This is a genomic window from Agrobacterium fabrum str. C58, assembly GCF_000092025.1.
Classification (GTDB): domain Bacteria; phylum Pseudomonadota; class Alphaproteobacteria; order Rhizobiales; family Rhizobiaceae; genus Agrobacterium; species Agrobacterium fabrum.
This window is the reverse complement of sequence record NC_003062.2, coordinates 2,263,754-2,489,487: the sequence shown is the minus strand read 5'-3', so window position 1 is coordinate 2,489,487 and position 225,734 is coordinate 2,263,754. Positions and strand designations below refer to the sequence as shown.

Annotated in this window: 219 protein-coding genes, 2 tRNA genes and 1 pseudogene (2 of these 222 running past the window's edge); 124 read left to right on the top strand and 98 right to left on the bottom strand. The window is 59.9% G+C overall.

What is annotated here, in order from left to right; translation table 11 throughout:
• Window positions 1-11: the 3' portion of a hypothetical protein gene (locus ATU_RS12280; RefSeq protein WP_010972670.1), read on the top strand. It extends 283 nt beyond the left edge of the window; the window shows 11 of its 294 coding nt (coding positions 284-294); its start codon lies beyond the left edge, outside the window; it ends in the stop codon at window positions 9-11.
• 58 nt (window positions 12-69) lie between these two features.
• Here ATU_RS12280 and ATU_RS12275 read toward each other — a convergent pair whose 3' ends face one another.
• Window positions 70-1,110 carry a dipeptidase gene (locus tag ATU_RS12275; protein WP_010972373.1) on the bottom strand — a complete coding sequence of 347 codons (1,041 nt, stop codon included), beginning with the start codon at window positions 1,108-1,110 and terminating at the stop codon, window positions 70-72.
• A 236-nt stretch (window positions 1,111-1,346) separates the two neighbouring features.
• Between ATU_RS12275 and ATU_RS12270 the strand changes: the two genes are divergently transcribed.
• The 7 genes from ATU_RS12270 (at window position 1,347) to ATU_RS12240 (ending at window position 9,038) form a co-directional block, all read left to right on the top strand.
• Entirely contained in the window at window positions 1,347-2,942 is a 1,596-nt protein-coding gene (locus ATU_RS12270; RefSeq protein WP_006312139.1) for an ABC transporter substrate-binding protein, read from the top strand.
• A gap of 2 nt (window positions 2,943-2,944) precedes the next feature.
• Window positions 2,945-3,958 (top strand): ABC transporter permease, encoded by a 1,014-nt coding sequence (locus ATU_RS12265; RefSeq protein WP_006312138.1) that lies wholly within the window; start codon window positions 2,945-2,947, stop codon window positions 3,956-3,958.
• Entirely contained in the window at window positions 3,955-4,857 is a 903-nt protein-coding gene (gene nikC, locus ATU_RS12260) for a nickel transporter permease (protein WP_006312137.1), read from the top strand. Before ATU_RS12265 ends, nikC begins: the two co-directional genes overlap by 4 nt.
• A 3-nt stretch (window positions 4,858-4,860) precedes the next feature.
• Entirely contained in the window at window positions 4,861-5,691 is an 831-nt protein-coding gene (locus ATU_RS12255; protein ID WP_006312136.1) for an ABC transporter ATP-binding protein, read from the top strand.
• Window positions 5,688-6,428: an ABC transporter ATP-binding protein gene (locus ATU_RS12250; RefSeq protein WP_006312135.1), complete on the top strand. Its 741-nt coding sequence runs from the start codon at window positions 5,688-5,690 to the stop codon at window positions 6,426-6,428. The genes ATU_RS12255 and ATU_RS12250 overlap by 4 nt, the downstream gene beginning before the upstream one ends.
• 117 nt (window positions 6,429-6,545) lie before the next feature.
• The gene (locus ATU_RS12245) at window positions 6,546-8,057 is read left to right on the top strand and encodes a serine hydrolase domain-containing protein (RefSeq protein WP_006312134.1); all 1,512 of its coding nucleotides are present in this window, start codon (window positions 6,546-6,548) and stop codon (window positions 8,055-8,057) included.
• Window positions 8,058-8,141: 84 nt separating this feature from the next.
• Window positions 8,142-9,038, top strand: a complete 897-nt coding sequence (locus ATU_RS12240) for a LysR substrate-binding domain-containing protein (protein WP_006312133.1) — start codon at window positions 8,142-8,144, stop codon at window positions 9,036-9,038.
• A gap of 66 nt (window positions 9,039-9,104) precedes the next feature.
• Here the strand turns inward: ATU_RS12240 and ATU_RS12235 are convergent, their stop codons facing one another.
• From ATU_RS12235 to ATU_RS12195, 9 genes are all read right to left on the bottom strand, one after another.
• Window positions 9,105-9,971, bottom strand: coding sequence for a D-amino-acid transaminase (locus tag ATU_RS12235; RefSeq protein WP_006312132.1), 867 nt, complete (start codon window positions 9,969-9,971; stop codon window positions 9,105-9,107).
• Between the two features lie 19 nt (window positions 9,972-9,990).
• Window positions 9,991-11,049 carry a P1 family peptidase gene (locus ATU_RS12230; protein ID WP_006312131.1) on the bottom strand — a complete coding sequence of 353 codons (1,059 nt, stop codon included), beginning with the start codon at window positions 11,047-11,049 and terminating at the stop codon, window positions 9,991-9,993.
• Between the two features lie 143 nt (window positions 11,050-11,192).
• Window positions 11,193-12,152 (bottom strand): sugar kinase, encoded by a 960-nt coding sequence (locus ATU_RS12225; RefSeq protein ID WP_010972370.1) that lies wholly within the window; start codon window positions 12,150-12,152, stop codon window positions 11,193-11,195.
• Window positions 12,153-12,172: 20 nt separating this feature from the next.
• Window positions 12,173-13,231, bottom strand: a complete 1,059-nt coding sequence (locus ATU_RS12220; RefSeq protein WP_010972369.1) for an ABC transporter ATP-binding protein — start codon at window positions 13,229-13,231, stop codon at window positions 12,173-12,175.
• 103 nt (window positions 13,232-13,334) lie between these two features.
• Window positions 13,335-14,156 carry a carbohydrate ABC transporter permease gene (locus ATU_RS12215; protein WP_169539107.1) on the bottom strand — a complete coding sequence of 274 codons (822 nt, stop codon included), beginning with the start codon at window positions 14,154-14,156 and terminating at the stop codon, window positions 13,335-13,337.
• A gap of 14 nt (window positions 14,157-14,170) precedes the next feature.
• Window positions 14,171-15,109, bottom strand: coding sequence for a carbohydrate ABC transporter permease (locus ATU_RS12210; protein WP_010972367.1), 939 nt, complete (start codon window positions 15,107-15,109; stop codon window positions 14,171-14,173).
• A complete protein-coding gene (locus ATU_RS12205; RefSeq protein WP_010972366.1) occupies window positions 15,109-16,440 on the bottom strand; it encodes an ABC transporter substrate-binding protein in 1,332 nt (443 codons plus the stop codon). The genes ATU_RS12210 and ATU_RS12205 overlap by 1 nt, the downstream gene beginning before the upstream one ends.
• Before the next feature lie 102 nt (window positions 16,441-16,542).
• Window positions 16,543-17,199, bottom strand: a complete 657-nt coding sequence (locus ATU_RS12200; protein ID WP_006312125.1) for a GntR family transcriptional regulator — start codon at window positions 17,197-17,199, stop codon at window positions 16,543-16,545.
• A gap of 20 nt (window positions 17,200-17,219) precedes the next feature.
• Window positions 17,220-18,104: a dihydrodipicolinate synthase family protein gene (locus ATU_RS12195; protein WP_010972365.1), complete on the bottom strand. Its 885-nt coding sequence runs from the start codon at window positions 18,102-18,104 to the stop codon at window positions 17,220-17,222.
• 306 nt (window positions 18,105-18,410) lie between these two features.
• Here ATU_RS12195 and ATU_RS12190 point away from each other — a divergent pair, with 306 nt between their 5' ends.
• The 7 genes from ATU_RS12190 to rutF all read left to right on the top strand — a co-directional run bounded on the left by ATU_RS12190 (window position 18,411) and on the right by rutF (window position 23,645).
• Window positions 18,411-19,022, top strand: a complete 612-nt coding sequence (locus ATU_RS12190; RefSeq protein WP_010972364.1) for a biliverdin-producing heme oxygenase — start codon at window positions 18,411-18,413, stop codon at window positions 19,020-19,022.
• Window positions 19,023-19,424: 402 nt separating this feature from the next.
• Window positions 19,425-20,516: a pyrimidine utilization protein A gene (gene rutA / locus ATU_RS12185; RefSeq protein ID WP_006312122.1), complete on the top strand. Its 1,092-nt coding sequence runs from the start codon at window positions 19,425-19,427 to the stop codon at window positions 20,514-20,516.
• Entirely contained in the window at window positions 20,513-21,253 is a 741-nt protein-coding gene (rutB, locus tag ATU_RS12180) for a pyrimidine utilization protein B (RefSeq protein WP_004443492.1), read from the top strand. The genes rutA and rutB overlap by 4 nt, the downstream gene beginning before the upstream one ends.
• A 26-nt stretch (window positions 21,254-21,279) precedes the next feature.
• A complete protein-coding gene (gene rutC / locus ATU_RS12175) occupies window positions 21,280-21,666 on the top strand; it encodes a pyrimidine utilization protein C (protein ID WP_004443491.1) in 387 nt (128 codons plus the stop codon).
• A 13-nt stretch (window positions 21,667-21,679) separates the two neighbouring features.
• Window positions 21,680-22,468: a pyrimidine utilization protein D gene (rutD, locus tag ATU_RS12170; RefSeq protein ID WP_035255817.1), complete on the top strand. Its 789-nt coding sequence runs from the start codon at window positions 21,680-21,682 to the stop codon at window positions 22,466-22,468.
• A 20-nt stretch (window positions 22,469-22,488) separates the two neighbouring features.
• On the top strand, window positions 22,489-23,079 hold the full coding sequence (locus ATU_RS12165) for a malonic semialdehyde reductase (protein WP_010972362.1): 591 nt from the start codon (window positions 22,489-22,491) through the stop codon (window positions 23,077-23,079).
• A 41-nt stretch (window positions 23,080-23,120) separates the two neighbouring features.
• Window positions 23,121-23,645, top strand: a complete 525-nt coding sequence (gene rutF / locus ATU_RS12160) for an NADH-dependent FMN reductase RutF (protein ID WP_006312118.1) — start codon at window positions 23,121-23,123, stop codon at window positions 23,643-23,645.
• 206 nt (window positions 23,646-23,851) lie between these two features.
• Here the strand turns inward: rutF and ATU_RS12155 are convergent, their stop codons facing one another.
• The 3 genes from ATU_RS12155 to ATU_RS12145 form a co-directional block, all read right to left on the bottom strand.
• Window positions 23,852-25,297, bottom strand: a complete 1,446-nt coding sequence (locus ATU_RS12155; protein ID WP_010972361.1) for an NAD(P)(+) transhydrogenase (Re/Si-specific) subunit beta — start codon at window positions 25,295-25,297, stop codon at window positions 23,852-23,854.
• A gap of 20 nt (window positions 25,298-25,317) precedes the next feature.
• The gene (locus ATU_RS12150; protein ID WP_010972360.1) at window positions 25,318-26,892 is read right to left on the bottom strand and encodes a Re/Si-specific NAD(P)(+) transhydrogenase subunit alpha; all 1,575 of its coding nucleotides are present in this window, start codon (window positions 26,890-26,892) and stop codon (window positions 25,318-25,320) included.
• Between the two features lie 189 nt (window positions 26,893-27,081).
• Window positions 27,082-28,965, bottom strand: coding sequence for an MFS transporter (locus ATU_RS12145; protein ID WP_006312115.1), 1,884 nt, complete (start codon window positions 28,963-28,965; stop codon window positions 27,082-27,084).
• A gap of 509 nt (window positions 28,966-29,474) precedes the next feature.
• On the opposite strand from ATU_RS12145, the gene ATU_RS12135 reads away from it, so the two are divergent.
• Together ATU_RS12135 and ATU_RS12130 are read left to right on the top strand one after the other, a co-directional pair.
• Complete coding sequence (locus tag ATU_RS12135) at window positions 29,475-30,509, top strand: aspartate-semialdehyde dehydrogenase (RefSeq protein WP_003514078.1); 1,035 nt, start codon at window positions 29,475-29,477, stop codon at window positions 30,507-30,509.
• A 214-nt stretch (window positions 30,510-30,723) separates the two neighbouring features.
• Complete coding sequence (locus tag ATU_RS12130; protein ID WP_006312113.1) at window positions 30,724-31,539, top strand: lytic murein transglycosylase; 816 nt, start codon at window positions 30,724-30,726, stop codon at window positions 31,537-31,539.
• Window positions 31,540-31,572: 33 nt separating this feature from the next.
• Here ATU_RS12130 and ATU_RS12125 read toward each other — a convergent pair whose 3' ends face one another.
• Window positions 31,573-32,214, bottom strand: a complete 642-nt coding sequence (locus ATU_RS12125) for a carbonic anhydrase (protein WP_006312112.1) — start codon at window positions 32,212-32,214, stop codon at window positions 31,573-31,575.
• Window positions 32,215-32,391: 177 nt separating this feature from the next.
• Window positions 32,392-33,267 carry a pyridoxal kinase PdxY gene (pdxY, locus tag ATU_RS12120; protein ID WP_010972357.1) on the bottom strand — a complete coding sequence of 292 codons (876 nt, stop codon included), beginning with the start codon at window positions 33,265-33,267 and terminating at the stop codon, window positions 32,392-32,394.
• A gap of 211 nt (window positions 33,268-33,478) precedes the next feature.
• On the opposite strand from pdxY, the gene ATU_RS12115 reads away from it, so the two are divergent.
• Window positions 33,479-34,939 (top strand): phospholipase D-like domain-containing protein, encoded by a 1,461-nt coding sequence (locus ATU_RS12115; RefSeq protein WP_010972356.1) that lies wholly within the window; start codon window positions 33,479-33,481, stop codon window positions 34,937-34,939.
• Between the two features lie 49 nt (window positions 34,940-34,988).
• Window positions 34,989-35,834 carry an endonuclease/exonuclease/phosphatase family protein gene (locus tag ATU_RS12110; protein ID WP_006312108.1) on the top strand — a complete coding sequence of 282 codons (846 nt, stop codon included), beginning with the start codon at window positions 34,989-34,991 and terminating at the stop codon, window positions 35,832-35,834.
• Window positions 35,835-35,867: 33 nt separating this feature from the next.
• On the opposite strand, the gene ATU_RS12105 is transcribed toward ATU_RS12110, so the two are convergent.
• The 4 genes from ATU_RS12105 to ATU_RS12090 all read right to left on the bottom strand — a co-directional run bounded on the left by ATU_RS12105 (window position 35,868) and on the right by ATU_RS12090 (window position 41,733).
• Window positions 35,868-36,065 (bottom strand): hypothetical protein, encoded by a 198-nt coding sequence (locus ATU_RS12105; protein WP_006312106.1) that lies wholly within the window; start codon window positions 36,063-36,065, stop codon window positions 35,868-35,870.
• Window positions 36,066-36,353: 288 nt separating this feature from the next.
• Window positions 36,354-39,548 (bottom strand): efflux RND transporter permease subunit, encoded by a 3,195-nt coding sequence (locus ATU_RS12100; RefSeq protein ID WP_010972354.1) that lies wholly within the window; start codon window positions 39,546-39,548, stop codon window positions 36,354-36,356.
• Between the two features lie 131 nt (window positions 39,549-39,679).
• Complete coding sequence (locus ATU_RS12095; protein WP_006312103.1) at window positions 39,680-40,870, bottom strand: efflux RND transporter periplasmic adaptor subunit; 1,191 nt, start codon at window positions 40,868-40,870, stop codon at window positions 39,680-39,682.
• A 56-nt stretch (window positions 40,871-40,926) separates the two neighbouring features.
• A complete protein-coding gene (locus ATU_RS12090) occupies window positions 40,927-41,733 on the bottom strand; it encodes an alpha/beta hydrolase fold domain-containing protein (protein WP_010972353.1) in 807 nt (268 codons plus the stop codon).
• 146 nt (window positions 41,734-41,879) lie between these two features.
• Between ATU_RS12090 and ATU_RS12085 the strand changes: the two genes are divergently transcribed.
• Window positions 41,880-42,779: a LysR family transcriptional regulator gene (locus tag ATU_RS12085; protein WP_006312100.1), complete on the top strand. Its 900-nt coding sequence runs from the start codon at window positions 41,880-41,882 to the stop codon at window positions 42,777-42,779.
• A 68-nt stretch (window positions 42,780-42,847) separates the two neighbouring features.
• Here ATU_RS12085 and ATU_RS12080 read toward each other — a convergent pair.
• Window positions 42,848-42,922 (bottom strand) — tRNA-Gly (locus ATU_RS12080).
• 374 nt (window positions 42,923-43,296) lie between these two features.
• On the opposite strand from ATU_RS12080, the gene ATU_RS12075 reads away from it, so the two are divergent.
• Window positions 43,297-43,518, top strand: a complete 222-nt coding sequence (locus tag ATU_RS12075) for a hypothetical protein (protein WP_161991265.1) — start codon at window positions 43,297-43,299, stop codon at window positions 43,516-43,518.
• A 78-nt stretch (window positions 43,519-43,596) separates the two neighbouring features.
• Here the strand turns inward: ATU_RS12075 and dps are convergent, their stop codons facing one another.
• The 10 genes from dps to ATU_RS12025 all read right to left on the bottom strand — a co-directional run bounded on the left by dps (window position 43,597) and on the right by ATU_RS12025 (window position 53,149).
• The gene (gene dps, locus ATU_RS12070; RefSeq protein ID WP_006312098.1) at window positions 43,597-44,085 is read right to left on the bottom strand and encodes a DNA starvation/stationary phase protection protein Dps; all 489 of its coding nucleotides are present in this window, start codon (window positions 44,083-44,085) and stop codon (window positions 43,597-43,599) included.
• A 122-nt stretch (window positions 44,086-44,207) separates the two neighbouring features.
• On the bottom strand, window positions 44,208-44,966 hold the full coding sequence (locus ATU_RS12065) for an iron ABC transporter ATP-binding protein (RefSeq protein WP_010972351.1): 759 nt from the start codon (window positions 44,964-44,966) through the stop codon (window positions 44,208-44,210).
• Window positions 44,963-45,931, bottom strand: a complete 969-nt coding sequence (locus tag ATU_RS12060) for an iron chelate uptake ABC transporter family permease subunit (protein WP_010972350.1) — start codon at window positions 45,929-45,931, stop codon at window positions 44,963-44,965. The genes ATU_RS12065 and ATU_RS12060 overlap by 4 nt, the downstream gene beginning before the upstream one ends.
• Window positions 45,924-46,889, bottom strand: a complete 966-nt coding sequence (locus ATU_RS12055) for an ABC transporter permease (RefSeq protein WP_035255830.1) — start codon at window positions 46,887-46,889, stop codon at window positions 45,924-45,926. Before ATU_RS12055 ends, ATU_RS12060 begins: the two co-directional genes overlap by 8 nt.
• Window positions 46,890-47,090: 201 nt before the next feature.
• Window positions 47,091-48,029, bottom strand: coding sequence for a siderophore ABC transporter substrate-binding protein (locus ATU_RS12050; protein WP_010972348.1), 939 nt, complete (start codon window positions 48,027-48,029; stop codon window positions 47,091-47,093).
• A gap of 199 nt (window positions 48,030-48,228) precedes the next feature.
• Window positions 48,229-48,489 (bottom strand): hypothetical protein, encoded by a 261-nt coding sequence (locus tag ATU_RS12045; RefSeq protein WP_035215028.1) that lies wholly within the window; start codon window positions 48,487-48,489, stop codon window positions 48,229-48,231.
• Window positions 48,490-48,619: 130 nt separating this feature from the next.
• Window positions 48,620-50,137: a tripartite tricarboxylate transporter permease gene (locus tag ATU_RS12040; RefSeq protein WP_006312081.1), complete on the bottom strand. Its 1,518-nt coding sequence runs from the start codon at window positions 50,135-50,137 to the stop codon at window positions 48,620-48,622.
• A 106-nt stretch (window positions 50,138-50,243) separates the two neighbouring features.
• Window positions 50,244-50,738: a tripartite tricarboxylate transporter TctB family protein gene (locus tag ATU_RS12035; RefSeq protein ID WP_006312079.1), complete on the bottom strand. Its 495-nt coding sequence runs from the start codon at window positions 50,736-50,738 to the stop codon at window positions 50,244-50,246.
• Window positions 50,735-51,679 carry a Bug family tripartite tricarboxylate transporter substrate binding protein gene (locus ATU_RS12030; protein ID WP_006312075.1) on the bottom strand — a complete coding sequence of 315 codons (945 nt, stop codon included), beginning with the start codon at window positions 51,677-51,679 and terminating at the stop codon, window positions 50,735-50,737. Before ATU_RS12030 ends, ATU_RS12035 begins: the two co-directional genes overlap by 4 nt.
• Before the next feature lie 402 nt (window positions 51,680-52,081).
• Window positions 52,082-53,149, bottom strand: a complete 1,068-nt coding sequence (locus ATU_RS12025; protein ID WP_046033595.1) for an ABC transporter substrate-binding protein — start codon at window positions 53,147-53,149, stop codon at window positions 52,082-52,084.
• Between the two features lie 80 nt (window positions 53,150-53,229).
• On the opposite strand from ATU_RS12025, the gene ATU_RS12020 reads away from it, so the two are divergent.
• Window positions 53,230-53,910, top strand: a complete 681-nt coding sequence (locus ATU_RS12020) for a response regulator (protein WP_010972345.1) — start codon at window positions 53,230-53,232, stop codon at window positions 53,908-53,910.
• Complete coding sequence (locus tag ATU_RS12015) at window positions 53,907-55,301, top strand: sensor histidine kinase (RefSeq protein ID WP_010972344.1); 1,395 nt, start codon at window positions 53,907-53,909, stop codon at window positions 55,299-55,301. Before ATU_RS12020 ends, ATU_RS12015 begins: the two co-directional genes overlap by 4 nt.
• A gap of 40 nt (window positions 55,302-55,341) precedes the next feature.
• Here ATU_RS12015 and purU read toward each other — a convergent pair whose 3' ends face one another.
• The 4 genes from purU to hmuQ form a co-directional block, all read right to left on the bottom strand.
• Window positions 55,342-56,226, bottom strand: coding sequence for a formyltetrahydrofolate deformylase (gene purU / locus ATU_RS12010; protein WP_010972343.1), 885 nt, complete (start codon window positions 56,224-56,226; stop codon window positions 55,342-55,344).
• Window positions 56,227-56,438: 212 nt separating this feature from the next.
• On the bottom strand, window positions 56,439-57,215 hold the full coding sequence (locus tag ATU_RS12005; protein WP_006314962.1) for a YbaY family lipoprotein: 777 nt from the start codon (window positions 57,213-57,215) through the stop codon (window positions 56,439-56,441).
• Window positions 57,216-57,441: 226 nt separating this feature from the next.
• Window positions 57,442-57,966, bottom strand: a complete 525-nt coding sequence (gene hutX, locus ATU_RS12000; protein WP_010972342.1) for a heme utilization cystosolic carrier protein HutX — start codon at window positions 57,964-57,966, stop codon at window positions 57,442-57,444.
• Window positions 57,967-57,976: 10 nt separating this feature from the next.
• Complete coding sequence (hmuQ, locus tag ATU_RS11995; RefSeq protein WP_006314959.1) at window positions 57,977-58,324, bottom strand: heme-degrading protein HmuQ; 348 nt, start codon at window positions 58,322-58,324, stop codon at window positions 57,977-57,979.
• A 186-nt stretch (window positions 58,325-58,510) separates the two neighbouring features.
• Between hmuQ and ATU_RS11990 the strand changes: the two genes are divergently transcribed.
• From ATU_RS11990 to ATU_RS11980, 3 genes are read left to right on the top strand one after another with little or no spacing between them, the layout of a single operon-like run.
• Window positions 58,511-59,404 (top strand): heme/hemin ABC transporter substrate-binding protein, encoded by an 894-nt coding sequence (locus tag ATU_RS11990; protein WP_010972341.1) that lies wholly within the window; start codon window positions 58,511-58,513, stop codon window positions 59,402-59,404.
• A complete protein-coding gene (locus ATU_RS11985) occupies window positions 59,401-60,489 on the top strand; it encodes a FecCD family ABC transporter permease (RefSeq protein WP_010972340.1) in 1,089 nt (362 codons plus the stop codon). Before ATU_RS11990 ends, ATU_RS11985 begins: the two co-directional genes overlap by 4 nt.
• Window positions 60,486-61,268: a heme ABC transporter ATP-binding protein gene (locus ATU_RS11980; RefSeq protein WP_010972339.1), complete on the top strand. Its 783-nt coding sequence runs from the start codon at window positions 60,486-60,488 to the stop codon at window positions 61,266-61,268. Before ATU_RS11985 ends, ATU_RS11980 begins: the two co-directional genes overlap by 4 nt.
• A 72-nt stretch (window positions 61,269-61,340) precedes the next feature.
• Here the strand turns inward: ATU_RS11980 and ATU_RS11975 are convergent, their stop codons facing one another.
• Window positions 61,341-61,697 (bottom strand): YbaN family protein, encoded by a 357-nt coding sequence (locus ATU_RS11975; RefSeq protein ID WP_006314952.1) that lies wholly within the window; start codon window positions 61,695-61,697, stop codon window positions 61,341-61,343.
• A 250-nt stretch (window positions 61,698-61,947) separates the two neighbouring features.
• Here ATU_RS11975 and ATU_RS11970 point away from each other — a divergent pair, with 250 nt between their 5' ends.
• The 5 genes from ATU_RS11970 to ATU_RS11950 all read left to right on the top strand — a co-directional run bounded on the left by ATU_RS11970 (window position 61,948) and on the right by ATU_RS11950 (window position 66,187).
• The gene (locus ATU_RS11970; RefSeq protein ID WP_010972338.1) at window positions 61,948-62,343 is read left to right on the top strand and encodes a VOC family protein; all 396 of its coding nucleotides are present in this window, start codon (window positions 61,948-61,950) and stop codon (window positions 62,341-62,343) included.
• A gap of 18 nt (window positions 62,344-62,361) precedes the next feature.
• On the top strand, window positions 62,362-63,075 hold the full coding sequence (gene ung, locus ATU_RS11965) for a uracil-DNA glycosylase (RefSeq protein ID WP_010972337.1): 714 nt from the start codon (window positions 62,362-62,364) through the stop codon (window positions 63,073-63,075).
• Between the two features lie 70 nt (window positions 63,076-63,145).
• On the top strand, window positions 63,146-64,222 hold the full coding sequence (locus ATU_RS11960) for a siderophore-interacting protein (protein WP_010972336.1): 1,077 nt from the start codon (window positions 63,146-63,148) through the stop codon (window positions 64,220-64,222).
• Between the two features lie 163 nt (window positions 64,223-64,385).
• Window positions 64,386-65,330 (top strand): VOC family protein, encoded by a 945-nt coding sequence (locus ATU_RS11955; RefSeq protein WP_010972335.1) that lies wholly within the window; start codon window positions 64,386-64,388, stop codon window positions 65,328-65,330.
• 242 nt (window positions 65,331-65,572) lie between these two features.
• The gene (locus tag ATU_RS11950; protein WP_010972334.1) at window positions 65,573-66,187 is read left to right on the top strand and encodes an alpha/beta hydrolase; all 615 of its coding nucleotides are present in this window, start codon (window positions 65,573-65,575) and stop codon (window positions 66,185-66,187) included.
• A 58-nt stretch (window positions 66,188-66,245) separates the two neighbouring features.
• On the opposite strand, the gene ATU_RS11945 is transcribed toward ATU_RS11950, so the two are convergent.
• Complete coding sequence (locus tag ATU_RS11945; RefSeq protein ID WP_010972333.1) at window positions 66,246-66,830, bottom strand: transglycosylase SLT domain-containing protein; 585 nt, start codon at window positions 66,828-66,830, stop codon at window positions 66,246-66,248.
• Between the two features lie 675 nt (window positions 66,831-67,505).
• Here ATU_RS11945 and ATU_RS11940 point away from each other — a divergent pair.
• On the top strand, window positions 67,506-68,039 hold the full coding sequence (locus tag ATU_RS11940; protein ID WP_010972331.1) for a transglutaminase-like cysteine peptidase: 534 nt from the start codon (window positions 67,506-67,508) through the stop codon (window positions 68,037-68,039).
• Between the two features lie 93 nt (window positions 68,040-68,132).
• Here the strand turns inward: ATU_RS11940 and ATU_RS11935 are convergent, their stop codons facing one another.
• On the bottom strand, window positions 68,133-69,020 hold the full coding sequence (locus ATU_RS11935) for a DMT family transporter (protein WP_035255998.1): 888 nt from the start codon (window positions 69,018-69,020) through the stop codon (window positions 68,133-68,135).
• Between the two features lie 241 nt (window positions 69,021-69,261).
• Here ATU_RS11935 and ATU_RS11930 point away from each other — a divergent pair, with 241 nt between their 5' ends.
• Both ATU_RS11930 and ATU_RS11925 read left to right on the top strand, forming a co-directional pair.
• Window positions 69,262-70,560 (top strand): adenylosuccinate synthase, encoded by a 1,299-nt coding sequence (locus tag ATU_RS11930; protein ID WP_010972329.1) that lies wholly within the window; start codon window positions 69,262-69,264, stop codon window positions 70,558-70,560.
• 70 nt (window positions 70,561-70,630) lie between these two features.
• Window positions 70,631-72,961: a hypothetical protein gene (locus tag ATU_RS11925; RefSeq protein ID WP_035255836.1), complete on the top strand. Its 2,331-nt coding sequence runs from the start codon at window positions 70,631-70,633 to the stop codon at window positions 72,959-72,961.
• A gap of 452 nt (window positions 72,962-73,413) precedes the next feature.
• On the opposite strand, the gene rpoH is transcribed toward ATU_RS11925, so the two are convergent.
• The 3 genes from rpoH to ATU_RS11910 all read right to left on the bottom strand — a co-directional run bounded on the left by rpoH (window position 73,414) and on the right by ATU_RS11910 (window position 76,615).
• Window positions 73,414-74,316: an RNA polymerase sigma factor RpoH gene (rpoH, locus tag ATU_RS11920; RefSeq protein ID WP_006314928.1), complete on the bottom strand. Its 903-nt coding sequence runs from the start codon at window positions 74,314-74,316 to the stop codon at window positions 73,414-73,416.
• Between the two features lie 167 nt (window positions 74,317-74,483).
• Window positions 74,484-75,308: a class I SAM-dependent methyltransferase gene (locus tag ATU_RS11915; protein WP_006314927.1), complete on the bottom strand. Its 825-nt coding sequence runs from the start codon at window positions 75,306-75,308 to the stop codon at window positions 74,484-74,486.
• Between the two features lie 284 nt (window positions 75,309-75,592).
• A complete protein-coding gene (locus ATU_RS11910) occupies window positions 75,593-76,615 on the bottom strand; it encodes an RluA family pseudouridine synthase (protein ID WP_010972327.1) in 1,023 nt (340 codons plus the stop codon).
• 38 nt (window positions 76,616-76,653) lie between these two features.
• Between ATU_RS11910 and ATU_RS11905 the strand changes: the two genes are divergently transcribed.
• On the top strand, window positions 76,654-77,046 hold the full coding sequence (locus ATU_RS11905) for a hypothetical protein (RefSeq protein ID WP_010972326.1): 393 nt from the start codon (window positions 76,654-76,656) through the stop codon (window positions 77,044-77,046).
• Window positions 77,036-77,890: a TrmH family RNA methyltransferase gene (locus tag ATU_RS11900; protein ID WP_035255838.1), complete on the top strand. Its 855-nt coding sequence runs from the start codon at window positions 77,036-77,038 to the stop codon at window positions 77,888-77,890. The genes ATU_RS11905 and ATU_RS11900 overlap by 11 nt, the downstream gene beginning before the upstream one ends.
• Window positions 77,891-78,170: 280 nt before the next feature.
• On the opposite strand, the gene ATU_RS11895 is transcribed toward ATU_RS11900, so the two are convergent.
• Both ATU_RS11895 and ATU_RS11890 read right to left on the bottom strand, forming a co-directional pair.
• Window positions 78,171-79,406: a coiled-coil domain-containing protein gene (locus tag ATU_RS11895; protein ID WP_010972324.1), complete on the bottom strand. Its 1,236-nt coding sequence runs from the start codon at window positions 79,404-79,406 to the stop codon at window positions 78,171-78,173.
• Between the two features lie 280 nt (window positions 79,407-79,686).
• Window positions 79,687-80,283, bottom strand: coding sequence for a DUF1134 domain-containing protein (locus ATU_RS11890; RefSeq protein WP_006314968.1), 597 nt, complete (start codon window positions 80,281-80,283; stop codon window positions 79,687-79,689).
• 250 nt (window positions 80,284-80,533) lie between these two features.
• Between ATU_RS11890 and chpT the strand changes: the two genes are divergently transcribed.
• The 3 genes from chpT to ATU_RS11875 all read left to right on the top strand — a co-directional run bounded on the left by chpT (window position 80,534) and on the right by ATU_RS11875 (window position 82,951).
• Complete coding sequence (gene chpT / locus ATU_RS11885; RefSeq protein ID WP_006314969.1) at window positions 80,534-81,181, top strand: histidine phosphotransferase ChpT; 648 nt, start codon at window positions 80,534-80,536, stop codon at window positions 81,179-81,181.
• An 83-nt stretch (window positions 81,182-81,264) separates the two neighbouring features.
• On the top strand, window positions 81,265-81,792 hold the full coding sequence (locus ATU_RS11880; protein ID WP_010972322.1) for a GNAT family N-acetyltransferase: 528 nt from the start codon (window positions 81,265-81,267) through the stop codon (window positions 81,790-81,792).
• A gap of 112 nt (window positions 81,793-81,904) precedes the next feature.
• Window positions 81,905-82,951 carry an alpha/beta hydrolase family protein gene (locus ATU_RS11875; RefSeq protein WP_035255841.1) on the top strand — a complete coding sequence of 349 codons (1,047 nt, stop codon included), beginning with the start codon at window positions 81,905-81,907 and terminating at the stop codon, window positions 82,949-82,951.
• A 49-nt stretch (window positions 82,952-83,000) separates the two neighbouring features.
• Here the strand turns inward: ATU_RS11875 and ATU_RS11870 are convergent, their stop codons facing one another.
• Complete coding sequence (locus tag ATU_RS11870; protein ID WP_010972320.1) at window positions 83,001-83,516, bottom strand: GNAT family N-acetyltransferase; 516 nt, start codon at window positions 83,514-83,516, stop codon at window positions 83,001-83,003.
• Between the two features lie 131 nt (window positions 83,517-83,647).
• The gene (gene ctrA, locus ATU_RS11865) at window positions 83,648-84,352 is read right to left on the bottom strand and encodes a response regulator transcription factor CtrA (protein ID WP_006314973.1); all 705 of its coding nucleotides are present in this window, start codon (window positions 84,350-84,352) and stop codon (window positions 83,648-83,650) included.
• A 480-nt stretch (window positions 84,353-84,832) separates the two neighbouring features.
• On the opposite strand from ctrA, the gene ATU_RS11860 reads away from it, so the two are divergent.
• Both ATU_RS11860 and ATU_RS11855 read left to right on the top strand, forming a co-directional pair.
• Entirely contained in the window at window positions 84,833-85,183 is a 351-nt protein-coding gene (locus tag ATU_RS11860) for a flagellar export protein FliJ (protein WP_003491821.1), read from the top strand.
• A 288-nt stretch (window positions 85,184-85,471) separates the two neighbouring features.
• Window positions 85,472-85,675 (top strand): DUF1059 domain-containing protein, encoded by a 204-nt coding sequence (locus tag ATU_RS11855; protein WP_006314974.1) that lies wholly within the window; start codon window positions 85,472-85,474, stop codon window positions 85,673-85,675.
• 138 nt (window positions 85,676-85,813) lie between these two features.
• On the opposite strand, the gene ATU_RS11850 is transcribed toward ATU_RS11855, so the two are convergent.
• The 4 genes from ATU_RS11850 to cysQ form a co-directional block, all read right to left on the bottom strand.
• A complete protein-coding gene (locus ATU_RS11850) occupies window positions 85,814-86,095 on the bottom strand; it encodes a GNAT family N-acetyltransferase (protein ID WP_010972317.1) in 282 nt (93 codons plus the stop codon).
• A gap of 221 nt (window positions 86,096-86,316) precedes the next feature.
• Complete coding sequence (sciP, locus tag ATU_RS11845; RefSeq protein WP_004430042.1) at window positions 86,317-86,592, bottom strand: CtrA inhibitor SciP; 276 nt, start codon at window positions 86,590-86,592, stop codon at window positions 86,317-86,319.
• Between the two features lie 191 nt (window positions 86,593-86,783).
• Window positions 86,784-87,821, bottom strand: coding sequence for a DUF2793 domain-containing protein (locus ATU_RS11840; RefSeq protein ID WP_010972669.1), 1,038 nt, complete (start codon window positions 87,819-87,821; stop codon window positions 86,784-86,786).
• Window positions 87,822-88,162: 341 nt separating this feature from the next.
• Window positions 88,163-88,951, bottom strand: coding sequence for a 3'(2'),5'-bisphosphate nucleotidase CysQ (gene cysQ, locus ATU_RS11835; protein WP_035255846.1), 789 nt, complete (start codon window positions 88,949-88,951; stop codon window positions 88,163-88,165).
• A 348-nt stretch (window positions 88,952-89,299) separates the two neighbouring features.
• Here cysQ and ATU_RS11830 point away from each other — a divergent pair, with 348 nt between their 5' ends.
• From ATU_RS11830 to ATU_RS11800, 7 genes are all read left to right on the top strand, one after another.
• Complete coding sequence (locus ATU_RS11830; RefSeq protein WP_006314979.1) at window positions 89,300-90,202, top strand: branched-chain amino acid ABC transporter permease; 903 nt, start codon at window positions 89,300-89,302, stop codon at window positions 90,200-90,202.
• A gap of 4 nt (window positions 90,203-90,206) precedes the next feature.
• Window positions 90,207-91,604, top strand: coding sequence for a high-affinity branched-chain amino acid ABC transporter permease LivM (gene livM / locus ATU_RS11825; protein WP_010972315.1), 1,398 nt, complete (start codon window positions 90,207-90,209; stop codon window positions 91,602-91,604).
• On the top strand, window positions 91,604-92,494 hold the full coding sequence (locus ATU_RS11820) for an ABC transporter ATP-binding protein (protein ID WP_010972314.1): 891 nt from the start codon (window positions 91,604-91,606) through the stop codon (window positions 92,492-92,494). Before livM ends, ATU_RS11820 begins: the two co-directional genes overlap by 1 nt.
• Window positions 92,494-93,222, top strand: coding sequence for an ABC transporter ATP-binding protein (locus tag ATU_RS11815; protein WP_006314982.1), 729 nt, complete (start codon window positions 92,494-92,496; stop codon window positions 93,220-93,222). Before ATU_RS11820 ends, ATU_RS11815 begins: the two co-directional genes overlap by 1 nt.
• A gap of 170 nt (window positions 93,223-93,392) precedes the next feature.
• Window positions 93,393-93,746 (top strand): DUF6867 family protein, encoded by a 354-nt coding sequence (locus tag ATU_RS11810; protein ID WP_006314983.1) that lies wholly within the window; start codon window positions 93,393-93,395, stop codon window positions 93,744-93,746.
• Between the two features lie 118 nt (window positions 93,747-93,864).
• Window positions 93,865-94,983 (top strand): branched-chain amino acid ABC transporter substrate-binding protein, encoded by a 1,119-nt coding sequence (locus tag ATU_RS11805; protein WP_006314984.1) that lies wholly within the window; start codon window positions 93,865-93,867, stop codon window positions 94,981-94,983.
• A gap of 142 nt (window positions 94,984-95,125) precedes the next feature.
• Entirely contained in the window at window positions 95,126-95,842 is a 717-nt protein-coding gene (locus ATU_RS11800) for a polysaccharide deacetylase family protein (RefSeq protein WP_010972313.1), read from the top strand.
• Between the two features lie 22 nt (window positions 95,843-95,864).
• On the opposite strand, the gene ATU_RS11795 is transcribed toward ATU_RS11800, so the two are convergent.
• The 5 genes from ATU_RS11795 to ATU_RS11775 all read right to left on the bottom strand — a co-directional run bounded on the left by ATU_RS11795 (window position 95,865) and on the right by ATU_RS11775 (window position 103,004).
• Window positions 95,865-96,389, bottom strand: coding sequence for an AAA family ATPase (locus ATU_RS11795; protein ID WP_010972312.1), 525 nt, complete (start codon window positions 96,387-96,389; stop codon window positions 95,865-95,867).
• A 282-nt stretch (window positions 96,390-96,671) separates the two neighbouring features.
• Window positions 96,672-97,601 (bottom strand): response regulator, encoded by a 930-nt coding sequence (locus ATU_RS11790; RefSeq protein WP_010972311.1) that lies wholly within the window; start codon window positions 97,599-97,601, stop codon window positions 96,672-96,674.
• Entirely contained in the window at window positions 97,598-100,993 is a 3,396-nt protein-coding gene (locus ATU_RS11785) for a hybrid sensor histidine kinase/response regulator (RefSeq protein WP_010972310.1), read from the bottom strand. Before ATU_RS11785 ends, ATU_RS11790 begins: the two co-directional genes overlap by 4 nt.
• Window positions 100,994-101,036: 43 nt before the next feature.
• Complete coding sequence (locus ATU_RS11780) at window positions 101,037-101,807, bottom strand: SDR family oxidoreductase (protein ID WP_006314989.1); 771 nt, start codon at window positions 101,805-101,807, stop codon at window positions 101,037-101,039.
• Between the two features lie 162 nt (window positions 101,808-101,969).
• A complete protein-coding gene (locus ATU_RS11775; protein WP_010972309.1) occupies window positions 101,970-103,004 on the bottom strand; it encodes a glutamine synthetase beta-grasp domain-containing protein in 1,035 nt (344 codons plus the stop codon).
• A 480-nt stretch (window positions 103,005-103,484) separates the two neighbouring features.
• Between ATU_RS11775 and ATU_RS11770 the strand changes: the two genes are divergently transcribed.
• The 21 genes from ATU_RS11770 to aidB all read left to right on the top strand — a co-directional run bounded on the left by ATU_RS11770 (window position 103,485) and on the right by aidB (window position 121,018).
• Window positions 103,485-103,691: a DUF2735 domain-containing protein gene (locus ATU_RS11770; RefSeq protein WP_006314993.1), complete on the top strand. Its 207-nt coding sequence runs from the start codon at window positions 103,485-103,487 to the stop codon at window positions 103,689-103,691.
• A 341-nt stretch (window positions 103,692-104,032) separates the two neighbouring features.
• Complete coding sequence (gene urtA, locus ATU_RS11765; protein WP_006314994.1) at window positions 104,033-105,322, top strand: urea ABC transporter substrate-binding protein; 1,290 nt, start codon at window positions 104,033-104,035, stop codon at window positions 105,320-105,322.
• Between the two features lie 285 nt (window positions 105,323-105,607).
• Window positions 105,608-107,221, top strand: coding sequence for an urea ABC transporter permease subunit UrtB (gene urtB, locus ATU_RS11760; protein WP_010972307.1), 1,614 nt, complete (start codon window positions 105,608-105,610; stop codon window positions 107,219-107,221).
• Entirely contained in the window at window positions 107,218-108,396 is a 1,179-nt protein-coding gene (urtC, locus tag ATU_RS11755; RefSeq protein WP_010972306.1) for an urea ABC transporter permease subunit UrtC, read from the top strand. Before urtB ends, urtC begins: the two co-directional genes overlap by 4 nt.
• A 4-nt stretch (window positions 108,397-108,400) precedes the next feature.
• Window positions 108,401-109,162, top strand: a complete 762-nt coding sequence (urtD, locus tag ATU_RS11750) for an urea ABC transporter ATP-binding protein UrtD (RefSeq protein WP_010972305.1) — start codon at window positions 108,401-108,403, stop codon at window positions 109,160-109,162.
• Window positions 109,163-109,355: 193 nt separating this feature from the next.
• A complete protein-coding gene (gene urtE, locus ATU_RS11745; protein ID WP_010972304.1) occupies window positions 109,356-110,051 on the top strand; it encodes an urea ABC transporter ATP-binding subunit UrtE in 696 nt (231 codons plus the stop codon).
• A gap of 254 nt (window positions 110,052-110,305) precedes the next feature.
• On the top strand, window positions 110,306-111,562 hold the full coding sequence (locus tag ATU_RS11740; protein ID WP_010972303.1) for a CE1 family esterase: 1,257 nt from the start codon (window positions 110,306-110,308) through the stop codon (window positions 111,560-111,562).
• On the top strand, window positions 111,466-112,320 hold the full coding sequence (locus tag ATU_RS11735) for an urease accessory protein UreD (protein WP_035256001.1): 855 nt from the start codon (window positions 111,466-111,468) through the stop codon (window positions 112,318-112,320). The genes ATU_RS11740 and ATU_RS11735 overlap by 97 nt, the downstream gene beginning before the upstream one ends.
• Window positions 112,321-112,426: 106 nt before the next feature.
• Entirely contained in the window at window positions 112,427-112,729 is a 303-nt protein-coding gene (locus tag ATU_RS11730) for an urease subunit gamma (RefSeq protein WP_010972301.1), read from the top strand.
• Between the two features lie 9 nt (window positions 112,730-112,738).
• Window positions 112,739-112,996 (top strand): DUF1272 domain-containing protein, encoded by a 258-nt coding sequence (locus tag ATU_RS11725; protein ID WP_010972300.1) that lies wholly within the window; start codon window positions 112,739-112,741, stop codon window positions 112,994-112,996.
• Between the two features lie 22 nt (window positions 112,997-113,018).
• Window positions 113,019-113,324, top strand: a complete 306-nt coding sequence (locus ATU_RS11720) for an urease subunit beta (protein ID WP_010972299.1) — start codon at window positions 113,019-113,021, stop codon at window positions 113,322-113,324.
• A gap of 1 nt (window position 113,325) precedes the next feature.
• The gene (locus ATU_RS11715; protein ID WP_010972298.1) at window positions 113,326-113,682 is read left to right on the top strand and encodes a GFA family protein; all 357 of its coding nucleotides are present in this window, start codon (window positions 113,326-113,328) and stop codon (window positions 113,680-113,682) included.
• A 9-nt stretch (window positions 113,683-113,691) separates the two neighbouring features.
• The gene (locus ATU_RS11710; RefSeq protein WP_010972297.1) at window positions 113,692-114,111 is read left to right on the top strand and encodes a lysozyme inhibitor LprI family protein; all 420 of its coding nucleotides are present in this window, start codon (window positions 113,692-113,694) and stop codon (window positions 114,109-114,111) included.
• 5 nt (window positions 114,112-114,116) lie between these two features.
• Window positions 114,117-114,761 carry a hypothetical protein gene (locus ATU_RS11705; RefSeq protein WP_035255857.1) on the top strand — a complete coding sequence of 215 codons (645 nt, stop codon included), beginning with the start codon at window positions 114,117-114,119 and terminating at the stop codon, window positions 114,759-114,761.
• 4 nt (window positions 114,762-114,765) lie between these two features.
• Entirely contained in the window at window positions 114,766-116,475 is a 1,710-nt protein-coding gene (gene ureC / locus ATU_RS11700; protein ID WP_006315008.1) for an urease subunit alpha, read from the top strand.
• A gap of 11 nt (window positions 116,476-116,486) precedes the next feature.
• Window positions 116,487-117,152, top strand: coding sequence for a TIGR02117 family protein (locus ATU_RS11695; RefSeq protein WP_010972295.1), 666 nt, complete (start codon window positions 116,487-116,489; stop codon window positions 117,150-117,152).
• Between the two features lie 155 nt (window positions 117,153-117,307).
• Entirely contained in the window at window positions 117,308-117,844 is a 537-nt protein-coding gene (locus ATU_RS11690; RefSeq protein WP_010972294.1) for a peroxiredoxin, read from the top strand.
• Window positions 117,845-118,160: 316 nt separating this feature from the next.
• Complete coding sequence (gene ureE, locus ATU_RS11685) at window positions 118,161-118,646, top strand: urease accessory protein UreE (RefSeq protein WP_035255861.1); 486 nt, start codon at window positions 118,161-118,163, stop codon at window positions 118,644-118,646.
• 3 nt (window positions 118,647-118,649) lie between these two features.
• On the top strand, window positions 118,650-119,321 hold the full coding sequence (locus tag ATU_RS11680) for an urease accessory protein UreF (RefSeq protein WP_035255866.1): 672 nt from the start codon (window positions 118,650-118,652) through the stop codon (window positions 119,319-119,321).
• 257 nt (window positions 119,322-119,578) lie between these two features.
• Window positions 119,579-120,190 (top strand): urease accessory protein UreG, encoded by a 612-nt coding sequence (gene ureG, locus ATU_RS11675; RefSeq protein WP_010972291.1) that lies wholly within the window; start codon window positions 119,579-119,581, stop codon window positions 120,188-120,190.
• Window positions 120,191-120,193: 3 nt separating this feature from the next.
• The gene (aidB, locus tag ATU_RS11670; protein ID WP_010972290.1) at window positions 120,194-121,018 is read left to right on the top strand and encodes an AidB family quorum-quenching N-acyl homoserine lactonase; all 825 of its coding nucleotides are present in this window, start codon (window positions 120,194-120,196) and stop codon (window positions 121,016-121,018) included.
• 72 nt (window positions 121,019-121,090) lie between these two features.
• Here the strand turns inward: aidB and ATU_RS11665 are convergent, their stop codons facing one another.
• The 10 genes from ATU_RS11665 to ATU_RS11620 all read right to left on the bottom strand — a co-directional run bounded on the left by ATU_RS11665 (window position 121,091) and on the right by ATU_RS11620 (window position 134,181).
• Complete coding sequence (locus tag ATU_RS11665) at window positions 121,091-121,780, bottom strand: Crp/Fnr family transcriptional regulator (RefSeq protein WP_006315015.1); 690 nt, start codon at window positions 121,778-121,780, stop codon at window positions 121,091-121,093.
• 345 nt (window positions 121,781-122,125) lie between these two features.
• Window positions 122,126-125,446: an efflux RND transporter permease subunit gene (locus ATU_RS11660; RefSeq protein WP_010972289.1), complete on the bottom strand. Its 3,321-nt coding sequence runs from the start codon at window positions 125,444-125,446 to the stop codon at window positions 122,126-122,128.
• A gap of 13 nt (window positions 125,447-125,459) precedes the next feature.
• Window positions 125,460-126,653: an efflux RND transporter periplasmic adaptor subunit gene (locus ATU_RS11655; protein ID WP_010972288.1), complete on the bottom strand. Its 1,194-nt coding sequence runs from the start codon at window positions 126,651-126,653 to the stop codon at window positions 125,460-125,462.
• 602 nt (window positions 126,654-127,255) lie between these two features.
• Window positions 127,256-128,248: an ABC transporter substrate-binding protein gene (locus ATU_RS11650; protein WP_010972287.1), complete on the bottom strand. Its 993-nt coding sequence runs from the start codon at window positions 128,246-128,248 to the stop codon at window positions 127,256-127,258.
• Between the two features lie 21 nt (window positions 128,249-128,269).
• Entirely contained in the window at window positions 128,270-129,142 is an 873-nt protein-coding gene (locus ATU_RS11645) for an ABC transporter permease (protein ID WP_010972286.1), read from the bottom strand.
• On the bottom strand, window positions 129,139-130,014 hold the full coding sequence (locus ATU_RS11640) for an ABC transporter permease (RefSeq protein WP_010972285.1): 876 nt from the start codon (window positions 130,012-130,014) through the stop codon (window positions 129,139-129,141). Before ATU_RS11640 ends, ATU_RS11645 begins: the two co-directional genes overlap by 4 nt.
• Window positions 130,015-130,248: 234 nt before the next feature.
• Window positions 130,249-131,043 carry an ABC transporter ATP-binding protein gene (locus ATU_RS11635; protein WP_010972284.1) on the bottom strand — a complete coding sequence of 265 codons (795 nt, stop codon included), beginning with the start codon at window positions 131,041-131,043 and terminating at the stop codon, window positions 130,249-130,251.
• The gene (locus tag ATU_RS11630) at window positions 131,040-131,483 is read right to left on the bottom strand and encodes an NUDIX hydrolase (RefSeq protein WP_035255875.1); all 444 of its coding nucleotides are present in this window, start codon (window positions 131,481-131,483) and stop codon (window positions 131,040-131,042) included. The genes ATU_RS11635 and ATU_RS11630 overlap by 4 nt, the downstream gene beginning before the upstream one ends.
• Entirely contained in the window at window positions 131,480-132,934 is a 1,455-nt protein-coding gene (gene hydA, locus ATU_RS11625) for a dihydropyrimidinase (RefSeq protein ID WP_035256003.1), read from the bottom strand. Before hydA ends, ATU_RS11630 begins: the two co-directional genes overlap by 4 nt.
• A complete protein-coding gene (locus ATU_RS11620) occupies window positions 132,934-134,181 on the bottom strand; it encodes a Zn-dependent hydrolase (protein ID WP_035255878.1) in 1,248 nt (415 codons plus the stop codon). The genes hydA and ATU_RS11620 overlap by 1 nt, the downstream gene beginning before the upstream one ends.
• A gap of 260 nt (window positions 134,182-134,441) precedes the next feature.
• Here ATU_RS11620 and ATU_RS11615 point away from each other — a divergent pair, with 260 nt between their 5' ends.
• The 3 genes and pseudogenes from ATU_RS11615 to ATU_RS11605 all read left to right on the top strand — a co-directional run bounded on the left by ATU_RS11615 (window position 134,442) and on the right by ATU_RS11605 (window position 135,941).
• Window positions 134,442-135,083: a TetR family transcriptional regulator C-terminal domain-containing protein gene (locus tag ATU_RS11615; protein ID WP_010972280.1), complete on the top strand. Its 642-nt coding sequence runs from the start codon at window positions 134,442-134,444 to the stop codon at window positions 135,081-135,083.
• A 263-nt stretch (window positions 135,084-135,346) separates the two neighbouring features.
• Window positions 135,347-135,670 (top strand): annotated as a pseudogene (locus ATU_RS11610) (DUF2325 domain-containing protein); the annotation flags it as partial.
• On the top strand, window positions 135,651-135,941 hold the full coding sequence (locus tag ATU_RS11605; RefSeq protein ID WP_010972278.1) for a hypothetical protein: 291 nt from the start codon (window positions 135,651-135,653) through the stop codon (window positions 135,939-135,941). The pseudogene ATU_RS11610 and the gene ATU_RS11605, both read left to right, overlap by 20 nt.
• Before the next feature lie 6 nt (window positions 135,942-135,947).
• Here the strand turns inward: ATU_RS11605 and ATU_RS11600 are convergent, their stop codons facing one another.
• The 3 genes from ATU_RS11600 to uppO all read right to left on the bottom strand — a co-directional run bounded on the left by ATU_RS11600 (window position 135,948) and on the right by uppO (window position 138,280).
• Window positions 135,948-136,313, bottom strand: a complete 366-nt coding sequence (locus ATU_RS11600; protein WP_010972277.1) for a DUF423 domain-containing protein — start codon at window positions 136,311-136,313, stop codon at window positions 135,948-135,950.
• On the bottom strand, window positions 136,310-136,711 hold the full coding sequence (locus ATU_RS11595; RefSeq protein ID WP_010972276.1) for a globin domain-containing protein: 402 nt from the start codon (window positions 136,709-136,711) through the stop codon (window positions 136,310-136,312). The genes ATU_RS11600 and ATU_RS11595 overlap by 4 nt, the downstream gene beginning before the upstream one ends.
• Before the next feature lie 153 nt (window positions 136,712-136,864).
• On the bottom strand, window positions 136,865-138,280 hold the full coding sequence (gene uppO / locus ATU_RS11590; RefSeq protein ID WP_010972275.1) for a polysaccharide biosynthesis phosphomannomutase UppO: 1,416 nt from the start codon (window positions 138,278-138,280) through the stop codon (window positions 136,865-136,867).
• Between the two features lie 258 nt (window positions 138,281-138,538).
• Here uppO and uppM point away from each other — a divergent pair, with 258 nt between their 5' ends.
• Window positions 138,539-140,167 carry a polysaccharide biosynthesis protein UppM gene (gene uppM / locus ATU_RS11585; RefSeq protein WP_035255882.1) on the top strand — a complete coding sequence of 543 codons (1,629 nt, stop codon included), beginning with the start codon at window positions 138,539-138,541 and terminating at the stop codon, window positions 140,165-140,167.
• A gap of 24 nt (window positions 140,168-140,191) precedes the next feature.
• On the opposite strand, the gene ATU_RS11580 is transcribed toward uppM, so the two are convergent.
• Window positions 140,192-140,401 carry a hypothetical protein gene (locus ATU_RS11580; protein WP_006311763.1) on the bottom strand — a complete coding sequence of 70 codons (210 nt, stop codon included), beginning with the start codon at window positions 140,399-140,401 and terminating at the stop codon, window positions 140,192-140,194.
• Window positions 140,402-140,648: 247 nt separating this feature from the next.
• On the opposite strand from ATU_RS11580, the gene uppL reads away from it, so the two are divergent.
• Complete coding sequence (uppL, locus tag ATU_RS11575; RefSeq protein ID WP_010972271.1) at window positions 140,649-141,449, top strand: polysaccharide biosynthesis UDP-hexose transferase UppL; 801 nt, start codon at window positions 140,649-140,651, stop codon at window positions 141,447-141,449.
• 177 nt (window positions 141,450-141,626) lie between these two features.
• A complete protein-coding gene (locus tag ATU_RS11570; RefSeq protein WP_006311761.1) occupies window positions 141,627-141,875 on the top strand; it encodes a hypothetical protein in 249 nt (82 codons plus the stop codon).
• Window positions 141,876-141,899: 24 nt separating this feature from the next.
• Here the strand turns inward: ATU_RS11570 and uppJ are convergent, their stop codons facing one another.
• Together uppJ and uppH are read right to left on the bottom strand one after the other, a co-directional pair.
• Complete coding sequence (gene uppJ / locus ATU_RS11565; RefSeq protein ID WP_010972269.1) at window positions 141,900-142,844, bottom strand: polysaccharide biosynthesis UDP-hexose transferase UppJ; 945 nt, start codon at window positions 142,842-142,844, stop codon at window positions 141,900-141,902.
• A gap of 8 nt (window positions 142,845-142,852) precedes the next feature.
• Window positions 142,853-143,764: a polysaccharide biosynthesis endo-1,4-beta-xylanase UppH gene (gene uppH, locus ATU_RS11560; protein ID WP_236762278.1), complete on the bottom strand. Its 912-nt coding sequence runs from the start codon at window positions 143,762-143,764 to the stop codon at window positions 142,853-142,855.
• A 209-nt stretch (window positions 143,765-143,973) separates the two neighbouring features.
• On the opposite strand from uppH, the gene uppI reads away from it, so the two are divergent.
• Both uppI and uppG read left to right on the top strand, forming a co-directional pair.
• On the top strand, window positions 143,974-145,041 hold the full coding sequence (uppI, locus tag ATU_RS11555; protein ID WP_010972267.1) for a polysaccharide biosynthesis UDP-hexose transferase UppI: 1,068 nt from the start codon (window positions 143,974-143,976) through the stop codon (window positions 145,039-145,041).
• Between the two features lie 2 nt (window positions 145,042-145,043).
• Entirely contained in the window at window positions 145,044-146,123 is a 1,080-nt protein-coding gene (gene uppG, locus ATU_RS11550; RefSeq protein ID WP_035255885.1) for a polysaccharide biosynthesis glycosyltransferase UppG, read from the top strand.
• Between the two features lie 40 nt (window positions 146,124-146,163).
• Here uppG and ATU_RS11545 read toward each other — a convergent pair whose 3' ends face one another.
• Window positions 146,164-147,231: a hypothetical protein gene (locus ATU_RS11545; protein ID WP_035256005.1), complete on the bottom strand. Its 1,068-nt coding sequence runs from the start codon at window positions 147,229-147,231 to the stop codon at window positions 146,164-146,166.
• Window positions 147,232-148,000: 769 nt separating this feature from the next.
• Between ATU_RS11545 and ATU_RS11540 the strand changes: the two genes are divergently transcribed.
• The 8 genes from ATU_RS11540 (at window position 148,001) to ATU_RS11505 (ending at window position 156,262) form a co-directional block, all read left to right on the top strand.
• Window positions 148,001-148,777, top strand: a complete 777-nt coding sequence (locus tag ATU_RS11540) for an ABC transporter ATP-binding protein (RefSeq protein ID WP_010972262.1) — start codon at window positions 148,001-148,003, stop codon at window positions 148,775-148,777.
• Between the two features lie 44 nt (window positions 148,778-148,821).
• Window positions 148,822-149,592, top strand: coding sequence for a transporter substrate-binding domain-containing protein (locus ATU_RS11535; protein WP_010972261.1), 771 nt, complete (start codon window positions 148,822-148,824; stop codon window positions 149,590-149,592).
• 22 nt (window positions 149,593-149,614) lie between these two features.
• A complete protein-coding gene (locus ATU_RS11530; RefSeq protein ID WP_010972260.1) occupies window positions 149,615-150,337 on the top strand; it encodes an ABC transporter permease in 723 nt (240 codons plus the stop codon).
• A gap of 11 nt (window positions 150,338-150,348) precedes the next feature.
• Entirely contained in the window at window positions 150,349-151,038 is a 690-nt protein-coding gene (locus ATU_RS11525) for an ABC transporter permease (RefSeq protein WP_010972259.1), read from the top strand.
• A gap of 21 nt (window positions 151,039-151,059) precedes the next feature.
• Window positions 151,060-151,974, top strand: a complete 915-nt coding sequence (locus ATU_RS11520; RefSeq protein ID WP_010972258.1) for a homocysteine S-methyltransferase family protein — start codon at window positions 151,060-151,062, stop codon at window positions 151,972-151,974.
• Window positions 151,975-152,111: 137 nt separating this feature from the next.
• Entirely contained in the window at window positions 152,112-153,314 is a 1,203-nt protein-coding gene (locus ATU_RS11515; protein WP_010972257.1) for an MFS transporter, read from the top strand.
• A gap of 433 nt (window positions 153,315-153,747) precedes the next feature.
• Window positions 153,748-155,697: a methyl-accepting chemotaxis protein gene (locus ATU_RS11510; RefSeq protein ID WP_010972256.1), complete on the top strand. Its 1,950-nt coding sequence runs from the start codon at window positions 153,748-153,750 to the stop codon at window positions 155,695-155,697.
• A 169-nt stretch (window positions 155,698-155,866) separates the two neighbouring features.
• Window positions 155,867-156,262 (top strand): hypothetical protein, encoded by a 396-nt coding sequence (locus ATU_RS11505; RefSeq protein WP_162180280.1) that lies wholly within the window; start codon window positions 155,867-155,869, stop codon window positions 156,260-156,262.
• A 34-nt stretch (window positions 156,263-156,296) separates the two neighbouring features.
• Here the strand turns inward: ATU_RS11505 and uppZ are convergent, their stop codons facing one another.
• A complete protein-coding gene (uppZ, locus tag ATU_RS11500) occupies window positions 156,297-157,280 on the bottom strand; it encodes a polysaccharide biosynthesis acyltransferase UppZ (protein WP_010972254.1) in 984 nt (327 codons plus the stop codon).
• A 462-nt stretch (window positions 157,281-157,742) separates the two neighbouring features.
• On the opposite strand from uppZ, the gene uppW reads away from it, so the two are divergent.
• Window positions 157,743-159,149: a Wzy-type polysaccharide biosynthesis protein UppW gene (gene uppW / locus ATU_RS11495; RefSeq protein WP_035255888.1), complete on the top strand. Its 1,407-nt coding sequence runs from the start codon at window positions 157,743-157,745 to the stop codon at window positions 159,147-159,149.
• Window positions 159,150-159,276: 127 nt separating this feature from the next.
• On the opposite strand, the gene ATU_RS11490 is transcribed toward uppW, so the two are convergent.
• Window positions 159,277-159,353: transfer RNA gene (locus ATU_RS11490), tRNA-Arg, on the bottom strand.
• A gap of 522 nt (window positions 159,354-159,875) precedes the next feature.
• Here ATU_RS11490 and ATU_RS11485 point away from each other — a divergent pair.
• A complete protein-coding gene (locus ATU_RS11485) occupies window positions 159,876-160,382 on the top strand; it encodes a MarR family winged helix-turn-helix transcriptional regulator (protein ID WP_006311692.1) in 507 nt (168 codons plus the stop codon).
• 257 nt (window positions 160,383-160,639) lie between these two features.
• Window positions 160,640-160,903, top strand: a complete 264-nt coding sequence (locus ATU_RS11480) for a hypothetical protein (RefSeq protein ID WP_010972251.1) — start codon at window positions 160,640-160,642, stop codon at window positions 160,901-160,903.
• A 55-nt stretch (window positions 160,904-160,958) separates the two neighbouring features.
• On the opposite strand, the gene ATU_RS11475 is transcribed toward ATU_RS11480, so the two are convergent.
• Window positions 160,959-161,435: a hypothetical protein gene (locus ATU_RS11475; RefSeq protein WP_010972250.1), complete on the bottom strand. Its 477-nt coding sequence runs from the start codon at window positions 161,433-161,435 to the stop codon at window positions 160,959-160,961.
• A 73-nt stretch (window positions 161,436-161,508) separates the two neighbouring features.
• Window positions 161,509-162,513, bottom strand: a complete 1,005-nt coding sequence (locus ATU_RS11470; RefSeq protein ID WP_035255890.1) for a LysR family transcriptional regulator — start codon at window positions 162,511-162,513, stop codon at window positions 161,509-161,511.
• A gap of 255 nt (window positions 162,514-162,768) precedes the next feature.
• Here ATU_RS11470 and chvE point away from each other — a divergent pair, with 255 nt between their 5' ends.
• The 4 genes from chvE to araD1 all read left to right on the top strand — a co-directional run bounded on the left by chvE (window position 162,769) and on the right by araD1 (window position 167,770).
• A complete protein-coding gene (gene chvE / locus ATU_RS11465) occupies window positions 162,769-163,833 on the top strand; it encodes a sugar ABC transporter substrate-binding protein ChvE (protein WP_006311697.1) in 1,065 nt (354 codons plus the stop codon).
• Between the two features lie 90 nt (window positions 163,834-163,923).
• Window positions 163,924-165,462 (top strand): sugar ABC transporter ATP-binding protein GguA, encoded by a 1,539-nt coding sequence (gguA, locus tag ATU_RS11460; protein WP_006311698.1) that lies wholly within the window; start codon window positions 163,924-163,926, stop codon window positions 165,460-165,462.
• Entirely contained in the window at window positions 165,459-166,655 is a 1,197-nt protein-coding gene (gene gguB / locus ATU_RS11455) for a sugar ABC transporter permease GguB (RefSeq protein ID WP_006311699.1), read from the top strand. The genes gguA and gguB overlap by 4 nt, the downstream gene beginning before the upstream one ends.
• 119 nt (window positions 166,656-166,774) lie before the next feature.
• Entirely contained in the window at window positions 166,775-167,770 is a 996-nt protein-coding gene (araD1, locus tag ATU_RS11450) for a 2-keto-3-deoxy-L-arabinonate dehydratase AraD1 (RefSeq protein ID WP_035256007.1), read from the top strand.
• 200 nt (window positions 167,771-167,970) lie between these two features.
• Here the strand turns inward: araD1 and ATU_RS11445 are convergent, their stop codons facing one another.
• Window positions 167,971-168,381, bottom strand: coding sequence for a VOC family protein (locus ATU_RS11445; protein WP_010972246.1), 411 nt, complete (start codon window positions 168,379-168,381; stop codon window positions 167,971-167,973).
• A gap of 167 nt (window positions 168,382-168,548) precedes the next feature.
• Here ATU_RS11445 and ATU_RS11440 point away from each other — a divergent pair, with 167 nt between their 5' ends.
• Window positions 168,549-169,064 (top strand): GNAT family N-acetyltransferase, encoded by a 516-nt coding sequence (locus ATU_RS11440; protein ID WP_006311702.1) that lies wholly within the window; start codon window positions 168,549-168,551, stop codon window positions 169,062-169,064.
• Between the two features lie 91 nt (window positions 169,065-169,155).
• Here ATU_RS11440 and ATU_RS11435 read toward each other — a convergent pair whose 3' ends face one another.
• The 5 genes from ATU_RS11435 to ATU_RS11415 all read right to left on the bottom strand — a co-directional run bounded on the left by ATU_RS11435 (window position 169,156) and on the right by ATU_RS11415 (window position 173,535).
• Complete coding sequence (locus tag ATU_RS11435; protein WP_035255891.1) at window positions 169,156-169,620, bottom strand: GNAT family N-acetyltransferase; 465 nt, start codon at window positions 169,618-169,620, stop codon at window positions 169,156-169,158.
• Between the two features lie 117 nt (window positions 169,621-169,737).
• Complete coding sequence (locus ATU_RS11430) at window positions 169,738-170,334, bottom strand: class I SAM-dependent methyltransferase (protein WP_010972243.1); 597 nt, start codon at window positions 170,332-170,334, stop codon at window positions 169,738-169,740.
• A 3-nt stretch (window positions 170,335-170,337) separates the two neighbouring features.
• On the bottom strand, window positions 170,338-171,159 hold the full coding sequence (locus tag ATU_RS11425) for a transglutaminase family protein (RefSeq protein ID WP_010972242.1): 822 nt from the start codon (window positions 171,157-171,159) through the stop codon (window positions 170,338-170,340).
• 21 nt (window positions 171,160-171,180) lie between these two features.
• Window positions 171,181-172,122, bottom strand: coding sequence for an alpha-E domain-containing protein (locus tag ATU_RS11420; protein ID WP_006311706.1), 942 nt, complete (start codon window positions 172,120-172,122; stop codon window positions 171,181-171,183).
• A gap of 3 nt (window positions 172,123-172,125) precedes the next feature.
• Window positions 172,126-173,535 carry a circularly permuted type 2 ATP-grasp protein gene (locus ATU_RS11415; protein WP_035214895.1) on the bottom strand — a complete coding sequence of 470 codons (1,410 nt, stop codon included), beginning with the start codon at window positions 173,533-173,535 and terminating at the stop codon, window positions 172,126-172,128.
• A 445-nt stretch (window positions 173,536-173,980) separates the two neighbouring features.
• Here ATU_RS11415 and ATU_RS11410 point away from each other — a divergent pair, with 445 nt between their 5' ends.
• The 4 genes from ATU_RS11410 to ATU_RS11395 all read left to right on the top strand — a co-directional run bounded on the left by ATU_RS11410 (window position 173,981) and on the right by ATU_RS11395 (window position 177,275).
• Entirely contained in the window at window positions 173,981-174,877 is an 897-nt protein-coding gene (locus ATU_RS11410) for a DMT family transporter (RefSeq protein WP_006311708.1), read from the top strand.
• A gap of 78 nt (window positions 174,878-174,955) precedes the next feature.
• Entirely contained in the window at window positions 174,956-175,573 is a 618-nt protein-coding gene (locus tag ATU_RS11405; protein WP_006311709.1) for a L,D-transpeptidase, read from the top strand.
• Between the two features lie 235 nt (window positions 175,574-175,808).
• Window positions 175,809-176,204 (top strand): DoxX family protein, encoded by a 396-nt coding sequence (locus ATU_RS11400; RefSeq protein ID WP_006311710.1) that lies wholly within the window; start codon window positions 175,809-175,811, stop codon window positions 176,202-176,204.
• Window positions 176,205-176,366: 162 nt separating this feature from the next.
• Window positions 176,367-177,275 carry a DMT family transporter gene (locus ATU_RS11395; RefSeq protein WP_010972240.1) on the top strand — a complete coding sequence of 303 codons (909 nt, stop codon included), beginning with the start codon at window positions 176,367-176,369 and terminating at the stop codon, window positions 177,273-177,275.
• 90 nt (window positions 177,276-177,365) lie between these two features.
• Here the strand turns inward: ATU_RS11395 and ATU_RS11390 are convergent, their stop codons facing one another.
• Complete coding sequence (locus ATU_RS11390; RefSeq protein WP_035255892.1) at window positions 177,366-178,838, bottom strand: DEAD/DEAH box helicase; 1,473 nt, start codon at window positions 178,836-178,838, stop codon at window positions 177,366-177,368.
• 466 nt (window positions 178,839-179,304) lie between these two features.
• Here ATU_RS11390 and ATU_RS11385 point away from each other — a divergent pair, with 466 nt between their 5' ends.
• Window positions 179,305-183,000 carry a PAS domain-containing hybrid sensor histidine kinase/response regulator gene (locus ATU_RS11385; protein WP_010972238.1) on the top strand — a complete coding sequence of 1,232 codons (3,696 nt, stop codon included), beginning with the start codon at window positions 179,305-179,307 and terminating at the stop codon, window positions 182,998-183,000.
• 27 nt (window positions 183,001-183,027) lie between these two features.
• On the opposite strand, the gene mnmC2 is transcribed toward ATU_RS11385, so the two are convergent.
• A complete protein-coding gene (gene mnmC2, locus ATU_RS11380; protein ID WP_010972237.1) occupies window positions 183,028-183,783 on the bottom strand; it encodes a tRNA (5-methylaminomethyl-2-thiouridine)(34)-methyltransferase MnmC2 in 756 nt (251 codons plus the stop codon).
• Between mnmC2 and ATU_RS11375 the strand changes: the two genes are divergently transcribed.
• From ATU_RS11375 to ATU_RS11335, 9 genes are all read left to right on the top strand, one after another.
• Window positions 183,782-184,996: an NAD(P)/FAD-dependent oxidoreductase gene (locus ATU_RS11375; protein WP_035255893.1), complete on the top strand. Its 1,215-nt coding sequence runs from the start codon at window positions 183,782-183,784 to the stop codon at window positions 184,994-184,996. The two genes, mnmC2 and ATU_RS11375, sit on opposite strands and share 2 nt — an antisense overlap.
• A 96-nt stretch (window positions 184,997-185,092) precedes the next feature.
• Window positions 185,093-185,800, top strand: coding sequence for a DUF1045 domain-containing protein (locus tag ATU_RS11370; RefSeq protein WP_006311717.1), 708 nt, complete (start codon window positions 185,093-185,095; stop codon window positions 185,798-185,800).
• Window positions 185,801-186,001: 201 nt separating this feature from the next.
• Window positions 186,002-186,925 (top strand): allantoinase PuuE, encoded by a 924-nt coding sequence (puuE, locus tag ATU_RS11365; RefSeq protein WP_010972235.1) that lies wholly within the window; start codon window positions 186,002-186,004, stop codon window positions 186,923-186,925.
• The gene (gene uraD, locus ATU_RS11360) at window positions 186,925-187,422 is read left to right on the top strand and encodes a 2-oxo-4-hydroxy-4-carboxy-5-ureidoimidazoline decarboxylase (RefSeq protein WP_010972234.1); all 498 of its coding nucleotides are present in this window, start codon (window positions 186,925-186,927) and stop codon (window positions 187,420-187,422) included. The genes puuE and uraD overlap by 1 nt, the downstream gene beginning before the upstream one ends.
• A gap of 53 nt (window positions 187,423-187,475) precedes the next feature.
• Window positions 187,476-187,769 carry a nucleotidyltransferase family protein gene (locus ATU_RS11355; protein WP_010972233.1) on the top strand — a complete coding sequence of 98 codons (294 nt, stop codon included), beginning with the start codon at window positions 187,476-187,478 and terminating at the stop codon, window positions 187,767-187,769.
• Entirely contained in the window at window positions 187,766-188,128 is a 363-nt protein-coding gene (locus tag ATU_RS11350) for a HepT-like ribonuclease domain-containing protein (RefSeq protein ID WP_010972232.1), read from the top strand. Before ATU_RS11355 ends, ATU_RS11350 begins: the two co-directional genes overlap by 4 nt.
• 3 nt (window positions 188,129-188,131) lie before the next feature.
• Window positions 188,132-188,632: an ureidoglycolate lyase gene (locus ATU_RS11345; protein ID WP_010972231.1), complete on the top strand. Its 501-nt coding sequence runs from the start codon at window positions 188,132-188,134 to the stop codon at window positions 188,630-188,632.
• Complete coding sequence (gene uraH / locus ATU_RS11340; RefSeq protein WP_010972230.1) at window positions 188,629-188,985, top strand: hydroxyisourate hydrolase; 357 nt, start codon at window positions 188,629-188,631, stop codon at window positions 188,983-188,985. The genes ATU_RS11345 and uraH overlap by 4 nt, the downstream gene beginning before the upstream one ends.
• A gap of 5 nt (window positions 188,986-188,990) precedes the next feature.
• Window positions 188,991-189,734, top strand: coding sequence for a metallophosphoesterase family protein (locus ATU_RS11335; protein WP_010972229.1), 744 nt, complete (start codon window positions 188,991-188,993; stop codon window positions 189,732-189,734).
• A gap of 1 nt (window position 189,735) precedes the next feature.
• On the opposite strand, the gene ATU_RS11330 is transcribed toward ATU_RS11335, so the two are convergent.
• Window positions 189,736-191,007, bottom strand: a complete 1,272-nt coding sequence (locus ATU_RS11330) for a D-alanyl-D-alanine carboxypeptidase (RefSeq protein ID WP_035255894.1) — start codon at window positions 191,005-191,007, stop codon at window positions 189,736-189,738.
• Window positions 191,008-191,196: 189 nt separating this feature from the next.
• Here ATU_RS11330 and ATU_RS11325 point away from each other — a divergent pair, with 189 nt between their 5' ends.
• Together ATU_RS11325 and ATU_RS11320 are read left to right on the top strand one after the other, a co-directional pair.
• Window positions 191,197-191,781: a TetR/AcrR family transcriptional regulator gene (locus ATU_RS11325; protein WP_010972227.1), complete on the top strand. Its 585-nt coding sequence runs from the start codon at window positions 191,197-191,199 to the stop codon at window positions 191,779-191,781.
• On the top strand, window positions 191,778-192,122 hold the full coding sequence (locus tag ATU_RS11320; RefSeq protein WP_006311727.1) for a DMT family transporter: 345 nt from the start codon (window positions 191,778-191,780) through the stop codon (window positions 192,120-192,122). The genes ATU_RS11325 and ATU_RS11320 overlap by 4 nt, the downstream gene beginning before the upstream one ends.
• A 196-nt stretch (window positions 192,123-192,318) precedes the next feature.
• Here ATU_RS11320 and ATU_RS11315 read toward each other — a convergent pair whose 3' ends face one another.
• Complete coding sequence (locus ATU_RS11315; RefSeq protein ID WP_035255896.1) at window positions 192,319-193,452, bottom strand: alpha-hydroxy acid oxidase; 1,134 nt, start codon at window positions 193,450-193,452, stop codon at window positions 192,319-192,321.
• 175 nt (window positions 193,453-193,627) lie between these two features.
• Here ATU_RS11315 and ATU_RS11310 point away from each other — a divergent pair, with 175 nt between their 5' ends.
• Window positions 193,628-194,209 (top strand): hypothetical protein, encoded by a 582-nt coding sequence (locus ATU_RS11310; RefSeq protein ID WP_236762276.1) that lies wholly within the window; start codon window positions 193,628-193,630, stop codon window positions 194,207-194,209.
• Window positions 194,210-194,238: 29 nt separating this feature from the next.
• Here ATU_RS11310 and ATU_RS11305 read toward each other — a convergent pair whose 3' ends face one another.
• The 3 genes from ATU_RS11305 to puuD form a co-directional block, all read right to left on the bottom strand.
• Window positions 194,239-194,961: a sulfite exporter TauE/SafE family protein gene (locus ATU_RS11305; protein WP_080728776.1), complete on the bottom strand. Its 723-nt coding sequence runs from the start codon at window positions 194,959-194,961 to the stop codon at window positions 194,239-194,241.
• Between the two features lie 163 nt (window positions 194,962-195,124).
• Complete coding sequence (gene guaD, locus ATU_RS11300) at window positions 195,125-196,435, bottom strand: guanine deaminase (RefSeq protein WP_010972223.1); 1,311 nt, start codon at window positions 196,433-196,435, stop codon at window positions 195,125-195,127.
• Complete coding sequence (gene puuD / locus ATU_RS11295) at window positions 196,432-197,694, bottom strand: urate hydroxylase PuuD (RefSeq protein ID WP_010972222.1); 1,263 nt, start codon at window positions 197,692-197,694, stop codon at window positions 196,432-196,434. The genes guaD and puuD overlap by 4 nt, the downstream gene beginning before the upstream one ends.
• Before the next feature lie 463 nt (window positions 197,695-198,157).
• On the opposite strand from puuD, the gene ATU_RS11290 reads away from it, so the two are divergent.
• Window positions 198,158-198,496, top strand: a complete 339-nt coding sequence (locus tag ATU_RS11290; protein WP_035256010.1) for a hypothetical protein — start codon at window positions 198,158-198,160, stop codon at window positions 198,494-198,496.
• On the opposite strand, the gene ATU_RS11285 is transcribed toward ATU_RS11290, so the two are convergent.
• From ATU_RS11285 to ATU_RS11265, 5 genes are all read right to left on the bottom strand, one after another.
• A complete protein-coding gene (locus ATU_RS11285) occupies window positions 198,472-199,401 on the bottom strand; it encodes a LysR substrate-binding domain-containing protein (protein WP_006311734.1) in 930 nt (309 codons plus the stop codon). The two genes, ATU_RS11290 and ATU_RS11285, sit on opposite strands and share 25 nt — an antisense overlap.
• Before the next feature lie 237 nt (window positions 199,402-199,638).
• A complete protein-coding gene (xdhC, locus tag ATU_RS11280) occupies window positions 199,639-200,493 on the bottom strand; it encodes a xanthine dehydrogenase accessory protein XdhC (RefSeq protein WP_035255900.1) in 855 nt (284 codons plus the stop codon).
• A 14-nt stretch (window positions 200,494-200,507) separates the two neighbouring features.
• Entirely contained in the window at window positions 200,508-202,847 is a 2,340-nt protein-coding gene (xdhB, locus tag ATU_RS11275; protein ID WP_035255938.1) for a xanthine dehydrogenase molybdopterin binding subunit, read from the bottom strand.
• 194 nt (window positions 202,848-203,041) lie between these two features.
• Complete coding sequence (gene xdhA, locus ATU_RS11270; protein ID WP_010972218.1) at window positions 203,042-204,511, bottom strand: xanthine dehydrogenase small subunit; 1,470 nt, start codon at window positions 204,509-204,511, stop codon at window positions 203,042-203,044.
• Window positions 204,512-204,648: 137 nt separating this feature from the next.
• A complete protein-coding gene (locus tag ATU_RS11265; protein ID WP_010972217.1) occupies window positions 204,649-205,425 on the bottom strand; it encodes a 3-hydroxybutyrate dehydrogenase in 777 nt (258 codons plus the stop codon).
• 232 nt (window positions 205,426-205,657) lie between these two features.
• Between ATU_RS11265 and ATU_RS11260 the strand changes: the two genes are divergently transcribed.
• The 4 genes from ATU_RS11260 (at window position 205,658) to sbmA (ending at window position 210,360) form a co-directional block, all read left to right on the top strand.
• Window positions 205,658-206,719, top strand: coding sequence for an LLM class flavin-dependent oxidoreductase (locus ATU_RS11260; protein WP_010972216.1), 1,062 nt, complete (start codon window positions 205,658-205,660; stop codon window positions 206,717-206,719).
• A gap of 54 nt (window positions 206,720-206,773) precedes the next feature.
• Window positions 206,774-207,526 (top strand): type I methionyl aminopeptidase, encoded by a 753-nt coding sequence (gene map / locus ATU_RS11255; protein WP_010972215.1) that lies wholly within the window; start codon window positions 206,774-206,776, stop codon window positions 207,524-207,526.
• 210 nt (window positions 207,527-207,736) lie between these two features.
• Entirely contained in the window at window positions 207,737-208,927 is a 1,191-nt protein-coding gene (locus ATU_RS11250) for an MFS transporter (protein ID WP_010972214.1), read from the top strand.
• A gap of 164 nt (window positions 208,928-209,091) precedes the next feature.
• On the top strand, window positions 209,092-210,360 hold the full coding sequence (gene sbmA, locus ATU_RS11245) for a peptide antibiotic transporter SbmA (protein ID WP_006314665.1): 1,269 nt from the start codon (window positions 209,092-209,094) through the stop codon (window positions 210,358-210,360).
• Window positions 210,361-210,410: 50 nt separating this feature from the next.
• Here sbmA and ATU_RS11240 read toward each other — a convergent pair whose 3' ends face one another.
• Window positions 210,411-211,394 carry a polysaccharide deacetylase family protein gene (locus tag ATU_RS11240; protein ID WP_010972212.1) on the bottom strand — a complete coding sequence of 328 codons (984 nt, stop codon included), beginning with the start codon at window positions 211,392-211,394 and terminating at the stop codon, window positions 210,411-210,413.
• A gap of 150 nt (window positions 211,395-211,544) precedes the next feature.
• Here ATU_RS11240 and ATU_RS11235 point away from each other — a divergent pair, with 150 nt between their 5' ends.
• The 5 genes from ATU_RS11235 (at window position 211,545) to ATU_RS11215 (ending at window position 216,070) form a co-directional block, all read left to right on the top strand.
• Window positions 211,545-212,129: an NnrU family protein gene (locus ATU_RS11235; protein ID WP_010972211.1), complete on the top strand. Its 585-nt coding sequence runs from the start codon at window positions 211,545-211,547 to the stop codon at window positions 212,127-212,129.
• A 155-nt stretch (window positions 212,130-212,284) separates the two neighbouring features.
• The gene (locus ATU_RS11230; RefSeq protein WP_010972210.1) at window positions 212,285-212,956 is read left to right on the top strand and encodes a tetratricopeptide repeat protein; all 672 of its coding nucleotides are present in this window, start codon (window positions 212,285-212,287) and stop codon (window positions 212,954-212,956) included.
• A 133-nt stretch (window positions 212,957-213,089) separates the two neighbouring features.
• A complete protein-coding gene (der, locus tag ATU_RS11225) occupies window positions 213,090-214,520 on the top strand; it encodes a ribosome biogenesis GTPase Der (RefSeq protein WP_010972209.1) in 1,431 nt (476 codons plus the stop codon).
• Between the two features lie 208 nt (window positions 214,521-214,728).
• Window positions 214,729-215,337 (top strand): DUF2026 domain-containing protein, encoded by a 609-nt coding sequence (locus tag ATU_RS11220; RefSeq protein ID WP_010972208.1) that lies wholly within the window; start codon window positions 214,729-214,731, stop codon window positions 215,335-215,337.
• Between the two features lie 121 nt (window positions 215,338-215,458).
• The gene (locus ATU_RS11215; RefSeq protein ID WP_035255945.1) at window positions 215,459-216,070 is read left to right on the top strand and encodes a hypothetical protein; all 612 of its coding nucleotides are present in this window, start codon (window positions 215,459-215,461) and stop codon (window positions 216,068-216,070) included.
• A 191-nt stretch (window positions 216,071-216,261) separates the two neighbouring features.
• On the opposite strand, the gene ATU_RS11210 is transcribed toward ATU_RS11215, so the two are convergent.
• Both ATU_RS11210 and ATU_RS11205 read right to left on the bottom strand, forming a co-directional pair.
• A complete protein-coding gene (locus tag ATU_RS11210) occupies window positions 216,262-217,311 on the bottom strand; it encodes a bifunctional monoglucosyl/glucuronosyl diacylglycerol synthase (RefSeq protein ID WP_010972206.1) in 1,050 nt (349 codons plus the stop codon).
• Window positions 217,312-217,642: 331 nt separating this feature from the next.
• Entirely contained in the window at window positions 217,643-218,563 is a 921-nt protein-coding gene (locus ATU_RS11205) for a sugar kinase (RefSeq protein WP_035255947.1), read from the bottom strand.
• Window positions 218,564-218,719: 156 nt separating this feature from the next.
• On the opposite strand from ATU_RS11205, the gene bglA reads away from it, so the two are divergent.
• The 3 genes from bglA to ATU_RS11190 all read left to right on the top strand — a co-directional run bounded on the left by bglA (window position 218,720) and on the right by ATU_RS11190 (window position 221,616).
• Complete coding sequence (gene bglA / locus ATU_RS11200) at window positions 218,720-220,384, top strand: beta-galactosidase BglA (protein WP_010972204.1); 1,665 nt, start codon at window positions 218,720-218,722, stop codon at window positions 220,382-220,384.
• Window positions 220,381-220,848 (top strand): aminoglycoside 6'-N-acetyltransferase, encoded by a 468-nt coding sequence (aac(6'), locus tag ATU_RS11195; protein WP_010972203.1) that lies wholly within the window; start codon window positions 220,381-220,383, stop codon window positions 220,846-220,848. The genes bglA and aac(6') overlap by 4 nt, the downstream gene beginning before the upstream one ends.
• A gap of 216 nt (window positions 220,849-221,064) precedes the next feature.
• Window positions 221,065-221,616, top strand: a complete 552-nt coding sequence (locus ATU_RS11190; protein ID WP_006314654.1) for a hypothetical protein — start codon at window positions 221,065-221,067, stop codon at window positions 221,614-221,616.
• 116 nt (window positions 221,617-221,732) lie between these two features.
• On the opposite strand, the gene ade is transcribed toward ATU_RS11190, so the two are convergent.
• Window positions 221,733-223,427, bottom strand: a complete 1,695-nt coding sequence (gene ade / locus ATU_RS11185; RefSeq protein WP_006314653.1) for an adenine deaminase — start codon at window positions 223,425-223,427, stop codon at window positions 221,733-221,735.
• A gap of 273 nt (window positions 223,428-223,700) precedes the next feature.
• Between ade and ATU_RS11180 the strand changes: the two genes are divergently transcribed.
• Complete coding sequence (locus tag ATU_RS11180) at window positions 223,701-224,648, top strand: cyclic di-GMP phosphodiesterase (protein ID WP_010972201.1); 948 nt, start codon at window positions 223,701-223,703, stop codon at window positions 224,646-224,648.
• Here the strand turns inward: ATU_RS11180 and ATU_RS11175 are convergent.
• Entirely contained in the window at window positions 224,645-225,154 is a 510-nt protein-coding gene (locus ATU_RS11175) for a GNAT family N-acetyltransferase (protein ID WP_010972200.1), read from the bottom strand. The genes ATU_RS11180 and ATU_RS11175 overlap by 4 nt on opposite strands.
• A protein-coding gene (locus ATU_RS11170; RefSeq protein WP_010972199.1) for an anthranilate synthase crosses the window boundary here: on the bottom strand, window positions 225,154-225,734 show its final stretch. The gene runs 1,609 nt beyond the window's last position; 581 of the gene's 2,190 nt are visible here — the last part of the coding sequence; its start codon lies off the right edge, out of view — the gene reads right to left on this strand; its stop codon occupies window positions 225,154-225,156. Before ATU_RS11170 ends, ATU_RS11175 begins: the two co-directional genes overlap by 1 nt.

Below are 225,734 nucleotides of genomic sequence, written 5' to 3'. Positions count from 1 at the left end.
CCAAGGCCTGAGGCCCCGCCGCTTCCTGTCTCCGGCGCTTTGGCGCCGGAGTGCAGAACCGAAGTGTCTTTATGCGCCCCAGGTCTTTTCCAGAACGCGGACCCAATTGCCGTGGCAGATCCTGGCGAGCGCCTCGTTGTCATAACCGCCCTTGCGCAGGGCTTCGACCAGCAATTGCAGGTCGCCCGCATCCTTCATGGCGGCGGGAATGGTGGTGCCGTCGAAATCCGAACCGAGCGCGACGTGGTCGATACCGATGCGGTTGACGATATAATCCACATGGCGGACAAGTTCGTTGAGGTCGGTATTCGGGTTCTTCACGCCGTCCTGACGCAGGAACAGCACGCCGAAATTGATGCCGGCAAGGCCGCCCGTATCGCGGATGGCGTCCAGCTGGCGGTCCGTGAGGTTACGACTGTGATTGCACAGCGCGTAGGCGTTGGAATGCGACGCCACCAGCGGCGCGTCTGAGATCTTGGCGATATCCCAAAAACCCTGTTCGTTCATGTGCGAGAGATCGACCATGATCTTCAGCTCATTGCAGGTTTTTACCAGCCGCTTGCCGGTATCGGTCAGACCCGGGCCGATATCCGGCGTGGAGGGGAAACGGAAGGGAACGCCGTAAGCGAAGATGTTCGGGCGGCTCCAGACCGGTCCGAGCGTGCGCAGACCCGCCTCGTGCAGAACGTGCAGCGCATCCAGATCGTCGCCGATCGCTTCCGCGCCCTCGATATGGAAAACCGAGGCGAAGGCGCCCTCTGCCATGGCACTGCGGATATCGGCGGCGGTGCGGCAGACCTTGAGTGCGCCTGCGGATTGCTTTTCGGCGCGGAACAGCAGGGCCGCCATGCCAAGCGTCGCCTTCAGAGCGTCGGCTTCGGTCGGTGTCGAGAAATCACCGTTTGCGTCCTTTTCCATGCTGGGCGAGGGCACGTAGATGGCGCAGAGGCCGCCGGCGAGGCCGCCCTTTCTGGCACGCGGCAGGTCGATGTGGCCAACCGTGTCACCCTCGATCAGAAGCGTTTCAGGGGAGGTATTGCCGGAACGCCATAACCGCAGAAGCACGTCGTTGTGGCCGTCGAAGACGGGTACGGGTTTTTGATCGGTCATGGTCATTCACCTTCGGATAGGGGGAGGGCGCGGACGCGCGTCTATTCAGACTTTTGGGAATTGGTAGAGGAAAGGTCAAGGCGGGAGCAAATGCAATCCATGCATAGGCTCTGCCAAATTTGGAATTGGTCGGGCCTCGTTTGCTCGTGTTAATCGCGGGAAAACATAAAAAAAATGACTGGATTGGGGCAAACCCACACCGTTTCCGAAAAATAAGGTCCGAAAGGGGATTTTCGATGATTTCAAGACGCAACCTGCTGATTGCCGGCGCTGCCGTTCCGTTCCTGTCCTATGCGCGCATTCCGGCCTTTGCCGCGACGCCCAAGGATATTCTGGTCGTTGCCCAGCAGCTGGACAATATGACGAGCCTTGACCCGCATGAAGGTTTCGAGGCCGTGGGCGGTGAAATCATCTCCAACATGTATCAGAAGCTGGTGCGTGCCAACCGCGAGGATTCCACCAAGGTTGATCCGGTCATCGCCAAGTCCTGGGAAGCCGATGCGGACAGCAAGGTGTTCACCTTCGTGATCGGGGACGAAGCGACCTTCGCGAGCGGCGCCAAGGTCACGGCGGAAGACGTCGCCTTCTCGCTGCAGCGCGCCATCAAGATGAACAAGAGCCCGGCCTTCATCATCAGCCAGTTCGGCTTCACGCCTGACAATGCCGAAACGACCATCGTTGCCGCCGACGACAAGACGGTGAAGCTGACGACGGCAAAGCCGACCGCCATCTCCTTCCTGCTTTATTGCCTTTCCGCCAATATCGGCGCCATCGTTGAAAAGAAGGCGGTTCTCGCCAATGCTGCCGGTGAAGACCTCGGCAATGGCTGGCTGCAGAAGAACAGCGCCGGTTCCGGCGATTTCATGCTGCAGGCCTGGAAGCCGAGCGAAAGCGTCGCGCTGATAGTCAATCCGAACGGTCCCTACAAGGGCAATATCAAGCGCATCGTGCTGCGCCACGTTACCGATCCGTCTTCCCAGCTTTTGATGCTGCAGAAGGGCGATATCGACATTGCCCGCGACCTGACTTCCGAGCAGCTGCGCACCGTCAAGGATGACGCCAACATCGAGTTGGAGCGCAAGTCCATCGCCTCGCTGGTTCTGATCTCGCTCAATCAGGGCAACGAGAACCTTGCCAAGCCGCAGGTCTGGCAGGCGATCAAGTGGGCGCTGGACTACAAGGGCATGCAGGAAAACATCGTGCCGCTGACGCACGAAATCCACCAGAGCTTCGAGCCGAAGGGCTTCCCGGGCGCCGTCAACGATATCCCGTACCAGCGCGATGTCGAGAAGGCCAAAGCGCTGATGGCCGAAGCCGGTCTAGCCGATGGTTTCGAAATCAGCATGGATCACTATTCGGCCCAGCCCTATCCTGATCTGGCGCAGGCCATCCAGGCGAACCTTGCCGATATCGGCATCAAGGTGCGTCTGCAATCGGCTGAAAACCGTCAGGTTCTGACCAAGATGCGTGCCCGCGAGCACCAGATGGCGCTTTCCGCATGGGGCACGGATTACTTCGATCCGCATTCCAATGCCGATGTCTTCAACATCAACAAGGACAATGGCGACGACGTGAAGTCGAAGCCCTTCCTGTGGCGTTCACGTTTCAAGAACGACGATTTCGCCGCCAAGGCGGAAGCCGCCCGCGATGAGCGTGATCCGGCAAAGCGCATCGAGCTTTATGAAGCCCTGCAGCGCGAGCACATGGAAAACAGCCCGTTCGTCTTCATGTTCCAGACCACGAAGACGGCTGCCTTCCGCAAGGGCGTCTCCGGCTTTGAACTCGGCGTTCTCTCCGAGGGCAATTCCTACCACGATGCGAAGAAAGCGTGACATTGAACAAGCGCGTCAAAAGCATATCGTCGATACTGGGCAGCGTCATCCTGACGCTGTTCGGTTTGATGATCATCACCTTCATGATCGGGCGCGTCATGCCTGTCGATCCCGTCATCGCGGCGGTCGGCGACAACGCGCCTGAAGACGTCATCGTGCGGGTTCGGGCGGAAATGGGTCTCGACCAGCCGCTGGTCGTGCAGTTCTTCCATTATGTCACGCAGGTTCTGCATGGTGACTTCGGCAATTCGATCCTGACCCGCAATCCGGTCTGGATCGATATCAAGCGTGTTTTCCCGGCCACTTTCGAACTTGCCACCGCAGCCCTCATTCTGGCGGCGTTGATCGGCATTCCGCTGGGTGTCTGGGCTGCCGTGAAGCAGGGCAAGCTGACCGACCAGGTGATCCGCGTCGTCTGCCTTGCCGGTCACTCCGTGCCCGTCTTCATGCTGGCGCTGATTTCGCTGCTGGTGTTTTACGCCACGCTTGGCGTCGCGCCGGGACCGGGCCGGCAGGACATCATCTATGACGGCATGATCACGCAGGTCACCGGCCTGATGACGGTCGATACGCTGCTTGCTGGCGACTGGGGTGCCTTTTACGATGCGGTTGCCCATATGGTGCAGCCGGTCTGCATTCTTGCCTATTTCAGCATGGCCTATATTACCCGCATGACGCGCGCCTTCATGATCGATGCGCTGAAGGGCGAATATGTCATCACCGCCCGTGCCAAGGGGCTTTCGGCCATGACCGTGATCTGGGGCCATGCTTTCCCCACGGTCGCCGTGCAGCTCGTCACGGTTCTGGCGCTCACCTATGCCGGCCTTCTCGAAGGTGCCGTGGTAACGGAAACCGTCTTCAGCTGGCCGGGCCTCGGCCAATACCTCACCGTCTCGCTGATGAACGCGGACATGAACCCCGTCGTCGGAGCAACCCTGTTGATCGGCATTATCTATGTCGGCCTCAACCTGCTTGCAGACGTGCTTTACCGAGTAATGGATCCCCGCGTTCGATGATGTTAGCTAATTTCAGAAACTGGGCGCTGGACGAGACGCCGCATTCCCGCACACAGGCTGCGTGGGGAAACCGGTATCGCATCTGGCTCAACCTCAAGTCCAATCCGCTGGCAGTGATCGGTCTGACGATCATCGTCCTCTTCATCGCGTTGTCGCTACTGGCGCCCGCCATCGCGCCTTATGATCCGGCAACGCAGAATCTCGGCAATCGCTTAGCATTTCCAAATGCAGAACACTGGTTCGGCACGGATGAGCTGGGTCGCGATATTCTCTCGCGCATCCTCTATGGCGGCCGCGTCACGCTCGGCATGGTCATCGCCGTCGTCGTTCTCGTCGCACCCATCGGCCTCGCCATCGGCTGCATCGCCGGTTATTTCGGCGGCATCGTCGATACCGTGCTGATGCGGGTGACGGATGTGTTTCTGGCTTTTCCGCGCCTCATTCTGGCGCTGGCCTTCGTTGCGGCGCTGAAGCCCGGCGTCGAAAGCGCCATTCTCGCCATCGCGCTTACGGCATGGCCGCCCTATGCGCGTCTTGCCCGCGCCGAAACCATGACGGTTCGCGGCAGCGACTTCGTGGCGGCCTACCGGCTGACCGGCGCCTCCGCCTGGCGCATCATCGCCCGTCACATCGCGCCGCTCTGCGTGCCGAGCCTTATCGTGCGCATCACGCTCGACATGAGCTCGATCATCATCACCGCCGCCAGTCTCGGCTTCCTTGGCATGGGCGCGCAGCCGCCGTCGCCGGAATGGGGTGCGATGATTGCCACCGCCAAGCGCTTCATCTTCGAACAATGGTGGGTCGCCACCATTCCCGGCATCGCCATCTTCCTCGTCTCGCTCGCCTTCAACTTCCTCGGCGATGGCCTGCGTGACGTTCTCGACCCGAAGGGACATTGAGCCATGCTGGTCGAAATCGAAAATCTGAAGATCGCTTTCCAGACCCGCACCAGCCGCTTCGAGGCGGTGCGCGGTGTGTCCATGAAGCTCGGCACCGAAAAGCTCGGCATCGTCGGTGAATCCGGTTCGGGCAAGAGCCTCACGGCGCGCGCGCTGATGAAGCTTTTGCCCTCCAATGCCGATATCAGGGCCGATAAGCTCGCTTTCGACGGTATCGACGTGCTTTCCGCCAGTGAAAAGCAGATGCGCCAGATCCGGGGAAAACGGGCAGGTTTCATCCTTCAGGATCCGAAATATTCGCTGAATCCGGTCAAGACCATGGGCGCACAGATCGCTGAAGCCTGGCGTGCCCACAAGGGCGGCAGCAAGCGTGCGGCCATGGAAGCGGCCATCGCCCTGCTCGATCAGGTGAAGATCCGCAATCCGCGTCAGGTTGCCTCGTCCTATGCCCATGAAGTTTCCGGCGGCATGGGCCAGCGCGTGATGATCGCCATGATGCTGGCGCCCGATCCCGAGCTTCTGATCGCCGACGAACCGACCAGCGCGCTTGACGCCACAGTGCAGGCGGAAATCCTGCGGTTGATCGAGGAACTGGTGTCGGAACGCGGCATGGGCCTCATTCTCATCAGCCATGATCTGCCGCTCGTTTCGCATTTCTGCGACCGCGTCGCCGTGATGTATTCTGGCCGGGTGATGGAGGAGCTGAAGGCTTCCGAACTCCTGAAAGCCGAACATCCCTATACAAAGGGACTTCTGAACTGCATTCCCTCGCTGACGCATCCGCGCGAGCGTCTTCCCGTTCTCAACCGTGATGCAGCGTGGTCCAGCCAATGATCGACGTCGATAATCTCCGTATCAAGTTCGGCGACCGCGAAGTCGTGAAAGGCGTGTCCTTTTCGGTCGAAAAGGGCGGTAGCTTCGGCATCGTCGGTGAAAGCGGCTCGGGCAAATCCACTATCCTGCGCGCCATGGCCGGCCTCAATGAGAGCTGGGAAGGCCGCATCGCCTTTGCCGGCAAGGATGCGCCGCTGAAGCGCACGCCGGACTTCTTTCGGCAGGTGCAGATGGTGTTTCAGGACCCCTATGGGTCGCTGCATCCGCGCCAGACCATCGACCGTATTCTCAGCGAATTGCCGCTGGTGCACGGCATGGACAATATCGAAAAACGCATCCAGCAGGCCTTGTCGGATGTGGCCCTGCCGCAGGCGGTGCGTTTCCGCTTTCCGCACCAGCTTTCCGGCGGCCAGCGCCAGCGCGTGGCCATTGCGCGTGCGCTGATTGCCGACCCTGAGGTGCTGCTGCTCGATGAGCCGACGTCGGCGCTCGATGTTTCGGTGCAGGCGGAAATCCTGAACCTTTTGCAGGATCTTCGCGCGGCGCGTAATCTCACCTATATCCTTGTGAGCCACAATCTGGCTGTTATCGCGCATCTCTGCCCGCAGGTGGGTGTGATGCTGAATGGGGAAATGGTGGAGCAACTGAGCGCGGGTGATCTGCGTGAGGGCCGCACCAAACATCCGCATACGGAAGAGCTGCGCAGCTTGAGCATCCGGCTGGAAGAGCCGGCCTGAGCCTACGTCGCAAATAAATCGGGCGGGTGCCGCTCGCTTCTTCTCCCCGCCGGAGGGAAGAAGCGAGCCGCGATGTCGAGGCTTTCTGCAAAGACCACAAAGACGCGAGACCGAGCAATGCCACAGCAATTCGACTGGAACGCCGCTTCAACGCTTTCACAGGACTTCGTCTCGCAATGGGCGGGCAATGAGCCGGGCGGAGCGGTGATTGGTTTCGATCTCGATGGCATCCGTTTTGCCCATGCGGGTGGCGTGGAAAGCCTCGCGACCTTCGCACCCTTCACGCCGCAAAGCGTCGTGCGTTATGCATCCGTCACCAAACACGCCTTCTGCGCCATGGTGCTGGCCCATTCCGATCTGATCGGGCTTGATGATCCGCTCGGCACACATCTGCCGGAGCTGCAAGCGCCGCTTCGCGATGTCACCGTCGGGCAGGCGCTGGATATGAGCGGCGGGTTGCCGGATACGCGCGAATGCCTGTCGTTGCTTGGTCTTTCCGTCTACACCGAAACGAAGGCCGGCCCGCTTCTCGATTATCTCATGCGCTTGACCCGGCTGAATTTCGCAGCCGGCAGCGAGGTTTCCTATTCCAATACAGGCTATCGTCTGGTGGAAGCGGCGTTGGAGCGCCATGGGTTCCGTTTTGATGATTTTGTGCAGGCACAGATTGCCGGTCCGTTTGGGGTTTTCCTGAAGGCGCCTGACGTTTGGAACGATCCTGTCGATGGTCTCGTGCCGGGTTACTGGAAGTCCGAAGAGAGCTGGCAGCTTTCCGCCGCCGGCCTGCATATTTCCGCATCCGGCAGCCTTGCCGGCAGTGCCGAGGCGCTGACCCGCTGGCTGCAGGGCCTGATGCAGGGCGAGGGCAGCTTTGCCGGTGTTCTGGACAGGCTCTCCGCTGAGCGGCCACTTGCCGATGGGCGGATGAGCGAATATGGGCTTGGCCTTCGCTGGTCGCATCTCGGCGAGCGGCGTTTCGTTGGCCATGGCGGTTCGCATCCGGGCTACAAGACCTATTTCCTCCTCGACCCTGAAAACGGTACGGGTTTCGTGGTGGTTTCCAACCGCGAGGATACCAACGGTTTCAAGATCGCGCTGGAAAGCATGGCGACCCTGACCGGCCTGCCTCTGCCGAAACCCGCCGCCAGTCTGCCAGACGGTCTTTACGTCACCAAAAGCGGTCCTTGGTGGCTGGAGATCAAGGGCAGCACATCCACTTTCATCGATGGTGACGACACGCTTTACGAGGATGTCGACGGCTGGGTCTCGTCGCGTTCGGCATCCTCGCCCATGCGGCTGAGGTTCGATGGCGAAGTGATCATTGGCGAGGCGGGCCATGCGGCCCGACGCTTCCTGCCTGTTGGCGAGCATGCCGTGCCGGATGATCTCTCGGGAACATGGCGTTCGGATGAGGGCGCCGAATTTTCGATCAGCGGTTCCTCGCTGACGATGGGCATCGGCCCGACGCGCAACAGCATGCCGCTCACAGCGCTCGGCAATGGTCGTTTCCTTTTCACGCTGATTGACGGGCCGTGGACGAAGCGTGTCTGCCTCAACCGGCTGGGTGACGACAGGATCGAGCTGGTTTCCAGCCGGGCGCGGATGATCGAATATTGGAGGGGCCTTTAAAAGGGTTTCATTCGTAGCAGGTTGATCCTAATAAAGACGCTTTCCGCATAGACGGAACAGATGTTTTTGTTGGGAGTGTGCGCCTTGGAAGTCAAATGGCTCGAGGATTTCCTGGCGCTGGCCGGAACGCTCAATTTTTCAAAGGCCGCGGATGAGCGGCATGTGACGCAATCCGCCTTCAGTCGGCGCATCAAGCAGCTGGAAGCCTGGGTGGGTGCGACGCTGGTCGACCGTGCCTCCTATCCGTCGCGGCTGACGGAGGCCGGGGCGAAGTTCGTGCCGGTGGCGCAGGAGACGCTGAAGCAGCTTTACCATGCGCGGCGCACGCTGCTGCAGGAAGAAGGAGCCGATGCCAGAACCGTTCGGTTGACGGCCCTGCATACCCTGTCCTTCACCTTCTTTCCCGACTGGCTGAAGCGCGTGAACGAAAAGGCGGGACCGCTGTTTTCCGTTCTGCGGCCGGATTCCGGCAGCATGGAGGAAAACCTCAATTCACTCGTGGACGGGCAGAGCGATTTTCTTCTGACCTATGCCCATCACGAAGTGCCGATGCTACTCGATGCGCAGCTGTTCGAATTCCGCGTGCTCGGCGCGGAAAACATCATTCCCGTTTCCGCGCCAACACAGGATGGCGCACCGCTGCATGCGCTGGTGGAAAATGCGAAAAAACCCTTTGCCTATCTGGATTATGAAAAAGCCTCGTTCTTCGGGCCGCTGCTGCGCGATCTCTTGAGCGCGCGGCTGCCGCAATACGAGCGGGTGCATGAGGGCAGCATGTCGGTGGGGCTGAAAGCCATGGCGATGGCCGGCTGGGGGGTCGCCTGGGTGCCGGAAAGCCTGATGCGACAGGAACTGGACAGCGGCGCCCTAGTGCGCGCCGCCGATCCGAGTTTCGATATTACCGTCGATATCAGGCTTTATCGCTCGAAGGAGAACCGCCGGCCCGTGGTCGAGCGCATTTGGGCGGTTCTCGAAGACTAGAGCATTTTCACGAAAAGTGGACCCCGGTTTTCCGTCCGGAAATGCGGCAGGACAAGGGCTCTCGGCTCAGATCGCTGTGCGGCGGGCGTTTTCGAGGTAGAGCGCGCGCAGGCGGTTTACCATCGGGCCGGGTTTGCCGTCGCCCACAGGCTTGCCGTCGATTTTCGTCACCGAGACGACGAAGTTGGAGGCGCTGGTGAGGCAGGCTTCGTCGGCCTTCAGCGCCTCTTCCAGCGTGAAGGGGCGTTCTTCCAGCGTGAAACCGGCTTCCTTCGCCAGTTGCAGGGCGGCTAGACGGGTGCAGCCGGGCAGGGTCTTGTTGCTGTTGCCGCGGGTGATGATCTTTTTATCGGCGGTGACGATGTAGGCGGTCGAGGACGCGCCTTCGGTGACGAAACCATCTTCGATCATCCACGCTTCGTCACAGCCTTCGGCCTTGGCGATGCGTTTTGCCATGACCTGTGGGAGCAGGCAGACGGTCTTGATATCGCGGCGTTCCCAGCGCTGGTCTGGAACGGATTTGACGGCGATGCCGGCTTCTTCGACCGGGGTGCCGATGAGCTTTTTGGCCTGGGTGAACATGACGAGCGTCGGTTTCAGATCGGCGGAGAACAGGAAGTTGCGGTCTTCGGCGCCACGCGTCAGCTGCAGATAGATCATGCCTTCCACGAGGTTGTTGTCGGCGATCAGGCGGCGCTCCGCCTCGACAATCTCCTTGGTGGTGACCGGCAGCGGCACGTCGATTTCGCGGGCGCTGCGTTCCAGCCGGGCCATATGCAGGTCGCTGTCGATCAGTTTGCCTTCCAGAACCGACGTGACTTCATAAATGCCGTCACCGAACAGGAAACCGCGGTCAAAGATGGAAAGGCGGGCGTCTGCCTCGGGCAGGAATTCGCCGTTGACGTAAACGATGCGGCCGGATGGGCTGGTCATGAAAACTCCGTCTGGAAGATCAGGCTGAAAGAAGGGTTTTAAGCGTGTCGATGGAAATGGCCTCGACCGTGGAGGCCTTGCCGGTGCCGGCATTGAAACCGGATGTCGTCGTGGCCGCGCAGAGCGAATTGAGGATTGCCTCTTCGGTCGCCTCTATCGCTGCTTCGAACAGCGGCGAAATTGCATCGTTGGAAAGTTCAGGGTATTCTGTCACCGCCTTGCGGCGCGCGGGTGTGCGGCGCAGCCGCTCATCGGTGGAAAATGCCAGCGCGTAGTCACCGGAGCCATTACTGAGTGCTGCACCCGTTCGCGCCAGTCCACCAAAGCTTCTGGCCGCGAGGCGCTTCAGATTGCGGGAGGAGAGCGGCGCGTCGGTGGCGACGATGATGACGATCGAGCCATCCTTGTCTTTGTGTTCCGGGCTCACATAGGGCTTGCCGCAGACCAGCAGATGGCCGCCGTAATTGGATTGCACGAGAATGCCGATGGTGTAGGCCTGACCGGAAATGGTGACGCGGCGCGACGCGGTGCCGATGCCGCCTTTCATGCCGAAAGCGACCGTACCGGTTCCAGCACCAACGCCGCCCTCGGCCACCGGACCTGTGGCAGCGTTTTTGAGCGCGGCTGATATCTCATCGACGGTCGGGCGGCCGGCACGGATGTCGTTCAGGCGGGAATCGTTGGTTTCGCCGACGACGGCATTGATCGAGACGACCTTCTCATTGCCCGGCTGCGCCAGCGTATGGCGGTTGATCGCCTCGATGGCCCGGCCTGTCGCCAGCGTATTGGTGAGGATGATTGGTGTTTCGAGTTCGCCGAGTTCCTCGATCTGGGTCGAGCCGACAAATTTGCCGAAGCCGTTATAAACGGCGAAAGCGGCGGGCACCTTGTCCTGAAAGAGATTACCGCCATGCGGCAGGATCGCGGTTGCGCCGGTGCGGATCGTCTCGCCTTCGATCACGGTCGAATGGCCACTAGTCACGCCTTCGACATCGGTGATGGCGTTGAGCGGGCCGGTCTCGAAATGGCCGGGCCGGAAACCGATATCGCGCAATCTCGGGCGGGTCGTCTGGTGCATCGGGCGATCACTTTTGCGGAGTGCAGGCACAAGGTGGAACAGGCGCGGCTTGCCAAAAGCCTTGCTCTGACTTGACGTTAGCCTAGTTCACCGGGAAACGGCATCGCAAAAATGGAATAGTTTTATGCGGGCAATGGATGCGCTCAGGAGGCGCGCAACGCAGGTTCGCTTTCCCGTTCCAGCCATTGCCGCATGGCTTCCTCGGTCTCTTCGCGCGTCGGTGCGCCGATGCGACCGCCGAAGACCGTGCATTTGAGCGCGGCGGCAACGGAGGAGAGGCGGACGGCCGCGCGGCTTTGCATGCCTTCAGCCATCGCCAGCGCAAAGGTGCCGTGGAAGATATCGCCCGCCGCCAGCGTGTCCACCGCTTCGACCTGCATCGTCGTCTGGAAATGCACTGTCGGATCGTCGGCTTCCGTCCACCAGCAGCCCGCTGGTCCGGCGGTGACGGCGATGAAGGTCTGCGGATAACGGGCATGCAGTACCGGCAGCATGTCCTTCACCGTTTCAAGTCCGGTCAGCCGGGTGGCGGCGGGTTCGGAAAAGACGATATGGGTCGCGGCGGGGGCGAGCCCCTCCAGCGTTTCCACCGGTGCTACGTCGCCATCCAGAATGGCGGGTTTGCCAAGCGCACGCGCCACGGTGAGCACATCGAGCGCCAGTTCCGGCCAGCGCACATCAACCAGAACCGCATCAAAGAGAGCAATATCCTCCGGCGTGCAGGCGCGTTTTTTCTCGTGAAGGCGATGATCGTAGAAAGGCACGATCAGCCGTTCGCCCCTGTTATCGATAATGATCGTCGACAGGGCCGAGCGCGCGCCGGGCGCAACCGTCATGCCTGATGTGTCTATGCCGCTTTCACTGAGATCGCGAAGGATGCGGGTACCGGTTTCGTCGTCGCCCACCGCACCCCAGAGGCTGGCGCGGCCGCCCATGCGATGAACGGCATAAGCGGCGCTCGACGCCATGCCTTCGGCGATCTGCAGCACCTCATAGGGCAGGACCTTGCCTTCGCCCTTCGGCATGTCTGCCACGCGAAACAGGGTGTCGAGCACGGCGGCACCCACGCAGAGCACATGCTTGCCGCCCGGTTCCTTTACCATTCCCTTCGCTCCTGTCGTGTTCAGATGCGCTTGCCGCTGTCCTTGTCGAACAGATGCACCGTTGCCGGATCAATGGCAATGTGGATCGTATCGCCGAAGCGGACATTGAGCCGCTCGCGGAACAGGCAGGCGATCTCATCGCCCTTGCAATTGAGCTTGGTGTAGATTTCCGAGCCGGTGCCTTCAACCAGTTCGACCCGGCCCTCGATACCACTCTCGGCGGCGCGGATATGTTCCGGCCGTACGCCATAGACGAGGTCGCGGCCGCCGAGCTTGCCGATATCGGCATGGGCGGGCAGCGGCAGGCTGAGGCCTTTTATGGTGCGGAAGACGCCTTCCTCCACCCGGCCACGAATGAAATTCATGGCGGGCGAACCGATGAAGCCGGCAACGAAGAGGTTTGCGGGATTGTCGTAAAGCTCCAGCGGCGCGCCGATCTGCTCGATGATGCCATCATGCAGCACCACGATCTTGTCGGCCATGGTCATGGCTTCCACCTGGTCGTGGGTAACGTAAATGGTCGTCGTGCCGATGCGCTGGTGCATGGCCTTGATCTCGCCGCGCATCTGCACGCGCAGCTTGGCGTCGAGATTGGAGAGCGGTTCATCGAACAGGAAGACCTGCGGATCGCGCACCAGAGCGCGGCCCATGGCGACACGTTGACGCTGGCCGCCGGAGAGCTGGCGCGGATAACGGTCGAGCAGTTTTTCCAGCCCCAGAATGGCGGCGGCTCTGTCCACCTTGGCCTTGGTTTCGTCCGCGCTCACCTTCTTCAACTTCAGCGCGAAGCCCATATTATCCTTCACCGTCATGTGCGGATAAAGCGCGTAGTTCTGGAAGACCATGGCGATATCGCGGTCACGGGCAGGCAGGTGGCTGACCTCGCGCGGGCCGATGTGGATTTCGCCGTCGCTCAGCTCTTCAAGTCCGGCGATCATGCGCAGCAGGGTAGATTTGCCGCAGCCGGAGGGGCCGACAAGCACGACGAATTCGCCATCCTTGATGTCGATATCGATGCCATGAATGACGTTGACGGAGCCGAAGCGCTTCTGGACGTTCTGAATATTCACCGGTGCCATGTGTAGGTTCCCGTTATGAGCAATTCCAGCAAAAGTGCGTCGCGGTTTTGCGTCCGGAATTGCGTTTAAAGAGGAAGGGCATGGAATGCCCTTTGTTGTTGGTTCAGCCGCCCTTGACGGCGCCGGCGGTAAGACCCGCCACGATCTGTTTCTGCGCGAACATGGTGAGCAGCAGCACCGGTAGCGTCACGATCAGCGCAGCTGCCGCGAGCGGTCCCCAGCTGACCTGTTCGAAGGACAGCATGTTGTAGACCGCGACCGGCAGGGTGCGCGTTTCACGGCTGGCCAGCACGATGCCGAAGACGAAGTTGTTCCACGAGAAGATGACCGCCAGAATGAAGGAGACGACGATGCCGGGCTTGGCAATCGGCAGCGCCACCAGCCGGAACACCTGCCAGGAGGACGCGCCGTCGATGCTTGCCGCCTCTTCCAGCTCCTTCGGGGTTGTCTCGAAATAACCGATCATGATCCAGACGACGATTGGCACCGTCACCACCAGATGGATGATGATCTGCGGCCAGAGCGTGCCCAAGAGGTTCAGCCATTGGAACAGCAGGAACAGCGGAATGAGGAAGGAGAGGCCAGGCGTCATACGGGCGATCATGATGACAACAGCGGATTTTTCCGCCTTCAGCCTTGCGATGCCGTAACCGGCCGGCACGCCGATGACGAGCGCCAGAATGGTGGCGGCGCCGGTGACGAGGACCGAATTCCAGAAATAGAGGAAGAAGCTATTCTCCTCGAACACCTTCACATAGTTCGACCAGGCGAAACGTTCGGGTATCAGGATCGGCGGATAGGCCCCGTTGTCGATTTCATATTTCAGCGACAGCGAGATCATCCAGATGAAGAACAGGATGACCGGCGAGATCATCACCAGCGCCACGAAGAACAGGCCGATGCGGTCGAGATTTTTGCGTTTCAGGATCTTTGTGGACATCAGTGTTCCTCCATCTCGTTCCATTGCGAGCGCTGGCGCACCATCAGAAGCACGAAGGACAGCGCCACGATGATGACGAAGAAGACGACAGCCATGGCCGAGCCGTAACCGATGTCGTAATAGGAAAACGCCGTATTATAGAGATAGATGTTGATGGTTTCAGATGCCGTGCCGGGTCCGCCCTGCGTCATCGCATAGATGATGTCGAAGCTTTTGACGGCATCGATGGAGCGGATGATGACGGCGATCATCAGGAACGGTGCAATCATCGGCATGGTCAGGTAACGGAATTTCTGCCAGGCGTTGGCGCCGTCGATTTCAGCACTTTCATAGGGTTCGCGGGGTACGGCGGCGAGACCGCCGAGTACGATCAGCATGACGAGCGGCGTCCATTGCCAGGTTTCCACCAGCACCAGCGAGGGGATGACGGTGGACTGGTTGTAGATCCATTCCAGCGGACCGATGCCGATCAGGGACAGCAGATAGTTCAGGACACCGAGCTGCGGGTGGAACATCATGGTCCAGACGAGTGCGATGGCGACCGGGGTCGCCATCATCGGCATCACGAAGACGCCGCGCAGAAAACCGCGCAGCGGAAATTGCGCATCGAAAACCAGCGCCGCCAATGTTCCGAGGAACAGGGGAGCAACAACCGACAGCACGGTATAGATGAGCGTGTGCCAGAGCGATTCCCAGAACCTGAGATCGCTTGCAAGCCTTATGTAGTTATCAAAACCGATAAAGCTCTGCTCCTGTCCGAGCGTCCAGCGATGCACGCTCATCCAGAGGGTGAAGACCCATGGAAAAACGATGACAGCCGAAATGACGACCAGTGCCGGTATGACGAAGGGCCAGTAGTTGGGAGCAAGCCTTGGCGGCCTGCTCCCTTCTGCGCGACTGACGCCTGTTTTGGTGTTTTCGATGCTCACGGAGGCCATTATCCCTCGCTACGCGCCAGAACGGGTGCGAACTGTTCCGTCGCCTTTTTCAGCTCAGCTGCTGGATCTGCGCCACCGATCATGTTGGTGAGGCCGACGCCGTAGATGTCGCGGAATTCCGTCACCGGAATGATGACGGGAAGCGCAAGCTGCGAGACCTTGCCGGAACCGACGACCGCATCCAGCCAGGCGGCCGGCATCTTCACGCCTTCACGGACCTTCTGGTCTTCGAGGATGGACTGGCGGAACGGAACGCCGGCACCTGCCTGCAGCAGACGCGCACCCATATCGTGCGAGATCGCCCACTGGCAGAAGAGGTAAGCGGCTTCCTTTTTGCTGCTGGCTTCGACCACACCGAGACCATCGCCAAACGTGCCAGCGGCCTGAACTGCCGGGCCTTTCGGCATGACGCCGTAACCGACCTTGCCGACGACGCGGGATTTTTCCGGGTTCTCGATCGGCGGGGCAAAACCGACGCCATCGAACCACATGCCGATCTTGCCCTGCAGGAAGGCCGATTGCGCTTCCGCCCAGTTGAAGCCGGAGACGCCGGGAGGGGCGGCTTTCGTCATCAGGCGCTGATAGAGCTTGGCTGCCTCGACCGCTTCCTTGGATTCGGTGTCGATCTTTCCATCCGCGCTGATCGGCTTTGCGCCGTAACCCAGCATCAGCGAGGTCCAGACAGGCGTATTGGCGTTCTTCAGGCCGCGCGCGACGAAACCGTAAGTGTTGGTTGCGGGATCGGTAATCTTTTCCGCCGCCGTCACCAGTTCCTCGAAGGTTTCAGGATATTTCAGGCCCTTGGCTTCGAAGAGTTCCTTGTTCCAGTAGACAATCCAGTAATCCACCGAGAAGGGCAGCGAGCGCAGCACGCCGTCGCTATCCTTGGCGAACAACATGCCGGCCTCGGCAAAGTCCTTTTCAACCAGCGACGGATCGGTCAGCGACGGATCCTTCAGGAAGCCGCTGATATCGGCCAGCCACTTGCCCTTTTCGAACTGGCGCTTCTGTACGTGGTAGCTCAGATGCACGACGTCGAAGCTCGGTTTGCCGGAGGAAAGCTCGATTACCACCTTCTGGCGCTGCTGCTGTTCCGGGGTTGCTTCGGCATTGACCTTGATGCCGGTCAGTTCTTCGAACTCGCCGAGATATTTGATCAGCGTTTCGCTGCGCGGGCTTTTGACCAGGTTGACTTCAAGTGTGGTGCCGGCGTGTTTTTTCCAGTTCACCGCTGCCGATGCCGGGCGAATGCCGAGCATCGCGCTGCCGCCAATCGCGGCCGTGCCTGCCAGAAAGGCGCGGCGTGTGGGGTTGAGCAATGAATGCGTCATGTCTGTTCTCCTCCAGTTAGCCGGAAATTCTCCTCACCCCGGCTTGTTGCTTATTTCCTGCAAGTCCAGCGCAGACCCTCTTTAGTCCCTGCCGGAGTTGCCTTAGACCGCCAGCGCCCTGTCCCTTGCGTTGCGGATATGGGCGGTCAGCCGTTCCACGGCCTCTTCGACGGATCGCCTCTCGATGGCTTCGAGAATGGCGAGATGTTCCTTCATCACCGACTTCACATGGCCGGCGATGCGAAAGCGCTCCTGATTGATGAGGCGCATCTTGATCGAATTGACGCGGTAGGCATTCGAGATGATCGAATTACCAAGACTATCGATGAAGGCGTCGTGCATGCCCCAGTCCACCTGCTGCGCATGCTGATCCAGCTCCGGCGATTCCCCGCCATTTTCCGCTGCCTCGGCAATATCCCTGTGCTGTTTCAGGAGCTTCGCGATGGCCTCGTCGGAAGCCGAACGGGTAAAGTTCGCCACAGCTTCTTTTTCGAGAAAGATACGGAACTGGAACGCTTCGCGGATGAGGTTGATGTCGATATGGGCGACCTGCAATCCCCGCTGCGGCACGGTCTTGATCAGACCTTCCGCCTCCAGCCGTGGGATTGCCTCCCGGATCGCGCCGAGCGGCAGACCCGTCAGTTCCACGAGCCGGCGCTGCGAGATGAATTGCCCCGGACGAACGTCACGCGAGAGAAGGTGATGCGTAAAGCTCTCATACGCCCGTTCCCGCAATGTCTGTTCGCCGGTATCGTCCATGCTCAACCTTTCAGCTTTGTTCAGGCGGCCTGCCTGCGAAACAGCGCGTCGAATGCGCCTTCGATCTGCCGGCGGTCTTCCGGTGAAATGGCGACGAGTGGTGCACGCACATCCGACCAGATAGTTTCCCCTGTCGTGTGTGATACCAGCACCTTGACGGCAGGCGTAACCGGGAATTTCAGAAGTTCCACAACAAGATCGACGATGCGCGGATCGTCCTTGCCATCGACGGCCATGGCGCGCACTTCCTGCGTCAGGAAATTGGCAACGCCGGAGATGGCACCCTGGCCACCGAGGCGAACGCCCCTGGCGAGATCACGCTCGTCGCCGATAAGGATGGCAAGGTCACCGTGTTCCTTGAGGAGACGCTCGGTATGGCTCCAGTTGCCGGAGGAATCCTTGACGCCGGTGACGATGCCCGGAAATGCGGCCTTCAGCCGTCCCACCAGCTCGACGGACAGTGTTACCATGGTCACGGAGGGGATGTTGTAGACGAGAATGTCGCGCGCATCCTTGCCGATCTTTGAAAAGACAGCCGAGAACCAGGCAAACAGGCCGTCATCGCTGACGTTCTTGAAATAGGAGGGCGGGGCGAGCAGAATATTCCGCGCGCCGGCATTCAGGGCTTCGGCCGACTGGTCTGCCGCATCCTCGATGGAATCCACCAGAACACCGGTGACGATGCGCGACGGCGCAATGCCTGCTGCAATGAAGCTGGAGAGGATCGCCTGCCGTTCGCGGCTGCCGACGGAGCAGCCTTCACCTGTCGTGCCGAAGAGTGTCACGCTGTCGCAGCCGTTGGACAAACAGCGGCGCGCATGGGCGATCATGGCATCGATGTCGACCGTTCCGTCCGTTTTGAAAGGGGTCGTCAGGGCTGCCGAAAGGCCAAATTTCTGGGTCAATTAAGATGCTCCTCCAAGGTGACAACGGATTGATGGCATACTGACATGTTAGTTGTAAAGAGCTAATTGCAATATGATTGTTCGGAGCATGAGCGTGAAGGAGTTTGCTTGGAAAATGAGTTCGGGGGGGGGGCCTGCGAGGACCGATGAGGAGTGGGGTCGGTCCGGACGGGCATGGGCTTATCGCGGTGAGAGACGCGCAAGCCTCATCGATAGGGAGAAGAAAAAATGCGAAAATAAAATTTGACTGTTGGAGTAAAGATTTTTATCAGGCAGTCTGAATATAGGGATAAAGGGATCATCATGATGACCAGTGCGGAGCCGGCAGCGCCTGTAGCAGAGATCGAGCAAAGCCGCGTCAAGCGCCTGAAGGCAGCGACGCGCGGCGCGCATGGCGATCTCGATAGCTTCATCATGGCCGCAAAGCCGTTCGAGAGCCGGGAGAACTTCGGCAAATTCGTCGAAACGCAATATCTTTTCCATCGCGATCTCGATGTTTTCTTTTCCAATGTCACGCTGGATGGCCTGCTTCCCGACCTCAAGGGCCGTCGTCGTCTGGCGATGATCGAACAGGACCTTGCCGATCTCGGTCACGCCATTCCCGACACCGACGAGCCGCGGTTCACTGCCGAAATGCCCTTCGATCTGCCGGAGGCCATGGGCTGGCTTTATGTGGTCGAAGGCTCCAATCTCGGCGCGGCTTTCCTGCTGAAGGACGCGGCCAAGCTCGGTCTTGGCGAAGAATTCGGCGCCCGCCATCTGGCCGGCGCACCGGAAGGGCGCGGCTTGCACTGGCGCACATTCACCGCCGCGCTTGATGAAATTTCGCTGACGGTGCAAGAGGAAGAGCGCGTCGTTGCCGGTGCCGAGGCTGCTTTCCGGGCGGTGCATGCCTATGCGCAGCAGCGAATGGGTTGAGATTCTGGCATAGCTCTTGAAGATCTATCCACGATTGATCGCAATTTCGAAACCCAACGCCGTCATCCTCGGGCTTGTCCCGGAATCTGCAACCGATTGATTTTACTGAACGTGGATAGATCCTCGGGACAAGCCTGAGGATGACGAGGAGTGTGAAGCCTCCCTCACCGCAGTTTCAGGACTATTTCTACAACTTCTAATCTTACCACTCTCGCGTTCATTTCTGCCGAATAAACAGGCAAATATTTTTACCAAATGATAAAAATTTTATCTTTTGGTAAAGGCTCGATGCGCCCCAAAATTTTATCCATTTGATAAAATTATTTTATTTGGTCTGGCACAGAACCTGCTACTCTTTTTGTCAAGTCAGGAGACACCTGACGTTAAAAAGGGAACTGCAAAATGGAAGTTGGTGTTTTTATCCCGATCGGGAACAATGGGTGGCTTCTTTCCGAAAACGCGCCGCAATACAAGCCGAGCTTTGATCTGAACAAGGCGATCACGCTGAAGGCGGAGCAATATGGTTTCGACTTCGCGTTGTCGATGATCAAGCTGCGTGGCTTTGGCGGCAAGACAGAGTTCTGGGACTATAATCTGGAATCCTTCACGCTGATGGCAGGCCTTGCCGCCGTCACCTCCAAGATCAAGCTGTTCGGCACCGCCGCCACGCTGGTCATGCCGCCCGCCATCGTCGCACGCATGGCGACCACGATCGATTCCATTTCCGGCGGCCGTTTCGGCATCAACCTGATTACCGGCTGGCAGCGCCCCGAGTACAGCCAGATGGGCCTTTGGCCGGGGGACGATTATTTCGGTGATCGCTATGAATATCTCGGCGAATATACCTCCGTGCTGAAAGAGCTGCTGACGGAAGGGCAGTCGGACTTCAAGGGCAAGTTCTTCCAGATGGATGATTGCCGCATGAAGCCGGTGCCGCAGGGTGACGTGAAGCTCATCTGCGCTGGTTCCTCCAATTCTGGCATGGCGTTTTCCGCCAAGTTTGCCGATTACAGCTTCTGCTTCGGCGTCGGCGTCAATACGCCGAAGGCTTTTGCGCCCACCAATGAGCGACTTCTGGCAGCAACGGAAAAGTCCGGCCGTGAGGTTAAATCCGTCGTACTGACGATGGTGCTTGCCGAGGAAAAATCCGAGGATGCCTGGGCGAAGTGGGAGCACTACAAGGCGGGTGCGGATGAGGACGCCATCAAGTGGCTCGGCCTGCAAAGCGCTGTCGACACCAAATCCGGCTCCGACACCAATGTAAGGCACATGTCTAACCCCGTCTCGGCGGTCAACATCAACATGGGAACCTTGATCGGCTCCTATGAGGAAGTGGCGGCGATGCTGGATGAGATGAGCGAAGTGCCGGGCACCGGCGGCGTGATGCTGACCTTTGACGACTTCCTCGAGGGCGTCGAAAAATTCGGCAAATATGTGCAGCCGCTGATGAAGAGCCGCCAGCATGTGCTGGCCGAACTGGAGGCTGCGGAATGAGTGAAGCCGTCGTGGCGGGATATAAGGGACCTGAAAGCCGCTCGGAAAGCGTGACGCTTCCCGCGAGGCCGGAGCCGATTACCCTGAAACCCAGCGAGACCGCCGTTGTCGTGGTCGATATGCAGAACGCCTATTCGACCGAGGGCGGTTACGTCGACCTTGCCGGGTTCGATATTTCCGGGGCCAAGGGCACCATTGCCAACATCAAAAAGACGCTGGATGCGGCGCGGGCGGCGGGCGTTCAGGTCATTTATTTCCAGAATGGCTGGGACAAGGATTATGTCGAGGCGGGCGGGCCGGGTTCGCCCAACTGGCACAAGTCCAACGCGCTGAAGACCATGCGCAAAAGGCCGGAACTGCAGGGCCAGCTGCTGGCCAAGGGCACATGGGATTATGCCATTGTTGATGAGCTGCAACCGCAACCCGGCGATATTCTGGTGCCGAAGACGCGTTACAGCGGGTTCTTCAACACCAATATGGACAGCGTTTTGCGTGCCCGCGGTATCCGCAATCTCGTCTTTGTCGGCATCGCCACCAATGTCTGTGTGGAAAGCTCGCTGCGCGACGCGTTCCATCTCGAATATTTCGGGGTGATGCTGGAGGATGCCACCCATCATCTGGGTCCGGATTTTATCCAGCAGGCGACGGTCTACAATGTCGAGAAGTTTTTCGGCTGGGTCGCCACCGTCAATGATTTCTGCGGCGTCATTTCGCAGGCCGCGCCCGTTACCGATTGAGCAGGAACCACAAAGAGGAGAACGAAATGCCGAAGAAGATCATCGTGCCAGTAGGCACCAGCAAACCCATCGCCCCTTTTTCGCCGGGAACCCTTGCCGATGGCGTGGTTTATGTGTCCGGCACGCTGCCCTTCGACAAGGACAATAACGTCGTGCATGTGGGCGATGCCAGTGCGCAGACACGCCATGTTCTCGAAACCATCAAGTCGGTCATCGAAACCGCCGGCGGCACGATGGAAGACGTGACGATGAACCACATCTTCATCACCGACTGGGCGAATTATCAGGCCGTCAACACGGTCTATGCCGAATATTTCCCCGGCGACAAGCCGGCGCGGTATTGCATCCAGTGCGGCCTGGTAAAGCCTGATGCACTGGTGGAAATCGCCACCGTCGCCCATATCGGCAAATAGGGCGAAGTGGCAGATGATGCATTTCGAGGTTCATGGCCGCACCGATGCCGAGGCGCCCACCATCCTTTTGTCTTCGGGGCTTGGCGGATCGAGTGCCTATTGGCTGCCGCAGATCGAGGCCCTTTCCGATCATTTCCGGATCGTCACCTATGATCATCGCGGAACCGGCAGGACGGGCGGGGAGGTGCCGACAGAGGGCGGCATATCTGCCATGGCGGATGATGTGCTGGAGATTGTCTCGGCTCTGAACCTCGAAAAATTCCACTTCATGGGTCATGCGCTTGGCGGTCTGATCGGCCTCGATATCGCGCTGCGCCAGCCCCGCCTCATCGACAGGCTTGTGCTCATCAATGCCTGGAGCAAGGCCGATCCGCATTCCGGGCGCTGCTTTGACGTGCGGATCGAGCTTCTGGAGAAATCCGGTGTCGACGCCTTCGTCAAAGCCCAGCCGCTGTTTCTTTATCCGGCGGCCTGGATGTCGGAACATCAGGAGCGGCTGGCGCGAGATGATGCTCATGGCGTCGCGCATTTTCAGGGAAAGACCAACGTGCTTCGTCGTATAGCCGCGCTGCGGGCTTTCGATATCGATGCCCGGCTTGGCGAGATCGGCAATCCGGTGCTGGTGGTGGCGACGAAGGACGATCTTCTGGTGCCCTATACGCGCTCGCTGCGTTTGGCGGAGGGATTGCCGCAAAGCGAGCTTTGCCTTTTGGATTTCGGGGCCCACGCGGTCAATATCACCGAGCCTGACCTTTTCAACACCCGGCTGTTGCAGTTCCTGCTGCCAGCCGACCAGACATGATGACAGGATTTTAGAGCAAGATGACGAAATCACTTGATGACGCTGCACTGGCGACGCTTTTCACCGAAGCACGCACCCACAATGGTTGGACGGACAAGCCGATCGGCGACGAGACGCTGATGGCCCTTTACGATCTGACGAAGATGGGGCCGACCTCAGCCAATTGCTCGCCAGCGCGTTTCGTCTTCGTGCGCAGCCAGGAGGCGAAGGAAAAGCTGAAGCCTGCGCTGTCTTCCGGCAATCTCGAAAAGACCATGGCGGCACCGGTGACTGTCATCGCCGCCATTGACAGCGAATTCTACGAGAAACTGCCGGAACTGTTTCCCCACGCCGATGCGCGTTCGTGGTTCACTTCCAGCCCGGCGGTGGCCGAAGAAACGGCCTTTCGCAACGCCACGCTTCAGGCCGGATATCTGATCCTTGCCGCCCGCGCGCTAGGGCTGGATACCGGCGCCATGTCGGGTTTCGACAAGGGTAAGGTGGATGCGGCGTTTTTTGCCGGGACGACGTGGAAATCCAATTTTCTGATCAATCTCGGTTATGGCGATCCGTCGAAGCTGTTCGGCCGCCTGCCGCGCCTTGGATTTGAAGACGCCTGTGTGCTGGCTTGATGTGTGCTGGCTTGATGGCCTGTTAAGGAAGGATGGGTTAGATGCAGATGATGTCTCTCGAAAAGGAAGCGGCAATGGAGACGAAGACTGCTGAGCAGCGCAGCCTCGATTATAGAAACGCCATGGCGCGGCTCGGTGCGGCGGTCAACATCGTCACGACGGATGGCGCGGCAGGCCGTGCGGGCTTTGCAGCGACGGCCGTTTGCAGCGTTTCCGACAATCCGCCCACGCTTCTCGTCTGCCTCAACCGCAATGCCTCAGCCTACAAGGTGGTGAAGGCTAATGGCGTTATCTGCATCAATACGCTTGCCGCCCATCACGAGGTGCTGAGCACGCTTTTTGGCGGCAAGACACCGGCGGAAGAACGTTTCGCCGCCGGCAGCTGGGGCGTGCTCGAGACCGGCGCTCCGGTTCTGGAAGACGCACTGGTTTCTTTCGACTGCCGTATCCGCGAGGCCCATGACGGCGGCACGCATGATATTCTGATCTGCACTGTCGTTGATATGAAGATCAACGCGGGTGATGAAGCGCTGATGTATTTCAACCGGCGTTACCGGGTGCTTTGAACGCAGTCTCTGGGGCCGGATGATACCGCTTAACTCACGATCAGCTACTTGCACACCATCATCCTTGGGCTTGTCCCGAGGATTTGCAACCGATTAATTTTATTCGACGTGGATAGATCCTCGGGACAAGCCCGAGGATGACGGTGGAGGTTTCTTTTCACGTCAGTAAAAAGGGCGTTCCCGGTTTCCCGGAAACGCCTTTCTCATTACTTGATCAGCGGCAGAAGCTCGTTGATCGACTTCTTCGCATCGCCATAGAACATGCGCGTATTGTCCTTATAGAACAGCGGGTTCTCGATGCCGGAGTAACCCGTGCCCTGGCCGCGCTTGGAGACGATGACGAGCTTCGACTTCCACACTTCCAGAACCGGCATGCCAGCGATGGGTGAATTCGGATCGTCCTGTGCCGCCGGGTTGACGATATCGTTGGAGCCGATGACGATGACGACGTCGGTGCTCGGGAAATCGTCGTTGATCTCGTCCATTTCCAGCACGATGTCGTAGGGCACCTTGGCTTCGGCGAGCAGCACGTTCATGTGGCCGGGAAGGCGGCCGGCAACGGGGTGGATGGCGAAACGCACGGTCTTGCCGTCGGCGCGCAGCTTGCGGGTCAGCTCGGATACCGCGCTCTGGGCCTGCGCCACCGCCATGCCATAACCGGGCACGATGATGACGCTGTCGGCGTCGTTGAGTGCTGCGGCCACGCCCTCGGCGTCGATCGCCACCTGCTCGCCCTCGATTTCCATTGCCGGGCCCGTCGTGCCGCCGAAGCCGCCAAGGATGACCGAGATGAAAGAGCGGTTCATCGCCTTGCACATGATGTAGGAGAGGATCGCACCCGAGGAGCCGACCAGCGCGCCCGTCACGATCAGGAGATCGTTGCCGAGCGTGAAGCCGATGGCGGCGGCCGCCCAGCCGGAATAGCTGTTCAACATCGAAACGACGACAGGCATGTCAGCGCCGCCGATACCCATGATCAGGTGGTAACCGATGAAGAAGGCGGCAAGCGTCATCAGGACGAGGGTCCATGCGCCGGCGCCGTTGCAATACATGATGAGCAGCACGAGCGACAGGATCGCAGCACCGGCGTTCAGCAGGTGTCCGCCCGGCAGCTTCTTCGCCTTGCCGTCCACCTTGCCGGCAAGCTTGCCGAAGGCGACGACGGAGCCGGTGAAGGTGACTGCGCCGATGAAGACGCCGAGGAAGACCTCGACCTTCATGATCGCCAGTTCCACCGGTGTCTTGTGGGCGAGGATGGCGGAAAAGCCTGTCAGCAACGACCGTGCCGTCTCATCGAGCGAGGCGACATGCGCTTCCTCGATATGGGCGTTGAAGCCGATGAAGACGGCGGCAAGACCGACGAAGGAGTGAAGGGCTGCCACAAGCTGCGGCATTTCGGTCATCTGCACGCGGCTTGCGACGAAGTAGCCGAGAACCGAGCCGCCGGCGAGCATCAGGAGCACGACGAGCCATTGCCCGACACCCTTGCTGATTTCGGGGCCGAAGACAGTGGCGACGATGGCGAGACCCATGCCTGTTATGCCGTACCAGACAGCGCGTTTGGCGCTTTCCTGTCCGGAAAGGCCGCCGAGGGAAAGGATGAAAAGAACGGCTGCGGCAACATAGGCCGCGGAAACGATACCAATGGTCATTTATTTAAATCCCCGCACGCTCAGGACTTCTGGAACATGGCGAGCATGCGCCGTGTCACGAGGAAACCGCCAACGATGTTGATCGTCGCGATCAGGACGGAAAGCGAGGCAAGGATCACCACCAGCCAGTTGCCAGAACCGATCTGCAGCAGCGCGCCGATGATGACGATGCCGGAAATGGCGTTCGTCACGGCCATCAGCGGTGTGTGAAGCGAGTGGCTGACGTTCCAGATAACCTGGAAACCGATGAAGCAGGCGAGCACGAAGACGATGAAGTGGCTCATGAAGCTTGCTGGTGCAAAAAGACCGACGAGAAGCAGGGCCGCCGTACCAATGACCAGCAGCCCGACCTGGCTTTTGGTCTGCGCCTTGAACTCGGCCCGTTCTTTCGCGTGTTTTTCTTCAGGCGTCAGCTCTTTGACTCGTTCCTTCGGCTTCTGCGCCGCAATGGCCTGAATCTTCGGCGGCGGCGGCGGGAAAGTGATCTCGCCCTGATAGGTGACGGTCGCGCCGCGAATGACATCGTCTTCCATGTTGTGAACCGGCTTGCCGTCCTTCGCGGGCGTCAGATCGGTCATCATGTGACGGATGTTGGTGGAATAGAGCGTCGAGGCCTGCGCCGCCATGCGGCTCGGAAAATCCGTGTAGCCGATGACGATGACGCCGTTGTCGGAAACGATACGCTGGTCGGGCACCGTCAGATCGCAATTGCCGCCGCGCTCGGCAGCAAGGTCGATGATGACAGAACCCGGCTTCATTGCCGCCACCATGTCGGCGAGCCACAGTTTAGGGGCGTCACGGCCTGGGATCAGCGCCGTGGTGATGACGATATCGATCTGCGGCGCGAGTTCGCGAAATTTCTCAAGCTGCTTCTCGCGGAATTCCGGCGAGGAGGGAGCGGCATAACCGCCGGTGGCGGCACCATCCTGCTGCTGATCGGCAAAATCGAGATAGACGAATTCAGCGCCCATGGATTCGATCTGTTCGGCCACCTCAGGGCGCACGTCGAAGGCATAGGTGATGGCGCCGAGCGAGGTGGCGGTGCCGATGGCGGCAAGACCGGCGACGCCGGCACCGATCACTAGAACCTTGGCGGGCGGAACCTTGCCGGCGGCTGTTACCTGACCGGTGAAGAAGCGGCCGAAATTGTTACCCGCCTCGATGACCGCGCGATAACCGGCGATATTGGCCATGGAGGACAGGGCATCCATCTTCTGGGCGCGGGAAATGCGCGGCACCATGTCCATGGCGATGACGTTGGCGCCCTTTTCCTTCGCCTGCTCCAGAAGGTCCTTGTTCTGGGCGGGATAAAAGAACGAGATCAGCGTCTTGTCCGAAGACAGGCGATCAATCTCCGACGTTTCCGGCGGACGAACCTTGGCGATGATGTCGGATCCGGCGAAGAGCGCGTCGGCGCTATCGACCACCGTGACCCCAGCCGCGCGATAGGCGTCGTCGGAAAAACCGGCTGCCTTGCCGGCGCCGGCCTCTATCACGCAATCATATCCGAGTTTCTGCAGGGCCTGCGCGCTGTCGGGCGTCATGCCGACGCGCGCTTCGCCCTCATATAATTCCTTAGGCGTTCCGATTCTCAAAACTGCTCTCCCATTTCCCGTCCTGATAAGCCGTCATAGCCCATTTGGGGCGTTTTTGTCTTGTTATTGCTGTTTTTCTACCTGCGGCGGATTGACAGGCGGGAAAAGGCCATTTCGGGCGGTGGCGGTACGGCGGCAATAAAAAACCCGGCGCCATGGCGCCGGGTGGTTGTTTGGGGGTGCTTTCGCTCACTCCATGGTGTGGATGTCGCGATCCTTGGTTTCCGGCAGGAACAGCAGGCCGATGACCAGCGTGATGCCTGCAAAGACGATCGGATACCAGAGGCCGTAATAGATATCGCCTTTCGCCGCGCTCATCGCAAAGGCGGTGGCGGGCAGAAGACCGCCGAACCAGCCGTTGCCGATGTGATAGGGCAGCGACATGCCGGAGTAGCGGATGCGGGTCGGGAACAGTTCGACCAGCAGTGCCGCGATCGGGCCATAGACCATCGTCACATAGATCACGAGGACGGTCAGGACCGCGATGATGACGATCCAGTTCACGGCTGCCGGATCGGCCACCATGGTGAAGGCACCGCCGCCGGCGATGGTGTAGACGGCCATTTCCGCCGCACCGGCCGTTTCGGCAGGCGTCAGCAGCTTGTCGGCCACCAGCTTGTCGGTCGCAACCATCTTCTTGTCGGTGGCGCGAACGGCATCGGCATTGAGGTTGAGTTCCGGGTTTGCGGCAATGAAGGCGTCCAGTTTCGCGTCCGGCACCTGTGCCGCACCGCGTACCAGCGGGTAACCGCTGTCATGCAGTGCAATGTTGATCTGCTTCTGGAATGCCTTGTCCTTCGCGGAAGCATCCGCGCCGGCCGCGATGGCGTCGTAGCTGGCGATGGTGGCGTCGCCGAGCTTGACGCTTGCCGGCTCACCGGCTGCTCCGGCAACCACGTCATAGGGGACGGAGTTGCGGGTCAGGAACGAGGTGGCGATATCGCAGGATGTGGTGAATTTCGCAGTCCCAGTCGGGTTGAACTGGAACTTGCAGTCGCCCGGAGCCGCAGTCACGGTGGCGCGAACGGTGGATTGTGCCTGCGCAAGTGCCGGGTTGCCCGCCCATGTCAGTGCCTTGAACAGCGGGAAGTAGGTCAGCATGGCGAGGATAAGGCCGGCCATGATGATGGGCTTGCGGCCGATCTTGTCGGAAAGCCAGCCGAAGAGCACGAAGAAGCCGGTGCCGAGGATGAGCGCTGCCGCCACCATGATGTTGGCGGACTGGCCGTCCACCTTCAAGATGCTCTGCAGGAAGAACAGCGCGTAGAACTGGCCGGTGTACCAGACGACGGCCTGGCCGATGACGGCGCCGACGAGGGCGAGCAGGGCGATCTTGGCGTTTTTCCACTGGCCGAAAGCTTCGCTGAGCGGGGCCTTGGAGGTCTTGCCCTCTTCCTTCATCTTCTTGAAGGCAGGGGATTCGTTCATTTTCAGACGAATCCAGACCGAAACGCCAAGCAGCAGAACGGAAACGAGGAAGGGAATGCGCCAGCCCCAGGCTGCGAAGGCTTCTTTGCCGAGTGCGAACTGCACGCCGAGAATAACCATCAGCGACAGGAACAGGCCGAGTGTCGCCGTTGTCTGGATCCATGAGGTGTAATAGCCCCTGCGACCGTTGGGCGCGTGTTCTGCCACGTAGGTTGCAGCACCGCCATATTCACCGCCAAGCGCCAGACCCTGCAGCATGCGCAGGATGATCAGGATGATCGGGGCTGCGATGCCGATCTGCGATGCACCGGGCAGGACACCGACGAGGAAGGTCGAAACACCCATGATGAGAATGGTGATCAGGAAGGTGTATTTACGGCCGACAATGTCGCCGAGACGCCCGAACACCAGCGCGCCGAAGGGGCGCACGAGGAAGCCGGCGGCAAAAGCCAGAAGCGCGAAGATGTTACGCGTTGTTTCCGGATATTGGCTGAAGAAGTTCGCGCCGATATAGATCGCGAGCGAGCCGTATAGATAAAAATCGTACCATTCGAAGACTGTTCCGAGAGAAGAGGCGAAAATCACCTTCTTCTCCTCGCCCGTCATTGGACGGGCAGCGCCGCTTGCGGCTGCAATATTTGCCATTCTCTGTCCTCCACAGATGTCCCAATCGACGCATTGCGGAGCCCGTCTCTCTCCTTCGGACTCACCTTGCGGCTGCGATGCGCGTGACATCAGAGTGACAGAAAATTAACCCCAGTAAGAGCGATGCTTTCGGATTATGACTTTAGTCTAAGGGACGGTATCCCGAAAATGTCGCGCGGTGCGGTTTGGCTGTCGTTCAGGTGGCCTTTCGATGCGCCTTTTTCCTTGACACAAAGAAGAAACCTTCTAATAGCTTCTCGCGAAGAAGGAGCATCACCTTGCGCACGCATGTTTCAGACATGTTCGTCATGGAAGGACCGGCACAATCCGCCGGCGATGATCCGCGCCTTTCTTATTCCATCCGAATTACGGCCAAAACGACGATTAAAACCGTCTGACGTCTCTGGCCACCGCTCTCTCCCCGGTTTGGCTGGGGATCGAGGAAGCCGCAATGCGATGCGGGTTCCCCACCTCACCCAAAAGAGGAGAGACAGAAAGAGAGCTTGATCATGGGTTTCAAAGTTGCAATTGTAGGCGCTACCGGCAATGTCGGTCGCGAAATGCTCAACATCCTGGCCGAACGTGGTTTTCCGGCAGATGAAGTCGTGCCGCTCGCTTCCTCCCGCTCGCAGGGCACGGAAGTCTCCTATGGCGATCGCACGCTGAAGGTTTCCAACCTCGAAAACTACGATTTTTCCGACACGGATATTTGCCTGATGTCGGCCGGCGGCGAGATTTCCAAGAAGTGGTCGCCGAAGATCGGTCAGCAGGGTTGCGTCGTCATCGATAACTCGTCTGCATGGCGCTATGATCAGGATGTTCCGCTGATCGTTCCGGAAGTCAATGCCGATGCGATCTCGGGCTTCACGCGCAAGAACATCATTGCCAACCCCAATTGCTCCACGGCCCAGCTCGTTGTCGCGCTGAAGCCGCTGCATGATTTCGCCAAGATCAAGCGCGTCGTTGTGTCCACCTATCAGTCGGTTTCCGGCGCCGGCAAGGAAGGCATGGACGAGCTGTTCCAGCAGACCCGCGCCGTCTTCGTGGCCGATCCGGTCGAAACCAAGAAGTTCACCAAGCGCATCGCCTTCAACGTCATCCCGCATATCGACGTCTTCATGGAAGACGGCTACACCAAGGAAGAGTGGAAGGTTCTGGCCGAAACCAAGAAGATGCTTGATCCCAAGATCAAGGTCACCTGCACGGCCGTGCGCGTTCCGGTCTTCATCGGCCATTCGGAATCGGTCAATATCGAGTTCGAAAACGAGATCACTGCCGATCAGGCGCGTGACATCCTGCGCGAAGCGCCGGGTTGCCTCGTCATCGACAAGCATGAAGATGGCGGCTACATCACCCCCGTTGAATCCGCCGGTGAAGATGCGACCTATATTTCGCGTATCCGCGAGGATGCGACGGTCGAGAACGGCCTCAACATCTGGGTTGTTTCGGATAATCTGCGCAAGGGCGCTGCCCTCAATGCCATCCAGATCGCCGAACTGCTGGTCAATCGTGGTCTCATCAAGCCCCGCAAGGCGGCTGCCTGATACGATTTTTTAAGGTTCGTTAAGTATAACCCGTCTGTTCTGTGTGGGGCAGGCGGGTTTTTCAATTGGCTGTCATCACGGCCAGTTTATTTGCAGGCCTTGCTGCCGAAAGGCAATTTAGGCCGCCAAAGGCTAGTTTGGCACCTGAATCATACAGTATTGATGGTTTGGTTCTCGGGAAATTTTCCCCAAAATATATCAAAGGCAGATTTTGATGCGGGCAATGAAGGCAATTCTGGCTGGTGTGGCCATGGTCTCGGTTCTGGCGGCGACGCCGGTTATGGCGGCGCAATGCGGCAACACTTCGGCGGGCTTCGATGCCTGGGTCAGCGCCTTCAAGCAGGAAGCGGCAGGCCGCGGCGTCAGCGCTTCAGTGCTCGATCGCGCCTTCTCCGGCGTCTCCTACAATCAGGCGACCATCCGCGCCGATCGCGGCCAGCACAGTTTCAAGCTATCCTTCGAACAGTTCATGCAGAAGCGCGGTGGTCAGACGATCATTTCGCGCGGCAAGACCATGAAGAAGAACAATGCAGCTCTCTTTGCTTCCATCGAAAGAACTTACGGCGTACCGGCTGGCCCGCTTCTGGCGATCTGGGGCATGGAAACCGGCTTTGGCGGCTTCATGGGCAACCAGCACACGCTTTCGGCCGTGGCGACGCTGTCCTTCGACTGCCGCCGTTCGGATTATTTCACTGAGCAACTTTATGCGGCGCTGAAGCTGGTCGGCAGCGGTTCGCTTAACGTCAACGCCAAGGGTGCGGCCCATGGTGAAATCGGCCAGACGCAGTTCCTGCCGTTGAACGTCGTGCGTTACGGCGTGGATTTCGATCGCGACGGTCGCATCGATCTCGTGGGCTCGCGCGCCGATGCGCTGGCCTCGACGGCCAATTTCCTCGTCGGCCATGGATGGCAGCGCGGTGCGGGTTATCAGCAGGGACAGCCGAGTTTTGCGGCGATCCAGGGTTGGAACGCGGCAAGCGTCTATCAACAGGCCATCGCCTTCATCGGCAAGGCGATCGACGGCCAATAAGGCCGTCTCGCTCTTTCAATCAGAAACCTGTTTTCACAGATCCGGGCGGCGAAAGTCGCCCGTTTTGCTGTCCATCACCCACAATTCACCGGTCGAGATATCGAACCATGCGCCGTGCAGCTTGACCTTGCCGGCGGTCTCCTGTGCCTTGACGAAGGGGAAACCACGTAGGTTGGCGATGGAGTTGCGGATGGAGACGCGTTCCAGCGCCGTCTGGCGTTCGGAGGCGGTCATGACGTCGTTACTCTGGATTTGTTCGGCCGCCGATTTGACCATGTTCATCCATTTGCCGATGAAATCGCCTGGTGACAGCGGCTCGAGATTGGGGTCAAGCGCCGCCTGAATGCCGCCGCAGCGGCCGTGGCCCATGACGACGATATCCTTCACCTTGAGAACCTGCACGGCATATTCGATGGCGGCCGACGTGGCGTGATACTGTCCGTCCGGCTCGAATGGCGGCACCATGTTGGCGACGTTGCGAACAACGAAAAGTTCTCCCGGTCCGCAGTCGAAAATGGTTTCCGGCGCCGAACGGGAGTCACAACAGGCAATGAACAGGGTCTGCGGTTTCTGTCCGGTATCGGCGAGAACGCGGTATCTTTCGCGCTCATCGACATAGCGGCCGCTCATGAAGTTCTTGTAGCCGTTGAGAAGTGTTTCCGGAAAATCTTTCATCTATCGCAGTACCGTTGTGGTTGGACCGAGATCAAGAGAGGAACTCGGCGCGTTGAAGACCAATCCTTTAGAGCATTTTCGCTTTTCTTCGAACCGCGAAACCGCTCCAACTCCTTGTCTGCCGCATTTCCGGACGGAAAACCGGGGGGCCACTTTTCCTTGGAAATGCTCTAGCCGCTATTTGCGCTTGCTGCGTGAAGGATGCAAGAGATGACGCATCTGCACCATGGCCATGGGTGTGGAGAGACTTGAAGAGTCGGTCTCGAGCGTCAGTTCGTTCATCCCGCGTTTTTTGGTGCGGGCCAGGATTTCGAAGACGCTGGCTGTTGCCAGTTGCAGCGCCTTTTCATCATCCACGCCTTCCAGCAGGCGGGCGAGGAACAGCGCCGACATCAGGTCGCCGAGGCCGTTCGGCGCATTTTCGATGGCGCGGTGTTCGGCAAGCAGGGCGTGGCGGCCGCTGAGGTAAAGATTGCCGGTGCCGCCCGTCATCATCGGTACGGCTGAGGTGACCAGCATTTTCGGCGGCCCGAGCGCGAGCGCGGCATCCATGATGGCATTGTTGGTCTCAAGTTCCGCGCCGCTCATCCAAGCCAGTTCGTAACGGTTTGGCGTGGCGACGGTGGCAAGCGGGATGAGGTGATCCCGGATGGCTTCGGCGGTCTCGAGGGGAATATAAAGCCCGCCCAGATCGCCCATGACCGGGTCGCAGGCGTAAACCAGCGCCGGGTTCTTTTCCTTCAGATTGCGGATCAGCCTTGCGACGGAGCGGACCTGCGCGGCACTGCCGAAATAACCGGTCAGAACAGCCTTGACCTCGCCGATCCATTGGGCGTTTCCGAGGTCGGTCATGGCCTTGTCGAAGTCGTCATCCTGAAAGCGCATGCGGGTGGATGGGCCGTGGCCGGGGTGCCAGGGCATGACGATGGTGGGCACCGCCCAGACCGGATAACCGAGGGTCTCCAGCGCAAAAACGGCGGCGCGGTTGCCGACGGAGCCACGCATGACGTGGCTGGAAATGACGATGACGGCGCCCTGTGTATTTTCCTGCATCACGGCCTTCTTGCTTTCAAACATCGCAGAAGCGCGCAAGTGCCCCTGCCTAGAGATCAAGATGCGCTCTCATGACATATCGCAAGGCCGGTTTCCACAGTTAATCCCGCAATGGTCTGTCCCGCAAAAGCATGAGCGGGGCCGGGCGTTCTTCCGTTGCAGGGGCGTTACCTGTCATTGCGGGATCGGCTGAGTGCTCTATAGTCTTATCATGCTCGATCTCGTCATTGCCTATTGGCCGCATATCCTTGCCGTTCTCTCCATCTTGATGGGTACCGTGGCGGCCGTGCATGCCACGATGACGAAGGAGGAGGTGCGTTCCGCGCTGGGCTGGGTGGGCGTCATCGTGCTGTCGCCGATCGTCGGCGCGGTCATCTACGCCATCGCCGGCATCAACCGCATTCGCCGGTCGAACATCACGCAGCAGCGGTCCTTCATGCTGGACGAGATCATGGATCGCGTGGCGCGCCTCGATGCCAGCAACGATATGATCGCGACGCGTTTCGGCCGCCGTTTCGAGGCGATGAAGACGCTTGGCGACCGGGTGACGCGCCACGCGCTGACGACCGGTAACGGCATCGAGCCGCTGGTGAGCGGGGATGTCGCCTATGCCGCCATGCTGGAGGCGATCGGGGAGGCGAAGCGGTCGATCATTCTCGAAACATATATTTTCGATAATGACCGGATCGGCGCCCGTTTCGTCGCGGCGCTTGAAAGGGCGAAGCTGCGTGGCGTGGAGGTGAGGGTGCTCATCGATGCGGTCGGCGCCCGTTATTCGGTTCCGAGCATCCTGCCGACACTCAGGGATAAGGACATCGTTGCCGATGTCTTCAACGGCAATGTCATCATGGGGCTGCGGCTGCCCTATGCCAATCTGCGTACCCACCGCAAGATCCTCGTGGTGGACGGACGTATCGCCTTCAGCGGCGGCATGAATATCCGCGAGGGTTTCACCCTGGAATTCGGTGGCGAAAGCCAGTCGCACGACACCCATTTCAAGATTACCGGGCCGGTGGTCTCCGATTTTTTCTCCATCGCTGCGGAGGACTGGCGCTTCACGACGGGGGAGGTTCTCGACGCACCGGTCTGGGATATCGCCATTCCCGATGGCGTGCCGGGGTCGCAAATCGTTGCCCGCGTCTGCTCCTCGGGGCCGGACAAAAGCATCGAGACCAGTCACAAGATGCTGATGGGGGCCTTTTCGGTGGCGCGTTCCTCCATTCTCATCATGTCGCCCTATTTTCTCCCCGATCGGGAGCTTATTTCGGCGCTCATTACCGCAGCAAGGCGGGGGTGCGTGGTGGATATCATCGTGCCGAAAAGCAACAATCTGGTGCTTGTCGACAGGGCGATGACGGCGCAGTTCGACCAGATGCTGAAGAATTATTGCCGCATCTGGCGGGCGACCGGGGCTTTCAATCATTCCAAGCTTCTGGTGATCGACGGGCGCTGGAGCTATATTGGCTCCTCCAATCTCGATCCGCGATCGCTGCGGTTGAACTTCGAGATCGATCTCGAAGTCATGGACGAAGAATTTGCCGGGGCGATCGGAGATCGTATCCGGAATGCGCGTGCAACTGCCTTGCCCGTCCGGCTCAGCGAACTGAATGCTCGGCCATTCGTTGTCCGTTTTGTGGAGCGTGTGCTGTGGCTCGCTTCACCCTATCTTTAGAGTGCGGTGCGCCCGAAAGGACGCCCCGCGAGACCGGAGGCATAAACGCGTGAAAAAGAACGGTTTGCTGGATGATGAAAAAACGGCTTTGACGAAAAACACCAGCCTGTCCGCCTTCGTCATGCAATCGCTGCGCGACCGCCGCCAGCGGCAGAATGCGGCGCCGGCGACCAAAGACCATTCCTTTCCGGTCATCGCTTCCTACAATGTGCATAAATGCGTCGGCCGCGACCGCAAGTTCGACCCTGATCGTACCAGCCGCGTCATTCAGGAAATCGGCGCCGACATCATCGCCCTTCAGGAAGCGGACAGCCGTTTCGGCGAGCGCACGGGCCTGCTCGATCTTGCCCGGCTGGAGCGGGAAAGCGGCCTTGTTCCTGTGCCGGTGCAGGCAGGCGTGAAGGCGCATGGCTGGCATGGCAATGTCGTGCTGTTCAGAGAAGGGGCTGTCAGGGACGTGCATACGCTGAAATTGCCGGGGCTGGAGCCGCGCGGCGCGCTCGTCGTGGAACTAGACCTTAAAAGCGGCGGCACGCTCCGGGTCATCGCCGCCCATTTCGGCCTTCTCAGACATTCCCGCGCCCAGCAGGCCAAGGCGCTTGTCGGTCTTCTGGAAGCGCGCAACGAATGCGCGACCATCCTCATGGGGGACCTGAATGAATGGCGTCTAGGTAACGGATCATCACTCAATACGTTCCGGGACGCTTTCGGCACCCTGCCGCCGGCGGTGCCGAGTTTTCCGTCCAACCTGCCGGTGCTGGCGCTCGACCGGATCATCGCCAATCGCGAAGGGCTGATCGAGCAGGTGGAGGCGCATGACAGCGCGCTGGCGCGCATCGCCTCGGACCATCTGCCGCTGAAAGCCGCGATCCGCACCGACCTGCTTCCGGCCTGAGCCGCTGCCCCATCCGGCGCGACTGGCAGTCCTTCACGCCGCCGTCAGGTGACCGCTGCGCGAGCGCGCTTCCAGCAACGACGTGCGAATGGCCTCCATCAGCCGCTCTCGGTTGTTCCTGGTTTTGCCCCTGTCCAGATTCTGCGCGGAAAGCGCGAGGTCAAGACCCTCATGCATCACGATCGAATAGGCAACGGTGGTTGCCCAGTTTTCGTAATCCTGCTCCATCATGTCGCCCCTGAACTAAATCATTTAGTCCGAATCACCCTGATCTCGAAAATTACCACAAAATATAAAGCATAAAATAGCATTGTTCTTTCAGCGCCGGTTGACCCTTGCGGATATATTGCCTTTTGCCAGTTTTAATGCAGCGCAATATAAGCGCGATCTCCACTTAAGTATTTGAAACTGATTCTATTTCAGCGACTTCGCACGAACGCTTCCAGCCATGAAAAACGCCGCGCATCTGATGATGCGCGGCGGGCTTGCGTCGAAGGTTGCGGTGGATGGGGTGCGGCGTCAGCCGGCCTTTTCGAGCTTGTAGTCCGAATTGGCCGGTTCTTCCTGCTTGTGCTGGATGAGCGGGCGGTTGCCCGCGAGCTTGCGCACCAGCACGTAGAAAACAGGGGTCATGAAGATGCCGAAGAACGTCACGCCGATCATGCCGGAGAACACCGCGACACCCATGGCGGCGCGCATTTCCGCACCCGCACCTGTCGAGACGACCAGCGGCACCACGCCCATGATGAAGGCGAGCGAGGTCATCAGGATCGGGCGAAGGCGAAGCCGGCTTGCCTCGACTGCCGCCTGAAGCGGCGTTCGCCCTTCGAACTCCAGTTCCCGGGCGAATTCCACGATCAGGATCGCGTTCTTCGCCGACAGACCCACAAGGACGACAAGGCCGATCTGCGTAAAGATGTTGTTATCCCCTCCCGTCAGCCAGACGCCCGTGAGGGCCGCGAGCACGCCGAGCGGAACGATCAGGATGATCGCAATCGGCAGGGTGAGGCTTTCATATTGCGCAGCCAGCACGAGATAGACGAGCAGCAGCGCTAAGGGAAAGACCACGATGCTGGAGTTGCCTGCCAGGATCTGCTGGTAGGTCAGGTCGGTCCACTCGTAATCGATACCGGCGGGCAGGTTTTCGGCAAGGATTTTCTCCATAGCCGCCTGAGCCTGTCCCGAGGAGAAGCCCGGTGCGGGACCGCCGTTGATATCGGCCGCAAGGAAGCCGTTATAACGGTTGGTGCGCTCCGGTCCCGTCGTCGCATCCACCTTCAGCAGCGTGGACAGCGGGATCATCTGACCCGTTGCGGAGCGAACCTTCAGGCGGCCGATATCTTCGGCATGGGCGCGGAACTGCGAATCCGCCTGAACGCGAACGCTGTATGTGCGTCCGAAGGCGTTGAAGTCGTTGACATAGAGCGAGCCGAGATAGATCTGTAGCGTCTGGAAGACGTCGCTGACGGAGACACCCAGCTGCTCAGCCTTGGCGCGGTCGAGATCGGCGAAGAGCTGTGGCACGTTGATCTGGAAGCTGGAGAAAATGCCTGCCAGCTCCGGCGTCTGATAGGCCTTGGCGATGACCGCCTTGGCCGCTTCGTCAAGGGTCTGGTAACCGTAACCGGCGCGATCCTCGATCTGCAGCTTGAAGCCGCCCGTCTGGCCGAGACCGTTGACTGGCGGCGGCGGGAACATGGCGATGAAGGCATCCTGAATGCCGGCAAATTTCTGGTTCAGCTGCATGGCGATGGCGCCGCCGGACAGTTCCGGTGTCTTGCGCTTTTCGAAGTCATCGAGAACCGCAAAGACGATGCCGGAATTGGAGCCGATGGTGAAGCCATTGATCGACAGGCCCGGGAAGGCGATGGCGTGGCTGACGCCGGGCGTTTCCATGGCGATCGCGCTCATCCGCTTGATGACGCTTTCGGTGCGGTCGAGCGTTGCACCATCAGGAAGCTGGGCGAAACCGATCAGATACTGCTTGTCCTGCGCCGGCACGAAGCCGCTCGGCACCGTCGTGAACATGCCGTAGGTGGCGGCCACCAGCGCCATATAGACGATCATGACGAGGCTCTTGCGCGTCACCAGCCCGCCGACGGTCTTGCCGTAGCCGTTCGAGGCCGCGCCGAAGGCTCGGTTGAAGCCACGGAAAAACCAGCCGAGGATCTTGTCCATGAAGCGGGTCAGCCAGTCTTTCGGCGCACCGTGTTCCTTGAGCAGCAGGGCCGCAAGCGCGGGTGACAGCGTCAGCGAATTGATGGCCGAAATGACGGTGGAGATGGCGATGGTCAGTGCGAACTGCCGGTAGAACTGGCCGGACAGGCCGGAGATGAAGGCGAGCGGCACGAAGACGGCGACCAGAACCAGCGCAATGGCGATGATCGGGCCGGAGACTTCACGCATCGCCTTGTAGGTGGCGTCGCGCGGTGAGAGCCCGTTTTCGATGTTTCGCTCGACGTTTTCGACAACCACGATCGCGTCATCCACCACGATACCGATGGCCAGCACAAGGCCGAACAAAGTCAACGCGTTGATGGAGAAACCGAAGGCATACATGACCGCGAAGGTGCCGATGATCGAGACGGGAACGGCGATCAGCGGAATGATCGAGGCGCGCCAGGTCTGGAGAAAGAGAATGACGACAAGCACCACGAGGCCAACGGCCTCGAGGAGTGTATCGACAACCTTTTCGATGGAGGAGCGCACGAATTTCGTCGTATCGTAGACGATCTCGTATTTCACGCCATCAGGCATTGCCAATTGCAGATTGTCCATCGTTGCGCGGACATTGTCGGCGATTTCGATGGCGTTCGAGCCGGGCGCCTGGAGGACGGCGACAGCCACGGCGGGTTCGCCGTCAAGCAGCGAGCGCAGCGTGTAATCGGCGGCGCCGAGCTCTATGCGGGCGACATCGCGCAGGCGGGTGATTTCGCCGTTCGCGCCGCTCTTGACGATGATGTTGCCGAATTCCTCCGGTGTCGTCAGACGACCCTGGGCATTGACGTTGAGCTGCAGGTCGACACCGTTCGGGCTTGGCGAAGCGCCAATGACGCCGGCCGCGGCCTGAACGTTCTGCTGGCGGATGGCGTCGGAAACGTCGGCGGCGGCGAGATCATGCTCGGCCACCTTCTGCGGATCGAGCCAGACGCGCATCGAATAATCACCTGCGCCGAAGACCTGAACCTGGCCGACACCTTCGATGCGGGCGAGACGATCCTTGACGTTCAGCGTCGCATAGTTGCGCAGATAGGTGATGTCATAGGCGTCGGTCTTCGAGACGAGGTTGACGACCATGATGAAGTCCGGCGAGCTCTTGACGGTGGTGATGCCGAGCGCGCGGACTTCCGCCGGCAGGCGCGGTTCGGCCTGCGACACGCGGTTCTGCACCAGCTGCTGCGCCTTGTCCGGGTCGGTGCCAAGCTTGAAGGTGACGGTCAGCGTCAGTACGCCGTCAGACGTTGCCTGGCTGCCCATGTAGAGCATGTCCTCGACGCCGTTGATCTGTTCTTCCAGCGGCGTTGCAACGGTTTCGGCGATAACGGTCGGGTTCGCGCCGGGATAGGTGGCACGGACGACGACGGATGGCGGAACGACTTCCGGATATTCGGAAATCGGCAGGGCGCGCATGCCGAGAAGGCCCGCGACCACGATCAGGATCGACAGCACGCCGGCGAATACCGGCCTGTCGACAAAAAATCTGGAAATATTCATATCCAGTCCCTCTCCGGGTATTTAGGAATGCGAAGGCTGTTCCGGCGGCAATCCTGCCGCCGGTGAAGGCCGGTTCTGTGTGAATGCGCGTCTCGCGATACTGCGGGACGCTTACTGATCAAAGAGGTGGGTTACTGCGAAGCAGCAACCTTGTCTTCCGCCTGGGGCGCGATGGTCGCACCGGGACGGATGCGCTGCAGGCCGTTGACGACGATCGTATCACCGGCGGCAAGGCCGCTGTCGATGATGCGCTGGCCATCAGCCGGTGCGCCGGGCTTGATCTGGCGGTAGCTTACCTTGTTTTCGGCATCGACCACGAAGACGAAGCGCTTGTCCTGATCCGTGCCGATGGCGCGGTCGCTGATGACGATGCGGTTTTCCGGCTTCGGTTCGCCCATGCGTACCCGCACGAACTGGCCGGGGATCAGCCTGCCATCCGGATTGTCGAAGATGGCGCGCACACCGATGGTGCCGCTTGCCGAATCCACCTGGTTGTCGATCAGGTGCAGCGTGCCCTTGATCGGCGTGCCTTCATCCGAAAGCGTGCCGATTTCCACCGGGATCTGTTCCAGAGCGGGCAGGGCGCCATCGGTCTTCGGCAGCTCGGCAAGAGCCTTGGCCACGACGCCTTCGCTGGCGTTGAAGCTTGCATAGATCGGGTTGACCGAGACGAGCGTGGTCAGTGCCGGCGAGGTGGAGCCCGCAGCGACGAGATTGCCGGCGGTGATTTCGATCCTGCCGACCCTGCCGGAAACCGGCGCGATGATTTCGGTGTAACCGAGATCAAGCTGGGCGGTGGTCAATGCTGCGCGGGCGGCGCGAAGCTGGGCTTCGGCATCCGCAAACGAGCTTTGACGCTGGTCGAGATCACTCTGGGAGATGGTACGGTTATCGGAAAGCCTGCGGCCACGGTCGAGTTCCGTCTTTGCAAGGCTGACCTTGGCTTCGGCGGAAGCGACCTGTCCTTCAGCGCCCGCGACTGCGGCCTGATAGGGGGCCGGGTCGATGGTGAAGAGCGGGTCACCTTCCTTCACCAGCGCGCCTTCGCGGAAATGTACGGCCTTGATCTGGCCGGCGACGCGGGAGCGGATCTGCACGCGGTCAACGGCCTCCAGACGGCCGGAAAATTCTTCCCAGCGCATCACGTCGCGGCTCTCCACCTTGGCGACGGTGACCGGGATTGCCGGCGTTTCGGCGGGCGTGGACGCGGCCGTCGCATTGCGGCTGGTGGGGAGGTCGAAAAACAGTGCTCCTGCTGCAACGGACATGGCAAGCCCGATGCCGGCACCCGTCAGGGCCCGGCGCTTTGTGTTCAGCGTCATGGGTATCTCCTTGGCCCCAGATCAGGAGCCGATCAGTTTCTCAATAAATGCGGTATTCAGTGTTTCAATTGGTCAACGAAGGTCTTGAACTCCGAACAGACGGAGGAAACCCATCCGCCGCCCTCTCCTTGATAAAGCCCCGTCCAGCCGACGCCGGCGGGGAAAACATGGCTCCTGACGCTGACACCCGAGGCGACGAGGCGGTCTCCATAATTTACCGTTTCGTCGCGCAGAGGATCATCCTCGGCGGTAAAGATCAGCGCCGGTGCCACCCGGTTCAGCCGCGTACACTGGCAGGGCGCGGCATAGGGGTGGAAAAACCCGCACGCCTTGGCAAGGTAATGGCTCCAGCCATCGGCCCAACGCTGGCGCATCCCGATCCTGTCCGCGTCGCGGAAGGATTCCGTCGTCATCATCGGATCGATCATGGGCGACAGAAGAATCTGGCCTGCGAGTTTGCCCGGCATGCGGTCACGGGCTTTAAGCGCAAGTCCCGCCGCCACATTGCCGCCTGCCTCTTCGCCGGCCACGAACAGCAGCGATTTCGCGCCGCCATAATGCTTGCGATCCCGGCTCAGATGGTCGAGCGCCTCATAGGCACAATCGATGACCATCGGAAACTCGTTGCCGGACGGCTTGCTGTAATCGGCTTCCACGACCACCGCGCCACTTTCCGCCAGCGCGCGGGCCACCGGAAGCTCGGGGCAATTGCCGCCCGGCTCAAGGCCGGGTTCCAGAAATGATCCGCCGCGCAGATAAAGCACGACGGGCGGATGGCTGCACAGGCAGGACCCTTCATAACGGCGCACGGAGAGCTTTGACGCGGACGTCTCGCTGCCCATATTTTCCCAATGCGCGTTCATGAATCCAGATCCTTTGCGCCGCCACCCATAGGCGGATCATATTGCAAAATCTGAAATCCATATTATTGTTCGGATCGAAACGATCAAGCATGCAAATTTGAAAACACTATTCCGAAATAACGGATAATAATATCTCGAGGCAGTGAATGGATCAGCTCTCCGCCATGCGGGTTTTTACGCGGGTCGTGGAAACCGGCAATTTCAGCCGCGCCGCCACCGCGCTGAACATGCCCAAAACCACGGTTACCAATATGGTGCAGGCGCTCGAGGCGCATTTGCAGACCACGCTTCTCAACCGCACCACGCGGCGGGTGATGCTGACGACGGACGGTGCTCTCTATTATGAGCGGGCATCACAGATTTTATCGGAAATCGAAGAGTTGGACGGCAGTATGTCCAGCGCGCAAGTGCAGCCATCCGGCCGGTTGCGGGTGGAAATGGCCGGTGTCTTCGCGGACCTGGTGGTTATCCCACATCTTTGCGAATTTTACCAGCGCTATCCGCAAATCCGTCTCGATCTCGGCGTCGGCGACCGTCTGGTCGACTATATCGCGGAGAATGTCGACTGTGCGCTGCGCGTGGGCGTGCTGCGCGATCAGTCGCTGATTGCCCGTAAAGTCGGCGAGCTGCGGTTCGAGACATTCGCCTCGCCATCCTACATCGAAAATTTCGGCATGCCGCGCGAGCCGGAGGATCTGGAGAAGGAACACTATTCGGTGGGTTACCTCAATGCCACCACCGGCCAGATCATGCCGGCCTCCTTCGACAATGGCGTGCGCAGCGTCGAGCTGACCCCGAATTACGTCGTCTCGGTGAATGACAGCCGCACCTATCTCAATGCGGCGCTGGCCGGCATGGGCATCGTGCAGCTTCCCGTCTTCATGGTAAGGGATGCGCTTTCGCGCGGTGAACTGGTGCCGGTGCTTTCGGAGTGGCGGCGCGAAGCCATGCCGATCTATGTGGTTTATCCGCAGACCCGGCATGTGACCAACAAGGTGCGCGTTTTTGTCGACTGGCTGGCGAAGCTGGTTCACGGTCTGGTGTGAGGCAGGCGGCGAATGCTCGTGGCAGGGCATGAGCCACAGCCGCCGCAAATTGCTTTCTATCTGGAAACTGGAGCGGGCGAAGGGATTTGAACCCTCGACCCCAACCTTGGCAAGGTTGTGCTCTACCCCTGAGCTACACCCGCTCAAAATCCGCCGGTCCGGGGTAGTTCGCTGGACTGCGGGCCGCCGAAGTTCGGCGACGGCTGCTATATCGCTCAATCGATTTTGGAATGCAATAGTTTCTTTTGCGGTTTCGGTGGAAATCCTTCCGGCCGCGGGTTTATTACAAAGGGCGCAGCCGATGCGGCTCCGGATGGAGGCAGGGGCGGGCGAAAGCGTTGTTTCGGCTGGTCTTTATTCCTTCGGCGAAGGGTGCACGAACGACCGATAATGCAGAAAATAACCCGTTTACATTTGGTTAAAATCTGATTCGACAAGTGATTCGTTCGGGTGTACAAAATTGATGCCCACGGAAAAACAAACGATACTTGGCATATCATCATCGGGAGGATGAGCCTTGTCGTACGCAGCTTTTGAAAGAGTCGGCGCACAATTGTCGCCAGAACAAATCACCGATTTGCAGAATATTTTCGATGGTGTTTGTTTCGAGTGCCTTCAAGATCGCAGCAGTCATGTTGCCAATGAATGTGCAGCAATTTTGATCCGTAGCGCCCAGCGCGGCATTCTGGATCATGAAATGTTGCGCGACATAGGGCTTGCGGTTCTGCGCCGCCATTGATGACATCATCTCTACGAAAAAAGCGCCCGAATCTCTCGGGCGCTTTGCTGTGTTGAGCCTGTTGGAAATTCTTCCGGCTCAGCTCTTTTCCTGCACATGGGCTTCGAGGAACCACAGTGACTTGTCGAGATCGCGCGAGGCGGCGGTGAAGATATCGGCCGTCGTCGGATCGCCGGCTTCGTCGGAATCGTCGATCGCCTTGCGGATCATGTTGGCGACTTCGCCATAACGCTCGATCAGAGCGTCGAGATGATCGTGGATTTTATAGATATCGGTCGGATAGGCCTTGAGCTTCGTCGTCGAGGAGACGGCTTGCAGGCTGCCGAGTGCGGTGCCGCCCAGCTGCACGACGCGTTCGGCAATCGTATCGCCGTGATTGTCGAGCTGGGTGCGGAAGGTGTCGAGAAGTTCGTGGACGGCGATGAATTGCGGGCCTTTCAGGTTCCAGTGCGCCTGCTTGGTGACAAGCGCGAGATCGATCACCGAGGCGAGAGATTCGTTCAGAATGCCGATCACGGTCGACTTGGCGTTGGAAGGCAGGTCGTTCTTCGTCTTGTGCGTCTTCATCGATGTCTCCTGAAGTTGCGGACGGAATGCCGCTTTGGAAAAGTCTGTCGATTAACGTCCGGGCCTGTGGCCCTGTTCCATGTTAAGCACTGCGGCGGCAAAAATCCTGCGCAATCATCATGTCATTCGTAAAACAGGCAGATGCGGCGGCCGTCTATCTCTTCGACGCGGATCGGCATGTCGTAGATATCCTCAAGGATATCAGGGCTGATGATCCCGTCTGCCGGCCCCTGGTGGCATATACGGCCTTCGCGCATGGCGATGATGGTGTCGGAATACCAGGAGGCGAAGTTGATGTCGTGCAGCACCAGAACCACTGTTTTCTTCAGCTCGTCTGCGGCGCGGCGCATGATCTTCATCATGCCGGAAGCATGTTTCATGTCGAGATTGTTGAGCGGTTCGTCGAGCAGTACGTAATCCGTATCCTGACACAGCACCATGGCCACGAAGGCGCGCTGGCGCTGGCCGCCGGAAAGCTCATCCAGAAACCGGCCGGCCAGGTTTTCGAGATGCAGATATTCCAGCGCCCGGTCGATATGGACCTTGTCCTCAATGGTGGGACGGCCCTTGGAATAGGGGTAGCGGCCGAAACCGACGAGGTCGCGCACCGTCAGCCGCGAGGAGATGTGGTTGTCCTGCCGCAGAATGGAGAGCCGCTTCGCCAGCGTCTCTGACGGGGTTTTGGTCACATCCAGCCCGTCCACCGTGACGGTTCCCGTGTCCATCGACATCAGTCGCGCCACGATGGAGAGCAGCGTCGATTTTCCCGCCCCGTTCGGGCCGATGATGGAGGTGACGCCGCCTGCCGGAATGGAGACGGAGACACCGTCGACGACGAGCGTATCGCCATAGGATTTGCTGATCTGACTGGCGATGATCATCGCGCACCCCGCTTCAAGATAAGACCGATAAAGACGATACCGCCCAGAAATTCGATGATGATGGAAAGCGCCGTATCGAAGGCGAAGATGCGCTCCAGCGCCACCTGGCCACCGACAAGGCAGATGACGGCAATGAGGATCGCTGCCGGCAGCACATAGGCATGTTTGCCGTTGCCGGTAAGATAATGGGCAAGTGCGGCGACCAGCAGGCCGAAGAACATGACCGGGCCGACGAGCGCGGTGGAGACGGCGACCAGCACAGACACCAGCACGAGGATGATGGTGACCGTGCGTTTATATTCGACGCCGAGGCCGATGGCCGTTGCCCGGCCCAGCGAGAGAACGTCGAGCGTGTGCATGAGGCGCAGCCCGATGATGGTCACGACGCCGATAATGATCGCCGAGATCGTCAGAAGCGTGGGATCGATGGAGTTGAAGGTGGCGAACAGCACATCCTGCAGCACGGTATATTCATTGGGGTCCAGCACGCGCTGCATGAAGCCCGAGAGGCTGCGGAAAAAGACGCCGAAGACGATACCGACCAGTACCAGAAGATGCAGGCTGCGTTCTGCGCCGACAAAAAGCCAGCGATAGAGCAGGGCGGAAAAGATGACGAGCAGCGCGGTTTCGACGATGAACTTCAGCTGCGGATCGATCATCACAACGGTTGCCGAGCCGAATACGAAGATCAGCCCGGTCTGCATCAGCACGTAAAGCGAATCGAAACCCATCACCGACGGGGTGAGGATGCGATTGTTGGTGACTGTTTGGAACAGCACGGTGGAGACGGCAATGGCATAGGCCACCAGCAAGAGCGACAGAAGCTTGATGCCGCGAAACGGCAGCACGAAGCTCCAGCTGCCCTTTGCACCGAGCGTCATGAAGGCGGCCATGCAGATGAGGGAGACTGCCGCAAGGATGATGAGAACGGTTTTCGCGCGCCGGTCGGGATGTCTCTCATGCATGGTGACGTTTCCGCAGCAAGAGATAGAGGAACAGCGCGCTGCCGATGACGCCGACCACGGTTCCGATAGGGATTTCGTAAGGTGCGCGCACGGTCCGGCCGATGATATCGCAGGAAAGCACGAAGACCGCGCCGAGCGTTGCCACCCAGGGCACCGAGCGGCGCATATTGTCGCCGATCATCAGGCTGACGACATTCGGCACGATCAGGCCGAGAAAGGGGATCATGCCGACCGTGACCACCACCACCGCGCTGACCAGCGAAACGATGGTGAGGCCAAGCGCCATGACCCGGCGATAGTTGAGGCCGAGATTGGTGGTGAAATCGCCTCCCATGCCGGCCACGGTGAAGCGGTCTGCGGCGAGATAGGCGGCGATGGCGAAGAGGAAACCGACCCACAGCAACTCATAACGGCCGCGCAGCACGCCGGAAAAATCCCCGGTCATCCAGGCGCCGAGTGATTGCAGCAGGTCGAAACGATAGGCGAAGAAGGTGGTGATGGCGGCAATGACGCCGCCCAGCATGATGCCGATCAGCGGCACCAGCAGCACGTCGCGCAGCGGCACCTGTCTCAGAATACGCAGGAACAGCGCGGTGCCTGCCAGCGCGAAGGCCGCGGCCACCAGCATCTTGCCGAAGATGGGCGTTTCGGGCGCAAGCAGGGTGACGACCAGAAGGCCAAGGCCGGCGGATTCGGTGGTGCCTGCCGTTGACGGTTCCACGAAACGGTTGCGCACCAACATCTGCATGATGAGACCGGCAATCGCCATCGAGCTGCCGGCGAGGATCAGCGCCAGTGTGCGGGGAATGCGGCTGACCACCAGCACGCGCAGGGCGTCGGCGCTGGTGTCCTGCGCAAAAAGCGTGGCGAGCGACACATTGCTGACGCCGACGAACAGGCTGGTGATGGCGAGCGCCAGAGCCAGAAGAAGAGCTGATATGAGGGGCAGGGATTTCACGTTGGTGATGTTTCGAAATTGGTAGACGTTCAGGCGACCTCGCAGGGTATTGAGGGGGGCCAGACCTCTCCTCCGTCATCCTCGGGCTTGGCCCGAGGATCTGCAACCGATTGATTTAATTCGATGTGATTAGATCTTCGGCACAGGGCCGAGGATGACGCGGAGTTTGGCGCAGCCTTCAGAAACAGGTGCCTACGGTGTTTACGACTTCTTCTCGGAGACGGCCTTGTAGACTTGATCGAGCAAAGTGGTAAGCGCTGTATAACCGCTGCTGACGATATAGGCTGCCTGCGGATCGAGATAGACGATCTGCTTTTTCTTCCAGGCATTGGTCTGGTGGACCAGTTCGTTATCCAGCACCTGTGCGGCCGCCTTGCCGGGGTCGGTCGCGCGGCCGATACCGGCGTCACGGTCGATCACGAACAGCCATTCGGGATTGACCTCGGCCAGATATTCGAAGGAGACGACATCGCCGCGGTCGAAACGGTCATCAATGTCGGCGGCGACCGGCTTGAAGCCGATTTCGGTGTGCAGCCAGCCGGTGCGGGAGCTCGGGCCATAAACGCCGACCTTGCCGGCATTGGTCAGGAGGATCATCGCCGTGCCGGAATTCGGGGCGATCTCCTTCAGTCTTGCGACCTTTTCATCGATGGCGACATCGAGCTTCTTGGCTTCTTCCTGCTTGCCGAAGATATCGCCGAGCTTGGTGATATTGCCTTTGACGCTTGCGATGAATTCCTTGGAATCGATCGACATGTCGACGGCGGGCGTGATCTTCGAAACGTCGGGATATTTCGCCCGCGAACGGCCGCCGACGATGACGAGGTCCGCCTCGGCCGCATTGATCGCCTCGTAATCGGGCTCGAACAGCGTTCCAACCTTGAGATATTTGCCGTCGGCATATTTCTGCAGATAGGCGGGCAGGTTGGAACCGACGACACCGGCGGGCTCGACACCGAGTGCATCGAGATTGTCGAGCGAGGGAATATCCAGAACTAGAACCTTCTTCGGTGCCGCTTTCAGCACGGTTTCGCCCTGCGCATGCCTGATCGTCATTTCCTCGGCACTCGCCGTCATTGCGCCAAGGCTGAAGGCCGCTGCCGCCAGCAGCCGAACGGGGAAGGTGAAGTTGATGGCCACGAATACGTCCCTTGCAATATGGTTCTGAGCCGGCGGAAGGTTGTCCCGACGGGTTAACTTGATGTTCGCTGTCAGCTTTATTGGCAAGGTCGGCGGAAATCAAAATTATGTTTTAGAACGGTTCTGAATTGCCGTGAGCGGGAAAGGGGTGGTCGGCCGGGGTAGTAAGGCTGGGTGTGAGCGCATGGACTGCGTCCCCTCAATCCTGCGGCCAGTCGCCAACGATTTCCCGTCTCTCGAGCTTGAGGGACCGGTCCGGCTGCACCCGATAAGTTTCAATCGCCAGCCGCCCGTCACCCATCACGAATTCGTTGCTAAGCGTGCTGCCGATTGGGGATTTGGTCAGTTTGGTTCGCGGCTGTCCACCATAGGTGATGCTGCCGGGAATGGGTTCCACATCGGGTGCCGCGGTGGCGCAGCCGGCGAGCGCCAGAACCATCATGATTGCGATCGTGCGCATGTTTTTCTCCTGCGTTTGGGGCGGAATCATATCACGGTCGCGCCCGCGCTTCACATCCCGTTGGCGTGAACAAAAAAAGGCCCCGTATCCGGAGATACGGGGCCAGTTGCCTTGGGAGGTTTCCGGTTTCTCAGTCCTCGTTGGCGGCAAGCTGCGACAGCACCTCGCCGCGGCCGCGGATACGCATGATCAGCGGGACGATGAAGGCGGCAGCCGCCACGATGAACAGGCCGACGGCGATCGGCGAAGTGAGCAACACGGTCGGGTCACCCTGGCCGATGGCAAGGGCACGGCGAAGCTGCTGTTCGGCAAGCGGACCGAGGATGAGGCCAACGACCGCAGGCGCAATCGGATAACCGAAGATGCGCATGATATAGCCGAGGATACCGAAGGCGAGCAGCATGCCGAGTTCGAACACCGACGGGTTGGCGCCGATGGTGCCGAGGGTGGCGAACAGCAGGATGCCGGCATAAAGCCAGGGTTTCGGAATGGTCAGCAGCTTCACCCACAGGCCGACGAGCGGCAAGTTGAGCACCAGCAGCATCAGATTGGCGATGAACAGGCTGGCGATCAGGCCCCAGACGAGCTGCGGATTGGTGGCGAACAGCAGGGGACCCGGTTGCAGGCCGAACTGCTGGAAACCCGCGAGCATGATGGCGGCGGTCGCCGTCGTCGGCAGGCCGAGCGTCAACAGCGGCACGAGCGTACCGGCGGCGGAGGCATTGTTGGCGGCTTCGGGGCCGGCGACGCCTTCGATGGCGCCGTGACCGAATTCTTCCGGATATTTGGTCAGTTTCTTTTCGGTCGCATAGGAGAGGAAGGTGCCGATTTCAGCACCGCCCGCCGGCATCGCGCCGATGGGGAAACCGATCAACGTGCCGCGCAGCCAAGGCTTCCAGGAGCGCGCCCAGTCCTGCGCGCTCATCCAGACCGAGCCTTTGACGGCCTCGACCTTTTCGTCGCCGCTATTGCCCTGTGCGACGATGAACAGCGTTTCGCCGATGGCGAACATGGCGACTGCAAGCGTCGTCACTTCGACGCCGTCGAGCAGGTCGGGAATGCCGAAGCTCATGCGGGTCTGCCCGGTCAGCTGGTCGATGCCGACGATGGCAAGCGCAAAGCCGATGAACAGCGAGGTGAGACCGCGCAGCGCCGAATCCCCGAAGGCGGAAGAAACGGTGACGAAGGCGAGCACCATCAACGCGAAATATTCGCGCGGGCCGAACACCAGCGCCAGCTTGACGATGTAAGGGGCGACAAAGGCAAGGGCGATCGTGGCGATGAGGCCGGCGACGAAGGAGCCGATGGCGGCGGTGGCCAATGCCGGTCCGCCTCTGCCCTTGCGGGCCATCTTGTTGCCTTCGAGTGCCGTGACGATCGAGGCGCTTTCGCCTGGCGTGTTGAGCAGGATCGACGTGGTCGAGCCGCCATACATGCCGCCATAATAGATGCCGGCGAACATGATGAGCGAACCGGCGGGATCGAGCCTGTAGGTGACGGGCAGAAGCAGCGCCACGGTCAGCGCCGGGCCGATGCCGGGCAGAACGCCGACGGCGGTGCCGAGTGTCACGCCGATCAGCGCGTAGAGCAGGTTCATGGGTTGGGCGGCAACCTCAAGACCGTGCAGCAGGAATTCAAAGGTACTCATGGGCAGATGTCCCCCAAGTCGAGCAGAAGGGCGGGCGGAACGGCTGGCATATGCGTCATCGCGCGCCGGCGGTTCCTGTGATCTCGAATAGTGGCTGGAATGGCTGTCAGAAAAACAGCCGTTCCAGAGGTCCTGCGGGCAGCGAAAGTTGCAGCAGCTGCGCGAAAACGACCCAGATGGCAAAACTCAGCACGATGCCAACAGGGATGGAGAACCAGAGCTTGCGTTTGCCGAAGGCGCGTGCCGTGAAGGCAAACAACAGTCCGGTGGCGATGGAGAAACCGGCGACGTTCAGCAGCAGCATCTGCGCGGCAAGGCCGGCGACGACCCAGATGACCGGGGCGATTTCCTGTTTGTCGCGTTCGGGAAAATCACCGCGCCATGCCTCGACGGCTGTCCACAGCGCCAGGCCGACAAGACAGAAACCGATGGCGTAAGGCACCGTTGCCGGGCCGACCGGCGAATAACCCGTGACGCTGGCGAGACGGGCGCTATCCCAGAATATCACGCAGGCGATGATGACGAGGAAGACGGCGATCGCCAGCGCCGCCCAGTCAGGGCGGCGCTTTTGATGCTCTAGAGGGTTGGAACCCTGGCTCATTTTACCAGTCCGATGTCTTTGAGGATGGCGGCGGTGGCGTCGGTGTCCTTGGCGAGCTGCGCCTTGAATTCGTCACCGGCGAGATAGGTGTCCATCCAGCTCTTGGTCTTCAGGGTTTCCTGCCACTTGGCGGATTTCACCAGCTTTTCGATGTCGGCATTGACGGCCTTTTCCTGCTCCGGCGTCAGGCCGGGAGGAGCGGCGACCATGCGCCAGTTCTGGACGACGACATCAAGGCCGCTTTCCTTGAGCGTCGGTGCATCAACACCGTCCAGCTTTTCTTCGCTGGAAACGGCAAGCAGGCGCAGCGTGCCGGCCTTGACCTGGCTTTCGAATTCGCCATAGCTCGAAATGCCGGCCGTGACCTGCGAGCCGAGGATCGAGGCGAGCGCTTCGCCGCCGCCGGAATAGGCGATGTAGTTGATCTTGGTCGGATCGACGCCGGCCGCCTTGGCGATCAGGCCCACGGCGATATGGTCGGTGCCGCCGGCGGAGCCGCCGCCCCAGGAAACGCTGCCCGGGTCCTTCTTCAGCTGGTCGACGAGGTCGCCGATGGTCTTCAGCGGCGAGGATGCCGGAACAACGATGGCTTCATATTCGCCGGTCAGGCGAGCAATCGGTGTTACTTCCTTCAGCGTCACGGGCGCGTTGTTGGTGAGGATCGCGCCGACCATCACGTAACCGCCGACGATGAGGGCGTTCGGATTGCCCTTCTGCTGGCTGGCGAACTGCGCAAGCCCGATGGTGCCGCCGGCGCCCGGTACGTTCTGCACCTGAACGCTCTTGGAAATGCCTTCTTCCTGCAGCACGGTCTGCAGCGAGCGTGCGGTCTGGTCCCAGCCGCCGCCGGGATTGGCCGGGGCAATGATGGTGTAATCCGCTGCAACCGCCGGAAGAGCGATCACGCCTGCCAGGAATGTGCCGATAAGAAAATGCTTCACTTGGAAAACCCTCCTCAGGATGCCCTTTTGGGCGTCGTTTTTCGTTTATGCGGGGGGCTTTCAGGACGCGCTTATCCATCGCTGCCACAGCAGCGCGGAGTTCCGGCGGTTCTCAAGATTTCCTCCCGCATCTTCTTCCGCCTCCACGGAATGAAGAAGGATTACAGAGCATCATAAAAAGCTGTCATTTAACTGACACTAAGCAAGCCTTTACTCATTTACTCTCTATTAATTTAGGAGGAACGTCCACTCGGATGTGGGGAATACTGGCTCCTTCAGTCCTTTGCTGGGTCACAGAAGCTCAGTCGACGCGCGCTTGCACGGCGAAAATCGTTCTTTCAATCAATGACTTGAGATAGCTTTGTGCGTTTGGCCAGCACCGCGATGCGGGAGGCGGGGATGCTATTGCGATCGCAACGCTTCGTTCCAGCGTTCGATCAACCGGCTGCGCTTGACCTGATCCAGATAGACCATAAGCCCGGGGCTGACGGGCACGGGCCGCAATTGCGCGCCATGGATGGCCTGCATGGTGTTGGCGGTGTTTTCACCCGCCACTTCAGGGCTGACGGCCGGGATCTGCAGCTGCCGGGCCATGATCGTCTGGCCTTCCTTGGACATGAAGAATTCGAGGTAACGGCGGCCGAGCTCGGGATTGGCAGCGGCCTCCGGCACCAATCCGATGCGCGACATGACCACGGTATAATCCTTCGGCAGCACGATGCCGACATCGGGGTGGCGCGAGGCCCAGTCTGCGGCATAGGAGCCGAGAATATTGTAACCCAGCACGAAACGGCCGTCGGATACACGCTCCAGAATGGCCGAGGAGGTGGAATAGACCTTCACGCCCGCCGCGCCCATGGCCTTGATGACGCTCCATATATCGCCGAACTGCTCCTGATCCCTTGACATGAACAGGAAGCCGACGCCGGAGCGCTCGATGTCGTAGGTGGCGATGCGGCCATGCACCTCTTTTGCGTGGCGTTCGAGATAATCGACAAATTCGGCGCGGGTGGCGGGCGGTTTTTCGGTGGTGAAACTCGGCTTGTGGTAGACGAAGACCGCCGGCTCGAAGGTCAGCGCGTAAGCCGTGTTGCGCCAGTTCGCCCAGGCGGGCCAGCGGGCGCTCATGGCAAGATCCGAGCGTTGGGCGTAACCGTCATTGCTCAGTTTCACCTGCAGGTCCATGGCGGAAGAGAAGGCGAAATCGGCGGTCTTCTTGCCGGCATCGGTTTCCTTGACGATGCGGTCGTAGATTTCACCGGTCAGCATGTCCTCGTAATGGACGGCAATATCGGGGTTGGCCTTTTGAAAGCCTTCGATCATCGGCGTCGCCAGCGGTTCATCCAGAGAGGAATAGACCACCAGCGTTTGGGCATCTGTCTTGCCCGATAGGGCCGGGAAAACGGCGACCTGCGCAAGCGCGGGTGAGGCCATGCAAAGACAGAGGCAGAGAAAAAGGCAGATACGCATGGAAAAGATCATGCCGCAGGCGCTTGCCATTCACAAGCGGGCAGGGCTTGGCTAAATTAGGATATTGTGGAGGGGAAAATTTGCGTATTTTGCTGGTCGAGGACAATCAGGTGCTGTCGGAAGGGCTTTCAGCCCTTCTGCGCGGCAGTGGTTATGCGGTTGATGTCGTTTCAGACGGCGCCTCGGCCGATGCGGCGATTGCGGCGGAAAGTTTCGACCTCGTCATTCTCGATCTCAACCTGCCGGAAATGGACGGTATCGAGGTGCTGCGCTCCATGCGCTCGCGCCAAGATAAGGCGGCGGTACTGATCCTGACGGCGCGCGGCACGCCGGAGGAGAAGGTCAAGGGGCTCGATCTCGGCGCCGACGACTACATGATCAAGCCGTTCGACATCACCGAATTCGAGGCAAGGGTGCGGGTGCTCTTGCGCCGCAACGCCGGCCTGCGGTCCTCCGCGCTTAGTTTCGGCAAGGTGCTGTTCGATCTGACGTCGCGCACCTTTTCGGCCGATGGGCGCCCGCTCGATATTCCGGCACGCGAGGTGGCGCTGCTCGAAGTGCTGTTCATGCGGGCGGGCAAGGTGGTCGCCAAGGAGGCGATCGTGCAGTCGCTCACAGGTTTCGACGACGATATTTCCGCCAACGCCATCGAGCAATATGTCAGCCGCCTGCGCAAGCGGCTCGCTCCCCACGGGCTGACGGTGAAGACGGCGCGCGGCATCGGTTATTATCTGGAAAAGCTGCCGGAGATGGCTGAATGAGACAGGCCGCCTATTCGCTCAGGCGGCGACTGTTAGGCTGGCTTCTCATCTCCACAGCTATCATTGGCTGCGTTGCGCTGACCGACACCTGGCGCGAGGCGGTCAACACCGCCAATGTGGTGTCCGACCGGGTGCTATCAGGCTCCGCACTTGCCATTGCCGAGCGGGTGGTGGTGGCCGAGGACGGTTCGCTGGAAGTCGATATTCCCTATGTCGCGCTGGAAATGCTGACATCTGCAGCGCAGGACCGGGTGTTTTACCGGGTCGATGGGCCGAACGGGCAATTCCTCACCGGTTACCAGACCCTGCCGACGGTGGAGAACACCAATGGTGATACGCCTGCCTACCGGGACGCCGTCTTCCGCGACGAGCCGATCCGCATCGCCGCTATCAGGCGTTTTGCCTCCACGGGCATCAATTCCGTGCCGTTTTCCGTGACCGTTGCCGAAACCACGATTGCTCGCAGCCAGCTGGCGCAGGCGATCATCCTGCGCTCCGCGCTGCGCCTGCTGTTGATGATCGTGGGCGCGGCGATCATCGTCTGGATCGCGGTGACGATTTCGCTCAGGCCGCTTTACCGGCTCAGCGAAGCCATTGCCGAGCGCAGCCCGAACGATCTGCACCCCATCCGCCAATCCGTGCCGGTGGAGGTGGAAAATCTGGTGGAAACCGTCAATTCGTTCATGGTGCGGCTGCAATCGGCGCTTGATGCGCTCCGGCATTTCACCGGCAATGCCAGCCACCAGCTGCGCACGCCGCTCGCCATTATCAGCACCCAGCTTGCGCTTTCCGCCCGCGCCGCAAGCCTTGAGGAGGCGCAGGCGGCGGCGCTGAAGGGCGGCGCTTCGGTGGCTCATGCCGAACATATCCTCGCCCAGCTCCTGCGCATGGCCAATATCGATGCCGCCGGCTCCAGCGAGAAACACGATTTTTCCGCCATCGACCTCGTGGCGGTGGCTCAGAATGTGACGGCCGATTTTGTGCCGCGCGCAGCCGACGCCGGTATCGATCTCGGTTTCGAAGGCGAGGGCGAGGCGACCATTTCCGCCGAGCCGCTCTTGATCGGCGAGTTGATCGGCAATCTCGTTTCCAATGCCATCAATTATGCCGGGCGCGGGGCGGAAGTTACCGTCCGCGTCGGCGGGCCAGCGGGTGCGGTATGGCTGGAAGTGGAGGATAACGGCCCCGGCATCCCCCCGGAAAAACGCGCCATGGTGCGCCAGCGTTTCGCCCGCGGCGAAGCCAATGCCGCCCCCGGTGCCGGCCTCGGCCTTGCCATTATCGAGGAAATCGCCGGCCTGTTTGGCGGGCGGTTGACGCTGGAAGACGGCGCGGACGGGCGCGGATTGAAGGCGCGGGTGGTGTTCGCCGCGCCGGAAAGAGCGGCATAGCAGGGCGGCCTATCAGGCAGCCTTGTCTGCTGCCACCTTATCACCCCATCCGCTCGGAAGCATAGCTGCCGGGGCTCGGCGGGAAGACCACGGTGCGGTTACCGTTGATGAAGGTGCGATGGTGGATATGGGCGTGGATGGCGCGGGCCAGCACCTGGCTTTCCACGTCGCGGCCGAGCGAGACATAGTCTTCTGCCGATTGTGCGTGGGTCACACGCACCGTGTCCTGTTCGATGATCGGGCCTTCGTCGAGATCGCCGGTGACGTAATGCGCCGTTGCACCGATCAGCTTCACGCCACGCTCATAGGCCTGCTTGTAGGGGTTTGCGCCCTTGAAGCTCGGCAGGAAGGAGTGGTGGATATTGATGATCTTGCCAGACATCTTGCGGCACATCTCGTCGGAAAGCACCTGCATATAGCGCGCCAGAACGACAAGCTCCGTGCCGCTGGTCTCAATCAGGTCCATCAGCTGAGCTTCGGCCTTCGGCTTGTTCTCCTTCGTCACCTTGATGTGGTGGAAGGGGATGTCGTGATTGACCACCACTTTCTGGTAATCGAAATGGTTGGAAACGACGCCGACGATATCGATCGGCAACGCGCCGATCTTCCAGCGGTAGAGCAGGTCATTGAGGCAATGGCCGAAACGCGACACCATCAGCATGGCCTTCATGCGCTGGCCGTCCGGGTAGATATCCGATGCCATGCCGAATTTTTCCGATACCGGCTGAAAGCCTTCGGTGATGGCCTGAAGGGAGGCACCTTCTTCCGAAATAAAGGAGACGCGCATGAAGAATTTGCCGGTCTCGAGGTCGTCAAACTGCGAACTGTCGACGATGTTGCAGCCTTTTTCCGCCAGATAACCGGAAATCGCGGCGACGATACCGCGGGTCGATTTGCAGGCTACGGTCAGAACATAGGATGTCATGCGTTTTCCCCCAAAGACGTCGCGACGGCATCAAGCCGGCGCAGTTCGACGTGTTGCATAGCGCAGCTTGGTGACGGAGCAAAGAACAAAGCGCCAAGGCGACGTAGCCAAAGTCTTAGGGCGGGAAATTGCGGCGCGCCGTGCCGGAAACGACATGGAATGTTCCATGGCCAGCACGGCGCCACCGGCATATTGAAGGGGCGCGCTACAGGTCAGGCGCGGCGCAGGCGCATGGCCGTGCGGCCGCGGCTGTCGATGAGCTCCAGCGTAGCGCGACGCGGCTCCAGCCTGAAGGAGCGTGCGCCTTCCAGCGCCTCGATGAACTGCCGTTCCTGACGCATGATATCGGGCGCGCAGGCCATCTGGGTGGAAATCATCCGGCCGAAATCGACACGGTTGCGGCTGATCTTCACCTCGCCGCCGATGCCGTTGCAGCCGGCATTGGCGGAAACGCGGCCCTCGCGGGAAATTTCGAGCGTTGCCTGGCGGCGGCCGCGAACCCGCTCGCCGCGGATTTCCTGCACCAGCCAGCGTCCGTCGATGCTGGCTTCCGGCTCAGGCCTGCCCGGACCAGCGCCGACGCGCTCCAGCACGAGGTCGGTATTGTCGCGGCCGCCGGTCAGGACGGAGTAGCGCTGCGTGGTGGTGAAGAGCAGCCGGTCGCGGTCGCGGATTTCGGCGCTCAGCGCATAGGAGCGGCGGTCGCGGATGTCGCGGTCGTCATAACGTAGCACGAAGGGCACAGGCACCTGGCCGCGCGGGCGGATGGTGGTTTCGGCGATCGTCTGTGACGGCGCATCCGCCAGCGAAACATCGATCAGCCGCACCGTCACGGTTGCACCCGGCGGCAGGGCGATGCGTTCGCGATAGGAGACGCTGCCACGCAGGCTCGCAGGCGCGGCCGCCGCGCCGCCTGCGGCAAAAAGCGGGGCAAGCGCGAGGAGACCGGCGAAACTGCGGCGCGAAAAAAGAGGCTGGTGGTCGGTCATGATGCTTTGCTCCGTGCTGGGTCCGTTCGAATTTCAACGGATGATAGAAAACGGCACTGAACGGGCGATGAACCGTGGATATTTCGTCGCGTGCAGGTGGCGAGATCAAGAGCGGATGACGATGAGTGTAATCATGAAAGCCGATGCCAGCGCATCCCACCGCTCTCATTCCTGTGACAAGCACAGGAATGAGGGCAGGAGAGGCCGGGCAGCCTCTCCTCAGCTCTCAGCCGCGGAAACCGTCCCGCAGTTCTTCGAACTTCGCCAGTTGCCCGGCCAGCAGTTCCTTGTTCTCGTCGCGGCGGACGAAGATCTTGAACATGGCGCCGCCGGCGGCATTCATGAACCAGACGGAGCAGGAGCGGCGGCCGTGGAAGCCGCGATCGACGAAGGTGATCGCAGCGCAATTGTCCTTCTTGATGTGACCGCCAATGGGGCTGTCGCCGTGAATGTTGAACCAGCCGTGGCTTTCAGTGCCTTCCGGCAGGTGGCCCGGCACTTCCAGCACGATATCGCCGGTCTGCACGATCATCAGGATTTCGCCCCAGCCGCGCATCTCGTTCCAGATGGCGTCGAACCGGTCGGCCGGCGCGGAAACGGCGGCACCTTGCGGCAGGATCGCCAGAATTTCGGCCGGCGCCACCTCGGCCTTCGCGGCGATGGCCTCGACGATACCATCGGGTTTTTCGGCAAGGGCGGCGAGCGCACGGGCCTGCCTGTCGTCGTCGTTCTTCTGGGCTGCAATGCTCATCGGGTAGGCCTCAGGCGGCAATCGAATGGCGTTCGCCATTCTTGTCTTCATGGATGATGACGTCGAAACCTTCGAAATGCGGGCCGGAGAGATACTCCACCTTGCCGCGGTTCTCGCCGGCCTTGGCGTGGGCGGCGCGGAACTGTTCGGATTTCGTCCATGCGAGGAAATCGTCCTTGGTGGCCCAGACGGTGTGCGAGGCATAAAGCGTATGATCGTCCGCCTTCGGGCCCTTCAACATGTGGAATTCGATGTAGCCCGGCAATTCGCTCAGGTGCGATTTGCGCTCGCGCCAGATGGATTCGAAGGTTTCTTCATAACCCGGTACGACGCGAAAGCGGTTCATTGCGATAAACATGAAAGTCTCCCTTTAAGTTTCCAGTTTCAGTCAGGATATCGACCCAGGACGAGGTTGAAAAGGGGTTCGCGAAAAAGCAAACAAAAATACTCCACTTATCGATTGCGCGGTGTATAAACATGTGCAAATAACTCAAGATTAATGGCGCGGGTGAACCTGCGCCGGGTCGTGTTTCAGGATAATGTCATGTTCAATTCCCGCCTTCATTCCCTCGTTTTCGCCACCCTCGTGCCCGCCGCGATCGCATTTGCCGCGCCAGCTGCCATGGCATCGGACAAGGGTAATCCGGAGGCGAAACGCATCGTTGCGGTGGGCGGAACGGTGACGGAAATCCTTTATGCGCTGGGTGCACAGGACCGCATCGTGGCGCGTGACAGCACCAGCAGCTACCCGGCCGACGTTCTTGCCAAGCCTGACATCGGTTACATGCGGGCGCTCTCTTCGGAAGGCATCCTGTCGCAGAAGCCCGATCTCATTCTCTCAGAAGACGGCGCCGGCCCGGCGGATGTCATCTCCATCCTCAAGGCAAGTGCGGTGCCGTTCGTCACCGTCGATACGCCGCCGAGCGGCGATGCCATCCCCAAGAAGATCGAGGATGTCGGCGCGGCCGTCGGTCTTTCCGACAAGGCCAGGGCACTGGCTGCCGAAACCAAAGCCGGGCTCGATGCTCTCGCGAAGGATGTCGCCGCGGTGCCGGAAAAGGGCAGGAAACGTGTGCTCTTCGTGCTTTCCAGCGCCGGCGGTCGTGTGATGGCGGCGGGCAAGGATACCGAGGCGGCGGCGATCATCGCAATGGCCGGCGGCATCAATGCGGCCGAGGAGATCAACGGTTACAAGCCGCTGACGGATGAGGCGGTCATCGCCGCAGCACCCGACGTGGTGCTGACCATGGCGCGCGGTGATCATGCCGGCAAGGCAGATGAGATTTTCGCGCTGCCGGCCTTCCAGTCCACGCCAGCCGCTGCCAGCAAGGCCCTCATCAGCATGGACGGGCTTTATCTCATTGGTTTCGGCCCGCGCACACCGGCCGCCGGCCGCGAACTGGCGCACAAGCTTTACCCTGACGTGGTGAAGCCGTGAGCCTTGCGGTCTTGAGTTCCACCGGGGGCGGGGTTGCAGGCGACAGGTCCCGTCAGGGGGCCGTCACCCTTGCCGTGCTAGTCGGCATCCTGCTGTTTGCCTGTGGCGTATCGCTGGTCAGCGGGCCCACCGGTGTCGGCGTTTCCGAACTTTTTGCCTATCTCAGCGGCGGCGCGGATCAGCTCGATGCGCGCGACAGGGTCATTCTCGAAGCCGTGCGTCTGCCGCGCACGGCGCTTGGCATGCTGATCGGCGCAGGGCTAGGCGTCTCGGGCGCTATGATGCAGGGCCTGTTCCGCAATCCGCTGGCCGATCCAGGCATTGTCGGCGTCACCTCGGGGGCAGCACTGTTTGCGGTCGCAGCCATTTCGCTGGGGGAAGGCTCGCTTGCCGCGGTTGCCGTGTTTTTCGGCCCGCATTTCCTGCCGCTGATGGCGTTTTTCGGCGGGCTGCTGAACACCTGGGTTCTTTATGTAATCGCCACCAAGGACGGTGCGACTTCCACCACCACGCTCATTCTGGCCGGTATCGCAGTGGCCGCCATCAGCGGCGCGCTGACCGGGCTGATGATCTTCGTGGCCGATGACCGGGCGCTGCGCGACATCACCTTCTGGTCGCTCGGTTCGCTGGGTGGGGCAACGCCGGCCAAGGTGCTCGCGACGCTGCCTTTCATCATCGTCGTGCTTGCCATCATTCCTTTCGTCGCCCGTGGGCTGGATGCGCTGATCCTTGGGGATGCGGCTGCCTTTCACATGGGCATTCCGGTGCAGCGGCTGAAGCGGGTCGTCATTCTGGCGGTTGCCGCCGCCTGTGGGGCAAGCGTGGCTGCGGCCGGCTCCATCGGTTTCGTCGGCATCGTCGTGCCGCATCTGCTTCGCCTCGCCATTGGCCCGTCGCATCGTTTCCTGCTGCCGGCTTCGGCGCTGGGTGGCGCGGCGCTGCTGCTGCTGGCCGACAGTTTCGCCCGCACGGTGGCGTCGCCGGCGGAACTGCCGATCGGCGTGGTGACCGCGCTCATCGGCGCGCCGGTCTTCCTGTTCCTGCTGCTTGGCCGCGGCGGATTTTCCATGCGGAACATGCCATGATCCGGGCTGAAAACATCACTCTCATCCGCACCGGCCGTCGCCTGCTGGACGATGTCAGCGTCGATCTGAAACCGGGAAAGGTCAATGTCATCATCGGCCCGAACGGTGCCGGCAAATCCACGCTGATGAAGGTTCTTTCAGGCGAGATGCGGGCTGAAGGCGGTTCGGTGACCTACAATAATGTCGCCCTGCCGCAATTCACGCCCGTCCAGCTTGCCCGTATGCGTGCCGTGCTGCCGCAGAATACCCAGCTTGCCTTTCCCTTCACCGCGCTTGAAATCGTGCGTATGGGTGCAGTAGCGCAGGGCTCGCGCGCGCCGGAAGAACAGGCCCGACGGGCGCTTGCCCGGGCCGGGCTGCGGGGCTTCGAGCAGCGGTCCTACAATATGCTGTCCGGCGGCGAGCAGCAGCGCGTGCAGTTTGCCCGGGCACTGGCGCAGGTACCGAACTCGGTGGAAAATGGCGAGGCACGGGCGCTCTTCCTCGACGAGCCGACGGCCAGCCTCGATATAGGCCATCAGATCTCCGTGCTGGAAACGGCGCGCGATTTTGCCAGCGGCGGCGGTCTTGTGCTCGCCATCCTGCACGATCTCAACCTGGCGGCGGAATTTGCCGATCAACTTATCGTCATGCATGGCGGCCGGGTAACGGCGAGCGGACCTTCGCTGGACACGATCAGCGATGAGACGATCGCCCGGGTTTATGGCATTGGCGGCGTCGTCGGCCGGCTGCCGGCGCGGCATATTCCCTATGTGCTGCCGCAATCGCGGCATCGCTAGAGCATTTCCAGCCGAAGCGTTTTCGCTTCGGCGTCGGACAATGCGGCGAAAACAAGAGGATAGAGCCCGCCTTCAGCTTTCCGGCCGCGTGACGATGAAAAGCGCGGAACCGAGCATGACGGCGGCGACGATTGTCGCCCGCAACGGTGGCGGCTCGCTCAGAAACCAGAAGGCGGCATAACTCACCGTCATGGCCGAAAGTGCGGCGATCTTGGCCTTGCGGGCAATTGCGCCGCGCTCGCGCCAGCGACGAAGCGAGGGGCCGAACCTCGGATGAGCGAGAAGCCATGCCTCGAGCTTCGGCGAGGAGCGTGAAAAACACCAGAGCGCCAGAAGCAGAAAGGGCGTGGTGGGCAAAACGGGAAGAAACGCGCCGACAATGCCGGTCGCGACCATCAGCCAGCCAAGACAGAGGTATAAAAGGCGCATGTTCAAGCCGGTATCATGAGTTCATCACTCAGGATAGAGCGCCGGCGCCAAATCGATGTGGTCCCGTTGCCGCAGGTCCGGCCGCACCGGAAAAATCGGGGGTTTCGGCATCACATTTGCCGTGATCGGGCCGTTACGCTTCGCCGCTGGGCGCCTTTAGGGTTGAAAGCGCGGCGCTCAATCCTTATTCCCTTGGGCCGCGATGCCCGGAGCATAACCGGGCCGTCAACAGGAAGAAGAAGGAAACACCATGGCCAAGCTGATCCACTCGATGGTCCGGGTGCTGGACGAAAAGCGTTCGGTGGAATTTTACAAACAGGCTTTCGGGCTTGAGATCGCGGAACGCGCCGAGTTCGAGAATTTCACGCTGATCTATCTCAGCAATGCCGAGGGCGATTTCGAGCTGGAACTGACCGTCAACCGGGCTCGCGAAGTGCCCTATGCGCTGGGCGACGGTTATGGCCATCTCGCCGTCAGTGTTGCCGACGTGGACGCCGAACATCAGCGTTTCATCGGGATCGGGCTTACCCCCGGCAAGATGATCGAAGCCGATCATAAGGGCCAGCCTTTCGCAAAATACTTTTTCATCTGCGATCCGGATGGTTACAAGATCGAAGTGCTGCAGCGCGGCGACCGGTTCAAATAAGCTCTGATGGAGGCGGGCATGGCAGAGGCAGGCGTCAAACTCGAAGACAGCTGGAAGCACGTTCTCTCGGGCGAATTCGCCAGCCCCTACATGCAGAAGCTGAAAGAGTTCCTGCTTGCCGAAAAGACCGCCGGCAAGCGCATCTTTCCGAAGGGCGCGGAATATTTCCGCGCTCTCGACCTCACGCCTCTCGACGAGGTCAAGGTCGTCATTCTTGGCCAGGATCCCTACCATGGGCTCGGTCAGGCACATGGGCTCTGCTTTTCGGTGCAGCCCGGGGTGCGCATTCCGCCCTCGCTCGTCAATATCTACAAGGAATTGCAGAGCGACCTCGGCATTCGCCCGGTCAAGCACGGTTTTCTGGAAAGCTGGGCAAAACAGGGCGTGTTGCTGCTCAACAGCGTGCTGACGGTGGAAGAGGCGCGGGCCGCCTCGCATCAGGGGCAGGGCTGGGAAAAATTCACCGATGCGGTCATCCGCGCCGTGAACGACGAATGTGACCATGTGGTCTTTCTGCTCTGGGGTTCCTATGCCCAGAAGAAGGCGGCCTTCGTGGACCAGCGCAAACATCTCGTGCTGCGCTCGCCACACCCGTCACCCCTTTCAGCCCATAACGGGTTTTTCGGCAACGGCCATTTTTCTAAGGCCAACGCTTTCCTCGTTTCGCATGGCCGTGATCCGATCGACTGGCAATTGCCTGACGTGGTGGAAGGCGACAAAAACCTTCTTTAAATACTCATAAATACCTTTGCGCTTTGCCAGTCTCGGGGTTAAAGATAACCGGACTACAAAGTGAAGGATTATGCCCGTGTCTCTCCTGTCCGCAGAAACCTCCGTTTCGCTGCCCGACCCGCTGTCCATCGTTAAAGCTTTCGAGGATCATTTCTCCGAGCATATGGAGATGGAGCGCGACGGATCGACGGTGCGGTTCAAAACGGAATATGGCCATGGCAGCTTCAGCGCCGAGGGTGGCCGTTTCGCCGCGCGGGTGAATTGCGTTTCCGAACATATATTGATGTCGGTCAAGGCGATGGTGGCCGAGCATATTGCGGAGTTTTCCGGCGAGGCGGGGCTGGATTTCCGCTGGAGCGGCCACGGCGCCGAGCAGCGTGAGCTGCCCAATCTTTTCCGCGGCAAGGTCGCGCGCGCCTATAATCTCACGCCGCATATGCGCCGGCTGGTCGTGTCAGTCGAAAGCGGCATCGACAGGCTGCTGACGGGCGGCATGCATGTGCGTCTGCTCTTGGTGCCGGATCAGGCCCGTGCGCCGGTCTGGCCTCATCTCGCCCCCACCGGCGCGATCATCTGGCCGGAGGGTGACGATCTTCTGACGCGGCGGGTCTACACAATCCGTTCCGGCGATGTCGGCCGTGGTGAAGTGGATATCGATTTCGTCATGCATGAGGGTGACCATATGCCGGGCGCCACCTTCGGCGCGACAGCAAAGCCGGGCGATGTTGTCGGCATCGTCGGCCCAAGCGGTGTCTGCCCGGAAGCCGACCGTTACGTCTTTGCCGGGGACGAGACAGCGCTGCCGGTGATGCTGCGCATGGCAGCCGAAATGCCTGCCGGCAAGAAGCTCAGCGTCTATGCCGAAATCGACGACGAGGCCGAGCGGCAGGAGGTGGTCTGCGCTGCCGATGTCGAATGGACATGGCTTTATCGTCGCGGCAAGCCTGCCGGCACCTCCGGCCTCATCGAAAAGGCGCTGCGCGAGCATGCGTGGAGTGCAGAGCACGATGGTCTGCATGTCTTCGCAGCCTGCGAAAAATCCGAGGCGAGAGCGGTAAAATCGTTCCTGACCGACGAAATCGGCTTCCCGAAGGCATCCCTGCGTGCCGTGGGTTACTGGACCATGGGCGCTGCCGACGACCACTAGAATGGTCTGCGCGACTGGTTGAACAGTCGATTTTATTGTTCACTGATCGGGAACAATCCGTTCCTGTCGTCCACTCTATGCCTGAGGCGGCTCTTACCCCATCTTAACGCCATGAACAGGGCAGGCCCGATTGCGAGGCCTGCCGGCGAAAAGGGGTTTAATCATGCTCAACCAGATCAAGGGCCTGCACCACGTCACCTCGATGGCAGCCAGTGCGCGCCAGAACAATGGCTTTTTCACCGATACGCTCGGCCTGCGCCGGGTGAAGAAAACGGTCAATTTCGACGCGCCTGACGTCTATCACCTCTATTATGGCGATGAAGCCGGCACGCCCGGCTCCGTCATGACCTATTTTCCGTTCCCGCATATTGCCCGCGGCCGCCCCGGCACCGGGGAGGTGGGGACGACGCTGTTTTCCGTTCCGGAAGGATCGCTCGGCTACTGGCAGGACCGCCTTTCCAAGGCCGGCGTCGATGGCCTGAAATCGGACGACGCTTTCGGCAACAAGCGCCTGCATTTCGCGGGCCCAGACGGCGACGGTTTTGCGCTGGTAGAGGTCAGGGACGATACCCGCGCACAGTGGACCGGCAATGGCGTCGGCGAGGATCAGGCGATCCGTGGTTTTCAGGGTGCTTCGCTGCGGCTTCGCGACGAAGGCGCGACCGCCGAACTCCTGAAATTCATGGGTTACGAGGAAGTGGACCGTCAGGACGGCGTTCTGCGTCTCGGTATGCCCGGCGGTAACGGTGCCGATGTCATCGATATCGAAACCATGCCGAATATATCAGGCGCAAGGCTGGGTGCCGGTTCCGTGCACCACATCGCCTTTGCGGTCGAAAACCGTGAAAAGCAGCTGGAAGTGCGCAAGGCGCTGATGGATACGGGTTACCAGGTGACGCCGGTCATCGACCGCGATTATTTCTGGGCGATCTATTTCCGCACGCCGGGCGGCGTGCTGTTCGAGGTGGCCACCAACGAGCCCGGTTTCGACCGTGACGAGGACACCGCCCATCTCGGCGAGGCGCTGAAGCTGCCAAGCCAGCACGCGCATCTGCGTGCCGCGCTGGAAAAGCAGCTGGAACCGCTTGGGGATGAAAAGACGGTTTAATTGCCAGGGACTTGGCCGCCCGTTTCTTCTCCCCGTCCGGGGAGAAGGTGGCCCGAAGGGTCGGATGAGGGGGCACCATTGCCGTATCTCACTACCCTTGCCCTCTTATCCCGGTGCCGCGACCTTCTCTCCGACGGGGAGAAGAAACAAGCGGCGCTCGCTCGCTCCATGAAATTGCTCCGCCTGCTGAAAAAGCGGTGCGGAAGCCGTTGAACCTTCTTCCTTTCAGAAAGGATACTCCCATGACCAAGGATAGCTATTTCCACAAATCCCGCGCCGGCGTTGCGGGCGCCCCGCTTTTCGTTCTGCTGCACGGCACGGGCGGCGATGAGAACCAGTTCTTCGATTTCGGCGCGCGTCTTTTGCCGCAGGCCACCATTCTCTCGCCGGTCGGCGATGTCTCCGAACATGGCGCGGCGCGGTTCTTCCGGCGCACGGGCGAGGGTGTTTACGACATGGTCGATCTTGAACGGGCAACGGGCAAGATGGCCGATTTCATCAAGGCGAACCGCGAGCATTATCAGGCCGGGCCGGTGATCGGCCTCGGTTTTTCGAACGGCGCGAACATACTCGCCAATGTGCTGATCGAACAGCCGGAGCTTTTTGATGCGGCGGTGCTGATGCATCCGCTCATTCCGTTCGAGCCTAAGATTTCCCCGGCAAAACCCACGCGCCGCGTGCTGATTACGGCTGGCGAGCGTGATCCGATCTGCCCGGTGCAACTAACCAAGGCTCTGGAGGAAAGCCTGAAGGCCCAGGGTGGCACGGTGGAAACCGTGTGGCACCCGGGCGGGCACGAAATCCGCTCGGGCGAGATCGATGCGGTCAGGGGTTTTCTGGCGGCTTACGGGGGATAACGCACGCTGCTGGGGATTTTCCTAGAGAATCGTCAGGGCGGGTAATTTCCGCCCTGCCTCAGCGATATCCGCACTGCTGTAGCTGTGCCTCGTAACGCATCGCCATGTTGGCGGAGCGGCGGGCGGCCTTCTGGACGGCGGAATTGTTGCGCCAGCTGCCTTTCGCGTAACCGGCATGGCCGGAATAATAAGCGAGGTAGAGATTATAGGGGTCGTTCAGTGCAATGCCGTTTTCGCGCTGGCTCTTGGCGTGGTACCAGCCGACGAAATGGATCGCATCGGTGAAATCGGTGCGGCTTGCCGACCAGCGACCGGTTTCGCGCTGGTAAACACTCCATGTGCCATCAAGCGCCTGTGCATAACCATAGGCCGTCGACTGGCGTGTCCAGGGAATGAAGCCCAGGAGCTTGGTGCGCGGCGGCCGCGCATAGGGGCGGAAGGCGGATTCGGTGTAGATCGTCGCCATCATGACCGGTACTGGCACGCCGAATTCGCGCTCGGCGGCTTTTGCATCGCGCCGCCAGTTGTTGAAGATGCCGTTCCGCTGCTCGAAGATCGCACAGGCATTGGTGACCTGTGACGGTGCGGTGGCGCAACCGGCGAGCACGAGCATCAGGAAAACAACGGCAAATACGCCACGCATAACGGAACCCTTTCGTTCCGCTATTCTTAAATTGCTAACCATTAACGTCGGGTTTTAAGACAAGGTTAATTCAAATGCCCCAGATCGGGCGGCCGTTAACCCGATGAAAATTCCTGTGTCCGGGATGGGGCGAAACCCTGCGCCACGCATCTCTTTCTCGCTCTTTTTGGAATTTGTTTGTCCCCGTGTGTCCCCGCTGCCGCCGGGTGCGGTAGACTCCTCTCCATCCCGGTCATTGAGCGTGCGCGCGGCGCAAGGTGGGCGGGGCAGGCGGCCGAGACCGGGGAGTTTCCCAATGTCACGGTTGAGGCGGCCGGCATGTGTCCATCCTTCAAACAGGAACCGGTTTGATGGGTGTGTCACAGGCTAAAATGTCGGAGCCGGGGCCGCATCGTCTGCAAAACCCTGCAATACCATCTGATACCCCGCAGCGATGCGGCCCATCATCGTTTCCAACGTTGCCCGGAATCCGTGGTGACGGTGCTCGCGCATATTCGAAAAAAAGCATCCGCTGTCCAAAAATGAAAACCGATAAAATTGTAGCAATCGGCTTAAAGCGGCTGAAAACAGTGGTGTGCCATTGTGGGATCACAGACAGGGAGTGGCCTTTGAAGAGGCGCTCCGGAAACGAAATCGAGACCGGCACAAGCCGGCGGATCGCAAACGGGGTATGAAATGTTGAAGAAGATTATTGCTGCCGCCATCTGCGGAATTGCCATTGCCTCCATGTCCACCCATGCCGATGCGGCGGGTGCTGCCGGTTTTGCTCGCGGTTTCGCCGCAGTCGAAAAGTCCGCCGTGACTGCGATCGGTATTTCCGCACCCGGGGGTTTTGATGGCTGCGTTCTTGCCGCCGGCCAGTGTGTTTCAACTATTGCCGCGCCGCTGACGGTCGAGCGCCGTGAGGAACTGCTGCGCGTCAACCGCGATGTGAACGCCACCATGGGCGCGCTTGATGATTATGTTTCCGGTTTTGCAACCGATCTTCCGGCAACGCCATCCGTAAGTCTTGGTGATTGCGGTGACTGCGCGGCGATCAAGCGCACGGCCCTTGCCGGTGCCGGCTGGTCTTCCAACGCGCTGCGGCTTGCCTTTGCACTCAAGGGTGACGGATCACTCGAAAAAGTGCTGATCGTTACCACCGACAAGGGCGATATCGTCCTTGGCAATGCAACCTTTTCTCCGGCCAGCCGCGAAACCGCGCTCTGACCTTTCCCTTCGGGCACCGGACAAGATTTTCGATCCGATGCCCCACCCATTCATGCCTGCCAGACTGCGCCGGTTTTCCTGATCCTCGTTGGTTCAGGAAGCCGGCGATTTTTTTCGTTCGGCCACGGCAATGCCGGCAAGCGCCATGAACAGCGCCGCGATCTGATAGGTGTGCAGCGTTTCGCTGAGCACGAAGACCGAAAGCAGCGTGCCGAAGACCGGGACGAGGTTGATGAAGAGGCCGGCGCGGTTGGCGCCGATCTGCTCCACGCCCTTGATATAGAGGATCTGCGCGATGAGCGACGCGAAGATACCGGCGTAGACGACCAGCATCCAGCCCTTCTGGTCCGGCCAGATCAGGCTTTCGCGCGACATTTCAAAAAAGACCAGCGGCACCGAGGTGAGAAGGGCGAAAAAGGCGGGGATCGCCATCAGCGTGCGCCAGTCCACAGCTGGTTTCCAGCGCAGGATGACGGTGTAGATGGCATAGACCAGCACGGCGAGCAGCATGACGGCGTCGCCGACATTCATTTCCAGCTGCAGCAGCGAGAGAGGATCACCATGCGAGGCGAGCAGCGCCACGCCTGAAATGGTGAGGCAGAAACCGGCGATCTGGCCGAACAGCACGCGGGTGCGGAACAGGACAAAGTTCAGGACGAAGATGACCATGGGAATGCCGGCCTGGATGACGGCGGCATTGATGGCCGAGGTGTGCTGCAGCGCCGTGTAGAGAAACACGTTGAAGGCGGTGTAACCGACACTGCCGAGCACGAAGAAATAGGGCAGGCGCTGTTTCACCACCGGCCAGTCCTTGATGAGCTGCGGCACGGAAATGGCGAAGATGATGGCGACGGCAAGAACCCAGCGCAGGAAGGTGAAGGCCATGGGGCTGATGTGGCCAACGGCGAGCTTGCCGGCAACGGTGTTGCCGCCCCAGCAGAGCGTGGCGATGATGAGGGCGAGATAGGCTTTCGAAGGCACGCTGATGTTTCGCTTCTTCATGGGGCGGGAAAAATGGCAGGGGGTGAACCGCGGCCTTGCGCCCGCGCCTGTCCCCCACGGGGCGAGATAATGCGGGAAATCCGCGCCTTGTCACGGAAAAAGCAAATTTCTCCATAAGAAACAGGGTCGCTTTCCGTAAAACAACGCAGTATACATTCGCGGGTTTGGGTTTCCCATCGGGTTATCGGGCGCGCAAGCGCCATGAGCAGGAAAGCAAGAAATGACGAATGTTGTGGTGGTCGGCTCGCAATGGGGCGACGAAGGCAAAGGCAAGATTGTCGACTGGCTGTCCGAGCGGGCAGATGTCGTCGTGCGATATCAAGGCGGCCATAATGCCGGCCACACGCTTGTCATCGACGGCATCAGCTACAAGCTTTCGCTTCTGCCGTCCGGCGTCGTGCGTCCCGGCAAGCTCGCCGTCATCGGCAATGGCGTCGTGGTCGATCCGCATGCGCTGATTGCTGAAATCGGCCGTCTGGAAGTGCAGGGCGTCAAGGTCACGCCGGAAAACCTGCGCATCGCCGACAATGCCACGCTCATTCTTTCCCTGCACCGCGAACTGGATGGCATGCGCGAAGACGCCGCCTCCAACAGCGGCACCAAGATTGGCACCACCCGTCGCGGCATCGGCCCGGCTTACGAAGACAAGGTTGGCCGCCGCGCCATCCGCGTTATGGATCTCGCCGACATGGAGGCGCTCTCCGCCAAGGTCGATCGCATCCTGACGCATCACAATGCACTTCGCCGTGGTTTCGGCGCGACCGAGGTGTCGCATGAAACCATCATGGAAGAGCTGGGCTCGATTGCCGAGCGCATCCTGCCGTTCAGCGAAACCGTCTGGCTGCTGCTCGACAAGAAGCGCCGCGCCGGTGCGCGCATCCTGTTTGAGGGCGCTCAAGGCTCGCTGCTTGATATCGACCACGGCACATACCCTTATGTGACCTCGTCCAACACGGTTGCCGGTCAGGCCGCTGCCGGTTCGGGCATGGGTCCGGGATCGCTCGGTTATATTCTCGGCATCACCAAGGCTTACACCACCCGCGTGGGCGAAGGCCCGTTCCCGACCGAGCTGCATGACGAAATCGGCCAGTTCCTCGGTGAAAAGGGTCATGAATTCGGCACCGTCACCGGCCGCAAGCGCCGCTGCGGCTGGTTCGATGCGGCACTGGTGCGCCAGTCGGTCGCCACCAACGGTATTACCGGCATCGCGCTGACCAAGCTTGACGTTCTCGACGGTCTCGACGAGCTGAAAATCTGCGTCGGCTACAAGCTTGACGGTCAGGAAATCGACCATCTTCCGGCAAGCCAGGGTGCGCAGGCTCGTGTTGAGCCTATCTATGTCACGTTGGAAGGCTGGAAAGAATCTACCGTCGGTGCCCGAAAATGGGCGGATTTGCCTGCTCAGGCAATCAAATATGTCCGTCAGGTCGAAGAGCTGATCGGGGCGCCTGTCGCGCTTCTGTCGACAAGTCCGGAGCGTGACGACACCATACTTGTGACTGATCCGTTTGAGGACTAATGTCCTCGGCGATCTAGATTCATAAACCATATCGGGCCGGTACGTCGCCGGTCACGACGAGAAAGTGCTTATGGCGGATTTTGTAGCAGTCATTCGCAAGGCCGTGGATGGCTTGGCGAACAATACTCCCGAAAATCGGGCGAAGGTTTACGACAAGGCGCGCAGTGCGGTTGTGCGCCAACTCGAGAATATGAAGCCACGTCCGCCGGAAGAATTGTTGCGCCGGCAGATCGCCAAGCTGGACGCCGCCATTGCCGAGGTGGACAGCGAATATGCCGAGGCGCTACCGGCGCTCACCGAGGATGACGCTTTCTCTCCGGTGGCCGAAGAGACGGCGGCATCCTATGAGCATCAGGATGCCGTCGATGAGCCGGCTGCCCATGCCGCCGAAGCCGAGCACGACGTCGAACCGGAACAGCCTGCCCATCGCGAAGAGGCGCAGCACGAACCGGTTTATGAAGAACCTGCATCCGCTGAGCCGGAACCGGTTTACGAAGAGCCCGCCCATCACGACGAACCCCGCCATGATGCCCACGCTTCCGAAGAGGAGCGGCACCAAGGGGAGCGCGAGCCGGAAGAGCTTTATGATGCGCCGGAACCGGCGCCTGTCGCACCGGTCCGGGTGACCCCTTCCCACGAAGAGGTCGGCACCTATTTCACCCGCACGCATGAAGAGCCGGCTCACCAGCCGCAGGATGACTATGCGGAACCTGAAACGGCGCCTGCCCCTGCCGATGATTCCGTTCCCTCCCATTGGGCGCAGCCGGTGGATGAGGACGACTGGCGCAAGCTCGAGGAAGCGCAGAACCATGATGCGCGCCCGGCTGGCGAAGCCCATGAGGAAACTGGCAATGAGAACGGCGAACGTCCGCTCGTTGCCGGTTATGCCGCGCAGCATTATCAGGAGCCGGAGGTAAATTTCGAGCCGGCCCCTTACGAAGAGCATGAGCGTCGCGAGGCGGATAACCGTTTCGGTCCTGCCGCCGTGGAGCATGCGCCGGCCTTTGGCGGCCGGCACGATTTTGACGAACACCGCCAGGTGGAAGAGCAGGCGCCGAAAAAGGCAGCCGTGGTCGAGGATTTCTCGTCCTACTTCCAGGATGCGGATATTGCCATTCCGCCCAAGGACGCGCCGGCGCTGCCGCGTGCGGATGATGATCTCTTCGGGGAGAAGGCAGCGGCAAAAGACAATAAGGAACGCACGCCCTGGGACGATCTGGACGAGCTGATCGGTTATGACGGCGCTTCCTCGTCCAACCGGCAGGCTTCGGATGAAACGCCGGGTATTGGTGCCGCGGCGGCGACGCCCGCCTATATGGTCAAGAAGAAGCCGCGCCGTAACTATGCCTCGGTCGTGCTCGCCGTTGTCGGCGTGGCGCTGCTTGCCGGTGGCGGTTATGCCGTGTGGATGAACCGCGATGCGCTAAACGATATGGTCGGCGGTCTGGTCAGTTCCGCACAGAATGGCGGCAATGGCCAGACGCCCCCGGCAGATACGGCGCAGACGCAGCCTTCGACACCGCCGGCAACCCAGCAGCCGCCGGCCACGAACGGCCAGCAGCAGTCGACCGCGCCCAATAATCATCAGGCCCAGTCGCATGGCGATGACGGTTCCGTCACCGGCACCAAATTTACCCAGCGGCTGATGGCCGATGGCACCGAACGTGACGAAGGACCGGCAGCCGGTGCGAACGGTCAACCCGTTACGGCTGAAGGCCAGTCTGTCTATGAACAGAATGTCGCGCCGCCGCCTGCGGGCACGGCTCCGGCCAATAATGCCGGTGCGCCTGCGGGAACACCGGCCGGCACGCCTGCGGCACAGCAGCCTGCCGCTGCCGCCACCGGCGACCGCATGTTCCTCTATGAGGAAGTGCTGGGTCAGACGGTTCCGACTGCCATTCAGGGCAGCGTGTCCTGGTCGTTGCAGCAGGAAAATGACGCGGAAGGCAAGCCTTCGCCCACCGTGCAGGGCCAGATCACCGTTCCCGGCCGTGGCCTCAGCGCGCTCATCACCTTCAAGCGCAACACCGATCCGTCGTTGCCGGCGAGCCATCTGATCGAGATCGTCTTCTCGGTTTCGCCCGGCTTCGAAGGCGGGGCGATCGACAGCGTCCAGCGTATCGCGATGAAGAGCACCGAGCAGGATCGCGGCAACGCGCTGATCGCGGTTCCGGCCAAGATCACCGATGATTTCCACATGATCGCGCTCAACGACTTCCCGGATGCGATGAAGACCAATCTGGAGCTGCTGAAGAGCCGCAACTGGATCGACATTCCGGTCTCCTATCGCAACGGCCGGCGCGCTCTGCTGACCCTGCAAAAGGGCAATGACGGCATCGCCGCCTTCGACAAGGCGCTCAGCGAATGGGCGGCGGCAGCACCGGCCGCTGGCGGTCAGTGATGGTTTAAGGGCGGCTCAGGCCGCCCTTTTGTTATAAGGCAACGGGCGACGTGCTTATGGAATGGCTTCGGCGGTGTCTTTGCTTTGTCGGGTGATGGGTTTTGGGGATGTTGGTGAGTGTGGCTCACCCCCTCTGCCCTGCCGGGCATCTCCCCCACAGGTGGGGAGATCGAATCGCGGTAAGGTTTTCGCTTTTCTTGACAGTCGAGATAGCGCAACGCGGGCGCCTCTTGCCAATCTCCCTCCTTGTGGGGGAGATGCCCGGCAGGGTAGAGGGGGGTTAAGCGGCATACTCCGAAGCACGGATATTTTCCCTACCGCTTTTCCTCCAGCACAATCGCTGGTCTCACAGGCAGACCATTTCCCATCACCCGCCTTTTACAAACAAAAATCCCCGGCCGAAGGCCGAGGATGATTCATGGTCAGCGCATTGGCGTCAAGAGCGCGCTGCCTTACGCGTCCACCACGCGCAATGCGCGGGCGGCTTCGAGCGCTTCCTTCTGCACCGCTTCCTGAACCTTCTCGAAGGCGCGAACCTCGATCTGGCGCACGCGTTCGCGGCTGATGTCGAACTCGGATGAGAGTTCTTCCAGCGTCACCGGATCTTCGGCGAGGCGGCGGGCCTCGAAGATGCGGCGTTCGCGCTCATTCAGCACGCCCATGGCTTTGGCCAACATGCGGCGACGCGTTTCAAGCTCGTCCTGCTCGATCAGCACGGCTTCCTGGCTCTCATGGTCATCCACCAGCCAGTCCTGCCATTGGCCGGACTCGCCTTCGGACGCCTTGATCGGCGCATTCAGCGAGGCGTCGCCATGCAGGCGGCGGTTCATCGAGATGACTTCTTCTTCCGACACCTGCAGCTTGGTGGCGATTTCCTTGACGTGTTCCGGCTTCAGATCGCCGTCGTCAATCGCCTGGATGCGGCCTTTCAGCCGGCGCAGGTTGAAGAACAGGCGTTTCTGGTTGGCCGTCGTGCCCATCTTCACCAGAGACCACGAACGCAGGATATATTCCTGGATCGAGGCCTTGATCCACCACATGGCATAGGTGGCCAGACGGAAACCGCGTTCCGGATCGAACTTCTTCACCGCCTGCATCAGGCCGACATTGCCTTCGGACACGACTTCGCCGATCGGCAGGCCGTAACCGCGGTAACCCATGGCGATCTTGGCGACGAGACGCAGATGGCTGGTGACGAGTTTATGCGCGGCGTCGCGATCGCCATGCTCGGCATAACGCTTGCCAAGCATGTACTCTTCCTGCGGCTCCAGCATCGGGAACTTACGAATTTCGTCGAGATATCTATTGAGACCGGCTTCGCCGGCTGTGATCGTAGGCAAACTATTGCGGGCCATAAAGCACCCCCTTATCTATGGTCTGGAACGGTACCCTCTTTGGCGTGGAAAATCACCCGCCCGAGGCGCACCGTAAGCTGCGGGTCGTTACCGACCCCGCACGAACCCATGTGACAGATATGTACGCGCCCGCCGCGTTTCAAGCGAACGCTGCGTTCACACATGCGTTATGTTCCGGCGACACTGTCTCTGACCTGTTTAACTTTCGAACGGTAGATTCGTTCCGAAAATCCACCGAGACCGGAGCGCACCATCAGCTCATACATCACCCGCCGGCGCATGGGATTGTGCAGGCGAACCACCTTGGAGCCGAGGAACTGCGTCTCGACATGGCCGAGCGCCTGCAAGTCGGGATCGGCGGTGATCGCGGCTGCGTAGGTAGCGTAAAATTCACGGCGGCAGACATAGGTCTTATATTTCGTCATGCCGAAACAGACGAGGCTGTGGCCGTGGGTGCGCAGAAAATCGGCCACACCCACCGTCACCTCCGGCCAGGCGGGATTGAAGGTATCGTCGAAGACGATGACGCCGTGCGGCGCGATCACCTCCATCGCCAGCTTCGCATCCGCCAGCACATGATGCAGATGGTGGCCGCCATCGATGCTGAAGAAGCGCGCCGGGCCGATACGTGAGGTGATCTCGGCGGGAGCCAGCCGTGTGCTGTCGCCCTTGATGATGAGGTCCACATCCATCGGAAACCCCAGCCGGCGGCCGTTTTCCATCAGGCGCTCATATTGGTCGAGACTGCCATCCTCGGGCGGATCAAGATCGAAAAGATCGACACCCAGCACCTTTTCCTGCGGCTGGGCAAATTTGCGCAGCAGGAAATAGGAGCGGCCATAATAAACGCCGATTTCCGCCATGCCGCCGCCGAGGCCATCTCTTGTCTGCGCCTGCAGCAGCGCCTTGAACACAAGCGCATCGGGCGGGTCGATATAACCTTCGACGCTGCGCAGCTCCTGGAATATAAACCGGCGGTCTTCGATATTCATATGCGATAAATCCCGTCATCATGCCGGGTCCGTTCAGGCTGAGGCATTGAACGGACGGGTTGCTTGCGGCGTCGATTATTCGGCAAGCTCGGCCTGCGACCACGGTCGTTACGCGGACGATTGCAAGCTTTCCGTGGCCGAGGAGGTGTGACGATTGAAGCGAAATTGGGGCGGTCTACAAAAAGGACCGTCGGCGGAATATCGCTATCCGCTAATCTTTTTTTATTATCCGGGGCTTCCGGCGAAATGCATGGCGCAGTTTTTTGGCTGCGCCAGCCAAGTTTTCAGCTGCGCAGGGCAGTCACCAGCTCTTCCATGTCTTCAGGCATATCTGTCTCGAATTCCATCACCTCACCGGTGCGGGGGTGTTCGAAGGCCAGAAGATAGGCATGCAGCGCTTGCCTCGGAAAGCGGTTGACGGTGCTTCTTGCCGGTTCGTCCAGCAGGTTCGCCTTGGTACGGAAGGCCGCGCCATATTCGGGATCGCCGATCAGCGGATGGCCGATATGGGCCATGTGAACGCGAATCTGGTGCGTGCGGCCCGTCTCCAGACGGCATTCCACCATGGAAGCGAGGCAGGAGGCGTCAGGCTTTTCGTGAAAGCGCTCCATCACCTCATAATGGGTGATCGCCTCGCGGGCATCGAACGAATCCTCATTCTTGACAGCGCGTTTGGTGCGGTCAGTGCCGCGCCCGAGCGCTGCGTCAACGGTGCCGCGAAGCGTGCGCGGGCGGCCCCAGACGACGGCCTTGTACGCGCGTTCCAGCGGGCCGGTGCGGCCATGGTCGGCAAATTGCGCAGCGAGGTGACGGTGGGCATTGTCGTTCTTCGCCACCACCATGACGCCCGAGGTTTCCTTGTCCAGCCGGTGCACGATGCCCGGCCGCTTGACGCCGCCAATGCCGGACAGGCTGTCGCCGCAATGGTAGATGAGCGCGTTGACCAGCGTTCCCGTCCAGTTGCCGGCGCCCGGATGCACGACGAGACCGGCGGGTTTGACGAGCACGATCAGGTCTTCATCCTCATATTCCACGTCGAGCGGGATGTCCTCGCCCTGCGGCACGGGGTCTTCCGGCTCCGGCATGACGATCTCGACGCGATCGCCCGGATGCACCTTCTTTTTCGGTTCGGTCACCGGCTGGCCGTTCAGGAGGACCGCGCCCTGCTCGATCAGCGCCTTCAGGCGGCTGCGCGACAGATCGCTGCCGACTTCGCCCACCAGCCACACATCGATGCGGCCTTCGGCGTCTTCCCCGGCAATCAGGACTTTCCTTGCGTCTCCGCCTTGTTTAAAGGGGTCGTTCATTCTTATTTTTCCGATCCATCAGCATTTCAGGGAACCCGATGACGCAGATCGAGCCAGACGAACAGGAAGACAAGCCGCTTGATCCGGCCATGGAAAAAGTTCGCCGCAAGATGATCCGTTTGCAGATCGTGTCGGGCTCCGTGATGTTTATCAGCCTTATGGCCGTCTTCGGCGCGGTTGTCTACAAGGCGATGGGGCCGGCGAAAACGGTTCAGGCGCAGAGCGAAGCGCCGAACCTTTCGGTTCCGACCGGCAACGGACCCGTTGCCGTCACCGCCAGCCTGCCGCAGGGCTTTGTGATCGACAATGTGAGCTATTCCGGCGGCGACATGCTGTTTTACGGCCGGCTGGCCAATGGCACTCGCAAGGCGCTGGTCTTCAACGTCGCAGCCGGCCGGTTCCTTGCCGATGTGACTGTTGATGGCCAGTGAGGCCAATAAGCTGCTGGACGGGCGGGCGCTGATCCCGATCGACGACCCGGCCGATCCGCGCATCGCCGCCTTTCGCGATATTCGTGAGCGTGATCTCACCGGTCGGCAGGGGCGCTTCATTGCCGAAGGCACGGTGGTGCTGCGCATGCTGGCCGCCGCCCATAAAGCCGGTGGTACCTTTGCGGCGGAAAGCATTCTCATTCTGCGCAACCGGCTTTCCGGCGTGGCGGATATTCTTGCCGATTTTCCTGATGACGTTCCCGTTTATGTGGCCGAAGCGCCGGTGCTGGACGGTATCGTCGGTTTCCACCTGCATCGCGGCATTCTGGCGCTCGGGCGACGGGTGCGCGATGACGGGCTGGAGCAGATGACCGCGGCACTTCCCGCGTCTTCGCTGGTGCTGGTGGGCTGCGGCATTTCCAACCACGATAATCTCGGTGCGATGTTCCGCAATGCGGCGGCGTTTTATGCCGATGCGGTGCTGCTGGACGAGACGTGCTGCGATCCGCTCTATCGCAAGGCGCTCAGGGTTTCCGTCGGCTCGGTGCTGTCGGTGCCCTATCATCGCGGCGGTGGAGCGGTGGAGATGCTGGAGCGGCTTTCCGAGGAGGGATTTGCGATCTGGGGCCTGTCGCCGGATGGCAAGACGGAAATCCGCGACATTCCCCGCTCCGAGCGGATGGCGCTGGTGATTGGCACGGAAGGCGAGGGGTTGCCGCAATCGGTGCTGTCGCGTTTTCAGACGGCGCGGATTGCGCAGTCGCCGCAGGTTGATAGCTTGAATGCGGGGACGGCTTCGGGGCTTGCGCTTTATCAGATGGCGGGGGTGATGGGGCGGGTGTGATCGGGTGGCATCGATGTGCGCCAAGGAGGCTTACAGTTAACTCTGTGTATGCCGCTTCACCCCCCTCTGCCCTGCCGGGCATCTCCCCCACAAGGAGGGAGATCGATATGCGGCGAGGTCTCGATCATCTCAACGTTTGTGAATTCGGCTATCTCTACACTTAAGAATGAAGTGGCGGTAGTGCGTCTTGCCGATCTCCCTCCTTGTGGGGGAGATGCCCGGCAGGGCAGAGGGGGGGTAAGTCGCACCCACTGAGGCGGACTATCCCCCACCCACCGAATTAGCGTTTCCGCTTCTCCATCACCACCTTAGCCCGCGTCGCAAGGCTCTCCCGCTCTGACGAAACCGACGCCCTGGCCAGCAACCCCGGAATAGGCGACCTCTCACCCTCCCGCGCTGCCGTCAGCGCGATCATCTCGGCGGCGATCCTTGCGATTTCGCGGCGGATGGGTTCGTCATTGCTTGTGCCGCGCACATTCAGCAGGCGTTCGGTGAGCGCCGTACCCTGATTGCGGATATCCTCGATTTCCTGTTCCAGACCTTCCTTCGCCGGTGCCGCTCGCTCAACCACGGGGGAGACTACGGTGTCTTCGGCGGCCATCGCCTCTGTGACCTCGTCTTCGACAACCGGTGCTGTATCAAGCGCGGCGGCTGGGGCGGGCGCTGCCGGTTGCGGCGGATTAACCGCTTTTTCCACCGGCACGGCAGGGTTCGGCAGGCGAATGATCATGTCGTTGCTGCGGCCGCCGGTTGCGGCAAGCTGCTCCCTCAGGCGGGCGACGTCCTGGTTGCGCAGGGTCAGCATCGTGTCGAGATCGGCATTTTTCGCCATCAGCGTGGCGAGCTGTTCCTCCAGCCGGGTCACCTTGCGGCTTTCGCGCGCAACCGCCGTCATGGCCTCTTTGTTGCGGGCGGCGACATCCTGCAATTCGCGGGTCGCGGTCTCGCCCTCCTTGCGGAAACGGGAGGCAGTCTGTTTCGCCTGCTCGGCCTCCAGATCGCGGGTGGCGGCGGTAATTTTCGAATCATCCAGCTCGCGCGTCAGATTGGTGAGGCGGGCGGTGAGATCGGACATCTGGCTGGCACGCTCGTTGGCGGCCTGTTCCTGCTGCAGGAGATTGGCCGCAATGGTGCCGGCGCGTTCTTCGCTGGCATCGAGGGCGGCGCGCAATTCGCCGATCTCCAGCGTCAGTTCCTCGATCTTCAGGGAGAAGCTGCGGTTCTGTTCGCCGAGGCGATAGGCGTCGCTGGACGCTGCCTCGTTGGCGAGGCGCAGCGAGGTGTTTTTTTCCCGCTCGGTATCCAGTTCCTGGCGGACCTTGGCGTTTTCGGCGGCGTAAAGCGCGCGCGCCATGTCCTTCTGGGCACGCACTTCCTGTGGGCTGATGGGCATCGTCGCGCGGATGCGGTTTTCCGTATAGGCGACGATGCGGCGGTGGATCGCGGGTGCGATCAACAGGGCCAGCAGGGTTGCGGTGAGAAAACCCAATCCGAAGAGAATGGCATATTCGATCACGCGGGACAGTCTCCGAAACTCAGATACGCGCGCATTCGGAAAGAGGGGCGCGAAAGCACGTTACGCTATTATTGCAACCGTGGGGAGGGGTTTCACCCGGCAATTACAAAGAGCGGTGAGGGCGCCGCGTGTTTCTTCTCCCCGTCGGGGAAAAGTCCGCGACAACGGGATGAAGGGGGGCGAGGGTAGAGATATTCGGCAACCTTGCCCCCCTCATCCGACCCTTCGGGCTACCTTCGCCCCCATGGAGAGAAGAACAAGCCGCGACCGTCTTGTCTTATCAGAAGGGGTTCCAGGTTGGCTGCTGGGTAAGTTTCAGATAACCGACATTGATGCCGAGGCGCGCGCCGATGCCGGTGCGGATGGGGGCGAGCGTCACATCGCTGCTTTTCAGATAGGTCATGCCGACGCCGGCGACGATGAAGGCGGAGCCGCTGACGCCGCCGTAACGGCGATAAAGCGCGTCGACCGAGGGCAGGTTGTACACCAGCATCATGGCGCGGGTGCCCTGACCGCCATAATCGAGGCCGAGCGACGGGCCCTGCCAGAAGACGGGGTGCTGGCCGGCATTCTTGGTGTAAAGCGTGCCTTCACCATAGGTGAGGCCGGCAACGAAGGCGCCGGAACCTTCCTGGCCGAGAATATAACCGTTCGGAAGACCATATTGCTGGAAGGCGCGCTCCACCACCTTGGCGAGGCCGCCGGTGGTTTCACCGAAGAATCCGTGGCCTGCATCCACGACTTCCTGGATAGAATATTGATCGCTGGTCTGGGCAAAGGCCGGGGTGACCCACATCAACAGGCTCGCAAGGAGCGCGACAATCTTTCCCAGTCCGAGGCGTGCAATGGTGCGGGTTTTCGTAAGGCGCATCGTCATGTCCGTCCGTCTGTTTCGTTAACGCATCAGCCCGAAAAACCGAATCGATTTTCGCGGGGCCGATGCGTAGAGTCAAAGTTCTACAGCATGTTTCGTGCATCCTGACAGATACACGGGGCTCCAGTGTGGCCTGTTAAGGCATTTGGCATTTTGAAACCATCCTATTAACAATCGGTTTACCAAATATGGTGTCATTATGGCTTAACAATTTCCACACCGTCCGCGCCTCCCTTGCGCAGGAGAGAATTTTATGACGAGCAAACTCAATATCACGCTGTCCGGTCCCGATCTGGCGGCTCTTCTGTGCAGCCGTGTGTGCCATGATGTGATTTCTCCTGTCGGCGCCATCAATAACGGCCTCGAACTTCTGGACGAGGGCGGCACGGATGACGACGCGCTTGATCTCATCCGCACGTCAGCGCTTAACGCATCCGTGCGGCTTAAGTTCGCCCGCCTTGCCTTCGGCGCTTCCGGCTCGGCCGGTGCTTCGATCGACACCGGCGAGGCCGAAAAGGCCGCCCAGGATTTCGCCGCCGCCGAAAAGAAAGCGGAAGTGAGCTGGAGCGGGCCGCGCGCCATCGTTCCGAAAAATCGTGTCAAACTTCTGCTCAACCTTTTCCTAGTCGCTTATGGCGCCATCCCGCGCGGCGGCAATGTGGATGTGCTCCTCGAAAACCCTGAGGGCGACGCCAGGTTCGAAATCGCCGTCAAGGGCCGGATGATGCGCGTTCCGGCCAAATTCGTGGAAATTTACGAAGGCCGGCTGGAAGAGGCGGTCGATGCCCACTCCGTGCAGCCCTATTACACGCTGCTGCTGGCCGAAGAGGCCAATATGACCGTGGAATACAAGGTGCATGACGACCGCATCGTCTTTACCGCAAAGACGGTTGCCGAGTGACGATGAAGTTGCCGATGTGAATTTGTGAGAGGCCGGATCGCGTCCACCGACGCGCCGGTCTTCTTTGTTTTGGGAGCATGTTCATGACGCGTCTGGCAACCGCCCGCCTTGTCCTGCGGCCGCATGCCATTTCGGACGAAGCGCTTTATTGCGCCTTCTGGGCGGCGGCTGTCCGGCCGATCGAAGGGGTCACGTCGATTGCCCCGCTGGACCCGGAACTCGCCTTCGCGCGCCTGTTGCGTTTCATCGGCCATTGGTCCGTCTTCGGTTTCGGTCCCTTCGTGGTGGAAGAGCTCGCCACGGGGCGCATCGTCGGCGAGGTGGGCTTTGCCCATATGCGCCGCGGCAACGGTGCCGATTTCGACGGGGTGCCCGAGGCAATGTGGAAGATCGACGGACAACTGACGGGCAGGGGTGTCGCAACCGAAGCGGTTGAGGCCGCGACGCGCTGGTTCGACGAGAGCGGAACGTCGCAGCGGACCGTCTGCATGATCGATGCGCTGAACACGCCGTCGCTGGCGATCGCGACCCGATTCGGCTTTCATCCGTTTCGCGAGATGATGTTCCGCAACAATCCCGTCCGGCTTTTCGAGCGGGTGAGGGGGAAATAGGGCGGCAGGGTGAGACCTTGAACAGGTTTCAGAACGTGCTGAAACCTGTTCAAGGTCTCGGCAGATCGCGGTTTGAGGCAAGGGTTGGCCATGTCAACTCCTGGAGCCTCTCATGCGTCTCTTTCTTCTGACGGCAATCGTCGTCCTTTCCACCCTTCGTGCCGCGATGGCGGACGGCGCCATCGGTTTCAAACAGACGGAATTGCCTGTTGATGCCGGCGGGCATGCGCTCACCATATCCCTGTGGTATCCGGCCGCGTCCTCGGGCAAAACCGAGACCGTGGGAGAAAACGCGGCCATTTATGGCCTTGAAGTGCAGCCCGCTGCGCCATTCCTCGCGGGATCTCACCCTGTTGTCCTGATATCGCACGGTTTCGGCGGAAGCTGGCGTAATCTCAACTGGATTGCCGGCGTGCTTGTGCAGCAGGGCTATGTGGTGGCTGCCCCTGACCATAACGGCGAATCATTTACCGAGGCCAATGCGACCGAGATCGTTCCGTTATGGGAGCGACCGCGCGACATCAGCCGAACGCTGACGGCATTGCTTGATCGTGATGATCTTGCGGGCAGGATCGATAGCCAGCGAATCGCCGTGATCGGCCATTCTCTCGGCGGCTGGACCGCGATGGAGCTGGCAGGCGCCCGATACAGTGCCGATCTTGCCCTGAAGGATTGCAACACGGAGAAGCTGCCGCCGCAATGCAAGGCGCCGCGATTGCTGGGCAAGGTCGGCATTGTCGGTGGCGGTAAGGCCGATCCGCGTCTTTCGATGGATTGGCGCGATGCCCGCATCCGCGCCGTGATTGCGCTGGATCTCGGCCCGGCTGCCGGTTTTCTGCCGGAGACGCTGGAGCAGGTGAAGGTGCCGGTTCTAGTTCTGGCCGCAGGCGTGGAGACCCCGGAGATCGCCGCCATCAAGGCAGATTCGAAATATATTGCCGGGTATTTGCCCAAGGCGACGCGGGTGTACCGGGAAATACCGGATGCCAGCCATTTCAGCTTCATGCAGATCTGCAAGCCGAACGGCGAAAAAATCGTGGAGGAGCTTTCGCCGGGCGAGGGGTTCGTCTGCCGTAATGGCGGCGGCAGGGACCGTGCTGCCCTTCATGCAGAGATTGCCGATGCAATCCTCGGCTTCCTGAAAGCGGAAATGCGTTAAGATTTTTGAAGCGCTTCGGGGCTGTGGCGGCCCCGAAACCTTACGACTTTCAGGCGGTCTTGACCTGATGATAACGATAAACGAGGTCCTCGGGGTCGGAGCGTGGCGCCAAGGGATCGAGAGTGCCGCCGATTCGTTCGGCGACGGCCGCCGATTTTCGATTCTGCGGCGAGACGTAGCTGACCAGTGTCGGCAGGTTCAGGGTCTCGAAAGCCCAGTCGCGCAGTGCAACTGCGGCTTCTGCTGCATAACCCCGGCCTTCGTGACCCTCGTAAAGCAGCCAGCCGAGTTCCTTTTCGGGAAAGAGCGGGCCGTGATTGATGCCGATCTGGCCGATACATTCACCCGTCTCGCCAAGGTCGATCATCAAGGCGCCATGGCCGAAGAAGTGCCAGTTGGCCAGATCGTGGCAAAATACACCCCATGTCGACGGCAGGTCATAGGGGCCGCCGACGCCGGTGGAGCGCGGTGACGCCATGAAATCCCGATAGGCGGGGAAGTCCGCCATGGCGAGTGGACGCAATGTCAGGCGTTCGGTCCGGAGGGTTGGGATTGAGTGGTTCATAGACCGGCGTCCTTTGGCGATGCGTGGCTAGGTCTTTCTCTTGCTCATTCCTGTGACAGGTATAGGAAAGAGCAACAAAAAACCCGCTGTCGCCAGCGGGTCTTTTAAAAACTGTCCTGTACCCTATTGGATCAGGCGGTTTCGAGGAATTCCGCAGCGCCGTCAGGCTCGCGCAGAACATAGCCGCGGCCCCAGACGGTTTCGATGTAATTTGCGCCGCCGGCGGCATTTGCCAGCTTCTTGCGCAGCTTGCAGATGAAGACGTCGATGATCTTCAGTTCCGGCTCGTCCATGCCGCCATAAAGGTGGTTCAGGAACATTTCCTTGGTCAGCGTCGTGCCCTTGCGCAGCGAAAGCAGCTCGAGCATCTGATATTCCTTGCCGGTCAGGTGAACGCGCTGGCCGCCCACTTCAACCGTCTTGGCATCGAGATTGACGATCAGCTCACCGGTGGAGATGACCGACTGCGCATGGCCCTTGGAACGGCGGACGATGGCGTGAATACGGGCAACAAGCTCATCCTTGTGGAACGGCTTCGTCATGTAATCGTCTGCGCCGAAGCCGAGGCCGCGCACCTTGTCCTCGATGCCGGCCATGCCGGACAGGATGAGGATCGGCGTCTTGACCTTGGAGAGGCGAAGCGTTCTCAGCACCTCGTAACCCGACATGTCGGGCAGGTTGAGGTCGAGAAGAATAATGTCGTAGTCGTAAAGCTTGCCAAGGTCGACGCCTTCCTCACCGAGGTCGGTCGTGTAGACGTTAAAGCTCTCCGACTTGAGCATCAGTTCAATGCTCTGCGCTGTTGCGCTGTCGTCTTCAATCAGTAGAACCCGCATAATTATCCCCTTTGCCGCCCGCGAACCGGTAAATCATTGCCTCGCGCGATGCGGATCCAGACGTTGCCTGATTTGCAGGCTGCCACCAAATGGTTAACAAATTCTAATTGCCTTTGGCAAGGTGTATCGAATTTATTAAGCAAACAAGGCATTTCGCTGTTTTTGCACGTGAATCCACCATCGCCAAAATTGAAGCTTAACGTGAGGATTTCCCGCTAAGTGATTCAATCGACTCTTACATCGTCTGGCCCATTTTTTTGGACCTGGCATTTACCGACCCTTAAATGATCGTGTTTATCATTAACGATGCCCGTAAACGAAAGGTTAACGACGGCGGTTTTTTATTAACGTCGGGTAACTTTTAGGAATCATTCCGGCACAACGGGTTAACCCGGCCGGTTGAACGGGCGGGTTAAACGGGCCGATCAGGGGGCATAGTGCCTTTTTGATCCGGGTCTCGCTATCCATGGAGTATTGCGTATGAAGTCGCGTGACAGCCTGGTTCGCCTGAAGGAATTTCAGGTCAACGAAAAACGCCGGCAGCTTAACCAGTTGCAGCAGATGATGTCCGAATTCGAGCGGATGGCAAAGGAACTGGTGCATCAGATCTCGCTGGAGGAAAGCAAGTCGGGCATTACCGATCCGACGCATTTCGCCTATCCGACCTTCGCCAAGGCCGCGCGCCAGCGGGCGGATAATCTTCAGGTCTCGATCCGGGAACTGAAGGCCCAGCAGGAAGCGGCGGAAGCTTCGCTGGAAGAAGTGCAGGCCGAATATGAAAAGGCCGCGGCGCTGGAAAACCGCGACGGAGCGATCCGCGCCCGCGCCTGAAGATTGGCGCGACACCAGATGAACGATCGTCGTCATTGACGGCTGCCGGTGGATCAGGAGGCGGCTTTCAATGACAGGACGCCCATGCATTTTTTCTAAAAAGGCCGCCCCGCAAGGGCGGCCTTTTTGCCTTGCCGCGTGGCCGGTGTCTCCCGCCTGGAGGCGACCCCGATTTCGATTGTCCGGGGTTGGGGAAAGGCGTATTTTGAGGGGGTTCCGACCATGAGCCGGAGGCTTTTACGCGCACGCGCCCCGTGCGGGTGCGGGCGTCAACGCAGGGAGGAAAAAATGGCCCGCCAATTTATCGATTGCCGTGAATTTCCCAGTGACAGCAAATGCACGATCGCCATCTCCGCCGATTCTCAGGAAGAGCTTCTGGAGGCGGCCGTGCAGCACGCCGTTGCGGTGCACGGCGCGAAGGATACGCTCGAATTCCGTGAGGAAGTGCGCCGGAGCATGCATGCCGGAACGCCGCCCTTGAAGGTGGCGTGACGAGGTAGGTCAAGAATACGCAGTATTGGTAACTGTAGAAGGATCGAGCGGCTGCCACTTGTTTCTTCTCCCCGCCGGGGAGAAGAAAGATCCGGCGACGCTTGCGATTATTCTACTCTCAGACAGAGGATAGCGCCCTTACCCCTGGATAACATCCGCCCAGTCGGCATGGCGCAGCGTCTGAGCCTTGAAGAAGGGGCAGAGCGGAATGATCTTCCAGCCGCCCTTGCGCGCTTCATCGATGGCATGGGCGGCGAGCGCCTGGCCGACACCCTTGCCACGCAGTGCATCGGGCACGCCGGTATGGTCGATGATGATGAGGGAAGGGGAGGTGCGCGAATAGGTCATCTGGGCCTTGTGGCCGTCGATGGTTGCCGAATATTCGCCGCGCGATCCGGTTTCGGTTGTCTTGATATCCATGATCTCTGCCTTCCACATTGCTATTCGTTTTTTCCAATGTAACGGCTTGGGGCTGAATTGAAACAGCGGGATAGCGAACGCAGTGGACACAAACCGGTGACAGTCACCGGCTGTGTCGGGCAAATTTCAGGGGAAATCCGAAATCAAACCAAAAGCCCCGTCGATACGACGGGGCGTTTTGGACGTTCGGTTTGGGCGCGTTGCCGCGCCAGCGCACTGGTTTAGTGGCGATATTGCTGGATGCGCGTGGTGCGCAGGCCGGCAAGACCATGATCGGAGATCGAGGACTGCCAGGACAGGAATTCTTCGACGGTGAGCGTGTAACGCTCGCAGGCTTCCTCGAGGCTCAGCAGTCCTCCGCGTACCGCGGCAACCACCTCTGCCTTTCTGCGAATGACCCAGCGACGGGTATTGGCAGGCGGAAGATCCGCAATCGTCAGAGGGCTGCCATCGGGGCCGATGACATATTTAACTCGTGGGCGTATCATTTCGGTCATTGGACACTCTATACAAACTCAAGACCATATGACGGGAACTTTAGCCCCGTACCTTTAAAAATTGCCTAAGCAGGTCGTGACAATTTATTAAGAATTTGAACGGTTTCGCCTGATTTGTTCGAGTCGCCTTATTTTGCCGGGAAAAAATTTTTCCAAAAATCGCAATTTTTCTCGCTTATCGGTTGTTTTCCTCACAATGCCGCAAGGGACAGGCACGTTTTCCCGCTTCCCTGGGTCAATTCCACCATTCCCTCATGTTGCAGCCGCAGGCGGTCACCGGCATCGAGGGAAAGAAGCGCGGTTGCCGACTGCGTGGTGCCGGCAATCGAGGCATTGCCGGCGACGCTGAAATTCGCCGCAGCGCCATTGACGGTGAGCGTCACCCGGTGGCCGGAGGAGGCGACGACAGCCAGTGACAGCATGACGAGATAAATGCCCTTGGCGGGAATGACGAGGTCCCGCCCGCCGCCGCTCACCGCATCACCAAGCGCAAAACCGCCCTCGGCGATGACGAGCACGGAAAAACCGGCGGCAGAGCCATTGGCGGGTTTCGTGGTGCCCGCCGGCTGGCCGGCGACGGCAAGCGGGCGGTTGGGTATCGAGACCCGGCCCTCGCCGCTGCATAAAAGTGCCGTGTGCCAGGATGTGCCGTCCCGGCTGGTCTTGATGGAAAAGCCGTCGCTGCCAGCAAGGCCCATTTCCGCCCGGCCGCTCCAGCCCGACTGGAACAGCAGCGAGGCGGTATCGGCTTTGCCCGCCTTGTTGACCGTCAGGCGGTGGCTGCCGTCTTCCTGTGTATGGGTGAAGAGGCTTGCGGGGGAGGCGAGCGCCATGCGGTTGTTCGCATCGGCATCTGTGCCGATACCCAGCCTTTCCAGCCGGCCGGTGGCGGGCAGCGGCAAGTCGCGCCAGTTCCCGTCCTGCAGCACCCGGTATCTGGCGTCGGTCACAAACCATGCCGTCCAGCCGGACTGTGGCGTGATCGAAAGCCATGCGCCATCCTGCCGGAAAGCGAGCCTGCCGCCCTTGCCGGCCCAGTCGCCCGTGGCATCGGCCGAGAGGAGGAAGCAGTCTCCTTCCGCCGCATTTTCGGGCGGTGCGGTGACTGTGGCCCTGATGACGAGCTGCACGATCGCATCGAGCCTTTGCAGGGCCTCATTGTGGGTGACGTGTTTCTGGGCCTGCGAGGGCAGGATGTAGGGAAGCCGAAGTCTTGCCGTCTGTTCCATCGTGATGTGCCTTCCGCGGGGTTGTGTTCGTTCGCGGGGCATTGTGATGCGGTGGCGGGGGGTGGGGATGAAGGGGGAAGGAATTATTTTTGTGGAGCTTTGGTGTGTGCGGCTTTACCCCCCCTCTGCCCTGCCGGGCATCTCCCCCTCAAGGGGGGAGATCGACTCGCGGATAAGTCTCGCCCATCTCAACAGTTGCGAATGAAGTGGTGGTGCGCCTCTTGCCGATCTCCCCCCTTGAGGGGGAGATGCCCGGCAGGGCAGAGGGGGGTAAGCGGCATACTCTGAAGCTCTACAAATGACACGCGTCGCAAAGAACCACAGCACACTGCACGCGAGTCTTACCCGGCCTGCTCCACCGCCATCGCTCCCTCGGCAATAAAATCCGGATTGGCCAGCGCATCCTCGCCGTCGCCCCTAACTTCATAGGCAAGAAGCTGCCCGTCGCAATCGAGTGTCCGGCCGCCTGCGGCACGCAGTACGGCGTCGCCGGCGGCGGTGTCCCACATCATGGTGCGGCTGAAGCGGGGGTAGATATCGGCGGCACCCTCCGCCAGCATGCAGAATTTCAGTGATGAACCGACCGAGATACAGTCTTTCAGCCCGTGTTCGGCCACGAAGGCTTCCGTCTTTGCCGTGCAATGCGAGCGGCTGATCAGCGCCACAGGCGAAGCGCCGCGTCGGCGGGCCCGGATGGGGTGGCGCGACAGGATCGCGCCGTCGCCTGATATTGCGAGCTTTTCGGCGGCGTTGTCCTTGCCCGTCCATGCCTGGCCGCGACAGGGGGCGTAGACAACGCCTGCCACCGGCACGCCATTGCGGATGAGCGCTATATTGACGGTGAAATCGTCCTTGCCGGAAATGAATTCCTTCGTGCCGTCAAGCGGATCGACCAGAAAGAACTCCGCCCCGGTTTCCGGCAGGATGCCGTTCGACACGGCCTCTTCGGCAACCACGGGAATTTCAGGGAAATGGGCAGCCAGCGCCTCGAGAATAATCGTCTCGGCGCGCTGATCGGCTTCGGTTACCGGCGAGCAGTCGTCCTTATAGGACACATGCGGGCCGGCGCGGTGAACCACCATGATCGCCTGTCCGGCGTCAAGCGCCGCTTTCGTCAATATGTCGATCATCTCTTTGCCACAGCCATCCGGCAACGGGGGCATCCCGTAACGGGGTTTTGCCATTTCGATCTTCGCTACTCCTTTGCCCGCTGCCCGTCAAATAATGGCATTGGACAATGTTAAAATAGGCATCGACCGCCATTTTTTCAGCACTTCCTGCCAAAATCATGGCTCTTTTGACCGGGAAAGCGGCAGTCCATGTGGAAATTCCAAATTTTGTGCAGGATCGCCCGTTTTTGACTTCACATTTTTAGGGAACACGATATGCATTTTGGTAGTGGGGTCGGCTTTTAAAGGCTTCCCTATAATTAACATAACGAGGCGTGGCCCATTTGAGGCCATACCCGGGGGAAAGACATGGAGTATTTTATCCAGCAGCTCATCAACGGGCTGACTCTTGGATCGATCTATGGCCTCATCGCTATCGGCTACACGATGGTTTACGGCATCATCGGCATGATCAACTTCGCCCATGGCGATATTTTCATGCTTGGCGGCTTTGCCGCGCTGATCGTATTTCTGATCGCAACATCGTTTTTCGCCGGCATTCCGGTGGCGCTTCTTCTGCTTTTGATGATGATCGTCGCCATGCTGATGACCGGCCTGTGGAACTGGGTGATCGAGCGTGTTGCCTACCGCCCGCTCAGAGGTTCCTTCCGCCTTGCGCCGCTGATCACTGCCATCGGCATGTCGATCGCGCTGTCCAACTTCATTCAGGTCACCCAGGGCCCGCGCAACAAGCCGATCCCGTCGATGGTGACGGAAAGCTATCATTTCGGCGCCATCACCGTGTCGCTGAAGCAGCTGATCATCATGGTCGTTACCTCGGTACTGCTTTTCGCCTTCTGGTATATCGTCAACAAGACCCCGCTCGGCCGGGCGCAGCGCGCCACCGAGCAGGACCGCAAGATGGCCGCCCTTTTGGGGGTTGATGTGGACAAGACGATTTCCATCACCTTCATCATGGGTGCGGCGCTGGCTGCGGTCGCGGGCACCATGTATCTGATGTATTACGGTGTTGCTTCGTTCAGCGACGGCTTCGTTCCCGGCGTCAAGGCCTTCACCGCGGCCGTCCTCGGCGGCATCGGCTCGCTTCCGGGCGCCGTTCTTGGTGGCCTGCTGATCGGTCTCATCGAATCACTGTGGTCGGCCTATTTCTCCATTGCCTACAAGGATGTTGCGGCATTCGGCATCCTGGCATTCGTGCTGATCTTCAAGCCGACCGGTATTCTCGGTCGTCCGGAAGTCGAGAAGGTGTGATCCCATGACCAATATCGCTTCCGAAAATGCCGCTTCCAGCCCGAGCCTGATGGCGACGGCCATGAAGGAGGGCCTGATTGCCGGCGTCATCTCGTTCGGCATGTTCATTCTCTATATCGGCATCATCACCTATCAGGATATCAATAACCAGCTGATCTGGGGCACACGCTGGGGGCTGCTGGCGATCTTCGTCGCCGTTGCCGCCGTTGGCCGCTTTCTTGTGGTCGGTTTCATCAAGCCGTCGCTGGATCGCCGCAAGCTCTCCAAGGCCAAGAGCGGCGTGCTGGAAATCTCCGAAGAAAAAGGCTTTTTTCACAAGCACTTCCTGAAATTCGCGCTGGTTCTGCTGCTGCTTTATCCCGTGATTGCCGTGCAGCTTTTCGGTTTTCAGGGTTCGCTGAAATTCGTCGACAATTTCGGCATCCAGATCCTGATCTACGTGATGCTGGCCTGGGGCCTCAATATCGTCGTCGGTCTCGCTGGCCTGCTCGATCTCGGTTATGTGGCCTTTTATGCGGTGGGCGCTTATTCCTACGCGCTGCTTTCCAGCCAGTTCGGCCTGTCCTTCTGGGTGCTTCTGCCGGTTGCCGGTATTCTTGCCGGCTTCTGGGGCGTCATCCTCGGTTTCCCGGTGCTTCGTCTTCGCGGCGACTATCTGGCGATCGTCACGCTTGCCTTCGGTGAAATCATCCGTCTCGTGCTGTTGAACTGGACGGCCGTCACCAAGGGCACCTTTGGTATTTCCGGCATCGCCAAGGCGTCCGTCTTCGGCATCTGGTCCTTCGATGTCGGCGCGCCCAACAACTTCGCCAAGGTCTTTGGCCTGTCGATGTCGTCGGCCTATTACAAGATTTTCCTGTTCTACGTGATCCTGCTTCTGTGCATGCTGACGGCTTACGTCACCATCAAGTTGCGCCGCATGCCGATCGGCCGCGCATGGGAAGCGTTGCGTGAAGATGAAATCGCCTGCCGTTCGCTCGGCATCGATACCGTCATCACCAAGCTCACCGCCTTTGCCACGGGCGCGATGTTCGGCGGTTTCGCCGGTTCGTTCTTCGCTGCGCGTCAGGGTTTCGTGTCGCCGGAAAGCTTCGTGTTCCTCGAATCCGCCGTCATTCTCGCCATCGTCGTTCTCGGCGGCATGGGCTCGCTGACGGGTATCGCCATTGCGGCGCTCGTCATGGTCGGCGGCACCGAGCTTCTGCGCGAAATGGAGTTCCTGAAGCATGTCTTCGGGCCTGATTTCACGCCGGAACTTTACCGCATGCTGCTCTTCGGTCTCGCCATGGTCATCGTCATGCTGTTCAAGCCGCGCGGCTTCGTCGGCTCGCGTGAACCCACGGCCTTCCTCAGGGAACGCAAGGCCGTGTCCGGCAGCTTTACCAAGGAAGGTCACGGTTGATGGCTTCCGGAACGATGAACATGACATCCAATACGACCGGCAATACAACTGGCGACACGATCCTCAAGGTCGAACATCTCTCGATGAAGTTCGGCGGCCTGATGGCCATCAACGACTTCTCCTTCGAGGCGAAGCGCGGCGAGATCACCGCGCTGATCGGCCCGAACGGCGCTGGAAAGACCACGGTTTTCAACTGCATCACCGGCTTCTACAAGCCGACGATGGGCATGATCACCATGCGTCAGCAAAACGGCGAGGCGCATCTTCTCGAGCGCCTGCCGGATTTCGAGATTACCAAAAAGGCCAAGGTGGCGCGCACCTTCCAGAACATCCGCCTGTTTTCGGGCCTGACTGTTCTGGAAAACCTGCTGGTCGCGCAGCACAATGCGCTGATGAAGGCTTCGGGTTACACCATTCTCGGTCTTCTCGGTCTACCCGCCTACAAAAGAGCGGTCGCGAGCTCGATCGAGAAAGCCAAATACTGGTTGGAAAAGGCCGATCTGGTAGACCGCGCCGATGACCCTGCCGGTGATCTGCCCTATGGCGCGCAGCGCCGTCTGGAAATCGCCCGCGCCATGTGCACAGGGCCTGAACTTCTGTGTCTCGATGAGCCGGCCGCCGGCCTCAACCCGAAGGAATCGCTGGCGCTCAACACGCTGTTGCGCAGCATACGCGACGAAGGCACGTCGTTGCTCCTGATCGAGCATGACATGTCCGTTGTGATGCAGATTTCCGACCATGTCGTGGTTCTGGAATACGGCCAGAAAATTTCCGATGGTTCGCCGGACCATGTGAAGAACGACCCGAAGGTCATCGCCGCCTATCTTGGTGTCGAGGATGATGAAGTGGAAGACGTGATTGCGGAAGAACTCGACGGAGGAGCGGCCTGATGTCCGGTGAACCGCTTCTGAAAGTCCAGGGTGTCGAAACCTATTATGGCAATATCCGCGCTCTGGCCGGTGTCGATGTCGAAGTCAAAAAGGGTGAAATCGTCAGCCTGATCGGTGCCAATGGCGCCGGCAAGTCGACGCTGATGATGACAATCTGCGGCAGTCCGCAGGCCCGCACGGGCCAGGTGATCTTCGACGGTGAGGACATCACCCAGCTGCCGACGCATCTGATCGCCCGCAAGCGCATCGCCCAGTCGCCCGAAGGCCGCCGGATTTTTCCGCGCATGACGGTACTGGAAAATCTGCAGATGGGCGCCAATCTCGACAATCTCAAATATTTCAAGGAAGACGTCGAGAAGATTTTCGTCATGTTCCCGCGCCTGAAAGAGCGCCAGAGCCAACGCGGCGGCACGCTTTCCGGCGGCGAACAGCAGATGCTCTCCATCGGCCGCGCGCTGATGGCACGGCCGAAGCTGCTTTTGCTCGACGAGCCGTCGCTCGGTCTTGCCCCGCTGATCGTCAAGGGCATCTTCGAGGCGATCAAGAAGCTGAACAAGGAAGAGGGGCTGACCGTCTTCCTGGTGGAGCAGAACGCCTTTGCGGCTCTCAAGCTTTCCGACCGCGCTTATGTGATGGTCAACGGCAAGGTGACGATGAGCGGTTCGGGCAGGGAACTGCTCGCCGATCCGCAGGTGCGCGCCGCCTATCTGGAAGGCGGACGGCACTGAAAGATTTTACTTGCGCCGGAAATTTTGCGGCGCAAGACTGCAAACCGCAACCTGCCGCGGCCCTGGTGCCGACGGCGGGACGCAAACAATAAAATGCCCGGCGGGAAAACGACGGGACGACAGACAAGGCAGGGCCAGGGCGTTCCAGCCCGGCACTGATGGGGAAAGAGATGCAGGGCCTTTTTTTCGAAACCGATAACGGCGTGCGTTATGTTCTGCGCGCACTGGTTGTTCTCTTGGGGTTCTGGACGGCATGGCGCACGGGCAAATCCGTGGCCGATGGCTGGGGCGATTATACGCGTGTGGTGATCTATACGCTGGCATTGGGGCTCGTCATGCGGTTTCTGCATTACGCGCTCTTCAACGGGCCGTTCATCAACGGCTTCTATTACGTGTTTGACGTCGTTCTTCTTCTGGTCTTTTCCAGCATCGGTTTCCGCATGCGCCGGACAAGCCAGATGGTCAATAACTACTATTGGCTCTACGACCGGACGTCGGCATTTTCCTACAAGAAGAAAGATTGACAGGCGGATTTTTCCGGCTGCACAATGCTCGTCAGAGTGGAACGGTTTCTGTTCGGTTAAGGTGGGTATCGAACAGGTCCTTGCAATCAACCCATCCAAGGAACTGGGAGTTAAAGTAATGAAGAAGTCTCTTCTTTCCGCTGTTGCGCTGACCGCCATGGTCGCGTTTGGCGGTTCGGCCTGGGCCGATGTCGTGATCGCTGTCGGCGCACCGCTGACCGGCCCGAACGCTGCTTTCGGCGCTCAGATCCAGAAGGGTGCCGAACAGGCTGCGAAAGACATCAATGCTGCCGGCGGTATCAATGGCGAGCAGATTAAGATCGTGCTGGGCGACGACGTATCCGACCCCAAGCAGGGTATTTCGGTTGCCAACAAATTCGTTGCTGACGGCGTGAAATTCGTTGTCGGTCACTTCAACTCGGGTGTTTCCATTCCGGCATCGGAAGTTTATGCCGAAAACGGCATTCTCGAAATCACGCCCGCTGCGACCAACCCGGTCTTTACCGAGCGTGGCCTGTGGAACACCTTCCGCACCTGCGGCCGTGACGACCAGCAGGGCGGCATTGCCGGCAAGTACCTGGCCGATCATTTCAAGGACGCCAAGGTCGCCATCATTCACGACAAGACGCCTTATGGTCAGGGTCTTGCCGATGAAACCAAAAAGGCTGCCAATGCTGCCGGCGTGACTGAGGTCATGTATGAAGGCGTCAACGTCGGCGACAAGGACTTCTCCGCGCTGATCTCGAAGATGAAGGAAGCCGGCGTTTCCATCATCTACTGGGGCGGCCTGCACACCGAAGCCGGCCTGATCATCCGCCAGGCGGCTGACCAGGGTCTGAAGGCCAAGCTCGTTTCGGGCGACGGTATTGTCTCGAACGAACTTGCTTCCATCGCCGGCGACGCCGTCGAGGGCACGCTGAACACCTTCGGCCCTGATCCGACGCTGCGCCCGGAAAACAAGGAACTGGTAGAGAAGTTCAAGGCCGCCGGCTTCAACCCGGAAGCCTACACGCTCTACTCCTATGCCGCGATGCAGGCGATTGCAGGCGCAGCGAAGGCTGCGGGTTCCGTGGAGCCGGAAAAGGTTGCCGAAGCCCTGAAGAAGGGCTCCTTCCCGACCGCACTCGGCGAAATCTCCTTCGATGAGAAGGGCGACCCGAAGCTTCCCGGCTACGTCATGTACGAATGGAAGAAGGGTCCGGACGGCAAGTTCACCTACATCCAGCAGGGCAGCTAAGCCTTCAGCGATACACTATCGAAGCCCGGCAGCGATGCCGGGCTTTTTGTTTTTGACGACACTCTGCTGCTTTGCCTGCCACACTGGAGACAACAAGGCGCGAAACAAAGACCTTCCACGTAAATTGCTATGAGGGGTAGCAATGACGATAAAGCGAGCCACATTTTTATTCCTTGTTCTTGCCGCGCTGGCGACGGTATTCCTCGGCCTTCATGTCTTCAGTAAATCCCGGACGACGCAATTATTCGGCGGCATCATCGCAAGGTTTGAAACGACGCGGCCGGTGGTGGCGCTAACCTTCGACGATGGGCCATCGGCGCGATTCACGCCGGATGTCCTGAGGATCCTGAAGGAGCGCGGGATAAAGGCGACTTTCTTTCTGACGGGTAAGGAGACCGAAGAAAATCTGTCGCAGGCACGCCTGATCGTGAACGATGGGCATCAGGTCGGTAACCACAGCTATACGCATTCCAACATGATGTTCATGGGGCCGGCGCGTATAAGGGACGAGATCGAGCGCACGGATGTGGCTATCCGGGCTGCAGGTTATGAAGGCGAGATCATGTTTCGCCCGCCCTATGGCAAGAAGCTGCTCACTTTGCCATGGTACCTATCCCAACATGACCGGAAAACAATCATGTGGGATATTGAGCCGGAGTCGTTTCCCGACGTCGCTGAAGATACGGCTGCGTTTGCAAAGCACGTCATCGAGCAAACAAGAAACGGCTCGATAATCATCATGCATGTCATGTATCGAAGCCGTGAAGTATCCCGGCAGGCCTTGCCGTTGATCATCGACGGGTTGCATCAACGCGGGTTCGAGTTTGTCACGGTTTCGCAATTGCTCGAAACTCGCTGAGGCCGGTATCGTCGCGTGTAAGTCAGCCGATGCGTGTCAGGATGAGGTCCGCACGCTCCGCAACGGCTGATTTTGGAAGCACGACAATATCGTAGCCGAGCCCCTCATAATCCCGAACCAGGCGCTCATATTCCTCAACGGCGGCATCGAAACCGTGTTTGCGCTCATCATCGCTTTGGTAGATTTCCGGCCAGGGTGGGGTGAGGAAGACCAGAGAATTATAGCGGTGCGTATCGCGTAACGTATTGACGAAGCGATCGCCGCTTATATGGTGAAGTGCCGAGGCGGCGTCGATCAGGCCGCGATCGAAGAAGACGAGGCCTTCCTTTGGGGTCACCCGACGGTCTTCGAGCGCCATGGCGATGGCTCGGCGGGCGAAAGCCTGCATGTCGATCCAAGGCAGGGCGGTGCCGCCATTGCGGGTTTCCTCGATGACGATGCGACGGCCTGGCTCTTCCACCGTGGCGAAACCGCGCCGGGCGAGTTCAGCAAGCAGGGTGGATTTGCCGCCGCCGGAGCAGCCGGAAAGGATGAAGAAACGGTTCATGAGTGTTTGTTCCTGTTTCGAGGATGAGGGTGGAACAGAAGATTTTGGGGAGGATAGGTGGCCGCTTGTTTCTTCTCCCCGAGGGGGAGAAGGTGGCCCGAAGGGTCGGATGAGGGGGCTAGCTCTCCGGATATCTCCGGCCGTGCTACCTCATCCCGCTGCCGCGGACTTCTCCCCCTCGGGGAGAAGAAAGACGCGGCCACCGCTCGCTCAATAGGCGAATGCCTTACGTTCAAGCGGAAAATATATGTTTGTTGAATCTTACCACACTAAACGCATCCGTCACCCCTGATGCAGGACATGTGCCGCCTTGACGGCCGCCGAAGCGCGGTTTTCGACGCCGAGCTTGACGTAAATCTGCTCCAGATGTTTGTTCACGGTTCTGGCGGAAAGGCCGAGAATATCGCCGATATCGCGGTTGGATTTGCCCTTGGCGATCCATAACAGCACTTCCGATTCCCGTGTCGTCAGGGCGAAATGGCTTTTCAGCAGATGGTCGTCGGATTTCTCGTTGGCGGCGGTCAGGCGGAAGAGATATTCGTCCGGTCCCATCGCGCCGAGGAAGGAGAGTTGCAGGGCAGGCCGTCCGGCCTCGGTGATCGTCAGCGGGGCGTCGCGGGCAGCATCCACCGTCGCCCGCTCCTTCAGCCAGCCGGAAATATGGGCGACGACAATCTCCAGACCGTCATCGCGGCCGGTGGCGGCGTTGACCAGACGGGTTGCCTGTGGGGTGGACCAGTGGATGGCGCCATTGGCGCGCACGGCGAGCAGGTGACGCCCGGCGGCATCGAGCGCCACGCGGGCACTCTGGGCCGAGCGGGCATTGGAGAGATGCACGCGGATGCGGGCGCGCAACTCATCGATGTTGATCGGCTTGGTCAGATAGTCGACCCCGCCGGATTCCAGCGCCCGCACCACATGTTCTGTTTCGGTCAACCCGGTCATGAAGATGACGGGCACCTGCGCCACCGCCGCATTGGCCTTCAGGCGGCGGCAGGTCTCGAAACCGTCCATAACAGGCATGACGGCGTCGAGCAGGATGATATCGGGGGTGATGCGTTCGGCAATGTTGAGGGCTGCCTGACCCGAAGTGGCGATGAGGGCGGAAAAGCCTGACTGTTCCAGCGCATCGGTCAGGAAACCCAGCGCGTCCGGGCTGTCATCCACCAGCAGGACGATGTCTCTGGGAGCCGCTGCTACCTGACCGCTCATGCCCCGCCGTCTCCCCTGTCGTTGTCTTCAAACCGCTTGAGAAAATGGGCGTAACCGGCCAGATCGAAGGCCTGCACATAGGTGCCGAGCTCTTGCGTGAAGGGCAGGTTGTCCGTGTTGCGGGCAAGATCGGCGAGTTTAGCCTCTATGCCGCGTATGTAGCCTATTTCGCCGAGCCGCTGCAAATCCTTGATGTGAATTGCACCGGGATGAACGACCTGCGCTGGCGGCTGGGTAACGGGTGCCGAGGGCAGGTCCGTCTCGTAGATCCATTTCAGGCCAAGATGGACGGCAAGCCGGTCGCACAGGTGACGGATATCGACCGGCTTGGCGATGGCGTCATTGTGGTTGTCGTCGCCCGCACCCGCGACCGCCCCATCACCGATATTGGCCGAGAGCATGATAAGCGGCGCGGTCTGACCAGCCTCGCGCAGCTTCGTCACAAGCTGCCAGCCGGTCATGCCGGGCATGGAAATATCGATGAGGAAAAGATCGGGTTTCACGCCTTCGATGAGGGTGAGGCACTCGGGGCCTGATTGGGCGGTAAGCACCACGAAGTCGAGCGGTGAAAGCACCTGTCGCATCAGCTCGCGGTGATCCTCGTTGTCGTCTACCACCACGATGGTGCGGCGTGGGCCTGAATAGGAGCGGATGGTCTTTTCCGGCGCAGGGGCGGTGCTTGGCCGGTGGACGGCGGAAAGCATCAGGCGGACGCGGAAGGTGGAGCCATTGTCCTTTTCGCTGGAGACGGAAATTTCGCCGCCCAGCGTGTTGGTCAGAAGCCTGGTGATGGTGAGGCCGAGGCCGAGGCCGGGCATCGGCCGCACGCTTTCGGCCTCGCCGCGCTGGAAGGGTTCGTAGATGCGGGCGAGATCCTTTTCGGCAATGCCGCGGCCGGTATCGGAGACGGTGAAACTTGCCACCTGGCTGCGATAGGCGACATCGAAGGTGACGCTGCCCTCATCGGTGAACTTGATGGCGTTGGAGAGCAGGTTGACGAGGATCTGGCGCAGCCGCTTTTCGTCGGTGCGGACATATTGCGGCAGAGCGGCGGTGCGCTCGTGGCGGAATTCCAGCCCCTTTGCCTGCGCCTGCGGGCGGAACATATCAACGACCTGATCGAGGAAGTCCTTGATATTGATCTCGTTGGAATAGACCTGCAGACGGCCGGCCTCGATCTTGGAGATATCCAGAAGCCCGTCGATCAGACCGGAAAGGTGATCGGCGGAGCGGCGGATGACCTTGATGGCCGATTGCCGGGGGGCAGGAATTGTCTCGTCACGTTCGAGGATCTGGGCGTACCCCAGAACGGCGTTGAGCGGCGTGCGCAGCTCGTGGCTGAGGCCGACGACATAACGGCTCTTGGCGCGGTTGGCGGCCTCTGCCGTTTCCTTGGCGTCCTGAAGGGCGGCGTCGGTTTTCTTGTGGGCGGCGATTTCCTTCAGCAGCAGCGTATTCTGGCGCGAGGATTCCTCTTCCGCCACCACCCGGCTGTCATGGGCAAGCACAAGGAACCAGCAGACGATGCCGGCGATGACGGCAAAAACGAAAAACACGATGAGGATGGTGCGGTTCACCACGTCAGCCGTTGCAGGCGAGGCGGTGCCGACCTGATGGGCGATCAGCGCCAATATGCCGCCGATGGCGGTGACGGCGATGGCCGCCGCCATGCCGTAACGTCCGAGCCGGGTGGCGAGCTTTGCCACCAGTTGCCGGGGCAGGAAGGTTTTTGCGACGCTTGCCACCTGATAGTTCAGCTTCGCCTTGGGCTTGCACATGTCGTGGCAGCGGCTGTCCAGCGAGCAGCAGAGCGAACAGATCGGCGCGGCATAGGCCGGACACCACGCCATGTCTTCCGGTTCGAACGGGTGTTCGCAGATCGAGCAGGTGATGCTGCTTTCTTCGTGCCATTTCTGACGCGGTTTGCGGGCGAGATAGAACTTGCCCTTGGTGGCAAGGGCGAGGGCGGGGGAGGCGATGAAGGCGACGATGAGGGTGAGATAGGGTGCCAGCGAGGCAGCGAGCGGGCCGAAGGTACCGAAATGCGCCATGAGCGCAATGGTCGCCGAAAGCGCCATCGAGCCGACGCCGACGGGGTTGATATCGTAGAGATGGGCGCGCTTGAATTCGATGCCGGGCGGGGCAAGACCGAGCGGTTTGTTGATGAAGAGATCGGCTGAGATGGTGCAGAGCCATGCCATGGCGATGATGGAGAAGATGCCGAGCGTTTCTTCCAGCAGGCGGTATATGCCGAGTTCCATCAGAAGCAGCGCGATCGCCACATTAAAGACCAGCCAGACGACGCGGCCGGGGTGGCTGTGGGTGAGGCGCGAGAAGAAATTCGACCAGGCGAGCGAACCGGCATAGGCGTTCATGACGTTGATCTTCAGCTGCGAGACGACCACGAAGGCGACCATCAGCAGCATGGCGGCGGTCTCGTTGGGGACCATGTATCCGAAGGCGGTGAGATACATCTGCGCCGGATCGGCGGCGCGGTCCACCGAAACGCCGGAGCTGAAGGTGAGGACCACGAGGAAAGAGCCGGCCAGCAGCTTCGGCACACCGACGACAACCCAGCCGGCACCGGCCAGAAAGACGGCGATGCGATGACGCACGCGGCTCTGGCCTTCGGCCGGCAGGAAGCGCAGGAAGTCCACCTGTTCGCCGATCTGCGACATCAGCGCCAGGATGACGGCCGAGGCCGCGCCGAATTCGACCAGATTGAAGTCAGCTACCGTTCCCGGTGGGCCCGAGGCGTGGTGAATGCCGGAGAAGGCCCGCCACAGATCGTATTTTTCCCAGTCCATCAAGGCGATGAAGATGAAGGGCAGGATGTTCAGCACGATCCAGAAGGGCTGGGTGATGATCTGGAAACGGCTGATCAGCCGCACGCCATGGGTGACGAGCGGAATGACCATGACGGCGGAGATGATATAGCCGATCCAGAGCGGTATGCCGAGCGCCAGTTCCAGCGCGCCGGACATGATGGACGCCTCGATGGCGAAGAGCATGAAGGTGAAGGCGGCATAGATCAGCGAGGTGATGGTGGAGCCGATATAACCGAAGCTTGCGCCGCGCGTCAGGAGATCGATATCGACGCCGTGGCGGATGGCATAACGGCTGATCGGCAGGCCAACCGCGAGCATGGCGATGGCCGCGACGATGATGGCGTAGAAGGCATTTGTGGTGCCGTAGGAGAGCGTGATGGCGCCGCCGATGGCTTCCAGCGCCAGAAAGGAAATCGCGCCGATGGCCGTGTGGGAAATGCGGTTGGAGGAAAATTGCCGGGCGCTCTTGGCGGTAAAACGCAGCGCATAATCTTCCAGCGTCTGGTTGGCGACCCAGCGGTTATATTCGCGCCTGACGGGGATGATGCGTTGCCGTGCGGCCATGCCTAGGATCCAGCGCCTTTCCGAAAATGATGTTTCGTCGTTCTCACAGCCGCACCGACATGCCGCCGTCCACCGTCAATATGTGGCCGTTGACGAAGGAGGCCGCGTCGCTGGCGAGAAACAGGGCAGCCCCGGCGATTTCATCGGGTCTGCCCCAGCGCTCCAGCGGTACGCGCAGCTTGGCAAAGGCCACCATGTCAGGGTTTTCGGCAAGGGCGGCATTGGTTTCGGTGGCGAACATGCCGGGGGCAATGGCGTTGCTGGTGATGCCGCGCGCGCCATATTCCACTGCAATCGCCCGCATCAGCCCGGTCAGCCCCTGTTTGGCGACGGGATAGATCGCATCACCCGGCCGGACGATATGGCCGAGAATGGAGGTGATGGTGATGATGCGGCCGTAACCGTTGGCATTCATGGCTTCAGCCGCATCACGCGACAGCGAGATGGAGGAGGTGAGGTCGGTGCGGATGAGCTCCAGCACGTCGTCGTCGGTAAATTCGGCAAGCGGGCGGCGGTCGCGCGCGCCGACATTGTTGACGAGGATATCGAGATGGCCGGCCTCATCCATGATGCGGCGGACAAGCGCGCTTCCTGCAGCCGTGTCGGCAATATCGAAGGCTGCATAATCGGCCTTTCCGCCCGCCTTGCGCAGCGTGTCGACCGCCTGTTGCAACGTCTCGGCGTTACGGCCGGTCAGCCAGACATGGGCGCCCGCCTCGGCGAAGCCTTTGGCGATTTCGAAACCGAGGCCGCGACCGCTGCCGGTGATGATGGCGGTGCGGTTTTCGAGAGAGAATTTCTGGAGAATGCCCATCGCTCACCTTCTTGCTTGACGTGCTGCAACTTCGTCGAGTTTGCGCCTAAGGAAGAATATGACGGGCGGGCAGAGGGCGAAAAGGTCGCGTGTCCGGCCCAGCCGTTCGATGGACATAAAAATGGCGTCGCCCGGTTGCGGGCGACGCCATGCCTTAAGTTATCAGGCAGCAGCCGACTTTGCGAGCGGCACTTCTGCGATCGTCTTCAGAACGACGGAAGCGATCTGGTAGGGGCAGCCCTGCGAATTCGGACGACGGTCTTCGAGGTAACCACGGTAACCGTTGTTGACGAAGGAGTGCGGAACGCGGATCGAGGCGCCACGGTCTGCCACGCCATAGGAGAACTTGTTCCACGGAGCGGTTTCGTGCTTGCCGGTCAGGCGCAGATGGTTGTCCGGACCGTAAACGTCGATGTGCTCCTGCCAATTCTTGGCGAAAGCGGCCATGAGGGCTTCGAAATAGTCCTTGCCGCCAACTTCGCGCATGAACTTGGTCGAGAAGTTGCAATGCATGCCGGAGCCGTTCCAGTCGGTATCGCCGAGCGGCTTGCAATGGAACTCGACGTCGATGCCGTACTGTTCGCAAAGACGCAGCAGCAGGTAACGGGCGATCCAGATCTGGTCGGCGGCGCGCTTGGAGCCCTTGCCGAATACCTGGAATTCCCACTGGCCCTTGGCCACTTCGGCGTTGATGCCTTCATGGTTGATGCCGGCTTCGAGGCAGAGATCGAGGTGCTCTTCAACGATTTCGCGGGCAACCGAGCCGACGTTCTTGAAGCCGACGCCGGTGTAATACGGACCCTGCGGAGCGGGGTAACCCTGTTCCGGGAAACCGAGCGGGCGGCCGTCCTGGTAGAAGAAATATTCCTGTTCGAAACCGAACCATGCGTCTTCGTCTTCGAGGATCGTGGCGCGGCTGTTGGAAGCGTGCGGGGTGACGCCATCGGGCATCATGACTTCGCACATGACGAGCGCGCCGTTGGTGCGGGCCGGATCCGGGTAGATCGCAACGGGCTTCAGCACGCAATCCGATGAGTGGCCTTCGGCCTGCTGGGTGGAGGAGCCGTCAAAACCCCAAAGCGGCAACTGCTCGAGTGTGGGGAATTCATCGAATTCCTTGATCTGTGTCTTGCCGCGCAGGTTTGCGACCGGCTTGTATCCGTCCAGCCAGATGTACTCGAGTTTGAACTTAGTCATTACGAACCTCTCATAGGTAACAATGCGAAGCCTTGAGGCTTGCCGTGGCTTTTGCCACCGGAAGCACATTCGCGTTCAAGGGCTGACCCCTTAGATGCATGCCGCGTGCCAGATTGGCGATATCGGCCGATTTTTTCGAAAAATCTTTCAGGGGCCTTGGCGCGCCGGGGCTGCAATATCGGCGACGCCCGCTTCTGTTGCACTGCGGCAGGCAAATTCACCCCTCATGTTTCATCATTGAATCCTGATAGATAGCCGGCATCCTCAGCTGAAATGCCCTGCTGCGATGCAATGATTTCGATTGCGCGCGACGGATTGGCATTTGCCCCAAAAACTGGCGCTTTCGGAATGGTTTTTCTTGCTGATTGACCGTTTAATGCCTATATTTTTCGCAACGTGATTTTTTTTTAATCAAACGGAGCGAATCCAGTCTTTGCGGGTTTGCTCCAGACCTAAATGTTTCGATGCAAACAAAGTGAGATGGTCGATATGGCAACTGGCTTTCATCGCGAGACGGCAACGATCTTTCAATTCCCGGTTGGCGGGCGTGCCGGCGTGTCCAAGTTCCGCAATAGCGGGCTGAGCGAGCTTGAGCGTGAGGCAAAGGAGCCGCACGTGGATTTCGGCTCCTGGTATCATGACGACGCGATCCGTGACGAAGAGCGGGACGGCAAGCCGCATTCTTGATCTGAGACGTTGCCGCGTCTTCTTCTCCCTGCAGGGGAGAAGATGGCCCGGATGGTCGGGTAGAGGGGCTAGCTTTCCGTATTTCTCGACCGTTACCCTCTCATCCCGCTGCCGCAGACTTACTCTCGGCGGGGAAGAAACAAGTGGAGGCGTCCCGCTGCACATGGGCACTTCTGCCCGGGAGTTAACTTCCCCACACATCCCTATGCAGCTTTCGCCACCCCGCCTACGTCAATTGACGTATACGGTTTCGCATCCGCGAGATCGATAGTCCCTCCCAGCAGCGGCCGCAGATGCCGCTGAGCCTCCACGAGAGGCCAACAAGGAGAGGGGTTCTTCCGATGATGTTCCGCAAGACGCTTAGTGCTGCGCTGCTTGGCGCTATCCTGTCCACCACCGCCTTCCATGGCGCTTTTGCCGCAGACGACACCATCAAGGTCGGCGTGCTGCATTCGCTGTCCGGCACCATGGCGATTTCAGAGACGACGCTGAAGGATGCCATGCTGATGCTCATCGACGAGCAGAACAAGAAGGGCGGCGTTCTCGGCAAGAAGCTCGAAGCCGTGGTCGTCGATCCGGCCTCCGACTGGCCGCTATTTGCCGAAAAGGCCCGCCAGTTGATTTCGCAGGACAAGGTCGCCGCCGTTTTCGGCTGCTGGACGTCGTCCTCGCGTAAATCCGTTCTGCCTGTTTTCGAAGAGCTGAACTCGATCCTGTTCTACCCGGTTCAGTACGAGGGTGAAGAATCCTCGCGCAACATCTTCTATACCGGTGCCGCGCCGAACCAGCAGGCCATTCCGGCTGTCGACTACCTCGCCAGCACTGAAGGCGTGGAGCGCTGGGTTCTTGCTGGCACGGACTATGTCTATCCGCAAACCACAAACAAGATCCTGAAGGCCTACCTGATGTCGAAGGGCGTCAAGGAAGAGGACATCATGATCAACTACACGCCGTTCGGCCATTCCGACTGGCAGACGATCGTGTCCGACATCAAGAAATTCGGCTCGGCTGGCAAGAAGACCGCCGTGGTTTCCACCATCAATGGCGACGCCAACGTGCCCTTCTACAAGGAACTGGCCAACCAGGGCGTCAAGGCCGAGGATATCCCGGTCGTCGCCTTCTCGGTGGGCGAAGAGGAACTCGCCGGTCTCGACACAGCCCCGCTCGTCGGCCACCTTGCCGCCTGGAATTACTTCCAGTCCGTCGATGCACCCATCAATGCCGAGTTCATCAAGACCTGGCATGCATTCACCAAGAACGACAAGCGCGTGACCAACGACCCGATGGAAGCCGCCTATATCGGCTTCAACGCCTGGGTAAAGGCCGTCGAATCCGCCGGCACCACCGATACGGACAAGGTGCTCGACTCGATTATCGGCGTCTCCGTGCCGAACCTTTCGGGCGGTTACTCCACCGTGATGCCGAACCACCACATCACCAAGCCGGTGCTGATCGGTGAAATCCAGGCTGACGGGCAGTTCGAAATCGTGCAGCAGACCCCGCAGGTCGTGGGGGATGAGTGGTCGGATTATCTGCCGGACTCGAAGGATCTGATCTCGGATTGGCGCAAGCCGATGTCGTGCGGCAACTTCAATGTGGCCAGTGGAAAGTGCGGCGGCAAGGGTAGCTGATCAGCGGGGTTGGTGCCGCCTCCTCTCTTGGGGGCGGTGCTTCAATAATTGAAAACTGAACAAGCATGCCCCCCTCTGCCCTGCCGGGCATCTCCCCCACAGGTGGGGAGATCGACTCGTGGCGAGGCCCCGCATTTCTCTTCGGTAGAGATAGAGCGATGCGAGCGCACCTTGCCGATCTCCCTCCTTGTGGGGGAGATGCCCGGCAGGACAGAGGGGGTGAGCCGCATATTCCAGCAGCGCCAAAATAAACGCCCCATCGCAAACCGCTCCAAGGACCCTGACATGACGATCCGATCTTTTCTCGGAGCCATCTTCCTCTGGTTCACCATGGGGATCGCAGCCCACGCCGTCGCGCAGAGCGATCCGAAGGCGCTGATTGACCAGCTTGGCACGGCTGATTTCAAGCAGGCCGAAGTGCTGATCGGGCAGATCGCCGCAACGGGCGATGCGCGCGTCGTTCCAGCGCTGGAGGCTTTCGCGGCGGGCGATCTTTACGTGCGCAAATCCGACAATCTCGTCTTCATGACCAAGCCCGCCGGCTCCGATTTCACGCTGATCGACCCGCTGACGGGTGAAAGCGCCGGCTCGGCGCCCAAGGCTGCCGTCACCAAGATCAGGGTCAACAATAATCTTCGCCGCGTCATTCGCGCCGCGATGGGTGGCCTGACGCTGCTCAGCCCGGAACGCGCGGTGCGGCTTTCCGCCGCCGATGCGGTTCTGAAAGCCCCCAGCGCCGAAAATCTGGAATTGCTGGAAGCGGCCATATCAAAGGAAACCGACAATGAGGTGCGGACCCGGATGGAGGAGGCGCGGGCTGTCTCGCTGCTCTCCTCCGACCGCCCCCTCGAGGTGAAGAAAGAAGCGATCGCCACCATCAAGAAGCTCGGTGGGCGCGATGCGATCAGCATTCTCATGGCGGCGACGCCCTCGGTCGATCCGAGCCTGAAGCCTGATGTGGACGAGGCGATTTCCAGCATCGAGAGCGCACTGGCCTTCTGGGATTATGCGCAGAATGTCTGGTATGGCCTGTCGCTCGGTTCCGTGCTGCTGCTGGCCGCCATCGGCCTTGCCATCACCTTCGGCGTGATGGGCATCATCAACATGGCACATGGCGAGATGGTGATGATCGGCGCTTACTCCACCTTCATGGTGCAGGAAGTGATCCGCAGTCACTTCCCCGGCCTGTTCGACTGGTCGCTGGCGATTGCCTTGCCAGTCGCCTTTCTGGTGACAGGTTTTGTCGGCCTCGTGATGGAACGAGGCGTCATCCGCTTCCTCTACGGGCGGCCTTTGGAAACGCTGCTCGCCACCTGGGGCATCTCGCTGATGTTGCAACAGGGCGTACGCTCCATTTTCGGCCCCACCAACCGGGAGGTTGGCAGCCCCGGCTGGATGTCCGGCTCCTTCAGCGTCGGTTATCTCAATTTCACCTGGAACCGGGTGTGGATCGTCTGCTTCTCGCTGTCGGTGTTCTTCGCGCTGCTGGTGCTTCTGAAGCGCTCCGCCTTCGGTCTGCAGATGCGCGCCGTGACTCAGAACCGCCGCATGGCCTCCTCCATGGGCATTCGCACGCCCTGGGTGGATGCCTTCACCTTCGCGCTCGGTTCAGGCGTTGCCGGGCTTGCCGGCGTTGCGCTATCGCAGATCGACAATGTCTCGCCCAATCTCGGCCAGAGCTACATCATCGACAGTTTCATGGTGGTGGTGTTCGGCGGCGTCGGCAATCTCTGGGGAACGCTGGTGGGTGCATTGTCGCTCGGCGTGCTCAACAAGTTCCTCGAGCCGACGGTGGGCGCCGTGCTCGGCAAGATCCTCGTGCTCGTTCTCATCATCCTGTTCATCCAGAAGCGGCCGCGCGGTCTCTTCGCACTCAAGGGAAGGGCGATCGAAGCATGATTACCGGCTTCCTCCTGCGCGCGCTCGATCGCCGCATTTCCATCGCCATCGGCATCATCCTGGCCATCGCCGTCCTGGTGCCCGCCTCCAACCTGCTTTTGCCGGAGGGCAGCGCGTTCCGCATCCCGACCTATATCATGTCGATGCTGGGCAAATATCTGGCCTATGCGCTGCTGGCCCTGGCGCTTGACCTGGTCTGGGGTTATTGCGGCATTCTTTCGCTCGGCCACGCCGCCTTCTTCGCGCTTGGCGGTTATGCCATGGGCATGTATCTGATGCGGCAGATCGGCACGCGCGGCGTGTACGGCCATCCGGTGCTGCCTGACTTCATGGTGTTCCTCAACTGGAAGGAGTTGCCGTGGTTCTGGCACGGCTTCGACATGTTCTGGTTTGCGGCGCTGATGGTGCTTGTCGTGCCGGGGCTGCTCGCCTTCGTGTTCGGCTGGTTCGCCTTCCGCTCGCGCGTCAACGGCGTTTACCTCTCGATCATCACCCAGGCCATGACCTACGCTCTGCTGCTTGCCTTCTTCCGCAACGACATGGGTTTCGGCGGCAATAACGGCCTCACCGATTTCAAGGATATCCTCGGCTTTTCCGTGCAGGCGGATGGCACCCGCGCCATGCTGTTTGCAATGACGGCCGCGATGCTGGCGCTTTCTCTGCTGATTGCGTCGGGTATCGTCAATTCCAAATTCGGCAAGGTGCTGGTGGGCGTGCGGGACGCCGAAAGCCGGGTGCGCTTCCTCGGTTTCCGGGTGGAAAACATCAAGCTCTTCACCTTCGTCGTGTCGGCGATGATGGCGGGTGTTGCCGGTGCGTTGTTCGTGCCGCAGGTGGGCATCATCAACCCCGGCGAATTTTCTCCCGCCAACTCCATCGAGGTGGTGGTATGGACGGCAGTCGGCGGGCGCGGCACGCTGATCGGGCCGATCATCGGCGCGCTGCTGGTGAATGGCGGCAAGAGCTATTTCACCGGCGCTTTTCCCGAATTCTGGCTGTTTGCGCTGGGTGGGCTGTTCATCGCGGTGACGCTGTTCTTCCCCAAGGGCATCGTCGGCACAATCCAGCATTATCTGGCCGGGCGGCGCGAGAAGCGTGTCGCGCGGGCAGCGGCGGCGGCCAAGCAGCCGGGCAACGACAGTGCGGCAACGGCCGCGCAACAGGCGGCGGAGTAAGCCCATGAACACGGTTTCCGAAAACAGAACCAAAAGCCTGCTTTATCTCGATGGCGTCTCGGTCTCCTTCGATGGCTTCAAGGCGCTGAACTCGCTTTCTTTCGTCGTCGAGCCCGGCGAGCTTCGCGCCATCATAGGCCCGAATGGCGCCGGCAAGACAACGATGATGGATATCATCACCGGCAAGACGCGGCCGGATACCGGTACGGTGTTGTTCGAGGACAGCATCGATCTCACCAAGAAGGACGAGGCGGATATTGCCCAGCTGGGCATCGGTCGGAAATTCCAGAAGCCGACCGTGTTCGAAAGCCACACCGTCTGGGACAATCTGGAACTGGCGCTGAACCGCAAGCGCGGTGTCTTCGCCACGCTGTTCTACCGGCTGACGGAGGAAGACAAGGCACGCATCGAGGAAATCCTCGCCACCGTGCGGCTTGGCCACCGTCGCGGCGATCTCGCGGCCAATCTTTCGCACGGTCAGAAACAATGGCTTGAGATCGGCATGCTTCTGGCGCAGGAGCCGAAGCTGCTGCTGGTGGATGAGCCGGTGGCGGGCATGACGGATGCGGAGACAGCCGAAACCACCGTGCTTTTGAAGGAAATCGCCAAGACCCGTTCGGTGGTGGTGGTGGAGCACGACATGGGCTTCATCCGCGAACTGGGCGTGAAGGTGACGTGTCTCGCCGAAGGTTCGGTGCTGGCGGAAGGGTCGATTGATTTCGTGTCGAGCGATCCGAAGGTGATCGAGAATTATCTGGGGCGGTGATGGTGGTGTTTGCGGTTTTACCCCCCTCTGCCCTGCCGGGCATCTCCCCCTCAAGGGGGGAGATCGGCAAGTCGCTAACACCCTGCCCAAAAAGCGAGCGGGTGCGGCATCTGATCTCCCTCCTTGAGGGGGAGATGCCCGGCAGGGCAGAGGGGGGTAACGCCCCCCACCGAAGCATCAATGGAGTAACACCATGCTGACAGTCGAAAACATCAACCTTCACTACGGCGCGGCGCAAGCCCTGCGCGGCGTGTCGTTGAAAGCGGAGATGGGCAAGATCACCTGCGTCCTCGGCCGCAACGGCGTGGGCAAAAGCTCGCTGTTGCGCGCCGTCACGGGTCAGCAGCCCACCAGTGCCGGCTCGATCAGCTTTGATGGTGCGCCGCTTGACGGGCTGGCGCCCTATCACCGGGCCAAACGCGGTGTCGGATATGTGCCGCAGGGCCGTGAAATCTTTCCGTTGCTCAGCGTTCAGGAGAACCTTGAAAGCGGTTATGCGCCGCTGCCGCGCAAGGAGCGTTTCATTCCCGACGATATTTTCAGCCTGTTTCCGGTGCTGCAATCGATGCTGGGCAGGCGCGGTGGCGATTTGTCCGGGGGACAGCAGCAGCAACTCGCCATCGGCCGGGCGCTGGTGACGCGGCCGAAAATCCTCGTTCTCGATGAGCCGACCGAGGGCATCCAGCCGTCGATCATCAAGGATATCGGCCGGGCGATCAAATATCTGCGCGATTCCACCGGCATGGCGATCCTGCTGGTCGAGCAATATCTGGATTTCTGCCGTGAGCTTGCCGACTATGTCTACATCATGGACCGCGGTGAGATCGTGCATGAAGGGCTCGCCGAGACGCTGGATACGCCCGAAGCGCGGCGTCATCTGACAGTATAATCGGAGAGTAAAAGCGCTGCGCGCCGATCACGGCGTGCAAACGGCCGATTAATATTTTGAAAGCCTATGCGCCTCTGCATGGCTTTTATGCGCAATTTTAGCATTTCGTTGAATAAAAGCCTGTGATATTGGCAGCGCATATGCTGCATGCGAGACACAGGAAAAGTCTATTCGCACGCCGCGACAGTTGATCCCTTACATTCCATGCACCTCCGACGTATCGTTGGAGACATAGTGCCAATAAAGGCGTGTCAATGCATCAAGACTTTGCAACTGGCCGGGCTGCCCGGCTGTTCCGCTCCGCCCGCACCCTGGTTCTCGGCCTTGCGATGTGCGCGAGCGCCGGCGTCGCAGCGTCGGCATCGACCTGCGGCCAGCTTCCCGGACCTGGCATGGAGCCGGGCCGGCATGATTTTTCCATTCTCTCCAACGGTGAGAAACGCGACGGCGTCTATTTTGTTCCATCGGCCTATGATGGAAAAAAGCCGCTGCCGGTCGTCTTTGATTTCCATGGCTCCAACAGCAACCCGCATGGGCAGCTGAACCGCAGCGGCTGGGACAAGCTTGCCGAGCGCGACGGCCTGATGGTCGTGGCGCTGGCCGGTAGCCTCAATGGCGAATTGCCCGGCACCCATGCCTGGAACGTTCCCGGTGTCACCAAACGTCCGGGCGGGCTGGATGAAGTCGGCTTCATCCGCGATGCCATCACCATGGTGAAGGGCAAGTTCTGCGTGGATGAGGAGCGCTTTTACGGTTCCGGTTATTCCGGCGGCGGGCGCATGCTGTCGCAATTCATCTGCAGCGGCAACGCGGATTTTAACGCTGCCGGTTTCGTCGCTTCGCTCCGCGCCGGTTATCCGCTGGAGACTGAAGGCAGGTGGGGACCGGATGCGGCAAGCTGCAAACCGGCGCGGCCGATGTCGATCATTGCATTTGCCGGTCTGAAGGATCCGGCCAATCCCTATCAGGGTGGTGGCAAGTCCTATTGGCAATATAGCGGCGAGACGGCGCTGAAGCGCTGGGCCGAAATGGACGGCTGCAAGGGCGGCGCAAAAACCAAGCCGGGTGAGAGTTTTACCGTTAATTCCTATGACGTCTGCAAGGCTGGCGCGCGTATTCAGTCCTATGTCATCGAGAACTGGGACCATGCCTGGCCGCGCGCCACCATGAAGGCGGAAGTGCTGGCCGCGAGCGCCGTCGTCACCCGCAAGCCGGGCGGCGAGCAGACGCCGAAGGCTGAACCTGCCGTGGAGCGCAAGATGCCCACAGGCGAAGTGACGCGCACAGTTGATGCGGCCGAAAGAATGTGGGATTTCTTCCGCAACACGGAAGGACAGATGGTGGTGGACGCCGTCGTCAAGAAGGATTGCGGCACCAAGGCCAATTCCGCTTCCGCAAGCGCTTCGGAGACCGCGTGCAGTCAGAACAGCAAGCCATCGGCGCTTCCGGTTGTGAAGACGCTCAACAACCTGTCCGGCAGCAGCGCGCCCGTGGCAGAGGACGCATTGTAACCAAGGCGGTTGAAGGGCGCAGCCGGCTGGACGAGTTGTTCCAGGAAGGCTGTGCCAAAATCCGCCTGCCGGACACGTTTTCGAACGAAGCCGAGGCCATTCTCATCAATTCCTCCGGCGGGCTGACCGGCGGAGACGACATAGAATGGCAGGCCACAGCCGGTGCCGGCACCTCGCTTGTCGTGACCACGCAGGCCTGCGAAAAGGTCTACAAGGCATCATCGGGCACAGCCACGGTTACCGCCCGCATTTCCGCCGGGCCGGGCGCGAAACTGCACTGGCTGCCACAGGAAACCATCCTCTTCGACCGGGCATCGCTCAACCGCCGGCTGGAGGCCGATCTCGACCAATCCTCCGAATTTATCGCTGTCGAAGCCGTGCTGCTTGGCCGCCAGGCCATGGGCGAGGCGATGACACACGGGCTTTTCCGTGACCGCTGGCGCATTCGCCATGGGGGCAGGCTGGTGCATGCGGAAGAATTGCTGCTTGAGGGCGAGGTGGCGGAGTTGACCGCGAAACCGGCGGTGCTGGCCGGTCAGGTGGCGTTCGCCACGCTGCTTTACATCGGGCCTCTCTCCGAGGCGCTTCTGCCTAAAATCCGGGCTATTGCCGGTGAAAGCGGCGGGGCCAGCGAATGGCAGGGCAAGCTTGTCGTGCGTGTGTCAGCCGCAGACGGTTTCTCCCTCAGAAAATTGCTTTTTCCGATCATTTCGCTCTTGCGAAACGGCGCGCCAGTGCCGAAAGTCTGGAATCTGTAAACCCTTCGGATCGTCGGCAACCGGCGTCCTTCGGGGTCTGTCAAATGTCGGATCTGATCTCCCGCAAACCTGCTTTGCGGAGCAGATGCCAAGCTGCGGGACGACGATGAATCTTAGCCCAAGAGAAAAAGACAAGCTGCTGATTTCCATGGCCGCCATGGTGGCGCGCCGCCGACTGGAGCGCGGCGTGAAGCTCAACTATCCCGAAGCGATTGCGCTGATTAGCGATTTCGTCGTCGAGGGCGCCCGTGATGGCCGCGCCGTTGCCGATCTGATGGAAGCCGGTGCGCATGTCATTTCCCGCGATCAGGTGATGGATGGCATTGCCGATATGATCCATGATGTGCAGGTGGAAGCGACCTTCCCCGACGGCACCAAGCTGGTGACCGTTCACGAACCGATCCGCTGAGGGGATGATATGGCGCTGGAGCTTCGGCCCAATTGCGAATGTTGCGACCGTGATCTTGCGCCCCATAGCCGGGATGCGATGATCTGCTCGTTCGAATGCACCTTTTGCGCCGATTGCGCGAGCGACGTGCTTCACGGTGCCTGCCCGAATTGCGGCGGCGAACTGGTCCGCAGGCCGGTCCGCCCGGCGGCAAAACTCGTTAACAACCCAGCGTCGACACGGCGCGTCCTGAAGGCCGAAGGCTGCGCAGCCGCGACTGCCGCCTGAGACAGAAATTAAGGGGAGCCCCATGAAGCCAGGCGAAATCATTGCCGCAGAAGGCACCATCGAACTTAATGCCGGCCAGCCGACGGTGACGATCGAGGTGGCCAATTCGGGCGACCGGCCGGTGCAGGTGGGTAGCCACTATCATTTCTTCGAGACCAATGCCGGTCTCCTCTTCGATCGTGACAAGGCGCGCGGCATGCGTCTCGATATTCCCGCCGGCACGGCGGTGCGTTTCGAGCCCGGCCAGAAGCGGGAAGTGACGTTGGTGCCGCTATCCGGCAAGCGCGAGGTTTACGGGTTTCGTCAACAGATCATGGGGAGGTTATGAAATGGCGACGGCGCATTATCATGGAAGCTGCCAGTGCGGCAGCGTCAGCTTCGAGGTCGATGCCGATCTCGATCATACCGTCATCTGCAATTGTTCGCGCTGCAAGCGCCTTGGCTCCACGCTCGCCTTTGCGCCGCGGGAGAAATTCACCCTGCTTTCCGGCGAGGACAAGCTGAGCGAATATCTCTTCAACAAGCACAAGATCCATCATTTTTTCTGCTCCACCTGCGGCATTGAAAGCTTTGCTTATGCCGATGGGCCTGACGGCACGCCGATGGTGGCGGTCAATGCCAATTGTCTTGATGGTGTCGATCCGCGGGCGCTGAAATCGCAGGCTTTCGATGGCGCGGCGGCTTGAGAGATGGCGATGAACCCGCAAAATTTCCGCTTAGTAGGCGCGGCACTGCTGTTTCTGACAGGCGGCGCGGCAAGCGCGGCGCTTGCCGAGGAAGCGCCCGATTGCAAGGCGCCGCAGACGCAGGCGGATATGACCATCTGCGCCGGCAAGGACCATGAAAAGGCCGACAAGGAGTTGAACGCCGCGTATCAGAAGCTTCGCAAGCAGCTTGCCGAGCGCGACAAGACGGCCGACGCAAGCGGCAAGGGTGCGAACGATGCCTTGGTGATGGCCCAGCGCGCATGGGTGGCTTTTCGTGATGCCAATTGCGCGCTTGCCGGTTTTCAGGCGCGCGGCGGCTCGATGGAGCCGATGCTGATCGCCTCCTGCCTCGCCGACATGAGCAGCAAGCGCGCCGACGAATTACGCCAGCTCTCGGAAGGTTTCTGAACGGCATGGGGCGGCGGATCATGATTGTCGGAAACGGGGAGCTGCCGCCGGGTGTGGCTGGTTTCATCGATCTTTCCGACCTCGTCATCCGTTTCAATGATTGCCGGTCGCTGGGTGCCGGTGGCAGGCGCACGGATGTGGTGGCCGTCTGCAATACCGGGCGGCCGGGCCACGAGATGACGCAAGGCCGTGACTGGCGCGAAAGCGACGGTGTGCGGCAGGCCTCCGCCCTATGGTCGGTGCGCGATCCCGCCAAGTTTTCAGAAATGGAGCCGGGCATCCGCGCGCGCTGGCCGGAGCTGACCGATTTCTGCGTCGATTATACCGCCGGTTTTGCGGCAATCGCCGCAGAAACCAGCAAAAGCCATATCGTCATTCCACGCGACGTGCATGAGCGCCTTGATAAGGCGCTCGCGGCTCATGCGCCAGCGCCCTATGTCTGCCCCAGCACCGGCCTTGTTGCCATTGCCCATGTTCTCGAGAGTGTGAGCGGTGATGGTGATGAGGTGGCGATTGCCGGTTTCAGCCACCAGGGCTGGAGCGGCCATCCCTTTGCTGCCGAACAACAACTGGTCGATACCCTCTCAAACGAGGGCCGGCTGGCACGAATTTCTCCCACATCGATTTTCTCCGCGTCCCAAGGAGCCTGAACCCATGCCTTACAAGATTTCCCGCGCCGCTTATGCCGGCATGTTCGGCCCGACCGTTGGCGACAAGGTGCGGCTTGCCGATACCGAACTCTTCATCGAGATCGAGAAGGACCACACGACCTATGGCGAGGAAGTGAAATTCGGCGGCGGCAAGGTCATTCGCGACGGCATGGGCCAGAGCCAGGCAACGCGGGCCGAAGGGGCTGTCGATACCGTCATCACCAATGCCGTCATCGTCGACCACAGCGGCATCTACAAGGCGGATGTGGGCCTGAAGAACGGCCGCATCCACGCCATCGGCAAGGCTGGCAACCCGGATACGCAGCCGGGTGTGACGATCATCGTCGGCCCCTCGACGGAGGCAATTGCCGGTGAAGGCAAGATACTAACCGCCGGCGGCATGGACGCGCATATCCATTACATCTGCCCGCAGCAGATCGAGGAAGCGCTGATGAGCGGCGTGACGTGCATGCTGGGCGGCGGTTCGGGCCCCGCGCATGGCACGCTCGCCACCACCTGCACCGGCGCGTGGCACATCGAGCGCATGATCGAAAGCTTCGACGCTTTCCCGATGAACCTCGCACTCGCGGGTAAAGGCAATGCCTCGCTGCCCGCACCGCTGGAAGAAATGATCCTTGCCGGCGCTTCCTCGCTGAAGCTGCATGAGGACTGGGGCACGACACCCGCCGCCATCGACAATTGCCTGACGGTGGCCGATGAATATGATGTGCAGGTGATGATCCACACCGACACGCTGAATGAAAGCGGTTTCGTCGAAGACACCGTCGCCGCCATCCGGGGCCGCACCATCCATGCCTTCCACACCGAAGGTGCGGGTGGCGGGCACGCGCCTGATATCATCAAGGTCTGCGGCAACCCGAACGTCATTCCGTCCTCCACCAACCCGACGCGGCCCTATACCGTCAATACACTTGCCGAACATCTGGACATGCTGATGGTGTGTCATCACCTGTCGCCGTCCATTCCTGAGGATATTGCCTTCGCCGAAAGCCGCATCCGCAAGGAAACCATTGCGGCGGAAGATATTCTCCACGATATCGGCGCGTTTTCGATCATCTCGTCGGACAGCCAGGCCATGGGCCGCGTGGGCGAAGTGGCGATCCGCACCTGGCAGACCGCCGACAAGATGAAGCGCCAGCGCGGCCGTCTGAAGGAGGAGACGGGCGAAAACGACAATTTCCGGGTGCGCCGTTACATCGCCAAATATACCATCAACCCGGCCATTGCCCAGGGTGTCAGCCACGAGATCGGCTCGGTCGAAGTCGGCAAGCGCGCCGATCTTGTCTTGTGGAACCCGGCCTTTTTCGGCGTGAAGCCGGAAATGGTGCTGCTTGGCGGTTCGATTGCGGCAGCCCCGATGGGTGATCCGAATGCCTCCATTCCCACACCGCAGCCGATGCACTACCGGCCGATGTTTGCCGCCTACGGCAAGCTGCGCACCAATTCCTCGGTCACTTTCGTGTCGCAGGCGTCGCTGGATGGTGGCCTTGCCCAGCGCCTCGGCGTTGCCAAGAAGCTGCTGGCGGTGAAGAATGTGCGTGGCGGCATTTCCAAGGCGTCGATGATCCACAATTCGCTCACCCCGCATATCGAGGTCGATCCCGAGACTTATGAGGTGCGCGCGGATGGCGAGTTGCTGACCTGCGAACCGGCGACTGTGCTGCCGATGGCGCAGCGTTATTTCCTGTTTTAACGGACGTCGCGTTGAGAACTGTCCTCAGATGGATCGGCAGCGGCTTGCTGCTGGTGGTCCTGCTTCTCGTGCTCGGCACCGTGGTGCCGCGCCCTTTTTTCGCCGATGAGGCAAATGACGCGAAGGATCGCGAAATCCTGCTGTTGTCGAACCCGATCCATACGGACATCGCCCTGCCTGTCGATGACGATCTGCGGCGGGTCTTTGCCGAATTGCAGGAGGGCGGCATTGCGGTCAATCATCCGGCGGCGGCCACTCTGGTGTTCGGCTGGGGCGGCCGGTCGTTTTACATCCAGACGCCCACCTGGGCCGATCTGAAACCGATGCCGGTATTGCGCTCGTTCACGCTCGACAGTTCCGTCATGCATGTGGATGTGACCGGGGATTTTCCCGCCGATCTGGCCGGGGTAAAACGCCTTCGCATTTCCGAAGCGGGGTATCAGCGCCTTATCGCGGGCATCAGTGCAAGTTTTGTCAGGCAGGACGGCAGGGTTCAGCTGGTTCCCGGTGTCGCCTACGGTCTGACCGATGCGTTTTTCGAGGCGAATGGCTGGTTCAATGCGCTGGCCGGCTGCAACACCTGGTCAGCTGCCATGTTGCGGCAGGCTGGTATCCGAACGGGCTGGTGGACACCCTTGCCACCGCTGTTGCGCTGGTCGGTAGACCTGCACAATTGATCCCCAATTCCGTGCGGCCATTTCGCGTATTTGGCGGCTGAAATCCTTTTTTTATGCTGCACTGCAATGCATCTTGCGCTATGGAAACGATAAAAGAATTCCGCGCGGATCGATCCCAAGCGAGCCGCGTAAAATGCCAGAACAGGAGACAAGACATGCTCGGCAAAAAAGTGCCCGCCGTAACTTTCCGCACGCGCGTTCGTGACGAGGCCGTTGGCGGCCCGAACCCCTTCCGTTGGCAGGACATGACCTCCGACGACTATTTCAAGGGCAAAAAGGTCGTGCTGTTTTCGCTGCCCGGCGCTTTCACCCCGACCTGCTCGACCTATCAGCTTCCCGATTTCGAAAAGCTGGCAGGCGAGTTTCGCGCGCTCGGCGTCGATGAGATCTATTGCCTTTCGGTCAACGACGCCTTCGTGATGAATGCCTGGGCAAAGGGTCAGAACCTCGAAAACGTCAAGGTCATTCCTGACGGTTCGGGCGAGTTCACCCGCAAGATGGGCATGCTGGTCGCCAAGGACAATCTCGGTTTCGGCATGCGCTCCTGGCGTTACGCCGCCGTCATCAATGACGGTCTGGTGGAGCAGTGGTTCGAGGAAGAGGGTTATTCCGACAATTGCGAATCCGACCCTTATGGCGTTTCTTCGCCGCAGAACATTCTGGAAAACCTGAAAAGCCGCGCTGCGGCCTGATCTCGGTTTTCGTTTCTGGTGAAAGCCCGGCAGCAATGCCGGGTCACCTCTGGCCGCTGAGGCCAAAACCTCTCCTCCGTCATGCTCGGGCCTGTCCCGAGCATCTGCAACGGGTTGATTTTACGATAGGTGGTTGAATCCTCGGGACAAGCCCGAGGATGACGTCGCGTTGGAGGGAGCGTCCCTAATAATACGCATCCTTTCCGGAACTCTGCCGGATTTTTATATGCAGCGAGAATGCGCATCCGCCTTGAAATCCCCCCGCCTATCCGTCAAAAATCGTCTTCCCAAGACTGTTTCTGAAACGGATCATCCCATGCTGCGCGTCACCTCCTATCACCCCGCCGGAACCCCCGGCGATGAACCCTCCGGTTATGTCACGCTGGCGCATGACCAGCGGCATCTGCGCCGTAAGCTGCTGCATTTGCAGAACGACGAGATGGTGATGCTGGACCTGAAGGAAGCCGTCCTGTTTGCCCATGGCGATCTGCTGGTGGTGGAGAACGGCGATCTGATCGAGGTTCGTGCGGCGGATGAAAAGCTGTTTGAAATCAAGGCGAAGGATCGGCTTCACCTGATCGAGCTTGCCTGGCATCTGGGCAACCGGCATCTTGCCGCGCAGATCGAGGAAGAGCGTATTCTCATCCTGCGCGACCATGTCATCCGCGCCATGCTGGAAGGTCTCGGCGCCACCGTGCGGGATGTGGAAGAACCTTTTCAGCCGGCGCGCGGCGCCTATCACGCCCATGGCGGCCATTCCCATGATCACGGGCAAGGCCACCACCATCATGACCACGGCTGAGGCGTGAGCGCGGAAAGCGGCGTTGCCGCGCTGCTGCGGCTGATGGCCTGGCTGTCGCCGGCCTTTCCGGTTGGCGGTTTTTCCTATTCCGGCGGGCTGGAAAAGGCGGTCGAGGATGGGCGCGTGTGCGATGCCGCCGGGTTGGGCGGCTGGGTGGAAACGCTGCTGCGCCATGGCAGCCTGTGGAATGATGCGGTGTTTCTGGCGCATGCCTGGCGAAGCTCGCAGGATACCACGGCGCTCAGCGAAACGGCCAATCTCGGCCGCGCGCTGGCCGGTTCGGCGGAACGTTATCGTGAGACCGTGCTTCTCGGTGATGCCTTCATTGCCGCTGCCAGCGCATGGCCGCATGCGGTTCTGGAGCTATTGCCGAAGGAGGCTCCGTATCCCGTCGCCATAGGTGCTGTGGCGGCCGGACATGGAGTGCCATTGCGCGAGACGCTTGCCGCTTTTCTGCATGCCGGTGTTTCGCAGATCGTTTCGGCCGGCATTCGTCTTGGCGTCGCGGGGCAAAAGGATGGCGTCGCCATTCTCGCCGCAAGCGAGGCGGTGATCGAGGAAATTGCGGCGCGGGCGGCGTTATCAACACTCGATGATCTCGGCAGCGCCACCGTTATCGCCGATACGGCGGCGATGCGTCATGAAACCCAGGGCACGCGGCTTTTCCGCTCCTGACGGCGGCCCAATAAAGATCGATGGAGCGAGCGGGCGCTCCGTGTTTCTTCTCCCCGCCGGGGAGAAGTCCGCGGTAGCGGGATGAAGGGGGCGAGGGTGCGGTCTATCGCTGGCGTTGCCCCCTCATCCGACCCTTCGGGCCACCTTCTACCCCGGCGGGGAGAAGAAACTGGCGGCACGGTTCTTGCTTGCTCTTGAAGCGTTGGTCCAAGGCTTTACGGTAGGAAATACCAAAGCATGATGAAGGGAACAGAGTGATGAAATCGGGTAATGGTCCGCTGCGCGTCGGCATTGGCGGGCCGGTAGGTTCCGGCAAGACGGCGTTGACGGAAAAGCTCTGCAAGGCGATGAGCGGCGATTATTCCGTCGCCGTCGTCACCAATGATATCTATACCAAGGAAGATGCCGAGGCGTTGGTGCGCATGCAGGCGTTGCCATCCGAGCGTATCGTCGGTGTGGAGACAGGCGGTTGCCCGCATACCGCCATCCGCGAGGATGCGACGATCAATCTGCAGGCGATTGCCGGGCTTAATGCGCAGTTTCCCGATCTCGATGTTGTCTTCATCGAATCCGGCGGTGACAATCTCGCCGCGACCTTTTCGCCCGATCTTGCCGATATCACCATCTATGTGATCTCCGTCTGCCAGGGCGAGGAGATTCCGCGCAAGGGCGGGCCGGGCATCACCCGCTCGGACCTGCTGGTCATCAACAAGAAGGACCTTGCGCCTTATGTCGGTGCCGATCTGACTGTGATGGACAGCGATGCGACGCGGATGCGCAACGCCATGCCGTTCGTTTTTACCGATATGAAACGGGGCGATGGCGTCGATCGTATCGTCGGTTTCCTGAAAGAGCAGGGTGGTCTGTGAGCCATGAATGCACCGCTGCGTTTTGGCCCCTATGCCGTGTCCCGGTTCGTTGATGGCGTCTACAAGGCACCTGTCGGTCATCTCATCCACCGGCAGGGCGCGGTGGCGCTGGCTGCGGTTGTGGCCGGGCTCGAGGGCGAGACGGTGGATATGGATGTCAATTGTTTCGCGCTGTCGGGGCCCGATGGTGTGTGGCTGATCGATGCCGGTTGCGGCACGGCCTGGGGCGCTGCCTATGGCCATGCCCGCGCGGCGATGCTTGCCGCTGGAATTCAGCCTGATGATGTCAGTCGTGTCATCCTCACCCATATTCACGGTGACCACGCGCTGGGCCTCATCGATGGCGACCGGCCCTATTTTCCCAATGCGGAGATATGGGTGCCCGAGGCCGATCTTGCCTTCTTCACCAATGCCGATGCCCGCAAGACATTGCCGCCCGCCCGGCAGGGCGGTTTCGATCTTGCCGCGCGGCTGCTCGATATTTGCGGCGCCATGCTGCGGCCGATCCCCACGGGAACGGTTGCCGAGGATATCGAGGCGATCGCCATGCCCGGTCACACGCCCGGACATATGGGTTATCTCATCGGCAGTGGCGATGCGCGGCTGTTATTGTGGGGTGATGTGCTGCATGTCGGTGAATTGCAGGCGGCCGATCCTGAAATCGCTTTCGTTTACGATATCGATTCCGAGCTTGCCTACGCCACCCGTCTTGCGGCGCTGGCTGAAGCCGCCGATCATGGCTGGCTGGTTTCCGGCGGTCATCTCGGTGGTTTTTTCCACATCGAACGGCGGGGAGACAGCTTCCGCTTCGTGCCGCAGCCGGGCTGATTTTCCGCTTTCAGTCATGCAGAAGGGCGGCATGCCGGTTGGCATACCGCCCTTCATCCTCTCCCGGTGTTTTCAGATCTGCTTTAATGCCGCGACGTCATTAACCTGCACGATGCGGCCGCGCACCGTGACGCCTGACTTCTTCAGTGCCGAGAAAGCGCGCGACAGGGCTTCCGGGGCAAGGCCGAGCTTGCCGGCCAGCAGGCTCTTCTGGAAGGGCAGCCGCAGCGAAAAGGATGTCGCATCGCGCGGGCCCTGGTTGATGAGGTAATGGGCGACGCGTTGTGGTGCCGTCTGCAGCCGGTCGTTGGCGATGCAGTCCATGGTCGCCAGCAGGCTGTTGGAAAGGCAGCGCATGACGGCCTTGGCGATTGCCGGCTCCTGATCGATCAGGGTTCGGATTCTTGCCAGCTCGAAACGCGCCACTGTGCAGCTTTCAGCCGCCTGCGCGCTGTAACGATAGGTATCGCTGCCGAAGATCAGGCATTCGTTGAAGGTATCGCCGGGTCCGCTGACGCGCACATCCGCCTCACGCCCGTGCCGGTCCAGCCGATAAAGCCTGATATAACCCGATAGCACGCAATAAAAATGCTGCGCCGTTTCGCCTTCCTTGAAGAGGACGTGGCGGGCGTTGACATTGGTGATGGTCGCCGCCTCCATCATCTTCAGCGCGGCCGCGTCGTCGGCAACCCCGATCAGGGGTGCACGCAGCAGAATGTTCCTGTCCCTGTTGCTCAGCTTCACGGTCTTGTTCACGTCCATCCGGCTCCCGCTCAAACCTTTTGCCGGGCCGTCCGAAGCGATACGAAACCGGGGAAGTTCCTTCTCCCTCACGCCTATCTGCAAAGAACTCATCGCATTTTTCCTCGACCGGCAATTCCCGATGCGAGGGAGACTAGCAGTTCACCTGAAAAGCGAATTGATTTCGATCAAACAGGATTGCGGTCGTTATGTTGGGGGTGCGAGCGAGGGTGGCGAGATCGTGCATGCTCCGGAGCGCGAGGGGGGATGTGGAGCGCGCGAGGGCGGCATGGTTCTTCTCCCCGCCGGTGCGCCACAAGCAAGCCAAAATAAAAACGCCGGGCACGAGGCCCGGCGTTGCAACTTTCATTCCGCAGCAAGTGGTGGCAGCCGCAATATATTGCTGCCCTTGTCGCTGGCTTTGTCGCCGGTGCCCTTTTCCATGCTGGCCACCCGCGCCTCCAGCGAGGAGAGCGCCAGGCTATTTTCGTGCGCGATCTCCGAGAGTTTCTCGTTGGAGAGGGCCTCCTCCTCCACTTCTTTCTTGCCGACGAAGCGGCCGAAGAGGTGGGCGAGCAGGCGTGACACGTCGTCCATGATCAGGAAGAAGGCCGGCACCACGATCAGGGAAAGCACCGTCGAGACGATGATGCCGCCGATCACCGCAATCGCCATCGGCGCGCGGAACGAACCGCCTTCACCGACACCGAGTGCGGAAGGCAGCATGCCTGCCGACATGGCGATGGAGGTCATGATGATCGGGCGGGCGCGCTTGCGGCCTGCCTCCACCATGGCATGCACCCGTTCCATGCCGTGACGGCGCATTTCGATGGCGAAATCCACCAGCAGGATGGCGTTTTTCGTCACGATGCCCATCAGCATCAGAATGCCGATGAGGACGGGCATGGACAGCGCGTTCTGCGTGATGATGAGCGCGACTGCCACGCCGCCGATCGCAAGCGGCAGCGAGAACAGGATGGTGAAGGGCTGGATGACATCCTTGAACAGCAGGATGAGCACCACCAGCACCAGCATCAGGCCAAGCAGCATGGCGTTGACGAAGCCCTGCTGCATTTCGCCCTGCACCTTGGCGTCACCGCTTTCGGCAAGGCGGACGCTTGCCGGAAGCTTGGTCTCTGCCACGATGCGCTTGAACTCGGCCGTCGAGGTATCGAGCGCCGTGCCGAAAGGCACGTCAGAGCCGATGGAGACGACGCGGTTGCGGTCGTTGCGCTTGATCGAGCTTGGACCTTCGGAATAGTCGATGTCGGCAACGCTGTAGAGCGGCACCAGCGACCCGGAGGCGGTCTTGATCTTCAGCGCGCGGATGGTGGCGAGATCGCGGCGGGTATCGAGCGATGCCTGCACGCGGATCGGGATCTGCCGGTCGTCCAGCGAGATTTTCGTCAGCTGCGCGTCAATATCGCCGATGGTGGCGACACGCACGGTTTGCGAAATCTGCTGCGGCGTGATGCCGAGGCGGGCGATTTCATCCTTGCGCGGGCGGATCTGTAGTTCGGGACGGGGCAGAGCACCTTCCGAGCTGACATTGGCAAGGATGGGCGAGGCGCGCAGGCGGCTTTCGAGAATGCCGACGGCGTCGCTCAGGTCCTTCTCGTTCTTCGAGAGGAAGTTGAAGGAGAGCTCGCGTTCCGCGCGGTCGTTCAGCTTGATGATGCGCACATCGGGGATGCCGCGCACCTGCGCGAATATATCCCGCTCCACATCCCATTGCGGACGCGTGCGGCCCTTTTCCTCCACCTTCGGCAGATACTGGCCGATGAGCGGAATAGAGCCGAGACCCTTATTGACCACCAGCTTGAGCAGTGAATGGTCGATATGCTGGAGGAGAACGTTGACGGTAGCGCGGCGCAGCTCCAGGTCACCCTTGGGCGAGGCACCGCCGAGGATGAAGACGCTTTCCACGCCGTTGATGTCACGCAGGGCATGATAGATCTGCGTCGTCGTCCGGTCTGTTTCGTCAAGCGTCGCATTGGGCGGCAGTTCCACCGACAGCGTGACGCGAGAGGCGTCATCCGGCGGCAGGAAGCTGCCCGGCACCTGGGCCAGAAGCATGACGGAGGCGACGAGGAAGGCAATCGCGCCGACCAGCGTCAGATACCGCGCCCACCATTTGCGGGTGGTGGCGGTGACCATGCGCGTATAGGCCTTCATCAACCGGCCGTCATTGTCGTGGTGGTCGTCCATCGCATCTTCGGCGCGCATCAGATAGGCCGCCATCAACGGCGTGATGAGACGGGCGACGGCGAGTGAGAAGAACACCGAGAAGGCGACGGTGAGGCCAAACTGGATGAAGTATTGTCCGGGAATGCCGGGCATGAACGAGACGGGTACGAAGACCGCGATGATGGTGAAGCTGGTGGCGATGACGGCGAGGCCGATTTCATCCGCCGCTTCCAGTGCCGCGCGATAGGGCGTCTTGCCCATCTTGATGTGGCGGGCAATGTTCTCGATTTCCACGATGGCGTCATCCACGAGAATACCCGTGGCGAGCGTGAGCGCGAGGAAGCTGACGAGGTTGAGCGAGAAGCCCATGATGTCCATGATCCAGAAAGTCGGGATCGCGGAGAGCGGCAGCGCCACGGCGGCAATCAGCGTTGCGCGCCAGTTGCGCAGGAAGAGCAGGACCACGATGACAGCGAGGATCGCGCCTTCGATCAGCGTATCGAGCGCTGCCTTGTAGTTGCCATAGGTGAAATAGACGGCGTCATCGACCATCTGAATCGAGACATCAGGGTTGTTTTTGCGCACCTGATCGAGGCTTGCCGCCACGGTTTCGGCGACCGAGACCTCGCTCGCGCCCTTGGAGCGGAAGACCGCGAAGGTGACGGCGGGGTTGCCGTTGAAACGCGAGAAGGACTTCTGTTCCTGATAGGTGTCGGTGACCGTGCCGAGCTCGGAAAGCTTGACGAAACGCCCGTTGGAAAGCGCAATCGTGGTGTTGGCAAGCTGGCTCACATCGCGTGTGTCGCCGAGCGTGCGGATCGTCTGTTCGTTGCCGCCCACCTGGCCACGGCCGGAACCGAGATCGACGTTGGTGCCGCGCAGCTGGCTGTTCACCTCGGTGGCGGTGATGCCATAGGCGTCGAGCTTTTCGGGGCTCAGCGACACGCGCACCTCGCGGTCGGCGCCACCGTAACGGTCGACCTTGCCGATGCCGGACTGGCCCTGCAGCGAACGCTTGATCGTGTCATCCACGAACCAGGACAGTTCTTCCAGCGTCATGTTCGGCGAGGAGACGGCAAAGGTCTGGATCGCCTGTCCCTCGACGTCGATCTTGCTGACGACGGGCACTTCGATATCGGCGGGCAGATCGCTGCGGATCTTGTCGATGGCGTCCTTGGTGTCCTGAACCGCCTCTTCCGTCGGCTTTTCAATGCGGAAGACGACCGTCGTCGTCGACTGGCCGTCGACCACGGTGGACTGGATTTCATCTACGCCGCTGATGGCGGCGACGGCATCCTCGATCTCCTTTGTCACCTGCATTTCCAGCTCGGACGGCGAAGCGCCGCTCTGGGTCACGGTGACGGCAACGACGGGAACGTCGATGTTCGGAAAACGGGTGATCGGCAGGGTGTTGAACGCCTGCATACCGAGGATCATCAAAAGCGCGAAGCCGAGCAGCGGCGCAATCGGGTTACGGATTGACCATGCGGAAAAGTTCATTTCATTCCCTCAGTCAGTTGGACGCAGCCGTCTGGGCTTCCACCGGGTTTATCCGGTCACCATCACGCACGAATGCTCCAGCCTTCTCGACAACCTTGTCTCCAGCGGCAAGACCGCTGACAATCTCGATGAAACCACTGTCTTCTATGCCGGTCTCGATCTTCACCTGCTTGACGACGTCGCCTTCCACCTTGCGGGTGGTCGAGCCTTCACGCCCGGAGGTAACGGCCGAAAGCGGCAAAGCAAGCGCATTCGTCTCTTCGACGATGATCGCCGCGCTGGCATACATGCCTGAGCGCGCCGGGCTGTTTTCGGGCAGCACCACATGCACGGAACCGAGGCGCGTCGTCGGATCGACGGTGGGCGAGACGAGGCGCACCTTGCCCTCTATTTTCTCAGCTCCGCCGGCAACCGTCAAATAGGCTTTCTGGCCGATCTTCACCTTCTGGATATCGGTCTCGGACAGATCGGCGACGAGTTCGATCGCGCCATCCTTGATGACGGTGAAAAGCGGATTGCCGGCACCGCTGGCAATCGCGCCGACCTTCGCATTCTTGGCTGAAACGATGCCGGCAACCGGGGTTTTCACGCCCGTGCGCGTCAGCTTCAGATCGATATCGGCAATCTGCGCATCAACCACCTTGATGTCGGCTTCGCCGGCGGAAACGGCCTGGCGGGCGGCGTTGAGTTTGGCGGCGGCCACTTCGGCCTGGGCCTGGGTCTGTTCTACCTGCGAGACGGAGCCGGAGCCGCTCTGGCCGAGCTTTGCGGCGCGGTCGCGCTGGCGGTTCGCGTCATTGGCGCTCGCCTCCGCTTCCAGGACCTGTGCCTTGGCCTGTGCGACAGCAGCCTGCGCCTTGGCCTTGTTGGCCTCAAGCTGGCTTTTCTGAAGGATCAGACTGTCCGAGGAGAGGACGGCAAGGATCGCATTTGCTTCGACCCTGTCACCGATATCGACGTTCAGCGTATCGATCGACAGGCCGTCGACCAGCGGCTGGACATAGATTTCATCAACCGGACGGATGGTGCCCGTCGCGATGATGCGGTCGACGAGATCGCGTTTTGCGGCATGCGCAACGATGATGGAAGGCAGGTTCTGCTGTTTGACCGGTGCCTGCGCCTCTCCCTCGGCGGCTGCGGACAAGGGGAGCGCCGCTGCGGAAAGAAGAAGGAAAACAAAGCGGTTAAACGTGACTTTATGCTGCATGTGTCTTGGCTCGCGCAATATCCGCTCACATGTCCTGCAGGCTCGGGGCCGTGTCTCAAAAGGTCATGCGATGGCGAATGTGAAACAAGGGATCACAATACTTCCTTTTCGATCCTCCCGATTCAAACGCCCCTCAACGCGAATCTCAAGCACCTTTGCCTTGTGCTTTTTTTACAAGATCAAATCTGGCAGTCTTGTGGGCGGGACTGTAATTGTTGTTGTCGTACAAATCAATCCGCATAGCCGCTATGCTTGATATACATTTTTGTATAGCCGCAGATGTGCAATTCGTCAGATGGGTTACCAATGAAATAGGCGACGTGCTGATGCCTTCGCACTATCGGCGCAGTTTGCACAAGTGGCGTATTCTGGCAAAGCCCCAAAAGAAGAGCGTCGTCAGATGGGAAATCGAGTTGAGCCAACCTCGCCGACGTCATCCTCGGGCTTGTCCCGAGGATCTGCAACGTTGTGATTTTGTTGACGTGGTTAGATCCTTGGGACAGGCCCGAGGATGACGTCGGGAGAATTGGCACTCTTCATGCGAGTCATAAACCAGAACGCGCGGACCTCCCGCGCGCTCCATTATTCGGACGTCACTTCGCCTACTTCAGCGCCGCGTCAGTGATTTCGGTCGTATAGGCGCCTGCCGGCTCCTTGGTGATCACAGGATCGGAGCCGCCGCCGAGCAGGGTTTTTACCGTACGCTCGTAATCGGCCTTGTCGAGTGCGCCCTTCGAGCCGGCGGTGAGCTTGGCGACTTCGCCCATCATGCGCTTCTGGTGCTTTTCGGTCTGGGCGCCGGAGGCGTCGTTTTCGAGAACGATACCGGCGGCATCGTCAGGGTGTTCTTCGGCCCACTTCCAGCCCTTCATGGAAGCGCGGACGAATTTGACCAAGTCTTCCCTAAATTTGGCGTCCTTGAGCTTGTCTTCCAGAACATAGAGCCCGTCTTCCAGCGTCGCCACGCCTTCGGCCTCATATTTGAAGGTAACGAGTTCTTCCGGCTTGATGCCGGCATCGATGACCTGCCAATATTCATTATAGGTCATGGTGGAAATGCAGGCGGCCTGTTTCTGCAACAGCGGATCGACGTTGAAGCCCTGTTTCAGAACGGTAACGCCATCCGCGCCGCCGGTGGTCGGGATTTTCAGGTGCGCCATCCACGACAGGAACGGATATTCATTGCCGAAGAACCAGACGCCGAGTGTCTTGCCCTTGAAATCTTCCGGCTTGGTGATGCCGGTTTCCTTGAGGCAGGTCAGCATCATGCCTGACGACTTGAACGGCTGGGCGATGTTGACGAGCGGCACGCCCTTTTCGCGCGTCGCCAGTGCAGACGGCATCCAGTCGACGATGACGTCAGCACCACCGCCGGCCAGAACCTGTGCGGGGGCAATATCCGGGCCGCCGGGCTTGATATCAACATCAAGGCCTTCCGCTTCATAAAAGCCCTTGTCCTTGGCGACATAATAACCGGCGAACTGCGCCTGGGTCACCCATTTCAGCTGCAGGGTGATCTTGTCGGTGGCTTGAGCTCCGAATGCGGTCAGGACTGACGCGCCGGCAAGAAGTATGGAGGCAAGTTTCATTTTCATCGCTGTTCCCTTTTTCGTTATTTACGTTCGTCCCCCACGGACGGACGGATGCCAGAAGGTGACGGCACGCTCAGCGAGCGCCACCAGACCGTAAAAGCCGGAGCCCGCAAGCGCCGCAACGGCGATTTCGGCCCAGACCATATCGACATTGCTGCGGCCCATTTCGGCCGAGATGCGGAACCCCATGCCGACGATGGGCGTGCCGAAGAATTCCGCGACGATGGCGCCGATCAGCGCCAGCGTTGAATTGATCTTCAGCGCGTTGAAGATGAAGGGCCAGGCGGCGGGCAGTCGCAGTTTCAGCAATGTCTGCCCCCAGCCGGCGGCATAGGTGCGCATCAGGTCGCGCTCCATGTGGCTGGAAGCGGCAAGCCCCTGCACCGTGTTCACCAGCATGGGGAAAAACGTCATGATGACGACGACGGCGACTTTTGATTGCCAGTCGAAACCGAACCACATGACCATGATCGGCGCAATGCCGACCACTGGCAAAGCGGAGACGAAATTGCCGATGGGCAAAAGTCCTCGCTGCAGGAAGGGCGAACGGTCGATGAGGATGGCGACGAGGAAACCGAGGCCGCAGCCCAGCACATAGCCCGTCAGCACCGATTTGAGGAAAGTCTGGCGGAAATCCGCCCAGAGGATCGGCAGCGAGCCGACAAGACGGGCGAGGATGGCGCTAGGGGCCGGCAGCAGGATGGGCGGCACGGAAAAACCACGCACGATGCCTTCCCAGAGCACCAGAAGGGCAAGGCCAAAGAGAAGGGGCACGGCAATGCGGCCGATGCGCTGTGCCAAGGAAGAGGTGAAATTGCGACGCACCAGCCATTCGTTGAAGGCCCAGGCGGCAAGCCAGAAAAGGATCGCGCCGATAAACCAAGAGGGGTTCGTCATGGCCGTGCTCCCATTCTTTTCAGCACCGCGGCGTGGGCAATGCCGATGATCGACACCAGCAGCGCCGCAACACCGGCGGCCATGAACAACGCCGCCCATATCTGCACCGTCTGGCCGTAATAGGAGCCGGAGAGCAGCCGCGCGCCCAGACCGGCGACGGCGCCTGTCGGCAATTCCCCGACGATGGCGCCGACCAGCGCGATGGCAATGGCGATCTTCAGCGAGGTGAAGAGATAGGGTAGCGCCGAAGGCCAGCGCAGCTTCCAGAATATCTGCGCCGGTGAGGCATTATAGGTGTGCATGAGATCGAGCTGGAGGGTTTCGGGGCTTCTGAGGCCCTTCACCATGCCGACCACGATGGGGAAGAAGGAGAGATAGGTGGAAATCAGCGCCTTGGGCAACAGCCCGGAAATGCCGATGGAGTTCAAGACGACGATGATCATCGGCGCAATGGCGAGGATGGGGATCGTCTGGCTGGCGATGATCCACGGCATGACGGAGCGATCCATGGCGCGATTATGGATGATGGCGACGGCAAGCAGGATGCCGAGAACGGCGCCGATGGCGAAACCGAGCAGGGTGGCCGAAAGCGTGATGCCGGCGTGATAGATCAGACTGCGCTTGGAGGTGATGGCCTTGTTGACGGTCGTGTCCCAGAGTTCGGCGGCAATCTGGTGCGGGGCGGGCAGGACCGGGCGCTCCTGCGCGAAGGTCTGCGGCAGGAGTTGGAAGAAACCCGGTGTCTGGCCGGCGCGGGTGGCCTGGTCGCGGGCGAAGGGCATGTTGAGATAGATGACTGCGAGGTGCCAGAGGATGAGGATGGCGAGGAGGACGGTGAGGATGGGGAGGATGCGGTGGCGGAGGAGGGTCATGGTGTTTCGCTCCGACACTTGCTCTGTGGGTGGGGTTTACGCTCACTCCGGGGGTGCCGTTTACCCCCCTCTGTCCTGCCGGACATCTCCCCCACAAGGGGGGAGATCGATATGCCGTCCCGTTTTGTCCATCTCATTGTTTGCGAATGAAGCGGTGGTAGCGCCGCTTGCCGATCTCCCCCCTTGTGGGGGAGATGCCCGGCAGGGCAGAGGGGGGGAATGCTGGCGCCAACCTCACCCCTCATAGCCATGCCCCGCCTTCAACCCTTCGCGCACGCGGTGCGCAATCGCCAGAAACTCCGGCGTCTCGCGGATTTCCAGCGGCCTTTCCCGCGGCAGGGTGGATTCGATCACATCGGTCACTCGTCCAGGCCGCGGCGACATGACGACGATCCTGGTCGAGAGATAGACCGCTTCGGGAATGGAATGAGTGACGAAACAGATGGTCTTGCCGGTCGTATCCCAGAGTTTCAGCAGTTGCTCGTTCAGATGATCGCGGACGATCTCGTCCAACGCCCCGAAGGGCTCGTCCATCAACAGCAGGTCGGCATCGAAGGCGAGCGCGCGGGCGATGGAGGCGCGCTGCTGCATGCCGCCGGAAAGCTGCCACGGATATTTCTTGCCGAAACCGGTGAGGTTGACGAGGTCCATCGTGCGGTCGATGCGCTCGCGCTGTTCGGCCTTGCTATACCCCATGATTTCGAGCGGCAGGGCGATGTTCTTTTCGATGCTGCGCCACGGGTAAAGTGCGGCGGCCTGAAAGACGTAACCGTAGGACCGGTCCTTGCGGGCGTTTTCCGGCGTCGTGCCGTTGACGGTGATTTCGCCTGACGTGTGTTTTTCAAGATCGGCTATGACCCGCAGGAAGGTGGTCTTGCCGCAGCCGGAAGGGCCGATGAAGGAGACGAAATCGCCCTTTTTTACATCGAGATCGACATCCGACAAGGCGTGGACCGGGCCATCCCCCGTTTCGAAGGTGAGGCCCAGTTTTCTGGCGGAAACGACGGAATAGGGAGAGGCCTGGTTCATCTTGGCTGATTGTCGCTTTCCGTAAGTGCCGCGCGCGCCAGCGGCAGCATCTGGGTTTCCGTCAGTCTGGCAATCATCACGCCGGGGTGGTGGTCGAGGTCGAGCCAGCGCACTTCCTCGATTTCCGCCTGCGGCACGACCTCGGAATGAAGTCTGGCGCTGAAGGCATGGGCGACGACATCGGCGCCGGGCTCATTGGCGGCTTCCTCGCGAAAGATGCCCTCATAACGAACGGCATTTTTCGGCAGCGTCAGGCCGATTTCCTCGGCCAGTTCGCGGTGCAGCGCCTGCTCCGGCGTTTCGCCCGGATCGATCTTGCCGCCCGGCTGCATGAACTGCGTGGTGCCGCGCTTGCGCACCACAAGCATCTGCCGTCGTTCGTTGAGGAGAATGGCGGCGGCGATGAGGATTTCGCGTTTCGGCTCGCTGCTCATGGTCACACGCCCGATGCCGGAATGCCTGTGCGTTCCACCTTGCGCGGCGAAACGAGTTCCTTCCAGGTGGAAAGCGCCCGGCTGACGGCGGGATAGGGATCGCGGGCCACGAATTGGCCATGGCCTTCCTGTGTTTCGATGGTGCCTTCCTCGACACTGACGAGGCCGCGCGACAGGGTGTAGCGAGGCAGGCCCTTCACCTTCTGCCCTTCGAACACGTTGTAATCGATGGCCGATTGCTGGCTTGCGGCGCTGATGGTCTTTTCCAGCGCCGGGTCCCAGACGACGATATCGGCATCGCTGCCGACGAGGATCGCGCCCTTTCTCGGATAGATGTTGAGGATCTTCGCAATATTGGTGGAGGTGACGGCGACAAATTCATTCATCGTCAGCCGGCCGGTCGCGACGCCATGGGTCCAGAGCAGCGGCATGCGATCTTCCAGCCCGCCGGTGCCGTTCGGTATCTTGCGGAAATCACCAAGGCCGAAGCGTTTCTGCTCGGTGGTGAAGGCGCAATGGTCGGTCGCCACGCATTGCAGCGAGCCGGAGGCAAGACCCGCCCAGAGGCTGTCCTGGTGTTGCCGGTTGCGGAAGGGTGGCGACATGACCCGCCGGGCGGCATGATCCCAATCGGCATTGGCATATTCACTTTCATCGAGGATCAGGTGCTGGATCAGCGGTTCGCCATAAACGCGCATGCCATTCTGGCGCGCGCGGCGGATGGCTTCATGCGCCTGCTCGCAGGATGTGTGGACGACATAAAGCGGGGCGCCGGCCATGTCGGCAATGATGATGGCGCGGTTGGTCGCTTCGCCTTCCACGGAGGGAGGCCGGGAATAGGCATGCGCCTCCGGGCCGACATTGCCCTCGGCCATCAGTTTTTCCTGCATCTGCGCGACGATATCGCCGTTTTCCGCATGCACGAAGGGAATGGCGCCGAGTTCCGCACAGCGCGAGAAGGAGGCGAACATCTCGTCGTCATTTACCATCAGCGCGCCCTTATAGGCCATGAAGTGCTTGAACGAGTTGATGCCTTTTTCCTGAACCACCGTCTTCATCTCGTTGAAGACCCGCTCGCCCCACCAGGTAACCGCCATGTGGAAGGAATAATCGCAATTGGCGCGCGTCGCCTTGTTGTCCCATCTCTGCAGGGCATCGAGAAGCGACTGGCCGGGATCGGGCAGGCAGAAATCCACCACCATGGTGGTGCCGCCGGCAAGGGCGGCGCGCGTGCCGCTCTCGAAATCGTCGGCGGAATAGGTGCCCATGAAGGGCATTTCCAGATGCACATGCGGATCGATGCCGCCCGGCATGATGTAACATTCCGTGGCATCGAGGATCGTGCCGCCGGTCAGATCAGGGCCGATCTCAGTGATCCTGCCGCCTTCGATCCTGATGTCTGCCTTGTAGGTGAGGTCGGCGGTGACGATGGTGCCGTTTTTGATGATGGTGGCGATCATTGCACGATCTCCGCAGTCTCCAGCACCGCATGCAGCAGCACGTCGCAGCCGGCGGCGGCCCATTCCGGCGAAATTTCTTCCGCCTCGTTATGGGAAAGCCCACCCACGCAGGGGCAAAAGATCATGGTTGATGGAGCGACCCTTGCCGTCCAGCAGGCATCGTGGCCGGCGCCGGAGATGATGTCCATGTGGGTGTAACCCAGTCTTTCGGCGGCAGAGCGCACGCGCCCGACCAGCACCGGATCGAAGGTGACGGGATCGAAATGGCCGATGGCTTCGATCGAGCAGCCGACGCCGAGTTCTTCGGCGATAACAGGCACCTCGCGCTCGAAGATGGCGCGCATGTTGTCGAGCTTTGCCTGCGAAGGGGTTCGAAGATCGATGGTGAAAACCACCTTGCCGGGCAGCACGTTACGCGAATTGGGTGTGAAGATCATCTGGCCGACGCCGGCAACGGCACCCGGCTGGTGGGCCATCGCCACTTCCTGAACCTTTTCGAGGATGCGGGCGGCGGCAAGGCCGGCATTGACGCGCATCGCCATCGGCGTCGAGCCGGTATGGGCTTCCTTGCCGGTCAGCGTCACTTCCAGCCACCACAGACCCTGACCATGGGTAACGACGCCGATCTGCTTGCCTTCGGCCTCGAGGATCGGCCCCTGCTCGATATGATATTCGAAATAGGCATGCATCCTGCGGGCGCCCACCTCTTCTTCGCCCAGCCAGCCGATGCGCTTCAGCTCGTCGCCATAGGTCTTGCCGTCGGTATCGGTGCGGCTATAGGCGTAATCGAGATCGTGAATGCCGGCGAAGACGCCGGAGGCCAGCATGGCCGGGGCAAAGCGCGCGCCTTCCTCATTGGACCAGTTGGTGACGACAATAGGGTGTTTCGTCTTTATGTTGAGATCGTTCAGGCTGCGGACGACTTCCAGTCCAGCCAGCACACCAAGCACGCCATCGAACTTGCCGCCGGTCGGCTGGGTGTCGAGATGGCTGCCGATATAGACCGGCAGCGCGTCCGGATCCTCGCCGGGGCGGGTGGCGAACATGGTTCCCATGCGGTCGACGCCCATCGTCAGGCCGGCCGCTTCGCACCAGCTCTTGAACAGGCTGCGGCCTTCCGCATCTTCGTCCGTCAGCGTGCGGCGATTATTGCCGCCGGCAATGCCGGGGCCGATTTTCGCCATGTCCATCAGACTGTCCCACAGACGGTCGCCATTGACCGTCAAGTTTTTACCCGCCGTCATGAAGTGTAGTCCTCACCCGTTTTGTTTTTATCGAAGCAAAGCTTGTGCCGTTCCCGTTTTTGCCGGCTAAGATAACAGCCATTGCCTAAAGATGGCGATGGTGGATAAATTGACCGGCTGGTAAACATTGCAAATTCGCGATGGCGTCAGCAAGAGATTTTCGTGACGAATCGCACTAATTTTGCCTAAACTGTACGCGCAGATTATTTTTTAAGCATACTGTATCGGCAATTGCACTGAAAAGAAACAGAGAGCAGAGTATGGCCATACCGCGAGCAGCGAAAACCCAGAAGCGGACCCGCATTCAGGAAGAGAAGCAGGAAACGATTCTCGAGGCTGCGCTCAGTGTGTTTTCCACCAATGGCTTCCGTGGTTCCACCATCGACCAGATTGCCGAGGCGGCCGGCATGTCGAAACCGAACGTGCTTTATTATTTCCGCACCAAGGAAGCGATGCATCGCGCCCTGATCGAACGGGTGCTGGATACGTGGCTCGATCCGCTGCGCGCCTTTGACGCCGAAGGCAATCCCGAAAGCGAAATCCGCTCCTATATTCGCCGCAAGCTGGAAATGTCGCGGGATTTTCCGCGTGAAAGCCGGCTCTTCGCCAATGAAATCCTGCAGGGTGCGCCGCATATAGAGGATGAACTGAAAGGCCCGCTCAAACAACTGGTGGATGAAAAGGCCGAGGTGATCCGCGCCTGGATCAAGGCGGGGCGGATGGCCAAATGCGATCCTTACCATCTGATCTTCTCGATCTGGTCGACCACCCAGCATTATGCGGATTTCGACGTGCAGGTGCGCGCCGTGCTGGGTGACAAACACGGTGGCGACGGTCGTTTCGAGGATGCGGCCCGGCATCTGGAGCAGCTTTTCATGGGCGGATTGCGCATCAGCGGCTGAAAGCCAGGGCTCACGAACAGGTGATCCATTCTTTCTGCATAAACATGAGGAAAATCATCACCTTTATACTTTACTCCAAAACTCATCTTTATTATGGTGCCGGCATCCCGCTTATGGGGCCCGAAGATCGGGGCATGAAAAATCAACCGGCAGGTGAGGGAATGGCACGCAAGGAAAAGAAGAAAGCCGAACGCGGCGGCAAGCAGGGTAAGGGCGCGCCTCAACCTGAAAGGGACGTGGCCGAACAGCAGCTTTCCGGTCCGAAGAGCTTTCTTTATGTTGGCGGCCGTGACTGTCAGGTTGCCCATCTTCGCCAGATCGCCAGCAATTTCGGTGCCGAACTGATCCACCACGATGGCGGCCTGCGTGAGGCGGTCTCGCGCATCGATACCGTGCTTCCCTCCGTCGACTGCGTTTTCTGCCCGATCGACTGTATCAGCCACGATGCGTGTCTGCGGGTGAAGTCCGGTTGCAAGAAATTCGGCAAGACGTTCATTCCGCTGCGCAATGGCAGCAAATCCAGTCTGGAGCGGGCGCTGCAGACGATGAATGAACGGACCCCCAACGATGAGCGACGAGCGCAGTAATTTTAAGGGTGAAGAGCCGGCGGCAGACGAAGCCTGCCGCGTGGAACTGCACAAGATGGCCGAACAGGCTGCCGATCCAGCCCTGACGGAAATGTATGAAATCGTCGGCGAACGTCAAAGGCGCAACCGCGCCGCTACCGCCGGCGGCAATGTGGCGATCTTTCCCCATCTGCGCACCCGCCAGCCCGGCGAAGCGCCGCCCTTTGCTCTCGGCGAGGCGGCGGAAAAGGGCCGCAACATCCTGCCGTTTCGCTGGACGCGGCGGCGTTAAGGCCGATCAGCCTTTGAGCTTCAGGAACGCGCCGGCGCAGAGCACCAGCCATCCGCCGATCATGCCGAGCCCGCCTATGGGTGCTGCGTAGGGGAACAGGCTGTGGCCGGAAAAATGCCTGACGACGAGATCACCAACAAAAACCGCCGTGCCGAGGCCGAGGATCAGGCCCGCCGGAATGGCGGTTCTGATGCGGTCCGCGCCGATATTGAGTGCCACCAGCACCGGCGCATGCGCCAGCGCCATGGCCGAGGCATTGCCCAGCATATAGGTTTCACCGGTATGGGTGGCGGCGGCGGCAAGCATGACGCCGGCAGCCCCCAAAAGGCCGCCCAGCAGCAGAATGAAGGCGCGCAGTCTCGCGTAGGTCATGGGTTATCCGCTTCCTGGTTCTGCATGTGAAAGGCCAGCCGCTCCACCGGCGCCCAGATGATCTCGCGCAGCTTCGCGTTCTCGATCGTCTCATCCATGGCGCGGCGGAAGCACAGCAGCCATTCGTCCCGCTCGGCCGGGCCGATGGGGGCGACGAAATGGCGGCGGCGCAGCATCGGGTGCCCGTGTTTTTCGACATAGACGGGCGGTCCGCCAAGATATCCCGTCAGATAGTCGTAAAACTTCGCCTCGCTGCCGGAAAGATCGGCAGGGTGGATGGCGCGGCAGCGCGCGGCCTCGGGCAGGGTGTCCATCAATTCATAAAAGCGCCGGGTGAGCGCCCTGACGGTCGCATCGCCACCGATCGCTTCATAAAGGGTAACGGTCTCGCTGCTCATCGTCGCCTCCTTGGACCCTGCGGTCCTTATCGCTTTCCGGGGCGGCGAGTGCAACAGGGAAAGGCGGGATGCGACATTTGGGACATCGGTCCCGACTGCTGAAGCGCGTCATTCCTGTTTCACACCGGAATGACGCGCAGGCGGCATCTACACTCAGCCAAAATTCCGGATGAGCTCGAGCCCCTTGTGCAACAGCGTTTCGGCTTCGTCCTGGTTGGCGGCCTCGACGTAGCAGCGCATTTCCGGGGCGTTGCCGGAAGGGCGGAAATGGATGGTGCTGCCATCGGTGAGCGCCACACGCAGGCCGTCAATGTCGCTCAAATCCTTCACCGCGCCAACGGGGGCGAGGAAGGCGTCGAGGTTGTCGCGGGAGGCGCGCAGATGCGTCATCAGGGCGGCGCTTTTTTCCTGGGCGAAGTTTTCCAGGCGGTCGGCGGCGGCGACCGGCAGCCTGTAGGCGGCGGCGATCTCCGACAGCGGTTTTTTCTGTTCAGCCGAGAGAAGCAGCACGGCAAGGATGGGCAGGAAGCTGTCACGTGTCGGCAGCGGCGAGAGCGGCCTGCCGTTGAGCGTAAAGGCGGAGGCCGTCAGCAGGCCGCCATTGGCCTCGAAACCCATGACGCCGTTTTTTCCCTCGGCGAGAGCCTGCGCCATGCCGGCGATCACAAAGGGTGAGCCGACTTTGGTGCGGATGACTTCGAAGGAGCCGCTCGCCTCGATACCCGAATTGGACGTGACCGGGGTGACGACGACGCCGGCATCGAGGAAATTGGCGGTGATGAGGCCGATCAGGTCGCCGCGCAGCGGCACGCCGTTTTCATCGGTCAGCAAAGGACGGTCGCCATCGCCATCGGCGGAAACGATGGCATCGAGGCTATGCTCGGGCGACCATTTTCTGAGAAGTGCCAGCGTTTCGGGCGAGACTGCCTCGGTATCCACCGGGATAAAGCTATCGGAGCGGCCGAGTGGCACGACGTCGGCGCCATAATGGGCCAGCACGTCGACAAAGAGATCGCGTGCTACCGTGCTGTGCTGGTAAACGCCGATCCTGAGGCCGGAAAGCGCCTTTTCCGGCAGGAGGGCGATGTTGCGTTCGTAGAAAAGTTCGGCAGCGATGGCGGAATGGTCCTCGGCGGTGGCCGCCTCGTCGCTTATGCCTTCCGCCTCGATTTCGGCTGCAAGGGCCGCGATCGCGGTTTCGTCCTGCTTGTCGATTTCGCCGTCCGGGCGGTAGAATTTGATGCCGTTGCGGTCTGCCGGGATATGCGAGCCGGTAATCATCAGCGCGCCCGCCTTCAGCGACAGGCCGTAAAGTGCCAGTGCCGGGGTCGGCACCGTGCCGCAATCGAGCGGATTGAGGCCGGCTTTTTTCAGCGCGGCGATGCAGGTGGCGGAGACATCCGGGCTCGAGTCGCGAAAATCGCGGCCGACGAGAATGGGATCACCCACCTTTGCCTGACCCGATGTGAGAAGGTGCCTTGCAAATGCCGTGGCGTAGACGGCGGAGGCTTTTCCCTTCAGATCGACGGAGAGGCCGCGAAGGCCGCTCGTTCCGAATTTCAGGCTCATTCCAAACTCCGTTTCCATAAAATCTTTGAGGGGCAAAGGGATAATGAAAAAATATAACGGTTGAAAGAACCGTATCGATCCATTCAAGTCAATCATCGCTTTCATGGTGGCCGCGAATAGGCGATGATGGCGGGAATGATGCGGGTAACCTAAAATTCACCCGTCATATTTAAACTTGTCCGTCAATAGCGGCTGTGGCGACGAAGGGAATACTGTGTTGCCGGCCTTTTTTGTGGTTCGTTCGAGTTGGATTGGCTGATGTACAGGCTTCAAAAGGCGGGACATAAGCAGGCACGTCCGCTCGATGAAAAAACGGCGCCCGCCGCCAGAACCCATGGTTCCCTGCTGGACGATCTGGTGGATGAGGACGAGGTTTTCGAGCGCACGGTGCTGAAAGAGCATCTCGAGCCGAAACCGGCGCCGGCCGCTGCCGAGCCGGCCCCGGTCGAGACGCGGGTGAGGGCGGCTTCACCTGGTGGAGGCCTTGCCTCCATGCTGCCCGGCCTCAAATATATCGACAGGATCGGCGTGGACGACGTGCTCGTCTGGCTGCGCAAGGGTATTGTCTGGATCGTGCTGGCGATCGTTCTCTGCGTTGGCGGCGCGCTCACTTATGCCTCCATGACGCCGCCGCGCTACAAGGCCTATACGGATATCGTCGTTAATCCCTCCAATCTGAACGTCGTCAATGACGGGGTGTTTTCGCCCAACCAGCAACGCGACACGCAGATTCTCGAGGTGGAAAGCAAGCTGCGCACCATCACCTCGCGCAATGTGCTGGCGCGGGTGGTGGATGAGCTGAAGCTCGATCAGGACCCCGAATTCGTCAGCCCACCGCCGCTCGCCCGGCTGAAGGCCATGTTTTCATCAAAGCCTGATGATGGCGACAACCGCGTCGGCGCGCTTCGCTCGCTCGGCGACCGGGTGACGGCGGAACGTGATCCGCGCTCCTTCGTGGTCACGCTTTCGGTCTGGACCAATGATGCCGAAAAATCGGTGGCGGTCTCGAAGGCCATCGTGAAGGCCTTCGAAAGCGAGCTGTTCCAGACAAACTCCGACAGCAGCCAGCGCGTCGTCGACGATCTCAAGAAGCGGCTCGAGGAAATGCGCGAGAATGTGACCATCGCCGAAAAGCGCGTGGCCGATTTCCGCCGCGAGAACGGTTTGCAGGAAAATAATGGCCAGCTCGTCAGCAATCTCGCCTCCGGCGAATTGAATGCGCAGGTGCTTGCGACCCAGCAGCGGCTTATCCAGGAGGAATCCCGCCTGAAGCAGATGGAGGCGGCGATCGCCCAGAACCGCACGCAGAGCGACGCCATCTTCGACAGCCAGACGATGAACACCATCCGCGCCCAATATAGCACGCTGCAACAGCAGATCGGCGCGATGACGCTGACCTATGGCGCGCGCCATCCGCGTCTCGCAACTGCCGGCGCGGAGCGGGCGATGCTGGAACGTGGTATGGCGGACGAGGCGCGGCGCATTCTCCAAGCAGCCAAGATCAATGTCGCCGAAGCGCGTTCCTCGCTTGATGCGCTCAGATTGAAGGCTGTGGCGGAGCGCGCCAATGTCTTCACGGACAATGATGCGCAGGTGCGGCTGCGCGATCTCGATCGCGACGCCCGCTCGGCGGCGGCGATCTATGAGACTTACCTCACCCGCTCGCGCCAGCTTGCCGAACAGCAGTCGATCGATTCCACCAATGTGCGGGTGATTTCGCAGCCGGTCGCACCCAATTCCAGAAGCTGGCCGCCGGGCAAGCTGACCTTCCTGATTGCCGGCGGCATGGGTGGTCTGTTCCTCGGTCTGGCGATCGCCGTGGCGCTGGGTCTCTGGGGGTATTTGCGGCGGGACGATCATGCGGAAGCAGCGGCGCGTTATGCCTGATCCGGGAGCGCCTGCTTTCCGCGCTTATTCTTCCGAGATAAGGCCGTCATAGACCTCGAGCAGGGCGGCGGCGATGGCTGCGCCCAGCGCATTGCCGGCATCGCGAATGCCGGTCTCGTCGCCGTCGCGCACCGAAATGGCCAGATCGGAGGCTTCGTTGGCGACGATCTCCTTTGCTCGTTCTATCGCCCAGAGGCCGAAATCGCCGCGATTGTCGATCGAGATTGTTTCCATGGCGAAGACCTTTCCGAGGTTTGATATCGTGGTCCCTTACCCCATCGGCGGGAAAACAGGAATAGGCGCGGCAGGAGTGGCGCACAACTTTCAGGCGTGTAAAATGCCCGCGGCATGTGGGGATTTATAAAAATATTAATGATAGTTCTTCGTAGTGTTTGAAGCCTTATACCCTAAGCATAAACGTGAATATAACAATGAAACGATGCCTATCTTGGACACCGGACAGATCATGACAGGGAGAGAGATGGCGGATGCGGAAGGGCCGGGCCAGGACTGGCCGGTTATTCCTCTTGCGGCACTGCCCATCACTGACGCGACCATCGATGAAACGGCGCGGGATTTCATCCTGCGTGCGACGACAGAGCGCGTGGCCGGTGCAAGACCGTTTTATTCGACCTCGGCGAATGGCCAGGTCATTGCGCTCTGCCATCACGACCGGGAATTCGACGCCATGCTGCGGCAGGCGGACCAGATTCACGCCGATGGCATGTCGCTGGTTATCTTCTCCCGCAAATTCTGCCGGCAGGCGCTGAGGGAACGGGTCGCGACGACGGACCTCGTTCATGCGGTGGCCAAGCGCGCCGAAGAAACGGGCAGTCGGTTTTATTTCCTCGGCGGTTCGGAAGAGGTGAACCGCGCGGCGGTCGAAGAAATGCAGAGGCTTTATCCGCGTCTGGTATTTTCGGGACGGCGCAACGGTTATTTCAGCCGGGCCGAGGAAGACGCGGTCCTTGCCGATATCACTACTTCGAAAACGGATATTCTCTGGGTCGGCTTTGGTATTCCGCTGGAGCAGCGTTTCGTTTCGCGCAATCTCGACAGGCTTTCCGGCATCGCCGTGATCAAGACCTGCGGCGGCCTTTTCGACTTCCTCGCCGGCCGGAACAGCCGCGCGCCGCAATGGATGCAGGATATGGGGCTGGAATGGCTCTACCGGGCGATGCTTGAGCCGAAGCGTCTGGGAAAACGGTATCTGCTGACCAATCCGATCGCGATATATTCGCTGCTGAAGTATCGCTTCGGGGCGTCGGGTCAGGGCCGGTAAAGCTGCGGCAAGCCTCTTCCGCGGCAAGCATATCGCATTGCGTCAATTACATCAGGTTTCCCTAACGTATTGAGCCAAAGGGCTTTGCCGCTGAAATTCGTTGCAACTGCGAAGGACCGCGCTACACTGTCCCAATATTACAAATTTATTCGAATCAGAGATATTTTGGGGACACCCATGGTGATTACGTCCATTTCTCTTTTCATATATGGAATTGGCACCGCCACCTCTCTCGCCATGACCTATATTGAAGGTGCCCGCCGCGACAAGAACTGGGATTTTTACCGGGTGACCGGCATTGTCCTTTGTTTCTTCTGGCCGCTGCTGGTGCCGCTCCTCGTTCTCGCGACGGCTTTTTCGTCGTTCGGCTTGCAGAAACGACGCCTGAACATGTTGTCATTCGGCAGGGAAAAGACCCTCAGCTAAACCAGCGGGGCGAACGATCGGGGTTCAGGTCTTCTTTGCTGGCGCCTTGTAGGGCGTGAGTGTAATGCCGAGGCTTGCCATCACCCGGCCGATGGACATCAGCGGCGAATGTGTGGCGGGCAGCAGTGCGCCGGTTTTCAGCCCGGCGGAAACGGCGCGCACCAGAGACAGGCACAGGCTAACGGCATTTTTGGCCGCGAGCAGCAGCCCACCCTTCAGGCCGGGGCGGCGGGCGCGGTCGATGCTGTAATTGATGATGCCGGTGCGGAGCGAGCGCTCCATGATCCAGCGCGGTGCCATGCGGCTTTCCGGCACATATTCGATGATGACGGCGCGCGCATTCCAGGCAAACTTAAAGCCAGCCTTGCGGCAGCGGGTGAAGAAATCCATGTCGCCGCCGCCGAGGAAGTTGAACTGCACGTCGAATTCCGGTTTCGGCAGGCTTTCGAACACCCGTCGCGAGATCAGGCAATTGCCCGATCCGTGGATTTGCTCGACAAGGCCGGTCGGTGCTTCGATGGAGCCGAACAGCGGATGCGACAGGACCGCCTTCGAAGCCGGTGCGTCGAATTCGCGGTTGACAGGTCCGCCGACGATATCGACGCCGAAGGATTTTGCTGCCGACACCATTTCGCCAAGCCATACGGGGGAGGCGGCCTCGTCGTCATCGATCATCAGGAACCACTCAGCCGAAGGATAAGTCTGTCGCGCTGTGCGAAATGCCGTGTTGATGGCGTAACAATTGCCCTGCGTCGGCTCCACCAGTGCCTGACCGGCCATGCCGTTTTGTGCGAAAAATGCGCGCGCAACGGCGAGGCCCTGCTGGCCTGCGCCGTCATTATCGACCACGACGACGGCGAAGGGAAAATCGACCTTCTGGGCTGCGAGCGATGCAAGCGTCTTTTGCAGGCCTTCCGGCCGGCGGAAACTCGGAATGCACACCACCGCTTCCGGCATGATCTCGGGCATGGAAACTCCTAAATTCCGGCTAGTGCGGCGGCGGAAAAGACCACGGCCCTGAGGCTCTGGCGCGGGCGGTTGAGGATGGTATCGGCAAGCGCCGAAAAAGCCTCGCGGTAGCGGCGGGCGCGGAAGGCCTGTGCCACGGTATAGGCATTCATGTGGTTTTCGGACCGGTGGCGCAGCCGCCGCAGTTCCTGCGGTGAAATGGCGGCGACGATGGCGGGATCGGAAAACACGGCTTCGATGGCCGGTTCGCAGTCGCGGAAGGTCAAAAGCCTGTTCATCATCACGCTTGTCCTGTGCACCCGGTAATCGAGCACATGGCAGCCGGGCAGATAGACGAAACGGCCGGCGGCGGCCAGCCGGCACCAGCCATACCAGTCTTCCGCATAACGCAACGTCTCGTCGAAACCGCCGAAATCCTGGAAGATGCGGGTTCTGACCAGCATGATGCCGCCATTGACGATGAAGTTTCCGCCGAGCAGCGACTGGAGAATGAAACCGTCAGGCTTTTCCCGGCGGCGGATGAGGTTGCGCCGACCGATCTTTGTTCCGTTTTCGTCGATACGCTCGTAATCGCCATAGACGGCGACGACGTCAGGGCCGGAGATGCCGGCGCAGAGTGCTGTTATCGCACCTGGTTTCAGCCGGTCGTCGGCATCGAGAAACATCGTCCATTCGCCGCGCGCCTGCGACAGGCCGAAATTTCGCACGGCGGAAACGCCCTGTCTTCCCTGCGGCCGGGCCAGTAGTTTGACGCGGGGATCGGAAAACCCTTCCACCTTTTGCGCGGTGGCGTCGGTGGAGCCGTCATCAACGACAAGCACTTCGCGGATGGTCTCGCCCTGCAGCAACACGCTTTCGATCGCTTCCACGATGTAACGCTCGCCATTGCGAACGGGAATGACAATCGAGACGGAGACCAAGCTTTTTAACTCCATGAGGGGCGGGCCAAGCATTCTCACAGTGAAGTTACTACCGCATTAAGCGGGCCTCACCAATTACGACGTGGTATAGCGTCAGTTAACCTTGCAAATCTTTAATATCCTTTTGGCATGGTTGAAATGTTATGTTTTGAGAATAAGAGCGCGATGCATCCCTTCGGATGATGCGCTGGGGTTGTGGAGGCGGGTTGATGCGGATCGGGCGGCGGAATTTTCTGGGTGGTGCGGCAAGCGCTGGCCTGTTGCATGCCGTGGCCGGGCCGGCCTTTGCCGCGCAGAAGAAGGCTGCGATCAAAACCGCCCCCTATGGCGCCGCCATCTACCTGCCGGATCTTACCGCCGACAGCCGTATCGGCGAGGCGGTGGTGAAATATTGCTCGCGCATTACCCCCGTCACCGAAATGAAATGGGAGGTGATGCGGCCTTCGGCAGAGGTTTTCGATTTCGCCGCTGCAGATGCACTCGCCAATTTCGCGCGCCAGCACAAGCTTTCCATGCATGGCCATCCGCTGATCTGGTATGCCTCCAACGCGCCGTGGCTTGCCAGTGTCGGCGGCGCGAAGGTCGAGAAGCTGATGGAAACCCATATCGTCACCGTGATGGAGCGATATAAGGATGTGATCCACAGCTGGGATGTCGTCAATGAACCGATCCCCGACGTGCCTGGCAATGTGCGTGCACGGCGCGATGCCTGGTATTACGGCGCCGGGCCTGACGCCATCAAGAAGGCTTTCGACATCGCCCATGCGGTCGATCCGAAGGCGCAGCTCGTGCTCAACGAATATGACGTGGAATTTGCTGTCGAGAAATCGCCAGCCAAACGTGCGGCCTTCCGCAATCTCATCCTCGAGCTGCTCGAAAAGGGCGCGCCGATCAACGCCGTCGGCCTGCAGGGGCATTTGCGTGGCGGCTGGCCAATCGCCAAGGACGAGCTGGCGGCCTTCACGACGGAAATGCGCAGTTACGGTCTTGCCGTCATGGTGACGGAGCTTGACGTGATGGACCAGACGCTGCCCACACCGGAGGCCGAGCGTGATATGCTGATCACCGGCCAGGTCCGCGAGTTTCTCGAGGCCGCTTCTGCAGGCGGGCCGCTTTCTTCCATCACGACATGGGGCATTTCGGATCAATACAGCTGGATCCGCTGGGCCTATCCACGCCGGGACGGCACCGCCAACCGGCCGCTGCCGCTCGACTGGAGTTTCAACGAAAAACCCATGATGGCCGTCATCAATGAATTCCGGAACCGTGGTGCATGACTATGAATGCTGAAATGCCGCTTCCTCCCGTACAAAAGGCGCTGCAAATCAACCTCCATCCTTTCGATGCTCCGCATGCGGCCCTTACCCTGCCGCATCAGCTGCGGGTCTGGGGCGGGCAGGTGGACCGTATTCTCCTGACGGTCGATACGGGGCAGGTGGGGGCCGGCCGGTACAAGGGCAACGGTTTCGATTCAGCGCGCCAGCGTCTTTTCGACATGCTGGATGAAATGCAGATCAACTATCCGCATCTCTATGTGGATATCGTCGATTACAGCGATGCGGCGCGCAGCGCGGTGACGCAGACTTTCTTTTCACGCTCGCCGATTCCCTATCCCGCCAAGGCTTTCGACGGCGGGCCGTTCCATGTCTATTTTTACGGGCTGAAACGCGCCAATGCCCGATATGTGCTGCATATGGACAGCGACATGATGTTCGGCGGCGGCAGCCCGAGCTGGTTCAGCGAGGCGGTTGCGCTGCAGAAGGCCAATCCGGATGCGCTGTGCATCACGCCCTTTTCCGGTCCGCCGACAGTGCGCGGCGATCTCGATATTTCCCGTCATGTCGGCATGCCCGGGGTGAAGAATATCCCTGCGCCGCGCAAGCTGCCGTCGCGCATCCCCACCTGGCGTTTCGCCACCGTTTCCACGCGGCTTTTCATGATCGACATGGAGCGTTTCGCCAAGCGGATCGGCTCGCTGGAATTGCTGCGGCCGGATGTCAAGCGGCGCATCCGCTCTCTTGCCTATAACCAGCAGCCGGTCTCCATGCCCGCCGAGGAAGTGCTGAGCACTAACATGATGCGCAGCGGCGTCCACCGGCTCGATTTTCTCGGCACGGGCACGGGCATGTATTCGCTGCATCCGCCCTATCGTTCACCGGAATTCTACGCGGCGCTCGCTTCGATCGTCGAGCGTATCGAAAAGGGCAATATTCCCGAAGGTCAGCTCGGCGATTTCGATATCAACGGATCGATGGTGGACTGGGGAAGCGCGCTCGCGGCCAAGACGCGTTCCAAACGCTATGCGAAAGCATTGCGCCATCTCATCGCTGCCAATGTCGGGCGTTTTACCAAGGCTTGAGGACGTCGCGCCTGTTCCGGTGCGGCGTCGGGCAGTGACCTTAATAGTCGGTGATGAGCTTGCTCCAGCTTTCCGAGCACAACCCGCCAATATAGATATCCCCGGCCAGCGCCTTTTCCCTCAGAGCGTCATCGCGGGTGGCCATGCAGAAATAGCCGTCATGGCGAAAGCTCATATGGTTCTGGCGATAAAGCGCGTTTATGAGAAAGGGCTGTGACATGCCGGTGATGTGGGCATAATTCTCGTCATCGAAATGGCAGAACAGGGTGTTGAGAACATCATTTTCGCGACCGGCGTCGCAGACGAGATTGAGCACATAGGCCGTCCGTCCCCGCTGGCCGAAAAACAGCGCGGCGCCCATGACATGGCCTTCGGCATTCTCGATCACCAGGCTTTTCAGTTCGCCGAGGCTTTCATTGGCCCGGCTCATCTTCACCAGCCAATGAAACTCCTCGTGGGACCATTCCGGGCGAATGGAAAACCGTTCGATCTTTGCGAGCGCTTCGCGGCGGAAGGTTTCGCAATCCACGGTTCTCACCCTGGCGCCGGCGACCTCATGCGGCCTTAAACCCTTCTTCCAGCGTCGCAGGATTCCATCCACGAAGCCAAGCGCCGTCAGGGCAAGCGTGGTTTTGGCCAGCTTCGAACGGCGGGGCATGCGCAGAGCGATCGTGCAGAAGGGCTTCAGCGCCTTGTGCCATTGCAGGCTTTCGATCGGCAGCATATTGCCGCCGATCGCCACCCAGTGATCGGCACTGACGGGGGAGGCCGTATCCGAGAACAACAGGTCGTGTTTTGATGCCCGCATGCCGCGCGAGAGGCGCGCTGCTCCGAGCGCACCAAGTTTGCCGTCCGATGCGAAGGCGCACAGCAGCCTCGCGGTAATGGTTTTTCCATGCACGACAAAACGCATGGGTATGGCGAGGATGACGCTCGTGACCCTTTCGCCAGTGTCGTAGACGACGCTGCCGTTTTCCGGGCTGAAGACGGGACTGCCGAAGAACAGTCTTTCGATATAAGAGCGGAAGTCGAAGTTGCGCTCCTGCCCGGTTTTCTTGAAGGCGCTGTTGAGCACGGCCTCGACGGCGGGTAGGTCATCCCTGCGCATGGGGCGAATACCGGTTGCGCTCAGCTGAACCGGGCGTTGTGTCGACTGATCGCTGTTGCCATTGCCACTATGGGTGTGCATCTGAACGTCCACCGCCGGCCTCCAGCTTTTTGCGCATTTACGAAATCAACCATAGGCAGCGTATATTTGAACTTCTTAATATAGATATAAAACCCGTGAAACGAGCCGCCCGCGAAGCGCTGTGAGAAAATAAAATGCCATTGTCTCAGTCTGTTACGGGATATTCCCCGCCGTTCGGTAGGTTAACAAATTATATTTGAACGAGCAACCAACAGGTGAAATATGGTACAGATTTGATCGACGTTTCCGTGGTTTTGAAGTGGATTTTTCGGGAATGAAGTTACCAGTCTTCGCTGCCGATTTTGATTGCTTACAGCGGCGAATAATCGCTGTGCTATTTCCCATGCGTCACGAATAACTGAAAAATGGGATGGTGCGGGAGGTCGATATTCCCGGCTATTCGGAACAGGCGTTTTAATGCCGGCGGCTTCCTGCAATGTGTCGCGCCCTGAACCGGGAACGGTCCTGCGGCGCTCCATGCGCAACAGGATTCGCCGTTAGTCCGTCCCAGATGAATTTTGAAATGATTTTTCGTGGCAAATATGTAAAAGAGCCGATTGTTGCGCGCGTTTGCATCAATTTTCGCTAAACATGCGCGGCTCAAGTCTTTGTTATTGTGCATGTCTCAGCGCGAAGCCCCGGCTCTTGGCGTGGTCGGCACAAAAAAACGGATCGGCAAGGTCAATAGATGACAGATAAAGGCGCCTGTGCGCTCGAGGCGGATGACATCCACAAGAGCTTCGGCACGCATGAAGTTTTGAAGGGCGTTTCGCTGAAAGCCCACAAGGGCGATGTCATATCGATCATCGGTTCGTCCGGCTCCGGCAAGAGCACCTTCCTGCGCTGCATCAACTTTCTCGAAACGCCGGATCGCGGCCGGGTCATCGTCAATGGCGAAGAGATCGCCACGAAGATGGGCAGGGACGGCAAGGCCGTGCCGAAAAGCTGGCGGCAGGTGGAAAAGCTGCGCACCGGGCTTGGCATGGTGTTCCAAAATTTCAATCTCTGGGCCCATCGCACCGTTCTCGAAAACGTCATCGAGGCGCCCGTTCACGTTCTGGGCGTCAGGCGGCATGAAGCGGTCGAAAAGGCCGAAGCCCTGCTGAACAAGGTCGGTCTCTATGACAAGAAAAACGCCTATCCGGCCTTTTTGTCCGGCGGGCAGCAGCAGCGTGCCGCCATTGCGCGCGCGCTCTGCATGGAGCCGGCGGTGATGCTGTTTGACGAACCCACCTCGGCGCTTGATCCGGAACTGGTGGGCGAAGTGCTGAAGGTCATCCGCGATCTGGCCGAAGAAGGCCGCACCATGCTGCTCGTCACCCACGAGATGCGCTTTGCGCGCGATGTTTCCACCGAGGTCATGTTTCTGCATCAGGGCCGGGTGGAGGAAACGGGGCCGCCGGCGCAGGTGTTCGGCAATCCGTTGAGCGCCCGTTGCAGGGAATTTACCGGCGCGCTGGCGTAATGGCCGTTTCGCTTCGCCGTTTGTTTTAACAGGAGAGACTTAAAATGAAATTCTTCGCCACGCTGCTTGCCGGAACGGCATTTGCGGTTTCCGCCTTCACCGCCAGCGCCGATGTCCGCTTCGGCATCATGAACGAATCCTACCCGCCCTTCTTTGCCAAGGATGCCAGCGGCAAGTGGCAGGGCTGGGAAATCGATCTCATGGACGCCGTCTGCGCGGAAATGAAAGAAAAGTGCTCGATCGTCGAGCTTTCCTGGGATGGCCTCATCCCGGCGCTGCAAACGAAGAAGTTCGATGTCATCTGGTCGTCCATGTCCAACACGCAGGAGCGCGAGAAGGTCATCGATTTCACCAACAAATATTACAACACGCCAAGCAAGCTGATCGGCGCCAAGGGTGAAAAGCCGGGTGCGGCACCGGAAGACGTCAAGGGCAAGACCATCGGCATTCAGGTCGCGACCATCCAGTCCGAATATTACAAGAAATATTTCGCCGCTGTTGCTGACGAAAAGACCTACCAGACGCTGGACGAGGCGTTTCAGGATCTGGCCGCCGGCCGTATCGATTATGTCTTCGGCGACTCGCTCGTTCTCGATGCCTTCGTCAAGAGCGATGCCGGCAAGGATTGCTGCGCCGACATGGGCAATGTGGCGGACGACAAGGAAATCATGGGTCTTGGCGTTTCCGGCGGCCTGCGCAAGGACGACACCGAACTCAAGAACAAGCTGAATGCTGCTATCGCTGCCGTGCGCGCCAGCGGGAAGTATGACGAGATCACCAAGAAATACTTCAGCTTCGATATCTACGGTAACTAATTTCTCCTGACCGGTCACATCAATGGCAAGCCTTGAAACCACGCTGCAACTGCTGTCACCCTATCCTCCGGGATGGGGCGGCACCCTTTTGAAGGGTGCGGCGTCGACGCTTGCCATTTCCGCCGGTGCCTATCTGATTGGTATCGTTATCGGGCTTGCCGGCGCGCTCGGCAAGCTTTCCGGCAACAGGCCGCTTGGCCTGTTGCTCAATCTCTACACGACGGCGATCCGCGCGGTTCCCGAACTGATCCTCATCGTCGGGCTTTATTATGCCGGCACCGACGGTTTGAACCGGCTGCTGCAACTGATGGGCCTGCCGCCGCTTGAGGTGAACGGGTTCGTTGCCGCCGTCGCGGTTCTGGGGTTCGTGCAGGGCGCCTATATGACCGAGGTGCTGCGCGGCGCGATCCTTGCCGTGCCGAACGGCCAGATCGAGGCGGCGCGGGCCTTCGGCATGTCGCCGTTCCTGCGTTTCCGCCGTGTGGTCCTACCAGCCCTGCTGCCGAATGCGCTGCCGGGCCTTGCCAATCTCTGGCTTGCGGTGACCAAGGACAGCGCGCTGGTGGCCGTGGTCGGTTATCAGGAACTGGCGCTGGCGACACGGCTGGCGGGGGCCAGCACCAAGCAATATTTCCTGTTCTTCCTTGCGGCGGCGTTTCTTTATCTCGCGATCACGCTCGTCTCCAACCTCGTCTTTTCACAGCTGGAACGCCGGGTGCGGCGCGGCCAGCCGGCTTTGGCCTGAGGGGGAACGGCATGGATTTTTCATGGGTCGCCAAATATTGGCCGCTGCTTCTGTCCGGCGCCTGGCAGACGCTGGCGCTGCTCGTCATCTCCGTCAGCATCGGTTTCGTGCTGGCTATCGGGCTTGCCTTCGCGCAGGTCAGCGGCGGACGGGTGACGAAAATTCTGGCGCGCGCCTATTGCACCTTCTTCCGCGGCACGCCGCTTTTGATCCAGCTCTGGCTGCTTTATTATGGCGTCGGTTCGTTTCTGCCGATGATCCCTGGCCTGCGCCAGAGTTTCATGTGGCCGGTGCTGCGCGAGGGCTTTTTCTTCGCCGCCGTCAGCTTCACGCTGAATTACGCGGCCTATGAGGCCGAGGTGCTGCGCGGTGCGCTGCTGGCCGTGCCGAAGGGCGAGCTGGAGGCGGGCCGGGCTTTCGGCATGGGCCGCTTCACCCTCATTCGCCGCATCTGGTTACCGCGCGCGATCCGCATCGCGCTGCCGACCATAACCGGGGAGGTGGTGATGCAGCTCAAAGCGACGCCGCTTGCTTTTACGGTCACTGTGATGGACCTCTACGCCGTCGCCTACAAGGTGCGGCAGGATACGCTGCTGGTCTATGAGCCGCTGATCGTCGTTACCGTCTTTTATCTCATTCTCACCGCCATCATTGCCCGCTGTTTCGGCCTTGTCGAACGGCAGGTGCCGGTCCGGCGGTAAAACCGTTCAAGGAGTATGAACATGGGCACTATCCGTATCCTCGACGGCGGCATGAGCCGCGAATTGCAGCGGCTCGGCGCCGAGCTGAAACAGCCGGAATGGTCGGCACTGGCGCTGATCAATGCGCCTGACATCGTGCGGCAGGTGCATGCGGAATTCATCGAGGCCGGCGCCGATGTCGTCACCACCAATTCCTATGCGCTGGTGCCGTTCCACATCGGCGAGGAGCGCTTTCAGAAGGATGGCGCGTCGCTGATCGCCCTTTCCGGCCAGCTGGCGCGTGAGGCGGCGGATGCTTCCGGCCGCAAGGTGCAGGTGGCCGGCTCGCTGCCGCCGATCTTCGGCTCCTACGAGCCGCAGAATTTCGATGCCACCCGGGTGCAGGACTATCTCAAGGTACTGGTCGACAATCTCGCGCCTTCTGTCGATGTCTGGCTCGGCGAAACGCTGAGCCTGATCGCCGAGGGCGAAGCGGTGCGCCAGGCCGTTGCCGCAACGGATAAGCCGTTCTGGATCTCCTTCACGCTGAACGACGACGCCGCTGCGGTCGCCGGTGGCGAACCCGCGCTACGGTCAGGTGAAACGGTGAAGGCTGCCGCCGAATGGGCGGCGCAATCGGGCGCTGCCGCCCTGCTGTTCAATTGCAGCAAGCCGGAAATCATGAAAGCCGCCGTCGAAACCGCCTCCGCCGTGTTCGCAGACAAGGGCGTATCGCTGGAAATCGGCGTTTATGCCAATGCCTTCGAAGGCGAACAGGGCGATTCCGCCGCCAATGAAGGCCTGCACGGCACCCGCACCGACCTGACTGACGATGTTTATTCGCGTTTCGCCTGCTCCTGGGCGGATGCCGGCGCAACCATGATCGGCGGCTGCTGCGGTATCGGTGCTGCCCATATCCACACGGTAGCGACGGCATTGCGGCGCGCGGCCGCCTGACGCGGCCGGCATGTTGACGCCACTATTGGAAATGAATGCGACAGGCTGAAAGGCCTGCCGCTTTTTTGTCCGCGGCTATTGACCTCAACTATGGTTGAGGAATTATCAAAGCATGGAACACTATCGAAGGACGTTCCATGACCGAGAATTCCCCGGCGCTGAAGCTGACGCTGCTGTTCGTCGCCACGCTCACCATCATGGCCGGAACCACGGTCGCGCCCTCGTTGCCCGCCATAGAACAGAGCTTCCTGTCGACGCCTGATGTAGAGATCATGAGCCGCATGGTGCTGACATTGCCGTCGGTGTTCGTGGCGCTCTGCGCGCCCATCGCCGGCGTGCTGGCGGACCGTTTTGGCCGCAAGCGGCTGCTGCTCGGCGCGATCCTGCTTTACAGCCTGTCCGGCATATCCGGCCTTTTTGCCGACAGTCTGGCTGGCCTGCTCGTCGGCCGCGCCTTTCTGGGTCTGGCGATCGGTGGCATCATGACTATCGGCACGGCGCTGGTGGGCGATTATTTCGAGGGGCCGGCGCGGGAGCGTTATCTTGGCCTTCAACAGGCCTTCACCCAGCTGGGTGGCGTCGTTTTCGTGGTGGCGGGTGGATGGCTCGCGGATATCCACTGGCGCGCGCCTTTTGCTGTTTATGCCGTGGCGTTGCTCATCCTGCCGGCGGCCCTGTTTTTCCTGAGGGAACCGGCAAGGAACAGCAGCCGCGCCACGCAGAATGGCGAGCAGGGCCTTGCGGTCAACTGGTTGCCGGTGGCCGTGCTGGCCATGGCGGTGTTTCTCGTCAACGCCTTGTTTTACACCATCCCCTCGCAATTGCCGTTCTTCCTGCGCGAGTTCGGGGTGCTTTCCGGAAGCGTTGCAGGCTATGCCATCGGCATCTTCAATCTGGCAGGCGCGCTGATGGCGCTCAGCTTCGGGCGGTTGCGTGCCAGGATTGGCGTGACCGTCATTCTGGCGGCTGGACTGGTGCTGATGGCCACGGGCTTTGCGCTGCTTGCCACGGCAGGCGGTCTGTCCTCCATGCTGTCGGCGCTGGCCGTGGTGGGGGCTGGCCTTGGCGCCGTGATGCCGTCCATCATGTCCACGACGATCATGCTTGCGCCGCTACGGTTGCGCGGGCGTATCGCCGGCATCGTCACGGCATCGATGTTTCTCGGGCATTTCATATCGCCGCTCGTAAGCCAGCCCTGGATCGCCAGGTTCGGTTTTGCCACGACCTATCGCGATATCGCCTTGGTCTTCGCCGTCATGGCCGGACTTGCCGCCATCGCCACGATCTTCCAGCGCCGCACCGGCATACGGAAAGCGCAGCCTCTCACGCGGGGCGGGTGAGGCGCAGCGTGGGGTGGGGGCTGCCGCTGATACCGCCACAAACCGTTCGGGCTGGTGTTGAAGCACTCCGCCCAGCTTCTGCAGTTCTTCATGTCTCAGGCCAGGCGACATAAAGGAATTGTAAAGTTTTAAAGTATAATTGTTTTATAGTTAAACAAATAAAAGAGTATTATAAAGTACTGTTTTTCATTCTTTCAGTCGTGGTCCGGCTTTTCCGCCTGTTGCGGGAAAAGCCGGACCACCGGAACAGGGGCCTGTTGAAATTTCAGGAGCAGGTATCACCCGTTGCGGGCAGATGCATGATGCAGGTTGCGACCAGAGCCGATGATGCCGCTGATGAGGCCTTGATGATGAAGGCTTTCGACGTGCAATGTCATTTTTGCCGAACACCTCCGGCACGGGAAAGGAGCGGCGTCCATTTCAGGAGCTTCCCGTGTCTTTTTTTAAAAATGCCAGCATCCGTACCAAAATCCTGTCGCTCATTTTGCCGCTCTGCATCGTCGGTCTTGGCGCCGCCGCCTTCATGGCCACACGCTATAAGGAATCCGATGCACTCTATTCCGAATTCATCGGCAGCGACAATGCTGCGTTGGTCGAGCTTGCGCGGGCAAACCGCAATCTCATCGGCCTTGCTTATGGCGCGTATCAGGTCATGGCCTATGACGCGAATGCTGCGGAAATCAACGTCGCCAGGCAGGCCTACATCGCCAGCAAACGCGAGCTTCTCGAGCGGCTCGACAACGTCAAGGCCGTGTTTCCCGAGGAGCGCGCCGCCGTCGACGTCTTGATTGCGCAATCCCAGTCCATCGCGGAAATCACCGATAAGGCCGTCGAGCTTGGAATGGCGAACAAGAACGCGGAATCTGCCGTGCAACTCGTCAAGGCGGACGCCTCGATTCAGATCATGTCGGCCACCATAACGATGTTGCTGGACAAGCTTGCCAAAGGGGTGGCTAGTGGCAGCGGTGATCTGAGTGACCAAACCAATTCAACGATCCTCACCTCGCTCGTCGTGGTGGGTGTTGTCTTTGCAGTTGGTATCATCCTGACACTGTTTGTGGCGTCAAGCGGCATCACCACACCGATTGCCCGGTTGCGCGAGCGCATGGTGTCGCTTGCCGGTGGCGAGACGGCGGCTGAGATCGACGGCGTGGAGCGGAAGGACGAAGTTGGCCAGATGGCGGTCGCGGTTCAGGTGTTCCGCGAGAATGCGATCGAGCGCATCCGTCTCGAGCAGGAAACCGAGGCCAACAGGTCGATGTCGGAAAAGGACCGCATCGAGCGCGAGCAGCAGAAGGCAAGGGAAGCCGCGGACGTCAAGTTTGCCGTCGATAATCTCGCGGCCGGTCTTTCGAAGCTTTCGGACGGCGATGTTTCCTATCGCATCGACCAGCCGTTCACGGCAACGCTCGACGGCGTGCGCAACGACTTCAACATGTCGGCCGAAAAGCTGCAATCGGCCTTGACCCGGGTTGCCCAGAATGCCGGCGGCATCGGCGCAGGTGCAAACGAGATCAAGTCGGCTGCCGATGACCTGGCCAAGCGCACCGAACAGCAGGCTGCTGCCGTGGAGGAAACTGCCGCAGCTCTGGAGGAAATCACCACGACGGTGCGGGACTCCACCAAACGTGCACAGGAGGCGGGCCAGATCGTCAGCCGCGCCAAGGCGGGTGCCGAACAATCCGGCGAAGTGGTGCGCCGCGCCGTGATCGCGATGGAGCAGATTTCCAAATCCGCCAACGAGATCAGCAACATCATCGGCGTGATCGATGAGATCGCCTTCCAGACCAATCTTCTGGCGTTGAATGCCGGTGTCGAGGCAGCAAGGGCGGGCGAGGCGGGCAAGGGTTTTGCCGTCGTCGCACAGGAAGTGCGCGAGCTTGCGCAACGGTCCGCCAGTGCGGCCAAGGAGATCAAGGCGCTGATCACCACCTCGAATGATCAGGTGCAGCAGGGCGTGCAGCTGGTGGGCGACACCGGCAAGGCGCTGGCGACGATCGTCTCGGAGGTGCAGGAAATCAACCGGCACGTCGTTTCCATCGTGGAATCCGCGCAGGAACAGTCTTCCGGCCTGCAGCAGATCAATACGGCTGTGAACCAGATGGATCAGGACACGCAGAAGAATGCGGCCATGGTGGAAGAGACCAATGCCGCAAGCCATAGCCTCGCCAAGGAAGTGGCATCGCTCAACCAGCTGCTCTCGCAGTTCAGACTGGCTGAGGGTGCCTATCAGCAGAAGAGCCAGCCGGCTCCGGTGCGCAGCGCCGCCGGCAGCGACAGATCGGTGGCATCTCCCGTGCGGGCGCTTGGCCGCAAGCTTGCTTCGGCATTCTCGGGCAATGCCGCGCTGGATACATCGAAGGGTGACTGGCAGGAGTTCTGATCGCCTCTTGTCGTTCGGGCGGTTATCCGCCCGATGACGGCAGACCGGTGGTTTCGTCCGCCGGCAGGCTTGGAGACATACCGCGCAGGTTTTATTCCTGCGCGGTATTTATGGGCACCATCGATTCGGGATCGTTGGTCTCCGGTACGCTTCAAAATGGATGAGGATCATGTTCGAGAGATTGTCCAGCGGCTTGCGTTTCCTCTCACGCGGTACAGCCATCATCGCCGCGACCCAGATAGTGGGCGCAAACTCTAACCCGGCGCTGGCTTTCGACGCGGAATCCCGTGCCTTATGGGGTGCCTCGGCGATGGCGGAGGCGGATTATCACCGCAACAACCCCTGTGCGCAGTGGACGGTTGACGAACAGGCGGTCAAGAAAGTCATCGCCTGGAGCGGTCAAACGCTCGCGCAACTGCGTGCATCCGATGATTATCGGGAACAGCGGGAAGCCATAAAGGGTGTGGTTCAGCAATATGGTATCGACATGGCCTGTGATGCGGGTGGTGCCAATTTCGCTGTCGGCGACCATGATTATGGCGTTCTGCGCCATGTCGGCTGGTGAGCCGTCGTCATAAGACCCCCGACAAATCCTTAAGTCAACGCATCGATACGGCCTGGTCCTGCCGGCGCGGCCTGCCGCCATAGCCACGTCTGAAAAGCCTGATCAGCGGTTTCTCGAACAGGAAATGCGCAGAGATCGACACGGCCACTGCAACGATGATGATGACGGTTCCTGCGAGAAATCCGGGCGCCAGTATCTTATGGACGATCGAGATCACCAGGCCGTGCAGAAGATAAAGGGCGTAGGACGAATCCCCGACAATCTCGACGGGTTTCAGCAAGCGTCTGGGCCATAATCCGCCGTTCTCGAGCCATACGCATCCGGCCACGAGGAAAAAGGCAGGCACGCCCCAGGTCATCAGGCGCAACATTCCGGATTGCTCGCTTATCAGAGCCGCCGCAACGAAACCGGTCATTGATATGACAAGCGCGGCGATACCCGCCTGCACGCCCTGGAACATGAAACGCGACAGCAGCAGTCCGCCCAGAAACTCCAGCAAAAGCGGTGAGGTCCAGGTTTGCATGAAGGGGGATTGCGAAGGGAAAACCTGCCCTGCCAAGGCCATGACGGACAGGATGCCGACCGTTACCGCCAGCGGCGCGCGCAGGGCAAGTCCAAGCGCGAAGACAATATAGAAGAACATTTCCATATTGAGGGTCCAGCCCACGACCAGGAGCGGAACCACTTCGCCGCTGTCGCCAGCATATGGAATGAAAAGCAGCGATTTCCATAGATGTTCGAGGGTGAAGGTAAAGGTGGAAAAAACGCCCGCCATCGCCCCGACGCACATCAACAGGGTCACGGCCCAGTACAGGGGCACAATGCGGACCAGCCTGTGGTATAAAAATGCTCCCGGCCCCGCTGTCGTCGCGAAAGATCCCATGATGAGGCCGGAGATGACAAAAAAGACATCCACGCCAGCGGCGCCAATCGTGAACGGTTCGCCGATTATATGAAACAGCAGCACCGAAAACGCCGCGAGCGCCCTCAGAAACTGGATGGAATAAACCTTTTGCATCGACACCCCTGAGAATCTCAACCGTTCACGTTCCTTGCCTCAAAAACGAGGCAGCGGTTCGCACCCCATCGAAAAAGTCACCGCATTATCCTCATCCGATGCTTGCAAGAATTGATGGTGTATATGTTCAAAAAATACTTAAAATCTGAAGAACCCGGCGATCGGAATTATTCTTTCTTGACGCGGCGGTTGTGCGCGCAATCGGGTAACCATCCTGATCAAGGGCGCTGTGTACCGCGGCGAGCTCATCTTTGGCAGCGTTGGGGCAATCGGCACTCGGCCCGGTCTGCCCGTTCGGATGTCTCGCACCATATGCCCATCCGTCGCCGTGTCTGAAAATCTGCTATTCCTCCGTGTATTATGAATAACTAAAAAATAGGGTTTTGGCGGGATATTCATGTTACCGGATGAAGCATCGGATATGATGTGGGCCGCATGGAAAAAGGCAGAGAAGACCCCCTTATGGATGCAGCGCACGAAGAACAGGCGCGTGGATATTGGCGGAATACACTGTTTTATGTGACGTTCCTCTATTTCACGGTCGGCTTCTCGCCCTATGTTTCGCTTTCCTCGACCTATGAGGGATCCGCCATGGCGGCCGGGTCCAACCTGCTTAATCAGCTCATCGCGATCATCCTGCTTTTCAGCTTCGTGGCATTCATGGCGAAGGAGCGTTCGTTTTCCCTGATTTTCACGCCGCGCCTGTTGATGGCAGCGATTTTCGGATGGTTTGTCTTCACCTCGATCGTGGGGGAAGCGCCGATGTTTTCGATCAGGCGGCTTGTGATGTGCGCCATCATCTGCGTGCTTGCCGGTGGCTTTCTGCAATTGCCGCGCACGGAACGGCAATTCACCACGCTGCTTGCCGGCTGCGTGATGATTATCCTGTTCCTGTGTTATTTCGGCGTCATCGTGCTGCCATCGCGGTCTATCCACCAGGCGAGCGACGCATTGGAGCCGCTTCTGGCGGGTAACTGGCGCGGGGTTTTTCAGCACAAGAACGAGGCCGCCTCGGTCATGGCGGTGCTGATCATCTTGGCGATCTATCTCTGCCGTCGCTGGTCGTTTATCGGCGGCTTGCTGGTGCTGCTGTTATCGCTGATCTTTCTGGTCAAGTCAGGTGGCAAGACGGTGCTTGGCCTGATGCCGATCGTCGTTTCCGCGGGCTGGTTCATCGTGCGCTGGCCCAGCTGGCGATATACCGTCGTGGCCTCGCTTCTATTGGTCTTCACCGTCGTGACCGTGGGCACCACGGTCGATCCGGTGTTTGCGCAGATGCTGACGCGGATGGGTGTCGACGCCAGTTTTACGGGCAGAACCGATATCTGGACCGTCGCCATCGATTATATCCGCCAAAGCCCGATTCTCGGATACGGATATCAGGCCTTCTGGCGCAGCGACACCCTGATGTCGAGCTTCACCGAGAACAATAGCTGGGCGACGACCGCACCAGCGTCCCACAGTGGCTATTTCGACCTGTTGCTTGCGGGCGGCATACCCGGACTTGTTCTGGTGCTGATGTGGATATGTCTATTGCCCCTTCACTATCTTGGCAAAATGGATAGCGCCACACGGAACAGCCCGCTGACGCGGCTCTATGTCGGTGTCTGGCTTTATGTGCTGCTCTACGGCTTTCTGGAAACCCTGTTCCTGCTCAGCTCCGGTTTCGTCTGGTTTTTCCTGCTGGTGGCAGTGATGGGCCTGCATCTGCAGGCGAATGCCAGCCTTGTGGAAGATGAAGCCGAACCGGAGCCTGCCCGAAACGGCAAAGATGCGGGAAGGGTGAAGATACCGCATCCGGGATTGCCGGTTGTTCGAAAAAGAAAGCTTCTGGCTGCGCAGCCGACGCCAAGCGTAGAGTCCGATTGAAGATATGTTGAGCGAAATCCGGCAGTTGTGATTTCAACTTGTTTGTGGGACGAGCGGAGGTCGATGGAGCCTGACATATTTCACCCGTCGGCAAGATGCCGGGGTGGAAGCGGTAATCAGAAATTGATGGCGCACCCGACAGGATTCGAACCTGTGACCTTTGGAATCGGAATCCAACACTCTATCCAGCTGAGCTACGGGTGCAGCGGTCACGCTTGAATCGCGTGCAGCGGTTGGTTCATACCCCAGCTTTGTTTTTGCATCAATGTCTAAAAATCAAAGATTTGCGAAACCTTGCCTGTTTTCGAGTGGGGGCGGTTGTGGCGGCCTCGTGTGGGGTGGATCGCCGGCTTGTATGTGGCAATGCGGGCCATCCGTCGTCGATGTATTGCTTTTTTAACGGAATCAATTTTCTCTTATAAGTAGTATCTTATTGCCTGACCCGCCCGTTGTTTTGCCCCTTTTGCGAAGAGGCGACCGGATTGCGGCAATGCCCTTAAAGCCGGGTGCGGGAGGTGATTTTATCCCCTTGTAATTCACGGGTAAATAGTCATACTTTTATTGTTTGCCGGGTGTCGAGTTTGGGTTCCGGTTTGCGTAGACGGCGTTTAACTCTCAAATTATTATACAATATTAGTATCATCTACATTTATTTGGGATACAGTTTCGCAGCGTTGTCGGTTATAACTTCGACAAGGTAAGGGAACGAATCAGGCGGGGGATCGGATGGCTTTGCGACTGGCACATAGCAACGGGCCGCGGACGGAAAAAAGCGAAAGCGGCAGCGCGGAAGCCGCGCATAATACGGCAATCGACTATGGGTTGCTGACGACTGCGATCAGCTACCATTTGCGGCACTCGCAACTTGCCGTGGCAAACGGTTTTGCCGATGTGCTGGCCGAGCAGGGTTTGCGGCCGGCTGATTTTTCCGTTCTCGTCATCGTCGGCGGTAATCCGGGCCTGAAACAGAGCGATGTAGCAGAAGCGCTCGGCATTCAGCGCGCTAATTTCGTCGCGATCGTCGACAGCATGGAAGAGAAGGGGCTGCTCGTCCGCCGCAAGTCGGAAGAGGACAGGCGCGTTCATTTCCTCGACATGACGGAAGAAGGCAGCAGCCTGCTCGACCGGCTTTCCAATACATGGCGGGACCGCGAGGAAAAGCTGATTGACAGGATCGGCGGCAAGAAGGCCCGCGACCAGCTTCTGGCCCTGCTGGGACGCCTGCGCGACTGAAAATCGAAGAGGCTGACGGCAATCGAAGATCCTCGCGTCCGCAAGATGGGCGTGCAGCGTCCATGGTGCCGTTTTCCCATCGTCCGCGGCTGCGGTGACTATCTCCCGTTCCGGTTTTCACGGCAGTCTGATTGGCGGCGGGCTGAATTGCGTTGCAATTTGCCTGTGAAACCGCCAAGACGCATGGATATCTTCGCGCCCTGCGGCACGAAGCCGCGACCATGCGATCGACTGGAAAGGCCAGAGACCGGAACGCCATGCTGAATATCGATACGAGTCACCCGCTTTATCGCCCGCTATGGGTCCGGTTGCTCATCGTCGGCTTTTGCGCCGCATGGGCCGTCATCGAATTCGTCAATCGCGAGTTTTTCTGGGGAACCATCGTCGGTGGCGTCGGCGCTTATGCGGCCTATGAATTGCTGCTGAAGTTCAAACCTGCGAGTAACGCCGCTGTGTCCAAGGATGGAGCAGAGGAGCCTGCCGCCGAAAGCGCGCCCACTGACAAGAACGATGCGGGCTGAAGCGGCCTCTATCTTCGGTTTGAAGCATTTCCCGTATTAATCTCACCGCCCGTTTTCAGCGGAAATGCTCGCGGGTCCGCAGCATGCGAAGCGCCTGGTCGATCAGCAGATTCGCGGCCGTCATGCGCAGGGTGGCATTGTGCCGGAATTGCGGTTTCACCCGGTCGGGATGATTGAGCCGTGCGAAAGCCCGGCGTTTTTCCGCAAGGGTTGCGACTGTATCGGTTTCCTGGATCGCCAGTTCCGCGGACACATCGGCAAGCGCGGTTTTTTCGAGATGGGCCGGCATCGGTTCCGGTTCGGGCTCCGTTTGAGATTCCGGCGGTGGCGCAGGATCGGCCAGGAAGGCGAGATAGGCATCAAGATTGCCGTTTGCCGGCTGCGGCGCTTCTATATGGGTATCGACCACGAAACCCGAGCTGAAACCGGCAATGCGGTGGCCGGCCGGCGGTGAAGGCTCCGTGCCTTCTTCTTCTTTCTCCTGTTTCAGTCTTTCGACGACCGACTGGAAGACGGATTGTCCGAAGAGCATGCGGCTGTTCCCTGCGCCGGCCTCAATGATCCGGCTTCTATAAAGGGTGAAGGTGGAGTCGGGCTTGCCGTCGTCAGGTGTTGGTCAGCTTACGGCTTTCATCCAGCACCAGATCATAAAGCAGGCGGGCGCTGGGCGGCAGGACCCGGCCTTTGGTGGTAATGATGCTGTAAGGCTTGACCACGAGTTCGAAATCCGTTGGCAAAATGCGGGTTCGGCCGATATCTGCCTGCTGCCCCGCAACAAATTCGGCCATGTCCTGCGCGATGGGGGCGATGGCATTGGTATTGCAGACGAGGGCAAGGGTGAGCACCACGGATGGCGTGTTGATGACGTTGCGCGGCATGGCGACGCCATGGGTGAGGAAGACATCCTCCATCGTTCTGCGCAAAAGCGCGCCGGGTGGCTGGAAGACCCAGTCGTAACCGGAGAGATCCTGCAGGGTCACGGGCTCGCCGCGCATCAGCGGGTGGCCTTCGCGCACCACCAGACAGGCGCGCTCGATGCCGATTTCGTGGATGGAGAAGAGGCCGGGATCGAAGTCATCGGGAATGCGGCCGATGATGAAATCGTGACGCGCCGCCAGCAGTTCCCGGGCCAGCACGTTGCTGCTCTCCACCTGCACGTTGATTTCGATGCCGGGATAGGTGTCCATGGCGCGCCTGATGGCGGGAACGACGAGGCTGATCGCCGGGGCGGTGACGGCGCCGATATAGACCGAACCGCCGCTGCCCGACTTCATCTGGTTGAGTTCACGGCTAGCTTCGCGCAGTTCCAGCAATATGGTGCGGGCGCGGCGCGCCAGCGCCTCGCCGAATTTCGTCAGCACCACGCCGCGCGAGGCTCTCTGACAAAGCGGTGATTTGACGATTGCTTCCATTTCCGAGAGCATGCGCGAGGCTGCCGGCTGCGTCATGTTCATGGCTGCCGCGGCGGCGCTGACCTGTCCGTGCTCCTCGATCATCACGAGCATGCGCAGGTGGCTCATCTTTAATCCGGCCCGCAGCAGAGGGTTGTCTTCAAAGACGAAAAGAGCCTCTGTTGTTTGCGCCTGCTCATACACTTTTTGGTTGCTCATCCTTGATTTTATACCCCTCATCGGTTTTTGTATCGATTTAATATATCATAATTGATATATGGAAACCGATATATTCTATTTGACAGTTATATGGATTCAGAACAATTTGCGGAATGCCGGGGAGGAGCGGCAGCTGTTTCATTTCGCAACTGCGAAATGGAGCAAGCGCAGGGCGGCTCCTTACTTGTGACGGCATGAATTTCATGGTGCACCGCAGCATGCGGGCTCCAGAGAAGGGCTCAAGGGAGAGAGTTAATGAAGTCCATTATTTCGCTGATGGCAGCTTGTGCCATCGGTGCTGCGTCCTTCGCAGCGCCGGCTTTCGCACAGGACAAGGGTTCTGTCGGTATCGCGATGCCGACCAAGTCGTCCGCACGCTGGATCGACGACGGCAACAACATCGTGAAGCAGCTGCAGGAAGCCGGTTACAAGACCGACCTGCAATATGCTGACGACGATATTCCGAACCAGCTGTCCCAGATCGAAAACATGGTCACCAAGGGCGTCAAGGTCCTCGTGATCGCGTCGATCGACGGCACGACGCTGTCGGACGTTCTGAAGCAGGCCGGCGAGCAGGGCATCAAGGTCATCGCTTATGACCGCCTCATCCGCAACAGCGGCGACGTCAGCTACTACGCAACCTTCGACAACTTCCAGGTTGGCGTTCTGCAGGCAACTTCGATCACCGACAAGCTCGGCCTGAAGGATGGCAAGGGTCCGTTCAACATCGAACTCTTCGGCGGTTCGCCGGATGATAACAACGCCTTCTTCTTCTATGATGGCGCGATGTCGGTTCTGAAGCCTTACATCGACAGCGGCAAGCTGGTCGTGAAGTCCGGTCAGATGGGAATGGACAAGGTCGGCACGCTGCGTTGGGATCCGGCAACGGCCCAGGCTCGTATGGATAACCTCCTGTCGGCTTATTACACCGACGCCAAGGTTGACGCCGTTCTGTCGCCTTACGATGGTCTTTCCATCGGCATCATCTCCTCGCTGAAGGGCGTTGGTTATGGCACGAAGGACCAGCCGCTGCCGGTCGTTTCCGGTCAGGACGCTGAAGTTCCTTCCGTCAAGTCGATCATTGCCGGCGAGCAGTACTCCACCATCTTCAAGGACACCCGCGAACTCGCCAAGGTGACCGTGAACATGGTCAACGCTGTCATGGAAGGCAAGGAACCGGAAGTGAACGACACCAAGACCTATGAAAATGGTGTCAAGGTTGTTCCGTCCTACCTGCTGAAGCCGGTTGCAGTGACCAAGGAGAACTACAAGCAGGTTCTCGTTGACGGCGGTTACTACAAGGAAGACCAGCTGAAATAAGCTGAAGACACATGCGGGGATGGCTTGGCGTCATCCCCGTTTTTCCATAAAAATAAAAACGTCTGAATTAATCGGGCGCTGGATTGCGATATGGCCAATACCATTCTCGAAATGCGGAACATCACCAAGACGTTTCCGGGCGTGAAAGCGCTTGAGAACGTTAACCTCAAGGTGAAAGAGGGTGAGATCCACGCACTCGTCGGTGAGAACGGCGCGGGGAAGTCGACCTTGATGAAGGTCCTTTCCGGTGTTTACCCCGCCGGCACCTATGAGGGCGAAATCCACTATGAAGGCGCAGTCAGGAATTTTCGCGCCATCAACGACAGTGAAGATATTGGTATCATCATCATTCACCAGGAGCTTGCACTCGTGCCGCTCCTGTCGATTGCGGAAAACATCTTCCTTGGCAACGAAGTCGCTTCGAACGGCGTCATCAGCTGGCAGCAGACCTTCAACCGTACCCGCGAACTCCTGAAGAAGGTGGGTCTGAAGGAATCGCCCGAGACGCTGATCACCGATATCGGCGTCGGCAAGCAGCAGCTGGTCGAAATCGCCAAGGCACTGTCGAAGAGCGTGAAGCTGCTCATCCTCGACGAGCCGACGGCTTCGCTCAACGAAAGCGATTCCGAGGCGCTGCTCAATCTCCTGATGGAATTCCGCAATCAGGGCATGACCTCGATCATCATTACCCACAAGCTGAACGAAGTGCGCAAGGTGGCCGACCAGATCACCGTGCTGCGCGACGGCATGACGGTGAAGACGCTCGACTGTCATCAGGAAGAAATCAGCGAGGATGTCATCATCCGCAACATGGTGGGACGCGATCTGGAAGATCGTTATCCGCCGCGTGATGTGCCGATCGGCGAGACCATTCTCGAAGTCAAAAACTGGAACGCCTATCACCAGCAGCATCGCGACCGCCAGGTTCTGCACGACATCAACGTCACCGTCCGCAAGGGCGAAGTCGTCGGCATCGCCGGGCTGATGGGGGCAGGACGCACCGAGTTCGCGATGAGCGTGTTCGGCAAGTCCTATGGCCACAGGATCACCGGCGACGTGCTGATCGACGGCAAGCCTGTCGATGTCAGCACCGTGCGCAAGGCGATCGACGCCGGTCTCGCTTATGTGACCGAAGACCGCAAACATCTCGGGCTCGTGCTCAACGACAACATCCTGCACAATACCACGCTGGCAAATCTCGCCGGCGTGTCGAAGGCCAGCATCATCGACGACATCAAGGAAATGAAGGTGGCGAGCGATTTCCGCACGCGTCTTCGCATTCGGTCATCGGGCATCTTCCAGGAAACGGTCAATCTTTCGGGCGGCAACCAGCAGAAGGTTGTGCTCTCCAAGTGGCTGTTCTCCAACCCTGATGTGCTGATCCTCGATGAACCGACACGCGGCATCGACGTTGGCGCAAAATACGAAATCTACACCATCATCAACCAGCTCGCTGCCGATGGTAAAGGCGTTCTGATGATCTCATCGGAAATGCCTGAACTGCTCGGCAATTGCGACCGCATCTACGTCATGAACGAAGGCCGCATCGTCGCTGAATTGCCGAAGGGAGAGGCGAGCCAGGAAAGCATCATGCGCGCTATCATGCGCTCAGGGGAGAAGAACTCATGAGTTCGGCAAACACCACAAACGAAGAAAGCAACGTCATCTCGGTCGGGTCGTATATTCGATCCAATATCCGCGAATACGGCATGCTGATCGCGCTCGTCGCCATCATGGTTTTCTTCCAGTTCTACACCGGCGGCATCCTGTTCCGCCCTGTGAACCTGACCAACCTCATCCTGCAGAACTCGTTCATCGTCATCATGGCGCTTGGCATGCTGCTCGTCATCGTGGCCGGGCATATCGACCTTTCGGTCGGTTCCATCGTCGCCTTCGTCGGCGCGATCGCGGCCATATTGACCGTGCAATGGGGCATGAACCCGTTTCTGGCGGCGCTGATTTGTCTCGTCATCGGCGGCATCATCGGTGCTGCCCAGGGTTACTGGATCGCCTATCACCGCATTCCGTCGTTCATCGTGACGCTGGCGGGCATGCTGGTGTTCCGCGGCCTGACGCTTTTCGTGCTCGGCGGCAAGAATATCGGTCCTTTCCCGACCGATTTCCAGGTCATCAGCACCGGCTTCCTGCCTGATATCGGCGGCATCGAAGGTCTGAACACCACGTCGATGATCCTGACCGTGCTGATTACGGTCGCGCTGTTCTATCTGGCGTGGCGCCGTCGCGTGGTGAACGTGAAGCATGGCATCGACGTGGAGCCGTTCGGTTTCTTCATCGTGCAGAATCTGCTGATCTCCGGCGCTATCCTGTTCCTGGGTTACCAGCTGTCGACCTATCGTGGCCTGCCGAACGTTCTGATCGTGATGCTGGTTCTGATCGCGCTTTACAGCTTCGTGACGCGCCGCACGACCATCGGCCGTCGCGTTTACGCCATGGGCGGCAATGAGAAGGCGACCAAGCTTTCCGGTATCAACACCGAACGCCTGAGCTTCCTCACCTTCGTCAACATGGGCGTGCTGGCCGGTCTTGCCGGCATGATCATCGCGACCCGCCTCAACTCGGCGACGCCGAAGGCAGGCGTGGGCTTCGAGCTTGACGTGATCGCGGCCTGCTTCATCGGCGGTGCTTCGGCCTCCGGCGGCGTTGGCAAGATCACCGGGGCCGTTATCGGCGCCTTCATCATGGGTGTGATGAATAACGGCATGTCGATCGTCGGTCTCGGCATCGATTTCCAGCAGATGGTCAAGGGCCTCGTGCTGCTCGCCGCTGTGTTCTTCGACGTCTACAACAAGAACAAGGGCTGATCGGCCCAACTCCTATCGCAGTCAAAAAAGTGGCCGGTTTCCGGCCACTTTCATAAGATGCAGGTGCAATGCACCGCGTAGAAGAGACAAGGCGCATTGCGCCGGAGGAAGGAAATCCCGTGCTCATTTCACAGATCAAAGATGCCAGTGGCAACATCACCGTCGCGGTTCGCGAAGAAGGCGGGCAGGCGCGCGCCGTCAAGGGTGCAGCCTCGGTTTATGCGCTCGCCATGGAAGCCGCCAATGGCGGCAAGAGCCTCGCCGATGTCGTATCTGCCCATGGTCTGGGCGACGCCGTCGATCTCGACAAGGCCTATGCCGAAGGCCGTTTCCTGCCGCCGATCACCCATCCCGATCCGGCGCATCTGCATCTGACCGGCACCGGCCTGACCCATCTCGGCTCTGCCGCGACCCGCGACAGCATGCACAAGAAGACCACGGAAGCCGCCGAAGAAAGCCTGACGGATTCCATGAAGATGTTCCGCATGGGTCTCGAAAACGGCAAGCCGAAGGCTGGCGAAAAGGGCGTTCAGCCCGAGTGGTTCTACAAGGGCAACGGCCATGTGGCGGCGGCACCGGGTGCGGCTCTCACCTCTCCGTCCTTCGCGCTCGATGGCGGCGAAGAGCCTGAGATGGCGGGCATCTATGTGATTTCCGACAAGGGCGAGGCTGTGCGTATCGGCTTTGCCGTCTCGAACGAGTTTTCCGACCACGTCACCGAGCGGGTCAACTACCTCTACCTCGCCCATTCCAAGCTGCGCCCGGCCAGCTTCGGCCCGGAAATCCGCGTCGGTGCAGCACCGTCGGATATTCGCGGCACCTCGCGCATCCGTCGCGGCGACAAGGTCATCTTCGAAAAGCCGTTCGTTTCGGGTGAGGACAACATGTCCCACACCTTTGCGAACCTCGAATATCACCACTTCAAATATGGCCTGTTCCGCGCGCCGGGCGACGTGCATGTGCACATGTTCGGCACGGCAACGCTCTCCTTCGCGGAAGGCATCAAGCCGGAAGCGGGTGACGTGTTCGAAATCGAGGCAGCCGGTTTCGGCCTGCCGCTGAAGAACCCGCTGGCGGTGGATTCGGAAGAAGAGATCGTGGTTCGGCAGATCTGATCTGACGGACTGCGTATGACAATGGTCGAGGGTGGGGCGCCCTGCGTCACTCCCCCTCGACGTCATCCTCGGGCTTGTCCCGAGGATCTGCAAGCGATTGATTTACGCGACGTGGTTAGATCCCCGGGACAAGCCCGAGGATGACGGAGGAAGGGATCGCCGTTTCTTTCTCGACCGTTGTGTGACAGGTGGTCCGGACTTCACTCGAATCCCCACAGCTTGCCTTCCCCGACCTCTACCGAATTCCCTGCGGGATCGCGGATATAGACGGAATAGCTGCCATTCGGCCAGCGATGGTAGTGCTCGACGGGAATCTCAAGCGCCTCGAAGCGCGTCTTCCATTCGTCCACTTCCGCTTTGTCGTCAGCGTAGAAACAGAAATGGCCTTGCCCCACCGCCCCATGGCGGGGAATGGGGTTATTGGCGTCTGCCCGGCTTGATTCCTGCGGATCGAAGAGCAGCAGCATCTGCCGGCCACATTTGAAGAAAACCAGCTGGCCGGGCAGTTTCAGCACCATTTCAAGCCCGAACACGTCCCGGTAAAATGCCTCGGCGGCGTCCAGATCATCCGCATAGAGCGCGGTTTCCATAATGGCGGATGGTGGTTTCATCATCGTCCTCTTCCCATGATGATAAGTTTTCGAGTGCCGCCCGACATCCATATGCCATGGTCACGGCGATTAGAACATTGGTGGTGGCTGTTTCTCCGGTGTTGCAGATCGGCTATGGAATTGGGGCACCTCTCGATACAGATGGCCGATGAAAGACGGAGTTCAAGGTGGATGAAACAACTATAAGGCGGCTGACGGAGGAGGATGTGGACATCTTCCGCGCGATGCGGCTCGAAGCTCTCCGGACCGAACCTGCGGCCTATGCGAGCACGGCAGCCGACTGGGAGAAGCTGTCGGCAGACGAATGGCGGACGCGGCTGACCCAGAATAATGTGTTCGCGGCGTTCTGGAATGATGCGCCCGTGGGGATCATGGGATTGATGCGCCAGGGTTCGAGCAAGATGGCTCACAGGGCGACGCTGATCATGGTTTACGTGCGGGCCGAAGCACGGGGAACCGGCATTGCCCGTGCGCTTCTGGAGGCCGTGAAGTCTTTTGCAGGCGACAACGGCATCCGCCAGATCGAGCTTGCAGTGAGCGCTGAAAACCCCGCCGCTGCCAGCTTTTATAAACGGGCAGGTTTTTCGCAGATAGGATGCGTGCCGGGCGGGATTTTGCACGAGGGCCGGGAAATCGACGATATCATGATGGCCTGTCGTGTGGATGCCGAAGGCAAAGAATAGGAATAGGAAGCAGCCGGTAACATCGCGCGGTCCTGCCCGCCGGATCGGCGGCCTGGGCGGCCCGGCAGGTGTTTCGCGGGTGTGCTGCCGCTCAGATATTCGTGCTGAAAGTCAGCATCGTCAGATCATGTTTGCCGACGCCGCGTTCCAGAACGGTCCAGCCGCAATTGATGTAATAGGCTTCGAGATCGCGCTGGCAGCAGAGATAGCTGGCCTCATGACCGAGTTCGGCGGCCCTTTGTGTTGCGGCCTGCATCAGGGCGCGGGCAACGCCTGAGCGCCGCCTGCCTTCTTCTACCCAGAGAGCGGCAACCCATGGCAGATATTGCGGGCGCTCCTCCAGATCGCAATGGATGAGGAAGGCGGAGCCGACATAGTCATCGCCATCATGGGCGACGAAGCCGGTGGGCAGCTTATGGGGGTTGGTCATGTCCTGCAGGTGCTCCGCGACGTCCCCGACCTTGAGGCCGCTATCCTGCCACCATGCCGTCCAGACGCGCTCCGCGATGGTGGGGCCATGGGACTGGCAGTCGCGATAGTCGGAAATCCTGTACAAAACCCTCTCCCGTCCAGCCTGCCACGAGCGGGTTGAGGCCGGAGCATACATGCAGATCGATGCCGCGATTTAAACGGTAGAGAGGTGCTTTCGCAACCGCCAACTTGCCGCGCCGGGTCAGGCTTTCGTGGCCGTCACATGCAGCCAGTCGGTGGGAAGCTTGTCATAACCGCTGCCCTGCCGGGCCTCGATCTCCACCTCCGTCCAGGCGAATTGCCCGTAGGTTTCCTCAAGCCAGGCTTTGGAAGGATAGTTGTAATAACGGCCAAACGTGTCGCGGCCTTCCACTTCTCCCGCCTTGAAGCTCGCATAAAAAACGCCGCCCGGTTTGAGCGCCGTGTGGATGCGGCCGATAATGCCCGGCAGGGCAAGGCGGGGCACATGCAGCAGGCAGGCATTGGCCCATACGGCATCATAAAGCGCCGCGTCTTCAATATTCTCGAACAGCAATGTTCTGACGGGAATGCCGAGCCGGGCTTGCGCTGCCTTTGCGATGTCAGGCGTTCCATCGGTGGGGTGAACATCGAAACCGGCGGACAGCATGTATTCGCTGTCCTGTCCGCCGCCGCATCCCAATTCTAGGATTTTCGCGCCGGCTCGCAGTCGCGCCAGGAATGTCTCCAGATGCGGGCGGTCCGGGGCCTGCCCCCGTGACGTATAGGCCGTGGCATGGCCGCTATAAAAGGCGATCGTCTCGTCGTCCCTAGCGGTCATGTCTCAACTCTGCGACTGGCTCTGGCTCTGTGACTGCTGCACGGTGACCGATACATTCAGGGTTTCACCGGCCGGGCCGATGCGCATGCCTGATATCGGCGCGCAATCGCGGTAGCAGAGGCCGGATGAGATGCGCACGTAACGGTCATCGGGGCAGATATTGTTGGCGGCGTCGAAGCCGACCCAGCCCAGCCCCTGAAGATGCACCTCGGCCCAGGCATGGGTGGCCGTCTGTTCCGCCACGTCTTCCATCATCAGATAACCGGAAACATAACGGGCGGGCAGGCCCATCAGCCGGGCGGCGGAAATCAGGATATGGGCATGATCCTGACAGACGCCCTTGCCGGCTTCCAATGCCAGTTCGGCCGTGGTTTCGGTGTCGGTCGAACCCGGCATGTATTCCACCTTGCTGTTGATCTTCTCCATGAGGTCGTGCAGGCGCTCAAGCTCGGTGTCGCCCGTGCTGACCTTCACCAGTTCACGCACCAGTTTGCCCGGCTTGGTCAGCGGCGTCTCGCGCAGGAAAAGCCACAGCGGCGCATTTCCAATATGAGGGCCGACCATGCCGGCCTTGTCCTCGGTGGTGACGAGGCCGCTCGCCACGACCTTGACCTTGCGTTGCGGGCCTTCCGTTTCCACCAGCGCGACCCGGTTGCCGAAATGGTCATCATAGGTCACTTCGACGGTGGCGCCATCGACCGAGACATCCCAGTCCTCAACCGTCTGGCACGGGCCGCTCTGTGGCGTCAGGCGCAGCCGTTGCAACGCATAGGGCATCGGCTCGTCATAGACATATTCGGTCGTATGGGTGATTTTCAGACGCATAAGCTGTCCCCGTCCACGCGCTTATAGATAAAAGCGGTAGCCTTCCATGATTTCCTGCCCCAGCTGGCCGTTCCGGTTGACGAATCTCTCCAGAAACTCGTGCAGACCTTCATCCATGACACGGGCGATGGTCGTCTTGCGCAGGCTGTCGCGGATGCTTTCCGCCGTCTCATGCGCCTTGTGCCTTTCGCCGTAATCCTCGGCGATGTAATTGAGGTTGCTGGCGATCTTCTCGTAACAATAGGCAAGCGAGCGCGGCATGCGGCCGTTGAGAATGAGGAAGTCGGCAATGTTGGCCGGTTTGTATTCCGCATCATAGACCCAGCCATAGGAGCGGTGCGCCGAGACCGAGCGCAGGATGGATTCCCATTGCGCATTGTCGAGCGAGGAGCCCACATGCGCCACGGCCGGCAGCAGCACGTAATATTTGACGTCGAGGATGCGGGCCGTGTTGTCGGCCCGCTCGATGAAGGTGCCGATGCGGGAGAAATTATAGAGATCGTTGCGCAGCATCGAACCGTGGAAAGCGCCGCGCACCAGACCGGCGCGATGTTTGATGACATCGATGGTCTGCGGAAGCTCGGCGTGGCTGAGCTTGCGGCCGAGGATGTTCTTCAGCTCGATCCAGAATTCGTTGGTGGCTTCCCATGTCTCGCGCGTCAGCGCCGTGCGCACCATGCGGGCATTGTTGCGGCCTGCCTCGATGCAGGACATGACGCTGGAAGGGTTTGCCTTGTCCCGCAGGAGATAATCTATCGCATTGGCCGCCGTCACCTTCTCGCGCGTTTCGAGGAACTCCTCGTGCACGCCGGCGCTCTGCAATACGCCGTCCCAGTCCTCATCGCCGCTGCCGCTGCGCGTCAGTGAAACGCGCAGGCCTGCATCGATCAGCCGGGCGATGTTTTCAGCGCGCTCTATATACCGGAACATCCAGTAGAGCCCGTTTGCCGTTCTGCCCAGCATGGCTTAATCCTCCAGTACCCATGTATCCTTGGTGCCGCCGCCCTGGCTGGAATTGACCACCAGCGAACCCTGCTTGAGGGCCACGCGGGTCAGGCCGCCGGGGATGATCTTCACCTTGTCCGACACCAGCACATAGGGACGCAGATCGACATGGCGCGGCGCGATGCCGTTCTTGACCATGATCGGCACGGTGGAGAGCGACAGCGTCGGCTGCGCGATGTAGTTGGAGGGGCGGGCTTTCAGCTTTTCGGCAAACAGCGCCCGTTCCTTCTTCGACGCGGTGGGGCCGACCAGCATGCCGTAACCGCCCGAACCGTGGACTTCCTTGACGACCAGTTCGGCAAGGTTGTCGAGCACATATTTCAGGCTGTCCGGCTCCGAACAGCGCCAGGTGGGCACGTTTTCGAGAAGCGGCTTGCGACCGGTATAGAATTCGACGATCTCAGGCATGTAGGAATAGATTGCCTTGTCGTCGGAAATGCCGGTGCCGGGGGCATTGGCGATGGTGATGTTGCCGGCGCGATAAACATCCATGATGCCGGGCACGCCAAGTGCCGAATCCGACCGGAAGGTCAAGGGATCAAGGAAGTCGTCATCGACGCGGCGGTAGAGCACGTCGATCGCCTCGTAACCGCGCGTGGTGCGCATCTTGACCTTGCCGTCCATGACGCGCAGGTCCGACCCTTCCACCAGCTCCACGCCCATCATGTCGGCGAGGAAGGAATGTTCGTAATAGGCGGAATTGTAGATGCCGGGGGTAAGGATGGCGACGCGCGGCTTGTCGGTGCAGCCGGGCGGTGCCAGCGAGGCGAGCGACTGGCGCAGCTGATAGGGGTAGTCCTCGACCCGCCGCACCTTGTTCTCATGGAAGAGTTCGGGGAACATCTGCATCATCGTCTCGCGGTTTTCCAGCATGTAGCTGACACCGGATGGCGTGCGGGCATTGTCTTCCAGGACGTAGAATTGGTCTTCGCCGGTGCGGACGATATCCGTGCCGACAATGTGGGTGTAAACGCCGCCAGGCGGCGTGAAGCCGATCATTTCCGGCAGGAATGCGACGTTTTTCTCGATGATCTCCCGGGGAATGCGGCCGGCGCGGATGATTTCCTGCTTGTGGTAGATGTCGTCAAGGAAAGCGTTGAGGGCGAGAACGCGCTGTTCGATACCCTGGGCCAGTTTGCGCCACTCACGCCCGGAGATGATGCGCGGAATAATATCGAAGGGGATCAGTTTTTCTGAACTGTCGGCGTGGCCGTAGACTGCGAAAGTAATGCCGGTTTTTCGAAAGATGTTTTCCGCGTCTTTTGACTTCTGGATCAGGTGCGCCCTGTCCTGCCGGCTGTACCATTCGTTATAGTTTTCATATGGGCTTCGCGGCGCGTTGTCCGCATTTATCATTTCGTCAAATGCCAACTTCGATGTCCCCTTTTTTGCCATATGAATACAACGAGAAATGCAATGCAAGAACTATGCGGAGGCCTCCGTGAAGATTTTTTACCGCCCTAGAGTTTTAAAAAAGAAGCGTTTTTTCGGTGTTTGCTTATAAATGCAGCACGGGTAGATTGGTTGCGCGCTGTAGCGGGATCGAAGCGAGCGATCGGCCTGTGTGCAGCGTGGGCGAATGCACAAATTTTACTCGTTCGCTTTCGGTTGAAAGATCGCGGATTTCGCATCAGAAAAACTGAAAGATGTGATCACAAAAACACCTTTGACCTTTCATGGCGAGGGGGATAGCGCCTTGCTGACCGGCCCTGATCATTTGCCGGTTCGCGCCTGGCCGCAGAAAGAACAATTCGCCGCATCGCGCCCGTCGGGAGCAATAGCCCGTGGCATTGTCGTGCGGCACAGGAGATGCTCAATGTCGCTCGACCGTCTGGCTCCGGCCATCTTCGTCTTTCTCTGGTCGACCGGCTGGGTCACTGCCAAATATGCCGTCTATTATACCGGGCCGCTGACCTTCCTTTGTCTGCGTTATCTGCTGGCCGGCCTGCTATTATGGGCGATCTGCCGGTTTTCCGGCATTTCGTGGCCGAAGCAGCGTGCCGATGTCCTGCGGGCGATCCTCTCCGGTGTGTTTCTGCATGGCATTTATCTCGGCATGATCTGGTGGGCAATCGGGCAGGGCGTGCCTGCCGCGATCGGCGGCATCATCGCCGGCCTGCAGCCGCTGATGACGGCGGTGGCCGCCCGCTTCATGATTGGGGAGAGAATTTCGCCACTGCAGCGCGCGGGTCTCCTGCTCGGTTTTGCCGGCATCGCCATTGCCGTGCTGCCGAAGGTGATGGCTACCGGTGCGCTTGGCATGTCGGTGCCGCTTTATGCCGTGGCGGTGAATGTGCTGGGCATGGTGTCGGTGACCTATGGCACGCTCTACCAGAAGAAATATGTCCATGGCGGAAACATCATGGCCGTGGCGACATTGCAATATGTCGGCGCGCTGCTGGTCACCGTTCCCTTCGCGCTTTTGCTGGAAGATGGGCATGTGGACTGGAGCCTCGGGCTTGCCGCCACGCTTGGCTGGTCCGTGGGTGCGATTTCCATCGGTGCGGTGGCGCTGCTTCTTTATCTGATCCGGCGCGGGCAGGTCTCACGCGCTGCCTCGCTGATCTATCTGGTGCCGCCGCTGGCCGCCGTGGAAGCCGCCGTGCTTTTCGGGGAAACCCTGACGCCGGCCATGATCGCCGGCACGGTTCTGGCGGTGACGGGGGTTTATCTCGCCAATCGCAAACCTGCGGCGTCGGTTGCGGTACGTTAGTTACTGCAACCTCACATTAGAGATTTGTTAACCATAAAATTATACCTCTCGTTAATCACATGATTTGGCGGGGGTTACATGTCTATTTCACGTCGTGGTGTTCTGTTCGGACTGCCGCTGTTTCTGGCCGGCTGCGCGCACACCGGTATTGGCGAGCAGAGGCTCAATTATGCGGCAAAACCGGAAGAGAAGTTTCCGCTTCCCGCCATGCATCTCGATAAGGTCAAGCCGGAACTGCGCCGGCAGGAGGTCACCTATGACACCAGCCATCCCGCCGGAACGGTGGTGGTGGATACACCGGCGCGGCGGCTGTATTATGTTATGGGCGAGGGTCGCGCCATGCGTTACGGCGTCGGCGTCGGCCGGCAGGGGCTTGCGCTGAAGGGCGATGCCTATATCGGCCGCAAGTCCGAATGGCCTTCCTGGACGCCGACCGCAAACATGATGCGCCGTGATCCGCGTAATCTGAAATTCGCCGGCGGCATGCCTGGTGGCCCCAACAACCCGCTCGGCGCACGGGCGCTTTATCTTTATCGCGGCGGCAACGACACCATGTTCCGTCTGCACGGAACCAATCAGCCGCAATCCATCGGCCACGCCATGTCGAGCGGCTGTATCCGCATGCTGAACCACGACATCATCGATCTTTACAGCCGCGTGCCTGTCGGCTCCAGGGTCGTGGTGCTGCAAGCCTGACGGGGAGGCGGATTTTTCCGCCTTTGCCACGCGAAAAAATGCCTGTATCCTTGGGTTGATTTTTTCCACATAAGTCTGGTTTTATGGTGGAAAATCAACCATGTGTAGAATGACTCCCTTTATGTATTTAAGGGATTTCTGCTATATCGGAAATGTGATTTTCGGTGTTCGAGACGTGTATCCATAAAGGCATGATTGCGCTGTATCGAGCGTCGCACCACTTCAACGGGGACACATGAACATGGCAATTCTAGACAATCTCTCCCGCTATCGCCCGCAGGCACTCGGGGCGCTGCGGATCATGACGGCGCTGCTTTTCATTTCGCACGGAACGCAGAAGCTGTTCGGTTTCCCGGCATCGCAGATGGACGGCTCCCTGCCGACGATGCTGCTGGTGGCGGCACTTCTGGAAGCCGTTGGCGGCCTTCTCGTGCTGGTCGGCCTGTTCACACGCCCGGTCGCCTTCATCCTGTCCGGCCAGATGGCTGTCGCTTATTTCATGGCGCACGGGCCGAAGAGCTTCTTCCCGGCCCTGAATGGTGGTGATGCTGCCATCCTGTTCTGCTTCATCTTCCTGTATCTGGTGTTTGCCGGTGCGGGCGCTTTCTCGGTGGATGAACGCCGGGCCTGATCGCCCGCCGTCATCACCGATCTTTATTGAGGCCCCGCATGGCTGGAACCATGCGGGGCCTCATTGTATTGATGCGGCGGAAACTTCGGTCTTCACCGAAGCATAGATGCTTGGTTTCGGGTTAGGAACGGTTCATCCTGAACGCAGCTGGAAAATTGATCCGTGACCCCTCAGAACACCATCGCCCGTGAATTGCTGTTTCTCGCCCTGCTGTCCACGCTGTGGGCCGCATCCTACACCTTTATCAAGATCGGGGTGGAGACGATTCCGCCCTTGACCTTCATTGCAGCAAGAACCCTCATTGCCGGTCTCCTGCTCCTGGTGGTCATCCGGCTGCGCGGGCTGCGGTTGCCGCGCGATCCCGCAACGTGGCGGCTTTTCTTCGTTCAGGCCTGTATCAACAGCGTGTTACCTTTCACGCTGATCGCCTGGGCGGAACAGAGCATCGATGCCGGGCTTGCCGTCATTCTCAATGCCACGACGCCGATCTTCACCTTCCTTCTCACCGCGCTTGTCATCCGGCATGAGACGGTGAGTGGCCGCAAGCTGTTCGGCACCATTGCCGGCATGACCGGTGTTTGCCTCATCATCGGCGTGGAAGCGCTTGGTGGAGCAGGGGAGGCGATATGGAGCCAGCTTGCGGTGTTGACGGCGGCATTTTCCTACGCCTGCGCTGCCATTTTCAGCAAAAACTTCAAGGGCCTCGATCCTGTCATGCCTGCCGCCGGCTCGTTGATCTGCGGCGCGGTACTGTTGTTGCCGGTCAGCCTGATCGTTGACCGGCCCTGGACATTGTCGCCTTCGGCGGCGTCGTTAACGGCACTTGTGTGCCTCAGCGTCTTTTCCACCGCGCTTGCCTTCATGATCTATTTCCGGCTGATGCAAACGCTGGGCTCGGTGGGCACCACCTCGCAGGCCTATCTCCGGGTGCCGGTCGGGGTCGCCATCGGCATGGTGTTTCTGGGGGAAGTGCCGACGTCAGCCATGTGGGTGGGGCTGGTCTGCGTGATCGCAGGCGTGCTGGCCATGACCTTGCCGTCAAGACGTCGACCGGCGACGCAGGGCGGTTGAAGACAAAGAAAAACCCCGCGGGCGGATTGCCTGCGGGGCTTTGATTGGCGAGCGCCGCAATGCCGAGCGTCCGCGACCCTGGCTTAACAGTTAGCGGTTACGGCCGCGATTGCCGTTGCCGGAAGCACGCTTTTCCTGGCCGTTGCCGCCAGCAGGTGCGTGGCGGTTGGCGCCGCTGCCGCCGGGCTTGCGGGCGGGGCGGCGCTGCTTGCGCGGGCCGGCCGGGCGGCCTGCGTCGCCTTCAGCCTGCTTAACGCGCTTGAAGTCGGAGGTTACTTCCAGATCGTTGTCCGCATCACGCGGCGCGTGGTTGCGGGACGGGCGGGATTCGCCGTTGTGACGTCCACCTTCACGCGGGCCGCGCGGCTGGCCGCCATTGTTGTTGCGACCGCCACGGTTGTTATTGGGGCGTGTGGGGCTTGCAAGACCAGCCGGACGTTCGCCAGACGCAACCGGGATATCGATCTTCATCAGCTTTTCGATGTCGTGCAGCAGGCGGGTTTCGTCCGGTGCGCAGAAAGCGATGGCGATGCCGTCGCGGCCGGCGCGGGCGGTACGGCCGATGCGGTGAACGTAAGCATCCGGCACTTCCGGGAGGTCGTAATTGAAGACGTGCGTTACGGCCGGGATATCGATGCCGCGGGCAGCGACGTCGGTCGCGACCAGAACCTTGATCTCACCGTCCTTGAAGCCCTTCAGTGCCCGCTCGCGCTGGCCCTGGCTCTTGTTGCCGTGAATGGAGGCGACCTTGAAGCCGATATGTTCGAGATGCTTGTAAAGCTTCTCCGCGCCGTGCTTGGTGCGCAGGAACACGATGGAGCGGCCATCCGGGTTCTCGTTGAGCGACTTCTTCAAAAGATCGGTCTTGTCGTTCTTGCCGGCGACGAAATGCACGTACTGCTCGACCTTGTCGGCAGCCTTGCCCGGAGGTGTCACCTCGACCTTGATCGGGTCGGTCAGGAAGTTGCTGGCAAGCTCGGAAATGGCCTTCGGCATGGTGGCCGAAAACAGCAGCGTCTGGCGCTTGGGCGGAACCATGCGGGAAATCTTGCGCAGATCATGGATGAAGCCGAGATCGAGCATCTGGTCGGCTTCGTCGAGAACGAGATACGTCACCTTCGAGAGCGAGATGGCGTTGCGGGCGATGAGGTCCAGCAGGCGGCCGGGGGTCGCCACGAGGATGTCAGTGCCCTTTTCGAGCTGAAGCTGCTGCTTGTTGATCGACGCGCCGCCAACAACCTGGTTGATGCGCAACGGCGTCTTCTTCACGAAGGAACGCAGGTTGTCGCCGATCTGGTTCACCAGTTCGCGGGTCGGTGCAAGGATCAGCGTGCGGGTGGTGCGATTTGCCGGACGATCCGCCTGCTTCATCAGCATTTCGATGATCGGCAGCCCGAAAGCGGCCGTCTTGCCGGTGCCGGTCTGTGCGAGGCCGATCAGGTCACGGCCTTCGAGCAGCAGCGGAATGGCTTTCGCCTGAATGGGGGTAGGGGTCGTATAGCCAAGCTGGGTAACACTGGCCACAATCTTTTCGGAGAGGCCGAGTTCGTTAAAACTGGTCAATATATATTGCCTTTCGGGGCGCCAAAACAAACTCATCCGGAGCAGTGCTGCTGTCCGGTGGTTTCGGCGTCAAGAACCCCGCGTGAATTGGGAACTTGTGGGTTGGAATAACTTTCTGCGCATCAGTGCGGCAATTGCCGTCTTCTGTATTCGTTGCGCTTTTCCTACATGCGGTCCAAGGGGGTCTTGGTTCATACGCTGCAGCTCACGCGGCTGCCGAAGGTGAAAGCTTGACGGGGATGTGGGCGTTTTGTGCGTCAAAGTCAAGCGATAGTTTTGTAACGATGCCGCCCGACAGCGCATGGCAGCCATGCGCATCGGTTGCCGGCTATCACCGGAACGTGGGTCCAAAGGCGAAGAATTATGGTTAAAAAAGGGTAACGCGACCTGCGGATACATAGCAAAGATCGATTTTCTCACATAACGTTTTTTGCGACGGCATCCGGAAATATTTGATTCGACAGGGATGGACTGCCGAGGTGTGGAGTATCGATTGACCGAAGGCTGCGGGTTGCTGGAAAAAGCATGCAGGGCCGTTGCCGCCCTGGAGCTGCCCGCGTGCATCAAGGACGGCGAACTGCGTTACGTCGTGGTCAACGAAGCCTATGGCCGGGTCATGGGTCGCGCGCCTTCGGCATTCGAGGGCCAGACCAGTCTTTCACTCTCCGGCGATATCCGTGATGCCGAGCGGGAAGATCGCGAGCGACGGTCTCTGGTTTTCGCAACGGACGAGGCAATCGCCTGCCATGCCGCGCTTTCCGCGCAATCGCATATGCTTCGCTGCGAACGCTTTATCGGCGATGACGGCAGCCTTTTCCTGTTCGAAGTGTTCGAGGAGATGCCGTCGGCTGTTTCGCGCAAGTCCGCGGCGGTGGGCGGCGCATCGGATATTTTGTTCAGCAGCGGCGTCATGGATTTCATCGATGCCGGCATCGTCGTTTATGACCGGGATAATCAGCTGGTCTATTGTAACGCGCGGTTCGCAGAGTTTTACAGCGATCTCGACATCGAGCTGAAACCCGGCATCCGCCTCGAAGCATTGATGAAAACGCTATATTCTTCGAGCGTATATCGTTGTGCGAAGAATGACGGTCCGTCTTTTGAAGACTGGATGCAGAAGCAGTTGCATGATTTTTCTCTTCCCTATCTCGAAAGGGTGGAGCAGTTCGCCGATGGCCGCTGGGTGCGCATGGTCAATAAGCGCCTGGAAAACGGCATGCTTGTCGGGCTCAGGGTAGATGTGACCGAGTTCAAGGCGCATGAGACGCTTTTAAGCACACAGATTCGCGAGACATGGCTGCTGCGTGCTGCCCTCGAGCAATTGCCGGTCGGGGTGTTTTTGAGGGATCAGGACAGGCGGCTGACCTATGCCAACGCCGCCTATAACACGTTCCTCGGCGGCAATCTTGCCGACCATATCGGCAAGACCGAAACGGAAATGTTTCCGCAGAACGGCCCGCGGTTCCGGCAGGAAAACGAACGGATTTTGCAGACCGGAGAGGCGATCGAACGGACGGGAAACATGCCCTGGCGCGACGGTGGGGCGGTCCCCGTCATCACCCGGCTCGGCCGGGTCGCGACACCAGACGATGAATATTATCTGGTGGGTTCGGTCACCGACGTCAGCCTGTTGCAGGACCGGGAAAAGGCGCTGATCGCCGCGCAGGCCGAGGCCGAGGCGTTGCACCGGCAGCTCCAGGCGGTTCTGCGCGCCCTGCCCGTGGGCGTGCTTTTGCTCAACGCCGATCTCGTCATCGAATATGTCAATCCGTTCTTCTACCAGGTCTGGGGTGAGATCGGCGGCGAGAAGTCGCTTGTCGGCAAGAGCTATCGCGAATTCATGGAGATGAATTTCGACAGCGGCCTTTATGACTATGGCGACAGACCTTTTGATGACGTCTATGAGGAGCGGGTGCAGCGGCTTCTGAAAGCGGACGCCTTCGCCCCCCGCGAGGTGCGCAGCAAAAGCGGCAAGGTCACCGTGATCTCGAAAACCCGTCTCGAAGGCGGGAAGATCCTCAGCACCTATGCCGATGTGACCGATGTGCGCATGCGCGACGCCGAGATCAGCAAGGCCAGGGCGGAACTGGAACGCGTCGGCGAATATATGCAGGGCGCCACACGCGCCATGGCGCAGGGGCTGGTGCTGGTCGAGCAGGGCACGATCATCATGTCCAACGAGGCGATGGCGAGGATGTTCGATGTGCCGCCGCATCTCCTGGAAAAGGGCCGCAACTGGGCCGGCTTCTTTGCCCATTGCGCGGGGCGCGGCGATTTCGGCACGGCCGCGGAGGCTGGCGAGACGCTGCGGATCTGGAGAGAGAATATCGCGGCCAACAGGCCGTTTTCCTGGCTTGTCCACGTTGCCGGCAAAAGCTGGCTCAACCTGGAGGCCACCAACAGTTCCGGCAATTACTGGCTGATCATCGTCACAGATGTGACCGAGATGAAGGTGCGCGAGGAGGAGTTGCAGCGGCTGCTTTCGCGTGCGGAGGCCGCGGACAGGGCCAAATCGGAATTTCTGGCCAATATGAGCCATGAAATCCGCACGCCGATGAACGGCGTGCTTGGCATGGCGGAGCTTCTGGCCAAGTCCAAGCTCGACACGCGCCAGAAGACCTTTACCGACATCATCGTCAAGTCAGGCAATGCGCTGTTGACGATCATCAACGACATTCTCGATTTCTCCAAGATCGAGGCGGGGCAGATGAAGCTGCGCAGCGTGCCTTTTGATCCCGCTGAGGCAGTGGAGGATGTGGTCTCGCTCCTGTCCTCGGCGGCGCTGGAAAAGGACATCGAGCTGATCGTTCGCATTGATGCCTCGGTGTCCGGCAAGGTCATCGGCGATGCCGGCCGGTTCCGCCAGATCGTCACCAATATCGTCGGAAATGCCGTCAAGTTCACCGAAACCGGGCATGTGCTGGTCGAGCTTTCGGCGCAGTCGGCGGAGGCGTCGGAAAGCATTTTTTCACTGCGTGTCGAAGACAGCGGCATCGGCATTCCGGTCGACAAGCTGGAAACGATCTTTGACAAGTTCAGCCAGGTCGATGGTTCCGCGACACGGCGGCACGAGGGAACGGGGCTGGGCCTAGCGATCACGGTAGGCCTCGTCGGCCTGTTCGACGGCAAGATCAATGTCGTCAGCGAGGTCGGCAGGGGCTCGGCCTTCGAGGTCGATATTCCGTTTCAGGTGATGGAGCGACGGCGGGACGTGCCGCTGCTTTCCGTGGCGATCGATGATATCCGGGTGCTTGTCATCGACGATAATGACGTCAACCGCCGCATCCTGACCGAGCAGCTTCGCAGCTGGGGTATAGATGGCCACGCGGTGGAGAATGGGCCTTCCGGCATCGCCGTGTTGCAGGAAGCGGCGTCTCTCGGCTTTGCCATCGACGCCATCATCCTCGATTATCATATGCCTGTCATGAACGGGCTCGACGTGGTGGAGCGTATCCGGGCTGATAAGCGCTTTGACGATATTGCCATTGTTTTCCTGACCTCGATGGATGTGGTGGGCGACGAGACGCTGTTTACCGATCTCAGCGTGCAGGCGCATCTGATGAAACCGGCGCGGGCCCGGCTGCTGCGCTCCACCCTGTTCGACGTGGTGCGCGATGTGCGGCTGAAGCGCATCCGTCAGCATCCGCTTGCGCAGGGGACGGGTGGAGAGAAAGCCCGGCCGGAAAGCCGGCCCGCCGAAAAGAAGCAACGAGCTGAGGCTCCGGCCACGGTTCCCGAACGTAGCCGGCCGTGCCTTCTCGATGTGCTGGTGGCCGAGGATAACGACGTCAACCAGATTGTTTTCAGCCAGATTTTGCAGCAGGCAGGCCTGCGCTTCCTGATCGTCGGTAATGGCAAGAGGGCCGTTCAGGCATGGGAGGAGTATAATCCCGCCCTCATTCTGATGGATGTATCCATGCCTGTCATGAACGGGCACCAGGCGACACAGGCCATTCGCGCTGCCGAGCAGGCGGCCGGTGATAGCCGGCATGTGCCTGTCATCGGCGTCACCGCCCATACGCAGGAGGCGGACCGGGAGCGCTGCCTGGAGGCGGGCATGGATGATTATCTGTCGAAGCCGATCAGCCCCGAAAGCCTCGAAGACAAGATCGCGCAATGGCTGGGCGAGAACGTGCTGCGGCGGGATGCTCCGGGCGTGTGAATATCCGGCGTCATTTTCTGAATTGCATCAGGCCGAGGGTTTGGTGCCGCAGAGCATTTCCCGCTTTCCGGCAAATCCCTTTCTGCGCTCCAGGTCAAAACCGGCTGCGATGAGATTGCGGCGGACGAAGCCGGCGGCGGCGTAGGTGGCGAATCTGCCCCCCGGTGCCGTTTTCGCAAACAGCGCCTGCATGATCTCCAGCGACCACATGTCCGGGTTGCGCGCGGGCGCGAAACCATCGAGAAACCAGGCGTCGAAACTCAGATCGCTGCCGGAAATGCCGGCAAGCGCCTCGCCGCAGACCACCGTCAGGCGCGTTGCTTCGTCCAGTTCGATCTCGACCCGGCCCTGCGGCTCGGCGGGCCAGCGGGCGACAAGCGCCTTGCGCTCAGCATCCACTTCCGGCCAGCGGGAAAGCGCCCGGTCGATCTCGTCCGCTTTCATCGGGTAAAGTTCGAAGGACACGAAATGCAGCGTGGAGCGGCCGTTGCGGACCTCTTTCCATTGCCGCCAGGTCTCGCAGAGATTGAGGCCGGTGCCGAAGCCCAGCTCGCCGATGCGGAAAACACCGTCCCGTTCGAGCCAGCGTTGCGGCAACCCGTTTCCGGACAGGAAGACATGGCCGCATTCCAGCCTGCCATCCGTCTGGCAATAAAAATGATCGTCAAAGGCCCGCGAATAGGGCATATCCCCGTCACGCCAGTCGAGCGCCGTCTGGTTTTGCCCGGTTGCCGAGCCGGTCTCGGCGCCAGTTTCTCTGATAGTGTCGTTGGAATTTTTCATGGCTAAAGCCGATAATCCCGCTTTCGAACAGGGTCAATCACCAAGAATGCGTTTGCCGGATTCCGTGCCGCTCCTCATCGTCGGCGGCGGCATCATGGGTCTGTGGGCGGCGGTGAAGGCGGAACGGCTCGGCATCGGTACCCTCCTGGTAGAGGCGGGTCGTCTTGGTGGCGGCGCGAGCGGCGGGCTTCTGGGCGCCTTGATGCCGCATATGCCGGACCGCTGGTCGGACAAGAAGCAGTTTCAGTTCGATGCTCTTGTCGCGCTGGAAGCGGAGATCGCGGGCTTGGAGGCAGAGACCGGGCTTTCCGGCGGTTATCGCCGCTGCGGACGGATCATTCCACTGCCCAAGCCGCATCTGCGCGGCATCGCCGAGCGACACGAGCGGGATGCGGCGGAAAACTGGCGATCGGGTGAACGCCGGTTCCAATGGCATGTGGGAGAGAGGCCATCGGTCGCGGGCTGGGTGGATGACGCAGCGGGCGAGGCCGGTTTCGTCTTCGACACGTTGGCGGCAAGGGTCTCGCCGCGCGCCTTGATCGCGCTGCTCTCGGCTTTTCTCCGCAAGGCGCGGCATGTGCAGGTGGCGGAAGGCTGCCGGGTTGTTTCCCTTGATGCGGATGCCGGGCGGGCGGCATTGTCTTCGGGAGAGGAGATAAGCTTCGGCCATGTCGTGGTCGCCAATGGTCATGAGTCCTTTCCCCTGATCCGTGACGCTCTCGGGCTGGAAGCGGGAGTTGCGCTGGGGCAGGCGGTAAAGGGGCAAGCGGCGCTTCTCGACGCTAGCGCTGATCCGGCCATGCCGGTCGTCTTCCTCAACGGTCTTTATATCGTGCCGCATGAGGATGGCACCGTCGCGATCGGCAGTACCAGCGAAGATTGTTTTTCCGAGCCCTTCAGTACCGACGAGAAGCTCGAAAAACTGCTTGTCGACGCCTGCACCGTTGTGCCTTCCCTTGCCGGCGCGCCGGTGCTCGAACGCTGGGCCGGGCTGCGCCCGAAGGCGGTGGGGAGGGACCCGATGGTGGGGGCGATGGCCGGCACGGCGAAACTCGTTGCGCTCTCCGGTGGTTTCAAAGTGAGCTTCGGGCTCGCGCATTTTCTTGCCGATGCGGCATTAGAAACTGTTTGCGGTCACACGCCTGTCATCCCCTCGGGCTTTCGCCTTCAAGAACACGTGAGTATTGCCGTCCCGGACTTTAGAAAGTTCTGATTGGACCACTTACGTCGTTAATCTGTCACGCAAATCACTTATCTGCTGGCCTGCAAAGAGGCCGGTTTGTCCGCATTTGCGGCGAGGTGACAGCGCATGCGATACGCCATTCATTTCACGCCTTCCCCCAATGACCCGCTGACGCAGGCTGCCGCCGCGTGGCTGGGGCGCGATGTCTATTCCGGTCATGCGGTGGAGCCGCCGGGCACGATCGATCTCGGCATGCAGGAGATTTCCTACCACACGGCCCTGCCGCGCCGTTACGGTTTCCACGGCACCATCAAAGCGCCTTTCCGCCTCGCCGAGGGCCAGTCCGAAGCGGCGTTGCTGCGCGACCTGATGTATTTTTCCGGCAGGCAGGATCCCTTCACGCTGCCGCAACTGGTGGTGGCAAGACAGGAGAATGTCTTCAGCCTCGTTCCCGAGCGTCCCTGCGAAGTGCTGCATTTCTTTGCCGCCCGCGTGGTGCAGGAATTCGACCATTACCGCGCACCGCTCTCCGAGGCGGAAATCGAGCGTGCCGATCCGGATCGGCTATCGGCCTCGCAGCTCACCAATCTGCACCGCTGGGGTAGCCCGCATGTCATGGATGAATTCCGTTTCCAGATGTCGCTGACGGGCGGTGTGGACCCTTCCAGCAGCCAGAGGATCGAGCGGGCCGTCCGCAAGGTGTTCGAGCCGCTCTTGACCAGGACGCTGCAATTTTCCAGCCTCGCGCTTTTCATCGAGGATGAGCCCGGTGCGCCTTTCCGCGTGCATTCGCTGCATCCCATGGGCCGCGTTTCAGCCCGCAAGATTGCCTGAAGCACGCCTGCTGATAATCGTATACAAAAAAGCATCGGAATGTCGGCAAGATTGTCTCGACATTCCGGATGCGGATGTTACCGTTCGGCATCGCATATCCGAAGCGTGCCGCGTTTGCCTGTCCGGCCCGGCAAGGTTCGGAGGTTTATCTTATCTCCCGCAATCGGCTTGCGCTCTGGGAGAGATGTTCGGGGTGGCTGAATGATTTCCGAAAATTACTCCCGCAATCTGGTGGGCTATGGCCGCAACGCTCCTGATCCGAAATGGCCGGGCGGGGCGCGCATCGCCGTACAATTCGTCATCAATTACGAGGAGGGCGGCGAAAGCTGCATTCTCGACAATGACAAGGCGTCGGAATCGCTGCTGTCGGAAATCGTCGGCGCCCAGCCGTGGCCCGGCCAGCGCAACCTGAACATGGAATCGATCTACGAATATGGCTCGCGCGCCGGCTTCTGGCGGCTGTGGCGCATGTTCACCGGGCTTGGCGTTACCACCACCGTTTACGGTGTGACCGCCGCGATGGCTCGCAACCCCGAGGCCGTTGCCGCCATGAAGGAAGCGGGTTGGGAAATCGCCAGCCACGGTTATCGCTGGCTGGAATACAAGGACTTTTCTGAGGAGGAAGAGCGCAAGCACATCGTCGAAGCGGTGCACCTGCATACCGAACTGACGGGCGAGCGTCCCTACGGCATGTATCAGGGCAAGCCATCCGACAATACGCTGCGCCTCGTCATGGAGGAGGGCGGCTTCCTTTATTCCTCGGATTCCTATGCCGACGATCTGCCCTATTGGGTGAAGGGCGTGGGCGACGAGCCGTTCCTGATCATTCCCTATACGCTCGACACCAACGACATGCGTTTTGCCACGCCGCAGGGTTTCAATTCCGGCGATCAGTTCTTCACTTATCTGAAGGATGCCTTCGACGTGCTTTACCAGGAGGGAGTCGAAGGCGCGCCGAAGATGATGAGCATCGGCCTGCATTGCCGTCTCGTTGGCCGGCCGGGCCGGGCCGCGGCGCTGCGCCGTTTCATCGAATATGTGCTTGGTCACGAGAAGGTGTGGATTCCGCAGCGCCTCGAGATCGCCCGCCACTGGCATGAACACCACAAGCCGGAGACGCCTTAATGGTGACGCGCGAGGAATTTGTCGCCCGCTTCGGTGGCGTGTTCGAACATTCGCCTTTCATTGCCGAACGGGCCTATGATGCTGGTGGCGCAGGCCTGGAACTGACGGCGAAGGCGGTTCACGGGGCCCTTTGCGCGCAGTTCCGGGTGGCTTCCGAGGCGGAAAGGCTCGGCGTTTTGCGGGCGCATCCCGATCTGGCCGGCAAGCTGGCGATTGCCGGCGAACTGACCGCCGACAGCCGCAACGAACAGGCCGGTGCCGGGCTCGATCGGCTTTCGCCGCAGGAACATGCACGGTTCACCCAACTGAACAGCGCCTATACCGAAAAATTCGGTTTTCCCTTCATCATCGCCGTGAAGGGGCTGAACAGGCACGATATCCTCTCCGCTTTCGATACCCGCATCGACAACAACGCGGCGCAGGAATTCGCAACCGCAACGGGGCAGGTGGAAAAGATCGCCTGGCTGCGCCTTGCCTCTATGCTGCCGGAAGGCTGAATTGGCGAGTGCAGGCCGTTCTGCTAGGATCGCGCCGTCTGGAGATAAAGATCATGCGACCGTCCGAGGTGCTGGAAAAGAACAGGGAGGCGATCCGCGAGGCGACGAAGCGCTTCAATGCGGCAAACCCGCGCGTGTTCGGCTCCGTGGCCCGGGGCGAGGACCGGCCGGACAGCGATCTCGACATATTGGTGGATGCGCTGCCGGGCACGACATTGTTCGACCTTGGCGGTTTGCTGGAGGAATTGACGGATATTATGCGGGGCACGGAAATTCACCTGCTGACGCCGGGCGATTTTCCAGAGCGTGTCCGTGTGAAGGTGCTGCAGGAAGCGAAGCCTGTATGAGCGTCGAGCGGCTGAACGTTTATCTTCAAGACATCCGGCAGGTTGCTTCGGAAACCATAGACTTTGTTCAACGGAACACAAAAGACGAATTTTTGGCTGATCTCGTCCGTCAACGGGCGGTGGCGATGAACCTTCTGATTATTGGCGAGACGACAGCTCGGATCATGGAAGAGTTCCCGGCTTTCGTGGCGGATTTTCCTGATATTCCGTGGGTTAAGATGCGCGGCATGCGGAACAGGATCGCACATGGTTACATGAGCATCAATCTGGAAACGGTCTGGGATACGACCCAGACGGCGATACCTGACCTTCTGGACAAACTCTCTCTTCTGCACAATTGGCATGCCCAAGGTGAATGACATTTGACTGATTTTCTCGAGATACGGCCTCTCACCAAAGAGGCGTTCACACCCTTCGGTGATGTGATTGAAACGACACCCTCTTCCATGCGCCACATCAATGGTGGCCAGACCGAGCGGCATCATGCGCTTTCAGCGCCAGAGGCTGCGGGCGAGGGCGCGCGGATCATTCTCAACATCTTCCGTGGTCAGCCCCGGGTTTTCCCGCACAAGATCGACATGATGGAGCGGCATCCGCTCGGCAGCCAGAGTTTTTCGCCGCTTTCCGGCCGGCCGTTCCTCGTTGTCGTTGCGCAAGATGACGGTGGCCGGCCCGCCAGGCCGCAGGTGTTTCTGGCGCGGGGCGATCAGGGCGTGAATTACCGTCGCAATGTCTGGCATTATCCGCTGATGCCGCTGCAGGCGGTTTCGGATTTTCTGGTTGCCGATCGCGAGGGGCCGGGTAACAATCTGGAAGAGTATTTTTTCGATGAGCCCTTCATGATCGCGGAGCCCAGCCTATGACCGGTTTGACCACTCATGTCCTCGATGCCGCGCATGGGGTGCCCGCTGAGGGGCTGACGATCGAGCTTTACCGGCTCTCCGGTGATCGCCGCGAGAAGCTGAAAACGGTGAAGACCAATAGCGATGGCCGGGTTGATGGTGGGCCACTGCTTGTCGGCGACAGTTTCAAGGCTGGCGAATATGAGCTGGTTTTCCATGCCGGCGATTATCTGCGTGGCAGGGGCGTTCAACTGGCGGAACCGGCCTTTCTCGACATCATCCCCATCCGCTTCGGCATTGCCGACGAGAGCGGCCATTATCATGTGCCGCTTCTGCTTTCGCCCTATAGCTATTCCACCTATCGAGGAAGCTGATAGCCATGATCTTTGCCGCGATTGCCGATATTCACGGAAACTGCGCCGCACTGGAAGCCGTGCTCGAGGATATTGCGAAGCTGGGCATCAAGGACATCGTCAATCTCGGCGATTGTTTCAGTGGCCCGCTGGAGGCAGGTTTCACCGGCGACGTCTTGGTTGGCAACTGGATACCCAGCATTCGCGGCAATCATGACCGGGAACTGATCGAGCGCGCGCCGGAGAACATGGGTAGTTGGGAGAAGCCGGCCCATGCGCAGCTCACCGCAGCACATCTGGACTGGCTGCATACGTTACCTTTCAGCATGGTGTTCAGGGATGTCGCCTATTGCTGCCACGGTTCGCCGCTCGGCGATCTCGACTACTGGCTGGAAACGCTGTCGCCGGAAGGCGTGCTGAAACTGCGGCCGCTCGCCGAGATCGAGGAGAGGGCGGAAGGCATCACCCAGCCGCTGATGCTGTGTGGCCACACGCATATTCCCCGCGCGGTGCAGCTTTCCGATGGCCGGCTAATCGTCAATCCCGGCAGCGTCGGATGCCCCGGCTGGAAGGACGACACACCTTTCGACCACCATGTCGAGGCCGGTCATGCGCTCGCCACCTATGCCGTGCTGGAAGAGACGGGGCGTGGCTGGCAGGTCTATTTCCGGAATATCCGCTACGATAATCTGGCCATGTCTGAAATGGCGCGCGTGAACGGCATCCCGTATCTGGCGGATGCGTTGACGAACGGGTGGCTCAAGCGCTGAATCACCCCTCGCTGGTCATCACCACGCAGGCATAGGATTGCGCCTTCAGTTCCTTGCAGGCGGATACGGCCGAAGACTGGTCTTCGAAGCCGGTGAAGCGGGCGCGGTAAAGCGTTGCCGATCCGCTTTGCACGGCCTCGGTGTAGGGAGCGATCCCGGTATAGCTGCCGATATTGGAGCGGGCATTGGCGAGCAGTGAGCGGGCGGCGGCTTCGCTGTCGGTCGCGGCGATCTGCACTTCCCAGCGGCTTCGCTCACCGGTCGTAGCGGCGGCGGGAGCAGGTCTCGGAATGGCGGAGACCTGCATCATGTCGGCCATCTGGCTATTGGCGGTGGCGATCTGCATGGCGACCGGGTCGGCGCGGCGTTCGGCGAACATCGGCAATGGAACGGAAGCCGGGGGCAAGGCGGCGGCCACATCGAAGGTGCGGCTGACATTGGCGCTGGCCACGAGCTGTTCGGTGTTGCGGCTTCTGGATGCCTGCGGCACGGCCTTGTCGAGAAGGGCTGCCATCTGGGCGTCACGGCTGCGGGCGGTCTTGCCACCCAGCACGACGCCGACGACGCGGCGGCCATTGTGGTTGATGGCGCTGACGAGGTTGAAGCCAGAGGCATTGGTGTAGCCAGTCTTGATGCCGTCCATGCCCTGATATCGATACATCAGATTGTTATGGCCGCGGATGCGTTTTCCCCGGAAACTGAAGGATTCCATGGCGAAGAGGCCGTATTCTTTGGGGAAGTCCCGCTGCAGCGCCAGGCCGAGCCTGGCCATGTCGCGCGCCGTCGTCACCTGGGATTTGCTGGGCAGGCCGGAGGCATTGCGGAACACCGTCTTCGACATGCCGAGCTGGCGTGCCTTGCGGGTCATCATTTCCGCGAACCGTGCCTCGGAACCGCCGAGGTGATCGCCCATACCTTCCGCCATGTCATTGGCAGATTTGACGATCATGCCATAAACGGCTTCGCGCACCGTGAAGGTCTGGCCCTGACGCACATAAAGCTTGGAGGGGATCACCGATGCGCCGTTTTTGGACATGGTGATCTTCTGGTCCCAGCGAAGCCGGCCGGCGTGCAGCGCTTCGAAGGTCATGTAAAGCGTCATCATCTTGGTGAGCGAGGCGGGGTGGTTCAGCACATCGGCATTGCGGGCGGCCAGAACCTTGCCGGTATTGGCATCCATGATGAAGTGGGCGTAGCCGGCCTGGGCAGGCGATGCCTGCAAGGAGAGGATCGCGCAAAAGAAGGTGAGCGCGAAGACCCATGCACCCGCCATTCCCCGTTTGACCATTCCCGACATAATCCACCCCTTTTGTTCGACCGCCACGATGGACGGAGTTTTACTGACACTTTCCGGCAACAAAACCACTAAAACTTTAGAGATCGCTTTCATGCTTAATTAAGTATGAATTTCAACCCGATGGCTGCCCCCACAATTTCCTTGTAAAGAAACCAACCGTCCGGTATGTTTAGCCTTATGACAAACGCTCATGAACGCAAGAAGCAGCCCGAGATCGTGCGCCGCAATCTTCTCGATTGCGCGGCGAAACTTGCTGCTGAGCAGGGTGTTGCGGCGCTTTCCGTGCAGGCGGTGGCCGATGCGGCGGGGGTAACGAAGGGTGGACTGTTTCACCACTTCTCGTCCAAGCAGGTGCTGCTGGAAGCGGTCATGGCGGACCTTCTTTCGGCGCTGGACGCGGAAATCGATGTGCTCGTCTCACAGGATTGTGAAGCTTTTGGGCGCTTCACGCGGGCCTATGTGAACGCTGTTTTTGCCGATCGCGACCGGGAATCGGGCAGGCAATGGGCCGCGCTGTCTGTATCTATGATCGGAGAACCGTCGCTTCGGCGCATGTGGACGGGCTGGCTGGAGGGACGTCTTGCCCGTCATAAAGATACCGATGACGGGGTGGTACTGGAACTGGTGCGGCTTGCGGCAGACGGCATCTGGTTTGCCGATCTTCTGGCCGATAACGGCATGGCGGGTGGCGACAGGGCGGCTCTCAGGGCCCGGATGATCGCGCAGACAAAGAAGGAAGCGGGACGATGAATGCAGCTGTTTTGACCTATGGGGCGCTTGTCGCAGCCATCGTCTGCGAGGTTATCGCGACCTCTTTCCTGCAGCAGTCGCAGCAGTTCACCCGGCTGCTGCCGACCGTGCTGATGGCGTTGTTTTACGGTGCTGCCTTTTATCTGCTGTCGTTCACGTTGCGCGCGCTGCCGGTGGGGGTGGCCTATGCGATCTGGAGCGGGCTCGGTATCGTGCTGATTTCAGGGATTGGCTATTTCGTGTTTCGCCAGACGCTGGATCTGGCTGCTGTCATCGGTCTAGGTTTCATCATCACCGGCGTGGTGATCGTGAATGTGTTTTCGAAGACGGTGGGGCACTAGGCTCTCTTGTCTTCATTCCTGTGCTTGTCACAGGAATCCAGCCGACGCGCGTCGGCGCGACGGAAAGACTCCTTTCAGCCCAAGGACTTGGGCTGGCTGGATCCCTGTGACAGGCACAGGGATGAGGGAGGCAGCGCAGGGCGGGACTTTATGGCGCATCGGCTCTGAGGCCCTGCCCATCTACTCCACGTCACCATCAAGCCAGAATGCTGCGGTCCACATCCGTGATCAGCCGCTTGCCGCAGAGCGCCATGCTGATATCCAGTTCCTTGCGAATGATCTCGAGCGCCGTTGTCACGCCCTGTTTTCCGCCGGCGCCAAGGCCGTAGAGGAAGGGGCGGCCGATATAGGTGCCCCTGGCACCAAGTGCGACCGCCTTCAACACATCCTGGCCGGAGCGGATGCCACCATCCATGTGCACTTCGATCCTGTCACCAACGGCATCGACGATCTTCGGCAGCATGGCGATGGAGGAATGGGCGCCGTCGAGCTGGCGGCCGCCATGGTTGGAGACGATGATGGCATCGGCGCCGGTATCGATCGCGGCGCGGGCATCTTCCTCGTCAAGGATACCCTTGAGGATCAGCTTGCCGCCCCAGCGTTGCTTGATCCATTCGACGTCCTGCCAGGACAGGCGCGGATCGAATTGTTCGGCCGTCCAGGTGGAGAGCGATGAAAGGTCGGACACGTTTTTCGCATGGCCGACGATATTGCCGAAGCTGCGGCGCTTGGTGCGCGCCATGTCCATGCACCATTGCGGCCGGGTCGCCATCTGCCAGATATGTTTGGGGGTGAATTTCGGCGGCGCGGACAGGCCGTTGCGCAAATCCTTGTGGCGCTGGCCGAGGATTTGCAGGTCGAGCGTCAGCACCAGCGCCGAGCATCCCGCTGCCTTGGCGCGGTCGATGAGATTATTGACGAAGTCGCGGTCCTTCATCACGTAAAGCTGGAACCAGAAGGGTTTTGACGTGACCGAGGCGACATCCTCGATGGAGCAGATGCTCATGGTGGAGAGCGTGAAGGGCACGCCGAATTCCTCCGCCGCTTTTGCGGCCAGCATTTCGCCATCGGCGTGCTGCATGCCGGTGAGCCCGGTGGGGGAGAGCGCGACCGGCATCGAAACCTTCTCGCCAACCATTTCTGTGGCCAGCGACCGGTCAGTCATATCCACCAGCACGCGCTGGCGCAGCTTTATCTTGGCAAAATCATCCTCATTGGCGCGGTAGGTGCTTTCCGTCCACGCGCCGCTATCGGCATAGTCGAAGAACATTTTCGGCACACGACGCTGAGCCTGTTGCTTCAGGTCCGCTATGGTCAGGATTTTGCCCATGGATAAAGCCTTCACATTTGAATGATGGCTTCACCTAGCATATTCTATTTGGATGCGCGAGTTCGTCGATCGTAGTTTTAGGGTTTTTTGAATCGCTTGTATCTAGAAATCAGAGTTGAGTTTTCATTAGAAACCGGCAATCTGTAGTTACCTTATCTCCGTGGAATTGTTGCTCATGTCATCTTCCTTTTTTAAAATTCTTGCAGCCTCTCTTTTATCTCCAAATATTGCTCTCGCAGCAGAGTGCCCTACGATTAAGAGCGACAAGAATGGATTTGTACTCAGTCACAGTGGCGTGCAAAGCGCGTTCAAAACAGCGGGGCCTGTCGTTTCCGTAGAACATGGCTTTGCTGACGGCGGAAAACAAAAGGCATTTCTTTATCAAGGCCTTATCGAAATTTCTCGTTCGGGAAGTGACGAAGATTACAATGCTTATTTCACATCAAATCTTTCTTCTTTCTGGCCTCTGAAAGTCGGTGCCCGCCGGACTTTCGACTTCATTCCGCTGAAGGTTGATGCCTTTAAGGAGAAGTGGACTCTGAGTCTTAACGTTACAAAACGGCGATCTTTTTCTATTGGCTACTGCAGTTATGATGTTTTTAACGTGGTTTACGACGTCAGGAGAAACGACGAGGAAGTCGAGCGGTGGACCGCGGTTTATGCGCCTGATCTGCTTGCAACGGTTGCAAAGATCTACGACGAAGGTACCAATAACGAAGAAACCGTGAGCTACACGGCGATCAAGCCGCTAAAATAAGGTGCTTGCCGGTTTGGCCACAGCACGGGTTAACTCCAGAAAGCTCGAAAGAATAATTCAACGCCCAACACGAGCAGGCAGATGAGAAACCAGCGCCGGAATGTCGCCGGGCTGACGACGTAACGGATTTTCTGGCCAAGCCACATTCCGGCAAGGGCCGGCAGCACGGCCAAAGCGGAAAGCGACAGATGCTCGACGTGAAAGGCATTCTGCGAGGCAAGACCGGCGGCGAGCGCAACGGTGGAGACGGTGAAGGAAAGGCCGAGTGCCTGCACCAGATCATCGCGGTTAAAACCGAGCGACTGGATATAGGGCACGGCGGGCACGACGAAAATTCCGGTGCCGCCGGTCAGCAGGCCCGTCACCAACCCCATGACGGGGGAGAGTTTTGATTCCAGCCTTGCCGGAATCGAGACCGGTCTGGCAAGCAGGCTGTAGGCCGCGTACGCCGCAAGGCACAGGCCGAGCGCCGAGGTGGTCCAGATGCCGGTGCCTGCCGTCATCAGCCGGATGCCGATGAGGGTACCTACGATAATCGCGATCATCATCGGCCACAGCCGCTTCACGATGGCCCGGAAATCGGGCCCGGCCAGTAATTGCCAGATATTGGTGATGAAGGAAGGCAGAATGAGCAGGCCGGCGGCGGCGACAGGCGGCATAAAGAGGCCGAGCACGCCCATGGCGACTGTGGGCAGTCCCATGCCGGTCACGCCCTTGACGATGCCGGCGACAATGAAGGTCGCGAGAACCATGAGCAGGGTGGTTGTGTCTAAAGCCGGCACGGGCACTCCAGAGGTCGTTCGCGTTTCGGCCGGGTTCTTCTCCCCGGCGGGGAGAAGAAACAAGCGGCATCCGCTCACTCCATGGATATTGGTTTAAGCGAGATCGTGACCTTATGTTTCGGCCCCAGCCGAACTATGCCAGCACGCTCTTCATCGCCCTGCCGGCCACATAGGTCTCCACCACCGTGCGGTCGTCGCCCATGGTCAGCATCAGGAACAGTTCTTCCGTCAGGCTTTTCACGACTTCCATCTTCAGCGCCATGGCCGGCGTCGAGGAGGCATTGAGCACCGTGATGTCGGCGTCCGTGCCTGCCTCCAGCGTGCCGATGCGGTCAACCATCGAAAGCGCTTCGGCATTGCCGCGGGTCATCAGATACCAGCTTTCCAGCGGGTTGAGGCGTTCGCCCAGCAATTGCTGGATCTTGTAGGCCTCATCCATGGTGCGCAGCATGGAATAGCTCGATCCGCCGCCAATATCGGTCGCGACTGCGATACGAACAGGCTTTTCACGTCGTTGCAGCTTTTTCATCGGGAACAGGCCGGAGCCGATGAAGAGGTTGGAAGTGGGGCAATGTACGGCGACCGCGCCGGTTTCCGACAGTACGTCCGCTTCGCGATCGGAGAGGTGGATGGCGTGACCGAGCAGGGTCTTGTTGCCCATCAGGCCGTAACGCACATAGATATCGGTATAGTCAGTCGCTTCGGGATAGAGTTCGCAGGTATATTTGATCTCGTCCAGATTTTCGGAAAGATGCGTCTGGATGAAGAGATCGGGAAATTCCTGCGCCAGCGCCTGGGCGGCTTCCATCTGCTTCGGCGTGGAGGTGATGGCGAAGCGGGGGGTGATGGCGACGTGGTTGCGGCCCCTGCCGTGCCAGTCGGCAATCACCTGACGCGTCTCGTCATAGGAGGTTTCCGGCGTGTCCAGCAGGCCCTGCGGAGCGTTGCGGTCCATCATCACCTTGCCGCCGATCATCAGCATGTTGCGCTTCATGGCCTCAGTAAAAAAGGCGTCGGCGGAGGTTTTGTGCACGGAGCAATAGGCAGCGGCCGTGGTGGTGCCGTGGCGCAGCAGCTCGTCGTAAAAATGCGTGGCGATGCGCTGGGCATGGGCGCTTTCGACGAAGCGGCATTCTTCCGGAAACGTATAGGTGTTCAACCATTCCAAGAGATTGGCGGCATAGGAGCCGATGACCTGCATCTGCGGGAAATGCAGGTGCATGTCGATGAGGCCGGGCACGATGAGATGCGGGCGGTGGTCCTTTTCCTCGACGTCCTCCGGCGCTGTCTCGCGAATATCGGCGTATTCGCCGATGGCGGCAATCCTGCCGTTTTCGAGAAGCAGGCCGCCGTCTTCGATATAAAGATAGCTTTGCGTATCGTCGATCGAGAGCGGCGCGCGGCGGAAGCTCAGCAGGCGGCCACGCAGCAGAACCATGCTCATTCAGTCTTTCCTTCGGCTTTTCCGGCCCCGGAAACCGCGCTTTCGTACCAGGCGGTCAGCACCTTGCGCTCATCCGGGGTGATGGCGGTGATGTTGCCGGGAGGCATGGCATGGCTGCGGCCGGCTTGCAAATAGATTTCGCGCGCATGGGCGGCGATCTGTTCATCGGTTTCCAGCTTCACGGATTTTGGCGTGAAGGGCACGCCTTCCCACACCGGCTCGGCCGCGTGGCACATGGAACAGCGGCCCTGAACCACATCGCGGGCCTTGGTGAAATGGGCGTCGCTGACGAATTGCTGCTGCATGGGGGAGAGAGTGGCGGCCTTCTGTTCCTCTTCCCCGGTCAGCACCTTCGGCACGGTGGAAAGCCACATGATGACGATGAAGATGAGGGCGGTCGCAAGCCAGGTCCATGTCGGCTTGCCCTTGCGGGCATGGGTTGTGTTGAACCAGTGGCGGATGGTGACGCCCATCAGGAAGACAAGCGCTGCGATGATCCAGTTGAATTGCGTCGCAAAGGCCAGCGGGTAATGGTTCGACAGCATGAAGAAGATGACGGGCAGCGTCAGGTAGTTGTTGTGCAATGAGCGCTGCTTGGCGATGCGGCCATATTTCGGGTCGGGCGTGCGCCCGGCGATCAGGTCGGCCACGACGATCTTCTGGTTGGGGATGATGATGAAGAATACGTTCGCCGACATGATGGTGGCGGTGAAGGCGCCGAGATGCAGGAAGGCGGCGCGGCCGGTGAAAACCTGCGTATAACCCCATGCCATCGCCACCAGCGCGACATAGAGCACGATCATCAGGCCCCAGGTATTGTTGCCGAGCGGTGATTTGCAAAGGAAATCGTAAAACAGCCAGCCGATGGCGAGCGAGGCCAATGACAGACAGATGGCCTGGAACTGGGTGAGATCAAGCACCGAATGGTCGATGAGGAAAAGGTCCGCGCCGCCGTAATAAACGATGCAGAGCATGGCGAAGCCGGAAAGCCAGGTGACATAGCTTTCCCATTTGAACCATGTCAGGTGCTCGGGCATGCGGGCTGGAGCGACCAGATATTTCTGGATGTGGTAAAAGCCGCCGCCATGCACCTGCCACTCCTCGCCATAGACGCCTGGCGGCATATCCGGGCGTTTGACCAGCCCGAGATCGAGCGCGATGAAATAAAAGGATGAGCCGATCCAGGCGATGGCGGTGATGACGTGGAGCCAGCGGACGGCAAAGGCCATCCATTCCCACGCAATGGCGTATTCGTACATGCGGTTCCCCTGATCCTTGTGCATCGCACCTTGCGAGAAATTTGACCGTTAGGAAAGGGAAAAGCAGCGATGGGGAAGCGATTGTTCACAATCCGATCGCCTTGTGTCCACAACCTGGTTCGGGCTGCAAAGGTACTGCGGTAGGCCCGGTAAAGTTGTAATGCGCACTTCCTGCCTCATAGTTTGTGCTTAGCTGGCTAACGCGACTCAGCTATTATCCTGTTGGCAGTCTGGCGATGTGCTAAAATATAGGGCTGCGGGGCTTTAAGGCTCCCAATGACATGTTTCGCTGGCGGTTATTCCGAAGGCGGGCGCTGCAAACCCTGGGGTGGGGCAGATCAGGGAGCAGGTGTTGCAGTTCCCGGTACCGTTGTGTCCGGGTGCGGGTTATGTGTGAAATTTTGAATAAAGGGACGCAATGACCTTCCGGCAGCCGCCGTTGTTTTCAACGGAGACCATGCCGATGCGCCTTGTTCTGACGGTCCTCTTTCTGCTTCTGGCGTTCAGCGCCACGGCGCCTGCCCATGAATCCCACAAGGGGTTCAAATATGAGAGCTATTGTTGCAATGGCGATGCCGAAACCGGCGACTGCCAGATGATCCCGACGCGTAGCGTTCGTGTCACGCCCGATGGCTACGAGGTCTCGCTTGCGCCCGGCGATCATCGGCTGGTGACGCGGCGCCATGTCTTCAGCTGGTCGCAGAGCGAGGCAAGGCGGTCCGAAGATGGTGAATATCATCTCTGTCTGTTTCCGGACGAGGATACGCCGCGCTGCTTTTATGCGCCTGATATGGGATATTGAGGCTGCTGCTGCGGCCGGCTTTCCTCTATGCGCTTCAATATCCAGTCGCGAAACAGTTTTATCTTGCGAATGTTCCTGCGGTTTTCCGGATAGACCAGCCAGTAGTTCTTGCCTTCGCTGCTGAGGTGCTCGAATGGCTGGTAAAGGCGGCCGAGCGCGATCTCGTCGGCATAAAGCTCCGGGGTGAGCATGGCCACCCCCTGATTGGCGATTGCCGCGGCGGCTTCGAAGGCCTGCACATTCAGGCGGCTGCGTGGATAACGGTCAAGGCCCGGATTTTCGACGCCCACCTCACGAAACCACTGGCTCCACCATATGTCGCCGGGATCGATGATGCGCAGGCGCAGCAGATCTTCCGGCCTGTGCAATCCGCCGATGCTCTCGGCGAGGCTCGGATGCAGCATCGGCGTATAAACGCCGCGCAGCAATTGATGATAGGCCAGCCCCTTGCCATCGTCGCGGCTCCAGCGAATGGCGACATCGCAGTCCGACTGGGAAAAATCGATCAATGCGCTTGATGTATCGAGCCGCACCGCGATCGAGGGATGTTCAAGCTGGAAAGCGCCGAGATGCCGCGACAGCCAGCGCGATGCGAAAGTGGCGGTGGAATGGATGGTCAGGGTGGTGTCGGATGTGTCGCGCACATTGTCGACGGCCTCCCGCAGGCTGTGGAAGGCTTCCGCCACTTTAGGCGCCAGTTTCTGCCCGGCCTCGGTCAGCTGAACCTGGCGCGCTTTGCGGATGAAGAGCGGCTCACCGATATTCTCCTCCAAGAGCTTCACCTGGTAACTCACCGCGGTCTGCGTCATGCCCAGCTCTTCACCCGCCTTGGTGAAACTCAGGTGCCTGGCGGCGGCATCGAAGACGCGCAGCGCATTCAGAGGGAACTGGCGAGACATCTTCATGGATAAGTTCTCTTTATGCTAGTCGCCAAAGGTTTCATTGGTTTTTCTCCCGAAACCAGAGCATTTTTAGCCCAATTCATCAACTGAGCTTCTGACATTTTTGAATGGAGACGAACATGCGCACAGCACTTTTGCGCGCGTGGTCCCGCCTGCGTGCGGGTCTGCGAACAGCGGAACGATTTACCCGGGAAAGCCTGGCACCGGACAATCTGGCGGACGAAAGCCTGCCGGACGGGCTCAGGCGCGATCTTGGCCTTGAGGATGGTCGTGTCGATTTTCGCTGCGACGGGTTTCGGCAACGGAAAATGCTTGCAGCAACTCGGCTGCCACAAGGGCCGCTATGACGGCGGGACGCTTGTCCCTGACGCCCGTGCCGCCGATGGGCAGCGTGAGCTTTGCAAGGCGGGAAGGCGGCTCTCCTTCCCGTTCCAGCCAGTGGGCGAAGGTGGCGCGTTTGGTCTTCGAGCCGATCATCCCGACATAAGCGAGATCGTCGCGGGCGAGCGCCTCCTTTGCAATCAGGAAATCGAGTGCATGGTCGTGGGTGACGATGATGGCCGCGCCATTTGCTGGGATTTTTTGAACGAACGCTTCCGGCATGGGCGTGAGGATGGATGCGATGCCTGCCGGAATGTCGCGCAACTCGCTTTCACGTGTTTCCACCACCTTCAGGGTCAGCGGTAACAGCGACAGGGCATCTGCCAGCGCCTTGCCGACATGACCTGCTCCGAAAATGAACACAGCTGGTTGTTGTTCGGCTTCGCCCTTCAGCCTTGCCTCGAGAGTGGCCGCGATCTCCGCCGTTATCAGCCGGAAGCGGATGAGGGTCCGCCCGCCGCAGCATTGGCCGATTTCCGGCCCAAGCGGAATATCCATGCGGTCTTCGGCAGCCCCTGTGCGCAGCATGGCGCGAGCGTGGTCTATCGCCATATATTCGAATTGCCCGCCGCCGATGGTTTCCCAGAGGGCTTCTTGGCTGACCAGCATGAAGGTGCCAGCCTCACGAGGTGATGAGCCTTTCACCGCCTCGATTTCCACGAGGATTGTGGGGGCGGGGCGGGCGAGGAAAGTGGATAAGGAGGTGTCAGGCATTGGCGCTGGCCCTCTCACACCTTTTTCAACCGTTCCACCGCCATCAAAACCCGTTCGGGTGTGGCCGGCGCATCGAGACGCGGGCAGACCTTGTAATCGGCGACGGAGGCGACCGCCATGGAGAGCGCTTCGAGAACCGAGATCGCCAGCATGAAGGGCGGTTCGCCGACCGCCTTGGAGCGGCCGATGGTGGGTTCCGCATTTTCCGCCCATTCCGCCAGCTTGACGTTGAAGCTCTTCGGCCGATCGGAGGCGAGCGGGATCTTGTAGGTGGAGGGCGCGTGGGTGCGCAGCCGCCCCTTGCCGTCCCACCATAATTCCTCCGTCGTCAGCCAGCCCATGCCCTGCACGAAGGCGCCTTCGATCTGGCCGATGTCGATGGCCGGGTTCAGCGACTTGCCGACATCGTGGAGGATATCGGTGCGTTCCATCATATATTCGCCGGTCAGCGTATCGATCGACACTTCCGAACAGGCCGCGCCATAGGCGAAATAATAAAACGGCGTGCCACGGCCGGCGGCGCGGTCCCAGTGGATTTTCGGCGTCTTGTAAAAACCGGCGGCGGAAAGCTGCACGCGGGCGAAATATGCCTTCTTGATGAAATCGTTGAAGGCGATTTCCTCAAGTCCGATGCGCACCCGGTTCGGCAGGAAGACCACTTCTTCTTCCGGCACATTCCAGTTTTCAGCGGCGAACTTCACCAGCCTTTCGCGGATCTGACGGGCGGCGTCATAGGCGGCCATGCCGTTCAGGTCCGTGCCGGATGAGGCGGCGGTGGCCGAAGTATTCGGCACCTTGCCCGTGGTCGTTGCCGTTATCTTCACCCGGCCGATATCCACCTGGAAGGCATCGGCCACCACCTGCGCCACCTTGGTGTAGAGGCCCTGGCCCATTTCAGTGCCGCCGTGGTTCAGGTGGATCGATCCGTCATTGTAGATATGCACCAGCGCGCCCGCCTGGTTGAAGGCGGTCATGGTGAAGGAGATGCCGAATTTCACCGGAGTGAGCGCGATGCCCTTGCGGATGATCGGGCTGGTCCTGTTGAATTCGATGATCGCCTCGCGTCGGGCGCGATAGTCGCTGGATGTCTCAAGTTCCTCGACGACGCGGGCGATGATGTTGTCCTCGACCTCCTGATGATAGGGCGTCGTGGTGCGGCCCGAGCCGGTCTCGCCGTAAAAGTTCAGTTTGCGGATATCGAGCGGGTCCTTGCCGACCGCATAGGCGATTTCCTCGATGAACCGTTCGGCCCCCAGCATGCCCTGCGGGCCACCGAAGCCGCGAAAGGCGGTGTTGGAGACCGTGTGGGTTTTCAGCGGTCGCGAAGTCAGGTGCACATGCGGATAGAAATAGCTGGAATCGGCATGGAACAGCGCGCGGTCCGTCACCGGGCCGGACAGGTCGGAGGAAAAACCGCAGCGTGCCGCATAGGTGGCGTCGACAGCGTGGATGCGGCCTTCCTCATCGAAACCAAGTTCGTAATCGACACGGAAATCATGGCGCTTGCCGGTGGCCGTCATGTCCTCGTCGCGGTCGGGACGGATTTTCACGGCCCGGTTCAGCTTCTTGGCGGCGATGGCGCAGAGTGCTGCAAACTGGTTGCCCTGGGTTTCCTTGCCGCCGAAGCCGCCGCCCATGCGGCGCACCTGTACAGTGACGGCGTTGGACGGCACCTGCAGAATGTGGCTGACGATATGCTGGATTTCGCTGGGATGCTGAGTGGAGCTCCACAGCGTCACCTCGTCATCCTCACCCGGCACGGCCATGGCGATGTGGCTTTCGAGATAAAAATGCTCCTGCCCGCCGATCCGCATCGTGCCGGTCAGGCGGCGGGGCGCGACATCCATTTCAATCTTGGCATCGCCGCGTTTCAGCGTCATCGGATCGATGACGAGCGCGCCGCCATTTTCAATCGCGGTGTCGATATCGGTGAAATGCGGCAGGTCTCTGTAAGTGATCTTTGCCTTGCGCGCGGCCTTTCTGGCGATATCGCGGGTTTCGGCAAACACCGCAAAGATCGGCTGGCCGTGGAATTCAACCTTCGTTTCGGCTAGCAGCGGCTCGTCGTGACGACCGCCGGACGAGACATCGTTTTCGCCGGGCACATCCTTGCCCACCATCACCCACAGCACGCCCGGTGTAGCTTCCACTTCGGAGAGGTCCATCGAAACGATTTCAGCATGGGCACGGTCGGCAAGGCCGAGTGCGCCGTGGACGAGGCCGGCGGGTTCGGGAATGTCATCGATATATTCGGCACTGCCGGTCACATGCTTATGCGCGGAATCGTGCCGGAGCGACGTGTGCATCGGGCCGTCGATTTCGGTCTTGGTCTTGTCGAAGCTTGTAGTGTCCATGGTTCAAGCTCCTTCTTGGTGAATTACGGCATATGACAGCGATAACAGTCCCTCATTCCTGTGCTTGTCACAGGAATCCAGCCAGCCCAAGTCTTTGGGCTGAAAAGAGTCTTTGGCCGCGCAGACGCGCGTCGGCTGGATTCCTGTGACAAGCACAGGAATGAGGGAGGGTGCGGGTTTCGCCATCGCCATCATCACGCCTCCTCCAGCGAGAAACGGCTGAGTTCCTGCTTTTCCCCTGATGTCTCCAGGAAGAATCGTGTCAGCAGGTTCTTCGCCGTCAACTGGCGATATTCGGCGGTTGCACGCCAATCCGTCAGCGGGGTGAAATCCTCATCCAGCGCATCGCGCGCGGCGTCGATCGTTTCCTGCGACCACTCTTTCCCGAGAAGCGCCGCTTCCAGATGCGTTGCCCGTTTTGGCGTGCCGGCCATGCCGCCGAAGGCGATGAGGATGTCTTCGACGGTGCCTTCGGCATCTAACGTCAGATTGAAGGCGGCGCAGAGCGCGGAGATATCTTCGTCGCGCCGCTTGGAAATCTTGTAGACGGCGTAACGGCTTTCCGGCTTCTGGAACGGAATGAAGAGTTTTTCGACGAATTCGCCGCTCAGCCGGTCCTGTTTGCCGTAGTCGATGAAATAGCTTTCCAGCGGCAGGCTGCGGCCTCCGGAAGACGAGCGCAGGGTGAGCGTCGCGCCCAGCGCGATCAGCGCCGGTGGCGTGTCGCCGATGGGCGAGCCATTGGCGATGTTGCCGCCAATCGTTCCCATATTGCGCACCTGCTCACCGCCCAGCCGGTCGAACAGTCGGGCAAGCGGCGGGAAGTGCTCTGCGATGGTCTTGAAGGCCTGGCTGTAGGTGACACCGGCGCCCAGCGTGATGCCGTCTTCACCCACGGTGATCGTCTGCAAATCCCCGAGATTATTGATGAAGATGACAGGGTTCAGTGCCCGCATCTGCTTCGTCACCCACAGGCCGACATCGGTGGAACCGGCGACGATGGTGGCCTTCGGTTCAGCGGCGTAAATTTCGGTCAAATCGGAAAGCGTTGCCGGAATGATGCTGCGATCCTCGCCGTGGGTGACGATGATCGTCTCGTTTTCGCGGACCGCCCAGAGCTTTGCCATGATATCGGTGCGGTCCCGTTGCAGCGGGTCGAACAGCGCACTCGGACGGGCCGCGGCGATTTTTTCGGCGGCCCTCACGATCGGCTCATAACCCGTGCATCGACAGAGATTGCCTTGCAGCGCCTTTTCGATGTCGGCGCGGCCGGGGGTTTCGCTTGATAGCCACAGGCCATAAAGCGACATAATGAAACCCGGCGTACAGAAACCGCATTGCGAGCCGTGGAAATCCACCATGGCCTGCTGCACGGGATGCAGCGCGCCGTCGCGGACGGCCAGATGCTCCACCGTGACGATATGGGTGCCGTGCAGCGAGCCCAGAAAACGGATGCAGGCATTGACGCTTTCATACCGCAGCGAACCATCAAGCAGTCGCCCGACCAACACCGTGCAGGCGCCGCAGTCACCTTCCGCACAGCCTTCCTTCGTCCCGGTCAACCGCTTGCTGATGCGGAGGTAATCGAGAAGCGTGTCCGTCGGTCCGAAATCCTTCAGCGAAATGGTTTCGCTGTTGAGGATGAAGCTGATCGCGTCTTTCATGCAATGCCCTGCTTTTTTGTCCGGCTGCCGAACCGGTTTCTTGTGATTATCTCTGTGTATCTATGCACGCCCTTGCGCGTATATCGATTTCCGTTTTGGCAATTCATTGTTTCCATAGCGGAAAGAAAATCCGGCAATTATTGTGCCGTCCAGCCGCCGTCTACGGAAATATGGGTGCCGGTGATGTTGCTTGCGGCGTCGCTTGCCAGAAATATCGCAGCGGCGGCGACGTCATCGACGGTGACGAATTGTTTGGTCGCCTGCAATTCCAGCATCACGTCGTTCTTCACCGCCGCTTCGCTGATGCCGCGCACCTTGGCCATTTCCGGTATCTGCTTTTCCACCAGCGGCGTCAGCACGTAACCGGGACAGATGGCGTTGACGGTGACGCCCGTTTGCGCAAGTTCGAGCGCTGCCGTTTTCGTCAAGCCCATGATGCCGTGTTTGGCCGCCACATAGGCCGATTTGAACGGCGAGGCGACAAGGCCGTGGGCTGAGGAAATGTTGATGATGCGGCCTTTGCCTGCCTTTTTCATCAGCGGTATCGCGGCACGCATGGTGTGAAAAGAACTGGTCAGATTGATGGCGATGATCCAGTCCCATTTTTCCGTCGGGAACTCCTCGATGGGCGCGATGTGCTGAATACCGGCATTGTTGATGAGCACATCCACCGAGCCGAGTTTTTCGTGTGAGGACTGGATGAGATCGGCGATCTCGTCCGGTTTCGTCATATCGGCGGGATGGTAAAGCACCCGCCCGCCGCTTTCGGCTTCCAGCAGAAGGCGCAGTTTTTCGATCTCGTCGTCGTCGCCAAAACCGTTCAGCACGATATTGGCGCCCTCCCGCGCAAATCTTTGCGCAATGCCAAGGCCGATGCCGCTTGTGGAGCCTGTCACGATAACTGTCCGATGCATGCTTTCCCCTTTTTGCATTACTTCGCACATATTTAAGCAGGTTATGCCCAAAGGGGGCGGGCTGGCAATCGTGATTTCGGGCGTGATTTCGGGCGCCACTTCGGGGAAGGGGGGCGGTGTGGTAAATCCGGCTGCGCCCATCCATTTTTTCGAAGCTAAGCTTCCAGATTTTGCGTTTGTGTGAAGGGCCCTCCGTGCCTATCTCTCAGGCAAGCAAATAGAGGTATCATCTATGGAACTCGGTCTTTACACATTCGCGGATGTCAATCCCAATCCCGCCGATGGCCGCGGGCCTGAAGGCGCGCGCCGGCTGCGGGAATTGCTCGAGGAAATCGAACTCGCCGATCAGGTCGGGCTCGATGTTTTCGGGCTTGGGGAACATCACCGCCCTGACTATGTCGTCTCCTCGCCCTCCACCGTGCTTGCGGCTGCAGCGGTTAAGACGAAGAACATTCGGCTGACGAGCGCCGTCTCGGTGTTGAGTTCAGATGACCCGGTGCGGGTGTTCCAGCAATTTTCGACCGTCGATCTTCTGTCGAACGGTCGCGCCGAAATCATGGCCGGGCGCGGCTCCTTCATCGAATCCTACCCGCTGTTCGGTTACGATCTCGAAGATTACGACGTGCTCTTCGCTGAAAAGCTGGATCTGCTGCTGGCGCTGCGCGAACAGGAAGTCGTCACCTGGTCCGGCACCAAACATCCTGCCATCAACGGGCGCGGCGTTTATCCACGGCCCTTGCAGGAACGTCTGCCGGTCTGGATCGCGGTCGGCGGCACACCGCAATCGGTGGCGCGGGCCGGCGCCATGGGCCTGCCGGTGGCGCTTGCCATCATTGGCGGTGAATACCGCCGTTTTGCACCGTTGTTCGATCTCTACCATGAAGCCGCGCGCCGGGCAGGGCAGGAAAAAACCAAGCTGCGCACCAGCATCAATGTGCACGGCTTCATCGCCGATACGACCGACAAGGCTGCCGACCAGTTTTACGGCCCGCAGGCGGAGGTGATGAACCGCATCGGCCGCGAGCGCGGCTGGGGACCGACGAACCGTGCGCATTTCGATGCGGCGCGCGGGCCGGAGGGCAATCTCTTTCTCGGCGAGCCGGAACTGGTGGCGGAAAAGATCATCAAGGCACATGGCGTCTTCAAGAATGATCGTTTCCTGCTGCAGATGGCCATCGGCCTGATGCCGCATGATCAGATCATGCGCGGCATCGAGCTTTATGGTACGAAAGTCGCCCCTCTTGTCAGAAAAGAATTGACGGGGAGCGCCGATCCGGTGAAAGCCACGGCCTGATGATTACCAAGGCGGGCGTTTTCAGACCCGCCAGACAGAACGACGGACAGAGACATGGTTATTTCCACCGACGAAGAACTTGATCTGCTGAAGGATATCGGCCGTCTTTGCGCCGTGGCCATGCAGACCATGGCGGACGCGCTGGAACCCGGCATCACCACGGCCGAGCTGGATGCGATCGGCCGCAAGGTGCTGGAGGATAACGGCGCGCAATCCGCGCCGGAGTTCTGCTACAAATTTCCCGGCGCGACCTGCATCAGCGTCAACGAGGAAGTGGCCCACGGCATTCCCGGCCCGCGCATCATCAAGGCAGGCGATCTCGTCAATATCGATGTCTCGGCGGTGAAAAACGGCTTTTTCGGTGACACGGGTTCGTCCTTCGCCGTGCCGCCTGTCAAAAAGGACATCGAGCGGCTGTGCCGCGATGGCAAACGCGCCATGTGGACCGGCCTGCAACAGGTAAAAACCGGCCGGCCCTTCGCCGATATCGGCAATGCCATCGGCGCCTTTGCCAAAAAGAACCGCTATACGCTGATCACCAATCTGGCGAGCCACGGCATAGGTCGTTCGCTGCATGAGGAGCCGAAGGAGTTGGCGACCTGGCCGGACAAGGATGAGCGCCGCATCATGCAGGAAGGCATGGTGTTCACCGTCGAGCCGTTTCTTTCGACAGGGGCCTATTGGGCTGAAGATGGCGACGATGATCCTTGGACGCTCTACAGCGATCCGAGCGCGCCGACCGTGCAGTATGAGCATACGGTGGTGGCGACGAAGAACGGGCCGCTGGTGTTGACGCTGGTTGAGTGACAAATCCGTTCTTGCGAAGAATGATGGTGCTTGCTCGCCGTTAAGATAAGGTGAGCGGCTGCGGCATTTTTCTTCTCCCCGGCGTGGAGAAGAAACAAGCGGCGACGTAGGAACGCATCGCCGCTCACCGCGTCACCGATAAAGACCGCTTATAACGCCGATCAAAATAACTCGCTTGTCGCCTATCCGCCCTGTTGCGATAAGCCACGCATGAGCATCGACAAGCCACTTTCCACCAGACATCTGACCGCGCTCGGTTTTGCAGGCGCTTTGATGATGGCCTCCGCTATGGGTTTCGGCCGTTTTTCCTTTACCCCCATCCTGCCCGGCATGATGGCGGATGTGCCGCTCTCGGCGGGGGATGCGGGAATTGTCGCGGCTGGAAATTTCGCCGGTTATCTCGCAGGCGCGATTCTCGCCGCCTCTTCCTGGGGGTCGGGGCGGGAGCGGCTGGTTGCGCTTTGTGGCCTGTTTTCCACCGCCGCGCTGCTGCTTGCCATGGCCGCGTTCAACTCGGTTGCGGCTTTCACCGTCATCCGGTTTCTGGCGGGTGTCGCCAGTGCGATGACCATGATCTTCACCTCGCAGATCGTCATCGGCCATGCCGCAAAAGCCGGCAGGGACAGTGTGCAGGCGCTGCATTATGGCGGTGTCGGTGCCGGTATCGCGATTTCCTCGCTGGCGGTCTATCTGATCGGCGTCGTCTTTGATGGCGGCGGTTCGTCGTGGAGGGAGGAGTGGATCGCCGGTGCCGTCTTTTCCTTCGTCGCATTTCTTCTCGTCTTCCGGGTGCTTCCCGCCGGCCCGCCGCGGCATGCGTCTTCAGCGGCGGAGCCGCCGCTCGCCTGGACGCGACCGCTGTTCCTGACGACGCTGGCCTATGGGCTGTTCGGCTTCGGATACGTCATCACTGCCACCTTCATCGTGGCGATTGCCCGCATGGCGGCGGCCGGCGCTTTCGTGGAATTCCTCGCCTGGTTCATCACCGGCTGCGCCGCTGCCGCTTCGCTTTTCCTCTGGAAACCGGTGTTGAAGTCACAGAGGCTGAAGCGGGCTTTCGTGATCGTTCTTGCGGTCGAGGCCGTTGGCGTCTTTGCCTCTGTGATGCTGCCGCCCGTGGCCGGCGTTCTGGCCGGCGGCCTGCTTCTCGGGCTGACCTTCATGGTCATCACCGCCTATGGGCTGCAGCTCGGCAGGGAATTTGCCGGGCCGAGCCCGCGTCGTGCCTTTGCGCTGATGACGGCCGCCTTTGGCACGGGCCAGATCGTCGGGCCGCTTGCCGCCGGCTGGATTGCCGAGGTGACGGGCAGTTTCACCGCGCCCAGCATTCTCGCCTCCGCCGTGCTGGTCGTCAGCATTCTCCTGATGCTGCCGGTGCTTGCCGCGGAAGGGAGACGTTAGGCCCGCCATCCGCGTTTTTTGTGGGGATCGATCCACCGTTTGCGCCTTACATCTTGTTAAGGTGGCCGCTTCATCGTTGCTGTGCACAAATTTCTGCCCTAGGTTCGGGCCATCTAGTGCTTCGCCAATAATGGCTGACTTCAAACGCGCGTGAGTTCAACAACGTGTTTCATTCCTTCTTTCCCAAGCCGAAATTGTTCTTTACCTCCGCCATCGTTTGGGCCTTCTTCGCTATTCTTGCCTGGTATTTCATAGTTGAAAGGGTAGGGGCGTCCTGGGGCTACGTGATGCCTGAACAGGAACCCTACGATCTCAGTTATTTTCTGGTTCCCGCAAATCTGTTCTTTTACGGCTATCTAGCATCGTGCCTGGCGTTGTTCGGCGTCGTCTGGACCGTCATCGCCAAGGATCACCCCTGGAAGCTCTGGTCCATCTGGGGATCGCTGCTGATTATCGCGGTGACCTATTTCGGCGTTCAGATTTCCGTCGTTATCAATAATTTCCGGCGGCCTTTCGGTGACCTTCTGCAAAATGCCCTTTCCAAACAACCGGGTATCGAAGTCTGGGATTTCTATAGCCTCCAGATCGTCTTCGCTAAGATCGCCTTTCTCAGCATGGCGGTTTCGATCCTGACGGATTTCTTCACCAGCCATTATATCTTCCGCTGGCGAACCGCGATGAACGACTTCTACATGTCCAAATGGGAAAAGCTGCGCCATATCGAAGGTGCTTCCCAGCGTGTTCAGGAAGATACGATGCGGTTCTCCTCCACGCTGGAGGCATTGGGCATCACCCTGATCAATTCGGTCATGACACTCGTCGTTTTCCTGCCGATCCTGTTTGCGCTGTCGTCCTACGTCTCCGAATTGCCGATCATCGGTGAAGTGCCGCATGCGCTGTTCTGGTTGGCGATCGTCTGGTCCATATTCGGCACGGTGCTCCTGGCGACAGTCGGCATCAAGCTGCCCGGTTTGAACTTCCGCAATCAACGTGTGGAAGCTGCCTATCGTAAAGAACTGGTCTATGGCGAGGACCACGCAGACCGCGCCCAGCCCCCGACAGTCAAGGAACTGTATTCCAATGTGCGGAAAAACTATTTCCGCATGTATTGGCACTATCTCTATTTCAACGTCGCCCGGTATTTCTACATTCAGGCCGATGCGGTGTTCCTGCTTTTAATGCTTGTTCCAACCATCGTGGCAGGCAAGATCACCTACGGTATCTACCAGCAGATCGCCACGGCCTTCGGTCAAGTCAGCAATTCGTTTCAGTATCTGGTCAATTCCTGGACGACGATCATCGAACTGCTGTCCATTCATAAGCGTTTGGTGGCCTTTGAAGCCGCGATCGACGACAAGCCCCTGCCGGATATCGACGAGCGCTATCTGCAACGGGAAGCGGAAGCTGGTGAACTGGCGGCAAATAAGCCCTAAAACATATAAAAAGGCGGCCAATCGGCCGCCTTTTTCGTGAAACGGGGGCCTTAACCCTCCGTCTTCTGCTTCCTGCGCGCCTCGATCATCGGCATCGCCTCGGCATAGCTGACGCAGGCCACATCCTCTTTCTGGCAGACTTCGCGCAGCAGCCGCTCATAGGCATTCCAATAAGCGCCGCCATTCATCTTCACGAAGTGAAAGCCCATCTGCAACGGAATGCGCTCGCCATTATATTGCCTGTCGAATGCATTGCGGAAGGCCGTATAGGCGCGCTCCTCAAATTCCCCGGCACGGTCAGGCGTTTCGATGCCGATGGAGTGGCGGATGAAGAGATTGTAGTCCATGGCGATGATCGGGCGGTTGCCGGGCCCCTCTGGAATGAGCGGCAGGCCGAAATGCTGGATGCCTTCGCGCTCCACCGGCCATTCCGGCCCCTTGGTGATGCTGGTGGCGTCATAAACGAAGCCGTGCTTCTTCTGCGCGGCAGTTAGCGCCGGGCCCTGCGACAGATAGGGGGCGCGGAAACCATTGATCTTCTTGACCATATCGCGCCAGCCTTCGGGCTCCTCGCCCTTCTTGCCGATCATCTGCCAGGCATTTTCCAGGGTACTGGTGAAGGTGGTGAATTCGCCATCCCATTGTTCGGCGGTCCACTGCCCGCCATCGAAATGGCCGCAGGTATGGTTGCCGATCTCGTGGCCTTCACGATAGGCGGCCCAGATGTTTCTCAGCCTCGTTTCCACCTCTTCCTGTGACTGCCCGAAGCCGACATTGGAGCGGCCGGCCTTCTGGCCCGGTCCCTGATAGGTCTTGGCGCTGGTCTTGCGGTCCATCACCAGCGTGCAGGCGAGAAAATAGGTGAAATGCGCGCCGACCTGCTTGCCCGTCGCCCGGCTTCTTTCCCACAGCGTATTGTCGCCCGCACCGTCGAAGGAGACGATGACCAACTGCTTCGGCTTCTGCGCCTCCTGCGCAAGTGCAGGAAGGGCGGCGAGAAGCGACAGAGAAAAAGCGGCAAAGGGGCGAAACATCAGTTATCCGTCATATGAAACACCGTGGCCTTTTGCGGGTGGAATAAGGCGAAGCTTTGAAGTGGCTGGCGTTTTCATGGCTTTCAGCCTAATTCCTGTTCTTAACCGCGGTGATCGGGCCGCATTCGTTCCATCGGGGGACCGTGTTCCATGCTTTTTCTCGTACTCTGTCTTGCCTTGTTCCTGCTGACCCACCTTTTGAAGGTGGTCGCACCGCAATTTCGCGCCCGTATGATCGCGGCGATGGGTGAGGGGCCTTTCAAGGGCGTTTATTCCCTCGTCAGCCTCATCACGCTCGGCCTTGTCATCTATGCCTTCGGTGAAGCCCGGCAGGAGACCGGCATGCTCTGGAATCCGCCGGTCTTTATGAGCCATATCGCTGTGACCCTGATGCTGCCGGCGATGATCTGTCTCATCGCCAGCCTCATCCCGGCTGGCCACATCGCCACGAAGACGAAACATCCGCTCATTCTTTCGGTCAAGATCTGGGCGCTCGCGCATCTTCTCGCCAATGGCGAGACGTCCTCGATCCTGCTCTTTGCATCGTTCCTCGCCTGGGGCGTGGTGATGCGGATTTCGCTGAAGCGCCGCGAGCGCGCGGGTGAAAAAGTGGTCCGCGACTTCGTTTCAAGCCGCTATGATCTGGTGGCCATCGTCGGCGGCATCGTTCTGTGGGGCGCTTTCATCCTGAAACTGCACGAATGGTTGATCGGCGTTCAGCCCATCGCGATGTAGGAAATCGACGTTTCCCCCTTACATATCAGGCAAAATAGGCTAGAAGGCCGACCATGACCCGGTCGGCCTGACTTTTGCCGACCCGGGTAAGCGGCTTGGTATGTCCGCGGACGGATGGATCGGCAACGATCTCCGCGCGGGTAACGGAGAATTTGATGGCAAACGAAAATGATACCTTTATCCGCGAAGTGAACGAGCAGATCCGCTCCGAGCAGCTGTCGCGCTTCTGGGGCCGGTACGGTATCGTGGTCGTGGGCGCCGCCATTCTCGTGGTTGTCGGTGCTGCAGGCGCGGGCATCTACGAATACTGGAACACCAGCCGCGCTTCCAACTCCGGCGACCAGTTCCTGGCTGCGCTGAAGCTCGCTTCCGAAAACAAGACCGACGATGCGCTGAAGGCCTTTGCCGATCTCGAAACCACGGGTCATGGCAATTATCCAGTGCTTGCGAAGTTCCGCTCCGCCACGCTGCTGTCGCAGAAGGGCGATGCGGCCGGCGCCATCGCCGCCTTCACCGCCATCGGCAACGATACCTCCGCACCGCAGGTCTTCCGCGACACCGCCAGGGTGCGCGCCGCCTGGTTGCTCGTCGACAACGGCACCTATGATCAGGTGGTTGCACTTGCCGAGCCGCTCAGCACTGACGGCCAGACCATGCGGGCGTCGGCCCGCGAGGCTCTGGGTCTCGCCGCCTACAAGGCCGGCGATTTCGCCAAGGCCAAACAATGGTTCGAGCAGATCATGAGCGACACGCAGGCCCCGCGCAACGTAACGAACCGCGCGCAGATCATGCTCGACAACATTACCGCTTCGGGCAAAGCTGCTTAAAGCCGCTTCTCCCATCCAGATCGCCCCGGCATTTCTTTGCATTGCCAAAGCGATCCAACTCATTATTTTACGCATGTCTTTTGCCCAAAACAGGTAACGTTTTGGGCAGACTTGCTCTAAGGAACACACAACAATGAGCTTCACCGTCGCCATAGTCGGGCGCCCCAATGTCGGCAAGTCCACGCTTTTCAACCGTCTGGTCGGAAAGAAGCTGGCGCTGGTGGACGACACACCGGGCGTGACCCGCGACCGCCGCCCCGGCGATGCCAAGCTCATAGACCTGCGCTTCACCATCATCGATACCGCCGGTCTGGAGCAATCCGGGCCGGAAACGCTTCAGGGCCGTATGTGGGCGCAGACGGAAGCGGCGATCGATGAAGCCGATGTGACGTTGTTTGTCATCGACGCCAAGGCCGGACTGACGCCCGCCGACGAGACGCTGGGCGAAATGTTGCGCCGTCGCGGCAAGCCGGTGGTGCTGGTGGCCAACAAGTCAGAAGCGCGCGGTTCCGATGCCGGTTTTTATGACGCCTTTACCCTCGGTCTTGGCGAGCCTTGCCCGGTTTCAGCCGAACATGGTCAGGGCATGATCGACCTGCGCGACGCCATTGTCGAGGCGATCGGCGAAGACATGGCGTTCCCGCCTGATGTGGATGAGGCGGAAACGGATATTGTGCTTCCGCGCACTGAGCCCGGCAGCGAGGAAGAAGAAGACGAAGAGCCCGTCTATGACGAGACCAAGCCGCTGCGCGTCGCCATCATCGGCCGGCCGAATGCGGGCAAGTCGACGCTCATCAACCGTTTCCTCGGCGAAGACCGGCTGCTGACCGGCCCGGAAGCCGGCATTACCCGTGACAGCATTTCGGTCGAATGGGACTGGCGCGGCCGCACCATCAAGATGTTCGATACGGCCGGCATGCGCCGCAAGGCCAAGGTGACGGAAAAGCTGGAAAAGCTCTCGGTCGCGGATTCGCTGCGCTCCATCCGTTTTGCGGAAACCGTCGTCATCGTTTTCGACAGCACCATCCCATTCGAAAAGCAGGATCTGCAGCTGGTCGATCTCGTCATTCGCGAAGGCCGCGCCGCCGTGCTCGCCTTCAACAAGTGGGATCTCGTGGAAGACCCGCAGGCCTATCTGGCCGATCTGCGCGAAAAGACCGAGCGTCTCTTGCCGCAGGCGCGTGGCATCCGTGCCGTGCCAATGTCCGGCCAAACGGGTTATGGCCTCGACCGGCTGATGCAGAGCATCATCGATACGGACAAGACCTGGAACCGCCGCATCTCGACCGCCAAGCTCAACCGCTGGCTGGATGCGCAGACCACGCAGCATCCGCCGCCAGCCGTTTCCGGCCGACGCCTGAAGCTGAAATACATGACGCAGGTCAAGGCCCGCCCGCCGGCCTTCATGATTTCCTGCACCCGTCCGGAAGCCATTCCGGAGAGCTATACGCGTTATCTCGTCAACGGCCTGCGCAAGGATTTCGACATGCCAGGCGTACCGATCCGCGTGCATTATCGTGGCTCGGACAATCCGTTCGAGAGCAAGGCGAAGAAGCGGCGGTGATCGGCCTGCGGTTTTGAGGCACGACGATGTGGCATTTTCTTCTCCCCGGCGGGGAGAAGATGGCCCGAAGGGTCAGATGAGAGGGCAACCTCTCCTTATATCTTAACCATCGCCCCCTCATCCTGTTGCCGCGGACTTCTCCCCCTCGGGCAGAAGAAACAAGCGGCGGACGCTCGCCCAACGACTTGTTTTTGAAGAGTAAAAGACCATGTTGATCAAGCAGACCGACTATTTCAGGATTTACCGCGTCATCAACAGCCTGCTCATCAGCCAGAACGCCGATCCCGCCTCGGCCTCCATGTATTTCAGCACCTTCGGCGCCTTCATTCTGCAGCAGCACTACAAGGTGAAGGCGGTGCCGAAGGGTGGGCTTGCCGCCTATAATCTCGGCGGAACGGTTCTCTTGTTCGCAGATCATCGCGAAGACGGTTATGTGACGGGTGCGGGTGAGAATTTCCATTGCTGGGTCGAGGCCGACGGATGGGCTATCGATTTCATGGCGCCCGCCTTTTCTGAAGGCACCGATGCGCTTGCGGTGCCGGCAAAGATGTTTCAGCGGCCGCTGTCGGCCATGGCGGCATCCATCAATGATCTCGGCCAATCCGGCGATTTCTTCTATCGTTCCGAGCCGGAAGCCACGGCCAGACGTTTTGCCGACTGGCACAAACAGGCAATGATCGGCGATATGGCGAGCGTTGCCGCCAACTGGTTCCGCAAATCCCCCAAGCAGATGGCGGCATCACTTTCAGTAACCGACCGGGACGGCAAGGCGCGAACCGTGCCGCTGACGGGTGAGATGCTGACTGGAGCCTGGTGAGCGCAGATTTCACCGGACGATGTCGATCTCGACAGTTTGGGCAGCAAAGGCCTTTTGATTTAAAGGGGAAATGGCTGTTACAAAGATCGGGCTTCAACAGGGACGGGATTGACGTGCTCAGATGGCTGATGACACCATTTCAATAAGCTTCACACCAGACCCGAAACAAGTTCCCGCCTATGTCCACGGCTATCAGCATCAGGCGTATGAAAATTACAGCATGATTTTCGACAAGTCCTGGAAGCGCCGTTTTGCCTCGGCAAGGGCGCATCTATCCTTGTTTGCAGGACTGGCTGCCGGTTTCGTCTATTCCTTAAGCCTGCCGTGGTTTCCGGGCGTCTGGCCGGTGGTTGGTTATTGGGTGTTTGCCCCCGCACCGTTTGTGGCCCTCGCCGTCTGGTTCATTATCTTGCGGGGCTCGAGAAGGGAGATGAAATCCTATTACGAGGCCCTTGCACATTGGAATATCGCCCATGAGCGGATGTATTCGCCTCAAATACAGGTCGAGATAGGACCTGAGGGCTACAAGCAGGTCACAAGACTGGACACCGTGCAACTGAGCTGGGCGCGTTATCATCTCGCCATCACGCCGCCGGATAGTCTGGTGCTGGTTTTCCATGGGACGGTCGCCGTGATACCCAGCAGTGCCTTGTCGATGGCGCCAAAGGACATTGTCGAGAAGATCAACCAATGGAGCGCGGCCCAGCAGAAAGAGCTTCTTCCTCTATCCTGAAGCGGCATCTCAAGGGCTGTTTCGGGCTATCATCCGGAAAAAGGACGGCCAGCGTAATCTCGCGGCAACCGCCTGACGTCAATCAGCAGCCCGACCCCGTTCTAGAGATAACGGCAGTCGCGTCCTGATCGCCTTGTGACACTCCCGCACCCTTTCGTCTACTCATTCCCGCACAAATCTCGGGGATTGCCTCATGCAAGCCGCGAGCGCGACAGAAGCGGCAGCGATTTTCCGGCTGCGTGGATGACGTTGTCAAGGAATTGCCGCGAGGCCTTTTCCCAGCTGTAGCTTTTGGAAAGCGCAAGCGCTGCCTGTGGTGAGCAGTGAAGCGCTGCCAGACAGGCATCGCGCAGGTTATTGTCCAGTGCGCCGGCGGCGGGGTTGCCGCCGAGAATGTCGATCGGCCCGGTGACGGGGAAGGCGGCCACGGGCACTCCGCTGGCCAGCGCTTCCAGAATGGTGTTGCCGAATGTGTCGGTCTTCGACGGGAAAACGAAGACATCGGCCTGGGCATAGGCATCGGCCAGCTCCTCACCGGTCTTGATGCCGGTGAACAGAACATCAGGGTATTTTTCCTGCAATTCATAGCGGGCGGGGCCGTCGCCGATGACGATCTTCGATCCCGGCAGATCGAGGTCCAGGAATTCCGGCAGGTTCTTTTCCACCGCCACCCGGCCCACCGTCATGAAGATCGGTCTCGGCAGGTCGAAGGGCAGCTTTGTTTTCGTGCGGGGATGGAAAAGCTCCGCGTCGATGCCGCGGCTCCAGCGCTTGAGGTTGCGAACGCCGCGCGCTTCCAGTTCGGTCTCGAGGCTCGGGGTAGCCACCATGCAGGTGTTGCCGCCATTGTGGAACCAGCGCACGAAAGCATAAAGCCAGCTTTCCGGAACAGGGAAACGTGCCGCGACATATTCGGGAAAGCGGGTGTGATAGCTGGTGGAAAACCGCATATGGTTCTTCACGCACCAGCGCCGGGCCATGAAGCCCAGCGGCCCTTCCGTGGCTATGTGCACGAAGGAGGGCTGGCTTTTTTCAATCTCTACCGCCACGCGGCGATAACCGGCGACCGACAGGCGGATTTCCGGATAGGTGGGGCAGGGGATGCTGTAAAAACTCTGCGGCGTGACCATGCGCACATCCACGCCCAGTCGCGCCAGTTCGGTATTGGTGTTTTCGATCGAGCGAACCACGCCGTTGACCTGCGGGTGCCAGGCATCTGTGACAATCGTGATTCTCGTCATGAAACACTGATCCTGCTCATCTGCGCTCGGGCGAATCCCCATTGCCCGGCTTCTGCCCGTATATGCGGCGCGCTTGTTACAGGATCATGTCAGGGTCTGTGACGGTGGGGAATCGTGGTTTGCGCTCAAAATTTTGCTATTGTCCGTGGCGCTGCCTCCTGTCCTCATCCCTGTGCTTGTCACAGGGATCCAGCCAGCCCAAGTCCTTGGGCTGAAAGGGCACTTCTCGCCGCGCAGACGCGCGTCGGCTGGATTCCTGTGACAAGCACAGGAATGAGGGAAGCCGAGGCGGCTGCATGCGAAAATCCACGTTCGCCCAGTGTGGCGAGCCTTATCCCACCAGCGGAAGCAGCTCGGGGCTGATCAGCGCGCCATGATGGCCGATGACGGTTGCCGCCGCCCTTGCCGCGAAGGTGGCCGCCTCTTCCGGAGAACTTCCGGTGACGTAACGGGCAAGGAAGGCACCGTTGAAGCTGTCGCCGGCGCTCGTCGTGTCCACCACATCCACGGCTTTTTCCGCCGGGGCGTGGCTGCGGCTGCCGCCGAAATCAAGCGTTGCGCCCTTGGCGCCGTCCTTCACGACGATGTTTTCAACGCCGAGCGAACGGTAGCGGGCGATGGTCGCTTCCACGGAGACATCGCCGAAATGGCTGGCTTCGTCATCGAAGCTTGGCATGACCAGCGTTGCGGCGCGGGCACCATTGGAGATCGTCTCCAGCATTACATCCCTGTCGGCCCAGAGGCGCGGGCGGATATTGGGGTCGAAGACCACCAGCTTGCCGGCAGCCCGGGCGCGGCGCAGTTCGGCCAGAAATGTATCGACATCATGGGCGGAGGCGAGAATGGCGAGCGTGATGCCGGAGAAATAGACTACATCGGCGCTTTCGACCGTCTTGCGCAGGTGATCTGCGTCGGCGGCCAGCTGTCTTGCGGCGGCGGCGTTGCGCCAGTAGCTGAAGGTGCGTTCGCCGTCTTTCAGGTTGATGAGGTAGAGGCCGGGTGTGCCCCCCTTGATACGGCGGATTTTTTCGGTGCCGATGCCGGCTTCCGCGATGAAGGCCAGCATGTCTTCCGACAGCGGATCATCACCGAGCGCTGTAAAATAATCGACGGACCAGTCCTGCGGCAGGCAGGCGCGGGCATACCAGGCGGCATTGAACGTATCCCCGGCGAAACCCTTGCGCAGCAGCCCGTTGCCGGCCTGCGACAGTTCCACCATGCATTCGCCAATCGACAAAAACCGTCCGCCCACGCCGTCATCCTCCCGTTTTTTCCAGCCATGCGGCTTACGACGAGTGCGCGCCGCTGACAAGGGCGATGTGGCTCGTTTGTGCATGTGCGAAGTTCCGGTTTACGCGGGCGCAAGGGCTTTATATTCTCCCGGCGTGACACCCTCAGGAGATCGCCGATGACGCTACCCCATGCCCCGGTCCACAAACCTCAAGCGCAATCGGACTGGTGGAAAGGAGCGGTGATCTATCAGGTCTATCCGCGCTCGTTTCAGGATACGACCGGCGACGGATATGGCGATCTGGCCGGGGTGACGAAACGTCTGCCCTATATCGCCTCACTCGGTGTCGATGCCATCTGGCTCTCACCCTTCTTCACCTCGCCCATGGCCGATATGGGTTATGACGTTTCCGATTATTGCAATGTCGATCCAATGTTCGGCACGCTCGCCGATTTCGACGCCCTGATGGCCGAGGCGCACCGGCTGGGGCTGAAAGTCATCATCGATCAGGTGATTTCGCATACGTCTGACAAACATCCGTGGTTCGTGGACAGCCGCGCGAGCCGTATCAACAGCAAGGCGGACTGGTATGTCTGGGCCAATCCCAAACCGGATGGCACGGCACCCACCAACTGGCTTTCCGTGTTCGGCGGGCCGGCCTGGGAGTGGGACGGGGTGCGGAAGCAATATTATATGCACAGCTTCCTCGCCTCGCAGCCGGACCTGAATTTCCACAATCCCGAGGTTCAGGATGCGGTGCTGGAAACCGTGCGTTTCTGGCTCGATCGTGGCGTGGACGGTTTTCGGCTCGATACCGTCAACCACTATTTCCATGACAAGCTTTTGCGCGACAACCCGCCGCTTGTTGACGACGAAAGTTTTGGCCTCGATGCGTCCGACGTCAATCCCTATGGCATGCAGGACCATCTCTACGACAAGACACGGCCGGAAAACGTGGCTTTCCTCAAGCGCTTTCGTGCGCTGCTCGACGACTATGAGGGCCGCGCCACGGTGGGTGAGGTGGGGGATGGGGCTCGCTCCCTGAAAACGGTCGCGGCCTATACATCCGGCAATGACAAACTCAACATGTGTTACACATTCGATCTGCTGGGACCGGATTTCAGTGCAAAACACCTGCGCGGCTCGGTCGAGACATTCGGCAAGGTGGTGACGGATGGCTGGGTGTGCTGGGCCTTTTCCAACCATGATGTGGTGCGCCATCTCAGCCGGTTTTCCGAAGGCCCCGAGGAGCAGACGCGCGTTGCGAAACTCGCCATCTGTGTTCTCGCCAGCCTGCGTGGCTCCATATGTCTCTATCAGGGCGAGGAGCTGGGGCTGACAGAGGCCGAACTTGCCTTCGAGGATCTGCGTGATCCCTATGGCATTCGTTTCTGGCCCGCCTTCAAGGGGCGCGACGGATGCCGCACACCGATGGTGTGGGAAACGGGCAAGCCGAATGCCGGGTTCTCAACTGCCGAAAAGCCTTGGCTGCCGGTGCCCTACGTGCATGCCATGCAGGCCGTGGATGCGCAGGAGCGCAAGCCGGATTCGGTTCTCAACCATTATCGGGCCGTCCTGTCCTTCCGCAAAACCCATGGTGCGCTGCGCGACGGCGACATGCATTTCATCAAGACCAATCTCGATGTGCTGGCCTTCACCCGGCAGAGGGGTGATGAAAAACTGCTGTTCGTTTTCAACCTGACCCGTGAGCCGGTGGAATTTCCCGTGCCAAAGGCCATGAGTGTTACGGATATCCTGCAGATGCCGGGTTTTGCGCCGCTCTATGATGCTGGCATCGTGAAGCTCGAGGGGCTGGATGTATTTTGCGGGATCGTTGCATGAGCGGACAATTTGTCATCGGAAACGCCGCCGACTACCCTGATGCATGGTGCCTTTTGCGGCATCGCCTGTGGCCGGATACCACGCCCGCCGAACATAGGGAGGAGTTGCAGGACGTCGGCGAAACCGGGGCTGGATTTATTGTCCGTGATCCAGCCGGAGTGGCCATTGGTTTTGCCGAGGTCAGCCTGCGGCGGGACTATGTCAACGGCTGCGATACGTCGCCCGTGGCTTTTCTCGAGGGAATCTATGTCGAGCAGGCGTTTCGCAAACGCGGCGTTGCCGCCCTCATGGTGGAGGAGGTGACCCGCTGGGCAATCAGCCAGGGCGTGAGCGAGCTTGCCTCCGATGCCGATATTTCAAACACCGATTCCCATCGCATGCATGCGGCGCTTGGGTTTGAGGAAACGGAACGGGTGGTTTATTTCCGCAAGATGCTGCGCTTGAATGACGAGCCGGAACAGTGAAATATAGATTTATAGCCATCTATTTTTAAATATTAATATGTTTATATTTTTATTTATTAATATTATTTGCTCAATTATTCTATTTAATATTTGGAATTTTTCGTCATTTTTATTTTAAGCCAATATTTGGCGAGCTTAGCGCAAGTTTTACTGTGTAAGCATTGGGGCATTAAGAGTTTTTCATTCGCGGCCTCAGGGCTTGGCAGGGATTGTCTCATGTCCGTTTCAATCAAGAATTTCGGCCAGTTCGGCGCTGGCAATTCGGGAACCTCTCGTGGCAAAGCTCAGGCTGCCGTCCCTTCGATCAGGGACGTCCTGCTTTCCGGGCAATCGTCGGCGCGTGTATCGTCCACGACACAGACGTCGAAGACGTCTTCAAGCGATTATCTCACCTCGTCTGTCTTCATGCAGAATTTGAAAGCCAAGCTTTCGACGGCAGGTGACGACCCGGCTCAATATCTGCGTGCACGGTCCATGATGGACGCTCTGCAGCGCGGGCGTCTGAAGGTTTCGGACCCGACGCAGGGAAAATCGGTCGGCGCCTGGGATCCTGGCCAGAAAAACGCCAAGGCGACAGCGGCCACGGAGATCCCCAAGACCAACTGGGTCGATTTCCTCAATGCCCAGCTGAAACGCAGCGACGACGGTGCGCTTTCGCGGGATGGTAACGGCAGCTATGTCGACAAGGCGACAGGCGGCAATGCCTATTTCGGCAGGGTGGCGGGCAAATATTACTATGTAACCTGGCCCGCTGAAACGAAGGCTTGAGGCCGCTCCCCGCGCCTGCGAAGACGGTTGGAGCATTTTCGGCCGGAAGACCGGGATCCACTTTCCTCGAAATGCTCTAGACGTCTCCGCCGCGTGCGGCGATATACGCTGCGCAATCAAATCAGCGCAAACCGATCCACATCCACCATACCCATATCCGAAATCTTCAAATGCGGAATGACGGGCAGCGGCAGGAAGGCGACCTGCAGGAAGGGTTCTTCCAGCGTGGTGCCGAGTGCGTAGGCGGCCTTGCGCAGGGTGTGCAGCGTGTCGCGTACCGTCTCGTAAGGTTCGAGGCTCATAAGCCCGGCGACGGGGAGCGCGATTTCGCCCGTCACCCGGCCGTCTTCCACCACCACGAAACCACCCTTGATGTCTCCGAGCCGGTTGGCGGCCAGCGCCATGTCGTCTTCGCTCACGCCGACGACGCAGATATTATGGCTGTCATGGCCGACGGTGGAGGCGATGGCGCCCTTTTTCAGTCCGAAGCCCTGGACGAAACCATTGGCATGATTGCCGTTCTTGCCATGACGTTCGATGACGGCAACCTTGATGATGTCGTTTTCGAGATCGACGGTGGTCTGGTTGCCATCCGTCGGCAGCTTGTAGCGGCGATGTTCGGTGATGATCTTGCCGGGAAGCACGCCCATGACTGGGGTTTCGCCCTCCGTGACCGGCACACCGAAATGGGAGGCAAGCACCGGTCTGGCCTTGACGCTGTCGAGACCGACGGGTGCCACCGGTTTGCGGGTGGCAAACAGGGCGTCATCGACCAGGCGGCCGCCGGAAAGCACCATGCTCGCCTTACAGTTCTGCAGGGTGTCGATGACCACGAGATCGGCGCGCCAGCCGGGGGCGACAAGACCGCGATCACGAAGACCGAAGGCTTTAGCAGCGGAAATCGAGGCGGCTCGATAGATGGCGAGCGGTTCCACGCCGCTGGCGATCGCCGTGCGGATCATATAGTCCAGATGGCCCTGTTCGGCGATATCGAGCGGATTGCGATCATCGGTGCAGAGCGCCAGATAGGGTGACAGGCGTTCGGTGATGATAGGCATCAGCGCATGCAGGTCCTTCGAGACCGAACCTTCGCGTACCAGAATATGCATGCCCTTACGGATTTTCTCCAGCGCCTCAGCGGCGCTCGTGCATTCATGTTCGGTACGGATGCCGGCGGCGAGATAACCGTTGAGCGCCGCTCCCGACAGAAGCGGTGCGTGACCATCGATATGCTGGCCCTGAAAGGCCTCCAGCTTTGCCATGCACACCGGGTCCTTGTGGATGACACCCGGGAAATTCATGAATTCGGCAAGCCCGATGACCTTCGGATGATTTCGGAACGGCAGCAGCTTTTCGATCGGTAGATCGGCGCCTGATGTTTCCAGATGGGTGGCGGGCACGCAGGAGGAGAGCTGCACGCGGATGTCCATGATGGTTTCCATGGCGCTGTCGAGGAAGAACTGAAGCCCTTCCGCGCCCAGCACATTGGCAATCTCGTGCGGGTCACAGATGGCGGTGGTGACACCATAGGGCAGAACGCAGCGGTCGAATTCATGCGGTGTAACGAGCGAGGATTCGATATGGAGATGTGTATCGATGAAGCCGGGAACGACGATTTTTCCGGAAATATCGATTTCATGCCGACCCTTGTAGTCTCCACATGTGCCAACGACAGTATCGCCGCAAATAGCAATGTCCGAAGCAACAAGTTCCCCGGTGACAAGATCGAAAAAACGCCCGCCCTTCAGAACCATATCTGCCGGTTCACGGCCGGTACCCTGATCGATGCGTGATTCTAAATTGGAACTCATGGGCTTCTGTTCGACTCCTGGTATTATTGCCATGCGATATTTTCTTTCATTTGCATTCTTGGGTTGTTTTCAGCCTATTTCTTCGCGTTTTCGTGGTTTTTAAATATAGCTATAGTAAAAAATTTTCATATTCGTGCTATCTTATTTCTAGTGTTGCATATTGAAGCATCGCCGGGAGGGCGTGAACTCTGTGCTTCGAGGGGAGCGGTTACGCCGGGCTCTTGCAAATTTCGGTTCGACCGTAACATCCGGGAAGGAAATTGAAAGAGTCAGATGTTGAAACGAATTTCAACCCAGCAATTGGCTGTGGGCATGTTTATCGAAGCGGTCGAGGGGACGTTTTCGAACCATAAAATTACACAGAAGTACCGTTTTCTTTTGCAGCGCGAGGAGGTTGTGCAGCAGCTGAAAAAAAGTGGGGCAGAGAGCATCGTCATCAATACTGCCAAGGGCAGCGATGTCGGCGCCAGCCAGGGCCCGGGCAGTGCCGGCGTATCGCAGACGGATCCGTCTCCATCGATGGTAACAGCGGTCACTCAGGCGGTGCGTTCGGCCGCGGATGTGATCGCCGAGACATTTTCGGTTGCCGAAGGCGGCGGCTGTGTTTCCTTCCAGGGCATGACGGCGGCGGCGGGAAAGATTTCCGACGCCATTCAGGCCAACCCGGCCGTCTTCATCGGCGTCACCCGCCTGAAATCGAAGGATGAAACGACCTTCGTGCATTCGGTTTCCGTCAGCGGTCTGATGATCCTCTTCGGCAATTATCTCGGGCTGAACAAGGAAACAGTCAACCTGCTCGGCGTCAGCGGCTTGCTTCACGATATCGGCAAGGTCGAAATACCGTCATCCATTCTGAACAAGACGGAGGGGCTCTCCATCGAGGAGCGCGAAATCATCAATCTCCACCCCGCATTCGGGCGGGATATCCTGTCGCGTGACGGGCAGATGCCTGACATGGTCCTCGATGTCTGCTTCAATCATCACGAGCGGATCGATGGCGGCGGTTATCCCAGCGGTCGTGCCGGCGGCGAGATCAGCCTTCATGCGCGCATTGCCGCGATTTGTGATGTCTATGATGCCGTCACCTCGGTCAGGCCTTACAAGAAGCCCTGGACGGCGAATGACGCGCTGACCTGGATGCTGCGCCGGGACGGACATTTCGACATACAGCTTCTGAAGAAGTTCGCGCTCTGTATTTCGGCTTCGCTCCCAAGAGTTTAGTTGCCGAAGATGATCGCCATGTTCAGACTGTCGATATAGTGCCCGTCGATCGAAACGGCATCGCGGGCCCGGCCCTCATGCGCAAAGCCGATCTTTTCATAAAGCGCAATGGCTCTGGCGTTGTCCGCGTGCACGCTCAGTTCAATGCGATGCAGCCCGAATTCGTGGGCGGCATCGAGTGTCCGCCGCATCAGCCGCGCGCCCAGTCCCTTGTTACGATAGGCAGGCAGGATGCCCATGCCGAGCGTGCCGCAATGGGCGCGGGTCGCTCTGTCCTGGCGGCGAATATCGCACCAGCCGATCACGTCGCCATCCGCAATCGCCACGAATTGCGGATGGTCGTTTTCGATCATGTCGAGAACGAAGGCGCGCACCGCTTCGAGCGGTGGCGCCTCCAGAAAGCTCAGATATTTCCGCTCACGCGACACTGCATCGAGAGCACGATGAAAGCTTTCAACGTGCTCCGCCCGGATAGGCTTAATGGTAACCGTGTCATCGAGCGCCATCACGCGGCCTTGGTCTTCGCCTTGCGGGTCAGATGCACCACGACATTCTCGATCATCCGCATGCCCGCGTCCTGTCCGAGCGTCATGATCGATTCCGGGTGGAACTGAACGGCGGCCACCGGTTCCTTGGCGTGTTCGATGCCCATGATCGTGCCGTCCTCGCTTTCTGCGGTGATGATGAAATCACGCGGCAGGGTGGCGGGATCGGCGAAGATCGAATGGTAACGACCGACCGTGACTTCCTTGCCGAGACCGGAGAAGACGAGGCCGGGTTCCAGCACGCGGATGCGCGAAGGCTTGCCGTGCATGGGCACAGCAAGCTGGCGCAGCTCGCCGCCATAGGCTTCTGCCAATGCCTGCAGACCGAGGCAAACGCCGAAGATCGGCAGATCGCGGGCGCGGGCGGCCTTGATCGTTGCCTTGCAGTCGAAATCCGTCGGGCTGCCGGGTCCGGGCGACAGGACAACGAGGTCCGGCTGGAAGCGATCGAACACGTCGGCTGCGACCGGTGATCTGACGGTCGAGACCGTCGCGCCCGTCTGGCGGAAATAATTCGCCAGCGTGTGCACGAAGCTGTCTT

Excerpts from the sequence above, each read along its gene's own strand:
- ATU_RS12275 (WP_010972373.1), bottom strand. The coding sequence starts at position 1,110 with ATGACCGATCAAAAACCCGTACCCGTCTTCGACGGCCACAACGACGTG.
- ATU_RS12270 (WP_006312139.1), top strand. The coding sequence starts at position 1,347 with ATGATTTCAAGACGCAACCTGCTGATTGCCGGCGCTGCCGTTCCGTTC.
- nikC (WP_006312137.1), top strand. The coding sequence starts at position 3,955 with ATGATGTTAGCTAATTTCAGAAACTGGGCGCTGGACGAGACGCCGCAT.
- ATU_RS12255 (WP_006312136.1), top strand. The coding sequence starts at position 4,861 with ATGCTGGTCGAAATCGAAAATCTGAAGATCGCTTTCCAGACCCGCACC.
- ATU_RS12250 (WP_006312135.1), top strand. The coding sequence starts at position 5,688 with ATGATCGACGTCGATAATCTCCGTATCAAGTTCGGCGACCGCGAAGTC.
- ATU_RS12245 (WP_006312134.1), top strand. The coding sequence starts at position 6,546 with ATGCCACAGCAATTCGACTGGAACGCCGCTTCAACGCTTTCACAGGAC.
- ATU_RS12235 (WP_006312132.1), bottom strand. The coding sequence starts at position 9,971 with ATGACCAGCCCATCCGGCCGCATCGTTTACGTCAACGGCGAATTCCTG.
- ATU_RS12230 (WP_006312131.1), bottom strand. The coding sequence starts at position 11,049 with ATGCACCAGACGACCCGCCCGAGATTGCGCGATATCGGTTTCCGGCCC.
- ATU_RS12225 (WP_010972370.1), bottom strand. The coding sequence starts at position 12,152 with ATGGTAAAGGAACCGGGCGGCAAGCATGTGCTCTGCGTGGGTGCCGCC.
- ATU_RS12220 (WP_010972369.1), bottom strand. The coding sequence starts at position 13,231 with ATGGCACCGGTGAATATTCAGAACGTCCAGAAGCGCTTCGGCTCCGTC.
- ATU_RS12210 (WP_010972367.1), bottom strand. The coding sequence starts at position 15,109 with ATGGCCTCCGTGAGCATCGAAAACACCAAAACAGGCGTCAGTCGCGCA.
- ATU_RS12205 (WP_010972366.1), bottom strand. The coding sequence starts at position 16,440 with ATGACGCATTCATTGCTCAACCCCACACGCCGCGCCTTTCTGGCAGGC.
- ATU_RS12200 (WP_006312125.1), bottom strand. The coding sequence starts at position 17,199 with ATGGACGATACCGGCGAACAGACATTGCGGGAACGGGCGTATGAGAGC.
- ATU_RS12190 (WP_010972364.1), top strand. The coding sequence starts at position 18,411 with ATGACCAGTGCGGAGCCGGCAGCGCCTGTAGCAGAGATCGAGCAAAGC.
- rutA (WP_006312122.1), top strand. The coding sequence starts at position 19,425 with ATGGAAGTTGGTGTTTTTATCCCGATCGGGAACAATGGGTGGCTTCTT.
- rutB (WP_004443492.1), top strand. The coding sequence starts at position 20,513 with ATGAGTGAAGCCGTCGTGGCGGGATATAAGGGACCTGAAAGCCGCTCG.
- rutC (WP_004443491.1), top strand. The coding sequence starts at position 21,280 with ATGCCGAAGAAGATCATCGTGCCAGTAGGCACCAGCAAACCCATCGCC.
- rutD (WP_035255817.1), top strand. The coding sequence starts at position 21,680 with ATGATGCATTTCGAGGTTCATGGCCGCACCGATGCCGAGGCGCCCACC.
- ATU_RS12165 (WP_010972362.1), top strand. The coding sequence starts at position 22,489 with ATGACGAAATCACTTGATGACGCTGCACTGGCGACGCTTTTCACCGAA.
- rutF (WP_006312118.1), top strand. The coding sequence starts at position 23,121 with ATGCAGATGATGTCTCTCGAAAAGGAAGCGGCAATGGAGACGAAGACT.
- ATU_RS12155 (WP_010972361.1), bottom strand. The coding sequence starts at position 25,297 with ATGACCATTGGTATCGTTTCCGCGGCCTATGTTGCCGCAGCCGTTCTT.
- ATU_RS12145 (WP_006312115.1), bottom strand. The coding sequence starts at position 28,965 with ATGGCAAATATTGCAGCCGCAAGCGGCGCTGCCCGTCCAATGACGGGC.
- ATU_RS12135 (WP_003514078.1), top strand. The coding sequence starts at position 29,475 with ATGGGTTTCAAAGTTGCAATTGTAGGCGCTACCGGCAATGTCGGTCGC.
- ATU_RS12130 (WP_006312113.1), top strand. The coding sequence starts at position 30,724 with ATGCGGGCAATGAAGGCAATTCTGGCTGGTGTGGCCATGGTCTCGGTT.
- ATU_RS12125 (WP_006312112.1), bottom strand. The coding sequence starts at position 32,214 with ATGAAAGATTTTCCGGAAACACTTCTCAACGGCTACAAGAACTTCATG.
- pdxY (WP_010972357.1), bottom strand. The coding sequence starts at position 33,267 with ATGCAGGAAAATACACAGGGCGCCGTCATCGTCATTTCCAGCCACGTC.
- ATU_RS12115 (WP_010972356.1), top strand. The coding sequence starts at position 33,479 with ATGCTCGATCTCGTCATTGCCTATTGGCCGCATATCCTTGCCGTTCTC.
- ATU_RS12105 (WP_006312106.1), bottom strand. The coding sequence starts at position 36,065 with ATGATGGAGCAGGATTACGAAAACTGGGCAACCACCGTTGCCTATTCG.
- ATU_RS12100 (WP_010972354.1), bottom strand. The coding sequence starts at position 39,548 with ATGAATATTTCCAGATTTTTTGTCGACAGGCCGGTATTCGCCGGCGTG.
- ATU_RS12095 (WP_006312103.1), bottom strand. The coding sequence starts at position 40,870 with ATGACGCTGAACACAAAGCGCCGGGCCCTGACGGGTGCCGGCATCGGG.
- ATU_RS12090 (WP_010972353.1), bottom strand. The coding sequence starts at position 41,733 with ATGAACGCGCATTGGGAAAATATGGGCAGCGAGACGTCCGCGTCAAAG.
- ATU_RS12085 (WP_006312100.1), top strand. The coding sequence starts at position 41,880 with ATGGATCAGCTCTCCGCCATGCGGGTTTTTACGCGGGTCGTGGAAACC.
- dps (WP_006312098.1), bottom strand. The coding sequence starts at position 44,085 with ATGAAGACGCACAAGACGAAGAACGACCTGCCTTCCAACGCCAAGTCG.
- ATU_RS12065 (WP_010972351.1), bottom strand. The coding sequence starts at position 44,966 with ATGATCATCGCCAGTCAGATCAGCAAATCCTATGGCGATACGCTCGTC.
- ATU_RS12060 (WP_010972350.1), bottom strand. The coding sequence starts at position 45,931 with ATGCATGAGAGACATCCCGACCGGCGCGCGAAAACCGTTCTCATCATC.
- ATU_RS12045 (WP_035215028.1), bottom strand. The coding sequence starts at position 48,489 with ATGCGCACGATCGCAATCATGATGGTTCTGGCGCTCGCCGGCTGCGCC.
- ATU_RS12040 (WP_006312081.1), bottom strand. The coding sequence starts at position 50,137 with ATGAGTACCTTTGAATTCCTGCTGCACGGTCTTGAGGTTGCCGCCCAA.
- ATU_RS12035 (WP_006312079.1), bottom strand. The coding sequence starts at position 50,738 with ATGAGCCAGGGTTCCAACCCTCTAGAGCATCAAAAGCGCCGCCCTGAC.
- ATU_RS12025 (WP_046033595.1), bottom strand. The coding sequence starts at position 53,149 with ATGCGTATCTGCCTTTTTCTCTGCCTCTGTCTTTGCATGGCCTCACCC.
- ATU_RS12015 (WP_010972344.1), top strand. The coding sequence starts at position 53,907 with ATGAGACAGGCCGCCTATTCGCTCAGGCGGCGACTGTTAGGCTGGCTT.
- purU (WP_010972343.1), bottom strand. The coding sequence starts at position 56,226 with ATGACATCCTATGTTCTGACCGTAGCCTGCAAATCGACCCGCGGTATC.
- ATU_RS12005 (WP_006314962.1), bottom strand. The coding sequence starts at position 57,215 with ATGACCGACCACCAGCCTCTTTTTTCGCGCCGCAGTTTCGCCGGTCTC.
- hutX (WP_010972342.1), bottom strand. The coding sequence starts at position 57,966 with ATGAGCATTGCAGCCCAGAAGAACGACGACGACAGGCAGGCCCGTGCG.
- hmuQ (WP_006314959.1), bottom strand. The coding sequence starts at position 58,324 with ATGTTTATCGCAATGAACCGCTTTCGCGTCGTACCGGGTTATGAAGAA.
- ATU_RS11990 (WP_010972341.1), top strand. The coding sequence starts at position 58,511 with ATGTTCAATTCCCGCCTTCATTCCCTCGTTTTCGCCACCCTCGTGCCC.
- ATU_RS11980 (WP_010972339.1), top strand. The coding sequence starts at position 60,486 with ATGATCCGGGCTGAAAACATCACTCTCATCCGCACCGGCCGTCGCCTG.
- ATU_RS11975 (WP_006314952.1), bottom strand. The coding sequence starts at position 61,697 with ATGCGCCTTTTATACCTCTGTCTTGGCTGGCTGATGGTCGCGACCGGC.
- ATU_RS11970 (WP_010972338.1), top strand. The coding sequence starts at position 61,948 with ATGGCCAAGCTGATCCACTCGATGGTCCGGGTGCTGGACGAAAAGCGT.
- ung (WP_010972337.1), top strand. The coding sequence starts at position 62,362 with ATGGCAGAGGCAGGCGTCAAACTCGAAGACAGCTGGAAGCACGTTCTC.
- ATU_RS11960 (WP_010972336.1), top strand. The coding sequence starts at position 63,146 with ATGCCCGTGTCTCTCCTGTCCGCAGAAACCTCCGTTTCGCTGCCCGAC.
- ATU_RS11955 (WP_010972335.1), top strand. The coding sequence starts at position 64,386 with ATGCTCAACCAGATCAAGGGCCTGCACCACGTCACCTCGATGGCAGCC.
- ATU_RS11950 (WP_010972334.1), top strand. The coding sequence starts at position 65,573 with ATGACCAAGGATAGCTATTTCCACAAATCCCGCGCCGGCGTTGCGGGC.
- ATU_RS11945 (WP_010972333.1), bottom strand. The coding sequence starts at position 66,830 with ATGCGTGGCGTATTTGCCGTTGTTTTCCTGATGCTCGTGCTCGCCGGT.
- ATU_RS11940 (WP_010972331.1), top strand. The coding sequence starts at position 67,506 with ATGTTGAAGAAGATTATTGCTGCCGCCATCTGCGGAATTGCCATTGCC.
- ATU_RS11930 (WP_010972329.1), top strand. The coding sequence starts at position 69,262 with ATGACGAATGTTGTGGTGGTCGGCTCGCAATGGGGCGACGAAGGCAAA.
- ATU_RS11925 (WP_035255836.1), top strand. The coding sequence starts at position 70,631 with ATGGCGGATTTTGTAGCAGTCATTCGCAAGGCCGTGGATGGCTTGGCG.
- rpoH (WP_006314928.1), bottom strand. The coding sequence starts at position 74,316 with ATGGCCCGCAATAGTTTGCCTACGATCACAGCCGGCGAAGCCGGTCTC.
- ATU_RS11915 (WP_006314927.1), bottom strand. The coding sequence starts at position 75,308 with ATGAATATCGAAGACCGCCGGTTTATATTCCAGGAGCTGCGCAGCGTC.
- ATU_RS11910 (WP_010972327.1), bottom strand. The coding sequence starts at position 76,615 with ATGAACGACCCCTTTAAACAAGGCGGAGACGCAAGGAAAGTCCTGATT.
- ATU_RS11905 (WP_010972326.1), top strand. The coding sequence starts at position 76,654 with ATGACGCAGATCGAGCCAGACGAACAGGAAGACAAGCCGCTTGATCCG.
- ATU_RS11900 (WP_035255838.1), top strand. The coding sequence starts at position 77,036 with ATGGCCAGTGAGGCCAATAAGCTGCTGGACGGGCGGGCGCTGATCCCG.
- ATU_RS11890 (WP_006314968.1), bottom strand. The coding sequence starts at position 80,283 with ATGACGATGCGCCTTACGAAAACCCGCACCATTGCACGCCTCGGACTG.
- chpT (WP_006314969.1), top strand. The coding sequence starts at position 80,534 with ATGACGAGCAAACTCAATATCACGCTGTCCGGTCCCGATCTGGCGGCT.
- ATU_RS11880 (WP_010972322.1), top strand. The coding sequence starts at position 81,265 with ATGACGCGTCTGGCAACCGCCCGCCTTGTCCTGCGGCCGCATGCCATT.
- ATU_RS11875 (WP_035255841.1), top strand. The coding sequence starts at position 81,905 with ATGCGTCTCTTTCTTCTGACGGCAATCGTCGTCCTTTCCACCCTTCGT.
- ATU_RS11870 (WP_010972320.1), bottom strand. The coding sequence starts at position 83,516 with ATGAACCACTCAATCCCAACCCTCCGGACCGAACGCCTGACATTGCGT.
- ctrA (WP_006314973.1), bottom strand. The coding sequence starts at position 84,352 with ATGCGGGTTCTACTGATTGAAGACGACAGCGCAACAGCGCAGAGCATT.
- ATU_RS11860 (WP_003491821.1), top strand. The coding sequence starts at position 84,833 with ATGAAGTCGCGTGACAGCCTGGTTCGCCTGAAGGAATTTCAGGTCAAC.
- ATU_RS11855 (WP_006314974.1), top strand. The coding sequence starts at position 85,472 with ATGGCCCGCCAATTTATCGATTGCCGTGAATTTCCCAGTGACAGCAAA.
- ATU_RS11850 (WP_010972317.1), bottom strand. The coding sequence starts at position 86,095 with ATGGATATCAAGACAACCGAAACCGGATCGCGCGGCGAATATTCGGCA.
- sciP (WP_004430042.1), bottom strand. The coding sequence starts at position 86,592 with ATGACCGAAATGATACGCCCACGAGTTAAATATGTCATCGGCCCCGAT.
- ATU_RS11840 (WP_010972669.1), bottom strand. The coding sequence starts at position 87,821 with ATGGAACAGACGGCAAGACTTCGGCTTCCCTACATCCTGCCCTCGCAG.
- cysQ (WP_035255846.1), bottom strand. The coding sequence starts at position 88,951 with ATGATCGACATATTGACGAAAGCGGCGCTTGACGCCGGACAGGCGATC.
- ATU_RS11830 (WP_006314979.1), top strand. The coding sequence starts at position 89,300 with ATGGAGTATTTTATCCAGCAGCTCATCAACGGGCTGACTCTTGGATCG.
- livM (WP_010972315.1), top strand. The coding sequence starts at position 90,207 with ATGACCAATATCGCTTCCGAAAATGCCGCTTCCAGCCCGAGCCTGATG.
- ATU_RS11820 (WP_010972314.1), top strand. The coding sequence starts at position 91,604 with ATGGCTTCCGGAACGATGAACATGACATCCAATACGACCGGCAATACA.
- ATU_RS11815 (WP_006314982.1), top strand. The coding sequence starts at position 92,494 with ATGTCCGGTGAACCGCTTCTGAAAGTCCAGGGTGTCGAAACCTATTAT.
- ATU_RS11810 (WP_006314983.1), top strand. The coding sequence starts at position 93,393 with ATGCAGGGCCTTTTTTTCGAAACCGATAACGGCGTGCGTTATGTTCTG.
- ATU_RS11805 (WP_006314984.1), top strand. The coding sequence starts at position 93,865 with ATGAAGAAGTCTCTTCTTTCCGCTGTTGCGCTGACCGCCATGGTCGCG.
- ATU_RS11800 (WP_010972313.1), top strand. The coding sequence starts at position 95,126 with ATGACGATAAAGCGAGCCACATTTTTATTCCTTGTTCTTGCCGCGCTG.
- ATU_RS11795 (WP_010972312.1), bottom strand. The coding sequence starts at position 96,389 with ATGAACCGTTTCTTCATCCTTTCCGGCTGCTCCGGCGGCGGCAAATCC.
- ATU_RS11790 (WP_010972311.1), bottom strand. The coding sequence starts at position 97,601 with ATGAGCGGTCAGGTAGCAGCGGCTCCCAGAGACATCGTCCTGCTGGTG.
- ATU_RS11785 (WP_010972310.1), bottom strand. The coding sequence starts at position 100,993 with ATGGCCGCACGGCAACGCATCATCCCCGTCAGGCGCGAATATAACCGC.
- ATU_RS11780 (WP_006314989.1), bottom strand. The coding sequence starts at position 101,807 with ATGGGCATTCTCCAGAAATTCTCTCTCGAAAACCGCACCGCCATCATC.
- ATU_RS11775 (WP_010972309.1), bottom strand. The coding sequence starts at position 103,004 with ATGACTAAGTTCAAACTCGAGTACATCTGGCTGGACGGATACAAGCCG.
- ATU_RS11770 (WP_006314993.1), top strand. The coding sequence starts at position 103,485 with ATGGTCGATATGGCAACTGGCTTTCATCGCGAGACGGCAACGATCTTT.
- urtA (WP_006314994.1), top strand. The coding sequence starts at position 104,033 with ATGATGTTCCGCAAGACGCTTAGTGCTGCGCTGCTTGGCGCTATCCTG.
- urtB (WP_010972307.1), top strand. The coding sequence starts at position 105,608 with ATGACGATCCGATCTTTTCTCGGAGCCATCTTCCTCTGGTTCACCATG.
- urtC (WP_010972306.1), top strand. The coding sequence starts at position 107,218 with ATGATTACCGGCTTCCTCCTGCGCGCGCTCGATCGCCGCATTTCCATC.
- urtD (WP_010972305.1), top strand. The coding sequence starts at position 108,401 with ATGAACACGGTTTCCGAAAACAGAACCAAAAGCCTGCTTTATCTCGAT.
- urtE (WP_010972304.1), top strand. The coding sequence starts at position 109,356 with ATGCTGACAGTCGAAAACATCAACCTTCACTACGGCGCGGCGCAAGCC.
- ATU_RS11740 (WP_010972303.1), top strand. The coding sequence starts at position 110,306 with ATGCATCAAGACTTTGCAACTGGCCGGGCTGCCCGGCTGTTCCGCTCC.
- ATU_RS11730 (WP_010972301.1), top strand. The coding sequence starts at position 112,427 with ATGAATCTTAGCCCAAGAGAAAAAGACAAGCTGCTGATTTCCATGGCC.
- ATU_RS11725 (WP_010972300.1), top strand. The coding sequence starts at position 112,739 with ATGGCGCTGGAGCTTCGGCCCAATTGCGAATGTTGCGACCGTGATCTT.
- ATU_RS11720 (WP_010972299.1), top strand. The coding sequence starts at position 113,019 with ATGAAGCCAGGCGAAATCATTGCCGCAGAAGGCACCATCGAACTTAAT.
- ATU_RS11715 (WP_010972298.1), top strand. The coding sequence starts at position 113,326 with ATGGCGACGGCGCATTATCATGGAAGCTGCCAGTGCGGCAGCGTCAGC.
- ATU_RS11710 (WP_010972297.1), top strand. The coding sequence starts at position 113,692 with ATGAACCCGCAAAATTTCCGCTTAGTAGGCGCGGCACTGCTGTTTCTG.
- ATU_RS11705 (WP_035255857.1), top strand. The coding sequence starts at position 114,117 with ATGGGGCGGCGGATCATGATTGTCGGAAACGGGGAGCTGCCGCCGGGT.
- ureC (WP_006315008.1), top strand. The coding sequence starts at position 114,766 with ATGCCTTACAAGATTTCCCGCGCCGCTTATGCCGGCATGTTCGGCCCG.
- ATU_RS11690 (WP_010972294.1), top strand. The coding sequence starts at position 117,308 with ATGCTCGGCAAAAAAGTGCCCGCCGTAACTTTCCGCACGCGCGTTCGT.
- ureE (WP_035255861.1), top strand. The coding sequence starts at position 118,161 with ATGCTGCGCGTCACCTCCTATCACCCCGCCGGAACCCCCGGCGATGAA.
- ureG (WP_010972291.1), top strand. The coding sequence starts at position 119,579 with ATGAAATCGGGTAATGGTCCGCTGCGCGTCGGCATTGGCGGGCCGGTA.
- aidB (WP_010972290.1), top strand. The coding sequence starts at position 120,194 with ATGAATGCACCGCTGCGTTTTGGCCCCTATGCCGTGTCCCGGTTCGTT.
- ATU_RS11665 (WP_006315015.1), bottom strand. The coding sequence starts at position 121,780 with ATGGACGTGAACAAGACCGTGAAGCTGAGCAACAGGGACAGGAACATT.
- ATU_RS11660 (WP_010972289.1), bottom strand. The coding sequence starts at position 125,446 with ATGAACTTTTCCGCATGGTCAATCCGTAACCCGATTGCGCCGCTGCTC.
- ATU_RS11655 (WP_010972288.1), bottom strand. The coding sequence starts at position 126,653 with ATGCAGCATAAAGTCACGTTTAACCGCTTTGTTTTCCTTCTTCTTTCC.
- ATU_RS11650 (WP_010972287.1), bottom strand. The coding sequence starts at position 128,248 with ATGAAAATGAAACTTGCCTCCATACTTCTTGCCGGCGCGTCAGTCCTG.
- ATU_RS11645 (WP_010972286.1), bottom strand. The coding sequence starts at position 129,142 with ATGACGAACCCCTCTTGGTTTATCGGCGCGATCCTTTTCTGGCTTGCC.
- ATU_RS11640 (WP_010972285.1), bottom strand. The coding sequence starts at position 130,014 with ATGACCCTCCTCCGCCACCGCATCCTCCCCATCCTCACCGTCCTCCTC.
- ATU_RS11635 (WP_010972284.1), bottom strand. The coding sequence starts at position 131,043 with ATGAACCAGGCCTCTCCCTATTCCGTCGTTTCCGCCAGAAAACTGGGC.
- ATU_RS11620 (WP_035255878.1), bottom strand. The coding sequence starts at position 134,181 with ATGACGGCGGGTAAAAACTTGACGGTCAATGGCGACCGTCTGTGGGAC.
- ATU_RS11615 (WP_010972280.1), top strand. The coding sequence starts at position 134,442 with ATGGCCATACCGCGAGCAGCGAAAACCCAGAAGCGGACCCGCATTCAG.
- ATU_RS11605 (WP_010972278.1), top strand. The coding sequence starts at position 135,651 with ATGAGCGACGAGCGCAGTAATTTTAAGGGTGAAGAGCCGGCGGCAGAC.
- ATU_RS11600 (WP_010972277.1), bottom strand. The coding sequence starts at position 136,313 with ATGACCTACGCGAGACTGCGCGCCTTCATTCTGCTGCTGGGCGGCCTT.
- ATU_RS11595 (WP_010972276.1), bottom strand. The coding sequence starts at position 136,711 with ATGAGCAGCGAGACCGTTACCCTTTATGAAGCGATCGGTGGCGATGCG.
- uppO (WP_010972275.1), bottom strand. The coding sequence starts at position 138,280 with ATGAGCCTGAAATTCGGAACGAGCGGCCTTCGCGGCCTCTCCGTCGAT.
- uppM (WP_035255882.1), top strand. The coding sequence starts at position 138,539 with ATGTACAGGCTTCAAAAGGCGGGACATAAGCAGGCACGTCCGCTCGAT.
- ATU_RS11580 (WP_006311763.1), bottom strand. The coding sequence starts at position 140,401 with ATGGAAACAATCTCGATCGACAATCGCGGCGATTTCGGCCTCTGGGCG.
- uppL (WP_010972271.1), top strand. The coding sequence starts at position 140,649 with ATGGCGGATGCGGAAGGGCCGGGCCAGGACTGGCCGGTTATTCCTCTT.
- ATU_RS11570 (WP_006311761.1), top strand. The coding sequence starts at position 141,627 with ATGGTGATTACGTCCATTTCTCTTTTCATATATGGAATTGGCACCGCC.
- uppJ (WP_010972269.1), bottom strand. The coding sequence starts at position 142,844 with ATGCCCGAGATCATGCCGGAAGCGGTGGTGTGCATTCCGAGTTTCCGC.
- uppI (WP_010972267.1), top strand. The coding sequence starts at position 143,974 with ATGCGGATCGGGCGGCGGAATTTTCTGGGTGGTGCGGCAAGCGCTGGC.
- uppG (WP_035255885.1), top strand. The coding sequence starts at position 145,044 with ATGAATGCTGAAATGCCGCTTCCTCCCGTACAAAAGGCGCTGCAAATC.
- ATU_RS11545 (WP_035256005.1), bottom strand. The coding sequence starts at position 147,231 with ATGCGCAGGGATGACCTACCCGCCGTCGAGGCCGTGCTCAACAGCGCC.
- ATU_RS11540 (WP_010972262.1), top strand. The coding sequence starts at position 148,001 with ATGACAGATAAAGGCGCCTGTGCGCTCGAGGCGGATGACATCCACAAG.
- ATU_RS11535 (WP_010972261.1), top strand. The coding sequence starts at position 148,822 with ATGAAATTCTTCGCCACGCTGCTTGCCGGAACGGCATTTGCGGTTTCC.
- ATU_RS11530 (WP_010972260.1), top strand. The coding sequence starts at position 149,615 with ATGGCAAGCCTTGAAACCACGCTGCAACTGCTGTCACCCTATCCTCCG.
- ATU_RS11525 (WP_010972259.1), top strand. The coding sequence starts at position 150,349 with ATGGATTTTTCATGGGTCGCCAAATATTGGCCGCTGCTTCTGTCCGGC.
- ATU_RS11520 (WP_010972258.1), top strand. The coding sequence starts at position 151,060 with ATGGGCACTATCCGTATCCTCGACGGCGGCATGAGCCGCGAATTGCAG.
- ATU_RS11515 (WP_010972257.1), top strand. The coding sequence starts at position 152,112 with ATGACCGAGAATTCCCCGGCGCTGAAGCTGACGCTGCTGTTCGTCGCC.
- ATU_RS11505 (WP_162180280.1), top strand. The coding sequence starts at position 155,867 with ATGTTCGAGAGATTGTCCAGCGGCTTGCGTTTCCTCTCACGCGGTACA.
- uppZ (WP_010972254.1), bottom strand. The coding sequence starts at position 157,280 with ATGCAAAAGGTTTATTCCATCCAGTTTCTGAGGGCGCTCGCGGCGTTT.
- uppW (WP_035255888.1), top strand. The coding sequence starts at position 157,743 with ATGGATGCAGCGCACGAAGAACAGGCGCGTGGATATTGGCGGAATACA.
- ATU_RS11485 (WP_006311692.1), top strand. The coding sequence starts at position 159,876 with ATGGCTTTGCGACTGGCACATAGCAACGGGCCGCGGACGGAAAAAAGC.
- ATU_RS11480 (WP_010972251.1), top strand. The coding sequence starts at position 160,640 with ATGCTGAATATCGATACGAGTCACCCGCTTTATCGCCCGCTATGGGTC.
- ATU_RS11475 (WP_010972250.1), bottom strand. The coding sequence starts at position 161,435 with ATGCTCTTCGGACAATCCGTCTTCCAGTCGGTCGTCGAAAGACTGAAA.
- ATU_RS11470 (WP_035255890.1), bottom strand. The coding sequence starts at position 162,513 with ATGAGCAACCAAAAAGTGTATGAGCAGGCGCAAACAACAGAGGCTCTT.
- chvE (WP_006311697.1), top strand. The coding sequence starts at position 162,769 with ATGAAGTCCATTATTTCGCTGATGGCAGCTTGTGCCATCGGTGCTGCG.
- gguA (WP_006311698.1), top strand. The coding sequence starts at position 163,924 with ATGGCCAATACCATTCTCGAAATGCGGAACATCACCAAGACGTTTCCG.
- gguB (WP_006311699.1), top strand. The coding sequence starts at position 165,459 with ATGAGTTCGGCAAACACCACAAACGAAGAAAGCAACGTCATCTCGGTC.
- ATU_RS11445 (WP_010972246.1), bottom strand. The coding sequence starts at position 168,381 with ATGAAACCACCATCCGCCATTATGGAAACCGCGCTCTATGCGGATGAT.
- ATU_RS11430 (WP_010972243.1), bottom strand. The coding sequence starts at position 170,334 with ATGACCGCTAGGGACGACGAGACGATCGCCTTTTATAGCGGCCATGCC.
- ATU_RS11425 (WP_010972242.1), bottom strand. The coding sequence starts at position 171,159 with ATGCGTCTGAAAATCACCCATACGACCGAATATGTCTATGACGAGCCG.
- ATU_RS11420 (WP_006311706.1), bottom strand. The coding sequence starts at position 172,122 with ATGCTGGGCAGAACGGCAAACGGGCTCTACTGGATGTTCCGGTATATA.
- ATU_RS11410 (WP_006311708.1), top strand. The coding sequence starts at position 173,981 with ATGTCGCTCGACCGTCTGGCTCCGGCCATCTTCGTCTTTCTCTGGTCG.
- ATU_RS11405 (WP_006311709.1), top strand. The coding sequence starts at position 174,956 with ATGTCTATTTCACGTCGTGGTGTTCTGTTCGGACTGCCGCTGTTTCTG.
- ATU_RS11400 (WP_006311710.1), top strand. The coding sequence starts at position 175,809 with ATGAACATGGCAATTCTAGACAATCTCTCCCGCTATCGCCCGCAGGCA.
- ATU_RS11385 (WP_010972238.1), top strand. The coding sequence starts at position 179,305 with ATGGACTGCCGAGGTGTGGAGTATCGATTGACCGAAGGCTGCGGGTTG.
- ATU_RS11375 (WP_035255893.1), top strand. The coding sequence starts at position 183,782 with ATGGCTAAAGCCGATAATCCCGCTTTCGAACAGGGTCAATCACCAAGA.
- mnmC2 (WP_010972237.1), bottom strand. The coding sequence starts at position 183,783 with ATGAAAAATTCCAACGACACTATCAGAGAAACTGGCGCCGAGACCGGC.
- ATU_RS11370 (WP_006311717.1), top strand. The coding sequence starts at position 185,093 with ATGCGATACGCCATTCATTTCACGCCTTCCCCCAATGACCCGCTGACG.
- puuE (WP_010972235.1), top strand. The coding sequence starts at position 186,002 with ATGATTTCCGAAAATTACTCCCGCAATCTGGTGGGCTATGGCCGCAAC.
- uraD (WP_010972234.1), top strand. The coding sequence starts at position 186,925 with ATGGTGACGCGCGAGGAATTTGTCGCCCGCTTCGGTGGCGTGTTCGAA.
- ATU_RS11355 (WP_010972233.1), top strand. The coding sequence starts at position 187,476 with ATGCGACCGTCCGAGGTGCTGGAAAAGAACAGGGAGGCGATCCGCGAG.
- ATU_RS11350 (WP_010972232.1), top strand. The coding sequence starts at position 187,766 with ATGAGCGTCGAGCGGCTGAACGTTTATCTTCAAGACATCCGGCAGGTT.
- uraH (WP_010972230.1), top strand. The coding sequence starts at position 188,629 with ATGACCGGTTTGACCACTCATGTCCTCGATGCCGCGCATGGGGTGCCC.
- ATU_RS11335 (WP_010972229.1), top strand. The coding sequence starts at position 188,991 with ATGATCTTTGCCGCGATTGCCGATATTCACGGAAACTGCGCCGCACTG.
- ATU_RS11330 (WP_035255894.1), bottom strand. The coding sequence starts at position 191,007 with ATGGCGGGTGCATGGGTCTTCGCGCTCACCTTCTTTTGCGCGATCCTC.
- ATU_RS11325 (WP_010972227.1), top strand. The coding sequence starts at position 191,197 with ATGTTTAGCCTTATGACAAACGCTCATGAACGCAAGAAGCAGCCCGAG.
- ATU_RS11320 (WP_006311727.1), top strand. The coding sequence starts at position 191,778 with ATGAATGCAGCTGTTTTGACCTATGGGGCGCTTGTCGCAGCCATCGTC.
- ATU_RS11315 (WP_035255896.1), bottom strand. The coding sequence starts at position 193,452 with ATGGGCAAAATCCTGACCATAGCGGACCTGAAGCAACAGGCTCAGCGT.
- ATU_RS11310 (WP_236762276.1), top strand. The coding sequence starts at position 193,628 with ATGTCATCTTCCTTTTTTAAAATTCTTGCAGCCTCTCTTTTATCTCCA.
- ATU_RS11305 (WP_080728776.1), bottom strand. The coding sequence starts at position 194,961 with ATGGTTCTCGCGACCTTCATTGTCGCCGGCATCGTCAAGGGCGTGACC.
- guaD (WP_010972223.1), bottom strand. The coding sequence starts at position 196,435 with ATGAGCATGGTTCTGCTGCGTGGCCGCCTGCTGAGCTTCCGCCGCGCG.
- puuD (WP_010972222.1), bottom strand. The coding sequence starts at position 197,694 with ATGTACGAATACGCCATTGCGTGGGAATGGATGGCCTTTGCCGTCCGC.
- ATU_RS11290 (WP_035256010.1), top strand. The coding sequence starts at position 198,158 with ATGCGCCTTGTTCTGACGGTCCTCTTTCTGCTTCTGGCGTTCAGCGCC.
- ATU_RS11285 (WP_006311734.1), bottom strand. The coding sequence starts at position 199,401 with ATGAAGATGTCTCGCCAGTTCCCTCTGAATGCGCTGCGCGTCTTCGAT.
- xdhC (WP_035255900.1), bottom strand. The coding sequence starts at position 200,493 with ATGCCTGACACCTCCTTATCCACTTTCCTCGCCCGCCCCGCCCCCACA.
- xdhB (WP_035255938.1), bottom strand. The coding sequence starts at position 202,847 with ATGGACACTACAAGCTTCGACAAGACCAAGACCGAAATCGACGGCCCG.
- xdhA (WP_010972218.1), bottom strand. The coding sequence starts at position 204,511 with ATGAAAGACGCGATCAGCTTCATCCTCAACAGCGAAACCATTTCGCTG.
- ATU_RS11265 (WP_010972217.1), bottom strand. The coding sequence starts at position 205,425 with ATGCATCGGACAGTTATCGTGACAGGCTCCACAAGCGGCATCGGCCTT.
- ATU_RS11260 (WP_010972216.1), top strand. The coding sequence starts at position 205,658 with ATGGAACTCGGTCTTTACACATTCGCGGATGTCAATCCCAATCCCGCC.
- map (WP_010972215.1), top strand. The coding sequence starts at position 206,774 with ATGGTTATTTCCACCGACGAAGAACTTGATCTGCTGAAGGATATCGGC.
- ATU_RS11250 (WP_010972214.1), top strand. The coding sequence starts at position 207,737 with ATGAGCATCGACAAGCCACTTTCCACCAGACATCTGACCGCGCTCGGT.
- ATU_RS11240 (WP_010972212.1), bottom strand. The coding sequence starts at position 211,394 with ATGTTTCGCCCCTTTGCCGCTTTTTCTCTGTCGCTTCTCGCCGCCCTT.
- ATU_RS11235 (WP_010972211.1), top strand. The coding sequence starts at position 211,545 with ATGCTTTTTCTCGTACTCTGTCTTGCCTTGTTCCTGCTGACCCACCTT.
- ATU_RS11230 (WP_010972210.1), top strand. The coding sequence starts at position 212,285 with ATGGCAAACGAAAATGATACCTTTATCCGCGAAGTGAACGAGCAGATC.
- der (WP_010972209.1), top strand. The coding sequence starts at position 213,090 with ATGAGCTTCACCGTCGCCATAGTCGGGCGCCCCAATGTCGGCAAGTCC.
- ATU_RS11220 (WP_010972208.1), top strand. The coding sequence starts at position 214,729 with ATGTTGATCAAGCAGACCGACTATTTCAGGATTTACCGCGTCATCAAC.
- ATU_RS11215 (WP_035255945.1), top strand. The coding sequence starts at position 215,459 with ATGGCTGATGACACCATTTCAATAAGCTTCACACCAGACCCGAAACAA.
- ATU_RS11210 (WP_010972206.1), bottom strand. The coding sequence starts at position 217,311 with ATGACGAGAATCACGATTGTCACAGATGCCTGGCACCCGCAGGTCAAC.
- bglA (WP_010972204.1), top strand. The coding sequence starts at position 218,720 with ATGACGCTACCCCATGCCCCGGTCCACAAACCTCAAGCGCAATCGGAC.
- ATU_RS11190 (WP_006314654.1), top strand. The coding sequence starts at position 221,065 with ATGTCCGTTTCAATCAAGAATTTCGGCCAGTTCGGCGCTGGCAATTCG.
- ade (WP_006314653.1), bottom strand. The coding sequence starts at position 223,427 with ATGAGTTCCAATTTAGAATCACGCATCGATCAGGGTACCGGCCGTGAA.
- ATU_RS11180 (WP_010972201.1), top strand. The coding sequence starts at position 223,701 with ATGTTGAAACGAATTTCAACCCAGCAATTGGCTGTGGGCATGTTTATC.
- ATU_RS11175 (WP_010972200.1), bottom strand. The coding sequence starts at position 225,154 with ATGGCGCTCGATGACACGGTTACCATTAAGCCTATCCGGGCGGAGCAC.